The 227974-nt window shown below is 56.6% G+C and carries 208 protein-coding genes, 3 tRNA genes, 1 pseudogene and 2 riboswitches (2 of these 214 running past the window's edge); of the genes and pseudogenes, 116 read left to right on the forward strand and 96 right to left on the reverse strand.

Annotated features, from left to right (window positions below):
• The 3 genes from NIZ92_RS01810 to NIZ92_RS01820 form a co-directional block, all read right to left on the reverse strand.
• Positions 1 to 4201: the 5' portion of a glutamate synthase-related protein gene (locus tag NIZ92_RS01810; RefSeq protein WP_254002603.1), read on the reverse strand. Its footprint begins 533 nt before the window's first position; only the first 4201 of its 4734 coding nucleotides appear in the window; its start codon is at positions 4199 to 4201; its stop codon lies off the left edge, out of view.
• Between the two features lie 219 nt (positions 4202 to 4420).
• Positions 4421 to 5164 (reverse strand): enoyl-CoA hydratase/isomerase family protein, encoded by a 744-nt coding sequence (locus NIZ92_RS01815; protein ID WP_021447056.1) that lies wholly within the window; start codon positions 5162 to 5164, stop codon positions 4421 to 4423.
• Positions 5165 to 5177: 13 nt separating this feature from the next.
• Positions 5178 to 6149: a nitronate monooxygenase family protein gene (locus tag NIZ92_RS01820; RefSeq protein ID WP_009462684.1), complete on the reverse strand. Its 972-nt coding sequence runs from the start codon at positions 6147 to 6149 to the stop codon at positions 5178 to 5180.
• Positions 6150 to 6395: 246 nt separating this feature from the next.
• Between NIZ92_RS01820 and NIZ92_RS01825 the strand changes: the two genes are divergently transcribed.
• Entirely contained in the window at positions 6396 to 7628 is a 1233-nt protein-coding gene (locus NIZ92_RS01825) for a CaiB/BaiF CoA-transferase family protein (protein ID WP_254002604.1), read from the forward strand.
• A 31-nt stretch (positions 7629 to 7659) separates the two neighbouring features.
• A complete protein-coding gene (locus tag NIZ92_RS01830; RefSeq protein WP_026484074.1) occupies positions 7660 to 9195 on the forward strand; it encodes a 3-hydroxyacyl-CoA dehydrogenase in 1536 nt (511 codons plus the stop codon).
• A 181-nt stretch (positions 9196 to 9376) separates the two neighbouring features.
• On the opposite strand, the gene NIZ92_RS01835 is transcribed toward NIZ92_RS01830, so the two are convergent.
• Together NIZ92_RS01835 and NIZ92_RS01840 are read right to left on the reverse strand one after the other, a co-directional pair.
• On the reverse strand, positions 9377 to 9979 hold the full coding sequence (locus NIZ92_RS01835) for a hypothetical protein (protein WP_254002605.1): 603 nt from the start codon (positions 9977 to 9979) through the stop codon (positions 9377 to 9379).
• A gap of 183 nt (positions 9980 to 10162) precedes the next feature.
• A complete protein-coding gene (locus NIZ92_RS01840) occupies positions 10163 to 11056 on the reverse strand; it encodes a cytochrome c5 family protein (protein ID WP_203145166.1) in 894 nt (297 codons plus the stop codon).
• A gap of 243 nt (positions 11057 to 11299) precedes the next feature.
• Here NIZ92_RS01840 and NIZ92_RS01845 point away from each other — a divergent pair.
• Positions 11300 to 11374: transfer RNA gene (locus NIZ92_RS01845), tRNA-Arg, on the forward strand.
• 400 nt (positions 11375 to 11774) lie between these two features.
• Here NIZ92_RS01845 and NIZ92_RS01850 read toward each other — a convergent pair.
• The 3 genes from NIZ92_RS01850 to gshA all read right to left on the reverse strand — a co-directional run bounded on the left by NIZ92_RS01850 (position 11775) and on the right by gshA (position 16362).
• Positions 11775 to 12551: a class I SAM-dependent methyltransferase gene (locus tag NIZ92_RS01850; protein WP_254002606.1), complete on the reverse strand. Its 777-nt coding sequence runs from the start codon at positions 12549 to 12551 to the stop codon at positions 11775 to 11777.
• Positions 12548 to 14602, reverse strand: coding sequence for a TonB-dependent receptor (locus tag NIZ92_RS01855; RefSeq protein ID WP_254002607.1), 2055 nt, complete (start codon positions 14600 to 14602; stop codon positions 12548 to 12550). Before NIZ92_RS01855 ends, NIZ92_RS01850 begins: the two co-directional genes overlap by 4 nt.
• Positions 14603 to 14778: 176 nt before the next feature.
• A complete protein-coding gene (gshA, locus tag NIZ92_RS01860; RefSeq protein WP_254002608.1) occupies positions 14779 to 16362 on the reverse strand; it encodes a glutamate--cysteine ligase in 1584 nt (527 codons plus the stop codon).
• 194 nt (positions 16363 to 16556) lie between these two features.
• On the opposite strand from gshA, the gene NIZ92_RS01865 reads away from it, so the two are divergent.
• Entirely contained in the window at positions 16557 to 17087 is a 531-nt protein-coding gene (locus NIZ92_RS01865) for a hypothetical protein (RefSeq protein WP_026484092.1), read from the forward strand.
• Here the strand turns inward: NIZ92_RS01865 and NIZ92_RS19605 are convergent.
• Complete coding sequence (locus NIZ92_RS19605; RefSeq protein WP_009462666.1) at positions 17017 to 17292, reverse strand: response regulator transcription factor; 276 nt, start codon at positions 17290 to 17292, stop codon at positions 17017 to 17019. The two genes, NIZ92_RS01865 and NIZ92_RS19605, sit on opposite strands and share 71 nt — an antisense overlap.
• 203 nt (positions 17293 to 17495) lie before the next feature.
• Positions 17496 to 17574: riboswitch (SAM riboswitch) on the forward strand.
• On the opposite strand from NIZ92_RS19605, the gene NIZ92_RS01875 reads away from it, so the two are divergent.
• The 4 genes from NIZ92_RS01875 to NIZ92_RS01890 all read left to right on the forward strand — a co-directional run bounded on the left by NIZ92_RS01875 (position 17564) and on the right by NIZ92_RS01890 (position 21307).
• Positions 17564 to 18808: a homoserine O-acetyltransferase gene (locus NIZ92_RS01875; protein ID WP_035269235.1), complete on the forward strand. Its 1245-nt coding sequence runs from the start codon at positions 17564 to 17566 to the stop codon at positions 18806 to 18808. Its footprint overlaps the riboswitch before it by 11 nt.
• The gene (gene metW / locus NIZ92_RS01880; protein ID WP_009462662.1) at positions 18805 to 19434 is read left to right on the forward strand and encodes a methionine biosynthesis protein MetW; all 630 of its coding nucleotides are present in this window, start codon (positions 18805 to 18807) and stop codon (positions 19432 to 19434) included. Before NIZ92_RS01875 ends, metW begins: the two co-directional genes overlap by 4 nt.
• A gap of 17 nt (positions 19435 to 19451) precedes the next feature.
• On the forward strand, positions 19452 to 20681 hold the full coding sequence (locus tag NIZ92_RS01885; RefSeq protein ID WP_080655531.1) for a muropeptide transporter: 1230 nt from the start codon (positions 19452 to 19454) through the stop codon (positions 20679 to 20681).
• A gap of 8 nt (positions 20682 to 20689) precedes the next feature.
• Positions 20690 to 21307 carry a trimeric intracellular cation channel family protein gene (locus NIZ92_RS01890; protein WP_009462658.1) on the forward strand — a complete coding sequence of 206 codons (618 nt, stop codon included), beginning with the start codon at positions 20690 to 20692 and terminating at the stop codon, positions 21305 to 21307.
• A 20-nt stretch (positions 21308 to 21327) separates the two neighbouring features.
• Here the strand turns inward: NIZ92_RS01890 and NIZ92_RS01895 are convergent, their stop codons facing one another.
• The 4 genes from NIZ92_RS01895 to NIZ92_RS01910 form a co-directional block, all read right to left on the reverse strand.
• Positions 21328 to 22062, reverse strand: a complete 735-nt coding sequence (locus tag NIZ92_RS01895) for an LrgB family protein (RefSeq protein WP_021447054.1) — start codon at positions 22060 to 22062, stop codon at positions 21328 to 21330.
• Positions 22062 to 22412: a CidA/LrgA family protein gene (locus NIZ92_RS01900; protein WP_009462654.1), complete on the reverse strand. Its 351-nt coding sequence runs from the start codon at positions 22410 to 22412 to the stop codon at positions 22062 to 22064. The genes NIZ92_RS01895 and NIZ92_RS01900 overlap by 1 nt, the downstream gene beginning before the upstream one ends.
• Before the next feature lie 145 nt (positions 22413 to 22557).
• Positions 22558 to 23055 (reverse strand): RidA family protein, encoded by a 498-nt coding sequence (locus NIZ92_RS01905; RefSeq protein WP_143241221.1) that lies wholly within the window; start codon positions 23053 to 23055, stop codon positions 22558 to 22560.
• A 92-nt stretch (positions 23056 to 23147) separates the two neighbouring features.
• The gene (locus tag NIZ92_RS01910) at positions 23148 to 23525 is read right to left on the reverse strand and encodes a RidA family protein (protein WP_009462650.1); all 378 of its coding nucleotides are present in this window, start codon (positions 23523 to 23525) and stop codon (positions 23148 to 23150) included.
• Positions 23526 to 23642: 117 nt separating this feature from the next.
• Between NIZ92_RS01910 and NIZ92_RS01915 the strand changes: the two genes are divergently transcribed.
• From NIZ92_RS01915 to NIZ92_RS01945, 7 genes are all read left to right on the forward strand, one after another.
• Positions 23643 to 24518, forward strand: a complete 876-nt coding sequence (locus NIZ92_RS01915) for a phosphorylase (RefSeq protein WP_254002609.1) — start codon at positions 23643 to 23645, stop codon at positions 24516 to 24518.
• 337 nt (positions 24519 to 24855) lie between these two features.
• On the forward strand, positions 24856 to 25635 hold the full coding sequence (locus NIZ92_RS01920; protein ID WP_035269240.1) for a helix-turn-helix domain-containing protein: 780 nt from the start codon (positions 24856 to 24858) through the stop codon (positions 25633 to 25635).
• Between the two features lie 275 nt (positions 25636 to 25910).
• Entirely contained in the window at positions 25911 to 31673 is a 5763-nt protein-coding gene (locus NIZ92_RS01925) for an ESPR-type extended signal peptide-containing protein (RefSeq protein ID WP_254002610.1), read from the forward strand.
• Positions 31674 to 31780: 107 nt separating this feature from the next.
• A complete protein-coding gene (locus NIZ92_RS01930; RefSeq protein ID WP_143241220.1) occupies positions 31781 to 32350 on the forward strand; it encodes a hypothetical protein in 570 nt (189 codons plus the stop codon).
• A gap of 43 nt (positions 32351 to 32393) precedes the next feature.
• Positions 32394 to 33191 carry a winged helix-turn-helix domain-containing protein gene (locus NIZ92_RS01935; RefSeq protein WP_254002611.1) on the forward strand — a complete coding sequence of 266 codons (798 nt, stop codon included), beginning with the start codon at positions 32394 to 32396 and terminating at the stop codon, positions 33189 to 33191.
• A 527-nt stretch (positions 33192 to 33718) separates the two neighbouring features.
• Positions 33719 to 35422, forward strand: a complete 1704-nt coding sequence (locus tag NIZ92_RS01940; protein ID WP_254002612.1) for a sodium:solute symporter family protein — start codon at positions 33719 to 33721, stop codon at positions 35420 to 35422.
• Between the two features lie 33 nt (positions 35423 to 35455).
• Positions 35456 to 35578, forward strand: a complete 123-nt coding sequence (locus NIZ92_RS01945; protein WP_235332440.1) for a putative transporter small subunit — start codon at positions 35456 to 35458, stop codon at positions 35576 to 35578.
• A 106-nt stretch (positions 35579 to 35684) separates the two neighbouring features.
• On the opposite strand, the gene NIZ92_RS01950 is transcribed toward NIZ92_RS01945, so the two are convergent.
• The 3 genes from NIZ92_RS01950 to NIZ92_RS01960 all read right to left on the reverse strand — a co-directional run bounded on the left by NIZ92_RS01950 (position 35685) and on the right by NIZ92_RS01960 (position 37841).
• On the reverse strand, positions 35685 to 36344 hold the full coding sequence (locus NIZ92_RS01950; protein ID WP_314879790.1) for a LysE family transporter: 660 nt from the start codon (positions 36342 to 36344) through the stop codon (positions 35685 to 35687).
• 1 nt (position 36345) lies between these two features.
• Complete coding sequence (locus NIZ92_RS01955; protein ID WP_009462634.1) at positions 36346 to 37080, reverse strand: 2OG-Fe(II) oxygenase; 735 nt, start codon at positions 37078 to 37080, stop codon at positions 36346 to 36348.
• 125 nt (positions 37081 to 37205) lie between these two features.
• Complete coding sequence (locus NIZ92_RS01960; RefSeq protein WP_060186165.1) at positions 37206 to 37841, reverse strand: threonine--tRNA ligase; 636 nt, start codon at positions 37839 to 37841, stop codon at positions 37206 to 37208.
• An 86-nt stretch (positions 37842 to 37927) separates the two neighbouring features.
• On the opposite strand from NIZ92_RS01960, the gene NIZ92_RS01965 reads away from it, so the two are divergent.
• Positions 37928 to 38869 (forward strand): LysR family transcriptional regulator, encoded by a 942-nt coding sequence (locus tag NIZ92_RS01965; RefSeq protein WP_052159245.1) that lies wholly within the window; start codon positions 37928 to 37930, stop codon positions 38867 to 38869.
• On the opposite strand, the gene NIZ92_RS01970 is transcribed toward NIZ92_RS01965, so the two are convergent.
• On the reverse strand, positions 38866 to 39390 hold the full coding sequence (locus tag NIZ92_RS01970; protein WP_247966064.1) for a carboxymuconolactone decarboxylase family protein: 525 nt from the start codon (positions 39388 to 39390) through the stop codon (positions 38866 to 38868). The genes NIZ92_RS01965 and NIZ92_RS01970 overlap by 4 nt on opposite strands.
• Before the next feature lie 103 nt (positions 39391 to 39493).
• On the reverse strand, positions 39494 to 40819 hold the full coding sequence (locus NIZ92_RS01975) for an aspartate aminotransferase family protein (RefSeq protein ID WP_254002613.1): 1326 nt from the start codon (positions 40817 to 40819) through the stop codon (positions 39494 to 39496).
• Positions 40820 to 41001: 182 nt separating this feature from the next.
• Between NIZ92_RS01975 and NIZ92_RS01980 the strand changes: the two genes are divergently transcribed.
• Both NIZ92_RS01980 and NIZ92_RS01985 read left to right on the forward strand, forming a co-directional pair.
• On the forward strand, positions 41002 to 41862 hold the full coding sequence (locus tag NIZ92_RS01980) for a MurR/RpiR family transcriptional regulator (protein ID WP_254002614.1): 861 nt from the start codon (positions 41002 to 41004) through the stop codon (positions 41860 to 41862).
• A 5-nt stretch (positions 41863 to 41867) separates the two neighbouring features.
• Positions 41868 to 42905, forward strand: a complete 1038-nt coding sequence (locus NIZ92_RS01985) for a C45 family peptidase (RefSeq protein WP_035269257.1) — start codon at positions 41868 to 41870, stop codon at positions 42903 to 42905.
• Positions 42906 to 42977: 72 nt separating this feature from the next.
• Here NIZ92_RS01985 and NIZ92_RS01990 read toward each other — a convergent pair whose 3' ends face one another.
• Together NIZ92_RS01990 and NIZ92_RS01995 are read right to left on the reverse strand one after the other, a co-directional pair.
• On the reverse strand, positions 42978 to 43541 hold the full coding sequence (locus NIZ92_RS01990) for a cob(I)yrinic acid a,c-diamide adenosyltransferase (RefSeq protein WP_035273561.1): 564 nt from the start codon (positions 43539 to 43541) through the stop codon (positions 42978 to 42980).
• Positions 43542 to 43550: 9 nt separating this feature from the next.
• Positions 43551 to 44075, reverse strand: coding sequence for a GNAT family N-acetyltransferase (locus NIZ92_RS01995; protein WP_080748114.1), 525 nt, complete (start codon positions 44073 to 44075; stop codon positions 43551 to 43553).
• Between the two features lie 111 nt (positions 44076 to 44186).
• On the opposite strand from NIZ92_RS01995, the gene NIZ92_RS02000 reads away from it, so the two are divergent.
• Positions 44187 to 44492 carry a copper-binding protein gene (locus tag NIZ92_RS02000; RefSeq protein ID WP_009462618.1) on the forward strand — a complete coding sequence of 102 codons (306 nt, stop codon included), beginning with the start codon at positions 44187 to 44189 and terminating at the stop codon, positions 44490 to 44492.
• Positions 44493 to 44721: 229 nt separating this feature from the next.
• On the opposite strand, the gene hslU is transcribed toward NIZ92_RS02000, so the two are convergent.
• From hslU to NIZ92_RS02025, 5 genes are all read right to left on the reverse strand, one after another.
• Complete coding sequence (hslU, locus tag NIZ92_RS02005; protein ID WP_026484111.1) at positions 44722 to 46059, reverse strand: ATP-dependent protease ATPase subunit HslU; 1338 nt, start codon at positions 46057 to 46059, stop codon at positions 44722 to 44724.
• A gap of 17 nt (positions 46060 to 46076) precedes the next feature.
• A complete protein-coding gene (hslV, locus tag NIZ92_RS02010; RefSeq protein WP_009462614.1) occupies positions 46077 to 46610 on the reverse strand; it encodes an ATP-dependent protease subunit HslV in 534 nt (177 codons plus the stop codon).
• 679 nt (positions 46611 to 47289) lie between these two features.
• Positions 47290 to 47727, reverse strand: a complete 438-nt coding sequence (gene dksA, locus NIZ92_RS02015) for an RNA polymerase-binding protein DksA (RefSeq protein ID WP_026484112.1) — start codon at positions 47725 to 47727, stop codon at positions 47290 to 47292.
• A gap of 82 nt (positions 47728 to 47809) precedes the next feature.
• Positions 47810 to 48910, reverse strand: coding sequence for a GTP-binding protein (locus NIZ92_RS02020; protein WP_009462610.1), 1101 nt, complete (start codon positions 48908 to 48910; stop codon positions 47810 to 47812).
• 199 nt (positions 48911 to 49109) lie between these two features.
• Positions 49110 to 49601, reverse strand: a complete 492-nt coding sequence (locus NIZ92_RS02025) for a Fur family transcriptional regulator (RefSeq protein ID WP_009462608.1) — start codon at positions 49599 to 49601, stop codon at positions 49110 to 49112.
• 82 nt (positions 49602 to 49683) lie between these two features.
• Here NIZ92_RS02025 and NIZ92_RS02030 point away from each other — a divergent pair, with 82 nt between their 5' ends.
• From NIZ92_RS02030 to NIZ92_RS02045, 4 genes are read left to right on the forward strand one after another with little or no spacing between them, the layout of a single operon-like run.
• On the forward strand, positions 49684 to 49833 hold the full coding sequence (locus tag NIZ92_RS02030) for a hypothetical protein (protein ID WP_165589481.1): 150 nt from the start codon (positions 49684 to 49686) through the stop codon (positions 49831 to 49833).
• 4 nt (positions 49834 to 49837) lie between these two features.
• A complete protein-coding gene (locus NIZ92_RS02035) occupies positions 49838 to 50560 on the forward strand; it encodes a metal ABC transporter ATP-binding protein (RefSeq protein WP_035273564.1) in 723 nt (240 codons plus the stop codon).
• Positions 50560 to 51459 carry a metal ABC transporter permease gene (locus NIZ92_RS02040; RefSeq protein WP_031232761.1) on the forward strand — a complete coding sequence of 300 codons (900 nt, stop codon included), beginning with the start codon at positions 50560 to 50562 and terminating at the stop codon, positions 51457 to 51459. Before NIZ92_RS02035 ends, NIZ92_RS02040 begins: the two co-directional genes overlap by 1 nt.
• Positions 51459 to 52403, forward strand: coding sequence for a metal ABC transporter substrate-binding protein (locus NIZ92_RS02045; RefSeq protein WP_254002615.1), 945 nt, complete (start codon positions 51459 to 51461; stop codon positions 52401 to 52403). Before NIZ92_RS02040 ends, NIZ92_RS02045 begins: the two co-directional genes overlap by 1 nt.
• Before the next feature lies 1 nt (position 52404).
• Here the strand turns inward: NIZ92_RS02045 and NIZ92_RS02050 are convergent, their stop codons facing one another.
• From NIZ92_RS02050 to NIZ92_RS02070, 5 genes are all read right to left on the reverse strand, one after another.
• Positions 52405 to 53358: a tyrosine recombinase XerC gene (locus NIZ92_RS02050; RefSeq protein ID WP_226348179.1), complete on the reverse strand. Its 954-nt coding sequence runs from the start codon at positions 53356 to 53358 to the stop codon at positions 52405 to 52407.
• 74 nt (positions 53359 to 53432) lie between these two features.
• A complete protein-coding gene (locus NIZ92_RS02055; RefSeq protein ID WP_254002616.1) occupies positions 53433 to 54110 on the reverse strand; it encodes a DUF484 family protein in 678 nt (225 codons plus the stop codon).
• Between the two features lie 2 nt (positions 54111 to 54112).
• Positions 54113 to 55036, reverse strand: coding sequence for a diaminopimelate epimerase (gene dapF / locus NIZ92_RS02060; protein ID WP_203145158.1), 924 nt, complete (start codon positions 55034 to 55036; stop codon positions 54113 to 54115).
• Positions 55037 to 55044: 8 nt separating this feature from the next.
• The gene (locus NIZ92_RS02065; protein WP_009462598.1) at positions 55045 to 55935 is read right to left on the reverse strand and encodes a lysophospholipid acyltransferase family protein; all 891 of its coding nucleotides are present in this window, start codon (positions 55933 to 55935) and stop codon (positions 55045 to 55047) included.
• Entirely contained in the window at positions 55932 to 56786 is an 855-nt protein-coding gene (locus tag NIZ92_RS02070; RefSeq protein ID WP_060186174.1) for a lysophospholipid acyltransferase family protein, read from the reverse strand. Before NIZ92_RS02070 ends, NIZ92_RS02065 begins: the two co-directional genes overlap by 4 nt.
• A 237-nt stretch (positions 56787 to 57023) precedes the next feature.
• Between NIZ92_RS02070 and metK the strand changes: the two genes are divergently transcribed.
• The 4 genes from metK to metF all read left to right on the forward strand — a co-directional run bounded on the left by metK (position 57024) and on the right by metF (position 61173).
• A complete protein-coding gene (gene metK, locus NIZ92_RS02075; RefSeq protein ID WP_026484120.1) occupies positions 57024 to 58187 on the forward strand; it encodes a methionine adenosyltransferase in 1164 nt (387 codons plus the stop codon).
• A gap of 204 nt (positions 58188 to 58391) precedes the next feature.
• Positions 58392 to 58484, forward strand: a riboswitch (S-adenosyl-L-homocysteine riboswitch).
• Positions 58485 to 58558: 74 nt separating this feature from the next.
• Positions 58559 to 59956, forward strand: coding sequence for an adenosylhomocysteinase (gene ahcY / locus NIZ92_RS02080; protein ID WP_026484121.1), 1398 nt, complete (start codon positions 58559 to 58561; stop codon positions 59954 to 59956).
• Positions 59957 to 59998: 42 nt separating this feature from the next.
• Complete coding sequence (locus tag NIZ92_RS02085) at positions 59999 to 60337, forward strand: phage holin family protein (RefSeq protein WP_009462594.1); 339 nt, start codon at positions 59999 to 60001, stop codon at positions 60335 to 60337.
• The gene (gene metF / locus NIZ92_RS02090) at positions 60334 to 61173 is read left to right on the forward strand and encodes a methylenetetrahydrofolate reductase [NAD(P)H] (protein WP_021447042.1); all 840 of its coding nucleotides are present in this window, start codon (positions 60334 to 60336) and stop codon (positions 61171 to 61173) included. The genes NIZ92_RS02085 and metF overlap by 4 nt, the downstream gene beginning before the upstream one ends.
• A 143-nt stretch (positions 61174 to 61316) precedes the next feature.
• Here the strand turns inward: metF and NIZ92_RS02095 are convergent, their stop codons facing one another.
• Positions 61317 to 61946 (reverse strand): 5-formyltetrahydrofolate cyclo-ligase, encoded by a 630-nt coding sequence (locus NIZ92_RS02095; protein ID WP_254002617.1) that lies wholly within the window; start codon positions 61944 to 61946, stop codon positions 61317 to 61319.
• On the opposite strand from NIZ92_RS02095, the gene NIZ92_RS02100 reads away from it, so the two are divergent.
• Positions 61945 to 64047 (forward strand): lytic transglycosylase domain-containing protein, encoded by a 2103-nt coding sequence (locus NIZ92_RS02100; protein ID WP_254002618.1) that lies wholly within the window; start codon positions 61945 to 61947, stop codon positions 64045 to 64047. The two genes, NIZ92_RS02095 and NIZ92_RS02100, sit on opposite strands and share 2 nt — an antisense overlap.
• 11 nt (positions 64048 to 64058) lie before the next feature.
• Positions 64059 to 65204, forward strand: a complete 1146-nt coding sequence (locus tag NIZ92_RS02105; protein WP_254002619.1) for a tRNA CCA-pyrophosphorylase — start codon at positions 64059 to 64061, stop codon at positions 65202 to 65204.
• A 306-nt stretch (positions 65205 to 65510) separates the two neighbouring features.
• On the opposite strand, the gene NIZ92_RS02110 is transcribed toward NIZ92_RS02105, so the two are convergent.
• Both NIZ92_RS02110 and NIZ92_RS02115 read right to left on the reverse strand, forming a co-directional pair.
• Positions 65511 to 66725 (reverse strand): class I SAM-dependent methyltransferase, encoded by a 1215-nt coding sequence (locus tag NIZ92_RS02110; protein WP_115635269.1) that lies wholly within the window; start codon positions 66723 to 66725, stop codon positions 65511 to 65513.
• 4 nt (positions 66726 to 66729) lie between these two features.
• The gene (locus tag NIZ92_RS02115) at positions 66730 to 66951 is read right to left on the reverse strand and encodes a hypothetical protein (protein ID WP_009462588.1); all 222 of its coding nucleotides are present in this window, start codon (positions 66949 to 66951) and stop codon (positions 66730 to 66732) included.
• Positions 66952 to 67069: 118 nt separating this feature from the next.
• Between NIZ92_RS02115 and NIZ92_RS02120 the strand changes: the two genes are divergently transcribed.
• Positions 67070 to 67639 carry a bifunctional 2-polyprenyl-6-hydroxyphenol methylase/3-demethylubiquinol 3-O-methyltransferase UbiG gene (locus tag NIZ92_RS02120; RefSeq protein ID WP_009462587.1) on the forward strand — a complete coding sequence of 190 codons (570 nt, stop codon included), beginning with the start codon at positions 67070 to 67072 and terminating at the stop codon, positions 67637 to 67639.
• An 85-nt stretch (positions 67640 to 67724) separates the two neighbouring features.
• On the opposite strand, the gene NIZ92_RS02125 is transcribed toward NIZ92_RS02120, so the two are convergent.
• Together NIZ92_RS02125 and ppc are read right to left on the reverse strand one after the other, a co-directional pair.
• Positions 67725 to 68507: a sulfite exporter TauE/SafE family protein gene (locus NIZ92_RS02125; protein WP_035273584.1), complete on the reverse strand. Its 783-nt coding sequence runs from the start codon at positions 68505 to 68507 to the stop codon at positions 67725 to 67727.
• A 139-nt stretch (positions 68508 to 68646) separates the two neighbouring features.
• Positions 68647 to 71481 (reverse strand): phosphoenolpyruvate carboxylase, encoded by a 2835-nt coding sequence (gene ppc, locus NIZ92_RS02130; protein WP_254002620.1) that lies wholly within the window; start codon positions 71479 to 71481, stop codon positions 68647 to 68649.
• A gap of 163 nt (positions 71482 to 71644) precedes the next feature.
• Between ppc and ilvD the strand changes: the two genes are divergently transcribed.
• The 6 genes from ilvD (at position 71645) to NIZ92_RS02160 (ending at position 78606) form a co-directional block, all read left to right on the forward strand.
• On the forward strand, positions 71645 to 73504 hold the full coding sequence (gene ilvD, locus NIZ92_RS02135; protein ID WP_026484131.1) for a dihydroxy-acid dehydratase: 1860 nt from the start codon (positions 71645 to 71647) through the stop codon (positions 73502 to 73504).
• 172 nt (positions 73505 to 73676) lie between these two features.
• Positions 73677 to 74162, forward strand: coding sequence for a cupin domain-containing protein (locus NIZ92_RS02140; protein ID WP_009462584.1), 486 nt, complete (start codon positions 73677 to 73679; stop codon positions 74160 to 74162).
• Positions 74163 to 74314: 152 nt separating this feature from the next.
• Positions 74315 to 75337, forward strand: coding sequence for a TRAP transporter substrate-binding protein (locus tag NIZ92_RS02145; RefSeq protein WP_254002621.1), 1023 nt, complete (start codon positions 74315 to 74317; stop codon positions 75335 to 75337).
• 18 nt (positions 75338 to 75355) lie between these two features.
• Positions 75356 to 75868, forward strand: a complete 513-nt coding sequence (locus NIZ92_RS02150; protein ID WP_254002622.1) for a TRAP transporter small permease — start codon at positions 75356 to 75358, stop codon at positions 75866 to 75868.
• Positions 75869 to 77161, forward strand: coding sequence for a TRAP transporter large permease (locus tag NIZ92_RS02155; protein WP_035273592.1), 1293 nt, complete (start codon positions 75869 to 75871; stop codon positions 77159 to 77161). It begins immediately after the preceding gene.
• Positions 77158 to 78606, forward strand: coding sequence for an amidase (locus NIZ92_RS02160; RefSeq protein ID WP_254002623.1), 1449 nt, complete (start codon positions 77158 to 77160; stop codon positions 78604 to 78606). Before NIZ92_RS02155 ends, NIZ92_RS02160 begins: the two co-directional genes overlap by 4 nt.
• An 84-nt stretch (positions 78607 to 78690) precedes the next feature.
• Here the strand turns inward: NIZ92_RS02160 and NIZ92_RS02165 are convergent, their stop codons facing one another.
• The gene (locus tag NIZ92_RS02165; protein ID WP_086059780.1) at positions 78691 to 79344 is read right to left on the reverse strand and encodes a GntR family transcriptional regulator; all 654 of its coding nucleotides are present in this window, start codon (positions 79342 to 79344) and stop codon (positions 78691 to 78693) included.
• A 257-nt stretch (positions 79345 to 79601) separates the two neighbouring features.
• On the opposite strand from NIZ92_RS02165, the gene nadE reads away from it, so the two are divergent.
• The 4 genes from nadE to NIZ92_RS02185 all read left to right on the forward strand — a co-directional run bounded on the left by nadE (position 79602) and on the right by NIZ92_RS02185 (position 83967).
• Positions 79602 to 80429, forward strand: a complete 828-nt coding sequence (nadE, locus tag NIZ92_RS02170; protein WP_254002624.1) for an ammonia-dependent NAD(+) synthetase — start codon at positions 79602 to 79604, stop codon at positions 80427 to 80429.
• 575 nt (positions 80430 to 81004) lie between these two features.
• Complete coding sequence (locus NIZ92_RS02175) at positions 81005 to 82069, forward strand: AI-2E family transporter (RefSeq protein ID WP_021447032.1); 1065 nt, start codon at positions 81005 to 81007, stop codon at positions 82067 to 82069.
• Between the two features lie 314 nt (positions 82070 to 82383).
• Positions 82384 to 82468: transfer RNA gene (locus NIZ92_RS02180), tRNA-Leu, on the forward strand.
• A gap of 464 nt (positions 82469 to 82932) precedes the next feature.
• Positions 82933 to 83967: a porin gene (locus NIZ92_RS02185; protein ID WP_239055668.1), complete on the forward strand. Its 1035-nt coding sequence runs from the start codon at positions 82933 to 82935 to the stop codon at positions 83965 to 83967.
• A gap of 81 nt (positions 83968 to 84048) precedes the next feature.
• On the opposite strand, the gene dkgB is transcribed toward NIZ92_RS02185, so the two are convergent.
• Positions 84049 to 84852, reverse strand: a complete 804-nt coding sequence (dkgB, locus tag NIZ92_RS02190; protein WP_035271400.1) for a 2,5-didehydrogluconate reductase DkgB — start codon at positions 84850 to 84852, stop codon at positions 84049 to 84051.
• Between the two features lie 143 nt (positions 84853 to 84995).
• A complete protein-coding gene (locus NIZ92_RS02195; RefSeq protein WP_254002625.1) occupies positions 84996 to 86201 on the reverse strand; it encodes an MFS transporter in 1206 nt (401 codons plus the stop codon).
• A gap of 104 nt (positions 86202 to 86305) precedes the next feature.
• On the opposite strand from NIZ92_RS02195, the gene NIZ92_RS02200 reads away from it, so the two are divergent.
• From NIZ92_RS02200 to NIZ92_RS02215, 4 genes are all read left to right on the forward strand, one after another.
• Positions 86306 to 87211, forward strand: a complete 906-nt coding sequence (locus NIZ92_RS02200) for a LysR family transcriptional regulator (protein WP_035271399.1) — start codon at positions 86306 to 86308, stop codon at positions 87209 to 87211.
• 168 nt (positions 87212 to 87379) lie between these two features.
• On the forward strand, positions 87380 to 88648 hold the full coding sequence (gene chrA, locus NIZ92_RS02205; protein WP_254002626.1) for a chromate efflux transporter: 1269 nt from the start codon (positions 87380 to 87382) through the stop codon (positions 88646 to 88648).
• Positions 88649 to 88844: 196 nt separating this feature from the next.
• Positions 88845 to 89366, forward strand: a complete 522-nt coding sequence (locus NIZ92_RS02210; protein ID WP_254002627.1) for a ferritin-like domain-containing protein — start codon at positions 88845 to 88847, stop codon at positions 89364 to 89366.
• 117 nt (positions 89367 to 89483) lie between these two features.
• Entirely contained in the window at positions 89484 to 89768 is a 285-nt protein-coding gene (locus NIZ92_RS02215; RefSeq protein ID WP_035271398.1) for a hypothetical protein, read from the forward strand.
• Positions 89769 to 89818: 50 nt separating this feature from the next.
• Here NIZ92_RS02215 and NIZ92_RS02220 read toward each other — a convergent pair whose 3' ends face one another.
• Positions 89819 to 91381 (reverse strand): sulfatase-like hydrolase/transferase, encoded by a 1563-nt coding sequence (locus tag NIZ92_RS02220; protein ID WP_254002628.1) that lies wholly within the window; start codon positions 91379 to 91381, stop codon positions 89819 to 89821.
• Between the two features lie 18 nt (positions 91382 to 91399).
• Positions 91400 to 92377, reverse strand: coding sequence for a tripartite tricarboxylate transporter substrate-binding protein (locus NIZ92_RS02225; protein WP_052159363.1), 978 nt, complete (start codon positions 92375 to 92377; stop codon positions 91400 to 91402).
• A gap of 102 nt (positions 92378 to 92479) precedes the next feature.
• On the opposite strand from NIZ92_RS02225, the gene NIZ92_RS02230 reads away from it, so the two are divergent.
• A complete protein-coding gene (locus NIZ92_RS02230; RefSeq protein ID WP_254002629.1) occupies positions 92480 to 93010 on the forward strand; it encodes a MarR family winged helix-turn-helix transcriptional regulator in 531 nt (176 codons plus the stop codon).
• 109 nt (positions 93011 to 93119) lie between these two features.
• On the opposite strand, the gene NIZ92_RS02235 is transcribed toward NIZ92_RS02230, so the two are convergent.
• Genes NIZ92_RS02235 through NIZ92_RS02245 form a run of 3 tightly spaced genes read right to left on the reverse strand, consistent with a single transcriptional unit; the run spans position 93120 to position 98991 of the window.
• Positions 93120 to 94595: an efflux transporter outer membrane subunit gene (locus NIZ92_RS02235; protein ID WP_301555092.1), complete on the reverse strand. Its 1476-nt coding sequence runs from the start codon at positions 94593 to 94595 to the stop codon at positions 93120 to 93122.
• A gap of 14 nt (positions 94596 to 94609) precedes the next feature.
• Positions 94610 to 97786, reverse strand: coding sequence for an efflux RND transporter permease subunit (locus NIZ92_RS02240; protein ID WP_254002630.1), 3177 nt, complete (start codon positions 97784 to 97786; stop codon positions 94610 to 94612).
• The gene (locus NIZ92_RS02245) at positions 97783 to 98991 is read right to left on the reverse strand and encodes an efflux RND transporter periplasmic adaptor subunit (RefSeq protein WP_254002631.1); all 1209 of its coding nucleotides are present in this window, start codon (positions 98989 to 98991) and stop codon (positions 97783 to 97785) included. Before NIZ92_RS02245 ends, NIZ92_RS02240 begins: the two co-directional genes overlap by 4 nt.
• Positions 98992 to 99318: 327 nt before the next feature.
• Here NIZ92_RS02245 and NIZ92_RS02250 point away from each other — a divergent pair, with 327 nt between their 5' ends.
• The 3 genes from NIZ92_RS02250 to NIZ92_RS02260 all read left to right on the forward strand — a co-directional run bounded on the left by NIZ92_RS02250 (position 99319) and on the right by NIZ92_RS02260 (position 101662).
• Positions 99319 to 100320 carry a 2Fe-2S iron-sulfur cluster-binding protein gene (locus tag NIZ92_RS02250; protein WP_254002632.1) on the forward strand — a complete coding sequence of 334 codons (1002 nt, stop codon included), beginning with the start codon at positions 99319 to 99321 and terminating at the stop codon, positions 100318 to 100320.
• A 198-nt stretch (positions 100321 to 100518) separates the two neighbouring features.
• Positions 100519 to 100995, forward strand: coding sequence for a Cu(I)-responsive transcriptional regulator (gene cueR, locus NIZ92_RS02255; RefSeq protein ID WP_254002633.1), 477 nt, complete (start codon positions 100519 to 100521; stop codon positions 100993 to 100995).
• Between the two features lie 118 nt (positions 100996 to 101113).
• Positions 101114 to 101662 carry a GNAT family N-acetyltransferase gene (locus NIZ92_RS02260; RefSeq protein ID WP_021447025.1) on the forward strand — a complete coding sequence of 183 codons (549 nt, stop codon included), beginning with the start codon at positions 101114 to 101116 and terminating at the stop codon, positions 101660 to 101662.
• Positions 101663 to 101820: 158 nt separating this feature from the next.
• Here NIZ92_RS02260 and NIZ92_RS02265 read toward each other — a convergent pair whose 3' ends face one another.
• From NIZ92_RS02265 to lldP, 11 genes are all read right to left on the reverse strand, one after another.
• Positions 101821 to 104073 carry a TonB-dependent siderophore receptor gene (locus tag NIZ92_RS02265; RefSeq protein WP_254002634.1) on the reverse strand — a complete coding sequence of 751 codons (2253 nt, stop codon included), beginning with the start codon at positions 104071 to 104073 and terminating at the stop codon, positions 101821 to 101823.
• A 107-nt stretch (positions 104074 to 104180) separates the two neighbouring features.
• Entirely contained in the window at positions 104181 to 105185 is a 1005-nt protein-coding gene (locus NIZ92_RS02270) for a siderophore ABC transporter substrate-binding protein (RefSeq protein ID WP_254002635.1), read from the reverse strand.
• Entirely contained in the window at positions 105182 to 105958 is a 777-nt protein-coding gene (locus tag NIZ92_RS02275) for an ABC transporter ATP-binding protein (protein WP_254002636.1), read from the reverse strand. The genes NIZ92_RS02270 and NIZ92_RS02275 overlap by 4 nt, the downstream gene beginning before the upstream one ends.
• Positions 105955 to 106896 carry an iron chelate uptake ABC transporter family permease subunit gene (locus NIZ92_RS02280; RefSeq protein ID WP_254002637.1) on the reverse strand — a complete coding sequence of 314 codons (942 nt, stop codon included), beginning with the start codon at positions 106894 to 106896 and terminating at the stop codon, positions 105955 to 105957. Before NIZ92_RS02280 ends, NIZ92_RS02275 begins: the two co-directional genes overlap by 4 nt.
• Entirely contained in the window at positions 106893 to 107837 is a 945-nt protein-coding gene (locus tag NIZ92_RS02285) for an ABC transporter permease (protein ID WP_254002638.1), read from the reverse strand. The genes NIZ92_RS02280 and NIZ92_RS02285 overlap by 4 nt, the downstream gene beginning before the upstream one ends.
• A complete protein-coding gene (locus NIZ92_RS02290; RefSeq protein WP_254002639.1) occupies positions 107837 to 109603 on the reverse strand; it encodes an ABC transporter ATP-binding protein in 1767 nt (588 codons plus the stop codon). Before NIZ92_RS02290 ends, NIZ92_RS02285 begins: the two co-directional genes overlap by 1 nt.
• On the reverse strand, positions 109597 to 111384 hold the full coding sequence (locus NIZ92_RS02295) for an ABC transporter ATP-binding protein (protein WP_254002640.1): 1788 nt from the start codon (positions 111382 to 111384) through the stop codon (positions 109597 to 109599). Before NIZ92_RS02295 ends, NIZ92_RS02290 begins: the two co-directional genes overlap by 7 nt.
• A gap of 295 nt (positions 111385 to 111679) precedes the next feature.
• On the reverse strand, positions 111680 to 113401 hold the full coding sequence (gene dld / locus NIZ92_RS02300; protein WP_254002641.1) for a D-lactate dehydrogenase: 1722 nt from the start codon (positions 113399 to 113401) through the stop codon (positions 111680 to 111682).
• Between the two features lie 2 nt (positions 113402 to 113403).
• A complete protein-coding gene (lldD, locus tag NIZ92_RS02305) occupies positions 113404 to 114543 on the reverse strand; it encodes an FMN-dependent L-lactate dehydrogenase LldD (RefSeq protein ID WP_026484948.1) in 1140 nt (379 codons plus the stop codon).
• Positions 114540 to 115319: a transcriptional regulator LldR gene (gene lldR / locus NIZ92_RS02310; RefSeq protein WP_009462556.1), complete on the reverse strand. Its 780-nt coding sequence runs from the start codon at positions 115317 to 115319 to the stop codon at positions 114540 to 114542. Before lldR ends, lldD begins: the two co-directional genes overlap by 4 nt.
• 78 nt (positions 115320 to 115397) lie before the next feature.
• Positions 115398 to 117065, reverse strand: a complete 1668-nt coding sequence (gene lldP, locus NIZ92_RS02315) for an L-lactate permease (RefSeq protein WP_035271369.1) — start codon at positions 117063 to 117065, stop codon at positions 115398 to 115400.
• A gap of 507 nt (positions 117066 to 117572) precedes the next feature.
• On the opposite strand from lldP, the gene NIZ92_RS02320 reads away from it, so the two are divergent.
• From NIZ92_RS02320 to NIZ92_RS02330, 3 genes are all read left to right on the forward strand, one after another.
• Entirely contained in the window at positions 117573 to 118586 is a 1014-nt protein-coding gene (locus NIZ92_RS02320; RefSeq protein WP_254002642.1) for a TetR/AcrR family transcriptional regulator, read from the forward strand.
• Between the two features lie 204 nt (positions 118587 to 118790).
• Positions 118791 to 119219: a hypothetical protein gene (locus NIZ92_RS02325; protein ID WP_035271368.1), complete on the forward strand. Its 429-nt coding sequence runs from the start codon at positions 118791 to 118793 to the stop codon at positions 119217 to 119219.
• Between the two features lie 113 nt (positions 119220 to 119332).
• Positions 119333 to 120037 carry a GntR family transcriptional regulator gene (locus tag NIZ92_RS02330; protein WP_083054228.1) on the forward strand — a complete coding sequence of 235 codons (705 nt, stop codon included), beginning with the start codon at positions 119333 to 119335 and terminating at the stop codon, positions 120035 to 120037.
• A 113-nt stretch (positions 120038 to 120150) separates the two neighbouring features.
• Here NIZ92_RS02330 and NIZ92_RS02335 read toward each other — a convergent pair whose 3' ends face one another.
• On the reverse strand, positions 120151 to 120489 hold the full coding sequence (locus NIZ92_RS02335) for a hypothetical protein (protein ID WP_083054227.1): 339 nt from the start codon (positions 120487 to 120489) through the stop codon (positions 120151 to 120153).
• A gap of 31 nt (positions 120490 to 120520) precedes the next feature.
• Entirely contained in the window at positions 120521 to 120829 is a 309-nt protein-coding gene (locus NIZ92_RS02340) for a hypothetical protein (RefSeq protein ID WP_083054226.1), read from the reverse strand.
• A gap of 360 nt (positions 120830 to 121189) precedes the next feature.
• On the opposite strand from NIZ92_RS02340, the gene NIZ92_RS02345 reads away from it, so the two are divergent.
• A complete protein-coding gene (locus NIZ92_RS02345; protein WP_321216923.1) occupies positions 121190 to 121813 on the forward strand; it encodes a response regulator transcription factor in 624 nt (207 codons plus the stop codon).
• Positions 121814 to 121907: 94 nt separating this feature from the next.
• Positions 121908 to 123824: an ATP-binding protein gene (locus NIZ92_RS02350; protein ID WP_247966013.1), complete on the forward strand. Its 1917-nt coding sequence runs from the start codon at positions 121908 to 121910 to the stop codon at positions 123822 to 123824.
• A 146-nt stretch (positions 123825 to 123970) separates the two neighbouring features.
• Here the strand turns inward: NIZ92_RS02350 and NIZ92_RS19650 are convergent, their stop codons facing one another.
• On the reverse strand, positions 123971 to 124330 hold the full coding sequence (locus NIZ92_RS19650) for a CVNH domain-containing protein (protein ID WP_367881693.1): 360 nt from the start codon (positions 124328 to 124330) through the stop codon (positions 123971 to 123973).
• Here NIZ92_RS19650 and NIZ92_RS02355 point away from each other — a divergent pair.
• On the forward strand, positions 124272 to 124505 hold the full coding sequence (locus NIZ92_RS02355) for a hypothetical protein (RefSeq protein WP_179136450.1): 234 nt from the start codon (positions 124272 to 124274) through the stop codon (positions 124503 to 124505). The genes NIZ92_RS19650 and NIZ92_RS02355 overlap by 59 nt on opposite strands.
• 67 nt (positions 124506 to 124572) lie before the next feature.
• Here NIZ92_RS02355 and NIZ92_RS02360 read toward each other — a convergent pair whose 3' ends face one another.
• The gene (locus tag NIZ92_RS02360) at positions 124573 to 125034 is read right to left on the reverse strand and encodes an Lrp/AsnC family transcriptional regulator (RefSeq protein WP_083054222.1); all 462 of its coding nucleotides are present in this window, start codon (positions 125032 to 125034) and stop codon (positions 124573 to 124575) included.
• Positions 125035 to 125177: 143 nt separating this feature from the next.
• Here NIZ92_RS02360 and kynU point away from each other — a divergent pair, with 143 nt between their 5' ends.
• The 12 genes from kynU to NIZ92_RS02420 all read left to right on the forward strand — a co-directional run bounded on the left by kynU (position 125178) and on the right by NIZ92_RS02420 (position 138235).
• Positions 125178 to 126428 carry a kynureninase gene (gene kynU, locus NIZ92_RS02365; protein WP_009463162.1) on the forward strand — a complete coding sequence of 417 codons (1251 nt, stop codon included), beginning with the start codon at positions 125178 to 125180 and terminating at the stop codon, positions 126426 to 126428.
• 37 nt (positions 126429 to 126465) lie between these two features.
• A complete protein-coding gene (locus NIZ92_RS02370; RefSeq protein ID WP_026484954.1) occupies positions 126466 to 127839 on the forward strand; it encodes an amino acid permease in 1374 nt (457 codons plus the stop codon).
• A 359-nt stretch (positions 127840 to 128198) separates the two neighbouring features.
• Positions 128199 to 129143, forward strand: coding sequence for a hypothetical protein (locus NIZ92_RS02375; protein WP_035271363.1), 945 nt, complete (start codon positions 128199 to 128201; stop codon positions 129141 to 129143).
• A gap of 199 nt (positions 129144 to 129342) precedes the next feature.
• On the forward strand, positions 129343 to 129891 hold the full coding sequence (locus tag NIZ92_RS02380) for a TetR/AcrR family transcriptional regulator (RefSeq protein WP_035271362.1): 549 nt from the start codon (positions 129343 to 129345) through the stop codon (positions 129889 to 129891).
• 88 nt (positions 129892 to 129979) lie between these two features.
• Positions 129980 to 130531: a peroxiredoxin gene (locus NIZ92_RS02385; RefSeq protein WP_254002643.1), complete on the forward strand. Its 552-nt coding sequence runs from the start codon at positions 129980 to 129982 to the stop codon at positions 130529 to 130531.
• A 91-nt stretch (positions 130532 to 130622) separates the two neighbouring features.
• Positions 130623 to 132362 carry an amidohydrolase gene (locus tag NIZ92_RS02390; RefSeq protein WP_254002644.1) on the forward strand — a complete coding sequence of 580 codons (1740 nt, stop codon included), beginning with the start codon at positions 130623 to 130625 and terminating at the stop codon, positions 132360 to 132362.
• A 153-nt stretch (positions 132363 to 132515) separates the two neighbouring features.
• Positions 132516 to 133286, forward strand: a complete 771-nt coding sequence (locus NIZ92_RS02395) for a DeoR/GlpR family DNA-binding transcription regulator (RefSeq protein WP_009463176.1) — start codon at positions 132516 to 132518, stop codon at positions 133284 to 133286.
• A complete protein-coding gene (locus tag NIZ92_RS02400) occupies positions 133283 to 134389 on the forward strand; it encodes an ABC transporter ATP-binding protein (protein ID WP_254002645.1) in 1107 nt (368 codons plus the stop codon). The genes NIZ92_RS02395 and NIZ92_RS02400 overlap by 4 nt, the downstream gene beginning before the upstream one ends.
• Before the next feature lie 19 nt (positions 134390 to 134408).
• Complete coding sequence (locus NIZ92_RS02405; RefSeq protein ID WP_137430747.1) at positions 134409 to 135671, forward strand: ABC transporter substrate-binding protein; 1263 nt, start codon at positions 134409 to 134411, stop codon at positions 135669 to 135671.
• Between the two features lie 12 nt (positions 135672 to 135683).
• Positions 135684 to 136574: a carbohydrate ABC transporter permease gene (locus tag NIZ92_RS02410; protein ID WP_254002646.1), complete on the forward strand. Its 891-nt coding sequence runs from the start codon at positions 135684 to 135686 to the stop codon at positions 136572 to 136574.
• Positions 136574 to 137416 carry a carbohydrate ABC transporter permease gene (locus tag NIZ92_RS02415; RefSeq protein WP_052159361.1) on the forward strand — a complete coding sequence of 281 codons (843 nt, stop codon included), beginning with the start codon at positions 136574 to 136576 and terminating at the stop codon, positions 137414 to 137416. Before NIZ92_RS02410 ends, NIZ92_RS02415 begins: the two co-directional genes overlap by 1 nt.
• A gap of 9 nt (positions 137417 to 137425) precedes the next feature.
• The gene (locus tag NIZ92_RS02420) at positions 137426 to 138235 is read left to right on the forward strand and encodes a phosphodiesterase (RefSeq protein WP_254002647.1); all 810 of its coding nucleotides are present in this window, start codon (positions 137426 to 137428) and stop codon (positions 138233 to 138235) included.
• A gap of 123 nt (positions 138236 to 138358) precedes the next feature.
• Here the strand turns inward: NIZ92_RS02420 and NIZ92_RS02425 are convergent, their stop codons facing one another.
• The 3 genes from NIZ92_RS02425 to NIZ92_RS02435 all read right to left on the reverse strand — a co-directional run bounded on the left by NIZ92_RS02425 (position 138359) and on the right by NIZ92_RS02435 (position 142433).
• Positions 138359 to 140794, reverse strand: coding sequence for a TonB-dependent siderophore receptor (locus tag NIZ92_RS02425; protein ID WP_254002648.1), 2436 nt, complete (start codon positions 140792 to 140794; stop codon positions 138359 to 138361).
• A gap of 147 nt (positions 140795 to 140941) precedes the next feature.
• A complete protein-coding gene (locus NIZ92_RS02430; protein ID WP_254002649.1) occupies positions 140942 to 141937 on the reverse strand; it encodes a FecR family protein in 996 nt (331 codons plus the stop codon).
• Positions 141927 to 142433: an RNA polymerase sigma factor gene (locus NIZ92_RS02435; RefSeq protein WP_226348074.1), complete on the reverse strand. Its 507-nt coding sequence runs from the start codon at positions 142431 to 142433 to the stop codon at positions 141927 to 141929. Before NIZ92_RS02435 ends, NIZ92_RS02430 begins: the two co-directional genes overlap by 11 nt.
• A 458-nt stretch (positions 142434 to 142891) precedes the next feature.
• Between NIZ92_RS02435 and NIZ92_RS02440 the strand changes: the two genes are divergently transcribed.
• The 5 genes from NIZ92_RS02440 to NIZ92_RS02460 all read left to right on the forward strand — a co-directional run bounded on the left by NIZ92_RS02440 (position 142892) and on the right by NIZ92_RS02460 (position 145408).
• Positions 142892 to 143599: a TerC family protein gene (locus NIZ92_RS02440; RefSeq protein WP_035271346.1), complete on the forward strand. Its 708-nt coding sequence runs from the start codon at positions 142892 to 142894 to the stop codon at positions 143597 to 143599.
• A 96-nt stretch (positions 143600 to 143695) separates the two neighbouring features.
• Complete coding sequence (locus tag NIZ92_RS02445) at positions 143696 to 143977, forward strand: peptidylprolyl isomerase (protein ID WP_009463196.1); 282 nt, start codon at positions 143696 to 143698, stop codon at positions 143975 to 143977.
• A gap of 253 nt (positions 143978 to 144230) precedes the next feature.
• A complete protein-coding gene (locus NIZ92_RS02450) occupies positions 144231 to 144497 on the forward strand; it encodes a hypothetical protein (RefSeq protein WP_254002650.1) in 267 nt (88 codons plus the stop codon).
• A 3-nt stretch (positions 144498 to 144500) separates the two neighbouring features.
• Positions 144501 to 144962, forward strand: coding sequence for a YaiI/YqxD family protein (locus NIZ92_RS02455; protein ID WP_009463200.1), 462 nt, complete (start codon positions 144501 to 144503; stop codon positions 144960 to 144962).
• A gap of 71 nt (positions 144963 to 145033) precedes the next feature.
• Positions 145034 to 145408, forward strand: coding sequence for a nucleotide pyrophosphohydrolase (locus tag NIZ92_RS02460; RefSeq protein WP_009463202.1), 375 nt, complete (start codon positions 145034 to 145036; stop codon positions 145406 to 145408).
• Between the two features lie 13 nt (positions 145409 to 145421).
• On the opposite strand, the gene NIZ92_RS02465 is transcribed toward NIZ92_RS02460, so the two are convergent.
• The 5 genes from NIZ92_RS02465 to NIZ92_RS02485 form a co-directional block, all read right to left on the reverse strand.
• Positions 145422 to 146063, reverse strand: a complete 642-nt coding sequence (locus NIZ92_RS02465; RefSeq protein WP_254002651.1) for an HD domain-containing protein — start codon at positions 146061 to 146063, stop codon at positions 145422 to 145424.
• Between the two features lie 115 nt (positions 146064 to 146178).
• Positions 146179 to 147153 carry a tripartite tricarboxylate transporter substrate binding protein gene (locus NIZ92_RS02470; RefSeq protein ID WP_254002652.1) on the reverse strand — a complete coding sequence of 325 codons (975 nt, stop codon included), beginning with the start codon at positions 147151 to 147153 and terminating at the stop codon, positions 146179 to 146181.
• Between the two features lie 30 nt (positions 147154 to 147183).
• A complete protein-coding gene (locus tag NIZ92_RS02475; RefSeq protein WP_026484972.1) occupies positions 147184 to 148338 on the reverse strand; it encodes a mandelate racemase/muconate lactonizing enzyme family protein in 1155 nt (384 codons plus the stop codon).
• A 436-nt stretch (positions 148339 to 148774) separates the two neighbouring features.
• Positions 148775 to 149155 carry an RNA-binding S4 domain-containing protein gene (locus NIZ92_RS02480; protein ID WP_026484973.1) on the reverse strand — a complete coding sequence of 127 codons (381 nt, stop codon included), beginning with the start codon at positions 149153 to 149155 and terminating at the stop codon, positions 148775 to 148777.
• A 34-nt stretch (positions 149156 to 149189) separates the two neighbouring features.
• Positions 149190 to 150698, reverse strand: coding sequence for a DHA2 family efflux MFS transporter permease subunit (locus NIZ92_RS02485; RefSeq protein WP_083054206.1), 1509 nt, complete (start codon positions 150696 to 150698; stop codon positions 149190 to 149192).
• 144 nt (positions 150699 to 150842) lie between these two features.
• On the opposite strand from NIZ92_RS02485, the gene NIZ92_RS02490 reads away from it, so the two are divergent.
• Positions 150843 to 151451 carry a TetR/AcrR family transcriptional regulator gene (locus NIZ92_RS02490; protein WP_115634288.1) on the forward strand — a complete coding sequence of 203 codons (609 nt, stop codon included), beginning with the start codon at positions 150843 to 150845 and terminating at the stop codon, positions 151449 to 151451.
• Between the two features lie 95 nt (positions 151452 to 151546).
• Here the strand turns inward: NIZ92_RS02490 and NIZ92_RS02495 are convergent, their stop codons facing one another.
• The 3 genes from NIZ92_RS02495 to NIZ92_RS02505 all read right to left on the reverse strand — a co-directional run bounded on the left by NIZ92_RS02495 (position 151547) and on the right by NIZ92_RS02505 (position 155296).
• Positions 151547 to 152860, reverse strand: coding sequence for a ferric reductase-like transmembrane domain-containing protein (locus NIZ92_RS02495; RefSeq protein WP_035271333.1), 1314 nt, complete (start codon positions 152858 to 152860; stop codon positions 151547 to 151549).
• A 261-nt stretch (positions 152861 to 153121) separates the two neighbouring features.
• On the reverse strand, positions 153122 to 154288 hold the full coding sequence (locus tag NIZ92_RS02500; RefSeq protein WP_251196511.1) for an amidase: 1167 nt from the start codon (positions 154286 to 154288) through the stop codon (positions 153122 to 153124).
• Between the two features lie 15 nt (positions 154289 to 154303).
• Positions 154304 to 155296 carry a tripartite tricarboxylate transporter substrate binding protein gene (locus tag NIZ92_RS02505; RefSeq protein WP_035271329.1) on the reverse strand — a complete coding sequence of 331 codons (993 nt, stop codon included), beginning with the start codon at positions 155294 to 155296 and terminating at the stop codon, positions 154304 to 154306.
• Between the two features lie 154 nt (positions 155297 to 155450).
• Between NIZ92_RS02505 and NIZ92_RS02510 the strand changes: the two genes are divergently transcribed.
• Positions 155451 to 156344, forward strand: a complete 894-nt coding sequence (locus tag NIZ92_RS02510) for a LysR substrate-binding domain-containing protein (protein ID WP_026484978.1) — start codon at positions 155451 to 155453, stop codon at positions 156342 to 156344.
• On the opposite strand, the gene NIZ92_RS02515 is transcribed toward NIZ92_RS02510, so the two are convergent.
• On the reverse strand, positions 156336 to 157190 hold the full coding sequence (locus NIZ92_RS02515; RefSeq protein ID WP_009463224.1) for an AraC family transcriptional regulator: 855 nt from the start codon (positions 157188 to 157190) through the stop codon (positions 156336 to 156338). The genes NIZ92_RS02510 and NIZ92_RS02515 overlap by 9 nt on opposite strands.
• 130 nt (positions 157191 to 157320) lie before the next feature.
• On the opposite strand from NIZ92_RS02515, the gene NIZ92_RS02520 reads away from it, so the two are divergent.
• Positions 157321 to 157863, forward strand: coding sequence for a carboxymuconolactone decarboxylase family protein (locus tag NIZ92_RS02520; RefSeq protein WP_009463226.1), 543 nt, complete (start codon positions 157321 to 157323; stop codon positions 157861 to 157863).
• A 64-nt stretch (positions 157864 to 157927) separates the two neighbouring features.
• On the opposite strand, the gene NIZ92_RS02525 is transcribed toward NIZ92_RS02520, so the two are convergent.
• Positions 157928 to 158239 (reverse strand): monooxygenase, encoded by a 312-nt coding sequence (locus tag NIZ92_RS02525; protein WP_115634337.1) that lies wholly within the window; start codon positions 158237 to 158239, stop codon positions 157928 to 157930.
• Positions 158240 to 158405: 166 nt separating this feature from the next.
• Between NIZ92_RS02525 and NIZ92_RS02530 the strand changes: the two genes are divergently transcribed.
• The gene (locus tag NIZ92_RS02530) at positions 158406 to 159290 is read left to right on the forward strand and encodes an EamA family transporter (RefSeq protein ID WP_060186242.1); all 885 of its coding nucleotides are present in this window, start codon (positions 158406 to 158408) and stop codon (positions 159288 to 159290) included.
• A 94-nt stretch (positions 159291 to 159384) separates the two neighbouring features.
• Positions 159385 to 161289, forward strand: coding sequence for a molecular chaperone HtpG (htpG, locus tag NIZ92_RS02535; protein ID WP_254002653.1), 1905 nt, complete (start codon positions 159385 to 159387; stop codon positions 161287 to 161289).
• A gap of 170 nt (positions 161290 to 161459) precedes the next feature.
• Here the strand turns inward: htpG and ampD are convergent, their stop codons facing one another.
• The 3 genes from ampD to ccsA are packed head-to-tail and all read right to left on the reverse strand — an operon-like array spanning position 161460 to position 163195.
• Positions 161460 to 162095 (reverse strand): 1,6-anhydro-N-acetylmuramyl-L-alanine amidase AmpD, encoded by a 636-nt coding sequence (gene ampD, locus NIZ92_RS02540; protein ID WP_226348088.1) that lies wholly within the window; start codon positions 162093 to 162095, stop codon positions 161460 to 161462.
• A 4-nt stretch (positions 162096 to 162099) separates the two neighbouring features.
• Positions 162100 to 162351 (reverse strand): PP0621 family protein, encoded by a 252-nt coding sequence (locus tag NIZ92_RS02545; RefSeq protein WP_009463238.1) that lies wholly within the window; start codon positions 162349 to 162351, stop codon positions 162100 to 162102.
• A complete protein-coding gene (ccsA, locus tag NIZ92_RS02550; protein WP_009463240.1) occupies positions 162344 to 163195 on the reverse strand; it encodes an inner membrane protein YpjD in 852 nt (283 codons plus the stop codon). The genes NIZ92_RS02545 and ccsA overlap by 8 nt, the downstream gene beginning before the upstream one ends.
• Before the next feature lie 103 nt (positions 163196 to 163298).
• Here ccsA and ffh point away from each other — a divergent pair, with 103 nt between their 5' ends.
• Positions 163299 to 164723 carry a signal recognition particle protein gene (ffh, locus tag NIZ92_RS02555; protein ID WP_009463242.1) on the forward strand — a complete coding sequence of 475 codons (1425 nt, stop codon included), beginning with the start codon at positions 163299 to 163301 and terminating at the stop codon, positions 164721 to 164723.
• A gap of 101 nt (positions 164724 to 164824) precedes the next feature.
• On the opposite strand, the gene lysM is transcribed toward ffh, so the two are convergent.
• The 4 genes from lysM to trmB form a co-directional block, all read right to left on the reverse strand.
• A complete protein-coding gene (gene lysM / locus NIZ92_RS02560; protein WP_026484988.1) occupies positions 164825 to 165268 on the reverse strand; it encodes a peptidoglycan-binding protein LysM in 444 nt (147 codons plus the stop codon).
• Between the two features lie 130 nt (positions 165269 to 165398).
• A complete protein-coding gene (gene thiS / locus NIZ92_RS02565) occupies positions 165399 to 165599 on the reverse strand; it encodes a sulfur carrier protein ThiS (protein WP_060186249.1) in 201 nt (66 codons plus the stop codon).
• Positions 165600 to 165641: 42 nt separating this feature from the next.
• Positions 165642 to 166589, reverse strand: coding sequence for a prolyl aminopeptidase (pip, locus tag NIZ92_RS02570; RefSeq protein ID WP_254002654.1), 948 nt, complete (start codon positions 166587 to 166589; stop codon positions 165642 to 165644).
• On the reverse strand, positions 166586 to 167353 hold the full coding sequence (trmB, locus tag NIZ92_RS02575; RefSeq protein ID WP_009463250.1) for a tRNA (guanosine(46)-N7)-methyltransferase TrmB: 768 nt from the start codon (positions 167351 to 167353) through the stop codon (positions 166586 to 166588). Before trmB ends, pip begins: the two co-directional genes overlap by 4 nt.
• Before the next feature lie 202 nt (positions 167354 to 167555).
• Here trmB and NIZ92_RS02580 point away from each other — a divergent pair.
• Positions 167556 to 167629 (forward strand) — tRNA-Gly (locus tag NIZ92_RS02580).
• 162 nt (positions 167630 to 167791) lie between these two features.
• Here NIZ92_RS02580 and NIZ92_RS02585 read toward each other — a convergent pair.
• Positions 167792 to 168442 carry a TetR/AcrR family transcriptional regulator gene (locus NIZ92_RS02585; protein ID WP_254002655.1) on the reverse strand — a complete coding sequence of 217 codons (651 nt, stop codon included), beginning with the start codon at positions 168440 to 168442 and terminating at the stop codon, positions 167792 to 167794.
• Positions 168443 to 168568: 126 nt separating this feature from the next.
• Here NIZ92_RS02585 and NIZ92_RS02590 point away from each other — a divergent pair, with 126 nt between their 5' ends.
• The 25 genes and pseudogenes from NIZ92_RS02590 (at position 168569) to NIZ92_RS02705 (ending at position 194328) form a co-directional block, all read left to right on the forward strand.
• The gene (locus NIZ92_RS02590; RefSeq protein ID WP_035271311.1) at positions 168569 to 169390 is read left to right on the forward strand and encodes an alpha/beta fold hydrolase; all 822 of its coding nucleotides are present in this window, start codon (positions 168569 to 168571) and stop codon (positions 169388 to 169390) included.
• A 4-nt stretch (positions 169391 to 169394) separates the two neighbouring features.
• Positions 169395 to 169691 (forward strand): extradiol ring-cleavage dioxygenase, encoded by a 297-nt coding sequence (locus NIZ92_RS02595; protein WP_052159360.1) that lies wholly within the window; start codon positions 169395 to 169397, stop codon positions 169689 to 169691.
• 11 nt (positions 169692 to 169702) lie between these two features.
• The gene (locus NIZ92_RS02600; RefSeq protein WP_254002656.1) at positions 169703 to 170542 is read left to right on the forward strand and encodes a hypothetical protein; all 840 of its coding nucleotides are present in this window, start codon (positions 169703 to 169705) and stop codon (positions 170540 to 170542) included.
• 22 nt (positions 170543 to 170564) lie between these two features.
• Positions 170565 to 170909 carry a non-heme iron oxygenase ferredoxin subunit gene (locus NIZ92_RS02605; RefSeq protein ID WP_035271307.1) on the forward strand — a complete coding sequence of 115 codons (345 nt, stop codon included), beginning with the start codon at positions 170565 to 170567 and terminating at the stop codon, positions 170907 to 170909.
• Between the two features lie 46 nt (positions 170910 to 170955).
• Complete coding sequence (locus NIZ92_RS02610; protein WP_254002657.1) at positions 170956 to 172326, forward strand: SRPBCC family protein; 1371 nt, start codon at positions 170956 to 170958, stop codon at positions 172324 to 172326.
• Positions 172323 to 172874, forward strand: coding sequence for a 3-phenylpropionate/cinnamic acid dioxygenase subunit beta (locus NIZ92_RS02615; RefSeq protein ID WP_080748033.1), 552 nt, complete (start codon positions 172323 to 172325; stop codon positions 172872 to 172874). The genes NIZ92_RS02610 and NIZ92_RS02615 overlap by 4 nt, the downstream gene beginning before the upstream one ends.
• Positions 172875 to 172878: 4 nt before the next feature.
• Positions 172879 to 173706, forward strand: coding sequence for a 3-(cis-5,6-dihydroxycyclohexa-1,3-dien-1-yl)propanoate dehydrogenase (gene hcaB, locus NIZ92_RS02620; RefSeq protein WP_035271306.1), 828 nt, complete (start codon positions 172879 to 172881; stop codon positions 173704 to 173706).
• Positions 173703 to 174740: a nitronate monooxygenase family protein gene (locus NIZ92_RS02625; protein WP_080748032.1), complete on the forward strand. Its 1038-nt coding sequence runs from the start codon at positions 173703 to 173705 to the stop codon at positions 174738 to 174740. Before hcaB ends, NIZ92_RS02625 begins: the two co-directional genes overlap by 4 nt.
• An 18-nt stretch (positions 174741 to 174758) precedes the next feature.
• On the forward strand, positions 174759 to 175538 hold the full coding sequence (locus tag NIZ92_RS02630; RefSeq protein WP_254002658.1) for a 2-keto-4-pentenoate hydratase: 780 nt from the start codon (positions 174759 to 174761) through the stop codon (positions 175536 to 175538).
• A 101-nt stretch (positions 175539 to 175639) separates the two neighbouring features.
• On the forward strand, positions 175640 to 176596 hold the full coding sequence (locus NIZ92_RS02635; RefSeq protein WP_301555096.1) for an acetaldehyde dehydrogenase (acetylating): 957 nt from the start codon (positions 175640 to 175642) through the stop codon (positions 176594 to 176596).
• 20 nt (positions 176597 to 176616) lie between these two features.
• Positions 176617 to 177630, forward strand: coding sequence for a 4-hydroxy-2-oxovalerate aldolase (gene dmpG / locus NIZ92_RS02640; protein ID WP_035271301.1), 1014 nt, complete (start codon positions 176617 to 176619; stop codon positions 177628 to 177630).
• A 4-nt stretch (positions 177631 to 177634) separates the two neighbouring features.
• Positions 177635 to 177892: pseudogene (locus NIZ92_RS19655) on the forward strand (2Fe-2S iron-sulfur cluster-binding protein); the annotation flags it as partial.
• Between the two features lie 6 nt (positions 177893 to 177898).
• Positions 177899 to 178687, forward strand: coding sequence for an FAD-binding oxidoreductase (locus NIZ92_RS02645; protein WP_052159359.1), 789 nt, complete (start codon positions 177899 to 177901; stop codon positions 178685 to 178687).
• Between the two features lie 70 nt (positions 178688 to 178757).
• On the forward strand, positions 178758 to 179246 hold the full coding sequence (locus NIZ92_RS02650) for a nuclear transport factor 2 family protein (RefSeq protein WP_052159358.1): 489 nt from the start codon (positions 178758 to 178760) through the stop codon (positions 179244 to 179246).
• 204 nt (positions 179247 to 179450) lie between these two features.
• Positions 179451 to 180170, forward strand: a complete 720-nt coding sequence (locus NIZ92_RS02655) for an FCD domain-containing protein (RefSeq protein WP_052159357.1) — start codon at positions 179451 to 179453, stop codon at positions 180168 to 180170.
• Positions 180171 to 180599: 429 nt separating this feature from the next.
• Complete coding sequence (locus NIZ92_RS02660; RefSeq protein WP_235332482.1) at positions 180600 to 182279, forward strand: DUF1302 domain-containing protein; 1680 nt, start codon at positions 180600 to 180602, stop codon at positions 182277 to 182279.
• Positions 182280 to 182292: 13 nt separating this feature from the next.
• Positions 182293 to 183648 (forward strand): DUF1329 domain-containing protein, encoded by a 1356-nt coding sequence (locus tag NIZ92_RS02665; protein ID WP_035271299.1) that lies wholly within the window; start codon positions 182293 to 182295, stop codon positions 183646 to 183648.
• A 38-nt stretch (positions 183649 to 183686) separates the two neighbouring features.
• Entirely contained in the window at positions 183687 to 184787 is a 1101-nt protein-coding gene (locus tag NIZ92_RS02670) for a YCF48-related protein (protein ID WP_254002659.1), read from the forward strand.
• A complete protein-coding gene (locus tag NIZ92_RS02675; protein WP_052159356.1) occupies positions 184784 to 187207 on the forward strand; it encodes an RND family transporter in 2424 nt (807 codons plus the stop codon). Before NIZ92_RS02670 ends, NIZ92_RS02675 begins: the two co-directional genes overlap by 4 nt.
• A gap of 34 nt (positions 187208 to 187241) precedes the next feature.
• Positions 187242 to 188168 (forward strand): 3-keto-5-aminohexanoate cleavage protein, encoded by a 927-nt coding sequence (locus NIZ92_RS02680; RefSeq protein WP_035271296.1) that lies wholly within the window; start codon positions 187242 to 187244, stop codon positions 188166 to 188168.
• 59 nt (positions 188169 to 188227) lie between these two features.
• Complete coding sequence (locus NIZ92_RS02685) at positions 188228 to 188821, forward strand: malonic semialdehyde reductase (RefSeq protein ID WP_254002660.1); 594 nt, start codon at positions 188228 to 188230, stop codon at positions 188819 to 188821.
• A 48-nt stretch (positions 188822 to 188869) separates the two neighbouring features.
• A complete protein-coding gene (locus tag NIZ92_RS02690) occupies positions 188870 to 191233 on the forward strand; it encodes an FAD-dependent monooxygenase (RefSeq protein ID WP_254002661.1) in 2364 nt (787 codons plus the stop codon).
• Between the two features lie 44 nt (positions 191234 to 191277).
• Complete coding sequence (locus tag NIZ92_RS02695) at positions 191278 to 192129, forward strand: fumarylacetoacetate hydrolase family protein (protein WP_254002662.1); 852 nt, start codon at positions 191278 to 191280, stop codon at positions 192127 to 192129.
• A gap of 38 nt (positions 192130 to 192167) precedes the next feature.
• Entirely contained in the window at positions 192168 to 193307 is a 1140-nt protein-coding gene (locus NIZ92_RS02700) for a zinc-binding dehydrogenase (RefSeq protein ID WP_035271292.1), read from the forward strand.
• A 76-nt stretch (positions 193308 to 193383) separates the two neighbouring features.
• Positions 193384 to 194328, forward strand: a complete 945-nt coding sequence (locus NIZ92_RS02705; protein ID WP_254002663.1) for an alpha/beta fold hydrolase — start codon at positions 193384 to 193386, stop codon at positions 194326 to 194328.
• Between the two features lie 270 nt (positions 194329 to 194598).
• Here NIZ92_RS02705 and NIZ92_RS02710 read toward each other — a convergent pair whose 3' ends face one another.
• Entirely contained in the window at positions 194599 to 194913 is a 315-nt protein-coding gene (locus NIZ92_RS02710; protein ID WP_152602605.1) for a hypothetical protein, read from the reverse strand.
• A 556-nt stretch (positions 194914 to 195469) separates the two neighbouring features.
• Between NIZ92_RS02710 and NIZ92_RS02715 the strand changes: the two genes are divergently transcribed.
• Positions 195470 to 196507, forward strand: coding sequence for a DUF72 domain-containing protein (locus NIZ92_RS02715; protein WP_254002664.1), 1038 nt, complete (start codon positions 195470 to 195472; stop codon positions 196505 to 196507).
• 102 nt (positions 196508 to 196609) lie between these two features.
• On the opposite strand, the gene NIZ92_RS02720 is transcribed toward NIZ92_RS02715, so the two are convergent.
• Positions 196610 to 197251, reverse strand: coding sequence for a cysteine hydrolase family protein (locus tag NIZ92_RS02720; RefSeq protein ID WP_254002665.1), 642 nt, complete (start codon positions 197249 to 197251; stop codon positions 196610 to 196612).
• A 285-nt stretch (positions 197252 to 197536) separates the two neighbouring features.
• On the opposite strand from NIZ92_RS02720, the gene NIZ92_RS02725 reads away from it, so the two are divergent.
• The 3 genes from NIZ92_RS02725 (at position 197537) to NIZ92_RS02735 (ending at position 199349) form a co-directional block, all read left to right on the forward strand.
• The gene (locus NIZ92_RS02725; RefSeq protein WP_254002666.1) at positions 197537 to 198484 is read left to right on the forward strand and encodes a helix-turn-helix domain-containing protein; all 948 of its coding nucleotides are present in this window, start codon (positions 197537 to 197539) and stop codon (positions 198482 to 198484) included.
• Between the two features lie 244 nt (positions 198485 to 198728).
• Positions 198729 to 199139: a hypothetical protein gene (locus NIZ92_RS02730; protein ID WP_251196521.1), complete on the forward strand. Its 411-nt coding sequence runs from the start codon at positions 198729 to 198731 to the stop codon at positions 199137 to 199139.
• On the forward strand, positions 199140 to 199349 hold the full coding sequence (locus tag NIZ92_RS02735; RefSeq protein ID WP_060186256.1) for a helix-turn-helix transcriptional regulator: 210 nt from the start codon (positions 199140 to 199142) through the stop codon (positions 199347 to 199349).
• Between the two features lie 129 nt (positions 199350 to 199478).
• Here the strand turns inward: NIZ92_RS02735 and NIZ92_RS02740 are convergent, their stop codons facing one another.
• Complete coding sequence (locus NIZ92_RS02740) at positions 199479 to 200252, reverse strand: SDR family oxidoreductase (RefSeq protein WP_060186257.1); 774 nt, start codon at positions 200250 to 200252, stop codon at positions 199479 to 199481.
• Between the two features lie 194 nt (positions 200253 to 200446).
• Here NIZ92_RS02740 and NIZ92_RS02745 point away from each other — a divergent pair, with 194 nt between their 5' ends.
• Both NIZ92_RS02745 and NIZ92_RS02750 read left to right on the forward strand, forming a co-directional pair.
• Entirely contained in the window at positions 200447 to 201349 is a 903-nt protein-coding gene (locus NIZ92_RS02745) for a LysR family transcriptional regulator (RefSeq protein WP_009461145.1), read from the forward strand.
• Positions 201350 to 201417: 68 nt separating this feature from the next.
• The gene (locus tag NIZ92_RS02750) at positions 201418 to 201873 is read left to right on the forward strand and encodes a GNAT family N-acetyltransferase (RefSeq protein ID WP_026485000.1); all 456 of its coding nucleotides are present in this window, start codon (positions 201418 to 201420) and stop codon (positions 201871 to 201873) included.
• Here NIZ92_RS02750 and NIZ92_RS02755 read toward each other — a convergent pair whose 3' ends face one another.
• Positions 201874 to 202761 (reverse strand): LysR family transcriptional regulator, encoded by an 888-nt coding sequence (locus tag NIZ92_RS02755; RefSeq protein ID WP_301555093.1) that lies wholly within the window; start codon positions 202759 to 202761, stop codon positions 201874 to 201876.
• 148 nt (positions 202762 to 202909) lie between these two features.
• Here NIZ92_RS02755 and NIZ92_RS02760 point away from each other — a divergent pair, with 148 nt between their 5' ends.
• Positions 202910 to 203689 (forward strand): class I SAM-dependent methyltransferase, encoded by a 780-nt coding sequence (locus NIZ92_RS02760; protein ID WP_083054190.1) that lies wholly within the window; start codon positions 202910 to 202912, stop codon positions 203687 to 203689.
• 75 nt (positions 203690 to 203764) lie between these two features.
• Here the strand turns inward: NIZ92_RS02760 and NIZ92_RS02765 are convergent, their stop codons facing one another.
• The 10 genes from NIZ92_RS02765 to NIZ92_RS02810 all read right to left on the reverse strand — a co-directional run bounded on the left by NIZ92_RS02765 (position 203765) and on the right by NIZ92_RS02810 (position 214483).
• Positions 203765 to 204904, reverse strand: a complete 1140-nt coding sequence (locus tag NIZ92_RS02765) for a calcium:proton antiporter (protein ID WP_035271275.1) — start codon at positions 204902 to 204904, stop codon at positions 203765 to 203767.
• 311 nt (positions 204905 to 205215) lie between these two features.
• Complete coding sequence (locus tag NIZ92_RS02770; RefSeq protein WP_035271274.1) at positions 205216 to 206094, reverse strand: DNA-binding response regulator; 879 nt, start codon at positions 206092 to 206094, stop codon at positions 205216 to 205218.
• Between the two features lie 692 nt (positions 206095 to 206786).
• Positions 206787 to 207395 carry a 2-hydroxychromene-2-carboxylate isomerase gene (locus tag NIZ92_RS02775; protein WP_254002668.1) on the reverse strand — a complete coding sequence of 203 codons (609 nt, stop codon included), beginning with the start codon at positions 207393 to 207395 and terminating at the stop codon, positions 206787 to 206789.
• On the reverse strand, positions 207392 to 208720 hold the full coding sequence (locus NIZ92_RS02780; RefSeq protein ID WP_251196525.1) for an MFS transporter: 1329 nt from the start codon (positions 208718 to 208720) through the stop codon (positions 207392 to 207394). The genes NIZ92_RS02775 and NIZ92_RS02780 overlap by 4 nt, the downstream gene beginning before the upstream one ends.
• A 39-nt stretch (positions 208721 to 208759) precedes the next feature.
• Complete coding sequence (locus NIZ92_RS02785) at positions 208760 to 209545, reverse strand: aldolase (protein ID WP_026485007.1); 786 nt, start codon at positions 209543 to 209545, stop codon at positions 208760 to 208762.
• Positions 209546 to 209724: 179 nt separating this feature from the next.
• The gene (locus tag NIZ92_RS02790; protein ID WP_137430725.1) at positions 209725 to 209904 is read right to left on the reverse strand and encodes a hypothetical protein; all 180 of its coding nucleotides are present in this window, start codon (positions 209902 to 209904) and stop codon (positions 209725 to 209727) included.
• A 13-nt stretch (positions 209905 to 209917) separates the two neighbouring features.
• Positions 209918 to 211327 carry a GNAT family N-acetyltransferase gene (locus NIZ92_RS02795; RefSeq protein ID WP_254002669.1) on the reverse strand — a complete coding sequence of 470 codons (1410 nt, stop codon included), beginning with the start codon at positions 211325 to 211327 and terminating at the stop codon, positions 209918 to 209920.
• A 370-nt stretch (positions 211328 to 211697) separates the two neighbouring features.
• Complete coding sequence (locus NIZ92_RS02800) at positions 211698 to 212867, reverse strand: YncE family protein (RefSeq protein WP_009461136.1); 1170 nt, start codon at positions 212865 to 212867, stop codon at positions 211698 to 211700.
• 131 nt (positions 212868 to 212998) lie between these two features.
• Positions 212999 to 213472: a nucleoside deaminase gene (locus tag NIZ92_RS02805; RefSeq protein WP_035271270.1), complete on the reverse strand. Its 474-nt coding sequence runs from the start codon at positions 213470 to 213472 to the stop codon at positions 212999 to 213001.
• A 174-nt stretch (positions 213473 to 213646) separates the two neighbouring features.
• The gene (locus tag NIZ92_RS02810; protein WP_254002670.1) at positions 213647 to 214483 is read right to left on the reverse strand and encodes a bifunctional allantoicase/(S)-ureidoglycine aminohydrolase; all 837 of its coding nucleotides are present in this window, start codon (positions 214481 to 214483) and stop codon (positions 213647 to 213649) included.
• A 261-nt stretch (positions 214484 to 214744) separates the two neighbouring features.
• Between NIZ92_RS02810 and NIZ92_RS02815 the strand changes: the two genes are divergently transcribed.
• On the forward strand, positions 214745 to 215620 hold the full coding sequence (locus NIZ92_RS02815; protein WP_196784069.1) for a LysR family transcriptional regulator: 876 nt from the start codon (positions 214745 to 214747) through the stop codon (positions 215618 to 215620).
• Between the two features lie 42 nt (positions 215621 to 215662).
• On the opposite strand, the gene NIZ92_RS02820 is transcribed toward NIZ92_RS02815, so the two are convergent.
• The 3 genes from NIZ92_RS02820 to NIZ92_RS02830 all read right to left on the reverse strand — a co-directional run bounded on the left by NIZ92_RS02820 (position 215663) and on the right by NIZ92_RS02830 (position 219301).
• The gene (locus NIZ92_RS02820; protein ID WP_035271268.1) at positions 215663 to 216559 is read right to left on the reverse strand and encodes a cation diffusion facilitator family transporter; all 897 of its coding nucleotides are present in this window, start codon (positions 216557 to 216559) and stop codon (positions 215663 to 215665) included.
• 196 nt (positions 216560 to 216755) lie between these two features.
• The gene (gene metG, locus NIZ92_RS02825) at positions 216756 to 218825 is read right to left on the reverse strand and encodes a methionine--tRNA ligase (protein ID WP_060186264.1); all 2070 of its coding nucleotides are present in this window, start codon (positions 218823 to 218825) and stop codon (positions 216756 to 216758) included.
• Positions 218826 to 219043: 218 nt separating this feature from the next.
• Positions 219044 to 219301: a hypothetical protein gene (locus NIZ92_RS02830; RefSeq protein WP_009461132.1), complete on the reverse strand. Its 258-nt coding sequence runs from the start codon at positions 219299 to 219301 to the stop codon at positions 219044 to 219046.
• A gap of 102 nt (positions 219302 to 219403) precedes the next feature.
• Between NIZ92_RS02830 and apbC the strand changes: the two genes are divergently transcribed.
• The 5 genes from apbC to NIZ92_RS02855 all read left to right on the forward strand — a co-directional run.
• Positions 219404 to 220489 carry an iron-sulfur cluster carrier protein ApbC gene (gene apbC, locus NIZ92_RS02835; protein WP_060186266.1) on the forward strand — a complete coding sequence of 362 codons (1086 nt, stop codon included), beginning with the start codon at positions 219404 to 219406 and terminating at the stop codon, positions 220487 to 220489.
• Positions 220490 to 220495: 6 nt separating this feature from the next.
• Positions 220496 to 222274 carry an autotransporter assembly complex family protein gene (locus NIZ92_RS02840; protein WP_060186267.1) on the forward strand — a complete coding sequence of 593 codons (1779 nt, stop codon included), beginning with the start codon at positions 220496 to 220498 and terminating at the stop codon, positions 222272 to 222274.
• Positions 222274 to 226332: a translocation/assembly module TamB domain-containing protein gene (locus NIZ92_RS02845; RefSeq protein WP_254002671.1), complete on the forward strand. Its 4059-nt coding sequence runs from the start codon at positions 222274 to 222276 to the stop codon at positions 226330 to 226332. The genes NIZ92_RS02840 and NIZ92_RS02845 overlap by 1 nt, the downstream gene beginning before the upstream one ends.
• Positions 226333 to 226460: 128 nt before the next feature.
• A complete protein-coding gene (gene dcd / locus NIZ92_RS02850; RefSeq protein WP_009461128.1) occupies positions 226461 to 227024 on the forward strand; it encodes a dCTP deaminase in 564 nt (187 codons plus the stop codon).
• Positions 227025 to 227033: 9 nt separating this feature from the next.
• A protein-coding gene (locus tag NIZ92_RS02855) for an arginine/lysine/ornithine decarboxylase (RefSeq protein ID WP_026485019.1) crosses the window boundary here: on the forward strand, positions 227034 to 227974 show its 5' end (the start). It continues 1333 nt past the right edge of the window; only the first 941 of its 2274 coding nucleotides appear in the window; its start codon is at positions 227034 to 227036; the stop codon falls past the right edge of the window.

Consider the following 227974-nt stretch of genomic DNA (forward strand, 5'->3'; position numbering starts at 1 on the left):
AAGCCGCACCGGACAGGGCGCCGTAAAGCACGGTATTGCCCACGATGATGTGGTCCGGGCCGTAGCCACGAAAGTCGTTGGGTGAGCGCACGATAATGCGGCCGCCGGACAAGCCTTTACCTACGTAGTCATTGGCTTCACCCACCAGATCCAGGGTGATGCCCTGCGCCAGGAAAGCGCCAAAGCTCTGACCCGCTGTACCTTTGCACTGAATGTGCAGGCTGTCGTCAGGCAGACCTTGATGGCCGTATTTCTTGGTGAATACGCCCGAGAGCATGGCACCGACGCTGCGGTTGCGGTTGCGTACGGGGGTGATGAAGGACAGTGGGGTGCCCTGATTCAAGGTCACGGCGCTGCGCTCGATCAGTTGGCGATCCAGCGTGTGTTCCAGGTCATGATCCTGGGTAGCGATCTGACGTGGGGACTCTTCATTGTCCACTTTGTGCAGCAGGCGGGAGAAGTCCAGGCCCTGGGCTTTCCAGTGTTCGATACCGCTGCGCATATCCAGCCAGTCGCTGCGACCGATCAGATCGTCAAAGTGGCGTACACCCAGCTTGGCCATCAGTTCACGCACTTCTTCTGCAACGAAGAAGAAGTAGTTCACCACGTGCTCGGGCTTGCCCTTGAATTTGCGGCGCAGCACGGGGTCCTGAGTGGCAACGCCAACGGGACAGGTGTTCAGATGGCATTTGCGCATCATGACGCAGCCTTCCACGACCAGGGGGGCGGTGGCAAAGCCAAATTCATCCGCACCCAGCAAGGCGCCGATCACCACATCGCGGCCGGTTTTCATCTGGCCGTCGGCCTGCACGCGGATGCGGCTGCGCAAGCGGTTCAGCAATAGGGTTTGCTGGGTTTCAGCCAGACCGAGTTCCCACGGGGTACCGGCATGCTTGATGGAGGACAGGGGCGAAGCACCCGTACCACCGTCGTGACCGGCAATCACAATGTGATCGGCCTTGGCTTTGGCAACGCCAGCGGCCACGGTGCCCACACCTACTTTGGACACCAGTTTCACGGAGATATCCGCTTGCGGGTTCACGTTCTTCAAATCGTGAATCAGCTGGGCCAAATCTTCGATGGAGTAAATGTCGTGATGGGGGGGAGGAGAAATCAGGCCCACACCGGGAACGGAGTAACGCAGTTTGGCGATGTACTCGGACACTTTATGACCGGGCAATTGACCGCCTTCACCGGGTTTGGCTCCTTGTGCCATCTTGATCTGAATTTGATCTGCACTGCACAGGTATTGGGCGGATACGCCAAAGCGGCCGGACGCAACCTGCTTGATGCGCGAGCGCAGCGAATCGTTCTCTTGCAGCTCAATGTCGGCAAATACGCGATCCTGTCCCAGGACGCTGGCCAAGGTGTCACCCTGGCGAATGCCGCTTTTACCGTGCTGCATTTCATGCTGGTAGCGCAGCTCGTCCTCGCCACCTTCACCAGTATTGGACTTGCCGCCAATCCGGTTCATGGCCACGGCCAGTACGGCGTGGGCTTCGGTTGAAATCGAACCAAGCGACATGGCGCCGGTTGCAAAGCGTTTGACGATCTCGCTAGCCGGTTCCACCTCTTCCAAAGGAATCGCTTGAGCCGGGTCCAGACGCAGTTCGAACAAACCACGCAGTGTCATGTGACGGCGGCTTTGCTCGTTGATGAGCTGGGCGTATTCCTTGTAGGTGCTGTAGTTCTGGCTGCGGGTGGCGTGTTGCAGCTTGGCGATGGAGTCGGCGGTCCACATATGGGCTTCGCCGCGCACGCGTACTGCGTATTCGCCACCGGCTTCCAGATGGTTTTCCAGCACGGGGTCTTTGCTGTAGGCGGCGCGGTGCTGACGCAGCGCTTCTTCAGCCACGGTGAAGATATCAATCCCTTCTACCGGACAGGAGGTGCCCACAAAGTATTTGTCCACCAGCGAGCGCGACAGGCCGATGGTCTCGAAAATCTGCGCGCCGGTGTAGGACATGTAGGTGGAGATGCCCATTTTGGACATGACCTTGTACAAGCCCTTGTTGATGGCCTTGATGTAGTAGCCCTCGGCCTGGGAGGCGTCGATCTGGTTGATCGGGTCCTGGGCCAGATGCTGCAGGCTTTCAAAAGCCAGCCAGGGGTGCATGGCTTCGGCACCATACGCACCCAGCAGGGCAAAGTGATGCACTTCACGGGCCGAGCCGGTTTCCACAACCAGACCCGTGCGGGTACGCAGACCGATGCGGATCAGGTGCTGGTGAATGGCCGAGGTTGCCAGCAGGGCGGGGATGGCCACATGCTCGGCGTCACATCGGCGATCTGTCAGGATCAGGATGTTGTAGCCATCGCGCACGGCATCTGCCGCACGGGCGCACAGTGCGGCCACGCTGGCCTCAATGCCTTCCGGGCCCCAGGCGCTGGGGTAGATGATGTCCAGTTCCTGGCTGCGGAACTTGCCATTGCTGGCCGCTTCAATGCGCCGGATCTGGTTCATGTCAGCCGGGCTCAGCACGGGCTGGGACACTTCCAGGCGCAGCGGCGGGTTGACGTTGTTGATGTCCAGCAGATTGGGCTTGGGGCCAATAAAGGACACCAGCGACATCACCATCTGTTCGCGAATCGGGTCGATAGGCGGGTTGGTAACCTGAGCAAACAGCTGGCGGAAGTAGTTGTAGAAGGGCTTGGACTTGTCGGACAGCACGGCCAACGGCGCGTCGTTGCCCATGGAGCCGGTGGCCTCTTCGCCCTTGCTGGCCATGGGCTGCAGGACGACTTTGATGTCTTCCTGAGTCCAGCCAAAAGCTTGTTGCTGATCCAGCAGGTCGCGTGTGGCCAATTGGGGGCGCACGCCGGGCACGCTGGGCAGGGAGTCCAGGCGCAAGCGCAGGCGTTCAATCCACTGCTTGTAGGGGTGGGTGTTGGCCAGTTGGGACTTGATCTCGGCATCGTCAATGATGCGGCCCTGTTCCAGATCGATCAGCAGCATCTTGCCCGGTTGCAGACGCCATTTCTTGACGATGCGGTGCTCGGGAATAGGCAGGGTACCGGCTTCAGAGGCCAGCACAATCATGTCGTCGTCGGTAATGACGTAGCGGGCCGGACGCAGGCCGTTACGGTCCAGCAGCGCACCAATTTGCAGGCCATCAGTAAAGGCGATGGCAGCAGGGCCATCCCATGGTTCCATCTGGGCGGCGTAGTACTCGTAGAAAGCGCGACGGCTTTCGTCCATCTCGGCGTGTTGCTCCCAGGCCTCCGGCATCATGATCATCATGGCGTGCGGCAGCGAGTAGCCGGCCATCACCAGCAGTTCCAGACAGTTGTCGAAGGTGGCCGTGTCGGACTGGCCTTCGTACACGATGGGGTAAAGCTTTTGCAGATCCGAACCCAGCACGGCCGATTCCATGGCGCCTTCACGGGCACGCAGCCAGTTGAAGTTGCCCTGTACCGTGTTGATCTCGCCGTTGTGGGCGATCAGGCGGTAGGGGTGGGCCAGAGGCCAGGCGGGGAAGGTGTTGGTGGAAAAGCGCTGGTGGACCAGGGCCAGGGCGGAACAGGCGCGAGGGTCGGCCAGATCGCGGTAGTAGCGGCCAACCTGGTCAGCCAGCAGCAGGCCTTTGTAGACGATGGTACGCACCGAGGCCGAGGTCACAAAGTATTCCTGTCCGTGGGCCAATGCCATGCGGTAGATGGCGTGGCTGGCGGTCTTGCGGATCACGTACAGCTTGCGCTCCAGCGCATCGGGCACCATCACATCCGGGCCGCGGCCAATGAACAGCTGGCGAATCACCGGTTCGTTGGCCTTGACGGTGGGCGACATGGGCATGGTGCTGTCCACTGGCACATCGCGCCAGCCCAGCATGTGCTGGCCTTCGGCACGTACCGCACGTTCCAGCTCCTGTTCACAGGCCAGGCGGGAAGCGGTTTCCTTGGGCAGGAACACCATGGCTACGCCGTACTCGCCGGGGGGCGGCAGGGTCACGCCCTGAGCGGCCATTTCTTCGCGGTAAAGCTGGTCGGGGATCTGGATCAGAATGCCTGCACCGTCGCCCATCAAGGGATCTGCGCCTACAGCGCCGCGGTGATCAAGGTTTTCCAGGATTTTAAGGCCTTGGGTGATGATGGCGTGGCTCGCCTGGCCTTTGATGTGTGCGATAAATCCGACGCCGCAGGCGTCGTGTTCGTTAGCGGGAAGGTACAAGCCTTGGGCTTGGGGGGGACAGGAGTGTGTCATGGGCGTATCCGCAAAGAACGTGTTAAAGCGGTGCATTTGTTGCAGCGCAAAAAATAAAATACAGCGATTTTTTTTTTGCACGCAAGATTTTTTTGCGAATACGGTAAAAAAAATTAGGGACCTGCTCTCACAGGCCCCTTATCACCCGTCTGAACCGGGTGCAGTGTGGCAAGATCGCTGCACATGCGGGTTTGCGCAGAAATCAGGTCCACACAAGCGCTATTTGCCGCTGCGGTTCTGGCTCATTTGCCCCAGAATCTGCAGAGCTTCTTCGCCTTCCAGCAGTTCGGAAAACAGCTTGCGCTCGCGTTCCAGAACCTCCAGCAAAACTTCGCGCTGGGGTTCTCGTAGCAGACGCTTGCTGGTGCGCAAGGCAATGGGAGGCTGCTCGGACAACGCGTGAGCGCAGGCACGGGCGGCTTCCAGGCTATTGCCGTGGTCGGTCAGTTCAGTGAGCAGGCCGTCTTCCATGGCTTGCTCGGCACTGAAGGCTTGTGACAGCAGCAGCCATTCGTTGGCACGGCGTGGCCCCACGTACTGCGCCAGCAGGTGGCTGGAGGCGCCTTCCGGGCACAGGCCCAGTGCGGTGAAGGGCATGCGCAAACGCGCGTCCCGGGCCGCGTACACAAAGTCCGCGTGCAGCAGCAAGGTTACGCCAATACCCACCGCGTGACCTTCTACGGCCACGATCAGTGGGATGTCGGCCTGGACCAGACTGCGCAGGAATTTGATCGGTGGCGGCATGTCGCTATTGCGCACATTGGACAGCTCCGAGATGTCGTTGCCGGCACAGAAATGCTCGCCCGCGCCGGTCAGAATCAGGGCACGATATTTCTGGTTCTGATTGGCCTGGTCGATGATGTCGGCCAGCTCTTCGTACATGGGGCCAGTCAAGGCATTGCGTCGTTCCGGGCGGTCCAGAATGACTTCCAGCCAATGGCCTGCGTCATGAGTCCGTATCATGGCGTGCTCCTGTTCAGGCGAAGGGGGAGGCCAGCAGTGCTGCCTTGGCTTCCTGGTATTCGCGATGCAAACGGGCCACGATGTCGGCAGTAGATTCCACCGAGTCAATGCCACCAATGCCTTGACCAGCGCCCCAGATGTCGCGCCAGGCTTTGCTCATGCCCGAACCGAAGGCGGTGTCGGCATTTTTTTCGCTGTCCAGCTTGTCCGGGTCCAGGCCTGCCGCGCGGATGCTGTCCTTCAGGTAGTTGCCGGGAATGCCGGTAAACAGTGGGGTGTAGACGATATCGGCGGCACGACCCTTGACGATCATGTTCTTGTAATCGTCCGAGGCATTGGCTTCGGTACTGGCAATGAAGCGCGTGCCGATGTAGGCCATGTCGGCCCCCATGGCTTGGGCCGCCAGAATGTCGCGACCCCGGCTCATGGCGCCGGACAGGGCAATCGGGCCATCAAAAATCTGACGGATTTCGTTAACCAGCACAAAGGGGCTCAAGGTACCGGCGTGGCCGCCAGCACCTGCAGCCACCACGATCAGGCCATCCACACCCGCTTCCAGCGCTTTTTCAGCATGACGCAAGGTAGTCACGTCGTGGAAGACTTTGCCACCCCAGGCGTGCACATGCGGCACGATGTCTTGCGGGGCGCGCAGGCTGGTAATCACCAGTGGCACCTTGTGGTCGGCGCACACACGCAAATCCTGCTCCAGGCGGTCGTTGGATTGGTGGATGATGTGGTTGATGGCGTAGGGGGCGATGCGGCGCTCGGGATGGCGCTCGCGTAGTTCGGCCAGGGTGTCGTCGATCTCGTCCAGCCAATCCTTGAGCTTTTCCTGGGGGCGGGCGTTCAAGGCGGGGACGGAACCGATGATGCCGCTGGCGCATTGTGCAATCACCAGGGCGGGGTTCGAAACAATGAACATGGGCGCTGCCATTACAGGCAGGGTCATAGATTGATAAAGCTGCTGCGTTAATGCCGATGGCATAAGGTCGGTCTCCTGTTATCGAAAGAAGTGCCCTGCCTCTTGAAGGGGCGGGGTCCTGCAAGGAAGATCTGCCGCTGATAATCTATCGTCACCTATTCTAGGACGGTTTATCGTCGCCCGGCTTGGTGCGCTGCACAAATTCCTCCGGCCTCGAAAATGACCATGGTTTGAGCACTTTTTTCTGTCCGTAGGCCGGACTAAGAAGACGTAGTGCACAATAAGCGACTTGAAGGATTTTTGTTTGCTATGACCACGACTGAACGAAAAGCGCCCTTGGCGGGATTGCGTGTTCTGGACTTGACGCGCGTGCTGGCCGGGCCCTGGTGTACTCAAAACCTGGCTGATCTGGGTGCGGAAGTCATCAAGGTCGAACGTCCCGGTGCCGGGGACGACACCCGAGGCTGGGGGCCGCCGTATCTGCAGGATGGTCATAGGGCGGACACGGAAGATGCGGCCTATTTTGGGGCTGCCAACCGTAATAAAGAGTCCATCATCCTGGATATAGGCACTGCACAAGGTGCCGAGGTGGTGCGTCAGCTGGTCAGTCGCTGCGATATTCTGGTGGAAAACTTCAAGGTCGGTGGCCTGAAAAAGTACGGACTGGACTATGAAAGCCTGCAAGCCATCAACCCGGCCCTGATTTATTGTTCGATTACCGGATTTGGGCAGACTGGCCCCTATGCAAGTCGTCCAGGATATGACTTCATGATCCAGGGGCTGGGTGGTTTGATGTCCCTGACAGGTGAGCCAGGTGGTGAACCGCAAAAAGCGGGTGTGGCTGTGGCCGATGTCATGACAGGCATGTACGCCACCGTGGCTGTGCTGGCAGCCGTGGTGGAGCGCCACCGTAGTGGCCTGGGTCAGCATCTGGATATTGCTCTGCTGGATTGTCAGGTGGCCATGATGGCTAACCAGAACATGAATTACTTGTGTACCGGACAGGCGCCACAGCGCCCCGGTAATGCACATCAGAATTTGGTGCCCTATCAGGTCTTTGAGGCCAGTGACGGGCATTTGATTGTGGCGGTGGGCAACGATGCCCAGTTTCGTAGTTTTGCGCGGGAGCTGGGTCATCCCGAGTGGGCGGATGATCCCCGTTTTGCGCGCAATGCCGGACGAGTCATGCACAGGGACGAGTTGGTGCCCATGCTGGCGCAGATCATGCGAAGCCGCAGGCGCGATAGCTGGTTGCAGACGCTGGAAGCTGTAGGTATTCCAGCCGGGCCCATCAATACGATGGAACAGGTTTATCAGGACCCGCAGGTGGTGGCGCGCGGCTTGCGCCTGGACTTGCCGACCGGGCAGGGGGGGAGCGTGCCTTCGGTAGCCAGTCCTTTACGTTTGTCGGCCACGCCGGTGCAGTATCGCAGTGCGCCCCCGCGTCTGGGAGAACACACCCGCGAGGTCCTGGCACGAGTGCTGGAGCTGTCGCCCGACAAGGTCGAGGCCCTGATGTCCGGCTCCGCTGCACAGGCTTAATTTTTATTGCTTTTCGATCAGGTTGTGAATCATGAAACAGATACAAACCATCGCTATTGTTGGCGCAGGTGCTATGGGACGGGGCATTGCCCAGATTGCTGCCCAGGCTGGCAAGCAGGTCTTGCTGTATGACCTGAATGCGGACTCGGTCAAGGCGGCTTTGGCGGATGTACACGCCGTCTGGAGTCGTTTGCAAGAAAAAGGCCGCATGACGGCGGAACAGGTGGACGCGGCCAAAGCGTGTCTGCAAACCGCCAGCGATCTGCAAGCCTTGGCCCCTGCCGATCTGGTTGTGGAAGCCATTGTGGAGCGTCTGGACGTCAAGCAAGGCTTGCTGCAACAGCTGGAAGAGATTGTGTCGGCCGACTGTGTGCTGGCCTCCAATACCTCTTCGCTGTCCATTACCGCCATTGCCCAAGCCTGTCGTCACCCCGAGCGTGTGGCTGGCTATCACTTCTTCAACCCCGTGCCGCTGATGAAAGTGGTCGAGGTTATCGACGGTCTGCGCACCTCTCCGGAAGTGGGCGATGCCTTGATGCAAGTGTCGCGCGATATGGGCCACACGCCGGTGCGCGCCAAGGATATGCCCGGCTTTATCGTGAACCACGCCGGTCGTGGCATGAACATCGAGGGCCTGAAAATCGCCCAGGAATGCGTGGCGCCTTTCTACCAGATCGACGCCATCATGCGCGAGCAGGCCGGTTTCCGCATGGGGCCCTTTGAACTGCTGGATCTGACCGCGCTGGATGTGTCCCATCCGGTCATGGAGTCCATTTACCGTCAGTTCTACGACGAGCCGCGCTTCCGTCCTTCGCCCATTACCGCCGTGCGTCACGCCGGTAAATTGTTTGGTCGCAAGAACGGCGAAGGTTTCTACAAGTATGAAGATGGCAAGAAACAGGTTCCTCAAGAGCCTGCTGTTCCCGCTGTCACGTCCTTTGCTCCTGTGTGGGTCTCGCCTTACCACGAGCAAGGTCAGGCTCGCGCTCTGCAGTTGCTGAACGAACTGGGTGTGAAAGTGGTGGAAGGCGACCAGCCACCGGCTGATGCGCTGATTCTGTTGACGCCTTATGGTGAAGACGTGGCGACTTTGGTGTCCTTGCATGGCCTGGACCCAGCTCGCACCGTGGCGCTGGATACCTTGTTCGGCTTGGAGAAAGGCCGCCGCCGCGTGCTGATGTGCTCGGCTGCGACCACACCAGAATGGCGCGATCAAGCCTGGGCCATGTTGGCCAGTGATGGTACGGCGGTTAGCGTGATTGAAGACTCTGCCGGTTTTGTGGCCCAGCGTTTGGTGGCTACCATCGTGAACATCGCCAGCGATATCGCTCAGCAGCAGATAGCGACCCCATCAGATATCGATGCCGCTGTGCGTCTGGGCCTGGGTTATCCGCACAATGGCCCGCTGTCCATGGGTGATGCCGTTGGCTCGCGTGATTTGCTGGATGTGCTGAACACTCTGCAAGCTGTCACGGGCGATATGCGTTATCGCGCCAGCCCCTGGCTGCAACGCCGTGTCCAACTGGGTATGTCCTTGACGGCATTGGCTCAGTGCAAGGCGCAGTAAGGCCTGAGATTGCTCTCTTGGACGCTTTATAGCGTGTTCTAGAGGTAGATCAGCCTACAAGCTTATGAGTCGGCCTGAGTCCGGGATGACACCGGACTCAGGCTTTTTTATTGGCAGCCTGAACCAGGTGCTCAATAAACGGATGCTTAGGCCGGGCTCAGGGCTCCAGGAGAGCAGACTATTACTTCTGTGTTTTGGTCGCGGGTATTTTCACCGAAGCCAGATCGGGATACAGCTCGATCAGTTCGGGCAGCAGCGCATCCTCGCTGAGCGGGATGATGAAAATCGTCTTGCCATCTACGCTGGCCAATGTGGGATAGCTAAGCTCAAAGGTCTTGCCGTTTTTCTTGAAAGTACGGCTGTAGTTCAGCACGGCGTAGTCGCGGCCTGTGCTGGTTTTGCCGAACTGTGCAGTATCCACGTCGTAGTGGCCAGACAGAATCTGTACGGGCTGATGCTCATCCATAGAGCGGCCTACCCGGATAAGTTCGGCAACGGTCTCTGCATGGTCCTTGCCCATTGCCTTTGAAATTTTCTGAATCTTGCGCGGCGACTGAAATTGCAGAATTGTTTCCAGGTCTCTGGCCATGGTGGCTTGCAGCAGCGTGTGCATAGCCTGCTCCAGGCTATCTCGATTCAGGATGCTGGTAGCCTGCGCTGTGCTCTGTGTGGCTGCCGTTGTTGACTCATTGGCGAAAGCCTGGGCCGAAGGAAAAATTAAAGCGGCAAGTGCTGACAAGACGCCCGTCACGGTCAGACGGGCAGCGGAAGTAATACGTGTCATGGTAAGTATCCGCAGCTGTTAGATAGCCGCAGTCTGCAGTGATCCAAGGGCTAGATTGTAGGGGGCGTGTCCTGCATCAGTCACCTGCAAACCTTTTCAGGCAATAAAAAAGCCCGATGAATATTCATCGGGCTTTTTTGTATCCCCAGGCTTTGTACGGTGACAGAGCCTGGGTGCGCAGTCTTACTTGGCGGCGTTAACCATGTGCTGGATGGCAGCACGGATTTCGTCGTCGGAGGCTTGAGAGCCACCGCGTGGAGGCATGGCGCCTACACCGTGAATGGCTTTTTGAACCATAGTGTCCATACCGGATTCGATATATGGCTTCCAGGCCGCTTGATCGCCAAACTTGGGCGCGCCAGCAACACCGGCTGCGTGACAGGCAAAACAGATGGTGTCGTACAGCTTGATACCGGCGGGGTCGACCTTGTTGTCATCCGCAGCAGCGGTTTGGCTTGCTTTGGGAGCTTCTGCAGCAGGAGCCTCTTCAGCAGGCTTGGTATCGGCAGCCGCAGTGGCTTCAGGCTTGGCGTCAGCTTCTTCACCTTCTGGTGCGGGAGCGTCGGGTTCCTTGAAGTCAGCGCCAGCGGCGTTAGCCATGTAAGCAACGGCACGAGCCACTTCGATGTCGTCCAGCGAAGGGTTACCACCCTTGGCAGGCATGGCGCGGATACCGTGAATAGCGTTCTTGACCAGCTCGTCCTGACCCAGCTTGATCAGCTCGCCCCAAGCGCCCTTGTCGCCAAATTTAGGCGCACCGGCTACACCGGCGCCGTGACAGGCGGTACAGGTGGTTTCGTAAACTTGCTGACCAGTCTTCAGCTCTTTGACGGCATTGGCGTCAACCAGTTTGAAACCGGCAACAGGCTGAATGCGGGCTGCAATGGCTTCAGGGGAAAGGGCGGCGGAGCCAGCACCTGCACCCATGGTGGAGGTAACCAGGCTGACCAGCATGACAATAATCGCGATGGGCACCAAGAAAGCCAGAGCCACGGTCACAAGCAATTGTTTAGGGGTTTTGATCATGGCTGAGTGACCCTCGTTGTGTTCTTCGGGTTTTTGTTCCGTGTTGCTCATTATCGGATCCTGCGAGTTCGTACAAGAAATGACGGGAGGGCCTTAAAAGGCCACCAATAAAGGCTTGCGCCTACCTAATGGGTGTGCGCAAGGACGTGTCTACCAAGCCACCGACCCAGATCGCGCAACCATGGATTATAGCGGAGTGTGTCGCTCTTGTATCTGACTCTTGATTTAGCGCACTCATAATTGCCGGATAGATGCTGAAAAAAACTCCAAACTCGCGCTACAATAGCGAGCTTGGCGTCCGTAGTTCAATGGATAGAATTAGGGTTTCCGAAGCCCTCGATACAGGTTCGATTCCTGTCGGACGCGCCAGAACTTCTTGTTTATACGGCTCTTTAGGGCTGCTTTTCAAGACCTGGCTTGAATTTCCAGTTATAAAGTGTCGCGATGCAAGCAGCCAAAGGCTGCTTTTTTTGTGTCTGTTGTTTGTCAAAACACGGTCTCATGCACGGTTCAGGTGAAGTGGGCTAATTATTGATCCTGATCATTTGGCCTGGGACGAAATTGCGTATTCGCCTGCGTTGACAGGCGAGCTTGCGCTTGGGAGTTTGGCCGGGACAACGATCAGGCGTATAGGCGATGTCTGGACAGGCAGTGCCTGGAGTCTTGAACTTGTGGCCGTCGCTACAACCAGATGTGCTGCCATCGAAGTCTATGCAAGACAAAAGGGGCCGAAGCCCCTTTTGCTTTTTCCTGAGCAGCTTTCTGGTTTTTAAACAGCTTCGGCACAAATCACATAGTCGTGGCCATGACGCAGACCACCCAAGGTCTGGTTCAAGGCCAGAGCTTGCTTGCGCAAGGCTTGGACATGCTCGGACAAGGCAATGGCCAGGTTGCGGTCCTTCAGACGGCGCAAGCGCCCGTCACACATATCCAGTTGACCGTGGATAAAGCTGTCGCCGTAACGAATGCCAAAGCGCTGCGCATCCACACAGCGATAGCCGGACTGTCGCAGGTGGCGCAGGACCCAGTCCATCGGGTACTCGCGATACGGGCGCTCGCCTGCCAGCAGCAGGCAGGCATCACGCAAACGGCCTATTTCCACAATCAATTTGCCCGCCGGGTCCGTGCTGCTATAGGGCACGTAGGGCTCCAGACCAATAATGTAGAGACGCTGGCCGGTGAGCGGCCGCAGGCGGCTGAACAACTGGTCCTGGGTGTAAGGGGCAAAGCCGTCTATGGCACCCAGTAGATAATCGGCCAGAACCGTATCAAAGCGTTCGCCCTGCAAAAATTCAGGGTCGCTCCAGTTGCCCACCAGCAGACGGTCCTCGGGGCGTTTTTGATCGCCCAGCTCGCGGGTGACTTGCTCGGCCATGCTGGGAGAGGCGGTAATGGCCGTCCAGCGTTCTGTGTCCAGCGTCAGCAACCAGCGCAGCGAACCCTTGCCGGTGCCCGCATCCAGAAAGTTGCCCCAAGGGCGCTCGCCCTGCATGTCGGCCACGATCTGGTAGAGGCGGCTACCCGTGTGTATGGCGGTCTTGCTCAAAATTCCACCTGTATCCCGGCCAGGATGTTGCGTCCCATCAGCGGGGCCTGACGGGCAATAAAGGAGGTATGGCGGTAAGCCAACTTGTTCAGCAAGTTATTTCCTCTCAGGTACAGGGTGTAGGTGTTCTGATCCATATGCAGGCGGTAGCTTAAACCCATGCTGAGCAAACCGTAAGACGGCGAACGCTCTTCATGTTCAGCCAGTCGGTCCTGGGCAAAGGTGTGGGTGTAGCCGACAAAGCCGGACCAGTTCTGCCAGTTCAGATCCGTGCGAATACCCAGGCGGGCGGCGGGCATGCGGGGCAGGTTGCGGCCAGGATCTTGCAGTTTACCGCGCACCAGATCGCCATACACGCTGACCGAGGCCCAGGATGTGACGGGGTAAGAGGCTTCTGCTTCCAGGCCCCAGAATTGAGCCTTGTCCTGGCTGTATTGGATCAGCTGAAAGTCTTCGTGGCGGTCCAGGCTGCGGCCATAAATGTAGTTCGAGCTACGGGTGTAGAAGGTACGCAGATCAAAGTGCAGATCGCCCAGGTGTTTTTGCAGTCCCAGGTCCACCGTATGGCTGGTCTCACGATCCAGGTTCGGATCGCCACGCTCATAGCTCAACGTGGCAAAGTGCACGCCTTTGGCAAACAGCTCTTGAGCTGTGGGCAGACGCTGAGAGCGGGACACGGACAGGCTGGCGGCGTATTCGGGTGCGAAGTCCCAGACCGTACCTAAAGAGAAGGAGGTCGCCGTGCCTTTGCGGCGTTCCAGCGTTTGCGAGTCGGGCGTGACGGTTTGCCATTCCTGACGTGCGCCCAGTTCCAGACGCCAGTCGTCCCAGTTCACGCTTTCCAGAAGGAACAGGCCCTGGCTGCGAGTACGGGTGGGCGGAATGAAGTTTTCAGTACCGTCGCGGGACGCAAAATCAGACTGGCTGGTTTGCAGGCCGATGACCCCTTCAAACGGCCCCCAAGGGTTGTGTTCCAGCTCCAGGCGCGTGTCGTAACCGCGATTGGTGAAGCGGGTGCCATCAATATCGCCATCTTTTTCAACGTGCTGGTAGTTGGTCGCACCAGCGCGCAGGCGAGCCCGTTTGAAGCCGGGCAGAGGGTCACGCAGTTCGCCACGGATATCGAAACGCTGAGTACGCAGGTGAGCGGTGGCCGAGTGTTCGTGATCATGTTCGTGGCTGTGGCCATGATCGTGGTCATGGCCGTGATCGTGACTGTGGCCGCCGCAATGCAGAGTGGCACCGTGCGGGTGGCAGTCCTCGTATTCGTGGCTGTGACCGGGCAGACCGTAGCTGCCTTCACGGTAGGAGTAGGCCGCGCCTATATAGCCACGGTCCCCAATAAAGGAGAGGCCAACGCTGCCTGTGTCCGTGCTGGAGTCGGAGTCCTTGACGCGTCCATCGGTCCAGTTGGGGACGCGATAGTCGCGGCTACGGTGCGAGGCACCTTCTACGTGCAAGGCGATATTGCCTTCGCCGGCTGTCATCTCGACTGCGCCGATTCTGCCACGATCAGCCGTGGAGCCCTGGGCACGTACCGAGCCTTCAAAACCTTTTTCGGGGATGGCTGTGGGGATTTTGCGATCCAGCACGTTGACCACGCCACCAATAGCACCGCCTCCGTAAAGCAGGGCCGATGGGCCGCGCAGCACCTCGATGCGATCCGCTTGCCAAGTATCGACCGTGATGGTGTGGTCGGGCGAGATGGCCGAGGCGTCCATGACTTCTGCGCCATCGCTCAGGACTTTAACGCGGGGTGCAGTTTGGCCGCGAATGACGGGGCGGCTGGCACCGCTACCAAAGCTGTCTACATGGATGCCGACTTCACCGTCCAGCAATTCACCCAAGGTGCTGCTGCGGCGCAAATCCAGTTTGGGGCCTTGCAGGACCGTGCTGGCGGTGGCCAGCTCGGTTTGTCGCAAGGCCAGGGGGCTGGCAGAGATTCGGATAGGGGCCAGTTCAGGGACAGCTTCTTCAATTTCATTGGCTTGGGCAGAGGCGCACAAAAGCAGCGCCAGGGCTAGTGGCAGGGGACGGGGTTGGAAACGCATCTCATCTTCCGGTTTGTTAATTTTCGAGATGTTATAACATAACAATAATTATTTGAAATAGAGGAAAAGCCATTTTGAGAACAGGGAGAAAGAGAAACTTCTTGCTGTATGAGCATGCAGGTAACGGTGAAAAAAAAGCCGCCCTGGGGCGGCGGCTTGTTGTCGTTGTGTGTCGCTTAGCTGTTTTCCAGTTCAGGCGGAATCAGATTGCGTTCGTAGCGATGGACGTAGTCCTCAAAGGACTCCTGATCCTGTGCTTCGATATCAATCTGGGCTTGCAGAGACTCTTTGGCCTGTTGCTCGAAAGCGGCTTGCTTGTCGTCAGGCAAGGGATGGGCCAGCAAGGTTTGGTGATGCTCGCGGCTGCGTTGCAAGGCGTAGTCGTGAAAGCTCAAACCGGTTTCGCGCAAACGGCTCAGCAGTTGAGCCGACGGTGTCAGTTCCGGGTTTTCCAATTTGCGGATTTGGGCTTGCACAGCTTCGGTGTGACCTTGGGTATCCAGGGCCTGATCCAGCATTTGCGCGTAAGGCAGCAGCGATTCCAGAATTTCGTGCCCCCAGTCTTGCAGGCTGACGCTTTCTTTTTGCTGATTGGTCAGCATCAGGCCGGGGCGGCGGCCTTCACGCACAACAGTCGCAAAGTTGTTCTTGCTGTCCTGACAGTAGCCGCCGTCCGGGAAGAAGGGGCTGTCTTGCACGGCACAGAACAGCAGGAACGTATCCAGGAAGCGGCAGGTTTGCTCGGAAATTCCAGTGGGTGATTCAGGGTCTATATCCAGGCAGCGAACTTCAATGTATTCCACACCGCGCTGGGCCAAGGCTGTAGCCGGGCGCTCGCTGCGCTGGGTGGTGCGCTTGGGACGAATGCTGGAGTAGTACTCGTTTTCAATCTGCAGGATATGGGTGTTGAGTTGAATCCACTCGCCATCGCGGTGGGTACCCAGTTTTTCGTAATCCGGCCAAGGAGTTACGGCAGCGTGATACATGCGCATCACAAAGGTGTCCAGGTCGTTGTAGCAAAGCTGGAGCTCGGCCTGGGCTTCCTTGTTGTGATAGCCCAGATCGCTCATGCGCAAGCTGGTTGCCCAGGGCATGGTCAAGGTGTCCTCGTCGATCTTGTCCAGATTGTTGCGGCGACCTTGCAGGAAGTTCGTATCCAGCACGGGCGAGGCACCAAACAAGTACATCAGTAGCCAGGAATAGCGCGTGAAGTTGCGGATCAGCGCCAAATACCCGTTGGAGCGCTGATCTTGCAGATTGTCGCCACAGACATTCAACAAGGGCCAGATGCCATCAGGCAGGGAAAAGTTGTAATGCACGCCGGCAATACATTGCATGGGCTTGCCATAACGTTCGGCCAGGCCACGGCGGTATACATGCTTGAGCATGCCCGTGTTGGAGTTGCCGTACCAGGCAATGGCAATGTCTTTTTCGGCGGGCAGCAATGCGGGCATGGACTGGTTCCAGATAATCTCCTGGTCCAGCTTGCCGGCCACAAAGGTGTGGATGTCGGTCAGCTCCTGCAGCACGTCCTCGACCCGGGCTTGCGGCTCGGTAATCAGCTCCAGCAGGGCCTCGGCGTAGTCGGTCGTGATATGGCCGTTGGTCAGGGCCGACCCAATGGCTTGCGGGTGGGGGGTGTTTGCCAATTGGCCCAGCGCATCGACGCGCAGTCCTTCTTTTTCGATGCCGCGCAAGATTCCCGTCAAAATCTCGGGATTCTGTTGCAGGGCAAGGCGGCGTTCGTGGCTGGTGTTCATGGTGGTGTTTCCCACTTTCGAAATCGGGTGCAAGATACGGGACTGTTCAAGGGGGCCTGGCCCCGTCTATAAATAGTAGTCCGACCAGACTTGCTTTGTTAAGTTGCGCCAAAAGGCGTATCGGGCAGGGCGAGTATAAGACGGCTGTTTAGCCAGCCGATGAAAAGCATGAAACGGGATATGGGATTAGCACCATGATGATCAGGCGCATTACCGCGGTACTGGCGGCTTTCTTGATGTTGGCAGCCTGCAGCCCAGAGTTTAACTGGCGCAAGGTTCAGCTTGAACAAACGGGCCTGTCGGCCATGCTGCCCGGCAAGCCCACGACCAGTCACCGACTGTTGGATTTCGAGCAGCATCAACTGGATTTTTACCTGACCACCGCCACGGCGGGCGGGCAAAGCTATACCGTGGGCCATGTGATTTTGCCCAAGGAACTGCAGCAGGACGAGGCCGCTCGCCAACGCTTGTACGAGGCACTGCACGATTCCCTGCGCGAGAAATTCATACCCGATGGGCAAGTCAGCGAGAAAAACCAGATACAACTGCCGCCACCCGGACAGATTTTCTTCATGACGCGCGATGTGGGCGGTGTGGCCTTGCGCCTGGAAGCGATGATACGCATGGAGCCAGGCTGGCTGGTGCAGGGTTTTGTTATGACGGATTCCGGGAAGGCCCCGGACGCGGCTCAGGCAAAGGTTTTCTTTGACGGCTTAGCTCGCTAGCCGGGTCGCCGCTGATCAGGTGCTGCTGCAAGGCCAGGGTAATGGCAGCTTGGCGGCTATAGACTCCAAGCTTGGCGTAGGCGTTCTGGAAGTGGAAGTTGATCGTGCGTTCAGTAATGCCCAGGATGATGCTGATTTCCCAGCTGGTCTTGCCATGGGCAGCCCAGTTCAGGCAGGACTGCTCGCGTGAAGTTAAGTGCGTCACGGTAAAGCCATTCCTCATGCATTCGTGGTAGACGTCGGGCCAATGTACTCAAATTTAGCTTAGCTGGCAGACAAATGTGCATGAAAATAATGATGTAAATCAAAGCATTGTCTTTTCTATGACGTTACCGTTGCCCAGAGTTCTGAATCGATCCTGGCTGGTCGATTTGGACGCCGCGCCGCAGCGATGCTAGAATTTTGTCTTATACGTTTTGCGCCGATTTGCCTGATCCGCTTGCGGGCGCTCCATAAATCCAGCTAAAGAGGTCCTGATGGCCACTGATTCCGTCCCTAGCGCCGATACTGGCGCCCTTAGCCCATCCTGCGGTTTGATCCCCGAAGGTTCTGTGGGCCCTGTACATGCCGAACTAATCGCCTTTGACGAACCCCTGCATCTGCGCAGCGGGCAAGTGCTGCCCAGCTACGAGCTGGCGGTCGAAACCTACGGCACCCTGAACGAAGAACGCAACAATGCGGTATTGGTGTGTCATGCACTCAATGCCTCGCATCACGTTGCCGGTTATTACGACGACGATCCTAAAAGCACTGGCTGGTGGGACAATATGGTCGGCCCCGGCAAAGCCGTTGATACGGATCGTTTTTTTGTCATCGGGGTCAACAATATCGGCTCCTGCTTTGGCTCTACCGGCCCGTCCAGCATCAATCCGGCCACTGGCAAACCTTGGGGCTCCGAGTTTCCCGTTTTGACGGTAGAAGACTGGGTGCGTGCCCAAGCCCGTCTGGCCGACTACTTTGGCATTCGCAAGTTTGCGGCCGTTATGGGTGGCTCCCTGGGTGGCATGCAGGCCCTGAGCTGGGCCATCAGCTGCCCGGAGCGCGTGGAAAACTGCGTGGTCATTGCCAGTACCCCGCGCCTGTCGGCCCAGAATATCGCTTTTAACGAAGTGGCCCGCAGCGCCATTTTGTCCGACCCGCAGTTTCACGGTGGTAATTACTACGAACATGGGGTGGTGCCCAAGGCTGGCCTGGGTGTTGCTCGCATGGTAGGCCACATCACCTACCTGTCCGACACCGTCATGGCCGAGAAGTTTGGCCGCAACCAGCGTGCCCCAGCCCAAGGCGGCGAGTACCACTACAACTACGGCGTGGAATTCGAGGTCGAGTCCTATCTGCGTTATCAGGGCGAAAAGTTCTCGCGTTACTTTGACGCCAATACCTATCTGATCATCACCCGTGCGCTGGATTACTTTGATCCGTCGCGTCAGCACCAGGGGGACCTGGTCAAGGCGCTTGAAAAGGTGCAGGCCAAATTCCTGCTGGTGTCTTTCACCACGGATTGGCGTTTCTCGCCCGAGCGCTCGCGCGAAATCGTGCAGGCTTTGTTGCGTAACCAGCGCGAGGTCACTTACGCCGAAATTGATGCTCCGCACGGGCACGACGCTTTCTTGTTGGAAGACCCTCGTTATCATGCCGTTGTGCAGGGATACTATGACCAGATTGCCGCTAATTTGGGCTTGCCTGCGCGCACCCGTACTACAGGGGTGTTGGCAGAATGACTAAGCCGCAAACTCAGGTGGATGCCGCCATGTTAAGACCGGACTTGCTGCGCATTGCGCAGTGGATTGAGCCAGGTTCGCGTGTGCTGGATCTGGGCTGTAACGATGGCACCTTGTTGGCGCATCTGCGTGACACGCGCCAGGTTGTCGGAACGGGGGTGGAGCTGAACGATCAGTTTGTGATTGCTTCGGTACGCCGTGGCGTCAATGTCATTCAGCAGGACTTGGAAAAAGGCCTGGCGCTGTTCAGCGACCAGCAGTTCGATACCGTTGTCCTGTCCAAGACACTGCAATCCATGCACCATACCGAGCACATCCTGCGCGAGATGGCGCGGGTGGCGCGGTATGGTATCGTCTCGTTTCCTAACTTCGGTTATTGGCCGCATGGCTGGAGCATTTTGCGCGGGCGCATGCCAGTCACGGGCGAAATGCCTTACCAGTGGTACAACACGCCCAACATCCATTTGTGCACCATGAAAGACTTTCAGGATCTGGCCCAGGCGGTGGGCGTACGTATTCTTGATCGTGCTGCCTTCAATGGTCGCGACACGGTGCGTTTTTTGCCGGGCTGGCGCAGTACCCTGGCCATGTATCGTTTCGAGTCTCCCCATTTTCTTGCTGCTTAGCGCTAATAAGGCCTGACGTGTCACGTGTCTATACCAGTCCCCGAGTCTTGCCTTTGCTGATTCTGGGGTTCGCCAGCGGCCTGCCTCTGGCCCTGGTTTCAGGCACCTTGCAGGCCTGGGCAACCGTTGAAAATGTTTCACTGACCGAGATTGGTTTTCTGACCCTGGTCGGCTCGGCCTACACGCTGAAGTTTCTCTGGGCTCCCCTGATTGATCGCTACGCGCCGCCGTTCATGGGGCGCAGGCGCGGCTGGATCCTGGTCACTCAACTGCTGCTGGCCGCCTCCATTGCGGCCATGGGCCTGTTTTCTCCCTCGGTGAATTTGACCGCACTGGCCTTGCTGGCCGTGTGGGTGGCCTTCTTGTCGGCCACGCAGGACATAGCCTTCGATGCTTATTGCACGGACGTGCTGCAAGCACATGAGCGAGCGGCGGGGGCGGCGGTCAAAGTCATGGGCTATCGCATTGCCATGATTGTGTCCGGCGGCCTGGCCCTGATTCTGGCGGACCGCTGGCTGGGCTGGTCCAACACGTATTTTCTGATGGGTGCCTTCATGGCGCTGTGCGCGCTGGTGACCCTGATTTCACCCGACCCACAGGAACAAAGCCGTCCACCGCGCAGTTTGTCAGAAGCCGTGATCGCGCCTTTGGCCGATTTTTTCTCGCGTCCAGGTGCCTGGAGTGTTCTGGCGCTGATTGTGCTCTACAAGCTGGGTGATGCTTTTGCAGGTGCCTTGTCCACCACTTTTCTGATTCGTGCAGCCGGCTTTACCTTGTCCGAGGTCGGCACTATCAACAAGGTGTTTGGTCTGGCTGCTACGGTCGTCGGAGCCTTGATGGGTGGGGCGATCATGGCCCGCCTGGGGCTATACCGGGCCTTGATGATTTTTGGTATCTTGCAGGCCGTCTCCAACCTGGGCTATTGGCTGATCGCGATTGAAACCGCGCCATCCATGTGGCTGATGGGGATTGTGGTCGGTCTGGAAAACCTGTGTGGTGGCCTGGGCACAGCGGCTTTTGTCGCTTTGCTGATGGCTTTGTGTAATCGGACCTATTCCGCCACTCAATTTGCGCTGCTGTCGGCCCTGTCGGCAGTGGGGCGTACCTATCTGGCCGGGCCTCTGACGCCTGTGCTGGTCGAATCCCTGGGTTGGCCAGGCTTTTTTATTTGTACCGTCTTTATTGCTGTGCCTGGCTTGCTGATGCTGCGTTGTTATCGGGGTCTTATTCAACAGCTTGATGCGTAAAAAATATCATGCTCTTACTTGTTCTCTACATTATCGCCATCACTGCAGAGGCCATGACCGCAGCGCTGGCCGCGGGCCGTCGTGACATGGATTGGGTGGGGGTCTGTACCATCGCCTGTGTCACCGCTCTGGGCGGTGGCTCGGTGCGGGATGTGCTTTTAGGGCATTACCCGCTGACCTGGGTGCAGCATCCTGAATACCTCTGGATCACGGCAGGGGCGGCCATTCTTACGGCTTTGATCGCTCCGATCATGCGGCGTTTGCACAGCCTGTTCCTGCTGCTCGATGCCATGGGACTGGTGGTCTTTACCGTGATTGGCTGTCAGATCGCGCTGGAAATGAAGCTGCCCATTACGGTGGTGCTGCTAAGCGGCATGATTACCGGTTGTGCCGGTGGCGTCTTGCGCGACATCTTGTGTAATGACATCCCCTTGCTGCTACGCAAGGAGATGTATGCCAGCGTATCCATGCTGACCGGCGCTTTGTATCTGGGTGCCCAGCATCTGGACTGGCACCCGTATGTGACCCTGCTGGGTCCCATGATTATCGGCTTGAGTTTCCGTATGCTGGCTCTGCACCGCAATTGGCAGATGCCCCGCTTCGTCTATCGAGACGAGTGGCGCTAGAGCCAGCCTGTCTTGCCGGGTCAGGCCACGCCTAACCAGCGCAGGACTATAGGAACAAAAGGAACCAGCACGGCAGTCATGATCCCGTTCAGGCTCAGGCCAATGGCGGAAAATGCCCCAATCGTTTCGTGAACCTGCAAGGCACGTGCCGTACCAATGGCATGTGCCGTTACACCCACCGCAAAGCCCCGAGCCTCGGGGCGATCAATGCGCAGCAAGTTCAACAGCGGGCGCGCCATGATCGTGCCCGCAATCCCGGTAATGGCAACCGCCACAGCAGCCAAGGAAGGCTGACCGTCAAATTGTTCTGCCAGGGCCATGGCAATCGGCATGGTGGCCGAGCGTGGGGCAACCGACATGATGGTTTCAATTGATCCGCCCAAAGCCCAGGCAATCAGGACCGTGCTGAAAATAGCGGTAACCGAGCCAATGATCAGGGCAATGGTCAGCGGCTTCCAGATCTTGCGCAGCTGACGCAGTTGACTGTAGAGCGGTACAGCCAGGGCGACGGTTGCCGGTCCAATCAGGAAGTGAATGAACTTGGCCCCTTCAAAGTAAACGGGGTAAGGCGTGCGGGTCAGCAAGAGCAGGGCCACAATCACAACGACCGAGACCAGAATCGGCAACAAAAAGGGGCTACTGCCCGACTGGCGGTACATCCAGACCGAGCCTGCGTAGACCGAGCAGGTCAAGGTCAGCCACAGCAGGGGCGAGCTGGATAAAAAGACCCAGATTTGAAAAAGTCCGTCCGTCATTATTCTTCTTCCTGACGATTCTTAAGCAGACGATTGAGCACCAGGGCTGTGACCACCATGGTGATGACGGTGCCGCCCAGGGTGGCGATCAAAAAGGGCTGCCATTCCTCGGCCACCCGATCAAAATACAACATCACGCCAGTGACAGCGGGGATGAACAGCAGCATCAGGTTCTGCAGCATGACACTGGCCGTGCTCTCCAAAGAGCTGGGCACGCCGCCTCGAATCAGCAAGGCGGCAGTCAGAAGCAGCATGCCGGCCAAAGGGCCTGGCAATGGCAAGGACAAGGTCTGCACCAGGATCTCGCCTAATAGCTGAAAGGCGAAAAGGGCAGTAATCGCGTAGATCATGAGAGTTTCCGTAAAGGCACGAAAACGCCAGGCGGCAAGCCTGGCGTGGGTAAAGGGTCTGGCTAAGGGTGTTAGTGTGCCATACAAGATAGCCAGGCTGTAAGCGTGCTGCTTATATCGAATTGCCTATAGTAAGTGGCCTGCATCAATGCTTGGCGGGGCTGTTTTGCGCACCCATCCAGGCCTGAACCTCAATTTCCACATCCACACCGCCCGCCAGTTTGGCTTGTACCAAAGAGCGGGCCGGGAAGTTGCTGCCCAGGCGTTCTTTATAGATTTTGTTGAATTGCTCGTACAAGGCAATATCGGATAAATAGACCGTGGCTTTGACGACATGGCTGAAGTCGGCACCTGCCAGCTTCAGGGTCTCTTCAATCCGGTCCAGCGTGGCATTGGTTTGATCTTCAATGCTGCCGCGTATGATTTCGCCTTTTTCATTCAGCGGGATTTGTCCCGACAGGAATAGAAAGTCCCCGGCCTGCACGGCGCGGGAAAAAGGCATGTCCGAATCGCCCAGATAGCGTTTGATCGCAGTCGGTTCTGCGGTTTTGCCCGTGTTGGTGGCATAGGCGAGGTTGCTGGCGCCAAGACCTAAGGCAGAACAAGCCAGCAAAATGTGACGGGCCGAAGCAAAAAAACGCATCAGGATTCTCCTTGGACTAGGGGAATTCAGTGTGCCATAGCCAGGGCCAGGCAGCGTTAATTTGTGTGACGGCCCGTCGGCCTTAAGGCTGCTTAGGCGCGATCGCCCAGCCAGGCCTGCACTTCGATTTCTACGTCTACGTTTTTGGCCAGCTTGGCTTCAACCAGTGAGCGGGTAGGCAGGGTGTCGCCAAAGCGCTCGGCGTAGACTTTGTTGAAGTCGGCAAACAAGGCCATGTCGGACAACCAGACAGTGGCTTTGACTACATCGGCCAGAGTGGCGTCAGCCAGAGCCAGGCCTTCGATCAGGCGATCAAATACAGCGTGGGTCTGGTCCTGGATGGAACCGCGCACCACTTCACCTTGGGCGTCGTAAGGAATCTGACCGGACAAGAACAGAAAGCCGCCAGCCATGGTGGCACGCGAGAAGGGCAGTGGCAGTGGGCTGGCAATACGGCGGATACCGGACATGGAATACTCCTGATAGGGATGGTGGAAAATTCGGACTAGGCAGCAATGCGCGTTTATTCGCGTCTCTTGCCTACAATAAGGCGTCACTATACAACTTCAAATGAGGAGCGAGACGACGTGAGCAAGGAAATTTTGCAACGCCTGGACCAACTAAGCCAGGCCGCGCTGGCCAGCGGTGATTTGTTGCCCGTGCAAGCTCAGGAAGAGCTGATGCACGATCAGGGGCTGACATTTTTTGTGCGTTGGGTATCCACTCTGGCGGCCAAAGATGCCGCCAGCGTCTCGATTCCAGGTGGGCCACGTGACCCCAACTTCAATCCCTTTTTGCCACCTGCCCCGGCACTGACAGTGGATGACGCCAGTAGTACGCACAATATCGTGCTGAACAAGTTTGCCGTCTGTGATCTGCATCTTGTGCTGGCCGACAAGGTGTTTTCCGAGCAGCTCAGCCCGTTGCGCGAGATTGATTTCCGAATTCTGGCGGATTTCCTGGCCGTGCAAGGCGGTCTGGGCTTTTATAACGGCGGTGGCCCGGCTGGGGCCAGTCAGCGTCATAAACATACACAATGGATTCCACAGGCGGCTAGCAACGGCTCGCTGGCCCTGTGTCTGGACAAGCTCCCCACCCAGGCTGCGGCAGGCAGTGCGCATCAACATCCCGCGCTGGCTTTTGAACACTGTTTTGTGCGTTTGCAGGATGCGCAGGAGCCGGAAGTCTTGGCAGCCAGTCTTTTGAGTTCGTACCGAACTGCCTGCAATGAGTTGGGATTGGAACCGGCAGAAGATGGCTTGCTGCCGCCACATAATATGTTGGCAGGCCAGGGGTGGATGCTGGTGGTGCCCCGCAGCGTGGAGTTAGTTGACGGTATTTCGGTCAATGCACTGTCGTATGCAGGCTGCATTTATGTGCGCACCCCCGAGCAAATAGATCTGGTCCGCCAAATTGGCCCACTGGGTGTGCTGGCTCGTGCAGGCTATGCTCGCCGCGCCTGATCGCTGGGTTTGACCCTGGTGGACACGATGAACCCCGCTACGGCGGGGTTTTTATTTGTGTGCTTGCGTATTGTTTGGATGCTTAATTTACTGATTTGAAACAAAAGACAAATATTTGAATGTAATGAAGTTTGTTTTTCGGATCTTTGCCATTTGAGGCGGCGTTTAATGGGTTTAAAAGGAAATGAACTGAAATAATGTAACTTTTGTTGTGGAAATAAATAGAAATACAGCGTGTCAGAGAATAAGAGGCTTAATGTGTAAGCGTTTTTAATTATTAGAATTACCATCAGCTTGGAACAACACTAACTTGTCTGTCTCCAGAGGTGGATTGCTTATGTGTATCTCGTCTGAAGCTCATATTTTGGTTATTGCTCCAGAACCTGCTGGTGTGGCCGATTTACTGGTTTTGTTACGGACTAGTTTTGCCCGTATTAGTTTTGCCTTGGATGCGCAGCAAGGCCTGGCACGCTGTCAGTCTTTGCAGCCGGATTTTGTATTGAGTGAGTACAACTTGCCTCGCTTGCGGGGTGATACGTTTATGCGGATGTTGCGTGCGAACCCCCAAACTGCCTCTATCCCGGTTGTGTTCATGTCGGCGGTTTCGTGCCCGGACAGTCAGCTCATGGCCTTGCGCAGTGGAGCTCGCGATTTCATTGCGTACCAAACCAATGTGCAATTAGTTATGGAGCGCATTCGCTTGCATCTGGGTTTGAAGGAAGTCGTGGGAAATAAAGGGCAGCCCAATAAAAATAAGGGATGGGATGGCCTTTCCAGGCTGCCTGCGCGACATCATCTGGTTGATGCCGTGCAGCAGTACGTGCTGGACAATCTGTCAGATTGCTTGACGGCCGAAAGCTTGGCGGAGATGTTTGGAACCACGGCTCGTCGTCTGAACGAGCTCTTTAAAACGAGTTGCGGCGTGACGGTGCATGATTTTGTACGCTCCAGCCGCATGCGTTATGCCATGCAGTTGCTTCGGCAAACAGACATGGCGGTAACCAACGTGGCGGTGGAGTCCGGCTATGTCAATCCAGCCAATTTTGCGACCGCGTTTCGTCAGTACAGTGGCTTGTCTCCATCTGTGTACAGACAGCGTAACGGTACTAATATTTAAAACGAAAATGAAATAAATAATTTAATAAAATGTTGTTTTGCAATGATTCAAATGGCTTCTGTGGAAATTCAAAAGTAATTATTAAAAAACGGTAAGAAAATAAAAATATCCGAATAGGGATGAGGGTTCGGTAAGAATTTCCTGTACAACTAATTCAAATTATCGCCAAGACGGGGCGAGGGGATTTGTTGCGCCTGAAAACTCTGTTACGTCAGCGTGAGATATGGGCGGGCAGGAAAGACTTATGGCTAATTTCTTTTGAAAGCGAAGAGACCATGAACAGAATCTATAAGTCGGTTTGGAACGAGCAAACGGCAACATTTGTCGCTGTTGCGGAGAACACCAAGGCGCGCGGCAAGCGCAGCTCCGGTGGCACCAGCGCCAGCCTGGCGGTACTGGAGTGGGTGCAGGGTTTACGCCTGCGGGCCGTGGCCTTGGCACTGCTCAGTGCAGGGGTGTTGACACAAACCGCCACGGCACAAGTTACCGATGGTTGGGAGTTGAGCGTGGATGGCGCTACCCCTTTTCACGTGATTCCTGGTGGCGCTTTTTCGTTGACCTCAGGCAGCAACATCGCTCTGACCCAAACGGACGGGGCCGTTTCGGTGGCTTTGAGTCCTGATCTCAACGTGGATTCCTTGACGGCCTCAGGCCCGGTCAAGGCAGCCAGTGGCGAATTTACCGGTCAACTGACAGCGGGTTCGGCCACCGTGCAAGGTGATTTGCAGGTGAATACCGCCACGATTACCAATCAATTGACGGCAGGAAGTGTGTCCGCCGGGACAGGTACCTTTACTGGCATGTTGACGGCACCCAGTGCTGCCATTGATGGAAACTTGGCAGCGAAATCGGCCACGGTGGTGGGGGCTGTCAACTCGGGAGGCATCAATACTGTCAGTCTGACTGCGACCGGCAATACCAACTTGCGTGCCGTGAATGTGAATAACAACAAGATCTCTGGCTTGGCCGACGCCGCTGTGAACGCCTCCAGCACTGAGGCTGTGTCGGGCAAGGTCTTGTATGGTGCCTTGAACTCAGGTGATGGCATCAAGTACTTCCACACCAAATCGACCAAGACTGATTCGGTAGCCAGTGGCGTTGACTCTATCGCGATTGGACCACAGGCGACGGCAGCGGGCGAGGCTGCCCTGGCAGCAGGTCTGGAGTCGGAGGCTGCAGGTAAAGAAGCGATTGCCTTGGGAGCTCGCTCGGGCACCGGCAATACCGTCGAAAATGGCATTGCGATTGGCAGTGACGCCGGTACTGCCAGCAAGGGCAGCGATTTGATTGCCATGGGTAATGGCGCAGGCCAGCGTCTGGAAGGCAAGAATAATGTGGCCATCGGTAATCAGGCCGGCACTGCGGTTGATCCGTTGGAGGTGGATGACACAGTTGCCATCGGCAACAAGGCCATTGCCAAGGCGACCGGGGCAATTGCCTTGGGAACCAGCGCCGACGTGGGGCTGCTGGCAGATCAATCGGTTGCCATTGGCCAGGGAACAACGATTTGGCAGGACGCCAGCTCCGCTGTTGCATTAGGAGCAGGCTCAACGGTCATGTCGGCCTCAGGTACCGCTTTGGGTTCGGGGGCGCGCAGCTCGGGGGGGAGCTCTACTGCGGTGGGCGCCGGGGCCAATGCCTCGGGCAGTCTGTCTTTCGCAGGCGGTGCAGGGGCCCAGGCTCACGGGATCAAATCTGTTGCCATTGGTACAGGCGCTTTGAGCAATACAGAATCCGGTGTATCGATTGGTGAAGGGGCTGGCGTTAACGCTGGCACGCCGGTCATTGGCAACCGATTCGGTCAGGTTGCCGTTGGTGGTGAAGCTGGCCGGGGAGTCTTGGGGGGGTATAACGTCGCGCTGGGCTACAAGTCCGGTGGCGATATTACCGGTGACGATACCGTGGCCATTGGTCGTGAGGCCGGCAGCCGGATCGTCGGGGACCGTACAGTCAGTATCGGTTACGGGGCCAATAATTTGCCTGGTGAGACAGGCTCCGGTACTCCGGTAGCACCGCCCGTCAAGGCCTCCAATGCCGTGGCAGTGGGTGACCGCTCTCGTTCGGGTGCCACAGGCTCGGTGGCCATGGGTTCAATGGCTACTGTGGTTGACTATGACATCGGCGGCATTGCGATTGGTAATAAAGCGCTGGTGTATGCGGGCACGTCCACTCGGGCGGCCGCAGGCGGGATTGCCTTGGGTGATCAGGCGCGTGTCACGCACGCCAATAGCGTGGCGATTGGTGCCAATGCCCATTCGGTAGAAACAACAGGTCTGGGCTATGGGGCGCCAACGGGGGCTTATCTGGCCTCTTCCAGTGTGTCCTTCGGGACTACCGATGCTCAGCGGCGTTTGAGCAACGTGGCAGCAGGTCGACTGGATACGGATGCGGTCAACGTCAGTCAGCTGAAAGTGCTGCATACCAATCTGGAATCCATTGTGGGTGGTAACTTGAAGTGGGATAGCGACGGGGTGATTTCCGGCCCGGCCTTTGTCATCAAAGATGAAAATGGCAATGACCATACCTACACCTCGATTGGCTCCGCGTTTGAGGCCATGCGCACCGGCGTAGCCGGCATGATTGGCGGATTGTCTGCCGTGACTTATTCCAATGCCGACCGCACCTTGATCGACCTGGACAGCAGCACCGGTGCTCCGGTACGGATCACGAATCTGGCGGCGGGTGTGGATGTGGATGACGCGGTCAACAAAGGCCAGCTGGATGATCTGGAGTCCACGCTGATTGCCAACCGCCAACGCTACGTTAGCGTGAACTCGACCCAGAATCCGAACGTCAACAACAACGGCGCGACGGGTAATGATGCGATTGCCATTGGTGCGGTTGCGCGGGCTTCCGGTGTGGGTGGAACGGCCATTGGCTTGAACTCGTCCGCAGGCGGTCTGCAACAGGCTGACTACACCACTTCCTTGGGCTCCAATACCGAGGCGTCGGCCCTGGGTGCGACGGTGGTGGGCAGTGGGTCGTCGGCCGAATCGGAAAGCTCCATGGCCCTGGGGCATGAGGCTCGTGTGGCTGATACGGCCAACTTCTCCACGGCCATCGGGTACAAGGCTGAAGTGATGGGGGACGGCCAGAATCAAACCCGTGGTGCGATCGCTTTCGGTGAGCGTGCTCGTGTCACCCAGGAAGGCGGTATCGCCTTTGGACGCAATGCCTACGATCAAGCGATAGATGGCATCTCGATTGGTAGCAATTCCAGTGTTGCTCGGGGAGCAACGCAGAGCGTGGCCCTGGGCAGTGGCTCCTCGGCATCGGGCAGCCAGTCCGTGGCGCTGGGCCATCAGGCTTTTGTGGCGGGCAGTGGCTCCCTGGCCTTGGGTCAAGGCAGCAAGACCCGTGCCAGCAATGCTGTGGGTGCCGGTTCGGATGTCGAGGCTGATGGTCGCCGTTCCATTGCTGTGGGTGACAAGGCCAAAGCCGGCTGGATCGAAGAAAAAACGGGGCCGAATGGCTTGATCGAATACATCATGCACGGTGAAGGGGCGATGAGCGTGGGCGCAGGCTCCAACGCCAAGGAAGATGGTGGCTTGGCGCTGGGCTTCAAAGCCATTTCCGAAGGCCTGGATGCCTCGGCTCTGGGGACTAATGCCCAGGCTTTGGCGGCCGGGTCCCAGGTCTGGGGTAAGGATACGCGCGCTTCTGCCGAGAAGTCGCTGGCGATGGGGCAGGGCGCGATTGCCAATGAGACGGCAATTCAGGGGATGGCTCTGGGTGCGGGTGCAACCGTGTCGGCAGCCGGTGCAGTGGCGCTGGGGGCGGGGGCCACAACGAATGCGGCTTACACGTCCTCGACTGCGCGCTATACAGGCACGGTTACGCAGGAAGCCAAGCAAGGTGTGGTATCGATCGGTAATGGCTCAGAACAACGTCGTATCACCAATCTGGCCGGTGGTCAGGATCTGACCGATGCGGTCAACGTTGCTCAGCTGATCAAGCTGGACCAGGATCTGACGGCCTTGGGGACCAACTACAGCGGCAATAACTTCAGTAGCGGTAACAGCAATACGACGATTCACAAGAATCTGGGACAACGCCTGGAGATTCTGGGTGGGGCGACGACCGCGGGTAATTACAGCGGTGCCAATCTGCGTACTCAGGTCCTGAACGGTCAGTTGCAGGTGCAGATTGCCGAGACCCCGTTCTTCAAGGGTGCTGATATGGGCAGCCAGAAGATCACCAATGTGGCCAAGGGAACCACAGGGACCGATGCGGTGAATCTGAGCCAGTTGACGGACGCCGAAGGTGGCTTGACGGCCAAGGGCATGGAGTTTGCTGCACAAAGCGGTACAGCCGTACATCGTGATCTGGGCCAGACACTGACCATCAAGGGCAGCAATGCCAATCTGAGTACCTCCACGGTGGGGGGCGATACGGTGCAAGTGGCTCTGAATGATGATCTGACACTGACCAGCGTCACCACGGGTGATACCGAGATGACGACCGCGGGAGTGAAGGTCAAGGGTGCCACGGGCAAACCTGATGTCATTCTGGGCAATACCGGCCTGACGATCGGGCAAGTCAATCTGACCAATGCCGGTCTGACCGCCTTCAATGTGGTGATTAATGACCAGGGCATCCATGCCGGTAATCAGAAGATCACCGGTGTGGAGAAAGGGGTGGCAGCGACCGATGCGGTGAACGTCAGCCAACTGGAAGGCCGTGATGATGGTTTGACCGCCAAGGGCATGAATTTTGCGGGCAGTACCGGCACGGCAGTACATCGTGATCTGGGAGAGACGCTGAAGATTGTAGGCAGCAATAGCAATCTGAGCACCAGTGGTGACGGTAGCGACACCTTGAGCATTGCCTTGAATGACGATCTGGACCTCAAGAGTGTGACCGTGAAAGGCACGGGTGGCGCTCCTGATGTGGTCATGAACAATCTGGGCTTTGCCATCGGGACGAACATTGCCTTGAGCAATGCCGGACTGCGCGCTGGCAATGTGATGATGTCGGCCGCGGACAATGACATTACCGGCTTGAGCAACCGTACCCTGACGGGGGCCAACTTTGGCAAGAGCGGTCGTGCCGCCACTGAAGAGCAACTGGATCTGGTGCGGGGCGAAACCCAGAATCTGGTGGATCGTGCTGTCAAGTACGACCTGAATCCGGATCAGTCCGTGAACCACGGCAAGGTCACCATGGCCGGAGCCGAGTCGACTGATGGTGGTCGTACGGGTGGCACGGGCATCACTAATGTGGCGCGTGGCGATATCTCCGCGAACAGTACCGATGCAGTCAATGGCAGCCAGATTCACGATATGGGTGAAAGCATTGCCAGCGGCATGGGGGGTGGTTCCAAGTTCGAGAACGGCAAGCTGGTTACGGAGCTGAACGTAGGCGATAAAACCTACAACAACGTGAACGATGCTTTGGGTGGCTTGAATACCAAGGTAGAGAACGTGACCGAGCTGGCCAGTGCGGGCTGGAACATCCAGACCAATGGCGATACGGCCAGCAATGTCGCGCCCAAGTCCACAGTGCAGTTCCTTAATGGCGACAACATCGAAATCTCGCGCTCTGGTACGGACGTGACGGTGGCCTTGGCGCAGGACATCAAGGTGAACAGTGTGGTGGCCAAGTCCGTCACTACCAATGAAGTGAAGATTGTCGATGGCCCAACCATGAATCAGCAGGGTATCGACATGCACGACAAGACCATCAGCAATCTGGCCGATGGTCAGGCACCGCAAGATGCCGTCAACGTGCGTCAGTTGAGCCAGGCGACCTCCAATATCACCAATCAGTTCAACCATCTGGACCGTCGTATCGACAAGGTGGAGAACCGGGCGAGTGCTGGTGTGGCAGCCGCCATGGCAATGGCAGGTTTGCCGCAAGCCTATGTCCCCGGCAAGAGCATGTTCTCCGTTTCTGGCGGTGTATGGCGTGGTGAAAGTGGTTACGCCATGGGTTTGTCCACGGTGACAGACAGCGGCAGTTGGGTCCTGAAGGGCAACGTTGCGGGATCCTCCCGTGGTGATTACGGTGGCTCGGTGGGTGTGGGGTATCAATGGTAAAGGGGTGAGGGATAAGGGTCGCGTGCCTGGGTACGCGACCCTTTTTGCCGGGCTATGCCCGGTGTCCTGAACGGGGCCGCAGCGGCGGGTCAAAGCGGAGAGTGAATATGGCGACAACGCATAGTCAAACAGGGCAAGCAGTACTGGGCACGGCTATAGGCATGATGCTGTTTTTACTGGCCGGGTGCCAGACCACAACAGCAGGAGGTGGGGCTGATTTGAGCCCGCCAGCACTGGCAAGCCACTATGAGCAGGAAGGGGCAGATGGAACACGCAGTTTTTTGGCCTCTCAGACACAGCGCTCGGTGCAGGTTCCTCAAGTAGATTTCTACGTGGGAATGCGCCAAGCCATCCCCGGTCTGGTGCAAGTGCAGGGACCGCAAGGTCCCCTGTGGTTGTATCCGCAAGTTGTTGTGCAGCGCAGCGATTTGACGCGTGTGGCGTCCTTGCGGACTGAACAGGGACAGCATCTTGTTCGATTCCAATTGAATTCTTTGGGCGCGCGTAAGTTGGCCGAGGCCAGCTCTGGTAATGTGGGAGCCTTGCTGGTTTTGGTTATGGAAGATCAAGTGGCACAAGTCGCCCGAATTGGCGAGCCCTTGAAGCAGGGGGCTATTTATCTATCCATGCCTGACGACGCAGCAGCACAGCGTTTGTTAAGGCAGGTCCAAGGGTAAAAAAAACATAAAGTGCCTGATAGGGCCAGCAAGGGTGAGGACTATGACGGTAGAACAGATTTTTCTGTTGTATGACGACAAGGCTAGTTTGCAGCAGATCGCTTTGGAGTCGGAGCAGTGGGGGGTGAGGATCCAGACGGTAGAGACGATGGAGCAGTGTCTGTCTCAGGCACATGCTTGCGGGGCGGAGACGGTGTTTGCTTTGGTGTGTCAGGCAGACAACGTTTTTTTACACATCAATCGTTTGCGTATGGATTTTCCTGCCGCCGGCGTCATCGTTGTGCGGCGCGACAAAATGGCCGGCCTGGAACGTGGACATTTGTTGCTTGCCGGGGCGGACGCCTGCTTTGATCAGGAGGCTTTGCCGGTGGAGGTGGTCGCTTGCGTGCAGGCCTTGCGCCGGCGTGGTTATGCCCTGCAGCGAAGCTTGCGTGGTTCTCCTGCAGAGCCGCTCAAAGCAGGCAATATCGCTTATAGATCCGAGCCGGAGCCAGATTCCCAGCTTTGGGATTTGATGGAGAATGGCTGGACCATGATCACGCCCAGAGGGCACTCGGTCATGTTGACCCGCGGCGAGCGGCGTATTGTCCAGGTTCTCTTTGCAGTCAGCCCCCAAACCGTAGAGCGCGATCGTCTTTTTCCGCTGGAGGAAGGGCGGGAGGCAACTGCCCGTTCTGTGGACGTTTTGATCAGTCGCTTGAAACGTAAATTAACCGCCATGGGAGAGGAGCTGCCCATTCGTTCGGTACGCGGGGAAGGCTACGCTTTTGTGGGTAAAGTGCCCCTAGCATGTCAGGAGCTGGCACGCGTGAGCCTTAATAATGATGAGGTCTATGAATGACTCGGAAAGGGCTTGAGAGCCCGTTCTCGATGCTGAAACAGCATGATATAGACCCTTAAATTTTAAATATGTATAATTGATCGCTCTGGTTCATTGAATCAGCTTCTCGAACAGGCCGTTCAGGTGCGACAAAATTGCATAAAAAAATGACGGCCCGTTCTTCAACAGGTTGTTGCACAACAACCCGGCTTTAGCCCGAAACACCTTGCCCGGCCCTTGGGTCGCGGAACAACCAGCCGACTGTCTCACACGACATCGGCCTGCAACAGAGCGGCTTGTCTCTGGCCATGTTTATTTGCTGTAAGGCCCGCAGACTCGCCGCAATGTGAGGCACTTTGCGCTGTGTCTTGCTTTTTTCTCGCTTTGGCTTGCGCCAAGGGCGGGGGCGTTTGTGCGCGCGTTCGGTTCAAGTGTTTCGGTTCTGGTCCTGGGATGGGTGTCGCCCAGCGCGTTAATGCGGAATCGGCATGCATGCGAGTGAGCCAGGTGGTGCAAGTGGCTCTCGCGCAGAAGAGAAAAGGAAAGACATGCAAGAGGCGGAGTTTTTTACGCTTTCAACCACGACGGCCATATTGTTATTGGTCGGCTTTTATGGCGCGACGTTCCTGATGTCGCTCATGATTGGTCAAAAGAAAGAAAACGTGGACGGATACATGGTATCCAACAGTGCGGTGGGGTTTGGCCTGTCGGCGGCCAGCATGATTGCCACCTGGGTATGGGCGGCGTCGTTTTATGCCAGCGCGACCTCGGGCTTCAAGTACGGGCTATCCGGCCCACTGCATTACGGGCTATGGGGAGCCTTGATGATCTTGTTCATCTACCCCTTCGGGCGACGTTTTCGCCAGTTGGCCCCGCAGGCGCACACCCTGGCCGAGGTGCTGCATGCACGGCACGGCTCGTCCAGCCAGATGATTATGGCGATTTCCAACGTGGTAGGCAGTGGTATCAGCCTGATGGTGAACTTCACCGCGGCAGGTGCGTTGGTCTCGATCCTTAGCCCTCTGACATTTATTCAAGGTGTGCTGATTGCGGGTCTGGGCGTCTTGTCCTATACCCTGTGGTCGGGGTTCCGCGCCTCGGTGATGACGGACTTTGCCCAGCTGGTTGCCATGATTTTGTCGGCCGTGGTCATTATCCCGCTGATCTTCTTTAACGCCGGTGGCCCGGAGATGGTGCAGGCCAACTGGTGGCGTCTGGATTCCGAGCAAGCCAACTTCTATTCCACCAAGGCAATTCTGGAGCAGGGGGCGCCGTATTTTGTGGCGGTGCTGGCTTACGCGATTGGTAACCAAACCATTGCCCAGCGCCTGTTCGCCGTACGCGAGGACCTGATCAAACCCACTTTCCTGACGGCCACCATTGGTTATGGTGCCGTGGTGATTGGTCTGGGCATGTTGGGTTTGCTGGCTCTGTTCACCGGCTTGCAGCCTGTGGATGGAAACATGAACAACATCATCCCGCAGATGGCGTCCACCTACTTGCCGCCATTTGGCATTGCCTTGTTCTTCATCCTGGTGGTGGGCTCCTTGTCCTCCACGGCGGACTCGGACCTGGCTGCATTGTCGGCTATCGTGATGACCGACATCTACGCCAAAAACATTGCTCGTGGTCGTCCAAAACCAGCCCGCATGTTGTGGTGGGGCCGTATCACCATGGTGGTTGCCACGATGGTGGGTGTGATCTTCGCCAGCCTGAAGCTGGATATTCTGGTCATGCTGGTGTTTGTGGGTGCCTTGTGGGGCGCGATTGTGTTCCCGGTCATTGTCAGCTTTTACTGGGATCGTGTTACCAACAAAGCCTTTAGCTGGTCGGTTTTGTGTGCCGTCGTGCTGTTTACGATCGTGCGTTTTGAGTTGATTCCTATCGAAGGTGCGGTGGCCGTGTTCTATGAGATTACCGCTTCGATTGGTGGCGGTGTGGTTGCCGGTTTGATGGCTTTTGCCTTCTTCCGCAGCCGTATTGCGATTGCGGTGGGGGTGATTGCCACTGCGATTCTTTTGCCCAACTTCATTGGCTTTTTGCGTGAGTACCTTGTTTTGATGGGTTCCCTGACCGCCTATGGCGTTAGCGCTGTGGTGTGTGTGGCCATCAGCTTGCGTAGTCAGGAACGTTTTGATTTCTCTGTGCTTGCCGAGCGTGTGCAGTCGTTTCACTACGATGACACACCTGCACCGAGCAAGCAGAAAGTTCGGGAGTCGAAACAAGGTCAGCCGGCCTCGGCTCGTGCCTGAGGGTATGAGACAAGACGCTAAAAGGAGAACATTATGCTTATGACGATTTACTTTCTGGTCTGGCCTGTCATGTCGGCCATCATTCTGATCTTGCTGATTGGCAATTTGATCCGTGATTGGCGCAGAGCCCGCAAGACGGGTGAGTCCATGATCTAAATATAAAAGTCCCGCCCTTCAAAGAAAGGCGGGACTTTTTTGTGATGTACGTGAGCATCGTCGAGGTTTCCCTGAACTCAGGTCTGGGCACGGCTCACGGGCAAGCCTATAGCAGGATGCGCTGACCAGCATGAACCAGCAGACGTAGCGAGAAACCCAGCAACAAGACACCTGTCACGCGCTCAAACCAGGTTCCCATACGCAGGAATCGCTGACGTACGCGAGGATTGGTAAAGATCAGGCTGACCACAATAAACCAGCCCGCATTAACCAGGCACATCCAGACGCCGTAGAGCATCTGGGTCGTCAAAGGCGTGCTGGCGCTGACCACGGTAGTAAACACGGCCAGAAAGAACAGCGTAGCCTTAGGGTTGGTGGCATTGGTCATGAAGCCCAGCGTCAAGGACTGGCGCACGCTGACAGCAGCGGGTTTGCCATTGTCGGACTCGGCCAGGCTCACTTCCATCGGTGTGCTGGCCTGGCGCAGGAATCCCCAGCCTATATAGAGAAGGTAGGCACCTCCCAATACCTCGGCCACACTCATCAGCCAGGGGGTGGAGTGCAGCAGGGCTCCCACGCCCATCAAGGTATAGATCACATGCACGGAGATTCCGGCGCCAATACCAATGGCAGTGGCAATACCGGCCTGGCGGCCTAGCCGCACACTTTGGCGGATGGTGACAGCAAAATCTGGTCCAGGGGCAATAACGGCCAAAAAATGAATCAAAGCCAGAGTAGCGAACTCTGGCCAATAGGTTTGCAACACATTAACTCCAGAAGGTCAGCGGCATGGCCGGGCCGCGATATCCCACAAAGCAAGACAGGCTCAGGCGCAAATCGCCCTTGCCGGGGGTGACGGCATGCATTTTGCGAGAGTTGAAAATAATCAGATCGCCCGGACCGGGGCGTATCTGTACTTCGGGGGTGCCCAATAAATCAGGATGGATGCCATAGCTGTCGCCACGCATTTCATCAAATTCATCCGGGCTCAGTTCGGTTTGCCAGATTTGCAGTTCACCTCCTTGTTCGGGCATTTTCAAATAGACATTGGCGGCCAACTGGCCTTGTAGACTGATGGCCTGGTAATTCCCGGGGGCGTCCTTGGCCAAAATGTCGTGATGCGCCAGAAAGCGCACATCGGGTTGCACCACGCGCGACAAGCCCACATACATTTTCTTTCCGTACAAGGTCTCCAGTGTGGCTCCGGCAGGCCAGACTTCATCCAGCGTGCAACGCAGCACGTCAATCGGGGACAGGTAGGGGGCGCAGCGGCGGCGCAGTTCGTCGATATTGTCAAAAACCCCCTCGAAATAGGAGGCCATGCGTTCGGGCTGGTTTTCGGCTTCGTAAAAAGCCATGCCAATGCGGCCGATGCTCGGAGCGTTCACATAGCGATCAAAGCCTTTGTCTATGATTTGCTCGCCCAGCTTTTGTGAGGTGGGCGCATCAATGAAGCCGGAGAGGCGGATAGCCAGGAGTTCGCCATTTAGCAGGGACTGCATATGCTCAGTCCGCAATCGTTCGGTCTCTAAATACATATCTCACTTCCCTTGGGGGTTCTAAAAGAATTGTTTTTCTTTTCCGATAATAGCCAGAGCTAATAAACTGCCATGATTTTTATTATTTATTAATTCATCATTTCATAATGAATGCTCAATTCATCTTTTTTGTTTTTTATACGGATTATTTTCAGTCCATTTAATTCGGATGTGTTTTCAACATGTGTGCCGCCGCAGGGGTAGCACCCCAGGCTACCAATCGCAACCTCGCGGCGCCCTTCCTGAAAACTGATGGAAATTGGCTGAGCCAATTGAATCTGTTCAGCACAACGATTGGACAAATCATCCAGGAAGGGGGGCAGAGCATCCTTGGGGTTGCGAAAGACCACCCGTGACTCGCCTCGCCAGTGATGCGCCTTTACGGCCTGCCAGCCTATGCGTTCAACCAGATGGCCGATAAGGTGGCCGGCCGTATGCAGGCGGGCGTGCTCCAGTCGGTGAGCGCGATCAATATGTAGTTCTACGGGCCCCAGCGGCAGGCGCACATGCAGGTAGTGCAGCACGTGACCGTCGCGGTTTTGAGCCACATGCAGGACCTCGTGCCCATTTATCGTGCCTTTGTCGCAAGGCTGACCCCCGCCTTGGGGATGAAATAAGGTTTTATCCAGCCTGACAGCATAACGCTCATTTTCGGAGTGATAACACTCCAGGATTTCCGCTATGCAGGTAAGGCTATTGCTAGTCAAATATAATTTATCTTGCATTTTATTACCTGTAGGTTAGTTTTAAGGCATTGTAGGCATAGTGGGCAGTCCTGATAATTGCAATTCATTGAAATAATTTATTCCCTATGAGCACAAGTAATCTCACTTCCCTGATGAGCGATATGGTGGTTTTTGTCAAAGTGGTGGAGACAGGCAGCTTTTCCGAAGCCTCTCGCCAACTGGGCTATACCCCGTCGGCAGTCAGCCGTTCCATTGCGCGTCTGGAGAAAGGTTTGGGAACGCGGGTATTGCAGCGCACGACGCGTAAATTACGGCTAAGCGACAGTGGCCAGGCGATTTACGAGCATGCCCGTGACATGCTGTCCTGCGCCCAGGCCGCGATGGAGATCTCGGGGCAGTTCCAGACCGAGCCGGAGGGGCAGATACGCTTGAGTGTTCCCAAAGCCGTGGGGCATTTTCTGATTCATCCGCATATGCCGGATTTCCTGGCGGCGCACCCCAAAGTGAATGTGCTGATGAATCTGGATGATCGCTATGCAGACCTGATCGACGATCAGCTGGATCTGGCGATACGCATCACGGATCAGCCGCCGCCCGGTTTGATGGGGCGTCATCTGACGGATATTCGGCATGGCTTGTACGCCAGTCCGGAGTATCTGGCCGAACACAGCCTGCCCGTTCATCCTCAGCAGTTGCGCGAACATAGCTGCATCTACCTGGGCGAGGCACCCAGCGATTCACGTTGGCGTTTCAATAAAGGCGGGCGGGTACTGAATGTGTCGGTTAGCGGGCGCTATGCGGCTAACCATACGGGTGTGCGTCTGGATGCGGTAGAGCGCGGCTTGGGGATAGGCAGTTTGCCCTGCTTTGTGGCCAGGGAGCCGGAGCTGGAAGGGCGTATTGTGCGCGTGCTGGCCGATTGGGAGTTCCGTACGCAGTATTGTGGTGCCTTGTGGGCCTTGTATCCGCCCACCCGCCATTTGCCTCCCAAACTGCGTTTGTTTGTGGAGTTTCTGGCGGGGCGCCTGGGAGGTGGCCGGACGGAGGCGCTCAGGGTGCCGTTTTAACGCGAGTCGTCGGAATGAATGTGCAAGGCTTCCAGGAAGCGCGACACCATATTGTAGGTAGCGATGGTGGCGGTCAGCTCAACCGTCAGTTTTTCATCAAAATACTGGCGTACGTCCTGAAAAACAGCGGACTCCACTTGCACATTCAGAGTCATGGCATCGGTGTAAGCCAGCACAGCGCGCTGAATGGGCGTGAAGGCCTCGGAATCTTGCCAGTCGGGCAGAGCATCCAGTTGGGCTTGACTTAGCCCCTCTGCCAGCGCGATAGGGGCATGTTGATCGGCCTCGTAAGGGGCGCGGTTCAATAGGGCTACGCGCATGATGACCAGTTCGCGCAGATCGCCCGGCAGGCTGCTGTTATGGCGTATGCCAGTCAGGTGATTCAGCCAACCTTTCGCAATGGGTGGGCTGTGCAGCAGCATCTGGTACAGGTGCAAGACGCTGCCGCGCTCTGCAATGATCTGTTCTACCAATGGGGCGGCGTCGGGGGCTTTCAGGTCAGCATAGGGTAGGCGGGCCATGGTTCTCCTTTATGTATAGCTAGCGGTGCCTCTTGCGGCTGGCTTGCCGCAGCGCAGTCAGCAGAGCGTTCTCACTGTTTGTTCGACGCTCTGCTCGACGGGTTTATCGGGGCAGGATGTGTTCTATGGTTTGGGTCAGACGTGTCACGATCTCGTGAATGTCGGCCTCGGTGCAGATAAAGGGCGGTGCCAGCAAGATATGGTCGCCGTGAACTCCATCTATCGTGCCACCCATAGGGTAGAGCATCAAACCTTGGGAAAACGCATGCTGCTTGATCCTGGCGTGGGTTTTCAAGCCAGGGTCCAGCGCTTGCTTGCTGGCCTTGTCCTGCACCAGCTCGACTCCGACAAACAGGCCGCGGCCGCGTATATCGCCCACATTGGGGTGGCTGTCCAAGGCCTGATGGAGCTCCCGGCGCAATTGCTCGCCGCGTTGACGGACGTTTTCCAGCAACTGGTCTTGCTCAATCACTTGTTGCACGGCTAAAGCACCAGCGCAGGCTGTGGCGTGACCCATATAGGTATGGCCGTGCTGAAAAAAGCCCGAGCCATTCAGGATGGCTTGGTAAATCCGGTCACTGGCCAGCATCGCACCAATAGGCTGATAGCCCGCGCCCAGACCCTTGGCAATGGCCATGATGTCCGGCACGACTCCGTCCTCTTCGCAGGCGAATAGATAGCCGGTCCGCCCCATGCCCGACATGACCTCATCCAGAATCAGCAGCACGCCGTGCTTGTCGCAGACCTGACGGATCTTTTTCCAGTAATCGCCTACTGGCGCCAAGGCACCAGCGGTCGCGCCCACTACAGTCTCGCCGACAAAGGCCGCGACGTTCTGGGGACCCAGGCTTTGAATCATGTCGTCCAGTTCCTGAGCCAGACGATCGGCATATTGCTCGGCACTTTCATCACTGCCTTGGTCGCGGTAGGGGTAGCAGGGCGAGACATGCTGGGCCGGAGCCAGTAGAGGCAGGAACGGCTTGCGACGCCATTCATTGCCGCCAATGGCCAAAGCCCCCAGCGTATTGCCGTGATAGCTCTGACGGCGTGCGATGAAAATATGACGCTCGGGCTGACCAATCTCCACGAAATATTGCCGTGCCAGCTTCAGGCTGGCTTCTACGGCCTCCGAGCCTCCGGACAGAAAGTACACATGGTCCAGATCACCGGGGGATCGGCTGGTCAAAAAATCTGCCAGGTCCTCGGCAGCCTGGCTGCTGAAAAAGGAAGTGTGGGCGTAGGCAATCTGGTCCAGCTGTTGCTTGATAGCAGCGATCACAACAGGGTGGCTATGGCCCAGGCAGGATACGGCCGCGCCACCGCTGGCGTCTATATAAGCGTTGCCATTGCTGTCCACGATGCGGATACCATCGCCTTTGACGGCGCAGGGCAAGGTTTGTTTGGGGTTGCGATGAAAGACATGTGTCATGGCGCAGATCCAGAAAGTAGGCCCGGAAGGATTTTCAACGTATGTTGAATATATAATAATACTTTCAACAAATAAATCATCATTGATTTGTCGGGACAGGTGGATAAAGGCCTCACTGTTGCGCCCAGACTGCATTTGCGCCCGATATATACTTGATGTCCCCTTTTTAAGCGTGTTGGCCCATGAACTCCTTGAGCAATCTGACCGAGCGTATTCAGGCAGCGTTTGCCACCATGTCGCCGCAGTTCCAGCAAAGCGCGCGCTATGTGCTGGATCACGCCGATCAGGTGCCTTTGATGTCCATGCGTCAGTTGGCCGCGCAGGCACAGGTGCAGCCTGCCACCTTGCTGCGCTTTGCCCAGTCTTTGGGCTTTGGCGGTTGGGCAGAGTTCAAGGCAGTGTTCACCCAGGCGCTGCATGGACAGGGTGCACGGCGTTATGCCGATCAGGCCCGGGCGGTGGTACGCAATCGAAATAAAGAAGATCGCCTGGCGCAGACGCTGACAGCACAAATGGATACTCTGGCGCTGCTGCGCGAGGTGAATGAAGCACGCTTGCCACAGGCTGTGGAATTGCTGAACAAGGCCAAGCGGGTTTTTGTGGCCGGGTTCAGAGCCTCTTTTGCACCCGCTTTTTCCTTTCATTATCAGTACCGTCTGTTCCGACCTTCGATTGGCTTGTTGCGTGGCGAGTCCGGCACTCTGGATATGGATCTGCGGGCGCTGCAAAAAGGGGATGTGCTGGTCTTGTTCGGTTTTGCACCGTATTCCCAGGAAGCCGTGCTGGCCCATGCAGCGGCCCGACAGGCAGATGCACAAATTCTGGCGATTTGCGACAGCTTGCTTGCCCCTATTGCGCAGCAGGCAGATGCCACATTATTGTTTGGAACCGACAGTCCGTCTTTTTTTCCTTCTCTGGTTGCTGCACAGGCACTGGTGGAGGTCTTGCTGGAACAGGTTCTGGCCAAGGCGGGCAGTCGTGCTGTCAGCGGTATTGAGTTGGTTGAAAATCAATTGCACCAGTCCGGTGCTTACTGGAAATAGACGCAATGGCTAAGTTGTCCTATCTGGAGTTAAGTGGTGGTCCCAAAGAAATTGGCCATTCTTTGGGACGTTTCGGAGCCCCCGCCGTGCATGCCTACTTGCTGAACTCAGCAGCATGGCAAGGCATCATGCAATCGAAGGGGACGGCTGTAGCCGGTCAGCTGGCTCAGTACACCGAGCGTTATTTCCCCCGAATATGGACCGAGCTCCAGGGCCTGGCATTGGGTCTGGAGCTCCCCTTTGAAGACGTTTTCTTGTGGAATTGCCGGGGCGACTTGTGGGCCATGGCTCCCGATGGTTGCACTACCGTGCAAATGCCTGCCCAGGGCGAGCCTCGTCTGGTGCATAACGAAGATGGTGATCCAGGTTTCGCCGGTTACTGCGGGGTGGCCAAATTCATCCCCGACAGCGGCATGTCCTTTGTCTCCTTTCTTTATCCTGCTTCCTTGCCGGGCCATAGCTTTGCAGTGACCCAGGCCGGTTTGGCCATGACGGTGAATAATGTGCGGGCTCGTCATGTGGCCCCAGGGGTGCCGCGCATGGTCCTGACCCGCGCCATGCTGGATCAGCCCGATCTGGATCAGGCTGTAGGGATCTTGCAGGATCATCCACGTTCCGGCGCTTTCCATTTGAGCCTGGCGCAGCGTGGCGATCCACGCTTGCTGAGCGTGGAGTTCAGTGCCGAGGCCGTTTCTGTGCAGACCATTGAGCAAAACCATCTGCACGCCAACCATGCGGTCCATCCGTCCATGAAAGGCTTTGAGCAGCGTATTACCCGGTCGTCAGAGCTGCGGCAGGAGCGTGGGGATCAATTGTTGGCACAAGCCGGTGCTGCGCTTGATCCTTTGACCGTCCTGGCGGATCAGCACCATGCGGAATTTCCGATCTGGCGCTGTGACCCGGCGGACAGTGACGCGGAAAACACTCTGGCTACTGTGGATATTCAGGTGGGCAGCCAGTCCTTGAAGTGGCAGGTCTACGAAGACCCCACGGACGAGCCTGTGCTGAAGTTTGCGGATACCACTCGCATTGATCTAGCCTGAAAAGGAATAGGGCCCTGCTAAAGCAGGGCCCTATTCTTATAGTCGCAGTCGCAGTCGCAGTCGCGATGAGGCTCAGCCCTTGCCAGGCTCGTTGCGCTTGGGCTCCCACAGCACGTCGGAGCGGCCTGCATGGCGGTTCAAGGTACGCGCCAGCACAAACAACAAATCCGACAGGCGGTTCAGATACAGGCGCGGGCCTTCTTGTGGCAAGGATTCTGAGGGCACCGCCACGACGCTACGTTCTGCACGACGCGCCACACAACGCAGTACATGTGCTTGTGCGGCTGCCGGGCTGCCACCGGGCAAAATGAACTCTTTGAGGATGCCCAAGGGCTCGTTGTAGTGACGAATCGCTTGGTCCAGACGTTCCACGTGGACGCTGCCTATGACCTGATGGCCAGGGATGCACAGCTCGGCCCCCATATCGAACAAGTCGTGCTGAATGTCGGACAGCAGGGCATCAACATCCTCGGGCAGTGCCATGCTGCGCAAGACGCCGATATGGCTGTTCAGTTCATCCACGTCACCCAGGGCATGAATCAGGGGAGCGGTCTTGGGCAGGCGGCTGCCATCGCCCAGGCCCGTTGTGCCATCGTCGCCGGTGCGGGTGCTGATAATGGAAAGTCGTGTGGACATGAAGAAGCCTTATGTTTCGGCAGGAGTAGGGGTGCCTTGAGCCAAATTGACCAGGGCATCGCCAGTGACGCGTACCACGCGCCAGTCTTCCAGCACTTGAGCGCCCTGATACTTGTAGAAGTCGATGGCGTTCTGGTTCCAGTCCAGTACTACCCACTCCAGGCGGCCACAGCCTTGGGCTACCGCCATCTGGGCCAGATGGCGCAGGGCAGCAGCGCCCAGACCGTGCTTGCGGTGGGCCGGGTCTATATACAAATCCTCCAGATAGATGCCGCGGCGATCCAGGAAACTGGAGTAGTTGTAAAACCACATAATGTAAGAAATTGGTGCGTCGGGCTGATCTTCGGGAGTAATGACCAGGCAGTAGGCACTGGGCTCGTCGGAGAAGAAACTGTTGCGCAGAGACTCAACGCTGGCCTTGAAAATATGCTCCAGTTTCTCAAACGCGGCCATATCGCGCATCAGGCCCAAAATGGCCGGAAGGTCTGCGGGGGTGGCTGGACGCAGCACATACCCTTTAATAAATTCGCTCATGCTTTTGCAAAGGTTTAGCGTTATGCTTGATCGGAAACAGACGCATCAGGCGTCCGAAAGTAGGCATTATGAGCTAATTGTCTGGCTCTGCCCAATTTGCAGGAGTGAAAAATGACGTGGACGAAACGAAGCGCAGCCTTGGCGTTGGGAACTTTGGGTGTGGTAGCTGGCTCGGCCTATGTCGTGGTTGCCCAGGCTCAGGAAGCCAGTGCCTCGGGTGAAGTGCGCCGACTGGATGCCGAGGCCGGCAAAATTACCATCAAGCATGGTGAGATCAGCGACCTGGAACTGCCCGCCATGACATTGGTGTACAAAATTGATCCCGCCTTGCTGGCCAACATCAAACCGGGTGACAAGGTAAAGTTCACTGCCAAACGTGACGGTGGTGATTACGTGGTCACCAAGATCAGCAAGTAAGCCTGCTTGAGTGGGTTGATAAAAGCCGGGTTCGCCCGGTTTTTTTCATCTCCGACGCAGGCGAAATACTGGCGTGGGCTCGTGGTCGAGATGACAGGGTGATGTGATGGCCATCGCGTTTACGTCGACAGGGTAGAGCCTGTTGCCGTGTGGGGTGTGGTCTGCAAGCGGAATGTGAAAAAAGGGGCAGAGAAATCTGCCCCTTTTTCATGTCCGACCGAAGTCAGGCTTACAGCACGTAGCGCGCCAGATCTTGGCTGGCTGCGGTTTCCTGTAGCTGTTTGTTCACGTAGTCCGCATCAATGACCACGTTTTGCTCACCGTGGCTGCCAGCGCTGTAGGACAGCTCTTCCAGCAGTTTTTCCATAACGGTGTACAGGCGACGGGCACCAATGTTTTCGGTACGCTCGTTGACCTCAAAGGCCAGCTCGGCCAGACGCTGGATACCGTCGGGACGGAAGTCCAGTTGTACGTCTTCGGTGCCCAGCAAGGCTGCGTATTGCTTGGTCAACGAAGCGTCGGTCGTGGACAGAATCTGTACAAAATCCTGGGCGCTCAGCGATTCCAGTTCCACACGGATGGGGAAGCGGCCTTGCAGTTCAGGAATCAGATCCGATGGGCGGGACAGGTGGAACGCACCCGAGGCAATAAACAGGATGTGGTCGGTACGTACCACCCCGTATTTGGTGGTGACGGTGGTGCCTTCTACCAAAGGCAGCAGGTCGCGCTGCACACCTTGGCGGGACACATCGCCGCCGCTGCCCTGGCTCTCGCCTCGCGCCGTGATCTTGTCGATCTCGTCCAGGAACACGATGCCGTTCTGCTCGGCGTTGGCCACTGCAGCAGTGCGCAAATCGTCTTCATTGACGCGGCGGGCCGCTTCTTCTTCGGTCAGTTGCTTGAAGGCTTCCTTGACCGTCAGCTTGCGGGCTTTGGTCTTTTCCTGACCCAGACCGGAGAACATGCCGCGCAACTGCTCGGTCATCTCTTCCATGCCGGGAGGGGCCATGATTTCCATGCGAGGCATGGCCTGGGCCATCTCGATTTCAATCTCGGTATCGTCCAGCTTGCCTTCACGCAGGCGCTTGCGGAACACCTGGCGGGCAGAGTTGTCCTCGCGTTGGGGTTGACCGTGAGCATCGCGCGAAGGGGGCACCAGCACGTCCAGAATACGGTCTTCAGCGGCTTCCTCGGCCTGGGTGCGCACACGGCGCATTTCGATTTCGCGGGTTTGCTTGACCGAAATATCCACCAGATCGCGAATGATGGTTTCAACGTCGCGGCCCACATAGCCCACTTCCGTGAACTTGGTGGCTTCGACCTTGATGAAAGGCGCGTTGGCCAGCTTGGCCAGGCGACGGGCGATTTCGGTTTTACCCACGCCGGTGGGTCCGATCATCAGAATGTTCTTGGGGACGATCTCGCTACGCAGGGGCTCGGCAACCTGCTGGCGGCGCCAGCGATTGCGCAGGGCCACGGCCACGGAGCGCTTGGCCTTGCCCTGGCCAACGATATGCTTGTCCAGTTCGGAGACGATCTCTCCGGGAGTCATATTAGGTGTAGACATGGTGGTGTATCCGGCTGTCAGAGTGTTTCGACGATATGGTTCTGGTTGGTATAGATGCACAGATCACCTGCGATCTCCAACGATTTCTTGACGATGTCGGCGGGAGCCATATCGGTGTTTTGCAGCAAGGCCATGGCGGCAGATTGGGCATAGGAGCCGCCCGAGCCGATGGCGGCCAGGCCATGTTCGGGTTCGAGCACGTCGCCATTGCCGGTCAGCACCAGCGTGTGCTCCTTGTCCGCCACCAACAGCATGGCTTCCAGACGGCGCAGAACGCGGTCGGTACGCCAGTCGCGTGTCAGTTCGACGGCGGCGCGCAGCAGGTTGCCCTGGTGCTTTTCCAGCTTGGCTTCAAAGCGCTCTTGCAAGGTGAAGGCGTCAGCCGTCGCACCGGCAAAACCGGCCAGGATGCTGTCGTTGTACAAACGGCGAATTTTGCGGGCCGTGCCCTTGATGACGATATTGCCCAGGGTGACCTGACCATCGCCGCCAATGGCGACCTGATCTCCGCGGCGTACACAGACAATAGTAGTGGCGTGAAATTGTTCCATGATTTCCTTCCTTTAAGGTTCCCATCTGGGGGCCCGGAAGGAAATTTCAAGGAGCAATGTGCCGACCTATATATTTCTTCGTGTGAATGAGAAAAACAGAACAATCTAGTTCAGTTTGAAGTTCACGGATGGGTTTTGCATAGATCTATTGCTCTCCAGTTGCTGATTGAGTAGTTTTCCGGAGTTTTGCGATTGCAAGGGGAGTGTCTTTTGTTCCTCTCCGCTGGCTGAACTGGCGCGCTGAGGTGTCTTGTTGCACGAACCGATTGCTACAGCAAGGAATAGGAGTGTTGCTAGTGTCTTCCACCAGAAACCAGTGCTCGCATAGCTGACATCAGTACTGGTGCATTCCGGGCATCGCACGGATAGCTCCTTGCCACGAGGGTACCAAGTATGAGAGCACTTAGCGCATTTGTTCAATGATCGTTTGGTTGACATGGTTTAAGGTTGTGTCGGCCATAAGGCAGGAAGCACAGAGTTTCAAAACATGTTCTTTGTATCATTTTTTGTCTGATTCTGGGACGTAGACTTTCCTTCTTCCGTATATATGATTGGATATACAGATCAAGCGATAACTTGCGTGGTAATGGGGCTGTATGAACCTATCAAAGCAAAAGCCCTCCCATTGCATACTTGCTTATGGGAGGGCTTTGCGTAATCACTCGCTAGGGTCGGAGGTTCAATCCCCAAACATCTTCTGACGCTTCTCGCGACGCTCCTGGGCTTCCAGAGACAGGTTAGCCGTTGGGCGTGCCAGCAAACGTGGCAGGCCGATGGGCTCGCCAGTTTCCTCACACCAGCCGTATTCGCCCGAATCGATCAGGGCGATGGACTGTTGCACTTTCTTGAGCAGTTTGCGTTCGCGGTCGCGGGTACGCAGCTCCAGAGCGTGTTCTTCTTCGATCGTGGCACGGTCAGCCGGGTCAGGAACGAACTGGGTTTCACGCAGGTTTTCCGTTGTAGCACCCGCGTTGGCCAGAATGTCTTGCTCCAGCTGGCGCAAGCGATGCTTGAAAAACTCCAGCTGGGCGGCGTTCATGTAGTCTGACTCAGGCATCGCCAAAAGCTCCTGCTCGGTCAGCAGGGTTGTAGTACTGTCATGTGACTTAGTTGCCATGATGCTTACCTCTTGTTGACGTCTGGGAGCCTGTAACTGTCGTCACGCGCAATCGCTCCGCATTTACTGAATAATTATTAATTCAAACCAGGCAATTCTCCAGGCCCTGGGTGAATATGTCTTGTGGCAATTTGCGGCCAATAAAGACCAGCTTGGTGCCCTTTTTATCTTTGGCCAGCCAGGCATTGCCAGGCTCGGCGCTCATCATCATGTGTACGCCCTGAAACAGCATACGGCGATTGATGCCCTTCAGATACAGGATGCCCTTGTAGCGCATCAGATCTGGTCCAAATACCTGGACAATGCCCGACAGGAAATCTTCCAGACGCTCGGGGTCGAAAGGACGGTCCGAACGGAACACGAAAGCCCCGATCTCGTCATTGTGAGCTGCGTGCTCGTGGTGGTGATGATGGTGATCGTGTCCGCAGCCCGGACCGCACTCGCCTTCGTCGCCGTGGGCATGATCGTGGTGGTGATCATGGCCGTCCGCCGCATCGGGGTGTTGCTCTGCCAGGAATTGAGGATCAATGTCCAAAATGGAATTCAGGTTGAAACCGCTGACTTCCAGCAAATCCTTGATGTCGGTTTCACCGAAGTGAACCGGCGTAATCGTGGCTCGCGGGTTGATGCGGATCAGACGGGCACGCAGGGCCTCGTAATCCACATCGTTGACCAGATCTTTTTTGGAGATCAACAGGCGGTCCGCAAAACCAACTTGTTTTTGAGCTTCTTCTTGCTGGTCCAGTGTGGCCATGCCGTGTTTGGCATCCACGACCGTGATGACCGCGTCCAGTCGATAGTAGTCGGCAATATCATCGTCCATGAAGAAGGTCTGGCAGACCGGGCCGGGGTTAGCCATGCCGGTGGTCTCGATGATGACGCGCTCGAACTTCAGTTCGCCTGCCTGGCGGCGAACGCGCAAATCATTCAGGGTGCGCATCAGGTCACCACGCACGGTGCAACATACGCAACCATTGCTCAGCTCAACGATTTCTTCTTCGGAGTCCTGCACCAACAGTTCGTTGTCGATACCTTCGGGCCCGAATTCGTTTTCGATGACGGCAATGCGTCGACCGTGATATTCGCTCAGGATGCGCTTGAGCAGCGTGGTTTTACCAGCGCCCAAAAAACCAGTCAGAACAGTGACTGGAACCATGTTGTTCAGATCTGATGCCGCGTTCATAAACATGCCTCGCAGTGGCGGGCGAAAGGTACAAGGCACGGCACCAACCGCGGCTTCCTGCACCCATCTGCTCCGCACGAAAACAACGTGCGATTACATCACAGCCTTGCCTGTTGGGCAAACGGTGATCTGTAAAAATTCACAGAGGTTTGCCAATAGATCGGGGAATATATACCGATTGGCGGCAAAATACCACGTTTTAGGGGGCAGATAAGGGTTTTCGCTCGTTTTTAGCTGCAACGCAACGTTGGCACAGGCCGCGCAGTTCAGTTTCGTGGCCGGACAGGGCAAAGCCCGCTCCGCGCACACAGTCGGCCAGCCTTTGACTCAGGTCCGGAGCGCACAGCTCCACCACGGTGCCGCACTGGGTGCAGACAATCAGCAAGTCGTGCGGGTGGCCGCCGGCATCCACACAGGCCGTCCAGGCATTGACGGCATCCAGGCGGTGGATAAGGCCTTCTTCAGTCAGAAAGTCCAGGGCGCGGTAAACGGTAGGGGGTTTGGCGCCGGGCTGGAACTCGCGAACCAGATCCAGCAGTTCGTAGGCGCGCAAACTGCGCTGGGCCTGAATCAGGATTTCCAGCACCTGGCGGCGAATTGAAGTCAGCCGTTTACCGCGTTCCAGACAAAGCTGTTCAGCGGTAGCGAGCTGATCTTCAATGGCGTTGGGCGTAAGAATATGTACAGGCATGGCGCTTGATGGGTTGATTGTTATGTTATAACATCTTTGGAAAATTAAATTATTCCCAATCTAGCCGCATTATCCCTGTTTCATGTCCTGTCCTCAATTTCCCTCGACTTTCCGCAGTCCGGCACCTCGTCGTTCGCTCTTGCTGGCCTCGGCCGGACAGCGCGTACTGGGCGCTTTGTGCGTGGCAGGAGCCCTGTGGCTACTGACCGCCTGGGCATTGGGCGCGTGGTAAGGGCATGAGTTCACATCAAACCTTGATCGAACTCGAGCATGTCGCGCTGGGCTGGAAAGACAAAATCGCTCTGCGTGATATCAGCGGCTGTTTTAACCGAGGCTCTTTGACGGCTATCGTCGGGCCTAACGGTGCTGGTAAATCCACCTTGCTCAAAGGGCTGACCGGGCAGATCAATCCCCTGAAAGGGCGCATTGCTGTCGATAGCGGTTTTCTGAATCAGCTGGCCTTGTTGCCGCAGATGGGCGATCTGGACAAAAGTTTTCCGGTGACGGTGCATGATCTGGTGGCCATGGGAGCCTGGAAGCGTGTGGGCGCCTGGGGTGGTTTCCCCAAAGCCGAGCACGAACGCATTGGTCATGCGCTGGAGCAGGTGGGTCTGGCCGACTTTGCGCGTCGCTCCATTGGCACCTTGTCGGGCGGTCAGTTACAGCGCGCCTTGTTTGCCCGCATGATCATGCAAGATGCCCAGATCCTTTTGCTGGACGAGCCTTTTGCCGCGGTGGACCGTGCAACCTCGGACGAATTGATGAACCTGATTCTGGACTGGCACAAGCAGGGCCGTACCGTGATGGCCGTGCTGCATGATCTGGATATGGTGCGTAGCTGTTTTCCGCAAACCGTGCTGCTTGCCGGTCAGGTAGTGGGTTGGGGGGAAACTGAAGCGGTACTAACTCCCGAGAACCTGCATCTGGCTCGCCATTTGTGCGCGGGGGACTACCTATGATGGCGCTGATTGATGTGCTGTTTGGCCCCTTCATGGACTTTGGTTTCATGAAGCGCGCACTGGCTGGTTCTTTCGCCTTGGCTGCAGCGGCCGGACCTTTGGGGGTATTCCTGGTGTTGCGCCGCATGAGCCTGATGGGTGATGCCATGGCACATGCCATCCTGCCCGGTGTGGCGGTTGGATTTCTGACGGCGGGCCTGTCTTTAAGCGCGATGGCCATAGGCGGCATGATTACCGGCCTGGTTGTCGCCTTGCTGGCCGGACTGGTGGCCCGCCTGACACCACAACGGGAGGACGCCAGTTTTGCGGCCTTCTACCTGGTCTCCCTGGGGCTGGGGGTGCTGCTGGTGTCCTTGCGCGGCTCCAATATGGATTTGATCCATGTGCTGTTTGGCACGGTGCTGGGCCTGGATGATGCCTCCTTGTTGCTGGTGACCAGCAGCACGACGGTTACGCTGATTATTCTGGCTTTGGTGTTCCGGCCTCTGGTGCTGGAGTGCATGGACCCGATCTTTTTGCGCACGCAAGGCGGGCGCGGTTCCGTCGTCCATATGTTGTTCTTGTTCATGCTGGTCATCACGCTGGTGGCTGGCTTCCAGGTGCTGGGAACCTTGATGGTGGTGGGGATCATGATGCTGCCCGCTGCCTCGGCCCGATTCTGGGTGTATTCCGTTGGTCGTCAGATGCTGGTGGCGGCCTTGCTGGGCATGATCAGCGCCTATCTGGGCCTGCTGTTCTCGTACTACTACAACGTGCCTGCGTCGCCCGCGATTATTTTGGCAGCCGGCGCCTTCTATTTTCTTTCTATCACCTTTGGCCCCCAAGGCGGTTTGCTGCGTGCTTATTCCCAATGGCGTGCACGGCGTCGGCGCATGGCCTCTCTCTTGGAGCACGATTGATGAAAATGCGAGACATTTACTCAGGCCGCACGGTGCTGGCCCTGGGCTTGCTGGCGGCCAGCCTGTCGGTGCAGGCGGAGCCTTTGCGTGTGGTCAGCAGCTTCTCGATTTTGAACGATATGGTCAAGGAGATAGGCGGCGACAAGGTTATGGCCAGCACGATTGTGCCCGCCAATGGGGATGCCCATTCGTTTGAGCCGCGTCCCAGTGATGCAAAGACCTTGGCTAACGCGCAACTGCTGGTGATCAATGGTCTGGAGTTCGAGACCTGGCTGCCACGCTTGCAGCAGGCAGCAGGCTATAAAGGGCCGCAAGTCGTGGCGACAGAAGGTATTACGCCTTTGGCATTTGAAGGTGGCGGACACGAGGATCATGCTGGTCATGACCATGACCATGACCATAGTCATCAGCACGGCAGCCAGGACCCCCACGCCTGGCAAAGCCTGGGCCTGGCACAGATCTATGTTCGTAATATCAGCAAAGGTCTGGAGCAGGCTGATCCGGCCAATGCCGAGTACTACCAGCGTCGCGCCAAGGATTACGCACAGCGCATTCAGGAGCTGGACGATTCCATCAAAACCCGCCTGCAGGCGGTGCCGGTAGAAAAGCGCAAGGTCATTACCTCGCACGATGCTTTCTCTTATATGGGCAAGGCTTACGACATCCGTTTCATTCCCTTGGTGGGGGTATCCAGTCAGGCGGAGCCTTCAGCCCGTGATATTGCGCAGATCATCCAGCAAGCGCGTAGCGAGCAGATTCAGGCCATTTTTGTGGAAAACACGGTCAGCGCAAAACTGGTCGAGCAAGTGGCACGGGAGACTGGCGCCAAAGTTGGGGGCACCTTGTATTCCGATGCTTTGGGAGCCCCAGGCTCGGGCGTGGATACCTACCTGGGCATGATGCGCTCGAATACAGACCAGTTGGTCAAGGCCTTGCAGCCCTGATTCACTCCTCCGGCTTGTCACTGGCCCGGTTCTTGCGTTGTGCCCGAGGGTGGGCCTGATCGTAAGCCTGGGCCAGATGCTGGAAGTCCAGACGGGTATAAATCTGAGTCGTGGAAATATTGGTATGACCCAATAGCTCCTGCACCGCCCGCAAGTCTTGTGCTGATTGCAGCAAATGGCTGGCAAAGCTGTGACGCAAGCTGTGCGGGTGGACATGCACCGGCAGGCCGCTAGCGCGGGCATAGCTTTCCAGTTCTTGCTGCACCACGCGTGGGTGAATGCGGGCTCCACGGGCACCCAGAAACAGGGCCGCACTGGCATCTGCGCTGGTCGCCAGTGATGCCAAAGCCGGGCGCTTTTCCAGCCACTGCTGCAAGGCATGCAGCGCTTTCTCCCCGACAGGCAGGCGGCGCGTCTTGCCGCCTTTGCCACTGACCACCAGCTCACGATCATCCAGCAGTAACCAGCTCTTGGACTGGTAGTGCGCGTCCTGGTGATAGTGCGTGTCCAGGCTGACCAGCTCGGACAAACGTAGTCCGCTGGAATAAAACAATTCGAACATGGCCTGATTGCGCCAGCTGACCGGGTCGTCCTGAATGGGGGCGGTGGGGCGGTCCAATAGCTGCTGGGTCTGGTCTACGGACAAGGCCTTGGGCAGAGGGCGGCCTATCTTGGGTGCCTTCAGGCTGGCTGCAGGGTTCAAGGGCCAACCCAGTTCTTTAGTGCGCGCTTGATAGTAGCCACGCCAGGCTGCCAGAATGCGGGCCAGGCTGCGTGGTGCCAGGCCCTGCGCATGCAAGCGGGCGGCAGCCTGTCGCAACTGGCTTTGAGTCAGTGTGTCGGGGTCTGTACCTGGGTACTGCGCCAGCAAGTGGCGCAAATCATTACGGTACGCACTAAGGGTGTGTTCCGAATAGCGTTTTTCGTGGCTTAGTTGATGCAGCCAGCTTTGCATGGCCGGGCTGAGGGCCTGGGGGGCGGCTGGCTGCTTTTGAGGCGTGTCCCCAGAAGGGGAGTGATCTTGTTTTTTCAGGCCGGACATTCGCTTTGATCAACACTGCTGGGCTTGTACAAACGCTGCAGGGCGGCGCTGCACAATTCGCCAATGCCTTCCAGAAAGTCCGTACCCATATCGGCCGTAAAACGCGTGGCTTCAGGCGAGCCCAGAACCAGCAGACCAAACAGGGTGTTCGACTCCGGAAACGTCAAGGGCACAATGGCCACCGATTGCGCGTCTTGCTGCAAATCGGCCAGAAACTCCTGTTCGCGTCGAGCGCCGCAATAGGGGTTGATCAAGGTGTAGGCCCAGCTGACCAGGGCGTCGTCAGCCAGCACTTCGTCCGGATTCCAGCAGTGCAGACGGACAACGGGCATTTCAAAGATGCGCTCCAGACTGCTGCAGATCAGTTGGGGCAGGGCTGCCGGGTCGGACTCGGCCAGCATCTGGCAGTTCCATTGGTGCAGTTGGCGCGAAATTTTTTCATTGCCACGGGCATTGGCGACCAGCGTGGCCAGTTGGCGCTCGGTTTTCTTGCCGCGCTCGCGCAGCAGCATGATCTGGCGCTCGCCCAGTGAAATAGCGCGGCTTTGATGGGGGTGCGGCACCATCAGTTTGGAAAAAACATCGGCATGCGCGTCGAAGAAATCAGGGTTGGCTTTCAAAAACTGGGCCACTTCCACGGCGCTAAGGCTGTTGGGGGTATCCATGTCTAGAAGGTTTCCTTTCTGGCTAGGGACGCACACAGTGCATCTATATCGACTTGTCCGGTAAAGACGGTTTGGGCCGGGCCGCTCATGCGTAGCGCCTGTCCGTCCCATTCAATGCGCAGACTGCCTCCACGAGTATCAACGACAACCGGGCTTTGGAGCAATCCCCGCCGTATGCCTGCCACCACAGCCGCACAAGCGCCTGTACCGCAGGCCAGGGTCTCACCGGCGCCGCGCTCGTAGACGCGCAGCTTAATGTGATGGGCGTCCAGAACCTGCATGAAACCGGCGTTGACCTTCTGAGCAAAACGCGGGTGAGATTCGATGAAGGGGCCGACGCTGGCAACCGGCGCCTGCAGCACATCGTCTACCACCTGCACGGCGTGCGGATTGGAGATGGACACCAGTGACAGGGCGACAGGTTCGGCTTGATCGGGTACGGGCAGAAGCCACAGCGTATCTTCGCCCTGAGTTTTCTGTTCCAGCCCGCTAGGGTCAAAAGCGACATCGGCAGGGGCAAATCGGGTGGTGCCCATCATGACATCCACGCCAAGCTCCGGATCGTCATTCAAACTGATGATGCCGGTGCGAATTTGTGCTCTTAAAGGGTTGGCCGAGGACAGGCCTTGTTCGTGTACAAAGCGGACAAAGCAGCGAGCGCCGTTGCCGCAATGCTCGACCTCGCCACCGTCAGCGTTGAATATGCGGTATCGGAAATCCGCGCCGGGTTCGGTTGCGGCTTCAACCAGCAAGATCTGGTCCGCCCCAATGCCAAAGTGACGATCCGCCAGCGCGCGGGCGCGTTCGGGAGTCATTTCAATGCTTTGCCTGACACCATCCAGCATGACAAAGTCATTGCCCGCGCCGTGCATTTTGCTGAAACGCCAAAGCGAGGAAGCGGGCTGGGGTGTGGTGGTGCTGTGCATGATGGGGCCTAGTAGATGCCGGGTTGACCTTCAGGGCGGGTTTTGAAGCGTCGATGTACCCAATAATACTGCGGCGGGTCTTCGCGCACATATTTTTCGATCAGGGCATTCATGCGTTCCGTGGCTTCTTCCAGGCTGCCTTCACCCGGAAAGTCGGACATGGGTTCCAGCACCTGAATATGGTAGTGACCAGTCTCGGCGTCCACGCGGGAAATGACGGGAATTACGAGCGCGTCCTGGTTGCGTGCGATCTGGGCTGTGGACAAGAGCGTGGCCGCCGGGACATTGAAAAAGGGCACAAAGGCCGAGCCCTTGGTGCCGAAGTCCATATCAGGCAGGTAATAAATCGGCTGGCCCTTTTGCAGCGCACGCATCAGACCGCGAATACCATCCTTGCGAGAAATCAGCGGGACGGAGGAGAAGCGGCTACGGCCTTCGTACATCAGGCGATCCACATGGGGGTCGCGTTGGGGAGTGTAAAAGGCAACCAAGGGCGAGATGGACATGGACAGGCGTGTGCCCGCCGCATCCATACCCAGAAAGTGAGGCACCAGCAGCATGACCTTGCGACCCTGTTCCAGAGCCTGGGTGATGTGTTCTTCGCCCGTCAGGTGCAGAGTGTTCAGAATAGTGCTGGGCAAACCAAACCAGAGCAGGCCCCGGTCCAGATAGGATTGGGCCAGCAGGCGAAAGTGCTGCTTTTCCCATTCGCGACGGGTGCTCTCGGGCGTGTCTGGAAAGCATAGATCCAGATTGGTACGCACGATATGACGGCGGCGGGAGGCAAAGCGATGCACCAGCCCGCCCAGTACAGCACCCCAACGCTGGCGCGTGCGTACCGAGGCACGGCCAAAGTAGGTGAAAACGGATTTGAGCAGCGGGTAAGAATTAAAACTCATGGGGTGGTATCGCCAGGCAAAGGGGGCGCATCGTGGGGAATCTTGTAGCGGTTATAGCCCCACAGATACTGGGTGGGGAAACGGCGTATCAAGCTTTCCATGGATTCGTTGATCAGGGTGGCCAGTTCCGTCGGGTCTTCGGGTAAGGGCTCGGGTAGGCGCAAGGTGTGGATATGCCAGCCGCGACCTTTAGGCAGGCGTTCGGCAGCGGTCACAATCACAGGCACATTGGATTGGCGGGCCAGCTTGCCAGCCAGTGTCATGGTCAGGGCAGGGCGGCCAAAAAAGGGTGCCCATACGCCATCGCCACCGCTGGGAACCTGGTCGGGCAACATGCCTACCGATTCACCTTTGCGAAACGCGCGGACAAATTCACGCACACCTTTCATATTGGCGGGGACGGCATGCAGGCCGGGCAGTTCACGTGACTCCACCATCAGGGGTTCCAGTACGGCCTGGCGTGGTGGGCGAAACATCACGGTCAGCGGGCCTAAACCCACCAGATAACGTGCCGTAATTTCAAAGCAGCCCAGGTGCGGGGTCAGATACAGCACGCCGCGTCCTTCGGCATGGGTGGCCTCCAGCAAGGCCACATCATCGACGGTGCAGCGGGCCAGACAGGCTTGCGGATGCAGCCAGACGCGCGGTGTTTCCAGGATCATGGCGCCGGTTTGTCCGGCCGCTTGCCGGAAAAATGCGGGGGAGTCGTAACCCGCTTGTCGGCAGTGGCTTTGCAGACGGCGGCGGTAGCGTCCGGGAAAAGCGTAAATCAGGCGTCCGATTCCTTTGCCCAGCCCATGAAGAACGGGTAAAGGCAGACGAGCCATCAGACGTAAAAGTGCCGCGAGCATGGGCCAGGCAATCCTTTAGTGTGAAGTTTTGCTGAAATAAATACGTATTTTCGCTTAAAATGGATTGTATCGCTGAGTTAAACGACAACTTGCGGAGCGATCGGGCAGCAAACTGCCCACTATAAACCGCTAAAGCGTCGCGCCCCGTCTATCGTATCCACATCGCTGGCTTCGAGGTGCAACGCAGTTTGTTCAACCTCGTGCTGATTATCAGCCCTTATTCAAGGAAGCTACGCTGTGAACAACAACGACTTTCTCTTTACATCCGAATCCGTTTCTGAAGGCCACCCCGACAAGGTAGCTGACCAGATCTCCGACGCTATCCTGGACGCTATTTTCGAGCAAGATCCTCAGGCACGTGTTGCTGCCGAGACCTTGTGCAATACCGGTCTGGTGGTGCTGGCTGGCGAGATCACCACGCACGCCAACGTGGATTACATCCAGGTTGCCCGTGACACCATCAAGCGCATTGGCTATGACAATGGCGATTACGGCATTGATTACAAGTCCTGCGCCGTTCTGGTGGCCTATGACAAGCAGTCGCCCGATATCGCCCAAGGTGTGGATCGCAGCCCAGAAGAGTTGCTGAACCAGGGCGCTGGCGACCAGGGGCTGATGTTTGGCTACGCGTGCGACGAAACCCCTGATCTGATGCCTGCTCCTATCTGGTACGCACACCGTCTGGTGCAGCGCCAGAGCGAGCTGCGCAAAGATGGCCGTCTGCCCTGGTTGCGCCCTGACGCCAAATCCCAGGTGACCTTCCGCTACGTGGATGGCCGTCCTACCGAAGTGGACACTGTGGTGCTGTCCACTCAGCACGCGCCTGAAATGTCCCAGAAAGACATTCACGAAGCTGTGATCGAACACATCATTCGTCCATGCTTCCCTTCGGACCTGCTGACCGAGAAAACCCGCTTCCTGGTGAACCCCACCGGCAAGTTCGTGATTGGTGGCCCTCAAGGCGATTGCGGTCTGACTGGTCGCAAGATCATTGTGGATACCTACGGTGGCGCATGCCCTCACGGCGGTGGTGCTTTCTCCGGCAAGGACCCCTCCAAAGTGGACCGTTCCGCTGCCTACGCCGCTCGTTACGTGGCCAAGAACATTGTGGCGGCCGGTCTGGCCCGCCAGTGTCAGGTGCAACTGAGCTACGCCATTGGTGTTGCCGAGCCTATCAATATCACCATCTACACCGAAGGCACAGGCGTGATCCCGGACACCGAGATCGCCAAGCTGGTTCGTCAACATTTCGACCTGCGCCCACGCGGCATCATCGAAATGCTGGATCTGCAGCGTCCCATCTACACCAAGACTGCTGCCTACGGTCACTTTGGCCGCAGCGAACCCGAGTTCAGCTGGGAAGCCACGGACAAGGCTCAGGCTTTGCGTCAGGCTATCTAAGCGATGTGCGGATAGGCAAAGGCCGCTTGCGGGCGGCGCTTTGCTGCAGTTTGACAGCGTTGTCGGGGCCGGGAAACCAGTCAGCCAGCAACGCTGGGTGGGACGGGCAAGTGCCAGTCTCATGAGAAGAAATTATGATTTTTACCCGTGGGGCTGTCTTCCCAAGACGATCCAAACGAGTACAATCACCCACATTCATTTGCCATCCTCGAGGGGCGTTGCGACAAGACTCACGGTCTTGCCAGGCTCGGGGCATGGATAGGTGGTATCCACCTTGGAGAACGACGCTCACCACGACCTGCATGGCGGGCTGCTGGTGAGAATTCATTTGCTCTCCCTGCAGTCTGCGTGCCGTATAACGGAGCCCGACTGTGACTTTTACCGATTACAAAATTGCCGATATTTCCTTGGCTGAATGGGGCCGCCGCGAGCTGACCATTGCCGAGACCGAAATGCCTGGCCTGATGGCCACCCGCGAGGAATTTGCTGCCTCCCAGCCCCTGAAGGGCGCGCGCATTGCCGGCAGTTTGCACATGACAATCCAAACTGGGGTTCTGATTGAAACCCTGACTGCCCTGGGCGCTGAAGTGCGCTGGGCATCGTGCAATATCTTCTCCACTCAAGATCACGCTGCCGCTGCCATTGCCGCATCTGGCGTGCCTGTGTTCGCCGTCAAGGGCGAAACCCTGGAAGAATACTGGCAATACGCCCACGACATTTTCGATTGGCCCGGTGAGCAGGCCAACATGATTCTGGACGACGGTGGCGACGCTACCCTGTTGCTGCACCTGGGTGCCCGTGCAGAAAAAGACCTGTCCGTTCTGGACAAACCCGGCAGCGAAGAAGAGCGCGTCATGTTCGCCTCCATTCGTGCCCGTCTGCAAAACGACAAAACCTGGTACTCCACCCGTCTGGCCCAAATCAAGGGTGTGACCGAAGAGACCACCACAGGCGTGCACCGTCTGTACCAGATGGCCAAGAAAGGCGAACTGGCTTTCCCTGCCATCAACGTGAACGACTCGGTGACCAAGTCCAAGTTCGACAACCTGTACGGCTGCCGCGAGTCCCTGGTAGACGGTATCAAGCGTGCTACCGACGTGATGGTTGCCGGCAAGATCGCCGTGGTTTGCGGTTTTGGTGACGTGGGTAAAGGTTGTGCTCAAGCACTGGCCGCCTTGCGCGCCCAGGTTTGGGTTACCGAAATTGACCCTATCTGCGCCCTGCAAGCCTCGATGGAAGGCTACCGCGTTGTGACCATGGAAGAAGCCGCTGACAAGGCTGACATCTTCGTGACTGCCACCGGTAATTACCACGTGATCGACCGCTCGCACATGGAACGCATGAAAGATCAGGCCATCGTGTGCAATATCGGTCACTTCGACAATGAAATTGACGTGGCCTCGGTGGAAGATCTGGAGTGGGAAGAGATCAAGCCTCAGGTTGATCACATCATTTTCCCTGATGGCAAGCGCATCATTCTGCTGGCCAAGGGCCGTCTGGTGAACCTGGGTTGTGCTACTGGCCACCCCTCTTTTGTGATGTCGGCTTCGTTCACGAACCAGACCATTGCACAAATTGAACTGTTCACTCGTGGCGAGAACTACGAAACGGGTAAAGTATATGTACTGCCCAAGCATCTGGACGAAAAAGTCGCTCGTTTGCACTTGAAGAAATTGGGTGTGAACTTGTCGACCTTGTCTCAGGCGCAGGCGGATTACATCAACGTACCTGTGCAAGGGCCATTTAAGGCTGAGCACTACCGCTACTAAAACGCACCGGCGTCTTCGGACGCCTATTCTTGGAGCCCTATCATGACTTTGCTACTTGTCTGGATCCTGAATGCTGTTGCCCTGCTGGTTGTCGCCTACATCCTGCCTGGTATTACGGTTGCCTCGTTTGGCTCGGCACTGATCGCTGCGCTGGTACTGGGCCTACTCAATACCTTGGTCAAACCTTTGCTGATTGTGCTGACCTTGCCCATCACTATTGTGACGTTGGGCTTGTTCCTTCTGGTGCTCAACGCCTTGGTGTTCTGGTTTGCGGGCTCCATCCTCAAAGGCTTCCAGGTTGAAGGCTTCTGGTGGGCCGTGATTGGGGCGATCGTCTACAGTCTGGTTTCCGGGCTGCTGTCGGGATTGTTAATGAAATGAGCAACAAGCAAACCTTGAGCCTGGAGTTTTTCCCGCCGCGAGATATCGCGGCGCAGGAAAAACTGGTGCGCACCGCCAAGTCCTTGATGGGCTTGAACCCCGCCTATGTCAGCATGACGTTTGGAGCCGGTGGCTCCACCCGTGCTGGCACGGTCGATGCGGTAGCACTGCTGCAAAAACTGGGCTTTGATGTCGCACCGCACTTGTCGTGCATTGGTACGGCGCCCGCGCAGCTTGGCGAGATGCTGGACAATTACCGCGATCAGGGCATACGACGTATCGTGGCCCTGCGCGGTGACTTGCCTTCGGGTATGGGTGGTGACGCGGGCGAACTGCGCTATGCCAGCGATCTGGTGTCATTCATTCGTGAAAACTATGGCGAACACTTCCATATCGAAGTGGCCGCTTATCCCGAGATGCACCCTCAGGCCACAGGCTTTAGCGACGACCTGGGTCACTTTGTGAACAAGGTCAAGGCAGGTGCGCACGGTGCGATCACGCAGTACTTCTTCAATCCGGACTCGTATTTCAGCTTTGTTGAGCGAGCCCAGGCGCAAGGAGTCACGATTCCGATCACACCGGGCATCATGCCCATTACCAACTCGTCCCAGTTGCTGCGGTTCTCGACCATGTGCGGTGCAGAAGTGCCGCGCTGGATTCGCCTGCGACTGGCCGATTTTGGTGATGATCGTGCATCGATTCGTGCTTTCGGTATCGATGTGGTGGCACGCTTGTGTCAGGACCTGCTCGATGGCGGCGCTCCTGGCATTCACATGTACACCCTGAACGGGGCAGATGCGAGCATGGCTATCTTGCCGAATCTGACCTGGCGCTAAGCACTTCGCGTCGCGATAAAAAACCCGCCAAATGAATGTGGCGGGTTTTTTCATGGGGAACTGACTAGCCTGCATCTGCCCCGGTTTTATCAACTGCTTGGTAAACAGAGTTCTGGATTAAACAGTTTGTGGTAGCGGGTTACTTATAGTTCCGGAGCGGGCACAGCCCAGCCTTTATCAGTCAGAATACTGTCCAGGCGTTGGTCGTGCGGGGCGGGCTGGTAGGCCTGGCCGGATAAATCGCCCACTGCCCAGGCAATACCAATGCTGGTAAAAGCGTGGTTTTGTTCTTTCAGCGCCGCCAAGGTCCGGTCGTAGTAACCCTTGCCATACCCCAGACGATCACCCTGTCTGGTGTAGCCCAGGGTGGGGACCAGGACAATATCCGGTTGCATGGTTTTAGTGGAAATGGGGATTTCGATGCCGTAGCGACCCTTTTCCATTTCGGTCTCGGGTGTCCACTCGACAAAGCTCAAAGGGGCATCGGCCTCTTTGACAACGGGCAGACAGACATTGATGTCTTCCTCTTCCACCCATTGAAGCAGCAGTGGGCGCAAGTCCGGCTCCTGGGCCATAGGCCAGAAAGCGGCAATGGTGGTGGGTTCGGCACGGCCCTGTTCACGCAGGCGGCTGCGGTTGGTAGCCAGCCAGGTAAACAGACGGCCCCGGATCAGCAAAGCGCCCCGGTTGGTGTCGATGGAGGGCTGCCCGGCTCGCAGGTCTTTTAGTCGCGTGCGCAGCGCGGCTGCGTTATGCTCTACGTTCTGAATCATGGGTGATTTTCTAAAGGCCGTCACTATGGGTATCAACCAGCTAAAGTACCAGAAAACACCAGCTTGGGGCATGGCATCCATGCTTCCTCGCCCGCCCTTGAGCGCTTTGGTGGTGTTTGCTCTGGGTTTGGTCGGCTGTGCGGGGTCGCAGTCGCCGCAAGCCCAGACCCATTCCCCGGATCCTGCCGTTGCCAAGCAAGCTGTCGTGTTGCAGCCTGCCAAAGAAGCCGTGCGTCGCTGGGATCGAGTCCCGCCTGTGCCGCCAACGGCCCGCCAGGCTTTGATTGACGCCCGTGATGCCATGCAGGCCAAGCGCTGGACGGCGCTCGATGCTCTGGCTCCGGTTGCCGCTAATGATCCTGTTCTGGGTTCTTACGCCGAATACTGGCGCTTGCGCCGGATTTTGCAGGATACGACCACGCCCGTGCCCGATGAGCAAATTCGTTTGTTCCTGAGCGGCAATCAAGACGAATATCTGGAAAATCGCCTGAAGTCCGACTGGATTGTGGCGGCCGCGCGTACCGGCAATTATGCTTTGGTGCGTGAGCTGGCCCCCGTTCACGCCCCTACCTCGGCTGTGAAGTGTGCAGTAGCGTCGGCACAGAATGTGGCCGGTCAGCCTGTGGATGTGCAGGACTTGCTGGCGTCGTTCTCTCCAAGCCAGGCCTGCTGGTCGGCACTGGACCAGTTGTACGCCCGTAAAGTGATCAGCAAGAATCAGGTCCGTGATCTGATGCGTGATGCTCTGGAAAATAACCGCACATCCCAGGCCCGCCGCCTGGCTGCGATTATCTTCACTGCGCCGCAAATGAAGGATTACACCGCTTTGATGGCTTCGCCGCAGAAGTGGCTGGATCGTAATGTGAACAACAGTTCGGTCAATCCGGAGCTGGTGTCCTTGGCCTTGTCCCGTCTGGGTCGTGGTCAGCGTGATGCTGCAGCGGCCTATATCGACCGTACCTGGGCCGGCAAAATCCCTCAGGAAAACCTGAATTGGGTGTGGGGCCAGTTTGGTCTGATCAGTGCCTTGCGGGTGGAAGACGATGCGGCCAAATGGTATCGCCGCTCCGGTCGTACCCCCATGACGGATTACAACAATGCCTGGCAAGTGCGCGCTGAGTTGCGTCAGGGCACCATCGAGTGGAAGCATGTCTCTGCCGCCATCGACAAGATGAACGATACGCAAAAGGCCGAGCCGGTGTGGGTGTACTGGTCGGGGCGTGCCCATGAAGCCTTGGGTCATAAAGATCAGGCTCGTGCCAAGTTCCAGTCCATTGTGGGTGATCTGAACTTCTACGGTCAGCTGGCCACAGAAGAGTTGGGTCTGACACCTTCCTTGCCTCCTCAGCCACAGCCTTTGACGCCGTTGGACATGCAGGATGCGCGTACCAATGCGGGCTTGCTGCGTGCGGTGGAGCTGTTCAAGCTGGGCTGGCGTCCGGAAGCGGTACCCGAGTGGAACTTTGCCTTGCGTGGCATGAACGACAGACAGTTGCGTGCAGCAGCCGAGTTCGCGCGCGAGCAGCATATCTATGATCGCGTGGTGAATACCTCCCTGTTGACCAAGAACGAGATCGACTTCAGCCAGCGCTTTATCGCGCCCTTTGAAGGCCGCGTAACCGAGCAGGCCAAGTCCATCAATCTGGACCCGGCCTGGGTGTATGGCCTGATCCGTCAGGAATCGCGCTTCATTACCGATGCACGCTCGGGAGTCGGGGCGTCGGGCTTGATGCAGCTGATGCCTGCCACCGCCAAATGGGTGGCCAACAAGATCGATATGCGCGACTTCTCTCCCTCCCGTGTGAACGAGTTCGAGGTGAACACGGTGCTGGGTACCAATTACCTGAACATGGTTCTGGGCCAATTGGATGGATCGCAGGTCTTGGCATCGGCAGGCTATAACGCAGGGCCAGGACGTCCCCGCCAGTGGCGCTCGCGCTTGAACACTCCGGTGGAAGGGGCTATTTTTGCCGAAACCATTCCCTTTACCGAAACGCGCTTGTACGTGAAAAACGTGCTCTCCAACGCGACCTATTACGCCATGATGTTCAGCGGTCAGCCGCAGTCCCTCAAAGGGCGTTTGGGTACGATTTCGCCTTGATGAGTCCGTCCATGCTTGATGACAGACAGCAAGCAGCTCTGGCGGCCCTGATGGGGCCGCCAGATCCTGTTCTGGAAGGCTTGCAGGTCTATGTGGTGGGAGGTGCGGTTCGCGATGCCTTGCTTGGGCTACCAGCGGGTGACAAGGATTGGGTCGTAGTCGGTGCCCGGCCCGAAGACCTGGCCGCGCGCGGCTTTGTTCCCGTAGGTGGCGACTTTCCTGTCTTTCTGAATCCCCATAGCAAAGAAGAGTTTGCCCTGGCCCGAACTGAGCGCAAGTCGGGCCGTGGTTACAAGGGCTTTACCTTTTACACCGGCACAGACGTGAGCCTGGCGGACGATTTGCGTCGCCGTGATCTGACCATCAATGCCATGGCAGTGGATGCGGCGGGGAATCTGCACGATCCCTTGAATGGTTTGGCGGATTTGCAGGCCCGTCTATTCCGGCATGTGGGCACCGCGTTTAGCGAAGACCCGGTACGCTTGCTGCGTCTGGCACGTTTTGCGGCCCGCTTTTCCGAGTTCACCGTGGCCGACGATACCTGGGCTCTGGCACGTGAGCTGGTGGAGCAGGGCGAGGTGGATGAGCTGGTGCCTGAACGCATTTATCTGGAAATAGCCAAAGGCCTGTCCTCCAATCAACCTGCTCGCATGTTTGAAGTGCTGCGGGAAGTCGGCGCGCTAGAGCGTGTCATGCCCGGTTTGAGCTACAGCGATCAGGTGGGTGAGCAAGTTCAGATCGCTAAAGAACGTCAGTTGGATTTGGCAAGTTGCTTTGCTGTTTTGTGCCATGTCTCAGAAACGCCTGCGCAGGTGGCGGAGCAGATTCGTGCTCCGTCGGAATGGCGCGATCAGGCCCGTCTGTTGCCCGTACTGCTGAGCAGTCCTGCTTTGCAGCAACCCCGTGCAGATGTGGAGTCGGCCTTGCAGGTGATGGAGTCGCTGGATGCCTTGCGCAAGCCGGATCGCTTCATGCAGTTGGTCAATGCGGCTGCATGTCTGGAAGCGGTCCCGGAATGGGAGTGGGATAAGCTGCGCATGGTTATGGCTGGTGTGGACGCAGGTGCAGTGGCGGCGAAATTCAAGGCTGAGCCTGGCAGAATCCGTGAAGAGGTACGTGCGGCTAGACTGGCGGCCCTGGAGCAATCAGTTGAGTAGTGAGTGATCAGTCCGGAGTACACAAGTAGATAAGCGGCCCATTGGCCGCTTATCTTTTTTGTGGGCTTGGAGCCGTGTGTGCGGTTCTGTTCTGGGTTCAGGAACAGATAGACCACTCAAGCTGGTTTCTGGTTTCAAGACAGGATGATCTGCAAGATCCTCTTTGCACCGCTGCCGTAGCTAGAGGTCTTGGCTTGGGCGTGGTTATTTACAGCAAAAAAATGGCAAGGTACGTGCCTTGCCATTTCACCGTTCAGGTGTACCGCCCTTTAGTCAGAAACGGCCAAAGGCCGGAGCTGAAAACACTTACAGACGCTCGCGTCGATCTCCGCTCATTGTGCCCAGCACTGGGGCTGAAATATCGCGCCCAATAATCAGCACCTTGAATAGCTCCCCCATTTCCGCTTCAGACAGCAGCTTGTTGGCGGCACTCATGGTCTGTGCCCATTGCTGTTGCACGGCGGGCGATGGGTCTTCCGGCGGAGAAGCCAGGAAGTTGGTGATGCCGCAATTCATCAGGAAGCGCGCCTGGCTGGTATAGCCCAGCACATCCAAACCGGCCTCCAGGGCGGCATCCGCCATGGCGGTGAAGTCCACGTGGGCGGTAATGTCCTGCAAGCCAGCCAGCACCAGCGGCTCGGCATGAGCAAAGTGGCGGAAGTGGCACATCAAGGTGCCTTTGTCACGTTGCGGGTGGTAGTACTCGCGCTGCGGAAAACCGTAGTCGATCAAAATGGCCGCGCCCTGCTTTAACCAAGTACCCATGCTGCGCACCCAGGCTTCGGCTTGCAGGTTGATCTCGGATAGGTAGAAGGGCTGCGCTTCCACGCGCTCAGCCACCAGCGAAGCCAGATGGTCGGGAGCCGGGCGGGTAGCCAGGTAGAAAGGCGCTGGCAGGCCTTGGGCCGTGCTGTCGTCTGCGGCAATGACACCTACTTCCAGCACCTTGCCAGCCACATCAAAGGTGAACAGGCTGGCAGGCATGGCATCCAGAACCTCATTAGCCACCACGCAACCCTTGAAGCTGTGCGGTGTGCTGTCCAGCCACTGCACTTGTGCTTGCAGGGGGGCCAGACGCTCTTGCTGACGCGCACGCAAATCAGGCGATACTTCCAGAATTGAATACTGCGGCTCGATACCTTGCTTGCGCAACTCCGTAATCAGCGCTTCGGCCAAAGCGCCGCTACCCGCGCCAAACTCCAGAATGGATAGGGATTGGCTGCCTTCCAGTACTTCCATGACCTGACGGCTCAAGGTCTGAGCAAACAGGGGGGAGAGTTCGGGGGCCGTCGTAAAGTCGCCTGTGGGCTGATTGCTGCCAAACTTGGTGCTGCCACCGGTGTAGTAGCCCAGATGGGGGGCGTACAGCGCATGGTGCATCCATTGGTCGAAAGGCAGGAAACCGCCTTCATCTGCAATGCGGTCCAGCAAGTAATCGTTAACCTGTGCGACGTGTTTTTTCAGTTCCTCGGACAGGGGAGGCAAACCGTGTGGCAGGGCAGGGGCGGACAGTACGTTCATGGCGTCAGTTGGGCTTGTCGTTAGGTGTCTCGGAAGAAGCCGGGGCGGCGCTCTTGGCGCTGGCTTTCTTGGCCTGGGTCACTTGGTGCAGGGTGCGGATCATGCCCACCAGCATCCCGATCAGGATGGAGGTGGCAGCGGCCAGGATGAAGTTGCCGTAGACAAACCACAAAGGCAGGCACAGAACGGCCATCAGCAATATGGGTTTTTGCAGCAGAACTTTCATACACCCTCAAAAAATAGCGTGGAATCGGGGCCAATTGTAGCCCAGGCCAGTGCTGTGCTTGAGCTTGCCCACTGCTGCGTTACCATGGGCGTTTTGTCTGCTTAGCAAAGGGGTAAGGATGAACGACAGGGGACAGGCCAGCGCCTGGTTACAGGCATGGGCCCATTTGATTCCGAATCCGGGCACGGTTCTGGATGTGGCCTGTGGTCGGGGGCGCAATGCCCGCTGGTTGGCCGAGCGCGGCAATACCGTGATCGGTGTAGACCGGGACCCGGAAGCGGTAGCAGCGACTTCGCCTTACGGGGAAATTATCCAGGCTGATATCGAAAATGGTCCCTGGCCTTTCGCGGGGCGCAAGTTCAATGCCCTGGTGGTGACCAAGTATCTGTGGCGTCCCTTGATGCCGACTTTGCTGGAGAGTCTGGAGCCAGGTGGGGTACTGGTTTACGAAACCTTTGGGGTGGGCAACGAGCAATACAACACGCCGCGTAATCCGGACTTTCTGTTGCAGCCGGGGGAGCTGCTGCGCTGGTGTGCGGACCTGGATATCGTGGCGTATGAGCATGGTTTCCGGGCCGATCCGGACCATATTGTTCAGCGCATTGTCGCCGTGCGTCCGCGTGAGGGCGGCTCTTTCAGCGATTACCGTCTGAATCCGCAAGACGGTGGTGGCAGTATTTGCGAGTAAAGCATGTGCAGTTTTGAGCCAGGCGCGGCGCTTGGCTCAAAACCATGTATCCGGTGTTGCTTGAGCGCGTGTACAGAATCGCGGCTTAAAACAGATAGGTACGTGCCAGCATGGACAGGGCCACAACAGCGGTCAGGATGCTGAAACCCTGTTGCAAGCGCACAGAAGGAATATGAGGGGCTAGTTGTCGGCCTATCACCATGCCACCCATGGCCGAGGCCACAAAAACCCAGCCGCTAAGGGGAATCTCCGCCCCGTGTGCCAGACTCATGGCCGACGCGCTCAGGGAAATCAGGGCGATCAGCATCAAGGATGTAGCCACAATGCTATGCATGGACAGGTCGCTGAAACGTTTCAGGGCAGGCACGATCAGAAAGCCGCCGCCCACGCCCAACATGCCTGAAAACAAACCCGCTACCGCACCAATTGAAGCCAAGGTGGCCGTGCCTGCTGGTGTCCAGCGCAGGCGGCCGGTTTCCGGGTTCAGACAACAGGGTGTATGAGCATGGGCCGTTGCCGCCGGACGACGCAGCATTTTGGTGGCAATCCACAGCATGATGGCGACAAACAGCGTTACTAGCACTTTTTCCGGCAAGGCATGGCTGATGCGTACGCCCAAAGACGTGACCAAAGCGCCTGTAACGGCCATGAACATGGCAGCTCTATAGCGCACGATATGCTTGTACAGACCATCCAGCGCGCCGACCAGAGCGGCGGCGCCTACAGCCAGCAAGGCCACTGGCGTGGCCGCCGTCATGCTGTAACCCATGCCCAATACCAAAGCGGGCACAGCCAAAATACCGCCACCCGCGCCAGTCAGGCCCAGCGACAGGCCAGTCAGAATTCCCAGGATGATTGCAAGCGCCATAAGCCATATGGCGTGACCCCGGTAGGGATCACGCCTTTTTCAGAAAGCGTAGTAATGGCTTATTGTACGCTCTTAACTTCTTTTGGAAATTAGCTTATTTATAAAAGTAATTAATAGGGCCAATTTCCATGGCTTGGAGTTAGCCCGAGTTACGCAGGCCAGCCGCAATACCGTTGATCGTCAGGTGAATGACGTGTTGCTTGTTCACACCGCTGCGTGTGGGCTTGTTGGCCTTTTCACCTTGACGGCGATGGCGGCGCAGCAGTTCCACCTGCAAGTGGTTCAGTGGGTCAATGTAGGCGAAGCGTTCGGCCAGGGCATCTTGCAAAGCCTGATCGTGCGCCAGCAGTTCATGGCCGGTGATTTCACGGAACAGCCGGTGTGTCAGCTCGAACTCGTCACGGATTTGCGTGAAGATGGTCTCGCGCAGTTCCTCGTCCTCGACCAGACCGGCGTATTTCAGGCCGATATCCAGGTCAGTCTTGGCCAGCACCTGCTCCATATTGGACAGTAGCGTGCGGAAGAAGGCCCAGTCGCGCGCCATGGTTTGCAGTTGGGCCAAACGTTTGGCGCGGTTCAGGCCATCATTGGGCAGCCCCGATTCCAGATAGCGGTTCAAGGCTGTGCCCATGCCGTACCAGCCAGGAATAGGCAGACGGCATTGTGCCCAGGAGAAACTCCAGGGGATGGCGCGCAGGTCTTCAATGCTTTGCGTGGCCTTGCGCGAGGAAGGACGCGAGCCGATATTCAGGCCAGCAATTTCCTTGATAGGCGTGGACTGGAAGAAGTACTGATCAAAGTTCGGCGTACCGTAGACCAGCTGGCGATAGCTTTGATGAGCCTGCTCGGACATCCAGGCCATGGCGTCACCATACGCAGCCAGATGTTCGTCGTCATTGGACGAGCCCTTGCGTGATCCCAGGCTGGCTTCCAGCGTGGCAGCGACAAACAGCTCCAGATGCCAGCGACCCACGTCCGCATCCTTGTAGCGGCCTTGAATCATTTCGCCTTGCTCGGTCAGACGAATCTGACCGTTCACGGTGCCTGGAGGCTGCGCCAAAATAGCGTCGAAACTGGAACCACCGCCTCGGCCTACCGAACCGCCACGACCGTGGAACAGGCGCAAACGCACTTTGCGGCGCGAGAAAACCTGCGCAAATTCACGCTCGGCACGGTATAGCGTCCAGTTGGAGGTCAGGTAGCCACCATCTTTATTACTGTCCGAATAACCCAGCATCACTTCCTGCACGCTGTCCTGAGCGTGACGCACGCGCTGGCGGATTTCAGGCATATCCAGCCATTCCTGCATGATTTGCGGGCCACGCTCCAAGTCAGGAATGGTCTCGAACAGCGGTACAACCATCAGACCTTGATGCTCCGGCTCGTTGGAGTTGGGCACGATCAGGCCGGTTTCCTGTTGCAGTACCAGCACTTCCAGCAAATCGCTGAGCGTTTCGGTGTGCGACACAATGGTTTGTTCCAGCGCACGCGCACCAAAGCGGCGGCGGCATTCGGCGGCTTTGCGCAGAATGGACAGTTCTTTCTCGGTTTCTTCCGAGTAGCGATACCAGGGCGAAACCAGGGGGCGATGGTGGCGCAACTCCGAGCGCAGCAAAGTGATGCGGTCCTCTTCGGACAGTTGGCGGTAATTGACGGGTTCGTCCTTGTACAGCATGCCTGCCACGCGGAACAGTTCGTCCAGTACGCGCTCGTGCACGTCCGAGCTTTGGCGCAGGTCCAAAGTGGCCAGATGGAAGCCAAAAACCTCCACAGCTTGAATCAATTCGTTCAGACGCAGGCCGGCAATGGCGCCGCCTTTGTTTTCAGCCAGAGAGTCGGCAATGATTTGCAGATCAGCCTTGAATTCTTGCGGGTTTGCGTAGGGTGGAGCGGTGTAAGTGGGGCGATCGGCCAGATCGCGGCCCAGCAGGTTCTGCGCTGTGGCCGCCATACGGGCATACAGGTGAATAAAGCTGCGGCGATAAGGTTCGTCTACACGGTGTGGCGACGGGTCCTGGCTGCTGGCCGACAAGGCCGCCAGGTCTTTGCTGACACGGTTCAGTGCGTCGGACACGGAGATTTCCGTACCCAGCAGACGAATCTGCTCCAGATAGTGTTGCAACGCGCGTGTCGACTGACGCAGTACTGCTTGTTCAACGGTTTCAGGGCCTACATTGGGGTTGCCATCGCGGTCACCGCCAATCCAGCTGCCCATGCGCAAAAAGGCGGGCAGGGAACGTGTTTTCTGATCCAGCAGGCTTTTTTTGCCCGGTTCCAGCAAACGGTCCAGATCGTGGTACAGCTGCGGAATGGTGGGCAGGAAGGTGGAGCCGTAATAGGCCAGGGCGTTATCGATCTCGTCCATCACCGTCAGCTTGTGATCGCGCAGCATGCGGGTTTGCCACAGCAGGGACACCAGACCGGTCAGCTTTTCCTGGGTGCGGGCTGATTGCGTGGCGCTGGCTTTGTGATCCAGGCCGTTCAATTCATCGGCAATGGCCATATGCACAGCGAGCGTACTTTGGCGCTGAACTTCGGTAGGGTGAGCCGTCAGCACCGGCATCACACAGGCTTCTTGCAGATAGCGGCGAATTTTCTTGGCGCTCAAACCCTGGTCCATCAAGGTTTGAATGGCATGTTGCAGGCTGCCCAGCAGCTTTTCGGGATCTTGCTCTTCGCGGCGACGGTTCTGGTCGCGGTCCTCGGCAATATTGGACAGGTGCAAAAAGTAGGCAAAGGCACGGGCCACGGAACGGGCCTGCGCATCGTTCAGCTTGGGAATGTCTTTTTCCAGAATCCGTGCTTGCTGCGGATCGTGTTCACGTCTGAAACTGACAGCGGCCCGGCGCAGGGCTTCAATCAGCGTGAAGGTCGCCTTTCCTTCGCTATCACGAATCACCTCTCCCAGGGCCTTGCCCAGAAAGCGGATGTCCTGTCGAAGCAGGTTGGAAAGGTCAGGCACGGCCTGCGGCATAATATATCTCCTGTTAAATAAGGGGTTTTGCTGCAAAGGATTCTGGGTGCCAGATCGGTAGCCGCCCTACGGTAAGACGCCTTCCCGACCTTGACGCGCACAAAGCGCCTTGGGACGTTTATGATAGGTATCTTTACATAATTTTCCTGTTCAGAGAGTAGTCATGCCCCAATATCGCTCCCGTACCTCGACCCACGGTCGGAATATGGCCGGCGCGCGTGCCCTGTGGCGCGCCACCGGTATGAAAGACGAGGATTTCTCCAAACCGATCATTGCGGTGGTGAACTCATTTACGCAATTCGTACCGGGTCACGTACACCTGAAAGACATGGGTCAACTGGTTGCCCGTCAAATTGAAGCGGTCGGCGGTGTGGCAAAAGAGTTCAACACCATTGCGGTGGACGACGGTATTGCGATGGGCCACGGCGGCATGTTGTATTCCCTGCCTTCGCGCGAACTGATCGCCGACTCGGTGGAATACATGGTCAACGCCCACTGTGCTGACGCCATGGTGTGTATCTCCAACTGCGACAAGATCACCCCCGGCATGTTGATGGCCGCCATGCGCCTGAACATCCCCGTGGTGTTTGTGTCGGGTGGGCCGATGGAAGCGGGCAAGGTCTACTCGCCAGACGGCAAGACCGTGGTGCAGAAGCTGGATCTGGTGGACGCCATGATTCAAGCCGCTGACCCTAACGTCACTGATGAACAGGCTGAAGCTGTTGAACGTAGCGCTTGCCCGACCTGTGGTTCCTGTTCGGGCATGTTTACCGCCAACTCCATGAACTGTCTGACCGAGGCGCTGGGCCTGTCCCTGCCCGGTAACGGCACCATTGTCGCTACTCACGCCCGTCGCCAAGGTTTGTTTGAACGCGCTGGCAGTCTGATCGTGGATCTGGCCAAGCGCTACTACGAGCAAGACGACGAATCCGTCCTGCCACGTAACATCGCCACTTACCAAGCTTTTGAAAACGCCATGACCCTGGACGTGGCCATGGGCGGTTCTACCAACACCGTACTGCACTTGCTGGCCGCAGCCCAGGAAGCCGGTGTGGAATTTACGATGGCCGATATCGACAAGATTTCGCGTCGCGTCCCTTGCCTATGTAAAGTGGCCCCTGCCACCCCCGAATTCCACATGGAAGACGTGCACCGCGCGGGCGGCATCATGGCTATTCTGGCCGAACTGGCCCGGGCCGACTTGCTGAACCTGGATGTGGGCAACGTACACAGCGGCACCTTGCGTGAAGCCATCAAGCGTTGGGACGTCAAAGGCGACAACGTCAAAGCCATTAGTGACTTTTTCCGTGCCTCCCCCGGTGGTATCCCAACGCAAGTGGCCTTCAGCCAGGACCGTTACTACCAGGAATTGGACACAGACCGCGCCAAGGGCTGTATCCGCGACAAGGCTAATGCTTATTCGCAAGACGGTGGCTTGGCCGTGTTGTACGGCAACCTGGCCATCAACGGTTGTATCGTGAAAACCGCTGGCGTGGATGAAAGCATTCTGACCTTCACCGGCACGGCGCGTGTTTATGAAAGCCAGGATGATTCCGTTGCCGCCATTCTGGACGGCGTGGTCAAGGCAGGCGATGTGGTCATCATTCGCTACGAAGGCCCCAAAGGCGGCCCAGGTATGCAGGAAATGCTGTACCCCACCTCCTATCTGAAATCCATGGGCCTGGGTAAAAGCTCGGCCTTGTTCACCGATGGTCGCTTCTCCGGCGGTTCGTCCGGTCTGGTGATTGGTCATGCGTCACCTGAAGCTGCCGAAGGTGGCAATATCGCCCTGGTGCAAGATGGCGACACCATCGAGATCGACATCCCCAACCGTCGTATTCACCTGGCTATCAGCGATGAAGAAATGGCCGCACGCCGTGCCGAAATGGAATCGCGTGGCTCCAAGGCCTGGAAGCCAGTGAACCGCGAGCGCGTTGTGTCGCAAGCACTGAAAGCCTATGCCGCGCTGGCAACATCGGCTGACCGGGGTGCCGTGCGTGATGTGTCGCAACTGGACCGCTAAGCACTAGTTCTGCTTGTAAAAACCCCACCTGCCTTGAAGCAGGTGGGGTTTTTTTATGCCTGGTAGAAACGTACCGGGTAAATACGAATATTCCGGTGCCATCGTCCTGATAGAATCCATTTCATGCAAAACGGGATCCCATTTTGTTAATTTGGTTTTTAAGGAGGAAGTGATGAGTGAAATAGATCCAATTACCTTGGCTCCGATTCTGAATCCGGGTGGCATTGGTGGCCCGCTGACGGCAGCTCACCGGGAAATGGCGGTCAAGCATCGGGATGATCTGGAGTGGGACAACCTGCGCTACGAAGGGCAGTTCACCAAGATGATGTTCCACCCCACGCAAGACGACCCCACCATTCCCAACGCCGGGGTCGTGAAGTATCTGAAGGGTTCCGGGCACCCTTTGCACAGCCATTACTTTGCCCAGATCTGGTACATCCTGGCGGGCAAGTTCGAGATCAATGGCGTGATCTACGGCGAGGGCACCATGGTGTTTCACCCGGACCCGCATTACGAGCACGCATTGACGACCCTGGAAGACGGCGAGATTCTGTACGTGCAGTACATGGGGCCGACCACCCGCCAGCCTGCGATTTATGAAGGCCGCTTCAATATGAAAACCCGCCGTTCCCTAGAGGAAGAGTCCAGAGCGGTGTAAGCAGTCCCGCTTTAACAGCGAGCTACAGGAAAGCTGCCCATGCCTTTGCGTATGGGCAGCATCAACAAGCAAAAAAAGCCCGATCAGGGCTGGCTTGAAACACAAATAAAACTGAACAGAAATTCAATACCACAGGATGCAGGGGGACGATCATGAAACGAATGACACGAGTGGGAATCGCGGCTCTGGCGATGCTGGGCGCGTTGAGCGCATGTGGCAAAGGCGGTTCTGGCGATACCGCCAACAACGAGAGCAAAGGCCCGCGAACGCTACAGCTTGCCCACGTTTCGGTAGAGCAAAGTGAAGACATGTACCACCACCTGGCAACGAATTTTGCCAAGCGAGTGGAAGATCAGACCAAGGGGGCAATCAAGGTCCAGGTGTTGGGCGGAGCTCAACTGGGTGGCGAGCGCGATGTGGCTGAAGGCATGCAGTTGGGCACGGTGGACATGAGCCTGCTTGCCAGCTTCACCTTGGGCACCTTTGAGAAAAAAGCGATGGTGTTTGACCTGCCTTACCTGTTCAAGGATTACCAGACCGCCTTCAAAACCCTGGACTCCAGTTTCACGGATCCGATTGAAGCAGATCTGGAAAAATCCGGCCTGAAAATTTTGGGCTGGGGGCATGGCGGTTTCCGGAATCTGTATAACTCCAAGCACGCAATCCGCAGTTTGTCGGACCTGAGCGGCATGAAAGTGCGTACGCCGGAAAGTCCTATTTATGTGGATACCTGGCAGGCGCTGGGCGTGAATGTCACCTCCATGGCGTATCCGGAGCTGTTTACCGGCCTGCAGCAAAAAACCATTGATGGTGCAGAGAACCCCACGGCCTTGTTCTATACCAGTCGCTTTTACGAAGCGGCCCCTTATCTGTCCCGAACCGAGCACGTGTATGTGGCGATTCCTTTGGTGATTTCCGGGCGGGTCTGGGACACCTTATCGGCTGATGAAAAAGCCATCTTCCAGAAAGCGGCTAGTGAGTCGGTGCAGGAGCAACGTCAGTTCCTGATCCAGAGCGAAGCGCAGATCGAGAAGAAACTGATGGAGGCAGGCGTGTCCATTAATGCCGATGTGGATAAAGCGCAGTTCCGCAAAGCCGTCATGCCGATTTACGAAAAGTACAAGACGGTGATTGATCCTGATCTGGTCACCCGTGCTGCGGCGCTTGCTCAATAATCCTGGCGGATAACCATCATGAAACACTCTTTGCTCGATTGGGCCGATAGAGTCAGTACCCGCCTGGATAGCTTATGCAGAACCTTGGGGGCGGCATTTCTGGGGCTGATTGTGCTGGCCGCATCAATACAGGTGGCCGGGCGCTATTTTATGGGTTACTCCCCACCGTGGATTGAGGAAATCACACGCTACAGCTTTATCTGGATGATCATGCTGGGCACAGCTGTGCTGGTTAAAAGCAATGGCCATGCCGTGATTGACCTGCTGGTGATGCGACTGAAAGGCAAAGCCCGCCAAGTGCATAGCGGCCTAGTTCAGATTGCGATTTTGACCTGCGCACTGGTCCTGCTGGTGCAGGGTTTGCAACTGATTGCCATCGTTTACCAACAGCTTAGTCCTGCCATGCGCATCTCCATGGCCTATGTGTACGCGGCCCTGCCGGTAGGCGGCGCCATCATCGCCGTGCAGTGTGTGAATGCCTTGCTGGGCGGGTATCGGGATCAGCCCAGCCCAGCGGCGCAGGGGGTGTAAATGCAAGAAGCTCTCTTACTTTTTAGCTTGATGTTCACGCTGTTCATCGCGGGCATTCCTATCGCTTTTTCCTTATTGCTGTGCAGTGCGCTGTTTTTGCTGTTTACCGGCATGCGGCCACTGATTGTTGTGCCGCAGCGTGTGATGGCGGGGCTGGACTCCTTCCCCTTGCTGGCGGTGCCGCTGTTTATCCTGATGGGAAACCTGATGGAAAAGGCGGGCCTGTCCAGGCGCCTGATTGATCTGATCGACATGCTGGTCGGGCGCGTCCATGGCGCACTGGGCTATGTGACGGTGATTGCTTGTGCGATGTTTGGTGCCTTGACTGGCTCGGCTCCGGCAACGGTGGCGGCTATCGGCGCCATCATGATGCCCGCGATGATCGCGCAGAAATATCCGGCTTCTTTGGCGACAGGGATTACGGCTTCGTCCGGTGCCTTGGGCAATATCATTCCGCCCAGCATTGCCTTGATTCTGTATGGCGCAACCGTCAACGTTTCTATCCCCAAGCTGTTTGTAGCCAATATCCTGCCCGGCTTGTTGATGGCTCTGGCTTTCATGCTGACCCATATGCTGCTGACCAGAAAGCTGAAAGTGCCTAAAACCGCAACGCGTTCCTATACCTCGCAAGAGATGGTCATGGTGGCTTTGAAGGCGATTCCGTCCTTGTTGATGCCTGTTGTGATTCTGGGCGGCATCTATGGTGGTGTGTTCACGCCTACCGAAGCCGCCGCCGTGGGTGTGGTATTCAGCCTGGTGTTGGGCGTGTGCTACCGCCAGTTCACCGTAGGTACCCTGTGGCAGGTCATGAAAAGCTCGGTAGAAACCTCTTCCATGGTGGGCATTATTCTGGGCGCAGCCGGTATTTTTGGCTGGATTCTGGCCTCGGCGCGTATCCCCATGCTGATGGTGACGGAACTGACGCCTTTGCTTGATACACAGTTCCTGTACCTGGCCTTGCTGGTGGTGTTTTTGCTGCTGGTTGGTTGCGTGATGGATGCTGCAGCCAGCATCGTGATCCTGGCACCGATTCTGGTTCCTATCGGCATTGCCTTGGGTGTGGATCCTATCCATTTGGGTGTGGTGTTCTGCGTCAATCTGGTGGTGGGTTTCTTTACCCCTCCCTTTGGCTTGAATCTGTTTACGACGGTCTCCGTATCAGGCCAGCCTTACGAGGTGGTGGTGAGAGGGGTCATGCCCTTTGTCATTGCAGCCATCATCGTTCTGTTCATCCTGGCTTATGTGCCTGAGATCTCCCTGGTGCTGGTTCGTTTGATGGAGGCGTCAGCATGATGCGTAGTTCCTACAAGGATGAGCCAATCGCCAAATCTGAGAGCGCCGTGGACATGACGTCTCCCACTTCTATGGATCTGATTTATGCCAGTGCGGATGAACTGCAGCGCTTGTATCAAAGCAAAGTGGTGTCTCCTGTAGATGTGGCGCGGGCTACGCTGGATGCGGTAGATCGCTGGAACCCCATTGTGAATGCCTACTGTTATCTGGACCGTGCCTTGACCTTGCAAGAGGCTGCCGAATCAGAAGCACGCTGGATGGCAGGCGCTGAACGTGGCCCTTTGGATGGCATTCCGTACGGAGTTAAAGATTTGCTTCTGGTGCGTGGCTTGCCGACTGGCTATGGTTCAAGTGCAGCAAAGATGGCGGACGCTGCCCAGGATGACGCGCCTGCGGTGGCGCGGATGCGTGAGGTCGGGGCGGTACTGATCGGCAAAACGACGACCTCGGAGTTTGGCTGGAAGGGAACGGCGGACAGTCCCTTAACGGGAGTCACCCGTAATATCTGGGACTTCAGTCTGACCAGCGGAGGCAGCAGCGGCGGTGCGGCCACAGCGCTGGCAGCGGGGATGGGGACGCTGCAAATCGGTACAGATGGCGGCGGATCCACCCGGATTCCCGCCAGCTTTTGCGGCGTCACCGGCATGAAAGCTACCTTTGGGGGCGTACCTGCCTGGCCTGCCGGCCCGATGCTGACTTTATCCAATGTCGGTCCCATGGCCCGATCCGTGGCGGACCTGAAAGGCTTGCTGAGCGTCATGATGCAAGCCGACCCACGCGACTGGAACTCGGTACCTTTGCCGCGTCATGTGCGAGCTCCCGTTCGTACCTTGCAGGGCCTGCGTATCGGTTTGCATCTGGATGAGCAGTGCAGCCCCGAGGTCAGGGGCATTATCCAGACGGCGGCGGACAAGTTGCAAGAGCAGGGCGCGCATATTGTGCCTACCGAGCTACCCCTGGCCGGTGCAAAAGAGCTGATTACAGCGCATTGGGAAGCTGGTACGGCCTGGTTGGTGAATCAAGTCTCTGCGGCACAGCGTCCTTTAGTGGACGAAGGTCTGCGCCAGGTTGCCAGTAAGGGCGAGAAGAACAGCTTGCCGGACTATTACCAAGCCCTGATTGGCCGACAAAAGCTGGGTGAAGCCATGCTTAGACACTTTGCGCAGTTTGATCTGGTCCTGACGCCTACCGTTCCGATATTGCCGTTTGAGGCGGGCCGGGAAGCGCCGTCTGACGCCGCTTCGCAGAATTGGCTGGATTGGAATCCCTATACCTATCCCTTCAATTTGACGCGGCAGCCCGCCATTTCCTTGCCAGCCGGTATCAGCGCCTCCGGTTTGCCCGTGGGGCTGCAACTGGTGGCGGGTTTATATCAGGATGAATGGCTGGTGGATGTTGCCCAACTGGTAGAGGATTGCCTGCAGGTGCGCAGGCCGCGGTTTTAACAGTCGGGTGGTTTGTCCGGGGGATCGCAAACCACCTTGATTGTGCGGTGCCACCTCTCCTTGCGGGTGGCACTGTTTTTTTGCTTAGCGCTCTGGCAACCAGTCCAGGACCAGATTCATGGTCTTGGCAACGTGTTCCGTCATGGCTTCTCGAGCGGCGGTGCCATTGCGATCGGCCAGCGCGGCGATGATAGCCTCATGCTCCAGAATATTTTCTTCCATCAAACGCGGCGGCATTTTCGAGGCAAAACTTAAAGCGCTGGAGACGCTGTCGTTTTGCAGCTCCTGAATCAGCTCGTGCAGGCGCTCGTTGTGACTGGTGATCGTAATCAGGTCATGGAAAGAGCGGTTGTGTTGCAACCATTCTGACCCCTCCTCGCTGCGCACACGCGTTCGCAAGGTGCGGGCATAGTCGGACTGATGCTGCATCAGGACCTCCAGATCCGAGTCCTTGATCCAGTCTACCGCCAACTGCGCCGCCAAGCCTTCAAGCTCGGCCCGAATCTGAAATGCCTCGCGGATTGATTTGGCAGAAGGAATAGCCACAATCGTGCGCCCGGTCTTGGTCAACGAGGTCACGCGGCGTGCCTCCAGAAAACGCAGGGCTTCCCGAACAGGGGTGCGGCTGGTCTGAAACTCCTCCGCAAGCTCGTATTGACTTAGCGAGTCGCCGGGCCGGTAGTGGCCGGACTGAATACGTCTCAGGATTTCGTCTGCGATTTCAGTTGAGGATCTCATGGAGTACGTTTGATGAGCCCGAGGCCAGCCGGTGCGTGAATCGTGCTTAATTACATGCAGAGCACCGGATGACGTGGGCTGGTTTTATGATGCCCGAGCAGCAGATACAGGGCTTGTCTCAGTAAGGGCGAATTTGTTTTTTCTTGACTGAAGATTATATACAGAATCCAGTTTTAATGAATAAGGATCCCATATCACACAGTTCCTCCAGTCCTTTACAATCGAACTATTGTTCACTTTGTTAGAGAGCCTGCGCCATGACTGATGATCAACGCGCTTTGCAAGCCAGTATCCGTGCGGAATTGGGGATCACGGATCATTTCGATGCTCAGAAAGAAATCGAACGTCGCGTCCGCTTTCTAAGTGACTATCTGCTGCGCACCGGCTGCCGTAGCCTGGTCCTGGGGATCAGCGGGGGCGTGGACTCCCTGGCAGCAGGGTGTTTGTCTCAGCGAGCCGTAGAGCAGGCACGTGAGCAAGGCCATCAAGTGCAATTCATCGCTGTGCGTTTGCCTTACGGTGAGCAGGCTGACGAGAAAGACGCCCAAGGCGGTCTGAAGGTTATCAATCCCGACCAGACCTTGGTCGTGAACGTGAAGCCCGCATCGGACGCCATGCTGGATCAGCTGCTGGCCTCCGGCCTGAAGTTCCGCGATGCTGCTCAGCAGGATTTTTTGATGGGCAATATCAAAGCCCGTCAGCGTATGGTGGCGCAGTACGCGATTGCTGGTGCGAACGGTGGCTTGGTGGTCGGTACAGACCACGCTGCTGAAGCCTTGATGGGTTTTTTCACCAAATTTGGTGACGGCGCTGCTGACATTACGCCTTTGGCTGGCTTGAACAAACGCCGTGTGCGTGCTTTGGCTAGTGCGATGGGCGCTGCTGATGCCTTGGTGTTCAAAGTCCCCACTGCTGATCTGGAAAGCCTTAGCCCCTTGAAGCCGGACGAAGACGCCTTTGGTGTCAGCTATGACCAGATTGATGATTTTCTGGAAGGCAAAGTAATTGACGATGAAGCCACGCAGATCATCATCAAAACCTTCCGTGCCTCGGCGCATAAACGTGCTTTGCCGGTGGCGCCCTGAGCATGACTTGAGGGGATAAAGACAGCCACAGCCGGCACGGCCTTGTCTAAAGAAGCCCCTGAATATAGAGAAACGCCCTGAGGCATCCAGCCTAAGGGCGTTTTTTATTGCCCACAAAAAAAAGAAGTCGGGATCTCTGCAAGAGCAGACTGAAGGCACCAGCACCAGCACCAGCACCAGCACGTGATGCCTGTTGCAGCTTCTCAAGCGACTGTGGATCACGAGACTTGAACCCCTGTTGTAGATTTCAAGCTTTCGTGTGCAGCGTTTAAGCTGCTTCACAGCAGCAGGAGTAGACTTGGCAAGACGCGGTGTGAGATGCAGTTCATTAAGAGTCAGAGTTGAGTCAGTCCAATCGAACCTACCGAGTCCTGATGCTGCTATCCAGCCCGCAATGATGAGTCTTGACCCTATGCAGATCGCGGGTGCCGCTTAGAGCCTGCTTCCACCTTAAAAAGTGTTATCAGCTTGTTGTAAGAAACGGGTATTCCTCGGGCTGTGATCATGCTATCGTCAAAAAACTTTCGGGCACCGACCCATGCCCAGACCAATAGACAAGAGGGTCTCCACCGTTTATGCAACCCGTCTTACCCGCATTCCTCATCGCTCGCTGGCTATTGCTGCTCTTGCTGGCCGCAGGCGTCTACTTTTTAAAGGGATTTCTGGTCCCTGTCCTGGCCGCGCTGATCATAGGCCTGGCCGGTTGGCCCTTATATAAACGGCTGGTTGTACGCTGCAATGGCCGCACCGCACTGGCGGCCACACTGGCCTTGCTGGTCGTCATCGTGGTCCTGGTCGTGCCTCTGTCCCTGGCCTTGTCCTTTGCGATCCAGGAAGCCAGCAGCTTCATTACCTGGGCGCTGGCCGCCAACCGCTACGGCACGCCGACCCCTGAGTGGATCAAAGCCATGCCCCTGATGGGCGAGCGCTTGACCGAGTACTGGCAAGTCTATCTAGGCGAGCCCCACGCGCTGGGCGAGCTGGTCGAGATGGTCAGCGGCCAGCACCTGGGCAATATCTACCGCATGGTCCTGTCTGCTACCGGCAACGTATTCCACCTGCTGCTGACCGTGCTGTTCATGCTGATCACGCTGTTCTTCATCTTTAAAGATGGCGACAGGCTGTTGGTGCAATTGGATATTGTTGGCGAACGCATCCTGCCAGGCCGCTGGCAGCGTTTTTCTCGGGTTGTGCCTGCTACCGTTAACTCCACCGTCACTGGGATGGGCTTGATCGCCTTGGGTGAGGGCGTGGTTCTCGGTATCGCCTATTGGATTGCTGGTGTTCCATCGCCCGTACTCTTGGGTGTGATCACCGGCTTTATGGCGTTAATCCCTGGCGGTGCTCCCCTGTCATTCACAATGGTGTCCTTGTATTTAATAGGCTCTGGTCACCTGGTGGCTGGCGTGAGCTTGTTCCTGTGGGGCGCTATCGAACTGTTCATCGTCGATAAAACACTGCGACCACGCCTGGTGGGTGGCCCGGTGAAACTGCCGTTCCTGCCGACCTTCTTTGGTTTGGTTGGCGGTGTGCAAACAATGGGCATCGTGGGCTTGTTTATCGGCCCGGTCCTGATGGCCTTGTTGGTCGCGATCTGGCGAGAGTGGATTCGTAACGGGCAGGCTGTGGCAGGGGACTAGGGACTCCATACTCAGAAACAAAAAAATTCAGCAGGCTAGGACGGTGTACCTGGCCTGTTTTTTCATTTGGAATCCAGGTTTGAGTATGGCCAAAAGTGGTGCAGGTGCCCGCCTGCCGAGAACCGTACGTTAATGCTTAAGCAGTTGTGACAAAGCAGGCAGAAAACGGGGCTTCAGACGGACTTTGGGTGGGAATGTTTTCAGACTCAGGCAAAATTTAAAAAAATTGCTGTAGCGCTTGCCAAAACCCCCAGGAATCTGCGTATAATAACAATCTTTCCTTCCAAGCCTGGATTCCCAGGTTGCCATACCTAGCCCGGGTGGTGAAATTGGTAGACGCAGGGGACTCAAAATCCCCCGCCGCAAGGCGTGCCGGTTCGATTCCGGCCCCGGGCACCATCAACAATCTTCTTCCTGCTTAAGTAACTAGAAGATTCCGCAATACAAATCCCGTATCCGGGAACCTCTACAAAACTCTACTCAGGCTTAGCCACGAGAGGCACCTAGCGTTCATCGCATTCGTCGTCTCTACAACTGTGCTTAGTCAGTGCTGTCCACTCTCCGTACAAGTCTTCTCCTAAGAAGTGCCGCTTGTGTAAGCACACGATGCCACAGAAGAAAAACCCAAGCCATCCCCAAGGACAACAAGCGCACAAGCTTGAATAACCGTTATCACCCGCATCTTCCCAAACCACTTGTAAGTGACAGTAAAAATTAAAAGCCCCTAGAAAAACTGGGGTTGTTCGCTTTGCCTGTTTGTACTGCCGAAGTGGATGACACCCAGTCAGGGCTCCCCCTTAGAAAAAGGGAAGGGGGATCACCACAATACTGAAAACGATAACGGAGACACAATGGTTCTAAAGATGCCGATATTGGCAGGCGGGCTGCTGGCCGCTTTGCTGGGAATAGGGTCAACTGCCCACGCGCAAACCAATGTACAGCTGTACGGTCTGGTTGATGCCTGGGCAGGTATACATAAGCCTGTAGGAGGCAATAAGCGGGAAGGGACGGTAGGCGGGGGAGGGATGACAACCTCTTACTGGGGCTTGAAAGGCCAGGAGGAGTTGTCCAACGGTGTTCGCGCCGTGTTTGCCATGGAAGGGTTCTTCCGGCCAGAGACAGGTCAAGCGGGGCGGTTCAATGGCGATCCCATGTTTTCTCGTAGTGCTTATGTGGGTTTGCAAAGTGATGATGCAGGCACTTTGACGCTGGGGCGGCTGACTACGCCTTATTTCGTTTCCACCATTTTGTTTAACCCGTTTGGCGATTCCTACACTTTCTCCCCGTCGGTGTTTCACACTTATCTGGGGATGGAGGGCCAAGGTGTGCTGGGCGATTCGGGCTGGAGCAATGCAGTCAAGTACACCACGCCAGACTTCAATGGTCTGACCGCAAACTTGATTTACGGGTTCAGTAACGAGCCTAACAAGTCTGGCTCCAATAAATGGGGTGGCAATGCGCTGTATTTCAATGGTGCTTTCTCTGCGACATTAGCCTATCAGCAGATCAAGTTCGACAATCAGGCGGATGATCTGGAAAACATTATTGTGGGCTTTCGTCATCAGCGAGCAAGCCAGTTAGGCATGGCTTATGACTTTGATTTCGCCAAGGTTTTTGCTCAGTTTCAGTACGTGAAGAACACCATCACTAGTGGTGACATCACGATGAAGGGCGGGCAGTTTGGTGTGTCTGTCCCCATGGGCGGCGGCAAGGTGCTGGCTTCGTATGGTCATACTCGTAGCAGCGGAGCGAGTGACGTCAAGCGCAACAGCTGGGCCTTGGGTTACGACTACGAGCTTTCCAAGCGCACGGATGTCTATGCTGCGTATTACAGCGACAAACTGACTGGTTTGTCGCGTGGCGATACGTTTGGTGTGGGTATACGCACACGCTTCTAAACGGTTCACTGCAGTAGAAGGCAAGCAGACGACATGCCCGTAGACGTGTCGTCTGCTTTTAGGCTTATTGAATCCTTGGCCTCAATCCCAAACCGGCGCCAACCCCTCAGGATCAACTAAACGCTCCCCGCGATCCAGCTCTGCAATCTTCTGCAAATCCTCCGCATCCAGCTTCAGCTCGCCAGCCTTCAGGTTGCTTTCCAGATTCGCCCGTTTGGTCGACGAAGGAATCACCGAAAATCCTTGATGCATCGCCCAGGCCAGTGCCACTTGGGCCGCAGTCGCTCCATGTTTAGCTGCGATCTCCTGCAACACCGTATCCTGCACCGCCTTGCCGTAAGCCAAGGTCATGTAGGACGTCAGGTGCACGCCTTTCTCCCGTGCAAAGGCAGCCAGCTTGGCGTTTTGCAGGTAGGGGCTGATTTCTACCTGGTTGGTGGCGATGTTTTCTGCACCAATTGCGTTGATGGCTTCGTCAAGCAGGGCGATGTTGAAGTTGGACACGCCAATCTGGCGGGTCAGGCCTTGTTCGCGTGCTTGCAGCAAGGTTTGGAGCGACTCTTTTAAAGGCACAGCGCCTTGTGGCGACGGCCAGTGGATCAAGGTCAGGTCTACGTGGTCGGTGCGCAGTTTCTCCAGGCTGGCTTTCAGGCTAGGGATCAGTTTGTCGGCAGACAGCTCGTCGATCCAGATCTTGGTGGTGATGAACAGTTGGTCCCGAGGCACTCCGGATTCGGCAATGGCTTGGCCAACTTCAGCTTCGTTCTCGTAGATCTGGGCGGTATCGACGGCGCGGTAGCCAACGTCCAGGGCGGTGCGTACTGAGTCAATGGCAGCTTGTTCTTTCAGGCGGAAGGTGCCGACGCCGATTTGTGGGATAGACATAGTGGTAACTCCATTTGAGTAAATTTGTACGGTTAGCAAGAGCTGCCCGTTGATGCGTACGGGGGAACGCTTTCTTGCGGGAGCGTTCTCGTTGCTTTGGTGCAGCAGTATTGCTGGGTTGTTGCGTTGTTGGGGCTTGATGCTTAGCAAACCGCCAGGGGTCTTGCCTTTACGTCCAGTTGATCTTCTTGATCTCGCTGATCCAGTTTGCCGGCCCAGACGGTCAGGCCCAGGGCCAGCAGGACGACGATGGCACCGATCCAGGCGGTATGAACCAGGCCGACGTTGGCGACGATCAGGCCACCACCCCAGGCTCCGATTGCAATTCCGATATTGAAGGCGGCGATGTTCAGGCCGGAGGCCACATCGACTGCTTCAGGGACAAAGCGTTGGGCCTGGTTAACAACATAGATCTGCAGTCCGGGTACGTTGCCAAATGCCACACCACCCCAGGCTAGTACGGTTGCCAGCATCAACCAAGGGTTGCCGGCGGTAAAGGTCAGGGCCAGCAGGACGATGGCCAGCAGCAGGAAAATCAGTTTCAGGGCGGGGATGGGGCCGCGTTGATCGGCCAGCTTGCCACCCCACAGATTACCGATGGCAACTGACACCCCGTAAGCCAGCATGACGCCGCCCACGGCGTGAATGGAAAAGCCCGTAATCTGTTCCAGCATGGGCGCCAGAAAGGTGAAGGCAATGAAAGAGCCGCCGTAGCCCACCGCTGTCATTGCGTACACCAGCAACAGTCGCGGTTGGGCGAAGACGCGGATTTGTTGACGCAGCGTGGCCGGTTTGCTGTGTACTACGTTCTTGGGCACAAAGAGCAGGCTACCCAGGAAGGCGATCACACCCAGGGCTGAGACAGCCAGGAAGGTGGTGCGCCAGCCGAACTGCTGGCCGATAAAGGTGCCCAGCGGTACGCCCGTCACCAGGGCAACGGTCAGGCCGGTGAACATGATGGCAATAGCGCTGGCGGCTTTTTCTTTGGGGACCAGGCTGGCAGCAATGGTGGAGCCAATGGAAAAGAACACGCCGTGAGCCAGGCCGGTCAGAATACGGGCCACGATCAGGGATTCATAACCTGGTGCTTGCCAGGCCACCAGGTTGCCGATGGTGAACAGGGCCATCAAGCCCAGCATCAAGGCTTTGCGGGGGACCTTGCCGGTCAGGGCGGTCAGGACGGGGGCACCTACGGCAACGCCCAGGGCGTACAAGCTGACCAGCAGCCCGGCAGAGGGCAGGCTCACGGCCAGGTCTGCCGCGATGGTAGGGAGAAGGCCAACGATCACGAACTCTGTCGTTCCGATGGCAAAGGCACTGATGGTCAGCGCCAGTAGAGCTATAGGCATGATGGCATCCTTGCGTGGAGCATTGCAGAAGATGCCATTGTGTTCTTGATGATTTAGTCTAAAAAGTCCATATTGGTCGAAATACATTTGATTTAAAGTCAACAATGAAAACAACTCTGGATGAAATGCAGGCATTTATAGCCGTGGTGGATGCCGGTGCCATCTCGCGGGCGGCCGAGCATCTGGGGCTGACGGTGTCGGCGGTCAGCCGCACATTGAACAGGCTGGAGGAGAAGCTCAACACCACCTTGCTACGGCGTACCACACGGCGCTTGGAACTGACGGAGGAAGGGGCGGTTTTTCTGGAGCGAGCCCGATCCATTGTGGCCCATGTGGAGGAGGCGGAGGAGGATTTGGCCATACGCCGGCAGCAGCCAGTAGGGCGCTTGCGGGTGGATGCGGCCTCGCCTTTTATTCTGCACTGCGTGGTGCCGATTGTGCGCGGCTATAAGGAGCGTTATCCGCAGGTCAGCCTGGAGCTGACCAGTAATGAAGGATGGATTGATCTGCTGGAGCATCGCACGGATGTGGCTATTCGGATTGGTCGGCTCAAGGACTCTACCTTGCATGCGCGACCTATTGGCAACACGCGTCTACGCGTGATGGCTTCACCTGCTTATCTGGAAAAGCACGGTCATCCTCGTGACGTGGCCGACCTGGATAATCATGTTTTGCTGGGCTTTACCCAGCCGCTATCCCTGAATGAATGGCCCTTGCCTGCGCAGGACGGGATGCCGGTGCATATCAAGCCAAGTATTGCCGCTTCCAGTGGGGAAACCTTGCGGCAATTGGCGCTGGATGGCGTGGGGATTGTGTCCTTGTCGGACTTCATGACGCACCGGGATCGCGAGGCAGGACGTTTGGTGCAGTTGTTCCCGAAACGCACGCTGGAGATGTGTCAGCCTATCAATGCGGTGTACTACCGCAATACGGCTTTATCGGCGCGGATTTCCACGTTTGTAAGCTATCTGAGCGAGTGCTGGGAGGCAGGGCTGGGTGGGTCGAAATAGCGCGTGATGAGGACGGTTCTGACGTTCTACATCACAGTATTCATATGTTGCCAGGCTAAGGTGTCTGTAGCTTGTCTATCGGCGGTAAGCAGAAAACTAATCAGCAGTAAAAACAGGTGGTGCAGATGACGTGTGCCGGATGTTGATCAAGGGGGGGAACAGGCAGCAATGAATAATTCGAACGAACCTGTGCAGACACAGACACAGACACCCACATCAGTACCGGCAGAAGTGCAGAGGCAGGCGTCGGATAGGCCAGGCAGCCCGCTGGAGGTCTTCTGGGCCTTCCTGAAACTCGGGCTGACTTCGTTTGGCGGCCCGATCGCGCACCTGGGTTATTTCCGTACCGAGTTCGTAGAGCGCCGTCGCTGGCTGGATGATCGCAGCTACTCCGATCTGCTTGCCCTGTGTCAGTTCTTGCCGGGTCCGGCCAGCAGCCAGGTCGGGATGGCGCTGGGGCTGGGGCGTGCTGGGTGGATGGGTTTGCTGGCAGCCTGGACGGGTTTTACCTTGCCATCGGCCATTGCATTGATTTTGTTTGCCATGGGATTGGCGGGGCAGCAGGGGATTGCAGAGTCTGCGTGGGTACATGGGCTCAAGATTGTGGCGGTAGCAATTGTGGCCCAGGCGGTGTTGGGAATGGCCCGGTCTCTATGTCCTGATCGATCTCGTGCTGCATTGGCGATGGTGGCTGCTTTGTTAAGTCTGGCCTTGCCCTCGGCCTTTGGGCAGGTTCTGGCCATTGCGGTGACAGGTTTGATCGCATGGTGGAAATTGGACTTTGCTCAAGCAGGAGTGGCTCAGGCTCATTTGTATCCGGTGTCTCGCAGGGTAGGGATGGCTGCCCTAGTGGCTTTTGTCGGGCTCTTGCTTGCTTTGCCTGTGTGGGCTGCGGCAACAGGCTCATCGATTGTTCAGTTGCTGGAGGGGGTGTACCGATCCGGGGCACTGGTCTTTGGTGGGGGGCATGTTGTGTTGCCGCTCTTGCAGGCCTCTGTCGTACCGACAGGAATGGTCAGCAATGCGGACTTGATGGTGGGTTATGGGGCGGCGCAAGCAGTGCCGGGCCCCCTGTTTACCTTCGCGGCTTATATCGGGGCGATGGCTCAATGGCCCTTGCAAGGCTGGCTGGGGGGCATGGCGCTGTTGGCACTGATTTTTATCCCGGCGTTCTTGATTCTGATTGGCGTCCTCCCTTTTTGGGAAGGGCTGCGACATCGGGCTGGCGTGCGCACGGCGATGGCAGGGATTAATGCAGGGGTGGTCGGCATCCTGGGGGCCGCGCTTTATGACCCGGTATGGACCAGTGCCATTCATGACAAGGCGGATTTTGGCTTGGCCTTGCTCTTGTTTGGCTTGTTGACGGTGGGGCGTGTGCCGCCGGCGTTGGTTGTGCTTTTGGCGGGGCTGGGCGCCTTTTTAATGTCGATTATTTAAGTGTTTGGCTTGCCGTGCGTGATTGCCTGGCTTTAATTTTTCGGTCCGGGATGTGTGGGGGCTGATTCAAGAGGAAGCAGGTAGCTGTTTGGTGTTTTTCAAGGTGTGCGCGGGGCGCAGGCACCTTGGGAACGCCATATGCTGGGTATCAGTTGCTTGTCGCAGTTGCGGCAAGGCAAACCGACAGGAGAATGTCATGGATACCAATAAATCACGCGCGGACAAACACTTGATGGACTGGCTTCGAGACGCGCATGCAATGGAAGAACAGGCTGAGACGATGCTCAACAGCATGCTCTCGCGGGTGGAGAACTACCCGGAGTTGCATCAGCGTATTCAGCAACATATCAAGGAAACTCAGACACAGCAGGGGCTGGTGCGCGAATGTATAGAGCGGCGCGGTGGGGATACGTCCTTGCTCAAAGACCTGGGCGGGAAAGTTATGGCAGTGTTTCAGGGCTTTTCCGGGATCTTTGCCTCTGATGAGGTGGTGAAAGGCACGATGTTCAGCTTTGCCTTCGAAAACCTGGAAATTGCGGCTTACAGCCAGCTCAAGGAGGCCGCTGATTTTGTGGGCGATACGGAGACGGCGATGGTGTGCCATCAAATCCTGGAGCAAGAGCGCGCGATGGCTCGTTGGCTGGAAGAGCACTCACCGGAGTTAATACGGATTTTTCTGGCTCGTGCCAATGAAGGTCACAGTCAGGCCAAGCCTTAGTCCCAGCCTGTTCATGGCCTCGCCCGACAGGCTAGTAGCTTGGAGGCGAGCACCAAGGCCGCCAGGCACACTGTTTGCTGGAGCCTGTCTGTGAAACCTGATCTTTGGAGAGTCCGCATGAGTCCCACACGCAAAGGCAACACCGAAGGCTCGAATCAAGCCAAAGCACCGGAGCCCAGCAGCGAATCCCAAGTGGATATTGCCGGGCGGGTGCAGGAAGACCTGAAAGAAGTAAATGAACGCGGCAAAGACAAGGAGCGAAGGCGGCCGGTAGACCATAAAGCCACGCAGTTTGATGGTTCTCCGAATCCGGAACCCGATAAGAGTCCGTATTTGTTCAAGCCACATGACGATACGCCCGCCATCTTGCCCAAGCGCCGCGGTCCGAAGAACCCGGACTAGGAAGGGGGCAAGCGCTTGATGCTACACGCTTGCCCTTTCTGCTCCTGGGCTTACCACTGCCCGAAAAATACCCCTGCTTTTTTATACGCATTGGTACCGCGCTCTACTTCTTCGTCCGTCACGGTCGTTCGGCGTTTCAGGCTTGTGAACCACTGCAGCAAGCGCTCCCGACATTCAGTTCGTACGTCTTCGTGGTCTGGAGATTGGCCCAGGTCGTTGAACTGCTCAGGATCGGCATGCAGGTCATAGAGCTGCTCAGGCTCGTCCAGCCAATACACATAGCGCCAGCGGTCACTGCGCAGGGACCAGGCTCTGGCATTGGATGGTGATTTATCGCGTATCACGCGCGCCAAGCGATAGCTGTAATCCAGTTCGGAAAACACGCAGTCGCGCCAAGGGGGCTGGGTGCCATGTAGCAGGGGCAGCAAGTCTCGTCCCTCAAGGCGGTGGGAAGCCAGCGGCAGGCCCAGCCACGAGAGCATGGTGGGTAGCACATCCACGGCTTCGACCATTCTGTTATCGACTGTTCCCCGCGTAGCATTCGCCTCCGGTGACGGGTCGTAGACGATGAAAGGTACACGCTGCACGGTGTCATAGAACAGCTCTTTCTCGCCCAGCCAATGATCGCCCAGGAAATCCCCATGGTCGGCCGTGAAGATGATCAGGGTGTTGTCCATCAGGCCATTGCGGGACATGAAGTCGAACAAGCGGCCCAGGTGGTCGTCCAATTGGGTAATAAGGCCCTGGTAGGCGGGTCTGACCGTGTTGATGCAGGTTTCGCTGGCGAAACTGACGCATTCTTCTTGCTGGCGGTAGGCCTCTACGACCGGATGCGCATTGCTTAATTCGGCCTCATTGCGCACTACGGGCAGGCATTGCTCGGCGCTGTACATATCGTGGTAGGGCGCAGGAGCGATATAGGGCCAGTGTGGTTTGACGTAGCTCAGGTGCATCACCCAAGGTTCATCCCCCATGCGCTCCATGAAGGACAGGGCCTGGTCCGTCATATAGGCCGTTTCCGAGTGCTTTTCCTCTACCAGGGACGGGTAGCAAGCATTGCGCATGTGCCAGCCACTGACTGGCTGCCCATCGGGCCCGTGCGCAGAGATGACAAAGTCTGTCCATGGGTCGTCGGATTCATAACCATGACGTCGCAGGTAAGCCGGGTAGCCGCTTTCTTCTCCCGGTTCGTGGTGGCCGTCGTAACGGTCTATCTCTTCAAACCCCCCTGTTTTAAGCAGGCGGGCCAGTTCGCTGCCACCATCCAGTGCCAGCCGTTCCAGCCCTTTGTGGTCGACCATGATGTGGGTTTTGCCCGCCAGCACCAGTTTGTGTCCACCGGCGCGCAAATACTCGCCCATGGTGACTTCGCCTACCGACAAGGGCACGCGATTCCAGGTGGCTCCGTGCGTCGATGGGTAGCGGCCTGTGTAGTAGCTCATGCGGGACGGGCCGCAGACGCCGGAATTGACGAAAGCGCGATCAAAGCGCACCCCCTTGGCGGCCAAAGCATCCAGATGGGGGGTACGAATATGAGGGTGGCCGTAGCAGGCCAGGTGATCAGCCCGCAGCTGATCGGCCATGATGAACAGGACGTTCTTGCGTTGTGTCATGTTGTCTGTGTTGCTGGTTTATTGCGTGACTTTGAAGCCGGAAGCCTGAATAACCGGAGCCCATTGCTGGCGGAATTGTTCAATGCGGACGCGGGTTTCTTCTGCATCGGCAGATACGGGAATCAATTCATTTTTCAGCAGTGTTTCTTGCAGCGCCGGGTCGCTGGTGACTTCTTTAATGGCCGTGCCCAGGAAAGCGACTTTGTCGGCTGGCATGGAGGCCGGGGCAAAGAAGGCGTTCCAGCCTGAGGCTTCCAGGTCCACACCGGACTGTTTCAAGGTAGGTACATCTGGCAGGGTGGTCTCTCGTTCGCTGCCCGAGGTGGCCAGAATGCGGATGCGCTTGCCCTGGTGCTGAGACGTCAGTACATCCAGCGTATCGATAGCCAAGGGCAGTACGCCGCCGATCAAGTCCGTAATGACCGGTGCCGATCCGCGATAGCCGATGATCTCGCCCTTGGAGCCAATTTGCTGGGATAGCATCAGGCCGAAAAAGTGCGGCAGGCTGCCAGTGGCCGGGACGCCAATATTGAAGGCACCGGGATGTTCTTTGGCCCAGGCAATCAGTTGGTCCATGGTTTGAATGTCGCTGTCTGCCGACACCGCTACCCCAAAACCGTATTCGGTCACCATGGAAACGGCCTGAAAGTCGGTGTCGGGTTTGTAGGGGATGTCATTGAAAACCAGGGGGGCGACGACCATGACGGCGGGGTTGGCCAGGATCAGCACATTTTTGTCTGCCGCCGTACTTTTGACATACTGGGCGGCAATCCGCCCCCCGGCGCCGGTCTTGTTCTCGACCACAATGGGAATACCCAGTTTCTTGTGCAGACCGTCCGACACAATGCGTGCGGCCCGGTCAGACGCGCCTCCGGGCGCATAGGGCACGACGACAGTCAGGGTTTCAACGGGGCTTGCTGCGTGGGATAAACCAGTGAACAGCAGTCCTGACAGCAGACAGCTTGTTACCGTGGCGCGAAGGCGGTTCAGGGCCATGATTTGTCTCCTTTTTTTTGATTTCCATCAGTTTTTACCGCAGCTTACCAAGGGGGCTGATAGTTGTTCTAATCAAGTATCTTCAAGGTTAAAGGTCATCCCATGGTCAGCTCCCCCAAGCCTTCCCCTGCCTTGGCAAGCACTGCAGGCAGTGCGGCGCCCCTTACGCTGCCGGCCATGATGATGTTCCAGCTGTATCGAGCCTGGTCTGCCAGTAATCCGATTTTTATTCGCTTGTGCGAGGGGCGTTTCAATATCACTCGCCGTGAATGGCGCATTCTGGCGATTGCCAACATGCACCCTGCTTTGACAGGCACGGCTTTGGCCGAGGCGGCAGCATTGGATACCGCTCGTTGCTCACGAGCGGTCAGTACTTTGTGCGAGAAAGGTTTGCTAAAGCGGACGCGCGATACCAAAGACACGCGCATTGTGCATGTCTCGGTGACGGAGTTGGGAGTGCAGCGTTATGAGGAGGTCATGCCGGTTGTTGCGTCCTTGAACGAGGAGATCTTTCAGGATTTGAGTGCAGCAGAACTGTCGGCCCTGAGCAGCATGCTGGATCGGGTTACTAGCCGGGCGGCATTGATGCTGGAAAGTAACGTCGTGCAGGAGCGGGCCCGTCGGAATCGTTAAGATCAACCGTGCTGCCCTGGCACTGCTAGAGCAGTGTCAGGGCCAGAGCGGGAGGTCCATCTATGCACGCCATGCACATGCCGTCCTGCCTCGGGCACAAAAGCGAGGTTCAAGTGTTGTGATCCGCCGAGTTTGTGTACTCCTTCCACCCACCCCCCAAAGCCTTGTACAGGTCAATCAGATTGCTCAGTCGTGCCAGGCGCGTTCTGACCAGTGTTTGCTGGCTGCTGTACAGGCTGCGATGTGCATCCAGAACGCTCAAGTAGTCGTCCATACCTTCCTGAAAGCGTTGCTCGGCCAGGGTTTGAGCCTCAAGGCTGGCCGTGACCGCCAGCTTCTCGGATTGGATCTGCTGGTCCAGCAGGCTTTTGCTTGCCAGCCCGTCCGCCACTTCCCGGAAAGCGACCTGAATGGTTTTTTCATACTGGGCGATTTCTATCCGTTTGCGCACATGGGCGACATCCAGATTTGCCAGCAGGGCACCCCCCTTGAAAATGGGCAGATTAATGCTGGGAAAAAAGCTCCAGGCCCGTGTACCCGAGTCGAACAGACCTTCCAGTGAAGCGCTGGCGGTTCCGATGGACCCAGTCAGGCTGATGGTAGGAAGAAAAGCAGCTCGTGCTGCGCCAATATGGGCGTTGGCGCCTCGAAGGGTTTGCTCGGCAGCCCGAATGTCGGGTCGGCGTACCAGCAGGTCGGAGGGCAGGCCGCCAGGTAGATCCGCCACAAGGATCTGATCGGGCAGCGTAACCGCCTCATCCAGCTGTCTGGATAGATCGGCACTGAGTGCTTGTCCCAACAGCAGGACCAGAGCGTTGCGATCCAGGGCTGCCTGGCGGCTATAGGCGGCATAGCTGGATTCTGCCTGTCGCAGAGCGACTTCCGCGCGGCGCAGGTCCAGTTGGGTGGCATGGCCCAGTTCCTTTAACTGGCGACTTAATTCGTAGGAGCGCTGTTGCGTTGCCAGCGTGTCGCTGCTCAGGCGTAGCAGCTCCTGGTCGGCCCGCAACGTCAGATAGGTATTGGCCAGCTCGGCGATCAGGCTGGTTTGGGCCGCTACGCGAGTTTCATCCAGGGCCAGATAGTTGGTCAGTGCCTGTTCGTTCAGACTGCGGATGCGGCCCCATAGATCCAGCTCCCAGGCTGTGCTGACACCGCCCACCTCGTAGCGACGATTAAGCTGGCTGGTGCCAGTTGGATTTAGGTCGGCGGGAAGGCGCTCGGAGGCACCGCTGGCGGCCGCCCCCAGCTCTGGTAGCAGTTTGGCGCGCTGAATGCGATACAGCGCCTGTGCCGCTTCGACATTTAAGGCTGCTGTACGAAAGTCGCGGTTGTTTGCCAGTGAAATTTCTATCAGTTGCTGTAGTAGCGGGTCGCGGAAAAAGTCGCGCCAGCCTATTTCTGCAGCGATAACTGCAGCAGAGCTAGCCTCTTCCGTAGTAAGGGGGGAAGCGGGATACGTGGCCTCGATAGGGGCTGCCGGCCGCTCGTACTTGGGGGCCAGCGTACAGCCTGTCAGTATCAATGCCAGGGCAAGGGGGCTGAGGCGTCGAACGCGGGGCAGGTAGGGGAAAATCATGTTCATGCTTGTCCTTGGCTTCATGCGTGTTGCTGGTCGTTGCGGTCAGGGCCCCGGCGCTGTTGGCGGCGCAGTGCCAGTTTGCGCACCAGCACGTAGAACACAGGGGTTAGTAGCAGGCCGAACAGGGTGACGCCCAACATGCCGGCGAACACGGCCACCCCCATGGCGTGGCGCATTTCTGCACCTGCTCCACTGGCCAGCATCAGGGGAACCACGCCAGCGATAAAGGCCAGAGAGGTCATCAAGATGGGGCGCAGCCGTAGCCGGGCGGCCTCCAGGACGGCCGTCAATGGGTCAGCTCCCGCCTCTTCCTGCGTGCGGGCAAACTCCACAATCAGAATGGCGTTTTTGGCGGCCAGCCCGACCAGTACTACAAAACCAATCTGCGTGAAAATGTTGTTGTCGCCACCGGATAGCCAGACACCGCCTATGGCCGAGAGTAGGGCCATGGGGGCGATCAGCAAGACGGCAAAGGGCAGGGACCAGCTGTTGTATTGGGCGGCCAGAATCAGGAAGGCCAGCAGGACGGCCAGAGGGAAGATGTACAGGGCGGAGTTGCCGGCCTGCTTTTCCTGATAGACCAGGTCTGTCCATTCGTAGACCATGCCTTCGGGCAAGGTTTCCTTAAGGATTTTTTCGATAGCATCCGTAGCCTGCCCGGATGAGTAGCCAGGGGCAGGGCCGCCACTGATGTCGGCGGAGGGGAAGCCGTTGTAGCGGATCACCCGGTCGGGGCCGGAGCCTTCGGTCAGGGTGACAAAGGCGTTCAAGGGAATCATGTCGCCTTTATTGCTGCGTACTTTCAGCAGACCAATGTCCTGAGCCTGGGCGCGGAATGGCGCGTCAGCCTGTGCCATGACGCGGTAAGTGCGCCCGAAGCGGTTGAAGTCGTTGACATACAGCGATCCCAGGTTGATCTGCAAGGTCTCGAATACGTCTGTCATGGATACGCCCAGGGTCTTGGCTTTGACCCGGTCAATCTCCACGTCCAGCTGGGGGGCATTCGTTTGAAAACTGGCCAGCATATTGGCCAGCTCCGGGGCCTGCATGGCTTTGGCCATGATTTGCCCTTGTGCCTGCACCAGAGCTTCGAAGCCCAAACCATCTCTGTCTTCAATTTGCAGTTTGAAGCCGCCCATGGCGCCTAGTCCGGGGACAGGTGGCGGTGGGAAAATCCCCAAAAATCCGTCAGGGATCTGGCTGAACTTGCCCATCAGCTTGCCGGCGATGGCGTTGGCAGAAAGCGAGGGGTCCTGGCGCTCGTCAAAAGGCTTGAGCATGGCGAACATCAGGGCAGAGTTGGGGACATTGACTGGCCCGTTGACGGACAGGCCTGGAAACGCGACCACACTTTCCACGCCCGGCTCGGCCAGGGCGATGTCCGACATTTGCTTGACCACGGCTTCGGTGCGGTCCAGCGAGGCCCCGCTAGGAAGTTGTGCGATGCCCACCAGAAAGTACTTGTCCTGAGCGGGCACAAAGCCGTTGGGCACTTGGTGAAAACCCAGCCAGGTCAGACCCACAAAGCCGGCATACAACATCAGAACAATCGCACTGCCACGGACTGCACGGCGCACTGTCCCTACGTAAGAGCTGGCAGCGCGGTCAAAGAAACGGTTAAAGAGGCGGAAGAATCCGCCAAACAGGGTATCGATCAGCCGTGTCAGCCAATCTGGACGTGTCTTGCTGGGATGAGGTTTTAGCAGGATGGCGGCCAGCGCGGGCGATAGGGTCAAGGAGTTGATGGCCGACAAAATGGTGGAAATCACGATCGTCAGGGCGAACTGTCGATAAAACTCGCCTTGCAGTCCGGATAGAAACGCGGAGGGGATAAAGACCGCTGCCAAAACGGATGTGATGGCAATAATCGGGCCGGTTACTTCATCCATGGCTTTGAAGGCCGCTTGCTTGGGCGACTCGCCCAGCGCCATGTGCCGTTCCACGTTCTCTACCACCACAATGGCATCGTCAACCACGATGCCGATGGACAAGACCAGCCCGAACAGCGAGAGCGTGTTCAGGGAGAAACCAAATATATGCATCAAGGCGAAGGTGCCCACCAGGGACACTGGCACGGCGACCAGCGGGATGATGGAAGCACGCCAGGTTTGCAGAAACAGGACAACCACAATCACCACCAGCAAGACGGCTTCCAGCAGGGTGATGGCCACAGATTGCAAGGAGGCCCGAACGAACACTGTCGGGTCATAGGCGATGCGGTATTCAATGTCTTGCGGAAAACCGCCTTGCAGTTCCTGCATCTTGGCGCGTACCGCATTGGAGACATCAATGGCATTGGCACCTGGGCTTTGAATAATTTGCAGGGCAGGGGCGGATTCGCCATTGAGCAAACTGCGCAGTGTGTAGCCATCGGCCCCCAAAGAGACTCGGGCTACATCGCGCAGACGGGTCACTTGTCCGTCCTCGCCCGTCTTGACCACAATCTCACCAAACTGTTCTTCCGTGGACAGGCGCCCCAAGGTATTGACGGTGACTTGAAAGGCCGAGTCCGTATTGGGCTGTTGCCCCACAGAACCGGCAGCGACCTGCACGTTCTGTTCGCGCAAGGCCGCCACGATGTCGCTGGCTGTCAGCCCACGTGTTGCCACGCTGGACGGGTCCAGCCAGATGCGCATGGAGTATTCACCAGCCCCCCAAACCAGCACATCGCCCACCCCAGGAAGGCGGGCCAGTTCGTCTCGTACCTGCCGGATGGCAAAGTTGGACAGATACAGCGAGTCGTAGCGTTTTTCTGGGGAGACCAGATGGACCACCATCAGCACATCAGGCGAGGTTTTCTGGGTGACAACGCCGATGCGTTGAACCTCCTCGGGCAGACGGGGCAGGGCGCGAGAAACCCGGTTCTGCACTTGGATCTGTGCCATGTCGGCATCCGTTCCCTGCTTGAAGGCGATGGTCAGGACCATCTGGCCGTCGGTAGCCATTTGGGAGTTCATGTACAGCATGTTCTCCACGCCATTGATAGCTTGTTCCAGCGGCGCGGCCACCGTGTCGGCAATGACCTCGGGATTGGCACCTGGATACTTGGCTGTTACCTGCACGGTAGGGGGCGTGACTGCCGGATATTCGCTTAGCGGCAGTTGCCAGAATGCCATGGCACCGGCGATCAGCATCAGCAAGGACAGCACGATGGCAAAGATGGGCCGGGCGATGAAAAAGTGAGGGAACTTCATGGCTGGGCCTCCGCGGGGCGTGCTGTTTCATTGCCCGCCTGCATGGGAACCATGCGAGGAGCGATGCTCATGCCGGGGCGTACCAAGCCTTTGATGATGACTTTTTCACCTGCTTGCAGACCGCTTTTAATGACACGTAAACCATCGACCATCGGTCCAGGTTCGACCACGCGGTATTGGGCTTGATTGTTCTGGTCTACAACCAGTACATATCTTTTCCCTTGATCAGTGCCCAGAGCTTGATCGTCAATCAAGATAGCGGTTTGTTCTGCCCCTGTAGCCAGTCTGACGCGCGAAAACAGGCCGGGGGCCAGCATGCCGTCGGGATTGGGAATGACTGCGCGCGCCCGTACGGTCCCGGTGCTGCGATCAATCTGGTTTCCCACAAAGTCCAGTGTCCCCTGATATGGGAAGCTCTGATCTGTTGCCAGTCCAACGGAAACGGGTAGCCCGGAGGTGTTGTCATCCTTTTCGGGGCGGGTCTGGCGGATGGCTTTCAGGTAGGTGGCTTCGTCTATGTCGAAGTACGCATACAAAGGGTCTGTGGAGACGATGGTGGTCAACAGGCTGGCCTGGTCAGTGGCGCCGCCATTGACCAGATTGCCTGCCGTGACCAGGACCCGGTCTACCCGACCCGAGATGGGCGAGCGGATATGGGTGTAGGACAGGTCCAGCTGCGCGGCGGCGACCGCTGCTTTGGCAACCTGGACCTGGGCTTGCTGGGCGTTGCGTATGGCCAGTGCATCATCGTATTGCTTGCGGGAAACGGCGCCGGTCTCGACCAGTTTCTGTATCCGGTTCAGATCGTCTTGCGCTTGTTTGGCCAGAACCTCGGACTGACGTAATTGCGCTGTGGCTGTATCCAGAGCCACTTGAAAGGGGCGCGGGTCTATATGAAATAAAGCCTCCCCTTTACGTACCAGACTGCCTTCCGGGACGCTGACCGCTTCGACCGCTCCGCTTACGCGCGAACGTAGTTCTACCGATTGAGGGGCGGCAAGAAATCCGGTGAAATCCGTAGAGGGAAGAATGCTGCGCTCCAGAACTTGAGCAACAGGCACGCTGGGGCCTGCGGGCGCACTGGCGGCTTCTGATGGCGGTTCTGCCGCCTTGTCTTTATGATCGGAACCATCGCGGGCAGCGTAGGCGGTTCCGATGGCGGCGATGGCGCTTGCCGCTAAAGCAAATTTGAATGTTCGACGCATGGCTGTATCCCTTTCTTGCAGCAGGGCTTCGGCCCTTCCGAAGCGTCTGTGCAAAGTTGTTAGCCAAGGCTAGGCATTACAACGATTGGAAGGTCAAGGTTTGTCTGCACACCTTGTTGAAGGTGTTGACTCTCCAATCGTTGGAAGCTTTAGCTTGTTCACAAGGCACTGAGAAATAAGCCTTTTGTGTCGTTAAACAGCAACTTTGTGTGGAGTCGCCATGTCAAATACAAGAATGAGACAGCCAGATCCCTATTGGTCAACAAGAACCGGGCGGGAACTGAGAGTAATGCGTGGCCCGTGGGGCTGTACGTGAAGGGGGCAGCAATGAGCAGCAAAACAATTCTTATCCGTCAGACCGGTCAGCAGATCGCCGCTCAGGAGGGGCAAAACATTTTGCAGGCTGCCTTGCAAAGCGGCCTGGCCTATCCGCATGGCTGTCGTCTGGGACGTTGTGGGGGCTGTAAAACCCGGCTGGTTGATGGGCAAATTGACCGGCTGGAGCACTCCCGCTTTGCCCTGACCGAGGAGCAGCAAGCCCGCGGTCTGATTCTGGCCTGCAGGGCGATCCCCTTAAGTGATGTGACCGTAGACTGGATTGGCACGGATGATGTGCGGGGGCTGGCACCCTCGCGTAGCGTGACCGGCACGGTGTCCGAGTTGCGAGAACTGACGCACGATGTGCGCCTTGTGCGTATCCGTCTGGATGAGCCTGAGCCTCTGATGTTTTTTGCCGGTCAGTACGCGGATATCAAATTCGGACAGGCGCCCGTGCGCAGTTACTCCATGGCCAACCGCCCTGGTGCACCCGAGCTGGAGTTTCACATACGTCGTGTTCCCCGTGGGGTGACGTCTTCGTATGTGCACACCGTGCTTCAGCCGGGCGAGAAGCTCAGCCTGGACGTGCCTCGCGGCTCCTCCTATCTGCGCGAGGGGCATGGCGGCCCCGTCTTGTGCATTGCGGGAGGCACGGGCCTGGCCCCTATCAAATCGATTGTTGAAACGGCGTTGGCCTGTGGCATGAGCCAGCCCATTCATGTGTATTTTGGAGCGCGCGAACTGCGGGATTTATATGCTATTGATGACTTCCGGGCGCTGGAGCGCCAATACCCCAATCTGGCTTTTACTCCTGTCATCTCCGGGATACCGGCCACTCACTATCGCCGGGGGCTTGTCACCGATATCGTTGGCCACGATCAGCCTGATTTAAGCGGTTGGAAGGTTTATGTGGCCGGCTCGCCATCCATGGTGGATGCCACGATGGGCATGGTGCTCAAGCGCGGTTTGAAAGTGCAGGATTTGCATGTGGATGTATTTTTTACGCCATAGCGTTCTGGAGCCGGAGGCTTGGGCCACGCGGGCGCTTGACCTTCCTACCGTGGGAATCTTCACACTGTGTGTTGTCAGTGCTGGCAACACAGGCCTGGGCAGGCAGAAAAGACTGATGGGGCTTTGGACAAGGCCTGCCACCTTTTGCCATCACTGACACCCGACTTTCGAGTCCTTTCATTGAGCAAGGGGAGCAAGATGAATATTGGTGAAGCCTCCAAGGTATCCAAAGTGTCGGCCAAAATGATTCGTTATTACGAGCAGATTGGCCTTATCCCGGAAACCGAGCGCACTGCTGCGGGTTACCGGACGTATAGCCGAAAAGATGTGGAGCGCTTGCGCTTTATAAGACGTGCTCGCGATCTGGGATTTTCTATGGTAGCCATTGGTGATTTGTTGAGCCTGTGGCACGACCCGTCGCGTCAGAGTGCAGATGTAAAGCGGGTCGCTCAACAGCATCTGACTGAGCTGAGCAGCCGCATTAAAAACATGCAGGACATGGCCTTGGCGCTGGAAGCATCCATTGGTTGTTGTCCGGGTGATGAACAGCCTGACTGCTCGATTTTAAGTACGCTGGCGCGGGCAGAGGATCGTGATCCACAGCCCGATTTGCGAGCTGCTACGGTCTTGCGCCGTCCTGTTCGCCGAGGCATTCAGAGCGATGTACGCCTATAATCGGACGCGTTCACTCAGGGGGCAAGTTTCATGCGGGACTTGGCCAGGCGAGTTCCCTGGTTGAGCGTTGAGGCGGATTCAATCCTCTACAAACCCGAAATACATCACCTTGATTACCATGCCCTCTTTACCTCCAGGCTTGACGCTGCGCCCTTTGAAAGAAACCGAACTGAATCTGTTGTGGTCTATAGACCGTAGTGAACGGATTGACGGTTTGTACGAGCTGCGCGATGGCGTCTTGCACAAGCAAGCGGCTGATATTGATTTGCGGGGTTGGCCGGAAGGTGACCCGGAGAAATATCACCCGGAACATGAGGACGCCTTTCATCGCGGTTCTTGGTTCATGGGCGTATTCAAGGGTGATAGCCTGCTGGCCGCCGTCGGCCTGGACAGCCTGCCCTTGGGACCACAGGGGGAGTGGCGTCAGTTGTTCTTTCTGCATGTCAGCCAGTCCTTGCGCGGGCAGGGGATGGGCGTATGGTTGCTGGATCAGGCCAAGAAGCAGGCTGTTAAGTGGGGTGCGAAGGCGGTCTATGCCTCGGCCACGCCTTCGGTGAATACGGTGGATTTTTATATGGCTCACGGCTTTGAAATCGCGCCAGAGCCAGACCCGCGTTTATTTGAGCTGGACCCGGAAGATATTCACCTGTTGTGCTTCGTGGCTTAAGAAATTGCTCAGTTGTACGCCACTTAGCTGACTGGTGAGTCGACCGCTGGTGAGCTCACCTGAAAATACCGATGGCAGCATCTGCTTGTCATCAAACAAGGGCCTTGTCACACCACTCAGCTGCAACAAGGCCCTGTCATCAAATTCAGCTCTTCAGCTTAGAAATCCATCGTTGCTGACAACATGAAAGTCCGTGGTGCGCCCACACCCAGGCTGGTGAAGTGCGGCTTGGCCCAGTAAGCCTTGTTCGCTACGTTATTCACCGTCGCCCGCAAGGTCAGCGGACGGCCGGAGATCTTGGTGCGATAGCGTGCGCCCAGATCAAACACGGTATGGCCGGGGATGGACAGGGAGTTGTCCGCGCTCAGGTATTGCTTGGATGAGGTGGTGGCGTTGGCCATCACGGTCAGACCTTGCAAGTTGGGTACATCCCATTCCACGCCCAGCTTGGCTTGCCACTTGGGCAGGCCCGTGGCCTGGCGGCCCTCTTCAGCCGGGTTGGCGGCTTTGGTGATTTCCGGATCGGAGTAAGCCACGCCACCCATCAAGCGCACACCTTCCATGGGGGAGCCGAAAAAGCCCCATTCAATGCCCCGGTTGCGTTGCTCGCCACCAAAGGAGAACACGTTGGTAAATGGGTCGGTATAGCTGCTGGGGCGCTTGATTTCGTACAGGGCCAGGGTATGGGCAAAGTCACCCAGATCCAGCTTCAGGCCCACTTCCTTCTGCTTGGTTTTGAAGGGGGCAAAAACCTGACCTGCATTGGCGGCGGTGTTGGGAGCAATCGCGCCTTGGGACAAGCCTTCGATGTAGTTGGCGTAGACCGAGACTTGATCAGTGGCTTTCACCAGGAAAGCGACGGCGGGAGTGGTTGCGCTTTCCTTGTAGCGCTCGCCTGTACGCTGGCCGGTGGTGCCATTAAAGCTCTCGTTGATCACTTGCTGACGGCGTGCGCCCAGTGTCACTTGTACGCGGTCCTCGGCAAAGGACAGGGTGTCAGCAAAACCGATGCTCTTCAAACGAGTTTTAGTGGTGCTGATCAGCGGAATATTGTTCGGCAAGGAAGGCTCTGGACCCCAGACAGGATCGTAGATATTGGTTTCCCATGCGGTGGGCAGCAGGTTGCGGAAGCCGCTCAGGTCGTAGTCTTCGTTGTACTGCGTGGCGTTGATCGCGAATTGATGGCTGACCGGGCCGGTTTGCAGCTTACCCATCAGACCCACTTCAGCGGTTTTGCGCCGCATCTCGTCGGCCACGCCGCTGAAGTTGATCCTGAAGTCGCCTGCGTTATTGATCACCTGACCAGCGCCCATATTGGATCTGAATTTGGTACGGCTGATACCGGCGGCGGCGTAAGCGGTGAATTGATCGTTCAGATCGAACTCGCCACGGATCATGGCGCCTTTATCGGTGGTGTCGTAAAAAGCCCAAGGCGGGTTCCACGACACATCGGGTTTGGGTGGTTTGGGCAGTTCTACGCCGGGATTCAAGGTCAGGCCGCGCGTCAGGCCGTAGGCGCGGTCTTTGCTGTGAAACAGGTCGGCAGACAAGCGGACACGCTCACCGCGCCAGTCCAGGCCCAAAGAGGTCTGGGTAATTTTCTTGTCCTGGTCTTTGACGGCAATTTCACCATCGCGGTAGGCTGTGTTCAGGCGTACACCAAACTGCTTGTCCTCGCCAAATCGACGGCCCAGATCCACGTGGCCACCAAAGTGCGAGTCGGACATATAGCTGCCTGTTACGCGAAACAGGGGATCGTCGCCGGCGCGTTTGGTGACCAGGTTGACGGCGCCGCCTGCCGAGCCTTTGGGCGGCATGCCGTTAAGCAGGGCCGAGGGGCCTTTCAGGACCTCGACGCGCTCGTAGGCTTCGGGCGAGTTGCGGTAGTAGCCGCCCATCCCGGCCAGACCGTTGACGGTGACATCACCCACATCGGAACGGAAGCCGCGGATGGAGTAGCTTTCGTTGCTCTCGCCTGCGATGCCGCTCATGAACACGCTGGGGTCGGTTTTGGCGATCACTTCGCTGATGTCACGCGCCTGTTGATCGGCTATGTATTGCTCGGTGTAGCTGATGGTGTTGAAGGGCGTTTCCATGAAGTCTTTGGTGCCCAGCAAGCCGACACGTCCGCCGGTGGCGACTTGTCCGCCTGCATAGCTTTCTACAGTCTTGTCACGCTGACCTTTGACGGTAACGGATGGCAGGGTGACGACTTCATCAGCCTGGGCAGCCGTACTGTTTTGTGCCTGCGCAGTCGAGGCCATCAAGGCCAGCGCGCTGGCTCCCAAACCCAGTATTAATGCCATTTGCACGGCGCTGAAAGTGCGGTCCAGGGCAAAGCCGGAGCGGCTGGAACTGCCGATTTTACGTATCGAGGGCGCAAACGTCCCATTGTGGCGTGGTGTGTACATGCCAGTTTCCTTTATGTAGCGGGGTGTGTTTCTTTGCTTTGATTAAGGCAAATAGAAATTGGATTGAGTCGCGTTACTGTCTATTTGCCCGTGTAAAAACCGTTAGATCATGGGTGTTGGTAGGCCTTGATCACGTCATCAATAATCAATTTCAGCGAGGTGACACTGGCGGCAGTCACGTACCAGGCTTCGGCATTGGCAAATACCACACGGCCGTTTTGCCAGGCTTTGGTTTCACGCAGCAGCGGGTTGCTCAGGCTGTCGGCGTTCAGGGCAGGGCGACGTTCCATTACGGCGGTACGGTCGATGATGTAAATGATGTCCGGATTGGCTTGCTGGATGAACTCGCTGGAAACAGGCTGTCCGTGCAGGCCGGTTTCTACCGTCGGGCTGGCAGGCTGTACGCCCAGCGCATTGAATACAAAACCGTAGCGGGACTGCACCCCGAAGGAGCTGAACGAGCCGTTGTTATGCAGAACAATCAGGGCTTTTTCAGGACGATCCTGGGTGATTTCTTTGGCCTGGGCGACTTTGGCATCCAGCTCGGCCACTTTTTGTTGGGCCAACTCTTCTTTCTTGAAAATCGAGCCCAGAGTCAGCAGGTGATTCTTGATGACTTCAATGTGGTTGACCTGACTATCGCGGTAATCCACGTCAAAGTGAATGGTGGGGGCGATCTGGCTCAGTTCCTTGTAGTGATTGGCTTGCAAGGAGGTGATCAGAATCAGGTCCGGTTTGGCGGCGTACACCTGTTCCACATTGGGTTGCACAATTGCGCCGGTGTCCTGGATTTCAGGGGCATTTTTATACTTGTGCAGGAATGCCGGGATGAAGTCTTTGGGCATGCCCACCACCGGGACACCCAAGGCATCCAGAAAATCCACTTCGTTCATGTCCAGCGCCACGACGCGTTGTGGCAGTTTTTCGATGCGTGTCGAGCCCAGCTTGTGTTCAACCACAATCGGTTCATAGCGGGCACTGGCCTGCGGGCTGACGGCGGCTTGCGGTGCCGGGGTTTCCGCCGCTGCCTGGGTCTTTTTCTCGCAGCCTTGCAAGGCAAAGCTGGCGGCCACAAACAGGGCTATCAGCCCGTATCTGTGTTTGGCGATCATGCTAGTTCTCCTGATGGGGTGAAGTAATTGCACAGGCGGCCACGCTCGCTGTGCGTAATCTCGAAATCCAGGCCATAAAGTTCGGTCAGCCGTGCTTGCGTGATGACCTCTGACACCGGTCCTGCGCAGTACAGCGCACCGTTTTTCATGGCCACAATGTGATCGGAATAGTTGGCGGCAAAGTTGATGTCATGCACCACCAGAATCACGGTACGGCCGTACTCGTCACAGAGCCGTCGCAAGGCGCGCATGATCTGAACGGCGTGCTTGATGTCCAGATTGTTCAGCGGCTCATCCAGCAGCAAATAGTCGGTTTGCTGGGCAATGGTCATGGCCAGAAAAGCCATCTGTCGCTGGCCACCGCTCAGCTCGTCCAGATAGGACTGGCGCAAGGGTTCTAGCGATAGAAACTGAATAGCGTCGGAGATGGCTTGTTGATCTTCATCCGTCAGCACGCCCCGGCTATAGGGGAAGCGGCCAAAGGCGACCAGTTCTTCCACGGTCAGGCGCAAATTGAAATCAGGAGATTGGCGCAAGGTGGCTACCCGGCGCGCATAGTTGGCAATACGTATATCCGCAATGTTGCGGCCGTCCAGCTGGATCTGGCCTTCGTCGGTCTCCAGCAAGCGGGCGATACTCATCAGCAAGGTGGTTTTGCCGGCACCATTGGGGCCGATCAGGGAGCTGAGCTGTCCGGCGGGGAACTGTGTGCTGACCTTGGAAAGCACGGTTTTCTTCTTGTAGTGTTTGGAGAGCTGATTGATCGTAATCATGCAGTGCCTCGGGTACGAACCATCAGTCCCAGAAAGTACGCGCCACACACCAGGTTGACGAGTATCCCGACGGTCGTGCGGTAATTGAAAATGTGTTCCACCGCTATCTGTGCCAGCAAAAACATGACGATGGCGATGGCGCAGCCTAGCGGCAGCGTGATTCGGTGTCGGAAGCTGCGGGCCAGCGCATAGCTGGTGTTGGCTACAAAAATCCCCATGAAGGCAGTGGGCCCGAGCAGGCTGGTCGAAATAGCCACCAGGGCAGCAATCAGTGCCAGCTGGATGCGCACGGTACGGCGATAGTCGACACCCAAAGAAATGGCTTGTTCGCGGCCCAAAGACAGCACGTCCAGCGTGGGCAAGCTGCGCAGGCTGCCCAGGCAAATGCCCCCCACCAGAAGGGCGGAAACCAGCAGTTGCAAAGGCTCGGCCCGGTTAAAGGACGCCTGGCTAAAACCCAGCAAAATGGAGAACTCGCCGGGGCTGATCTTTAGCTGCACAAACTGGGTGAAGGTGCTGATGATCATGGTCAACACCAGCCCCATCAGCAGCAGGAAATACACATTGTTCTTGCCCTGGCGAAACAGCCAGTGATGGATTGCCAGCGAGTAGGCCAGCATCAGCACAATGGACAGCACCACATTGCCATTGGCGCCCAGCATCACCAGGCTTTGTGTGCCCAGCAGCAAAATCAGCAGGGACTGGAACAGCAGGTAAACCGCTTCGTATCCCATGATGGCGGGCGTCAGAATCCGGTTGCCGGTCATGGTCTGGAAAATAATCGAGGACCAGGCAATGCAGATGCCGCCAATGACCATGGCTGCCAAGCGGTTCAGTCGTTTGGGGATGATGTAGTCGAAGTCCAGGCCGGAGCGATAGAACACAAAGCTCAGTGCCAGCACCAGCAACAGGATCCAGACCAGATGTTGCCGTTTCATCGGTTCCTCCAGAAGATCAGGAACAGAAACAGCAGGCCACCCACGCCGCCGGCGGTCAGGCCGATGGGGACTTCAAACGGGTAGATAATGAGGCGGCCCAGAATGTCGCAAGCCAGCAGCAGGCTGGCACCACCCAGCGCCACAATGGGCAAGGTACGGCCCAGGTTGTCGCCATAGCGCAGCGCCACCAGATTGGGGATGACCAGACCAATAAAGGGGATGGCTCCCACGGTGATGACCGTGGCCGAGACGGTAACCGCAACCAGTATCAAACCCAGGGCCACGGTGGCGGAATAGTTCAGGCCCAGGCTGGTGGCCATGCCTTCGCCCATGCCCAGCACTGTGAAGCGATGCGCATACAGATAGGTGAGCAACACAATGGGCAGGACCAAATAAATGATTTCGTAGTTGCCCTGCACGATCTTGGAAAAGTCGCCCAGCATCCAGCCCTGCATGCTTTGCAAAATCTGGTGCTGGTAGGCATAGAACTCGGCAATGGCGCTAAGCACACCGCCATACATCAAGCCAATCACCGGCACCAGCACGGTGTTCTTGAAGCGGATGCGGCGTACCACAGCGATGAAGATCAGGCTGGAGGCAAAGCAGAACAAGAGGGCAAACAGCAGCTTGCCCAATGTGCCGCTGGTGGGGGCCAGAGTCAGGGCGATCAGAATGCCCAGCTTGGCGGCATCCAGCCCGCCCGAGGTGGCCGGTTCCACAAATTTATTGCGCACAATGTGCTGCAAGATCACCCCGCAGACAGACAGGCCTATACCACTCAAGACCAGCGCCGCCAGACGGGGCAGGCGGCTGGCGCTCAGTGTCAGCCAGGCATCGCCTGAAAAACTCCATAATTGTGCCCAACTGATTTGCCTCGCACCTATCAGCAAAGACAGGCTGCACAAGATCAGAAACACCAGCACAAAAGATCTAGCTCGCATCACACACCGTTATTCTGGGCTGCGGTGGCAATACGCCATCCTTTGGCGGCATGACGCTGGTTCAGGAAGTGGGCATAACGGCCTTGGGTTTCGCGCAGTTGGGCCGGCGGGCCTTGCTCGATAATCTGGCCGTTTTCCAGCACCACGATTTGATCGGCCATGGCTACCGTAGAGAGTTGGTGAGCAATCACGATCAGGGTACGCTTGCCACGCAGACGGGCCAAAGCCTGGGCAATGGCCGCCTGGTTTTCGGCATCCAGTGCGGCGGTGGCTTCGTCCACCAGCAAAATGGGGGCGTTCTTGATCAGAGCGCGCGCAATGGCGATGCGTTGACGCTCGCCCCCGGACAGGCGGGCCCCGCCTTCGCCCACCGTTGTGTTCAGACCTTCTGGCAAGCGCGCGATGATTTCGCTGACACCGGCTTGTTCTACCGCTTCCATCAGTTCGGACTCGGTTGCATCCGGTTTTCCCAGGCGTATGTTCTCGGCAATGCTGCCTGCGAACAGATAGTCGTCCTGGAAAATCTGGCTGATTTGCGTGGCCAGTACGGGGCTGCCGATCTGGCGTACATCCACGCCTCCTATGGAGACACTGCCCTGGCTGACATCAAAGAAGCGGGCAATCAGACGAGCCAGTGTGGTTTTGCCCGAGCCGGATTCCCCGATCAAGGCCACCATGCTGCCAGGTGCAATGTTCAGGCTGACGCCATTCAGTACATCGGGCTTGTCGGCGGCATAGCTGAAATGCACATTGTTCAGGACAATCGAGCCGTCGCTTGGAGTTTGGGGCGAAGCGGGTTCGGGCAGGGGCTGAACGGCAAACAGTTCTTGAATCGCATCAAGTTGGCCGCGTGCACCGCGCAGCACTTCACCGTAGCTGGCCACTTCCAGCAAGGAGTCGATATAGCGTGCGCTCAGCAGCAAGGACACGATGACGGCGATGACTTCTGCACTGCTCAGGCCCAGACCCGTATGGCTGTTTAGCCAAAGCGTGGCGGCAATCAGCAAGGTCGCGAAGGCTGCTTGTACGGCCCAGGCATTGAGTACCGCCGAGGCCGTGGATTGCCAGATCAGTTTCTTGCCCGCCTGGTGTTGGCGTTCAATCGCTTCTTCCAGCAGACGGGTGCCACCGCCTTCGCCATTGAAGGCACGCAGCACGGATTGGGCTTGGGCAAACTCCACCACACGCTGGCTGGCATGGGCGAAATGAGCCTGGAAGGCATCATCGGCCTTGCGTCCCAAATGGGCGGTCAGTGCCAGAACACCCGCCAGCAAAGGCAACGCGATCAGGGCAATCAAACCCAGCGGCCAATGCAGAATGAACAGCGCCACGACCAGCACAAGCGGCGTCACAACTCCGGCGATCAGCGGGGTGAAGACGTGTGCAGGTAATTGGGCCACCGACATCATGCCTTGAGTGACGATGTGCCCCAGTCGCGCGGTGTTTTGAGCGGAGAACCAGCCTACGGGCAGTTGAGCGATATGTTCGCCCAGACGATGCCGGCCACCTTGCAGGATGGCGGCCCCAACATTTACACCCGCTTGCTCCACATGGCGGCGCCAAGCCCAGCAGACAGCCACGCCAAGCAGCAGGACCAGCAACCAGCCGCCTGCTTGTTTGGGTTCGCCATTGAGCAGATGAGTGAAAACGGGGACCAAGGTAGTCATGGTCAGGCCGCACAGCAGGCCGTATAAAACAGCCATCCAGCCATAGCGGCGGAAAATGGGGGCATCCGTACCCAGCAACTGAATCAGGGTCTTTAGCATGATGTGTCCTTGGAACGGTTGTCGTAGCCACCCAGGGTCCAGAGCCGTGCGTAACGGCCTTGTTCAGCCAGCAGGCTGGTGTGACTGCCTTGCTCCACAATCGCGCCGTCTTCCAGCACCAGAATGCGATCCGCGTGCATGATGGTGTCCAGGCGGTGAGCAATGACCAGCAAGGTGCGGCCTTGGGCAAAGCGTGACAGAGCATCTTGAATAGCCACTTCATTGCTGGCATCGGCAGCGGCGGTGGCTTCGTCCAGCACCAGAATGGGTGGGTCCAGCAGGACAGCGCGCGCAATGCTGACGCGCTGACGCTCGCCGCCCGAGAGTTGGGCGTCTTCACCCACGACAGAGTCGTAGCCACGAGGCAGGGTCAAGATACGGTCGTGAATATTGGCGGCGCGAGCGGCATCTTCAATCTCTTGCTGACTGGCCGAGGGGCGGCCCAGCGCAATGTTCTCGCGCACGCTGGCATTGATCAGGCGCACCTCTTGCAGCACAAAGCCAATGCGGCGGTAAAGTTCGGTGGATTCAATCTGGCGTAGATCGGCTCCGCCCAGGGTGATGCGGCCCTCGTTGGGGTCAAAAAAGCGCAGTAGCAGGCGGGCGATGGTGGATTTTCCGGAACCGGAAGAGCCCACGATCGCGGTGACTGTGCCCGGTTCCAGGGTGAAGCTGATATTGCTGAGTGCCTGATGGCCTTCGCCGTAGGCGTAGCTGACGTTTTCGACCCGCACTTCCTGACTTGCCGGGACTTGTTGCTGATCAGTGCTCAGCGGTTCCAGTACGGGGGTTTGCATCAAAGCTTGTACGCGCTGTGCCGCACCCGTTGCCCCGCCCAGATCGTGCAGCAGGGTATGCAACAAGAGCAGGGGGGCGCAAATGCCGGGAGCCACCAGGGCGAAGGGCAGAATGTCTACCGGGGCAATCCAGTTCAAATAGCTGAAGAGGGCACCGAAGATCAGCACGACACCTAGAACCGTGACTGGAGCGATCATGGCATGGGCGTGAGCCATGCGGGCCACCAAAGGGCGGGCAAAGTTCAGAAAGGCGTCGGCAAAGCCATCCACGGCCTTGCTATAGCCGCCATGTGCCTGCCCATTGGAACCAAAGGCCTTGACCACGGGAATGCCGCTGACAAATTCCACGGTGGCACTGTTCAAGCGACCCAGTTTTTCGACAAAGCCCTGCATGTTCGCGCTGCTGGCTTTCATGGCGTGGCGCAGGAACAGGAAAAAACCGGGGAAGGGCAGCAAAGCCACGATGGCCATACGCCAGTCCATGACGAACAGGTACAGCACCGAGATCGCAATAGCACCGACGGCGCGGCCGACCGAGGTATAAAAGTGTGCGGTCAGGCTGTGCAGGGTGGCGATGTCATCCTGCATGGCTTGTTTCACTTCGCCTGAAGCCTGGCCGGTAAACCAGCCTAGCGGCACTTTGGATAACCTCTGGGCGGCACTCAGGCGCAGACCGCGTGTCAGCTGATTGTCGGCCAGGTGGGCCAGCAGCTCGCCTGCCGAGATCAGGGCCAGGCCTGCAAACATGCTGATGATGCTCAATAGCACCGCCCAGCCTATATCGCCTTGCAGCTCGCCAGACAGGGTATTGCCCAAAGTCAGCTTGGCGATATGGGCGATTCCGGCCAAAGGCACCAGGGTCAGCATTGAACCCAAGGCCGCCAGAACGGCGGCAACAATCAGACGTGAGCGTATAGAGCTGAGGATCTGGCTGATGGGGCCAGGCTCTTTACGCACGTCCGTAGCAGTTTCACGAGTGGTCATGAGCGGTGGTAAGTATCTAAAAAGCCGGAGAATTCGGCTCTTCAATATAAGGTATTGAGAATCATTATCGATAATGTAATCTAAATTTTGAATTAGTGGAACCTATTAAACTAAATAGGAAAGGCGGCAGAATATTTTTGTGTTCTGTTTGTCACAATGCACAAAAAAACAGGCCCACCAAGTCGAGCTTGGGGGCCTGCTGGTTTGCATGAAGGACGGTTTATTGAAGGGGCGGACCGCGCTGCAAGCAAGGGAATGGCTTGCAGCCCGTGAGTGCCTTCAAGAAAAAGGGGGGCTAGTCGTGTTTGCCGCCGCAGCACACACTCCACCATTTGCGGCGCGAGGTGTGGCCGATGCCAGGGTTGAAGGTGTTGGTTGGATCCAGCTCGCGGTAGAAGCCGGCCAGGGCAGGTTTGGCGATATACAGGTGGCCAACATTATGCTCGGCCGGGTATTCGGCACGGCGTTCATCCAGCAACTTCCACATGCGGTGTTCCATATCCAGAGGAACCACGCCTTTTTTGACGATGTAGTCCTGATGGAATACGTGGCACAGGAAGTGGCCGTAATAGAGCTTGTGGACGATGTCTTTTTCCATATCGTCCGGCAGTTGCTCCACCCATTCCTTGTCATTACGGCGCAAGGCAATGTCCAGCGCCACAATATCTTCCACGCTGTCGGGGTGCGCCTCGCGGTAGCGGATGGCGGCACCGGCAATGGCAAAGCGGTGCAGAAAGGCTTTGCGACCTTCTTCGGCATCGCACTCGAAATAGGCACCTTGCTGGCTGCCTTCAAATTGCTGGCTCAGAAATTCGCGCGTGGCCTGCGCGGTGTCGTTGGAGACGCGCAGCAACAGGTGATGCTCGAAACGGTCGCGCCATTCTCGCATGCGCGGCGGCAGGTGGCTGGGCAGGCGGTTCATGATGGCCTGGATTACGCGATCAGTGACGCCGCGCCAGCCAAAGCGCTCAAAAAAGCCATCCACACGGCTTTTCATGGCAAAGGCGGATGGCACTTTGGCGGTACCAAAACGGTCGATCAGCAAGAAGGTGTCTTTGCCGTATTGCTCGCCAATATCGTAGGCGGTGCGATGGATGTACTCGCCCGCAATGGGCAGGCGGGGCAGTTCCGTCAGCAGGTGACGGCGCACGGCCGTGAGCTCGTTCGGGTCATTGGTGCCGATGTAGAAAACAGTACTGGCTTCTTTGGGAAAGGTATCCAGACGCACGGCAAAAATGCACAACTTGCCGGCCGAGCCGGAGGCTTCATACAGGCGCGAAGGGTCGGCATTGAAACGAGCCGGGGTCTGGGCATCCACATCGCGCACATCGTCGGCGTAGCGTGGGTCGCTGGCCCTGCGTTCCGGGTCGTTGATGATATCCGCAACACTGTATTTGCCTTGCTCCAGGCGGCTCAGAATTTCTTCCGGGGTATCTCCCAGATTGATGCCCAGGTGATTGACCAGTTGCAGGGTGCCATCGTCCAGCACTTGCGCGTACAGCGTCAATTCCGTGTAGGCCGGGCCGCGTCGTACCAGCGCACCGCCGGAGTTGTTGCAAACACCGCCCAGCACAGAGGCGCCGATACACGAGGAGCCAATCACCGAGTGGGGTTCACGCTCCAGCGGGGCCAGGGTCTGTTCCAGACGGTCCAGCGTGGCACCGGGCAGGCAGACAACTTGCTGGCCATCGTTGATGACTTGTATGCCTTGCAGACGCATGGTGTTCATCAGCACGATGTCGCGGTCGTAGTCGTCCCCGTCGGGGGTGGAGCCGCCTGTCAGGCCGGTGTTGGCCGCCTGCATGATCACGATGCAATCGGCAGCGACAGCGGCTTGCAGGCTGCGCCATTGTTCCAGCAGCGTTCCGGGCCGCACAACGGCCAATACCTTGCCTTCACCCGTGCGATGGCCCTTGCGGTAACGACGCGTGCTGCGGTCGTCCGTCAGGACGTGAGGGTTGCCGACAATAGAGCGCAGTTGCTGCAACAAATCCGCAGCGCTGGTGGAAACTGACATGGTCAAGACTCCTGTACAAGCAGGTCAGAGGTGATCTGGGAAATGCTGCTGACACTGGTCAGTGTCATGGCGACCCGAATTTCTTTTTCAATCAGGCCCAGCAGGTGGTCCACGCCGGATTGCCCGGCGGCGGCCAAGGCATAGATGTAGGCGCGGCCCAGCATGGCAGCGTCGGCACCCAGCGCAATCATGCGCACCACGTCCAGGCCACTGCGGATACCCGAATCTGCCAGAATCTTGATCTGGCCTTTGACGGCATCGGCAATGGCAGGCAGCGCGCGTGCCGAGGACAAGACGCCGTCAAGCTGACGGCCGCCGTGATTCGAGACGATGATGCCATCGGCACCAAAGCGCACGGCATCGCGGGCGTCATCGGGGTCCAGAATCCCTTTGATCAGCATGGGGCCTTTCCAGAATTCGCGTATCCACTCCAGATCCTTCCAGGAAATCGAGGGGTCAAAGTTCGCGCCCAGATAACCCATATAGTCTTCCAGACCCGTAGGCTTGCCCAGGTAGCGCGAGATATTGCCCAGATCGTGCGGGCGACCCAGCAGACCGACATCCCAGGCCCAGCGCGGGTGCATGACAGCCTGTGCATAGCGACGCAGAGCGGCATTCGGGCCGCTCATGCCCGAATGCGCATCGCGGTAACGGGCGCCCGGTACGGGCATGTCTACGGTAAAGACCAGGGTGCTGCAGCCTGCTGCTTGCGCGCGTTCCAGTGCATTGCGCATGAAGCCGCGGTCCTTCAGCACATACAGCTGAAACCACATGGGCCGCTTCAGGCGCGGGGCAACTTCCTCGATCGGGCAGACTGACACGCTCGACATGGTGAAGGGAATGCCATGTGCATCGGCTGCCTGGGCAGCCTGGACTTCCCCTCGACGCGCGTACATGCCTGTCAGACCTACCGGGGACAGGGCCACCGGAATGGACAGTTTTTCACCAAACAGCTCAATGCTGGTATCGAGCTGGCTCATGTCCTTCAGGACACGCTGGCGCAGGGCGACATTGGCCAGATCGTCCACATTGCGGCGCAGCGTGTGCTCGGCGTAAGCACCGCCGTCAATGTAGTGGAACAGGAAAGGAGGCAGTCGTTTTTGGGCGGCACGCCGGTAGTCGGTCGAGGAGGAAATAATCATGGCAGAGTCGGGTCGGATAAGACGGAAGGAGGGGTTTGCAGGCGCGCGGCACGTTCGCGGCGTGCAAGGTCTTCGTCAGCCTGAAGAAGGGTGTTGCGTACGTAGCCCAGGTGTTCGTTCACAACGTGGCGTGCTTGAGCGGGATCGCCATCGACAATGGCTTTGACCAGGGCTTCGTGTTGCGCCGTCAGATTGACAATGGTCTCGGGTGAGTCATGCACGAACATGATGATGTCCCGGTTTTGCGTCACGCTGCTGAGCACCAGATCAAACAGGCCCCGCATGACCTGAACCAGCACCAGATTGTGCGAGGCTTCGGCCACGGCCAGGTGAAACTGGGCATCGGCGCGGGCGGACTGCACGGTATCGCCGCTTTGCTGGTAGCGAATCATTTGCTCGAAGCATTGCAGGATCTTGTCCTTGTCTTCGGGCGAGGCACGCAGGGCGGCGTGCCAGGTGGTACTGCTCTCCAGAGCAATGCGCGCTTCCAGCACGTCGTAACGGTACTGGGGATCGGACAGCATCAGGGCGGCCAGCGGGTCTACCGAGCGCTGGGTCCATTGGGGCGTTTGGGAGGCCAGGTAAGTGCCTGAACCCACCTGACTGCGCAAAATGCCCTGGCTGTTCAGTTGCTGAATAGCCTCGCGCAGCGATGCACGCGACACATTCAATTGAGCTGCCAACGTACGCTCGGCAGGCAGTCTTTGCCCGGCCTTGAAATCGCTGGATTGAATCAGCGCCAGCAATTGTTGGGCAACGTGATCAGAGAGGCGCATAGTTCTTGAGATACCGGAAAAATAAATCTGCAAGGCACGCGTATACGCGCCTTGCAGATGAAGGATGAGGGCGGGCCCTTAGGGAATCATCCAAGGTAACACATAGGCTTGCAGGGTAGTCAGCAGGCCAATCAGAACCGCAAAGATCAAGCTGTGTTTCACGGTAAAGCGGAACAGATCGGATTCTTTGCCGGCCAGACCCACTGCCGCGCAGGCAATGGCGATCGACTGGGGCGAGATCATCTTGCCGGTCACGCCACCTGTGGTGTTGGCGGCCACCATCAGCACTTCAGGCAGACCCAGCTGCTGTGCCGTGGTTGCCTGCAAGGCACCAAACAAGGCGTTGGCAGAGGTGTCGGAACCAGTCAGGAACACACCGATCCAGCCCAGGAAGGGCGAGAAGAAGGTGAAGGCTTTGCCGGTGTGAGCCAGGGCCAGCGCCAAAGTTGCGGACAGGCCGGAGTAGTTGGCGATAAAGGCAAAGGCCAGCACCATACCAATCGAGTAGATCGGTACAGCCAGTTCCTTGAAGGTTTCGCCCAAGGTTTCCACCGCTTTTGCGGGTTTCATGCGCAAAAAGAGGATAGTCAGCAAGGCGGCAATCAGAATGGCGGTGCCGGTGGCAGAGAGCCAGTTAAAGGAGTAGACCGCGCCATACGGAGTGGCCGAGGCCACGACGGGTGGAGCCTTGTCGACCAGATTGTGCAGGAAGGGCACAGGAATATTCACGATGGTCGACGCCAGCGGGCCATTGGCAGCAAACAAGGCTTTGAAGGGCTGCACACTCCAGATCGTGACCATGGCAGTCAGGATGATGAAGGGCGACCAGGCTTTGATGATGCGGCCAGTGCTCAGCACGGTAGGGGCCTGATCGGCCAGATTGTCCTGAGCAGGCGAGCCTTCTTGTGTTTCAAAACGGAAGATGCGCTTGGGTTGCCACACTTTCAGGAACAGGGTCAGCACAACCAGGGAAACCAGAGCCGAGGTAATGTCCGGCAGCTCGGGGCCAATGTAGTTGGCGGTCAGGAACTGCACCAGCGCGAAGGAGCCGCCACCGACCAGTACGGCAGGCCAGGTTTCCTTGATACCGCGCCAGCCGTCCATGATGGCCATCAGCCAGAACAGCACGATCACCGTCATGAAAGGCAGTTGGCGACCAGCCATCTGGCCGATTTCAAAGGGATCAATACCCGATACCTGACCGGCTACGATGATAGGAATACCCATGGCACCGAACGCCACCGGGGCGGTATTGGCAATCAGGCACAGGCCGGCCGCGTACAAGGGGCGGAAACCCAGGCCAGCCAGCAAGGCGGCAGTAATGGCAACGGGCGCACCAAAACCGGCTGCCCCTTCCAGGAAGGCGCCAAAGCAAAAGCCCACCAGAATCAGTTGCAGGCGCTGGTCAGGCGTGACGGACAGGATGGAGGCGCGAATGATGTCGAACTGACCGGTCTTGACCGAAATCTTGTACAGAAAAACGGCGGCCACAATGATCCAGGCGATCGGCCACAGCCCATAGAAAAAGCCATACACCACCGAGGCCAGCGCAGTGGAAACCGGCATGCGATAGAAAAACAGGGCAACGCCCAGGGCCAGCAAGACGGTAATCGTCCCTGCCAGATACCCCTTCATGCGCAACTTGGTCAGGGCCAGGAAAAAAAAGATGATCGGAATAAGGGCGATCAGTGCCGACAGCCAGATATTGCCGGTGGGATCGTATTGCTGCAGCCACGCTTGTTGCATGTTGTTCTATCTCCGCAGGAGCAAATGGGAGGCGCTTGTATCGCAAGCGAGCCTGAAGGTCGTTAAATTGGTCTGACCATTTCTTGAGATCGTCAAGAACAGAGCGCATTGTATAGAAAGGATTATTTTATTGAATCTAAGTGTTTACCCTAACGATTCAAGAATAAACAATTTTTTATCCAATTAATTGGTCTGACCAATTTAGGTTAAAAACCAGAAATGAGAGGTGGAACGGGCAGGGGCTGTCACACGGTTTTCAGGCGTGAAAAGTCTCTGTGCCTGACTATCTTTGCCAGGATAGGGCGGGAGGAATCGGGTTACGCTGTTGCTCGTTCAGGTCGATGTCTTGCGACTTCATCAGGAGGAACACTCGCTTTGCAAAAAATGATATTGAGAATCATTATCGTGGATGTAAACTAGGCTTCTAATTAGTAGAGTTTCATAAATTAAATAAGAGGCAGTGGCAGGTACTACCGCGCTGCTGTCATCAAAAGGGTCAACATAGATATGCCAACCCCTCAGGCGCCCGCGCCACGCGGACGTCCTCCCACCATCACCCGAGCACGGATTGCCGACGCTGGTATTCAGATTGGCCTGCCCAACATCACCTTTGTGGGGGTAGCGGCCGCTTTGGGTGTCAGCCAGATGGCGCTGTACAAGCATGTGGGCAATCTGGAAGGGCTTAAACAACTGGTGGCCGAAGAAATTTTCAGCCGCTGGCAAGTGCCTCGAGCCACGACTCCAGTTCAAGGCAGCCTGGAAGACTATCTGCAGCTGTTCAGTGCGGCGACACAGGCTTTTGTGAAAGCCAATCCGGGCATCACGCCCTATGTGATACGCAGGCTGGTGGCGACTCCTTCCATGCTGGACAAGATCCGGGAACATCAAGAGCACATTGCCCAGGCTTATGGCGTGTCCTTTGAGCGCTCGCGTTACTTGATGGGAACGGTGGCCTTTCATTGCCTGGCGGTTGCCGATACGGTCTATGCCGTGGCTGGCCGGGAGCCACGTGCAGCCGTGGAACGGGTCGTGGAGGAGGTCGAGATGGAGGGCATATTGCAATTGGGCATGACAGCCCTGATTCAAGGAGCTTTAGCAATGAGTGAGCAAGACATTTCTCCTGACTTTTCCACCCAGTTTCTGGATACATCCGCTTTGCCGATAGCAAGGGTGCGCGAGTTTCCCTTGACCCTGGAGCTGGCCATGCAATGGCTGGACGATATGGAAACCCTGATCAAGGCCGAAAAAGAGTTCGTTCTGGTCTACGAAAGCCTGCCCGATCCTTCCACTCCCGGCGACCCGGAAGGGCGCAAGAAAGCGGTGTTGTGGTTAAAGGCACATCGTGAAGGCTTCGGTCGTTATTGCCGCGGGATTGTGATGATGTGCGATGACCCTGCTAATCTGCCTGCCCTGCAGGAGATGGTGGGGCCTTTGGAAAAGGTCTATCGCGTACCCGGGGGTGTGGCCTCCAGCCCCGACGAGCTGCGCGCTTTCATCCAGCAGTGGGTGACAGCAAGTTAGGACATAACAGACAGTAGTCCATCGCCTGATAGCGCTTTGCTTCAGGTTTCAAAGCCGCTGCGTCTCCGGGTTGAGAGGCAGCGGCTTTGTTATGGACAATCTTTCGCTGAACTGTACGTGTTTTCCCGTCTAGTCTCGGTTTTCCTTTGGCATGACAATAAAAACATTGTCATAACAATAAGCATTCGTCACAGGAGCAAGTACGTGAAAGATCCACATTGTCATTCCAGTAGCATCCTGGTGGAGCGCCCGGCTAAGGTCGCTTTTGAAATCATGTCCGATGGCATCTTGCAAGGTCAGTGGGCCTGGGGCAGTGCGAATCGCAGCGAAGTGGAACCGGGCCTGTTCAAGGGGACCTCGGTCTTTAGCGGCCAGGAAACCTATGTGCGCCTGAATGTGGATGCAGACCGCTTTCAGGTGGATTACGAGGTGGGCGCCAGCAAGGAGGCGATGCAGTTTCGTAATATGTCGCGCGTTATCCCAGGCGAGGTGCTCAAGCTGGGCGCAGACAAATGTGTAGTGAGCTTGCTGACCTGGCGTTTGGCTACACAAAGCGATGCGGCATGGGAGCAAATTTCCTGTGTCCATGAGGCCGAGATGTTTCTGATCAAAGGCCTGCTGGAACGCGAATAAGAAGATGGCTTACTGGCAGGGGAACCAACGATTTTCTGTTGATACCGCAGGTGGAACACAGCACGTAGGGAGAGCCAGCAGCAGAGCGTCATCAACAGGGATGAGATAAAAAAGTGAGTACAAAACCACTGTATGAGCAGCTTGCCGACAAGCTGACCCGCTATATCCAGGACGGTCGCTTGAAGCCCGGCGACCGCTTGCCTACGGAGGCCGAGCTAGGGGGGATGTTCGGCGTCAGCCGCATCACCGTGCGCCAGGGCCTGGCGATCTTGACGCGCAATGGCTTGATCGAGCGTTTTCCCAGCCGAGGCTCCTTTGTGCTGGAACGCAAGAACACCGGCTCCTGGGAGCTGAGCTCCATCAATGATCTGGTGCAGCTGGGCAAAGACACCACCACCCAGATTGCCAGCTGGGGGCTGGTCGCCCCGCCAGCGGACATTGCTGAGTTTTTCGCTTCCGATGAGCCGGTTTATAAGCTGCAAGCGGTGCGCTACAGGTCAGCGGTGCCCCTTTATTTTGCTGAGAACTACTTGCTACGCTCGATAGGAGAACGTATCGAGCAACAGGCTCTGGAAACACACACCATGGTAGAGATGCTGACTGGCGTGCTGAACGTGCCCATCAAGCATGCGCAAGAAGAGATCAGCATGGCCAACGCGTCGGCAGACATGGCCAAGCAGCTCTGGATCAAGGAGAACCAGGCCGTGATTGTGCAGCGTATTGATCTGTTCAATACCGATAACAAACCGGTGCAAAGCGGCAAGGGCTGGTGGCGCAGTGAGCATTTCAAGCGACGCTTCAAACTGAACTACATGTAGCGGTGACGCACAACAACGGTGTACGTTTTGTTGGTGACCGGGAGAGCCGACGTTTTAAATGGTAATTTTTACCTTGTTCAGGACTCCCGTCTCTGCTGAGCTTGCCTCGGTTTTTACCAGCGTTTCGTGCAGAGTTCAGTAAATTGCTGCATTTCATTCTGATCTGCAGTTTTTATGATTCCCTCGAGCGCACGGTACGACTCGTTGAAGTCGTCCGCCGTAATGTTGCCTATTTCAGGTGCTATGTTTTTGGCCTCAGCCAGTGCTAGAGAGGCTTTTTTCTTGTTTTCATCTCCCCCAAGTTTGTTGAGCAGTGCTGCGCAAAACTGGGCGTCGTTGTACTCCTGGTTTAGTCGGTCCATTTCGGATTGAGAGCCTTTGGCTTGTACCGGCGCTATAGCGACTACAAGGCTGGCCATGAGTGTCAGTACCGAGATAGAGAAGGTGTTCATTATTAGTTCCTTTCTTGGGGTGTGGGGGAATTTATTCTTCCGGGCATTGTTTTTCGCTATAGCTCAACTCGAATTGGCGCGCGCCCACAAAGCCCTCAGGAAAGGGGATGGTTGTAAGCGAAACATCGATGAAGCAGTGGCCTGCATGGATTCTGTAAAGGTCTGCGCTGACGTACTCAACGCGCTCAATGAGCTGCCAGTAGGAGAAGGAGTTGTTTAAATCCAGATTTTCGATCACGGCCCTGAACTCGACTTTCCGTTGGCCGTCCCCTCGTAACGCGGCGTGAGAAGAAAAAAATGGCAATGCAAGCAAGAGAAAACAGACAATATTGTTTTTCATGAATTTTTCCATCCATGGCTAGAACGATTAGGGGCATGCTGCCCTCAGCATTCAGAATTTTGAGGGGGGAGGGGGCCGCGTGGAATCACTGAAAACCGTGATTTTTCATACGAGTGCGTTTTTGGATGGATAGCCGGCAGTCCAATCCGGCTTTTAATCGCTCTAAATGATTTCTGGGGGCTGGGCGGGGGATATGGCTTGTGTCGAGAAGTTTTTGGATATAAGGCCAGACAATCCCCGTTTCTGGTGATTGTCGGTGGGATGCTCTACCCATAGAATGATCAATTTACGGGGCTAAACGCGATGCTTAAGGACTTCTGTGCAAGGGGTACGGGCCTCGAACCTGAGGCCATTTTGATCGTGGAAGACGACGAACTAATGCAAGCTCGGTTAGTACGTATTCTGAAGGGAATGGACTTGCCTACGCAGGCGGTATGCATTGCCGGCTCTTTAGGGGCAGCCCGTGAATTCATCAAGACCGGATCGTTCTCGTTGGTCATGGTGGATATTGGCTTACCTGATGGCAGCGGGATTGAGCTGATTGCCGAATTACGTGCCAAGGGGATTGATGTGCCGCTTGTTATCCTGTCCGCCTGGAGCAAGCCCGATCTGATTGTTGAGGCCGTCCGCGCGGGTGCAACGGGATACTTGCTCAAAGAGCGTGAGGATATAGAGCTATCTTTATCGATCGGAATTGTGTTTCGTGGAGGCTCGCCGATAGATCCATTTGTCGCCCAGTACATCATGGAAGAGTTAGCTGGACGTCTTCCGCGCCCGACACAATCAAATTCGATGATGCTCAGTCCGCGGGAGACCGAGGTACTGGGCCTGATTGCTAACGGCCTGTCTAATCAGGCTATTGCCGATCAGTTGTATATATCGCGCAATACCGTCGAGTGCCATATAAAAAGCATCTATCGCAAGCTGGAGGTTCCGTCTCGTACCAACGCGATAAATAAGGCACGTAAGCACGGATTGATTTGAGGAGGGCGTACCCCTAGCATTAGTGTTTTTGGGGTTAAGCTACTTCTCTTTTTATCTTGTTTAGCCAAGCCGAAATTAATAAAAACGATAAAGTATGCGTTGGAAAATCGTGTCATGTGTGGTGCTGTTGATCCTGTCGCTGTTTGCACGGCAGGCAATGGCATTTGAACAGGCGGACTGCGGCGATCCGGTTATTTCAGTGCAAGCCTTGCGCGCAGGTTCAAGCTTGATAGAGGTGCAAGATCCAGACCTGGCTTGGATGGAAGTACAACTCCCTGATCATTGGACCACTCGCTGGCCCGGCTATAGCGGCAGTGTCTGGTATCGAATCCAGTGGCATAGTGACTGCCCGCCGGAGTATTGGGCGCGTGCCCCCTTGGCATTGGCGATTGACTCGATCAATATGGCAGGGCGCGTCTTTGTAAATGGTGATTTGCTGTGGCAAGACACGAATTTGGTTGAGCCCCTATCTCGCAGTTGGAATAGGCCGCGCTTGTGGACCTTACCGGGAGCCGCGGTTAAACAGGGGGTCAATGTTATTTTGGTCGAGGTGCGCGGGGTCGCCATGACGATGCCCGGCTTGGGAAAGGTACATGTGGGTAACCCCCAGATATTGCTCGAACATCAGCGCCGATTGAATTGGGATTATCGAGGGATGTTCACGGTGAACATCATGGGCGCGCTGTCGATTGCCATTTTATTTCTGGGGATGTGGCTTTTCTATCGCAAGACTACCCTGTATCTCTGGTTTGTGCTGCTGAATCTGTGTTGGGTAGCGTTTTTGTATAACGTCATAGCAATGGAGGCTTGGCCATTTCCCTCAACGGTGGCCGTTCAGCGGGCCAATGCCATTGCTTTCATGTCTTTCTGCCTTTGCTTTACGAACTTCATCTTTCAGTTGGCACGTCGGCCACTGTCAAGCAAGATGGCAACCGTACTGACCGCATTCACAGTCATTGTGTCTGTGGTGATTGCCCTGTGTTCGGAGCAGAATTTGGGCCTGGCTTTGAAAATTGGTATTCGCGGTCATCTGCTGATATTTGCCATGACGTGCGTGACATTGGCCTTTATCGCCTGGCGCAGTAAAAAAGCGGAAGACTGCTTGTACGGCAGCATCGGTATTGTCTATGTCGGGATCGCTTTCCATGACTGGAGGATTTTTTACTTCCAGCTAGAGACGGCTCCCTTAACACCTTACGCCAATCTGCTCACGATGACGGGTATTGCGATCATCATGGGCTTGCGTATCGCGCATTCCATGCGGCGGATCGAGCAATTCAATGAGGAGCTGAGGATAAGCGTACAGACGGCTTGCGAACAGCTAGAGCAATCGCTGCACAAAAAGCATGAGCTGGCCCTGACTACGATTAAGCTGCAAGAACGTGTTGAGCTGATCCAGGACATTCATGATGGGTTTGGCAGTGCCTTGGTCCGGGCGATTGCACAGGCTGAATCAACAACAGAAAGCCACCATCAGAAAAACCGACATATCTCTACGTTAAAGTCGCTGCGTGATGATTTGCGCCTAGTCATTGATAGTGGTCGTAGTTTTGTCCAGAGCCCGCCCCAGTCTCCACAGGGCTGGATGGCACCGACGCGCTATCAATTTTCATCATTGTTCGACAATATCGGCATGAAAAGCCAGTGGCAACTGCCCCCGGAGTGGCCCAGTCCGCCTTGCGCCATGACGTGTTTGACTATGACGCGCTTTTTGGAGGAGGCCCTGTCAAATGTACTCAAGCATAGTCAGGCTAGCGAAGTGAGCGTCAGCATGGCGTATCCCGTCCCAGACCGCATCGTTTTGGAAGTGTGTGATAACGGGATAGGGTTTGATGTGGCTGCCGTGCGCCATGCCGCAATTGGAGTAGGCATGGAATCCATGCACGCCCGAATTGAGAAGTTGGGCGGGAGCGTTGAGATTCACTCTTGCTGTGGCTGCACCCTCGTTAGGGGAACCCTACCTGTATACACAGAGCTGCGAGGGCAGGCAAGCGGATCAATCGTGGTCTAAAGGATCGGGTCAGGAGTATCTGGCCTGACCACCCTGACTAGGGCACCGTTTGTCTAAAAGGTCAGACAAGCGATGCGTACCATGCAGAAATGACCTGACGTGGCCGGGCGGGAAGTGAGTCAGGGGAAGGCCACTATGCAAATTAATTATCTGTTCACGCGAATCAGGACCCCGTCACGATTCTCGATGTTGGTCAATTCGATTGAGGCTTCCCGCTCTGAGCCGGTGCGAGTCAAACATACTGCCCGGATTCGGACAGACTCCGAATTCCACGAAATCCTTCGATTGCTGCAGCTGTTTTGGTAAGAGGTTTGTGCGCCTGACTGGCTTTGTATCCGCCCATCATTATTGACCAGGCCTCGCAAGGGGAGCGTTGTAGGGTTGTACTGACCATTGTGCCGCTGGCATTCAGCCGAGATCCAGGCCTCGCTGTTATTGGAGTGCAGCTTGATATTGCGACATGAGTTCTGGAATGATGAACTGGCTGCCGAGGCTGACACTGACATCGCAGTCAACAATATCGTTGCCAATGGTGCCGCCACAGTTTTCGTGAGTTTTTTCACAAGCTTCCCCTATAAAGTTGATGATGATGACCAGTGCGTCATGGTGGACCAGGTCATACGGGATCAATTTTCGGGGATGGATCAGGCAGCGGGAATCACTGATAACTGGTATTTGTAGTCGCCCTTGCTGCTACAAGGGCTTTCTTGATTGGGAGCTGCGGCCTCTTACCTTGGGCGAATCGTAGTTATACGGGCAAACTTTGCCCCTTGGCCTTGATGCAAGACAGCACGATCTGCGAATGGATCTTGGTGACGCCGCGCAGCGTGTTGAGCTTGTGAATGACAAAATTGGAAAAAGTCTCGAAGTTGCGCGTGCGTATGTGCAGCATGTAGTTCGCCTGCCCGGTCACGATGTAGGCATGGAGCACTTCATCCATGGTGGCCAGTGCCTTGCTCAGGTACTGATGCTCGCTCTCGTTGAGCTGCCCGATATTCACTTCCACAAAGGCTTCAATGGCAAAGCCCAGTTTGCCTGCGCTCAAGTTGGCGCTGTAGTTTTCGATGAAGCCTTCCTGCTCCAGAATCTTTACGCGCCGGTGGCAGGAGGAGGGCGAAAGGGCTACTAGGTCAGCTAGTTCCTGGTTGCTGAGCCTGCCGTTGTCCTGTAAAAGACGCAGGATTTTCAGGTCTGTCTCATCTAGTCTCATATTTTAGAATTTTCTATGAAAAAGGTTTTTAAAAACCGAATTTTCTTCCAGTATTAATCATAATCTTCATCGCTTTGGAATAATTTACCAGAGGCTCGGTGCTAGACTAAATAGCTTAAAAAGCAGAATCGAGGAGCATGAATATGATTACCTTGCAGCAATGCGAGCAGTGGGATCAGGCCGATGAACTGGCTGCCTTCAAAGCCAAGTTCGACCTGCCACCCAACACGATTTATCTGGACGGGAATTCGCTGGGCGCCATGCCCCGACACGCCATGGAGCGCGCCCAGGAAGTTATTGCTCAGGAATGGCGTACCGACCTGATCAATAGCTGGAACAAGGCAGGCTGGTGGACCTTGCCCGTGCGTCTGGGCGACCAGATGTCGCCCCTGATCGGTGCCGGTCAAGGTGAAACCATCGTCAGCGACAGCACCTCGGTCAATCTGTTCAAGGTGCTGGCTGCCGCCGTCAATTTGCAAAAAGAGCGCCATCCGGAAAAGAAAGTGATCCTGGCCGAGCGTGATTCCTTCCCTACGGATCTTTACATCATTGAAGGGTTTAACGCCTTCTTTGGCAAAGACTATAGGCTTGAATTGATTGATGACCCGGCAGACCTGCAAACAGCCGTCAATGATGAAACCGCTGTGGTGGTGCTGTCCCATGTGAATTACCGCACGGGTTACTTGCACGATATGCAGGCGACCAACCGCCTGGTGCATGAACACAATGGCCTGTTGATCTGGGATTTGTGCCACTCCGTGGGTGCCTTGCCTATCGAGCTGAAAGACAGCGAGTCCGACTTTGCCATTGGCTGCACCTACAAGTACCTGAACGCCGGTCCGGGTGCCCCGGCCCTGCTGTGGGTGAACCCCAAGCTGATGGGCCAGATCAGCCAGCCCTTGTCCGGCTGGTGGGGCCACAAGCACCCTTTTGCCATGAGCCCGTCATATGAAGCCGCCAACGGTATCGAGCGTTTCTTGTGCGGTACTCAGCCCATTGTTTCCTTGAGCCTGGTGGCTTGCGGTGTGGACGTGTTCCTGCAAACCGACCTGCAGGCAGTGCGCCGTAAGTCCCTGGCGCTGACGGACTTGTTCATCGCGTTGGTGGAACAGGAATGTGCGGAATTTGGCCTGCGTCTGGTGACTCCACGCGATCACCACTACCGTGGCAGCCATGTCAGTTTTGCCCATGAGCAAGGCTATGCCGTGGTGCAGGCCCTGATCGCCCGTGGTGTGATTGGGGACTACCGCGAGCCTGAAGTGATGCGCTTTGGTGTTACGCCCTTGTATCTGTCTTTTGTGGATATTTGGCAGGCTGTGCAGCATATCAAGGCGGTACTGACCGATAAGGAATGGGACAAGCCCGCCTATAAAACACGCTCCAAGGTGACCTGATCAGGCTGATATAAAAAATAAGCATAAAGGAGGAGACATGAGCCGATTTGAGCAAATTCAATCGCGCGAAGCCGGGCTGCATAAAAAACTGAGCGCCCGCCAAATGAGCATGATTGCGATCGGGGGCGCCATCGGTACCGGCTTGTTCCTGGGCAGCAAATTTGCCATTGGCTTTGCTGGTCCCGGCGTTGTACTGAGTTATGTGATTGGCGGCTTCATTGCTCTGGTCCTGATGGGCTGCCTGGCCGAGATGACGGTGGAACACCCCACATCGGGCTCTTTTGGAGCCTATGCGGAGTTCTATATTCATCCGCTGGCCGGGTTCCTGGTGCGCTACAGCTATTGGGCCTGCATTGTTCTGGCCGTGGGCACCGAGGTGACGGCGGTGGCGGACTATATGAAGTTCTGGTTCCCGGACGTCTCACCCTGGATCTGGATCGCCTTTTTCTCGGCCGTGCTGATTGCCGTCAATGCCTACAGCGTCAAGGCTTTTGGCTCGGTGGAGTACTGGTTTGCCCTGATCAAGGTGTTTGCCATTATTGCGTTCATCGTGCTGGCCATTGGCATGTTGACGGGCTATTACAAGCCCGCACAGGTACAGGAAAACCTGTTTGGCCAGGGTGGCTTCATGCCCAATGGCTGGTATGGGGTGTGGGTAGGGGTGATCATTTCCATCTTCAGCTATCTGAGTATCGAGATGATTGCCGTGGCGGCGGGCGAGGCAGAAAACCCCGAGCAAGCCGTGCGCCAGGCCTTCAAGGCCACCATCTGGCGCTTGATCATTTTCTACCTGCTGTCCTTGTCGCTTATCGTGATGCTGGTGCCTTGGCAGGTGCTGGTAGCGGAAGGCACAACCAGTCCTTTCATTACGGTGATGCAGTCCGTCGGCATTCCCTATGCAGACAGCATCCTGAACTTCATTGTGATTATTGCGGCCTTGTCGGCCATGAACAGCATGCTCTATATCTCGACCCGCATGATGTTCAGCCTGTCGCGTGCCGGTGATGCGCCCGCTGCGCTGGGCAAGGTGGCGCGCAATGGTGTGCCCTTGAATGCCCTGGCTTTATCGGCCAGCGGTGTGGCCGTGGCCGCAGTGGTGTATGCCAACAATCCGGAAACCGCCTTTCCGGTGATGATCGCCCTGTCCATGTTTGGCGCCTTGTTCACATGGGGCATGATCTTCCTGACTCATTTGTTCTTCCGCCGCCGCGTGGCACAGGACGGTGTGCAGCTACGTTTCCGTATGCCGGCCTATCCCATCGGCACCTTGCTGGGCTTGATTGGCATTGTGGCGATTTTGGTGACTACCTGGTTCATCAATATCTTTCACTACACCTTGCTGTTTGGTGTGCCGTTCCTGCTTGCCTTGGTCGTGATTTACTTTGTACGAGGCGCTCGTAAGGCTGCCTGAGCGATCTGACTTTCTGGCTCTGTTTGAACAAGCCCCTGCCTTGGCAGGGGCTTTTTTTTGCAGCGTGCGTTTCAAGAAGCTCGTCCCGTCGGATAACAGCGGGAGCGTACTGATGTTGAGGCGTGTGTGTCTGAACAGGTAAGGATGTGGTGTGGGGCCGATTTGATCTTTGTCAGCCTTGCGGTTTGTGGAGAATCGATTCAATAAAAATGTGTATTATTTGAGACTATTATGTATCATTTGGTATTGTGATTGCTCAAGAAGGCCACTGTCAGTCGTTCTGGGCCGCTGTTCTTTGTTGGGGGCGGCCAGGGCTGCGAGTGCTTGGGAGGAAAACTGTGAACCGTTATGGAAAGCGCATGACTCATCCACGTGAGTTGCGTCAATCGAATCGCAAAGCCTTGCTGGGCCCTGGCGCGGATGCTGCTTTTAGCAGCTTGGCGGCGCCCGAGATTCGGCAGCGCGTGCTGCTGGCCCATTGGGTGGCCCATAGCCGGGACAAGACCCAGCAGTACTTGGGTTTCCCCTTGGGCCGCATCATGCTGCAGCGCTGGATGCACAGCAAAGCTGGCAGCCGTCGGATCGAGGCGTTTGGCCTGCCGCGTCACATCGTCCATGAAACCTTGGGGGAGCAGGCTTTAACCCTGCATGTGAACCCGCGAGAGCTGATCCGCATGGCCATTCAGGCGCCTCGCAAGGAGGAAAAACGGCCGTCCTCCCTGGCCTTTATCTGGGAGGGAAGCTGGGACCAGCGGCGTGAGGATTTGCGCGTCGGAACGCGTTACTCCCTGATCAGCGATCTGGATGAAAACCGGCATCAGCTGGAACAAACGGCGCGTTTCAAAAAGCTGATGAAGCGTATTGAACAGGGCAATCCTTGGGAGTCGTATCAGCAAGGTGTATTTCTGGATACGCCGGAAAAGATTATTGAGTACCTGCGCATTTACCTGGGTTTTCTGGACGATATGGCTCGTGATGGCTTTGATCCCAGGCGCGGCAAAGATGCCTTGGGTGTGGTTATCTCCCGTGATGGCCGTATTCTGAAAATTAATCGTGGTCTGCACCGATTGGCCATGGCCCAGAGGCTGGGCCTGCCTAGCGTACCCGTGCAGGTACGCCATGTGCATCGCTTCTGGTGGGATCGGGTCACTGCCGGGGCCACGGGCGAGCTGGCCTTGCACCGGATGCAGCAAGCCTTGCGCCGCTGCGTGCCGGAAACCCGGCCCGGCCCTTTGGATCTGGATCCGGATACCTTGCTGACAGATGCTTTCTGGCCGGCTCCGCGTGCCGGTCTGAGCGTTTAAAAAATCACCTGCATAGTCATTATTCCATGGGTGAAATACGGTTTCTCAATGAATGACGTTACACTAGCGCACGCTCCACCCAGGTAGCGTGCCTGTTCGTTTTCCTGATCTCCAGTGGTGCTAAACAAGAAGACCGATTCGCAGCGATCTGGCAATAGCCCGTGCCCGATCCAGTCCTGTATTACCTAGGGGAAGAATTATGACTGCAGCAAAGCCTCGGCCTCGCGAGGAATTGCTATTGCGCCTTGTAAGCGCTTTGGCTGACCAGCCGCGGGCGTCCATGGGGCAATTGGCCGGTCTGGTGGGCTTGAGTCGCGCAACCCTGTGCCGCTACTTCCCGTCTCGCGAAGCCATGATGATGGAGATCTTCCAGGAAGGGGTAAATAGTGCGGAGCAGGCTATTGAACGCGCCCGTCTGTGCGAGGGAAGGGCACAAGAAGCCATTCAACGACTAATCCAGGAACTGCTGCCTATTGTGGATCTGTACATGTACGTTGAGCTGCAGTTGCAGGTAGAGGAGTATTCCACGGCCCGCAGTGAAGCGGTACGAGAGGCGTTGATTGAGCAGTTTCAACAGTGGCAGGAAAGCGGGGACTTGCGGCGCGATCTGGCGGCCAGTTGGTTATGCGAGTCCTTGTTTGCCTTGCTGGGCAAGGCCGCCCGGCTGATTCGAGCTGGCCGTCTGGCCCGCCATGATGCACCCCATAATGTGTTTGTCCTGCTGTGGAGCGGCATCGTTCATCCCTGATCGGGACCGGAAAACCAGGCCTTGTGCTTTCATGTCTGTGCGGATTACGCTGCTTGCTGGTGCAGCGCACACATACGGAGGCAATGGCATGAAACAGGCAATAGCAGCTTTCTCTTTGGGTTTGTCCCTGCTGGCGGGGGCAGGTGGCGCACAGGCCGCTTTGGACGTGGGCACCCCCGCGCCGGACTTTACCGTGCAGGCCGCTCTGGCCGGTAAAACCTTTGAATTCAATTTGGATGAGGCCTTAAAAAAAGGGCCAGTCGTCCTGTATTTTTATCCGGCAGCATTCACCCAGGGTTGTACTGTCGAAGCGCATACTTTTGCGCAAGCCATTGACGAATACAGCCACTTTGGCGCCACTGTAATTGGCTTGTCTTCGGACAATATCGATACCCTGAAGGATTTTTCCACCGGACCTTGCGGCAGCAAGTTCGCGGTGGGTGCGGACACCACAGGCCAGGTCATCATGGCTTATGACGCGGGCCTGGGGACGCACACCGAGCGTGCTTCCCGCATTTCTTACGTCATTTCGCCTGAGCGAAAAATCATTTTTGAATATACGGCAATGGAGCCGGACGAACACGTGAACAAGACCCTGGGTGCCGTACGCGACTGGTCCGCACAACAGGGGGTCAAGTAAAAACCGGGATAGCAGCTTGTTGTTCCGCACAGCATGGCGAGGGGCACAGTAAACGAGTCGGCAACTTTCTTCTGAATAGAAAGGGGAGCTTATGTCGTTCAAAAGCACACTGAAAGTGTTTGTGCTGGCTAGCAGCATGGTGATGGCTGGCTCTGCCTGGACGGCAGAAATAGCCGATCAGATCTGGATGGGAGGACCCGTGCTGACGATGAATGACAGCCAGCCTGCAGCCCAGGCGGTTGCGGTCAAGGATGGTCTGATTCTGGATGTGGGTACCCTGCAGGCGATGCAAGCCTACAAAGGTCAGGACACTACCGTGATCGATTTGCAGGGCAAGGCCTTGCTGCCGGGTTTTGTGGACGCACACAGCCACGCTTTCATGATCGGTCTGCAGGCCATGTCCGCCAATCTGCTATCGCCTCCGGATGGCGCGGTGACAGATATCCACAGTCTGCAAGAGACGCTCAGGCAATGGCTGGGTGAGCAAAGTAAAACCAGGGAGGTGGGTCTGATCCTGGGTTTTGGTTATGACGATGCCCAGCTGGCGGAACAGCGACATCCCAATCGACATGAGCTGGATGCGGTGTCCGAGTCAGTGCCGATTATCATCATTCATCAGTCCAGCCACATTGGAGTGCTCAACAGCAAGGCGTTGGAGATGGCGGGCATTTCTGCCCAGACCCCAGATCCTGCAGGCGGTGTCATTCGGCGGGAAGAGGGCGGGACTCAACCTGATGGGGTGCTGGAGGAGATGGCTTTTTTCTCCAGCTTGACCAGTCAGATGGGCAAACTTACGTCCGAACAGGTTCAGGCTCTGTTTGTTGCCGGCACCGATCTGCTAAAGCGTTATGGCTACACGACCGGGCAGGAGGGGCGCGCGACGTCCGATACGGTGCCTTTAATGCAGGCAGCAGCGACGGCGGGCAAGATCGATATTGATGTCGCCGTCTACGTTGATGTGCTGCAGGACCGGGACTTCATCGTGCGCCATGTATCGCGGCATTACACCGACGGTTTCCGGGTGGCCGGTGCCAAACTGACGATTGACGGCTCTCCTCAGGGGTTTACGGCCTATCGCGACCGCCCCTATTACAAGCCGCCAGCAGGTTACCGCGCTGATTACCGCGGTTATGCGGCGGTTACGCCAGATCAGGTGTTTGAGTCGGTGGACTGGGCCTTCAAGAACGATATACAGCTACTGACTCACGCTAATGGTGAGGCTGCCTCGGATCTTTTGTTGGCGGCGATTAAAACAGCCCGTGACAAGTATGGCCCCCGGGATCGGCGAGCCGTATTGATTCATGGGCAGTTTTTGCGCCGGGACCAGGTGGCGACCATAGCGGAGCTGGATGTTTTTCCTTCCCTGTTCCCCATGCACACCTTTTATTGGGGGGATTGGCACCGTGACCGCACAGTGGGGCCGGTCAATGCTGACAATATTTCTCCCACTGGCTGGGTGCGTGAACACGGTTTGATGTTTTCCACCCACCACGACGCACCAGTTGCCTTTCCTGATTCCATGAGGGTGCTGTCGGCGACCGTGACTCGTCGCACTCGATCGGGCGATATTCTGGGGCCGGACCAGAGGGTGGATGTCATGACGGCCCTTAAGGCGATGACCATCTGGCCGGCTTTTCAGCATTTTGAGGAGAAGGAGAAAGGCTCGATTGAGCCGGGCAAGCTGGCGGACTTTGTCGTCCTGTCGCAAGACCCGACCTCGGTCGCCCCTGAGCAATTGACCAGCTTGCAAGTGGTTCAGACCATCAAGCGGGGCAAGCTGATTTATGAACAGGATGGGGCAGTGGAGACAAAGCAGCTTGTCCCTCACTAACACCAGACAGACCGTGCGAATGCTGTCTGAATTGAGCGCCCAAATGTTCATATGAACATTTGGGCGTCATAAAACTTTCATCTGAGCGTCACCGACTCGTAACTTCGCGTTCCTACACTGCCGGGTATTCAAACGAAACCCATACGCCGTGTTATGAACCTATCTGTCAGGCAAAGCATTATTGTGGATCTGCTGGCCGCCCAAGGGGCGGTGTCAGTGGATGGCTTGGCCGCGCATTTCGGGGTGACGCCGCAGACTATCCGGCGCGACCTGAACCACTTGTATGAAGCCGATCTGGTGCGCCGCCGCCATGGTGGTGCCGAGCTGAACGTGGTCGAGCGCAATGTGCCTTTCCAAACGCGCCGCATTACCCATTTGCAAGCCAAGGCCCGTATCGGGCGAGCCGTTGCCACATTGATTCCTCCCGGTGCCAGCCTGCTGCTGGGTTTTGGCACCACCCCCGAGCAAGTGGCCCTGGCGCTGGCCGACCATCGCGATCTGACCGTGGTCACCAACAACATCAGCGCGGCTCTGGCCCTGTCCCACAATATGAGCCACCGCGTGGTGCTGACGGGTGGTGAACTGCGTCAGCCCAACCCCGAAATTCTGGGCCCCGGCGCCGAACGCCTGTTCAACAGCTTCAAGGCGGACTTTGGCGTGTCCGGGGTAGGGGGCTTTGACTCGGACGGTGCTTTGCTGGACTTTGATATGGCCGAGTCCGATTGCCACAAAGCCCTGCGCGGCAATTGCCGTGTGCGGATTCTGGTGCTGGATCACACCAAGTTTGGCCGTCGTGCTCCTGTGCGCAGTGGCTCTTTGGATGATGTGGATATTCTGGTCAGCGACCAGCCTATTCCCGAACCTTACCGCGAGCAAATTCCTGCGCGTGTTCAGATCGTGATCGCTGACGAGGTGCAGGCATGAATCGCGCCGCTATCGAGTTGCAAGGCATAGGCAAAGCCTGGGGCGAACAGGCCGTGCTCAAGCAAATGGACCTGTCCATTCAGGAAGGTAAATTTACGGCCTTGCTGGGGCCTTCGGGCTGCGGTAAGTCCACCTTGTTGCGCATTATTGCCGGGCTGGAAACCCCCGATCAGGGTCGTCTTTTTATTAATGGGCAGGACGCCACCTATCTGGAGCCCGCCAAGCGTGGTTTGAGCATGGTGTTCCAATCCTACGCCCTGTTCCCGCATCTGAATGTGGCTGACAACATCTTGTTCGGCCTGCAAGTACGCCGTGCTGATCGTCAGCAGCAAAAAGAGCGTTTGCGTGAAGCCTTGGCGCTGACCAATCTGGAAGGTCTGGAAGAGCGCAAGCCCGGCCAGTTGTCGGGCGGGCAGCGGCAGCGTGTAGCCCTGGCGCGCAGCATTGTGTCGGGCCATCGTATCTGCCTGATGGACGAGCCGCTGTCGAACCTGGATGCCAAGCTGCGTCACACCGTGCGCCATGAAATCCGTGCTCTACAGCAACGCTTGGGTTTGACCGTGGTGTACGTCACCCACGATCAGACCGAAGCCATGGGCATGGCCGATCACGTGGTGCTGCTTAACGCTGGACGCATTGAGCAGCAGGGCAGCGCCCAGGACTTGTATGGCCAGCCCAATAGCGTCTTTACCGCCGGTTTTATCGGCAGCCCTCCCATGATGATGATTCACAGCGACCACGTGCCCGTGGAGTTGTGGCCGTCGCGCCGTCAGTACGACCAGCCGCATCGTGTGTTGGTGGGCGTGCGCCCGGAGAACCTGAACTTGCACGAAGCGGGCGAGCAGCATGTGGCTGCCACCGTGGTGCATCAGGAGTTTCAGGGGGCTGATGCCTATGTGTATGTGCAGCTTGATGATGGCCATACCCTGATCGTGCGCGCGCCACACAGCCGCAGCGTCGAGGCGGGCGCTCGCTGTGGTTTGAGCTGGGACCCCGTTCACGCTTTTTACTTTAACCAGGACAGCGGGGCTCGCCTGCCGACTCCGTCAGCGGATGCTCTGACTGCTGCTCCTTTCGCTGTTCCTCCTGCTGTTCTTCCCTAAACGTACTGCGAGTCTACCCATGTTGAAGAATTGTCTGCTTGCCACCTCCAGCGCCCTGTTGATGGGCCTGGGCGCCAATGCCCATAGCGCGGTGGAATTGACCATGTACTACCCCATTGCCGTAGGCGGTCCGCTGACCGATGTGGTCGATGGAATGATCAAGGACTATCAGGCCCAAAACCCGGAAGTCACCGTTAAAGCCGTCTACTCCGGTAACTACGATGAAACCCGTGTACGTGCCTTGTCGGCCCTGCGTGCGGGCGAGCCGGTGCAGCTTTCTGTGCTGGGCGCACTGGATACGCATGATCTGGTGGAACAAGGCCTGGTTGAAGCCTTTAGCGATGTGGCTCAGGACGCCACCAGCCAGGATTGGCTGAAAAGCTTTTATCCCGCCTTGATGGCTAACGGCACCTTGGAAGGCAAGGTCTGGGGCATTCCGTTCCAGCGCTCCACCATCGTCATGTTCTACAACAAGGACATGTTTCGCGCTGCAGGCCTGAATCCGGATCAAGCTCCCAAGACCTGGGACGAGTTGGTGCAAACCGCCCAGAAACTGACTAATGACCAGCATCACGGCTTGATGATTCCGTCGACGGGCTACCCCTACTGGATGTTCCAGGCCATGGCCTTGCAAAATGGCCGTCAGCTGATGAATGAAGAAGGCACGCAGGTTTACTTCAATGACCCCAAGTCGGTGGAAGCGCTGCAGTTCTTCCACGACCTGGCCTACAAGCACAAAGTCAGCCCCACTGGCACCATTGAATGGGGCACGCTGCGTCAGGCTTTTGTTCAGGGCAAGACCGCCATGATGTGGCACACCACGGGCAACCTGACTGCGGTGAAGAATGAAGCCAAGTTCGACTTTGGTGTTGCCATGCTGCCCGCCAAGGAAAAAGCGGCTTCGCCTACCGGCGGTGGCAACTTCTACCTGTTCAAGGGCGCGAACGAGGAACAGAAGAAAGCGGCCCTGGATTTCGTGCGCTGGATGACGGCCCCTGAGCGTGCCGCCAAGTGGTCCATGGCTACGGGCTATGTCGGTGTCAGCCCTGCCGCCTACGAAACGCCTGCTCTGGTCGAGTACGCCAAAACGTTCCCGCAGGCTGTGGTCGCCCGCGATCAGTTGGCCGTAGCTTCGCCCGAGTTTGCCACTTACGAGACAGCACGTGTACGTGAACTGTTGTCCAACGCCGTGCAAGCCGTGCTGACCAATGCCAAGACGCCCAAGGCCGCTTTGGATGAAGCCCAGGCTGCTGCAGATCGTCTGCTGCGTCCTTTCAACTAAGCAGGTGCAGGAATGGCTGAACCATTGCGTGTGCTGCGTAAAGAGTGGGTATTTGCGTACTTCTTGTTGACGCCGCTGTTTGTGCTGCTAAGCGTGTTTGCCTTTATCCCGGCGCTGCACACGTTCTGGTCCAGCTTGTTGAGTAAAGGCACGGCGCGTCGTCCGGCCCAGTTTGTGGGCATGGACAACTACGATGCCATGCTGGCTGACCCGACGTTCTGGCTAGTTCTGAAGAACAATCTTTGGTATGCCGCCATTGTGATTCCGGTGTCCATGGCCCTGGCCTTGCTGATGGCCTTGTGGGCCAACCGGGCCATGAGCATGCGGGCCTGGGTGCGTTGTGCCTACTTCACGCCCACCATGCTGCCCATGATTGCCGCCGCCAATCTATGGCTGTTTTTCTACACACCGGATCTGGGTTTACTGGATCAGATTGCCAAGCTGTTTGGCGCCGGGGCCACCAACTGGCTGGGCCAGCCGCAAACCGCCCTGGGCGCGGTCATGGTGGTGACGATCTGGAAAGAAGCCGGTTTTTTCATGATCTTTTATCTGGCGGCCTTGCAAACCATTCCGCCCGAGCTGCGCGACGCCGCTCGTCTGGAAGGCGCGTCCCGCTGGCAGTATGGCCGCCGTGTGCTCTTGCCCTTGCTGGCACCCACGACCCTGTTTATTTTGATCAACGCGCTGATCAACTCGGTCAAGCTGGTTGATCACCTGTTTATCTTGACCAAGGGCGGCCCCAATAATGCCTCCAAGCTGATGCTGTACTGGATCTGGGAAACCGCCTTTGCCTATATGGATACGCCTAGTGCCGCCGTGCTGACGGTTGTGCTCCTGTTGGGGCTGGGTGCTGTCGCCATCTTTCAATTTCGCTACGCTGAACGACGCGTGCACTACCAGTGATGAACATGGACACTGTTTTGACTGCTCCGGGCCGCAGCTTGCGTTTGCCATCCCTGGATACGGTGGGGGCACATGCGCTGGCCCTGCTGTGGATTGCCCCTTTGCTATACGCCTGCTGGGCTGCATTTCGCGACCCGTCCGCCGCCTTGAGTTTTGACTGGAGCGCAGGCTGGACCGTTAGCAATTTTGCAGCCGCCTGGGACCGTGCGCCCTGGTTGCGCTACATCTTCAACACCACCGTGCTGGTGCTGACCATTCTGCTCGGACAGTTTGTGCTGTGCACCCTGGCCGCTTATGCCTTTGCCCGCTTTCGTTTCTTTGGCAGCCAGTTTCTGTTCATGCTGCTGCTTTTGCAGTTGTTCATCCTGCCCGAAGTGCTGATTGTGGAGAACTACCGCATGGTGGCCTTGCTGGGCTGGACGGACACGGTCTGGGGCATGGGTGTGCCCTATATGGCCAGTGCCTTTGGTGTGTTCTTGTTGCGTCAGGCTTTCAAGCAAGTGCCGCGTGAACTGGAGGATGCGGCGCGACTGGAAGGATGCAGCCGCCTGGGTGTGCTCTGGCGTGTGTACGTGCCGCTGGTCAAGCCTGTGTATCTGGCTTATGCCCTGGTGTCGGTGTCGACGCACTGGAACAATTTTCTATGGCCCTTGGTGATCAGCAGCTCTGACCATACCCGTCCTTTGACCGTAGGTTTATCCCTGTTTGGCGCACCGGAAAGTGGGGTCAGTATCTCCCTGATCAGTGCCGCCACATTAATGACTATCTTGCCGCTTTTGTTGGGCTTTTTGCTGTTTCAAAAGCAGTTCATGCAGGCCTTTTTACGCGCCGGCATTCGTTAAGGAATTCTGATGAAGATCATCCAGTTTTCGGACCTGCACATTACCCCGCCCGATGGCCTGTTGTTTGGCTCGGACCCTCTGGATCGCTTGCGTAGCTGTGTACAGCACGTCAATCGTCATCATGCCGATGCAGACTTGTGCGTGTTGACGGGCGACCTGACCCACGCCGGTCATCCACGCGCATACGAGCGCTTGCGTGAAGGCTTGCAGGATTTGATTCCGCCTGTACGTTTGATGATGGGCAACCACGACAGCCGCAGCGCTTTTCACAGCGTGTTTCCGCAGATCTCGACCGATTTACCCGGCTTTGTACAGCATGCCGAGACCCTGGGCGACTGGCGCCTGATCTATCTGGATACTTTGGAGGACGGCTATACCAACGGCTTTTTGTGTACGCGGCGTCTGCAATGGTTGCAGCAGGAGCTGGCCGCGCATAGCGGGCCGGTAATGCTGTTTTCGCACCATCCTTTACCTGCCTTGCAGTATCCGTCCATGGATTGGCTGCGTATGAGTAATGCGTCGGATTTATTGCCTTTGCTCAAGGCTCATCCCGCGCCCGTGCATTTGTTCTCCGGCCACGTGCATCGCTGCGCCAGTGGCGTGTGGAACGGCCTGCATTTTGTGACGGTCAATGGCACCAACCATCAGCACGAACTGGATCTGGAGCGCGAGGGGGCCGCAACATCGACTTTCGAGCCTGCCAGTTACGCGCTTATCTTGCCCAACGCAGATGGTTTGACGGTGCATTTTCAGCCCTTTGGCTACGAGGAATTGCGCTTTCCGTATACGGGGGACTTGAGTGCCCTGAAGTGCGTGTAAGCCTTCCGGGTTCAGCAACGCTGGCACAAGGCGGTAGCGATCAGCAAACCCGCAGTGGCCCCCGCGGCCTGGATTATTTTCCAGGTTACGGGGGCTGTTTGCCTGCTAGCCGCTTTCACGTGATTAGAAGGAATAACGCAGGTTCAGCATGGCATTACGCGGTGCGCCGTAATAGCCGGTGTAGAAGGTCTGATCCAGCGCACTTAGGTACTTGCGGTTGAATAGATTGTTGACGTTCAAGGTGGCCGTCAATTGCTTGCTGAAGTCGTAGCGGCCCATCAGGTTGACGACGGCGTAGCTGCTTTGTTCTCCGGTGACAGTCTTGCCCAAATCCCACGGTGTGGCGGTGAAATGGATCTGGCTTTGCCAGTTCACACCACCCCCAATCGTCAGGCGATTCCAGCTTCCAGGCAGGCGGTACGTGGTCCACAGCTTGGCCATATGGCGTGGCACCAGGGTTTTGATGCGCTCGCCCTGGGCGTCTTTAGTCTGGCTGTAGGTGTAGCTAAAGGCCATGTTCCAGCCATCGAGCAGCTCGCCCGTCACTTCCATATCCAGGCCCTGGGTCTTGGCGCCTTTGACCGCCGTGTAAGCCGCTTCGCGCTCGGTACCCGGCACGATAAAGCCACTGTCGGCCATGGCCAGATTGTCCTGGCGGATTTCGTACAGCGCAATGCTGCTGTTCAGCCGGCCGTCCAGCATTTCGCTTTTCAGACCGATCTCATAGTTATTACCTTTGCGCGGGTCCAGAAAGTTGCCGCTACGGTCGCGATAGCTTTGTGGCTTGAAGATGCTGGTGTAGCTGGCGTAGATCGAATGCTCTTCATTCAGGTCGTACACAATGCCGGCATAGGGAGTGAAGACATTGTCTTCGTGCATGGTTTTCAGGCTGTTAAAGCGCTGCATACCAGGGTCAGGATAGCTTTGGGAAAGACTGTAGCGGTAATTGCTGAGGCGCCCCCCCAAAATGACAGCCAGCTTGTCGCTGGGTTTCAGGCGTAGCGCCGAATACCCACCGTACTGTTTGACGGTCAGATCATAGTCAAACAGCTTTTCTCCAGTCGTATTGGGTAAGGCCGGGTTGTTGTTCCAGTTGTGGAGATTGATGGAGGTGCCTTCGATATCGTCGTCCATGGTGTCATGGCGATTCTTGTAGCGCGACGAATTAAAGCCGACGATCAGTTCGTGGTCCTGTCCAAATAGTTGAAAAGGGCCTTTTGCGTGAATATCAAAACTGGTTTGATACTGTGTGGCATCTGAAACACCTCCGTAAAGCTGCACGCCGTCGCCCGTGTCACGGTTGGGATAGCCCCAGGAAGCATCCGCACTTTTCCCGCTTCGACGGGCCTTCAGGTAATTCAGGGACATGGCCAGTGACCAGTCTGCCCCCAGTTGCTGGTCCAGTTTCACAAAGGTGTTGTGAGACTCCAGTGTATTGGTGTTCCAGCGAGCCCCTGCATTGGTGGAAACATCAAAATCGGTTTGTTCGCCGGTGTCGTAGAACAAAGGAAAGCCGGAGCCAGAGGAGCCGCGCGGATCATTTTTTTGATAACCCATCCCCAAGGTGACAAGCGTGGTGTCCGTAATGTCGGCCTCAAGTATGCCGTAGACCACATCTTTTTTTGTTGTGAAGTAGTCCATATAGCTGTTGCCTTCCTGATGGGCTCCAACCAAACGGCCACGCAGGCTGCCGTTCTCGTTAATCGGGCCGCCAAGGTCCACTTGAGCCCGCATCTGATCCCATGAGCCGTAGCTCACTTCGGCATGGCCCTGAAAATCGGCTGTCGGACGTTTACGGACCATATTGACGACGCCAGATGGGTCGCCTGCACCAGCCAGCAAACCAGAGGCACCACGCAGCACTTCCACCCGGTCATAAATCGCCATATCTGCCAGCCCCTGGGGAATGTTCTGGCTGACGATATCGGACAGCGTGGACAGGCCGTCCAGCTGATAGTTGTCGATGGCATAGCCACGCGAGTAGATGGTGTAGCGGTCGCTGCCTATGTGCTGGATGGAAATACCGGGCGCTTGTTGCAGCACGCTGCCGATGTTGTCCAGTGACTGGTCCTCAATGCGCTGGCGCGTCATGACACTGATAGTTTGTGGTGTTTCGCGTAGCGTCATGTTCAGCTTGGTGGCCGTGGTGGTCGCGCCGTGGCTGGCGTAGGTCTGGCTGCCTTCCGTCACGGGCAGGCGACGGCCCACGACGCGCACCGGGTCCAGCATGGTGGCGTCCGTATTGGGGCGCGACAGGGTGATGGTGTTGTTCTCGCGCCGGTATTCCAGGCCAGAGCCTTGCAGCAGGCTGCGCAGCGCGTCTTCCGGGCGCATGCGGCCCTGAATCGGTGTCGTGCTCAGACCTTGTACTAGCGAGGGAGAGAAAAACACCTGCAGCTGGGTCTGTTCGGCCAGTTTCAGCAGCGCTTCAGACAAGGGCTGGGCCGGAATGTGAATAGGGACAGGATTGTCTTGGGCCAGGGCAGGGGTGCTGGCACTGGCCAGCATCAAAGCGAGCAGGACGGGGCGCAGGCGGGGTAGGAAAGCGGTTCGGTTCACGGTGCAGATTCAGGGTAGGGGCGGGCAGGGCGACGCCCGGATTCAGAGATGTTCGTCAAACGCGATGTTGAGGAACGCTGAATCTAAATACGAGTCAGTCTTACTAAACCCCTCAGCTTGAATCGATTTATTTGAAACTAATTGTAATTACGAGACGCTGCTCAGCAGGACACTGCCATCGTCTTGTGTCTTGGCCTGCAGTGGCAGGATCTGTTGCAGGGCTTGAAGCACCGCACTTTGTTCGTCCAGCAGGAAGGACGCGGTGACACGCTGCTGGCCGATTCTGCCGTCAGCGATGCGGATGGGATGCTCGCGATAGCGGTTGATTTCAGCAACGACCTCGGACAAGGACAGGTCCCGCACAATCAGGCGTCCTTGCCGCCAGGCGGTGGCAGCGGCCACATCAACCTCGGGCTGAATACTGAGCCCATCCTGAACGGAAACGGTGGCGCCAGAGCCAGCGGCCAGATACCGGGTCTGGCGGTTCCACCAGTGGCCGCTGGACACTTCCACACTACCGCTTTCGACCAGCACTTTGACTTGCTCGGCATCACGGCGAACCGTAAAGCTGGTGCCGGTAACGCGCACCACCGTATTGCCTGCTTTGACGATAAAAGGGCGCTGCGGGCTGGAGGCTACCGCGCACATCACTTCGCCCTGAATCAGGTCCAGATGACGGCTGTCTTCATAAAACCGCAGCTCGGCTTGGGTGGCGGTATTTAGCTCCAGGCTGGAGCCGTCCGGCAGAGGAACCCAGCGGCGCTCGCCCACACGTGTTTGCAGGCTAGTGGCGTAAACAGCCTGGGGGCTGAGTAGTAAGCCTGCCACACCGGCAGAGCCCGCGACAGCGACCAGGGCGCCGGTATTACGGATCAGTTTGCGGCGGCGCAGATCGGGCCGCTGGGGCACTTTGCCGCCATACAGCAGCTTGACCAAATCTTTGTTCAGCGTGCTGGCCAGGGAGCTTAACTGCTCCACCGCCATAAATTCGCGCTCATTTTCCGGGTCAGCCTGCAACCACTCCTCCAGCGCTTGCTCGTCAGCCGGGCTGAAGCGGCCCGAATGCAGGCGGGCCGACCATTGGGCGGCGGCCTCGGCAGGGGAGGTGGCATCACTGGGGTAGAAAGGGGATTCAGAACTCATCGCGCAGGCGCTCGCGGATAAACTGGCTGGCCAGCGCAATATAACGCTCCACGCTGGCAATGGACAGTTTCAGATGACGGGCAATTTCAGGCTGGGTCCAGCCTTCGATGCGATTCAAGACAAAAGCCCTTCGGTGATTCAAAGGCAAGGCTTCCAGGGCCGCAACCAGGGCGTGGCGCACTTGCTCCGCACTGGCATGGGCATCGGCACCGTCGGTGATGGGGTGAGCGTCTTCATGCAGCTCGTCCCAGGCCAGGTGCTGGAAGCGGCTGTTGCGACGCCACAGATCAATGGCCCGATGGCGCGCGGACTTGTACAGAAAGTTGCGGGCATGGGCCGCTGTCAGTGTTTTCTGATCTTTTCGAAGCAGGGCCTCTACCGCATCATGGGCGACATCTTCCGCGTCCGCGGCACCGCCAAAGCGGCGCAGGCAGGACTGCATGAACTCGCCATAATAGGCCAGCCAGCTTTTGCGGGAGAGGTCCGAATTGGACATGGGGGCAGGGAGCTTGAATGACAAAAAGCAAATTATTGCAAATAGTTCTCATTAACTCAATGGCGCTTTATTCAGGCCCTATCGGGGCGTGAGGCCAGCTTGCAACGTCGATCCGGAACTTGCACCGAAAAATCGTCATGTCCGGCGAAAAGCTTTGTTGTTTCATACAAGATCGTTATACTTGCGAACTATCAGGGGGAGTAGCTTACTTTCCGGCGCATCGTCATCACGGCAATCTGTGTTTTTTGCACATGTTCCCGGTGCCCGGGCAACCTTAGGGTTGCAAGCAAGACCTTGCCATTAAAGGGCAAGGTGTATCCTCTAAAAACGATATGGCCTGCGTCCTTAATGGATCAGGCCATTTTTGTTTTGTACACGAGTCGTCATTTTCTCGTTGTACAGTCATGCAAGATGGTCGTCAGCTTTCAATCAAACAATATGAAAAGGCGGTCTTACACATGATGGAGTTTTTGCAAACAATGAGTTGGGCGGCAGTATTTCAGATCATCCTGATCGATATATTGCTGGGGGGCGATAACGCCGTGGTTATCGCATTGGCTTGCCGTAACTTGCCTGCCAAACAACGTGTCAAAGGTATTTTGTGGGGTACGGCCGGCGCCATTGGCCTGCGCGTCGTCCTGATTGCCTTTGCTCTGACCTTGCTGGCCGTGCCTTACCTGAAAGTGGTCGGTGCCCTGTTGCTGGTCTGGATTGGTGTGAAACTGCTGATCCCTGAAGATGATGGCCACGGTAATGTGGAAGGCAGTGCCACCCTGTGGAAAGCCGTTAAAACCATCATCATTGCCGACTTTGTGATGAGCTTGGACAACGTGATCGCCATTGCCGGCGCGGCTCAAACCGCCGATCCGGATCATCAGATCGGTCTGGTTGTCTTTGGTCTGGTCGTAAGTGTGCCTATCATTATCTGGGGCAGCACCCTGGTTCTGAAGCTGATCGATCGCTTCCCTATCGTGGTGACCTTCGGCGCCGCGCTGCTGGGCTGGATTGCCGGTGGCATGATCGTGACCGACGTGAAGTTCATCGAGTTCTTTGGTGAAGCCTCCACCAGCACCAAGCTGATTGCTGAAGTGGTGGGTGCCTTGCTGATCGTTGCCCTGGGTCATGGCATTGCCGCGGCCAAGCGCAAGAAAGCTGCCCAGGCCTGAAATTGAAACAGCAGGTGTAGAACCGGCGCCGGGGGCTTCGCTTCCGGCATGGTTCTGGGTTAAGCTCAAACGATTTTCTAAAAAAAGGAGTACACCATGGCACAAGCCTCCGCACGCCACATTCTGGTCAGCACCGAAGAGAAAGCGAACGAACTGAAAGCCGCTATCGAAGGTGGTTCTGACTTTGCTCAGGTGGCCAAGGAAAATTCCAGCTGCCCATCGGCCCGCATGGGCGGTGAGCTGGGAACATTTGGCCGTGGCCAAATGGTGCCCGAGTTCGATCAGGTTGTGTTCAGCGCCCCCGTTGGTGTTGTGCAAGGCCCCGTCAAGACTCAGTTCGGCTACCACCTGGTAGAAGTGACTGCACGTCAGGACTGATACGATCAGGCCAATAAAAAACCCGCTACGGCGGGTTTTTTTGCGCATGCTGATCTGGTGACTGGTGGTTGGGTGTAGGGCCGGGCGGTGGCTGCTTACAGAAACTACAGCTTTGATTATCAGGGCTTATACATAAAAAGCCTGGACATTTTCCTGCAAGCTGCGCAGTATGCCAGCCATACCGGCTAACGGCCTTGTCGCCGTATTGTTCGCTTACCGTGAGCGAACCAGCCCATTCTTATAAAGAAATCCGATGAAACGCACCGATATGGAAAAACTCAGCGCCGTCAAACTGCTGAGCAATGTAAAAAAAGCGGGTACGCCACAACGCTTTGCAGGTGACTCCGCCGTGGCTGATCGGCGCGAACAACGTCGTCTGGATCAGGCTGCTGGCCTGGTGTCCTTTCCCGTCAAGCTGACCCAGCCCGTTATTGATGCCGTGCGCGCTCGTGCTACCGAGCAAGGCGTCTCGACCCATGAGGTCATTGATCGCCTGTTGGCTCAAGCTCTGGGCCTGTAACCCATGCAGATTTGGGTCGATGCGGACGCTTGTCCCGTAGTCATCAAAGAAATTCTGTACCGCGCCGGGCAGCGCTGGAGTCGCCATGTGATCCTGGTGGCGAATCAGATGCTGCGCACCCCGCCATCGCCCTGGTTGAGGGCGGTGCAGGTGGCGCGGGGCTTTGACGTGGCGGATGACTACATCGTCCAGCACGCCAGCGTGGGAGATCTGGTGATTACTGCCGATATCCCTTTGGCTGCCCAGGTGCTGGAGCGTAAAGCCCTGGTCCTGACCCCCAGGGGTGAACGCCTGGATGCCAACAGCATAGGCGAGCGCTTGGCCATGCGCGACATGATGGAAGAACTGCGCAGCACTGGTGTGGATATCGGAGGTCCGGCCCCCTTCAGCCAGGCCGACCGGCGTGAGTTTGCCAACGCACTGGACCGCCTGATGATGAGCCTGCAAACGGCTGCGAGATCGTAAACAGACTTGCCATCCCCCTGGTGCTTGTGTGAGTCTGTCGCTGGATTGAAATTTTTAGAGTGAAGTACGTAATGACAGACTCAAAACGCCCCCTGATGAATTTGACTGGCCTGAACGAGGCCGTCGCCCAGTTCGCCCGCGAGCGTGAGTGGGACCAGTTTCATAGCCCCAAAAATCTGGCCATGGCCCTGACCAACGAAGTGGGTGAGCTGATCGAAATCTTCCAATGGCTGACAGAAGACCAGTCCCGCGAAGCAGGCAAAGACCCGAAAACCGCCGAAGCCGTGCGTGATGAACTGGCCGATGTGCAAATCTACCTGAGCCGTCTGGCCTTCGTTCTGGGTGTGGATATGAATGAGGCTGTTACCAACAAGCTGGTGAAAAACGCCCGGAAATACCCCGCTGACAAAGTGCGGGGGACGAACAAGAAATATACGGAGTTGTAAAAGGGGCTAGGGATTACAGCTCCCCCAGCATTTCCTCTATAAACCGTTCCATCCGCGCGTGTCGCTCACGCGCGATTGCTTGCCCCCGTTCAGTCTGAAAACCCTCGGCCAATTTGAATAATTTGGCCGGGAAGTGATCCAGCGCGTAGCGCTTGTCATCCAGAGGACGACTCTCTGCTTTTGGATCTTCCAGCTCATACAAGCTGGAGCCCATTCGCCCCGCTGTATAGAAGCAGCGAGCTATCCCTAAAGCGCCAATGGCATCCAGCCGGTCTGCGTCTTGCAAGATGCGGGCCTCCAGACTGACGGGCGGGATGTTTGCTGAAAAGCTGTGGCTTTGAATTGCTTGGCCCACGGCTTCACAGTCCTGCTCGGACCATCCCAGCCTGGTCAGAATGTGTCGTGCCTGCTCCGCCGACAGGGTGGAAGCACGAGAGCGCAATGGCGAATTCTTCTCTACCGCCACGCAGTCGTGCAGCACCGTTGCTGCCAGCAAAATCCGCAGATTCCCACCTTCTTTTTCCTGAATCGCACAGACGTTCTTCCAGACGCGCTGCAAGTGCGATTGGTCGTGGGAGCCGTCGTTGTGACTGGTGCTGCTATGGGGCAGGAGTTGGGCGGCAAGCTTTTCAAAGGGGTGGAACAGGCTGGACATGGCTATGGTTTGCTGTAACGGGTGCCACAGCATAACGCGAAGCAGCAGGGGCAGGACAGGCTCAAGAAAAAGGGCTGCCAGTGGCAGCCCTGAAGGTGAATTGCAGTTTTTAAAGTTAGAAGTTGCTCAGCCCCAGATCACTGACCGAGTCGGCCCAATAGTTCAACTGCTGATCCACATAGACCGTGAACTCGGCTGGGCTGTTGGTGACCAGGGTCGCGCCGTTCCCTTCCCAGATTTCCTTGATCTTGTCGGTATTCAAGGCACGGTGAATGCTGTCTGCCACGCTTTGCACGGTGGCATCCGGTACATCTCCTTGCATGAAAATCCCGTACCAGGTCTGGGCACTGATCTCATCCATGTCCAGTTCTTTCAGCGTGGGAACATCCGGCAAGGCAGGAGCGCGTTCCGGACTGGATACGGCCAGGGCGCGCAGGCGACCATTGCGTATCTGCGCTACGGCCGACGGCATGGTCTCGAACATGAAGTCCACTTGATCGCCACTGATCAGCGCCATCACAGCCGGGCCGCTGCCTTTGTAGTGCACGGCGGTCATGGTGGTGCCGGATTTCTTTTCCAGCTTGCCGGCCATCAGATGGAGCATGGTGGCGACGCCACTGGTGCCATAGTTCACGCCAGCCCCTTGCTTGGCGGCGGCCAGCAGGTCCTCCACGCTGTGATAGGGCGAATTGGCGTTCACCACCAGCACATTGGGCATGGCAGCAATCAGGGTGACGGCTTTCAGGTCTTTGCGGGTGTCGTAGGGGAAGTTCTTCAATACGGCAGGCGCAATCATGTGATGCACGGCACCAAACAAGAGCTGATTGTCGGCGGGGCTGGAGTTGGCCACCATGCTGGCACCCAGCACGCCGCCTACCCCTCCTTTATTTTCTACAACAACGGTTTGACCTATTTCACTGCCCAGAGCTTCGGCCAGAGGACGAGCCAGGGTGTCGCCCGAACCACCCGCGGCAGAAGGGACGATCAGCCGCACCGGGCGTTCGGCCCAGGCGGGGGGAGCTGCCCAGCTTTGGGGCGCGGCAGCAAAGATAAAACTGAGGGCAAGTACAACACGGGACCAGGGTTTCATGTTTTTTTACCTCCTCGGTAGTCGTCGGTTTCAGCCTTTGCCGGAGCCCAGGCTGCCGGGGTTGCTGCGCAGCTTGTCGATTTGATCTTGTCGTGGTGTCAGCCCCAGGCCGGGGGCGTCGGGCATGCGCAGCCAGCCTTGTTCGGGCTGGGGCAGGCCGGTATAGATCTCGGCCATCATGGCGCTGGCGGCCAGGTGCCATTCCACATCGCCTCCATTGAGCAATCCGCAGTGCAGGTGACCGTTGTGGGAGGGGAACGCCCCGCCATTGGCGACGGACGCGTTAAAGCTTTCCGCCAGAGCGAAGATCTTGCGGGACTGGGTGAAACCTCCAGAAATCAGCACGTTGGGCTGCAGAATGTCGACAGCCTGCTGCATCAACAGATCCCGAAAGCGGTAGGACTGGCCTTCGTTTTGACCAGCGGCAATGGTGATCCCAGTGCTTTGACGCAATTCGCGCAAGCGGCCCGTGTCGTTCTGGGTAATGGGTTCTTCAAAAAAGCCGACGTCCAGATCACGGGCGTGGCGGGCGATGGCTTTGGCGTGCACATAGTCCAGGCTGCAATTGCCGTCGATGTACAGCGGAATGTCGGCGGGAATGGCCTCGCGTACCAGGCTCATGCGGCGCATGTCCTGGCGGATCAGGTCGGCCAGCGGGCGCGGTTCGTCGCGACGTTGCAGACCGTGATGGCCTACCACCATCTTCAGGCCCTTGAAGCCTTGATCCACGCAGTCGCGTGCCACCTTGACCAACTCTTCTTCGCCCAGAAAGGCGAAGCCGAAGGTTGCGTAGGCAGGGACTTTTTCACGAGCGCCCCCCAGCAGTTTCCATACCGGCAGACCCAGGGCTTTGCCCTTGATGTCCCATAGGGCGATGTCCAGGGCGGAGATGGCATGCATGGCATAGCCGGTCTGGCCACGAGGGCATACGTTCCAGTACATGCGATCCCACAGGCGCTCGGTGTTCAAGGGGTCTTGCCCGATCAGGTCGCTGGCCAGAATATCGTTGATCGTGCTGGCAACGGGGTGCTCTTCGGTAATGGCGCTAAGTCCATAGCCGGTGATGCCTTCATCGGTCTCGATTTCCACATGGCAGATAGCCAGGTTGGTGGGTTTCTGGATGCCCGCGCTATCGAACTTGAAAGGCACGTTCAAGGGAATGGCGCGTACTGCTGTGATCTTCATTTTCCTGTCTCCTTGCATTTTTTTGAATGCGTTTGCATGTAATTGTTTTAGGTTTATAGCGGTTTGTTGCAAGCGCGATCAATGGTGTAAACCCTTGATTTTATTGATATATAAAAGCACAATCTGATATATCAAAAAGGGTTTGCAGCGTTGTTTTTAAGGTTTTTAGTTGAAGGTTTTCTGCATCGGCAGATGCTTTAGCGGACGGGAGTGCAGACGTTTTGTGGGGTGCTCAAAAGCAGTGCAGGCGCTTGCGGCATAAGCAGGTAGACCGGCGGGGAAGAGGCAAGCAGGAGCGGGTTGTTAGTCCCTGTGCAGATCGCCGTGAAACGCTGGCGATAGACTCATCGAAAGAACGAAGCATAAAAAAAGCCCTGCCAGGCAGGGCAGCTTGGCAGGGCTTTTTCTATGTCGCGAAGTACGAGCAGGGAGCGGTCTATTTCCCCCGCAGCAACTGCATCTGACGACGATCTTTCTTGGTCGGACGTCCAGCATCAAAGTCCAGTGCAGGTTCAGGTGCCAGACGGCGTTGTTCGGCGGCCTGCGCGCGTCGTGTGCTGCTTTCTTCCGTCTCTTGATACAGCTGGCGAGCAACCGGCGCGGGACCACGTACGCCGCTTAAGGCGGTGACGTGAACCTCCATGGCAGGAGTCTCCTTGCGCAAGGTAATCACATCACCGATTGAGACTTCGCGGGCAGGCTTGGTGCTTTGCTGATTCAGCAAAACCCGCCCTTTGGTGATCTCCTCGGAAGCCAGGCTGCGTGTCTTGTAAAAGCGCGCTGCCCAGAGCCATTTATCCAGTCGTAATTTGTCCATGCGCTATTGTAAATCCAGTCTGCAAAAGCTGGGCTTAATGCAGTTCCACCGCAGCGGCAGGAGCAGCCTGTACACGAGGCAAACGCAGACGCAGCAGCAGAACCAGACTGAAGACGGCCAGCAATCCGGCCCAGAACATGACGCGGTGAAAGCCGTCTGCCCAGGCGTGCTGGATGGCTTGCATCCAGAACAAGGAATCTGCTGAGGCAGGCAGATTCACCTGACCGGAGCTGATAATTTGTTGTGCCTGTTCCAGCATGGGATTGACCGGATCAAGACGACTGGACAAGGAGCTGACTGCTCCTTGGCTCATCAAGGAAGCCAGCAGGGCAACGCCCAAGGTCATTCCGGTTTGGCGGATTGCATTGGTGGTGGCTGATGCCATGCCGGAACGCTCACGCGGTACCAGATTCATGACCAAGGTACTGCACGCCGGCACCGACAAACCCATGCCAATGCCTAGTACGGCCAAGGCGAAACCAGCCATCCAGTAGGAAGCGCCGGGTTGCAGCAACATCATCAACCAGGAACCGGCTGCCATCAGGCCAAAGCCCACAGTCAGGATCAGCTTCAATCCAAAGCGCTGGCTCAAGGCACCGAAACGGGAGGCCAGCACAGCCATGCCAATGAACTGGGGAGCCAGCCCCCAGCCGGTTTGGGTGGCACTCCAGCCCAGGGCGTTCTGGAAGAACAGGGACAGGAAAAACACATTGCTATAGGCGGCAAAGCCCAGCACAAAGGAGGCGATATTGGCAGTGCTGAAGCGGTAGTCCCGAAACAGACTCAGAGGCAGCAAGGGGCGGGCGACACGGGTTTGGGCATAGATAAACGCCACGAAGGTGAGCGCGGCCACGCCCAGGGAACGAATCGTCTCGGTAGCGTGCCAGCCTTGCTCACCCGCGCAGATCAGGCCATAGGTCAGGGAGCCAAGCCAGATAACGCTAAGCAACTGGCCGACAGGGTCGAAAGCTGCGTGTTCGGGATTGGCCGACTCCTGAATACCCCACATGCCCAAGCCCAGGGTCAGCAGGCCCAGTGGCAGATTCAGGCTGAAGATCGAAGGCCAGTCGGCTACATCGACCAGCACACCGCCCAGAATCGGGCCCAGTACCAAAGCCAGGGCGCTGAAGGAAGACCAGCCGCCAATGACGCGGGCACGCTGGGCCGGGTCTGGGAAGGCGTGGGTCAGGATCGACAGGGCTCCAGGAATAAGTAAAGCCCCGGCCATGCCTTGCACGACACGACCCCAGAGCAGGGCGCTTAGTGAACCGGCCAAGGCGCACATCATGGAGCCGACGGTGAAGGCCAGCACGCCCAGCAACCAGCTCTTCTTGCGTCCGTAGCGATCCCCCAGTAGCCCGGCAGACAACATGAAGGCGGATAGGCACAGCGCATAGGAATCCACGATCCATTGCAGCCCGGCCATATCGGTTTGCAAGGCTTGTTGCATGCGTGGCAAGGCAAGATTCACGATGCTGATGTCCAGGGTGACCATGAAAGTCCCCAGGTAAATGGCGATGGTTAGAGCAAGTCGGCGAGTCATGATATTTGATAAATGAGAATTATTATCGACGACTATAAAATATTGACTGACTGTCAGTCAATGAAAAATAAACAGGCTGGCTAAAATAGCGCGGTGACACCCGACGAGGCACTTTGTCGGGGTTTTTCTGATACTTTGACATCCATGACCGCTGCCAAAACACCTCGTACCCAACCCTCTGAAGTTCGTCGCCGAGACTTATTGGAGGCGGCTGCCACCTTGTTTTTGCAACAAGGGTTTGATGCCACGCCGGTGGATGAAATTGTGTCGCGGGCGGGCATGTCCAAGGGCTTGTTCTATCACTACTTCAGCTCCAAGCAAGAGATTCTGGCTGCCCTGCGCGAGCAGTTCATCCAGCAGTTTCATGACCGGGTGCAGGGGGCGCTGGAGCAGGCGCCGGAAGATGATTGGGTGCAGCGTCTGGCTTGCTGGATTCGCGCTTCGGTTCAGGCCTATAGGGACACGCTGGAGATGCATGATCTGGTGTTTTCAGACCATATGCGCAGCAACTACCAGGGCGAACGCAATACGGTAACCGAGCCCTTGCACAGGATCCTGAACGAAGGGCAGCAAGCGGGGGCCTGGTCTGTGGCCGACGTGGATTTGACCGCCTGGGTGATCTACCAGGGCATGCATGGCGCGGTCGACAATATGGGGTTGGAAACTGCAGAGCAGTGGGCCGTCATGGAGAACAATCTGGTGACTCTTTTTGTGTCTATGCTCGGGGCGACGCCGCCTCACCAAAATATGTAGGCTGTTCTAGCCGCACTGGATTGCTGCACTCAGCATACGCAGAACTGGCCTTGTTCTGATTTCTAAACAAGGCCAGTTGCTGGATGAGCAAAGGCTTAGCGGAACTGGAAGTGTTCCTTGTGCAAGGTCCAGGATTTTGCAGGCAGTGTTTGCTTGAGCTCACGTCGCAACTGTCGGCCCATTGCAGCCGGTCCACAGAACCAGATATGCAGAGGTTTGTCGGCATGGTAATGCTGCAGCACCTCTTTGGGCGTCCAGCGACGGCCATCGGCATAAATTTCCAGATTCACGTCCGGGTGCTCTTTGGCAGCCTTGCTCAAGGCCTGAGCCAATGGGTCAGTGCTGTGCTGACAGGCATATTGCAGATAGGCGTAGGGAGCGTGACCGTCCTGATGTTCCTGGCTTAACCAGGATAGAAATGGCGTGGCCCCGACACCCGCACCCACCCAGATATAAATGCCCTTGTCATCGCGGTCCGGCTGAGTGAAGCGTCCATAAGGGCCGTCCAGCTCAATGTTCTGGCCAACATGCAAACGCTCGGGCAGGCTGCGGGTCCAGTCGCCCAACTGCTTGATATGAAAGCGCACAATCTGGTTGTCTTGATCCGCATCGGACAAGGTAAAGGGGTGGGACTCGGATTCACCCTTCAAACGCAAAAAAGCAAACTGCCCAGCCTGGTGACCTGGCCAGGATTGGTCCATGCGGCATTGCACCTCCAGCACATCACCTTGTGACGTACAGGAGATCACAGTGCCCGTATGCGGGTAGGCCGAACTCAAGTTGCGTAGCAGCTGGATGCCGGCTGCTGCTGTCCCGATCACCATGGTGATGGCCAGTGCCCAGCCGCCTATACCGCTCCAGTAAGCAGGGGGCGTCAGTACCACGCCATGGAAGATCAGGATCAAATAGGCCACTGGCATCAGGCGATGCAGGCTGTACCACTTTTTATAGGAAATCGTGCGGTGCGCCAGGGTAATGATCAGCATCAGAATCAGCGCGTAAAACGTCCATTCACCCAGTGATTTTGCATAGGGCTTGAACAGGCTGACCCATTCAGGAACCGGGGTTTTGGCCAGACGGCCGCCCGTGCCGATCGCTGCCGAGATCAGACCTTTGGATTCCTTGCTGAGCCAATGGGCCAGACTGAGCAAAATGGCGATGATACCCAGCCATTTATGCAGCCTGTAGGCTTTGTCCATGCCGCCTAACCAGGGTTCCAGACGGCGGGGACGCAGGGCCAGAATCATGATGGCCGTCATGGTGCCCAGTGCCAGAATCCCGGTTAACAGCATGCCTTCTTGTCGGACCACCCACAGCATATCGCCCGGTGGCGAGGGGGCCAGCCACAGGGCTTCAACAGCCCAGATCAGAAAGAAAGTGGAGAGCAGCAGTAAGAGAGGGCGACGCATGGTCTTTTCCGGATTGTTTGAAAGAGCCGGGTGCTGCGTAGTCGCGATGTGATGAACGTACCGACGCAGCGCACCGGGAACACCTTATTGATGTTAGTACGCTGCCAAGCCGTTTGCGGAGCCAATATTCAAGAGTGTTTTGAGAAAACTCAAAGCACTCCTAAATATTTGTTATTTAAAGCATTTGTTAATGATTCTGGTTGCTGTTTACTCTATTTCAGCTTGTTGCAGAGTAGTTCCTTTGATTGCTTTTCAGGCCCATCAAGCCGGGCAGATAAGCGATGCCAGATCCAGCAAAGCCGCGTCCTGGTGAGGCTGTCCGATCAGTTGCAAACCCAAGGGCAGTGGGCTGTTTTGACCGGGCGCGGGCAGGCTCAAGGTAGGCCAGCCCAACAAGGACCAAGGACGATTCAGTATTGAAGAGCCCGTGCTATCCAGTCCATAGGGAGCCGGGCCGGGAGCCGCTGGAGTTAGCAATGCGTCGAAATGACCATAACGATCCTGCCATTCTGTTTGCAATTGGCGACGGCGCGCCTGCCAGGCGTGGTAATCCGCTGCAGGCAATTCCAGGCCTTGTTTGATGGCTTGCACGGTAATGGGGCGCAAGGCATCCGGGCTGGCTTGCCAGACGGGTAGCAGGCTGCGGGCCATTTCATAAGCCATGATCTGGCCTTGCAGGATCAGCAGCTCTTTCAGTTGTGGGTCCGCAGGCAGACGCTCCAGGTGGGCGCCTTGTTGCTCCAGATGCTCACAGCCTTGTTCCAACGCGGCCAGTGCTGCGGGTGTGATCGGGCCCAGATCTTTGCCATCCAGCACGCCAATTCGCGGCGCGGTGGGGACTTGACTATCAGGTAAGCCTTGCAGGACAGTGGCCACGCGGCGCAGCACGGACAAGTCCCGGCTGAAGTAGCCGATTGTGTCCAGGCTGTCGCACAACAGGAAAAGACCGCTGCGATGCACCGCGCCAAAGCTGGGTTTGAAACCCAGAATGCCGGTAAACGCAGCGGGGCGCATCATGGAGCCTCCCGTTTGGGTGCCCAATGCAAAATCAACCATGCCAGCTGCTACGGCCGCTGCCGAACCACTGGAAGAACCGCCGGGCGTGTGCTCCAGGTTCAGTGGATTACGGGTGGGACCGGGGGCTGCGTAGGCAAATTCGGCGGTGACGGTTTTGCCCAGGGCAATGGCACCGGCCTGACGCAGCAGGGCGACACAGGCGGCGTCCCGCTCGGCCGGTAGCGCATTGGGGAAATGCGCGCCGTAGCACGTGGGCATGCCTTGAACATCCAGCACATCTTTCACACCAAAGCTCAAACCCGCCAAGGGGCCAGTGGGATTGGTGCTGATACAGGTGGCGGGATCAGCCAGCCAGGACCAGGCCTGGATAGCCTGGTCCTGCGTAGCGAGAGGGGAAGGGTTTGCAGTCATAAGCGAGAACCGGAACTACTGAATCGAGATGTTCTGTGCCTTGATCAGCGTGGTCCAGCGTTTGGTTTCTTCTTTCACAAAAGCGGTAAATTCTTCAGGTGTGCCACCTACAACTTCCGCGCCTTGGGATTCCACAATCTGACGGTAGTCGGGGTCTTTCAGGGCGTCGTTGACAGCCTTGTTCAGTTTTTCCAGTACATCAGCAGGCAAGCCGGCGGGGGCAATCACGCCAAACCAGTTCGATGCCACCAGATCCACGCCTTGTTCTTTGAAGGTGGGGGTGTCAGGCATGGCTTTCAGACGCTCTTCCGAGGTCACGCCCAGTACGCGCAGGCGTGGGTTGTCGATTTGCATGTGGGGCAGGAATAGGCTGGCCAATTCCAGATAGAAGGAGATGTTGCCGGCCAGCAGGTCGTTCGATGCAGGAGCGCCACCACGGTAAGGCACGTGTACGGCGTCAAAGCCGGAGGTGGCCTTGAACTGTTCAGTCAGCAAGTGCGAGGCACCGCCAGCGCCAGTCGAGGCGTAGTCGAGTTTTTCGGGGTTCTTCTTGCCATCGGCGACCAGGTCAGCCAGAGACTGGTAGGGCGAGTTGCTGTTCACACCCAGTGCCATGGCACCGCGTTCGATCAGGGCGATAGGCTGCAAATCCTGTTCAGGATCAAAAGGCAGGTTACTGCCGTACAGCGCCTTGTTCACCGACATGGGGCCAAAGTTGCCCAGGCCGATGGTGTAGCCGTTGGGCTTGGCGCGCGCAATCATGCTGGTGCCGATATTACCGCTGGCACCGGGCTTGTTTTCCACCACGATTGTCACGCCCAGGCTGTCGCTCATTTTTTGAGCCAGCATGCGCGAGCGGGTATCCGAGCTGCCACCTGCAGCGTAGGGCACCACAAACGTAATGGGCTGTGAAGGGTAAGCCGCGTCGGCCATGGCCGAACCGGAACCCAACAAAGTCAGTGTGAGCAGGCCACTCAGTAAAGGGGCGCGATGCTTGAATACCGTCATGTCTATCTCCTGCGTTGGGCCAATATTCGCAGTGACGTGCAGTATGGCCCTGTTTTTGATAAGTGTCAGGACGGATGGTAGTAAGAGCTAATTATGTTGTCTAATATTAAAAATAATCGTTATTGATCTTTTTCCTAACCTAATTGGCGGGCATATGCTGGACTCCAAATTAAGCGAGATGTTCTTGGTGGTGGCTGAAGAGCTGCACTTTGGCCGAGCCGCCCAGCGTTTGTTCATGACCCAGCCGCCCTTGAGTCAGGCCATACGCAGGCTGGAAGAGCAGGTAGGGGCGACCTTGTTTATCCGCACCACACGCACGGTGCAATTGACGGCGGCGGGAGCGGAGTTGCAGCGCCGCCTGCGCTTGATCGGCAACGAACTGGAGCAGACCTTGCAAGCGGTACAGCAAGTGCATAGAGGCGAGACTGGCATGTTGCGCATAGCCCTGACCCCCAGCAGCGCCTATGCGGGGGTATCCAAGCATTTGTATCGCTTTCGACAGGACTTCCCGCAGGTGGATATACAGATCTACGAGATGAACTCCAGCGATATGCCTGCGGCTCTTTATGAGCGCCGGGTGGATGTGGCCTTGATTCGGCCTTCCTTTGCCGTGCCCGATTTGAACCCGCAGCTGGTGGAGTCCGAACCCATGATGTTTGTCGTCAGGCGGGATGATCCACGTGCTCAGGAGCATAGTCAGGGGCTGACCTTGCACCAGGCTTTCTCTTACGAAATGGTGGCGTATTCGCGGCAACAGTCGCGTTACTTTCATCTCTTGCAGCAGCGCATGTTGCAGCGCTCAGGCTGCCTGCCGCGCTTTGCACAGGAAAGCATGGTGCCCACGGTGCTGGTCATGGTTGAAGCGGGCATTGCTCCAGCTATTGTTCCCGCTTCCCTGGCGCGCTTGCGCACCGATACCTTGGAGTATCTGCCTCTGCTGGATGCAGACGATATTGCGGCCGAGCTGATGAGTGCTTATGTCTCGGACAATACCAACCCGGCCTTGGTGAATTTTCTGGCGGTGCTGGAGCAGAATCGCTCAAGCTGATTGACGGGCGGCCAACCATTCCCGCATGGATTGACCCGTGCGCTGCCGAAACAGGCGGGACAGGGCAGAGGGGTTGGCGTAGCCCAGATCCAGAGCAATACGTTTGGCAGACTGGCCTTGTGCCAGCCGCTGGCAGGCCAGCGACAGGCGCCATTGGGCCAGATAGTCTGCCGGTGTGTCGCCCACCCAGTGCTTGAATTGCACGGCAAAGGCGCTGCGCGACATCCTGGCTTCCTGTGCCAGTGATTGCACGGTCCAGTCCCGACCGGGATCGGCCTGAATTGCCAGCAGCGCGCGTGCGACGGGCGGGTGCGACAAGCCTCGAAACAGGCCTACGGGAATCTCGCAACGATCCGGATGGTCAAACAGCCAGCGCAGCAATTGCAGCAGCACAATCTCGAACAGGCGGTCTGCCAGCAGACGATGGCCGCAGCGCACGGATTCCGTTTCTGCAAAGAGCAGGCCCAGTGCCTGTTCAAGGCCGGCCGCTTCTTCCAGCGGCACAATAATCAGATCGGGCAGGGAGCGGGCCAAGGGATGATGCTCACCCCCATCAAAATCCAGGGTGGCACAGGTGAAATCCGAGCCTTCATTGGGCAGATCGTAAAAAGCGTGCTCCAGCGGACGGGGGTAGAACAGCAGGCTGGGGCGGTCAATGGTCAGGACTTCCGGCACGGGATCGCGCGGATCGTGGCGCACGCTTAACTGGCCGCGTCGCAGAATGTGCAAGAAGGCCCGTCCGGGTTGGGCCGCAAAGCGGGTTACGCCACACAAAGAGCCGTTGTAGAACAAATGAGCCCGAACACGGAATTGTTCCAGCAGAAGGGAGAGGCGATCCAGGTTCATGAAAACATCCTCGTCTGGATGAAAAGGTAAGTTGTCGGGACTAATCTTATCCAATGATCTTGATCTTGGCGAGACACTATCCCTGCAAGCTTTTTCCGGCCACCCCGGCCCACTTCACCAGGAGATCATCATGTCGCGTCTTACATTGCCTGACCTTGCCCAAGCTCCCGCCGCCAGCCAGCCTGCTTTGCAGGAAATTCAAAAAGCCTTTGGTGGCAGCGTGCCTGCCATGTTCCGTATGGTGTCCAATTCGCCCGCCGCCTTGCGCAGCATGTGGGGCTCTTTCGGTGCCTTTGCTGGTGGCAAGCTGGGTGCGAAACTGGGCGAGCAATTGGCGGTTGCCATTGCCGACCGTAATCGTTGCGAATACTGCCTGGCTGCCCATAATGTGCTGGGTGCCAATGCTGGCCTAAGTCCGGAGACACTGGCTCAGGCCCAGCGTGGTCAGTCGGATGATCCACGTACCGCCGCCGCTTTGAAATTTGTGCTCAAGCTGGTGGATCAGCGTGGGCAAGTTTCGGCCGCCGATGTGCAAGCCGTGCGCGATGCCGGCTTTTCCGAAGGTGAGGTGGTGGAACTGGTCGGTGTGACTGCCTTGAACCTGTTCACCAACTACATCAACAATGCGCTGGAGGTTCCGGTGGATTTCAAGGCCGTTGAGCTGACTGCCTAAGCATCGATATGGAAGCCCGCTTGCTGATACGCAGGCGGGTTTTCTTGCGTCTGTTGTCTGTGTTTTATTTGGCTGCCAAGGGGCCGGAATTAATGGCTGTCAGCGGCTGGTTCACATCAAAAAAGCGCGCATCAATGCCGGTGATGCCAAAGCTGTTGAGCCGTTTGCTGTGCATCTCCAGATACGCCAGCGCGCTGGCTTGATCGCTGAATAGATACACGCCACCTGCTTTGGACTGTTCTTTATTCTCGGTCCAGATTTTCCAGATCAAGCCAGGTTCCAGGCAGATGGATTGCGCCAGTTCTTGCATGGCTTCGCTCATCTCTGAACCCCAAGGGCCGGGGTAAGGAAAATCAACATACAGCAGGGTGCTCATGATCGGCTCCATATCAAAATACGTGCCGAACATCATACCTTGATGTTTGAATTGTCCAGTACTGTCTCTTATTTGTCATGGGACGTTGAAAGGCCCGTGATTGGCTGGCCTCCCCCCTGAAGGGGGCGTATAGTTTTTCTTTTGCTATTTGCTGGTGGAAGCCCTCATGTCCTGGACCGCTTTGTTGTTGGTGGTGTGTGCTGCGTTCATTCATGCGGGTTGGAACTTGCTCTCTAAACGGGCGGCGATGGCAGGGGCGCATTTTGTATTCGCCTATTCCTTTTTTGCCATTCTGTTTTATTTCCCCATCACGCTGTGGGTGGTCTTTACGCAAGGCAATATGCCCTGGACCAGCGAGACCATTACCTGTTTGGTGCTTAGTGCCTTGCTGCACATGTGCTATAGCCTGAGTTTGCAAAAAGGCTATCAGGTTGCAGACCTGTCCGTGGTGTATCCCATTGCCCGTGGTACGGGCCCCATGCTCTCTTCCATTGGTGCTTTTATCCTGCTGGGCGAGCCTGTGCGTCCTTTGGGAGTGCTCGGCATCTTGTTGGTCGTGATGGGGATTTTGCTGATCGCCACGCAAGGTCGACTGCGCCGTTTTTTCAGCCCTGCAGCGCTGACGGGTGTGCGTTGGGGCATGCAGACCGGGATTCTGATTGCGGCCTATACCGTGGTCGATGCCTATGGCGTCAAGGTGCTGCTGATCTCGCCATTCCTGCTGGACTGGTTCAGCAATGTGTTGCGCCTGGGGATGCTGGCCCCTTTTATCGCCAAGCGGGGGCGGGCAGGCTTCGTCAAGTTCAAACCTTATTGGAAACTGGCGGCTGCAGTGGGTTTGTTATCGCCCATGTCCTACATCCTGGTCTTGCAGGCATTAAGCATGGGCGCACCCTTGTCCATGGTGGCGCCCGCCCGTGAAATGTCCATGATGGCCGGCACCATATTGGGTATGGTCGTCCTGCGCGAAAAGGCCAATGTCTGGAGTTTGCTCGGTTGCGCCATCATGATCAGTGGAGTCATTGCCCTGACATCCGGGCCGGCGGCCTGATCCGTCTCTTGAAATATGGTGGGTCGTCCCTATCTGTCTGCAATAGGGCGCGCTTTGGCGTGCGGCAATCAACCCATTTTTTTGCTTTTTCACCATGAGCCAGACTGACACTGCGAATACGTCCGAAACCTTGGGTTTTCAGGCTGAAGTCAAACAATTACTGCATTTGATGATTCACTCCTTGTACAGCAACAAGGAGATTTTCCTGCGTGAGCTGGTATCCAATGCGTCGGATGCCTGTGACAAACTGCGCTTTGAGGCTATCGACAATCCAGCTTTGCTGGAAGGCGACCCAGAAATGCGTATCCGCGTGGAGTTCGACAAGGACCAGCGCACGATCACCATTTCTGACAACGGCATTGGCATGTCGCGTGATGAAGCCATTGCCAACCTGGGCACCATCGCGCGCTCGGGCACCAAAGAGTTCTTCTCCCAACTGACGGGCGACAAGCAAAAAGACACCCAGCTGATTGGTCAGTTTGGCGTGGGCTTTTACTCCTCCTTTATCGTGGCCAATAAAGTGTCCGTGCTGACACGTCGTGCCGGTGGCGATCAGGAAGCCGTGCTGTGGGAGTCCGCCGGTGAAGGCGAGTTCACCATTGCCGCCGCTGAAAAAGCCGACCGCGGAACCACCATCACCTTGCACCTGCGTGAAGGCGAGGACGATTTCCTGGACGGCTGGCGACTGCGCAACGTGCTGCGTCGCTACTCCGATCACATCTCCTTGCCCGTGCAAATGCGCAAGGAAGAGTGGGACGAAGAAAAGCAGCAACAAGTAAAGCAGGACGAGTGGGAAAGCGTGAACCAGGCCAGCGCCTTGTGGACACGCTCCAAGTCGGAAATCACCGACGAGCAGTACCAGGAGTTCTACAAGCATATCGCTCACGATTACGAGAACCCTCTGGCCTGGACACACAACCGGGTCGAAGGTCGTAGCGAATACACCCAGCTCTTGTTCGTCCCCAAGCAGGCCCCGTTTGACTTGTGGGACCGCGATGCTCGCCGTGGCGTGAAGCTGTACGTGAAACGCGTATTCATCATGGACGACGCCGAGCAGCTGCTGCCTGCTTACCTGCGCTTTGTGCGCGGTGTGATCGATTCGGCCGACCTGCCGCTGAACGTTTCGCGTGAAATCCTGCAAGAAAGCCGTGATGTGCGTGCCATCCGTGAGGGTAGTGCCAAGCGCATCCTGTCCTTGCTGGAAGATCTGGCCGAGAACCAACCCGAGCAATATGCCGAGTTCTGGAACCAGTTCGGCCAGGTCCTGAAAGAAGGCACTGGCGAAGACATGGGCAATCAGGCCCGTATCGCTGCCTTGCTGCGCTTTGCGTCCACGAATCAGGAAGGTTCGGCGCAGGTCGTTTCCTTGAACGACTACATCGGTCGCATGAAAGAAGGTCAGGACAAGATCTACTACGTCACGGCTGACACTTTTGCCGCTGCATCTAACAGCCCGCATCTGGAAGTATTCCGCAAGAAAGGCATCGAAGTGCTGTTGATGTCCGACCGTGTGGACGAGTGGATGTTGTCTTACTTGCGCGAATTTGAAGGCAAGCAACTGGTATCCGTGGCCAAGGGTGGCCTGGACCTGGATTCGCTGGCGGACGAGGAAGAAAAGAAACATCAGGCAGAAGTGGCTGAAACCTTCAAACCTCTGGTCGAGCGCCTGCAAACCACACTGGGCGAGAAGGTCAAGGAAGTGCGCATTACTGCCCGTCTGGTCGATTCCCCAGCTTGCGTGGTGGTCGATGCCAACGAACTGAGCCCGCACCTGCTGCGTATGCTGCAAGCCGCTGGCCAGGAAGCTCCCGAGGTCAAGCCGATTCTGGAAATCAACCCGGAGCACGCCTTGATCGCCAAAGTCCAGGCCGCTGACGACGAGGCTTTTGGTGAGTGGGCACAGTTGCTGCTGGAACAAGCCATGCTGGCCGAAGGTGCCGCATTGCAAGATCCCGCCAGTTTTGTGAAGCGCGTGAACCGCTTGCTGTTGAATCTGTAAACCTGAATCTTGCTGGCTCTGCGTCAAGCAGGGCTAGATACTAATCAGGTAAAGCCCTGATCGTCTTACGATGATCGGGGCTTTTTGCATCTGTATCTATGAGTGGGCTTTAGGGCGGATCACGATAGTGAATGCTGTAGCATTTTTCTTGTTATTGGCCCTGAACTACTTTATCGGTCTTGATCTGGCACTGGTCTTTGCTTTGGTCCCAACTCTTGTTCCGGCAAGGTTTCTTTGGGCCAGCCATGTTCCCGCTTCACCCGTTCCCAATCAAAGAAAGGGCCCGGATCTGTCTTGCGCCCCGGAGCGATGTGCTCATGGCCACGTACGGCGCGCAAGTTATGGCGCATACGTAAGGCGCGGCTCAGGCGGGACAGCTCCCGGTACTGCGCTTCTGTAAATGGCTCGAAATCGCTGCCTTCCAGTTCAATGCCAATAGAGAAATCATTGCAGCGCTCGCGGTCTTCAAAGCGCGACACACCCGCATGCCAGGCGCGGCGGGTAGTGGGAACAAACTGGATGATGTGGCCAGTGCGCTGGATCAGAAAGTGAGCCGAAACTTTCAGGTCCCGGATGTTCTCGAACCAGGGGTGGGCGCTGATATCCAGCTTGTTCTGAAAAAAATCCCGAATGTAGGGGCCGCCGAACTCTTGCGGTGGCAGGCTGATATTGTGCAGCACCAGCAAGGTCGGGGTGTCGCCCTCGGGGCGGTCATCCTGATTGGGTGACAGGGCGCGCAGGACATTGGCATGAGGTTTCAGCCAGCCCTGTCGGTCCAGGTCGTAGGCGTGGTGCATGCGAGCCATGGCGTTAGCTGCGTGGGCCGCGCTTGGCGTGTTCCAGGCTGCACCAGGTGTGATGATTGCTCATCAAGGCTTCGGAGCGTGGCAGATAAATCCCACAGTGTGCGCAACGGACCATTTCTTCAGCAGCACCTTGCTTGCGCGGGGGACGCATGGTGGGGTTGGGTGGATTGCGCTTGCGGGCCTTGTTTTGCGACACGATGCGGGCAATGATCATGGCCGCCAGGATGGCGACAACCCAAAATAAGACTTTACCCAATTTTCCCTCGTTGCAAGATGACGTCTAGTACAAAGTGGCTGCCTGTATAGGCCAGCAGCAGGAAGGCAAAACCGGCCAAGGTCCAGCGCAAGGCAACGCGACCACGCCATCCATACTGTTTCCGACCCCATAATAAGCCACCAAATGTAACCCAGGATAGCAAGGTAAAGACAGTTTTGTGGTCGGCGGGCAAAAATTTACCGTCTATCGCCATGGAGACGGCGGCACCGCTCAGAATCGTGAAGGTCAGAATTACGAAAGAGACACGGATCAGGCGAAACAGCAGCTCCTCTTGCACCAGCAGGGGCGGCATGGTGTCCAGAACCCGGCTGAACAAACCGCGTTGCTCCTGATGAAGAATAGGGCGGTGCAACTGACGGTCCAGAGCCGTCATCAAGACGGCGTGCAAAGCCGCCACGGTGCTAAGCCCATAGGCGACCAGCGCAATCATCAAGTGAATCCGTAGCCATTCATTGCCGACATGGTTGACGATATGGCCTTCGGGAAAGGCCATGGCCAGCAGGCTGACGATTGTGGCTGCAGGCAGTAGAATGAGCAGCAGGCTGTCCAGACGCAGATACAGGCTTTGGAACCAGAACACCACCATGCCCAGCCAGATTGCCGCTGACAAGGCCAGTGCCCAGCTCAGATGCAGCCCCTGGGGCAGCACAATAGTCAGCAGCAGGCCCGCTCCGTGCACAATGATGGCGCAGAGCAAGGCCACCCGGCTGGGGGCGTTCAGTACGGTTCGGGTGCTGCCGCGAGTCAACGGACGCCAGAGCGAGATCGACAGCACGATGTACGCCAGTGCGGCGAGCAAGTGAAATACAATACTTGCAGACATAAGTCCCGGATTTCCTGAAAAACGGTACGGGGCGTACCTCAAGTGGCCATTTTATTCTTATTCGTAGACCACACGATAACCTAGTTTAAGCGAACCCAGTCCTATGTTTGAAAATCTGACCCAGCGTATGTCGCGTGTGGTGAAAACCATGCGCGGACAGGCTCGTCTGACCGAATCCAATACTCAGGATATGTTGAGGGAAGTGCGTCTGGCTTTGCTGGAAGCGGACGTGGCCTTGCCCGTCGTGCGCGAGTTTGTCGCACGGGTCAAAGAAAAGGCACTTGGTGTTGAAGTTGCCGATAGCTTGAATCCTGGCCAGGCACTGGTGGGTGTTGTTCACCAGGAGCTGACCAATCTGATGGGCGCAGACCTGGGTGACAACGCCAGCGAGCTGTCCCTGGCGGCTCAGCCACCCGCGATTATTCTGATGGCCGGTCTGCAAGGTGCGGGTAAAACCACCACCACCGGTAAGCTCGCCAAATGGCTGAGCGAAGGCGGCCACGTTCAGCATGGTCGCAAGACAGGCAAGAAGAAAGTTCTGGTGGTCAGTGCCGACGTGTATCGTCCAGCCGCTATCGAGCAGCTGAAAACCGTTGCCGCCCAAGTGGGCGTCGAGTTCCTGCCCTCCGATCCCAGCCAGAAACCGGCCGACATTGCCCGCAATGCCCTGGATCACGCCAAGCGTCATCACTTTGATGTGCTTATTGTCGACACGGCCGGTCGCCTGGGTATTGACGAAGAAATGATGCGCGAAATTCGCGCTCTGTATGATCTGCTGAACCCGATTGAAACCTTGTTCGTGGTCGATGCCATGCAGGGGCAGGACGCGGTCAACGTGGCCAAGGCCTTTGCTGATGCCTTGCCGCTGACGGGTGTGGTGCTGACCAAGCTGGATGGTGATGCACGTGGTGGTGCGGCCTTGTCCGTACGTCATGTCACCGGCAAGCCGCTGAAGTTTGTGGGTGTTTCCGAAAAGCTGGATGGTCTGGAGCCATTCCACCCCGAGCGTATGGCTCAGCGCGTGCTGGGCATGGGCGATATTGTTTCGCTGGTCGAACAGGCCCAGCGCAATATCGACATCGCCGAAGCGCAGAAGATTACCGACAAGATCAAATCGGGCGACAAGTTCGACCTGAATGACTTCCGTGACCAGCTGCAGCAAGTCAAGAAGCTGGGTGATATGGGCTCCTTGCTGGAAAAACTGCCTGCCCAGTTCTCGCAAGCCGCGTCCCAGTTGCAAGGTGGTCAGGCTGAACAGCAATTGCGTCGTACGGAAGGGATCTTGAACTCCATGACCCCGGCCGAGCGTGCCAAGCCCGAACTGCTCAAAGCCTCGCGCAAGCGGCGTATCGCTGCCGGTTCTGGCGTCCCAGTTCAAGAGGTCAACCGCTTGCTCAATCAGTTCGAGCAAATGCAAGGCATGATGAAGCAGATGAAAAAAGGCGGCATGGCCAAGATGATGCGCGGCCTGGGCGGTATGGGTGCCTTGAAAGGTTTGGCAGGCAAGGGCTTCAAGGGCTTTCGCTAAGAAGCGCTTGGAGCTTGCCGCAAGGGCGTGAATCGCTCTGGCAGGACCACCAAGAGAAAAGCCCGCGTATGCGGGCTTTTTTTCGTCCTGAGCTGTTGTTGTTACAGCGCAGGAATACGCAGTACCTGACCGGGATAGATCTTGTCAGGATGGCTGAGCATAGGCTTGTTGGCTTCAAAAATGACCGTGTATTTTGCGCCGTTTGCCTTGCCGTAGTTGGTTTCAGCAATTTTCCACAGGGTGTCGCCTTTTTGTACGGTGTACATGGTGGCTTCTGCGGAAGGCTGAGCAACGCTGAGCTGGTTGTCGACTTGAGAGACACCCAGGGTGTTACCCAGAGCCAGCACAATTTTTTCGGCTTGTTCGGTGGAGGCGGCTTGGCCGCTAACCGTGACTTTGTCGCCATCAACCGTCAGATTCAGACCGTCGGCGGAAAGTTGGTGTTTGGCCAGTTCTTTCTGGAGTTCGTCAGCTGTTGCTGCTTTGGCTTCGTTGGCACCAAAGAGTTTTTCGCCGACATCTTTAAGAAAACTGAATACGCCCATCGCTTTGCTCCTGAAGTTAGGGTTCTACGGCTGCCTGCTTGATGGCAGGCGAGACGGCCCATTATGACCTCATTTTTATGCCCGAAGCCGTAGCTGAATGTCAGCAATTGTGCATTTTAAAGGGCGAGTATCAGCCGCCACCGACGGCAACCACGATTTCAATGGTGTCGCCTTCTTTGATCGGGGTGCTGGCGTGCTGGCTTTTGGGCACGATATCGCCGTTCAGTTCCACGGCAATACGCTTGTTCTCGTAGCCCAGCTCGATAATCAGCGTGCCAACCGTGTCGGAGTTTGCCAGAGTCTTGCTCTGGCCGTTCAGGGTAATGTTCATTCTTGTCTCTGGATATGGTCCGGCCATGGCCGGACGAGTGATTCAGATGGCAAATTTCTGGGTGGCGGCCAGCAGCCGGGCCAAAATGCCGGGTTCGTCGTAGGCGTGGCCTGCGTCCGCAACCATATGAAATTCTGCTTGGGGCCAGGCGCGATGCAGTTGCCAGGCTGTATGCGCCGGAGTGCATACATCATAGCGTCCCTGCACGATGACACCGGGAATGTCATGCAAGCGGTGGGCGTTTTTCAGCAACTGATCCGGCTCCAGAAAACCCCGATTCATGAAATAGTGGTTTTCAATACGCGCAAAGGCCAAAGCGGCTTTATCACTGGACTTGGCATCCAGGTGATTCTGGCTGGGCAAGAGCGTGATGGTATTGCTTTCCCATTGCGACCAGGCGTGTGCGGCCCGTAACTGCACAGCGGGGTCATCGCCTGTCAGACGCTTGTGATAGGCGGTAATCAGGTCCCCGTGCTCTTCCTTGGGAATGGGGGCCAGATACTGTTCCCAGATATCGGGAAACAGGCGCGAGGCACCTTCCTGATAAAACCAGTGCAGCTCTTCAGGACGGGCCATGAAGATACCGCGCACAATCAGTTCGCTGACGTGCTCGGGGTGAGTCTGGGCGTAGGCCAGCGCCAGAGTCGAGCCCCAGGAGCCGCCAAACACCAGCATCTTGTCGGCCTTGAGCTTTTCCTTGCGCAGCCGCTCCATGTCCTGAACCAGATGCCACGTGGTGTTGTTTTCCAGGCCGGCATGAGGGTAGGAACGCCCGCAGCCGCGCTGATCAAACAGCAGCACATTGTATTTTTGCGGGTCGAACAGGCGGCGGTGATCGGTAGAACATCCTGATCCCGGCCCACCGTGCAAGAAAATGGCCGGTTTACCTGCCGGGTTGCCGCAGCATTCCCAGTAGATATGGTGCCCATCATCGGTGTGCAACGTGCCTTGGGCGTAAGGCTCTATAGGCGGGAACAGGGTAGCGCTCATTGTTCTTTCTTGGGCCAGTTCAGCTCAGGGGTAGGGGTGTCATTGCGGGTGAAGATCAGATCCCACACGCCATGACCCAGACGCAGCCCACGGTTCTCGAACTTGGTCAGTGGACGGAAGTCGGGGCGGGGTGCGTAGCCTTCATGCGTGTTGCTGAGCATGGGTTCGGCGGACAGCACTTCCAGCATTTGTTCGGCGTAGTTTTCCCAGTCGGTGGCGCAATGGATGTAACCACCGGGTTTCAGACGGCTGGTCAGCAACTGAATAAAGGGCGATTGCACCAGACGACGCTTGTGGTGGCGTTTCTTGGGCCAGGGGTCGGGGAAGTAGATATGAATACCGGCCAGCGAGCCGGGAGCGATCATGTCGCGCACCACTTCCACCGCGTCATGCTGGATGATGCGGATATTGCTGATCTGGTTGTCATCAATGCGCTTGAGCAAGGCACCGACACCGGCATTAAAGACTTCCACGCCCAGGAAATTGTCGTCCGGGCGGGCCTGGGCAATTTTCTGGGTGGTTTCACCCATGCCAAACCCGATTTCCAGAATCAGGGGATTGTCATTGCCAAACACCGTTTCCGGTTTCAGGATGTTGTCGCGGTAGCTGATCGACCACAGGGGCAAGAGGCGCGCCAGGGCTTGCTCCTGGCTGGGCGTAATGTGCGCGCGCCGATGAACAAAGCTACGGATATGGGTCTCGCCGGAATTGCTGTTCGCGACATTGGGCGACAGCAGGGATTGTTTTTCGTTGCTGGAGGTCATGGTTGTGGCGCGGGCATCAGGAATGGCTCGCGTATCAGCTAAAAGCGGGAAAACTCTATTGTAGTGAGTCTTGCCGCCGAATTCATGTGGTGGCACGCGAAAAAGATAGGGCCGGGGCGACGCATGAAGAAAAGATCGCGCTATAATTTTCGCTTCCCCATTCGCGGGATCGTCTGCTTTTGAGGCAGACCTCTCCATCAGGGCGGGTGTAGTTTAATGGTAAAACTGATGCTTCCCAAGCATCCGTCGTGGGTTCGATTCCCATCACCCGCTCCAGCAAGCGTACCTTGCGCAGCTAATGCCGGACGCCCCCTCTCTTTTGTGACTACACAGGCCTGTTTTGCGTATTGCGCGCAGTGGATGACCCGCGCTCGCTTCTGAGGTGTAGGAGCGCCTTCAACAAATACCCATCTGCAAGGTGAGCTCCCCACCGCCACGTCAATCTTGCTTAAGGGGTGCTAATAACAGCCGCTCCATCAGTGCATTTCGTTCGCGCTTCTGTTCGGCAGTCCCTTGCCGGGAAAGCAGAGACTCCGACAATTCATAACTGTATAGAGCAAAGGCTCGAGAACGGGCCTCTGCAACGCCAAAGCCTAAAGCGCTGAAACACTGGGAGATGTAAGAGAGGCGCTTTGCATCCATTTCGTCCAGCAATTGCCTTACTTTTTCATCTCGGCGAGCCCAAGCGCGGATGGCAAGCTCGGTTGCGGCGGCTTCTTCAGCTGCTTTCCCTCTCAAAGGAAGGGAGAGCAGATCGCGAATCAATTCTTTTGGGGGCAGGTCGCTGCGTTCGAAACGGGAAATGATCTGTTCTGTGGCCTCGTCACGCCAGGCGAACAACATTTGCTCTAACAGGTCATCCCGATCTTTGAAGTGCCAGTAAAACCCCCCTCGGGTAACCGCCAGCTCCTTGGCTAATACCTCAACGCGGATGGCATCCACGCTGCGGCTGACTAGAAGGTTGCGAGCCGTACGAATCCAATCGGCAGGTCCAAGCTGGCTGCGCGTTGCGCTGGGGGACGCCTTTAAGTTTCTTGTCATCTTGATCCCGAAAATGAAGGGTTCATCATTGTACCTTTGTATTTCCATTCGGTTGTGTATTGTTTTGTTTTTAAGGGATCAATGGTAATTACCCTGATTTATCAGAATAAATATTCCTTGACCAGGTTTTTTCTGCTCAATACTATACACATACGTATGTGTTTGGAGAGGGGTATGAGCACGGTAAAAGAAGCAGGGAAACTATTGAATGCTGCAGGGCATGAGACCCATTATTTCGATGTGGGACAGGGGAAACCGCTTTTCTTGTTGCACGGGTCCGGGCCGGGAGTATCGGGCTGGACGAACTGGAGCGGTGTGATGGATGAGCTGGGCCAGTCATTTCGGGTGATCGTTCCCGACATCGCAGGTTTTGGCTTTACCGAATTTAAAGAAGACTCGAAGTACGACATCAAACTCTGGGTGCGCCATCTGGTGGGCATCATGGATGAGCTGGGTATCGAGCGTGCTTCTTTTGTTGGCAATTCTTTTGGTGGTGCGCTGTCAATTGGCTTGGCGACAGCACATCCAGAACGGGTAGAGAAGCTGGTCTTGCTGGGAACACCTGCAGGGCAGTTCGAGCAGACTGCCGGTTTGCGTTCTGCCTGGGAGTACGAGCCCTCGTTGGCAAACATGGAGCGTACTTTGCGCTTGTTCCCGTACGACCAAACCATTATTACCCCGCAAATGATCCAGTCACGTTTTGAGGCGAGTGCCCGGCCTGGTGCGCAGGATGCACTGCGCAAACTGATTCCCCGTCCCAACGTGGACGGGCCAACGATGGTCAAGGGGTTCCCGGAACATATTGTGTCCAGCATTCAGGCTCCAACCCTGGTTTTGCATGGGCGTGAGGACAAGGTTGTGCCGCCGTCTTGCGGAGAGTTGCTGGCGCGCGCGATCCCTAACGCAGATCTGCACCTTTTTGGTTGCTGTGGTCATTGGGTGCAGACCGAAAGACGGGCTGATTTCTTGCGACTGGTTTCGCACTTTTGCGCGTGATGCCATGAGTCGGAATGTCCTTGAACGGGTCTTGCATCAGTTGACTGTCGACCGTGCAGCCAAACAGCGCTTTCGCGAGGATGCGCCTGGGTTCTTGCGTCGCTTTGCATTAAGCGAAGAAGAACGCCGCATGCTTTGCGAGTTTGACGTGCTGGGGCTGCAGCAAGTGGGAGTCAATCCCATGCTGACCATGGGCTTCTGGCAGGAGTTGTCGCCAGAGCGCGATATGCGCGCATACATGCGCAAGCTGCGCCCGGTAGGTGCTATCGAGCCGCTGCACAGCGCGGCATTAAAGCAATAGACGAGAGAAAAATGGGTCAAATAGTGGGGGGATTCCTCGTACCGCATGATCCGGTCATGTTCGTGGCGCCCGAGGCGCCCGAGCTTGCTGTCCGGCAGCGGATGTGGAACGCATTTGAGCAATGTGCGCAGCGCTTAAGAGCGCTTGCACCCAGCAGCGTCGTGATTGTGGGTGCAGATCATTACATGTTGTTTGGTACGGCCTGCCTGCCGTCCTACTTGATTGGTACGGGCGATGTTGATGGTCCTTTGGACGCGATGCCTGGTCTGGCGCGGGGCCTTATTCCCAATAGTGAAAGTCTGGCTGTTCATATTGCGCAGCATGGTCATGAGACTGGTTTTGATTGGGCGGTTGCGCGCGCTTTGACGGTGGATCATGCCATTGGCATTCCGAATAAGTTGCTGGTGCAGCCATTGCGGGATTCGGGTGCAGCAGTTGGCACTGTCCCGGTTTATCTGGCGGCCGGTGTCGATCCCTATATTCGCATGCGACGAGCCGTAGAGCTGGGACGGCAGATTCGCCAAGCCGTGGAGTCGTATCCCGATGATGAGCGCGTTGTGGTCATCGGAAGTGGTGGGATTAGTCACTGGGTGGGTACGGCGCAAATGGGCCAGGTCAATGAGGTGTTTGACCGTGAAATTCTGGCCTATGCCGAACGCGTTGATCTGGAGGCTATGTGTGCGCTTAGCGACGAGTACATCTTGGCCAACGGCGGTAATGGTGGCATGGAAGTACGCAACTGGGCATGTGCCATGGGTGCGCTGGAAGGTGGCCGAGGTGAGGTCATCGCTTATGAAGCGGTTCCCGAATGGGTCACTGGCCTCGGGTTTGTGCAACTGTTTCCGCGCTAGGGCGGGTGAAAGGGGTATGACGATGAGCAGGAAAGTATTTCTGATGCGGCGTGATGAGCTGCAGCCGGGCGAGGTTCGCAAGGTGGAAACCGGGACGTGTCCCTTGGCGGTTTACAACGTCGATGGCGTGTTCTATGCCACGCATGACATCTGTACGCACGCCACCGCCTCTTTATCCACTGGCGAGATTGTTGATGGTGATTTGATTGCTTGTCCAGTGCATGACGGTTTGTTCCATATTCCGACTGGCCAGGCAGTGGGGCATCCCTGCGTGGTTGATCTGCAAACGTTCAAGGTGATCGAGGAAAACGGCGATATCTATGCGGATCTCGACTACGCCTCGGAAGCCGCCTCATCGGCGATCTGATCAGGAGATATCAATGACACATGAGTGTGTGGGGAACTGCGGTCGCTTGCGCAAAGATAAAGTAAGCGAGCCTATGGATGGCTTGGAGCGTTTGATTGATCTGGAAGCGGGCTGCCTGTCCCGTCGGGTCTATTGGGACAGTCGCATTTACGAGCAGGAGTTAGAAAAGATTTTTGCGCGTAGTTGGCTGTTTCTGGCGCATGAGTCGCAGCTCCCCAAGCCGGGCGATTATGTCACTGCCTATATGGCGGAAGACAACGTGATTGTGGTGCGACAAAAAGATGGGTCGATCAGGGCCTTTTTGAATACCTGTCCGCATCGGGGCAACAAGATTAATTTTGCCGATGCGGGGAATGCACGCACGTTTATTTGTAATTACCATGGCTGGAGCTTCGGTATTGACGGTGCTTTGCGTGGGATGGCAGGGCAGGAGCTGTTTGAAGAAAGTGGCTTGAACCGGGAAGATCATGGTCTGCATCCGGTGGCTCAGGTTGCCACGTACAAAGGCTTGGTTTTTGGCAATATGGATCCGGATGCGCCGCCTTTGAGCACCTATCTGGGGGACTTCCGTTATTACTTGGATGTTCTCCTGGATATGGATGGCGAGGGGACAGAGTTTGTTGGCGGTTGCGTGAAGTCGGTGATCAACTGCAACTGGAAGGTACCCGTCGAGAACTTTATTGGCGATATCTATCATGCTTTGTGGACCCACGACTCTGCCGCCCGTGCAATGCTGGGAGGGCCGGTTGCCGAGGTTTATAAAGATCCGGATTCCTATCATGTCAATTTCAACGGCCATGGCTGGGAGTTCAATCTGGACACCGTCGGCAATGCAGCCACCTTGGGTGATAAGGAAATCCGTAAATATCTTTATCGCCTTCAGCCCGAGGTGGCACGACGCCTGGGCGAGCTTCGATCCAAAATGATCGGGTCGATTTCATCGGCCGGCGTCTTTCCTAATCTCTCTTTCCTGCCGGGCCAAAATACGTTCCGTGTCTGGCACCCGCGTGGCCCGGGAAAAATCGAGCTCCATACCTGGACCTTGGTGAACAAGAGTGCGCCTGCCGATATCAAAGACCGCTGGCGTAAAGGGGCCATGATGACATTCTCTCCTTCGGGCGTGTTTGAAATGGATGATGGCGAAAACTTTGAGTTCTCGACGCGTACCAATGCAGGCTTTGTCACTCGGCAACAAGATTTGTATATGGGGCTGGGACGGGGCACGCAACTGGAAAATAGTGGTCTGCCGGGTAATGTCTATCGCAACCAGGTCAATGAAGCTAATCACCGGGCCTTTTACCAGCGTTGGCTGGATTTGATGCAGTCCCGCTCATGGAGCGAGGTGCCGCAGAGGGATTCGGCTCAACTATCAGAAACAGCTTTCGAGTACGAGACTGATGCCAAGGAGGCAATATGAACGCCGCCTTTCAAGTTGGTGCGCCGTGTCAGCCAGGAGATCGGGTAGACCGCGAGCTAGCTCATCGGGTTGAGCAGTTCCTGTATCGGGAAGCTCGTTTGCTGGATGACGAGCAGTGGGAACAATGGCTCGCTCTGATGACCGAGGACATTCATTACTGGATGCCTGCAATCGAGAACCGTCGCCGTGGAGGTGCTCGCGGGGCTTATGTTCCTGGAGGTGGTGCCTATTTTGATGATTGCCATCTTGATTTGGAGCGCCGCGTCGCACGTTACCGGCAGCCCTCGGCCTGGGCTGAGGATCCGCCCACTCGCCATGTGCATGTCATCAGTAATGTGGAAGCGTTGTACGGGGAAGAAGCTGGCGAGCTGGTCGTTCACTCAACGTTCGTTAATTACCGCAGTCGGGGTGAGGCGGATAACGATTTGCTGCTGGGGCGGCGCGAGGATGTGCTGCGACAGCAGGGCGGCAGCTTTCTCATTGCCCGCCGCAAGATCCTCATCACGCAATCTTTGCTGATGTCCAAGAACCTCAACACATTCCTGTGATTCCATGACTTGGCTAAATGATGATGTGGCCCTGGTAACCGGGGCCAATTCGGGTATTGGGCTGGCTGTCGTACGACGGTTTCTGGCTGAAGGTGCTCGAGGAATAGGAGCGCTGGTGCGTAGTGCAGCCAGTGCAGATGCTCTACGCCAGGAGTTTGGCGAGCAGATCGTGGTGACGGTAGGCGATGTGCGTTCCGGACAAGCTAATGCACAGGCGGTGGAGGCAACAGTGAGCCGTTTTGGCAAGCTGGATACCTTGGTTGCCAATGCAGGCGTTTGGGATCATTTCGCTCCTTTGAGACGATTCGGTGATGCGGAGCAACTGGCGCAAACGTATCGGGAGGTCTTTGACGTCAATGTCCTGGGCTACTTGATGGCCGCCTATGCGGCTGAGCCAGCTCTGCGGGCCAGTCGTGGCAGCATGATCTTTACCTTGTCCAATGCCGCCGCCTATGCCGGCGGAGGTGGTCCGGTTTACGTGGCCTCCAAACATGCGGGTGTGGGCCTGGTGCGGCAACTGGCTTATGAGTTGGCGCCCGATATTCGAGTCAATGCAGTGGCTCCTGGTGGCACGCTGACTCCCTTGAAAGGGCCGGCATCCCTGGGTAAACAGGATGTGCATTTATCTGATATTCCCGGGTTTGGTGAGGCGGTCGCCGGGGCGGTGCCCTTGGGCTTTGTGGCTCAACCCGAAGACCACTGCGGGCATTATGTTCTGCTGGCCTCACGAGCCAATTCCTCTACGACGACCGCAGCCATCGTGCATAGCGACGGTGGTTGGGAAGTGCGTGGCAGGCCAGCACGTCGGTCCGCGGCAACGGGGCAGTCATGAGTACTACAGTGGCATCGGCCTTTAAACGGCAGGCGGAACAGGAAATGTTGCGGCAGATTTTTGCTCAGGCACGCCTGCCCGTGATGGGGGCTCCCATGTTCCTGGTGTCCGGTTCGCGGCTGGTCTGTGCCAGCTTGAGTGCTGGCATTGTTGGCACTTATACCGCTTCGAATTCGCGTGATATTGCCGCCCTGGAGGCGGACCTGGAGCAGATCAGTCAACATGCCGCACGCTGTGGCGGGGCGCCTTGGGCACTGAACCTGATCGTACACAGCAGCTATGACCGTTTTGATGCGGAAATGGAATTGGTCAAGCGTTTTCGTCCCAGCATTGTCACGACAGCCTTGGGTAACCCCCGGCGTGTGATGGAGTCCGTTCATGGGTATGGCGGTCTTGTCATGGCTGACGTCATCAGCCCCACCTTGGCCCGCAAAGCGATCGACGCCGGTGTAGATGGCTTGGTGCTGGTGAGCAGTGGTGCGGGTGGCCATACCGGACGATATCACCCCTTTGCCTTTCTGGAAGAAGTGCGCCAGTTCTGGAGCGGGCCTATCGGTCTGGCCGGTGCTATCTCCAGCGGTGCTCACGTCCGTACCGCTCAATTACTAGGGGCGGATTTTGCTGTGGTGGGGACTCGTCTTATTGCGACCCACGAAAGCATGGCGACGGCGGATTATCAGGAGTTGGTCGTGCAATGCGGCATGGAGGATCTGGAGCTGTCCAGTGCAGTTTCAGGGGTGCCTGCCAACTGGCTCAAACCAACGCTGGTGGCAGCGGGTTTTACACCCGAGCAGTTGAAGGAAGAAAAGAAAATTGATTTTTCGGGCGACATCATTGCTGCGCCTAAAGCATGGAAGCATGTGTGGTCGGCAGGGCATGGCGTGGGGGCGGTGGATGGTTTGTATTCGGTCGAGCAAGTGGTCCAGAGTCTGGCCGTGGAGTATGCAGCGGTGCTGCGAGACGAGGCTCAGCGGCTTCCGGCTTTACTCAAACAATACGCTCGGGCGGAACATATGCATCCAGGCGAACAATAAATGAAGGAAGGGGGAAACATGGATAGCAGGGCAGTACAGGAGGCGGCTCAAGCGCTCTATGAGGCGCGCCGCAACAAAGAGACGATTGCACCCATTTCGCAGACCTTGGGTATTGAGGGACTGCAAGCGGCTTATGAGGTCGCCGCTATCAATACGCAACGGGCCTTGAGTGAAGGCCGTGTGATTAGTGGCTGGAAAGTTGGTTTGACTTCCCATGCCGTGCAAAAGCAGCTCGGTGTGGATCAGCCGGACTTTGGGGTGTTGTTTACGGATATGGAGTTTGTCTGCGGTGCCACTGTGCCGGTCAGCCGTTTGATGCAACCCAAGGCAGAAGGGGAAGTGGCGATAGTACTTGGGCGGGACTTGAGCGGAGAACTGACCTGGGGGCGGTTTCTGAATGCTATTGAGTACGTCCTGCCTGCTATCGAGATCGTGGACAGTGCGATTCAGGATTGGCGCATCACGCTTGCCGATACCGTGGCAGATAACGCTTCTTGCGGCCTGTACGTGCTAGGTACCGATCCCAAGCGTTTGACTGACCTGTCTTTGCGGGACTGTGTCATGCGTTTTGAGTGCAACGGTCAGCTTGTGTCTGAGGGGACGGGCGCCGCCTGTTTGGGGCACCCCTTGCATGCGGCCTGGTGGCTGGCCAGCAAGATGACAGCGTTGGGCCAGACTCTGCGCGCCGGTGATGTGGTGTTGTCTGGCGCATTGGGTCCCATGGTTCCTGTTACCACAGGAAGTTCTCTATTCCTTGAGGTGCAAGGGCTGGGCACGGTGAGTTGCCAGACTGACTGAGCGATGCCAGTGCCAGGCCGAAGTGGCGTACGTTTTTGCTACACCACTTCTACGTCATTTATCCGCGCAGGGCGCGACGAAGTTTCTCAATACGGGAAGTCATCATGACACGAAAGATCAAAACCGCCATCATCGGTTCCGGGAATATTGGTACTGACCTGATGATCAAGATCCTGCGTCATGGCCGTCATCTGGAGATGGCAGTCATGGTCGGGATAGACCCAGATTCAGATGGCCTCAAGCGGGCAGCGCGATTAGGGGTTACGACCTGCGCGACTGGGGCTGCTGGCTTGGCTGCTATGCAAGAGTTTTCGGATATCGGCTTGGTGTTTGATGCCACTTCGGCGGGGGCGCATGTCGAGAATGATCGCGTGCTGCGAGCCGTGAAACCGGGTATTCGAATGGTGGATTTAACACCTGCTGCAATCGGCCCTTATTGCGTCCCTGTAGTTAATCTGGATGAACAACTCGATGCCTTGAATCTGAATATGGTGACCTGCGGTGGTCAGGCCACTATTCCAGTAGTGGCGGCAGTTGCCTCCGTAGCGCCAGTTCATTACGCCGAGATTGTGGCCTCGATTTCCAGTCGCTCGGCTGGACCTGGAACCCGCGCCAACATTGACGAATTCACTGAAACCACCTCAAGGGCGTTGGAAGCCGTGGGCGGCGCTCGACAGGGCAAGGCCATTATTGTGCTCAATCCAGCCGAACCGCCGTTGTTGATGCGCGATACCGTCTATACCTTGTCTGCGTTGGCGGATACGGCACGTATCGAGTCCTCGATTGAGGAGATGGTTGCACGCGTCAATGCTTATGTACCGGGTTATCGCCTCAAGCAACGTGTGCAATTCGAGACGTTTGACCAGAGCCGACCACTTAACGTGCCAGGTGTGGGCCTGATGAGCGGTCTGAAAACCTCGGTATTCCTGGAGGTTGAGGGGGCCGCGCATTACTTACCTGCCTATGCGGGCAATCTGGATATCATGACATCGGCCGCGCTGGCGGCTGCCGAGAAACTGGCCGTGCGCGAGCTTGGCGCCTACGCAGCGCTTGATTGAGCGGCAGGCGGAGACAAAAAATGAATCGCAAACTTTATATTTCCGATGTGACCTTGCGAGATGGTTCGCATGCTGTTCGTCATCAATACAGTATTGAGCAAGTCAAGGCAATCGCTCGGGAGCTGGATGCGGCACGGGTGGACTCCATTGAAGTAGCGCATGGCGATGGCTTGCAGGGTTCTTCCTTCAATTATGGTTTTGGGGCACATACCGATCTGGAGTGGATTGAGGCCGTGGCACAGGAGGTCTCGCATGCCAAGGTCACCACCCTGTTATTACCCGGTATTGGCACCATGCATGACATTCGTGCGGCCTACGATGCCGGTGCCCGGGTTTTACGTGTTGCCACCCATTGCACAGAGGCGGATATTTCCAGCCAGCATATTGACTATGCGCGTGAGCTGGGCATGGATGCCGTCGGTTTTCTGATGATGAGTCACATGACCACGCCCGAAAAGCTGGCACAACAGGCCAAGCTGATGGAAGGTTACGGGGCGAACTGTGTATACGTGGTGGACTCGGGTGGAGCCTTGACCATGGATGGAGTACGCGACCGTTTTCGGGCATTCAAAGAAGTGCTCGATCCGCGTACACAAACAGGTATGCATGCTCACCACAACCTGGGCTTGGGCGTGGCCAATTCCATTGTGGCGGTGGAGGAGGGCTGCGATCGTGTTGATGCCAGCTTGGCAGGGATGGGGGCAGGGGCAGGCAATGCGCCTTTGGAGGTGTTTATTGCCGCTGCTGAACGCTTGGGCTGGAACCACGGCACAGACTTGTTCCGCTTGATGGATGCGGCTGACGATATTGTACGGCCCTTGCAGGGCAGGCCTGTGCGGGTGGACCGTGAATCCTTGGCTTTGGGATATGCCGGAGTCTATTCCAGCTTCCTGCTGCATGCTGAAGCGGCTGCACGCCAGTATGGTTTGAAAACTGTCGATATTCTGGTCGAACTGGGGCGACGTCGTATGGTGGGTGGCCAGGAAGACATGATTGTTGATGTGGCGCTTGATCTGAAAGCGCGGGCAGCATAGTTCTATGGCCGACAATCAAATAGCCGCTGATATTAGCCATGTTCAGGCATCAAGTGTGACTTTTGCTCCGGCAGGAGTCAGGCTGGTCTGTCCACCCGGTGTGAGTATTTTGGATGTTGCTATGGGGGCAGGCTACTTCCCCAAACACAGTTGCCGACGGGGGGAGTGTCAGTCCTGCTCCGCTCCTTTGATAGAGGGGGCGGTTCATTATCCAAAAGGCTTTGAGCCAAGTGGCATGGTTCCAGGGCATTGCTTGACCTGCGTGGCAATGCCCAGTGGGGATATTGTGGTTCATGCCCCCGAGGTCCCTCTTGAACCCGGACAACGGATCAGCCAGTTTGGTGCGCGGGTCGTTTCTGCCGACAGAGTCAGTTCTGATGTGACGATCGTGACATTGCAGGCCCCAGCCTCGGCAGGGTTCAGTTTTGTTGCCGGGCAGTATGTGGATGTCATCTTGCGTGATGGTTCGCGGCGTAGTTACTCGATGGCCAATATTCCGGATAGTTCGGGTTTGATTGAATGGCACGTGCGAGTGATGCCAGGCGGACGTTTCTCACAACATGTCTATCAGACGCTGAAGGTCCGTGACTTGCTGCGCGTGGAAGGTCCTTTCGGCAGTTTTCGCTTGTCTGCCGCTTCCTGCCCCGTCATTTTGCTGGCTTCGGGGACGGGGTACGCCCCGATTGCCGCGATGTTGAAGTCGCATGGGGCCGAGTTGGCGGCCAGAGGGGGCCATTTGTATTGGGGAGCCCGCCGTCGGGAAGACATTTATGCCTGGGATGAGGTGCTTGCCCTGTGCGAGCAAGTGGGCAACCTGCGCTTTGTGCCTGTCTTGTCGGAGCCTGAACCTGATTGGCAAGGGCGTTGCGGCTTGGTTCATGAGGCGGTTTTGCACGATTTTCAGGATATGGCCAGTGTCGAGGTCTATGCCTGCGGTAATCCCCTGATGGTTGATGCGGCAAGAACAAGCTTTGTGGAGCAGGCCGCCCTGCCGGAAAGTGTTTTTTTCAGTGATGCTTTTGTGACTGCACCGTCCGTGCCACCGGTGGTGGCATAGGCACGCTTTAGTCATGAGATTTTATTTTGAATGACGGGCGTGTGAAGCGTCCGTGTCACCTTGAGGAAAAATGATGCAGTCCTTATCGCAGCAAACGCAGAGCAGTCATTCCGATCCTTCTTCTGCTCAGGTGGGCGGACAAGCTGATTTTGAGGCTGCCTGCACGCAGCTATGTGTTGAGTTTGCCAACGCGCTGGATGCCGACGATTATGTACGGGTTGTGGATGTGTTTACCCCTGATGCCACTATCGTGGCGGCCACGGGTGAGGCTGTGCAAGGGCGTGATGCTATTTTGGCGTCCTTAAGCACCCGGCCAGCAATGCGTACACGGCATTGCTGCAGCAATATTCGTATTACTCTGAATGCCGATGGCAGCGCGACTGGGCTTTGCTATGTTGTGTGTTTTAAAAACTTTGGAGAGGAAGCCGCGCGGGGCGTCTCGACAACACCGATGCCCATTGTGGCGGATTATCACGATACTTACGTGTTTACAGAAGAAGGCTGGCGCATCAGCGAGCGACGCATTGCCATGATTTTCAATCCCGATTTGGCAAATTAGCGTCAAGTCTGGTTTAGGCAGCTCACCGGTCTTCTGTTCTGTGCGATGCGCGAATTCATCGTTTTATGTAGAAAAAACTAAATTATGGATTTATTGATCTTAAATCCTAAATAAGCGATAATTCGTGCCGCCGCCGCTTCCCGGCGGTCTTGTAACCAACGATACGTGTTTAGGTGCGTATCGTAATGTTAAGTCGTACACACCATGGGGACTGCCGAGCTGTCTTCCTCCTCTTCCAGCAGTCTAACAACGCTGGCTTTTCAGCGTCTGCGTGCGGATATTGTCACAGGGGCATTGCTGCCGGAACAACGTCTGCGCATTCAAGCGCTGGGTAAACGCTACGAAATTGGCGCAACTGCCATTCGTGAGGCTTTGTCGCGCTTGACGAGCGATGGGCTGGTCGAGTTTCAGGAGCAGCGGGGCTTTCGTGTTGCGCCCGTTTCGCGTGAGGAACTGCAAGATCTGACCCAGACGAGGATCGATCTGGACTGCATTGCCGTACGCCGTGCGATTGAGCGTGGTGGTATCGATTGGGAGTCCAATGTGGTCAGCCATTATCATCGGCTGTCCAAAACCACGATTCCTACTTCCCCCGAGCTGTTTGACGATTGGTTGCTTGCGCATAATGCGTTTCACGAGTCCCTGCTGGCGGGCTGTCAGTCGCCTACGACTCTTCAGTTGTGTCGTCTAGTACGTGAGAAATTAGCTCGTTATCACAACTTGTCTTTGCGTAATACCACGCTTGAAGACCGGGCTACCCTGGATGAGCACAAACAGCTTGCTGATGCGGTGATTTCCCGTGATGCGCCCTTGGCGCAGGAGCTGATTTCTGAGCACTTTGCCCGTTCTGCAGAGTTTGCCCTTCTGGCTTTCGACAAGGCATTCCCGGTCGATGCCGAGGCTGTCGATGACAAGTCGATGTAGCATTCTTAGGCCCCTTACCTATCACCTGCCCGTATGTCGCGGGACCCATTTATATGTCAAAGCCCACCATTAAGGTGGGTTTTTTTTTGTTTGTTCAGTTTGTAGCAAGTGGCGAGTACGACAAATCAATCTTTTGTTTTTGCTTGTTTTTGGGTTCTTTGCGTCTGGCGGCAAGGAGCGGGCGACACCTGCGACAAAAAATGAAAACTGGCTCTTGTCTCCATAAAAGTGGGTATATTTTATTTTTATCGATTTTATTTGTTGAAAATCCATAAAATAGGAATTACCATACAAAATCCTTAATCGTCTGTTATTAGGTGGCTCATTCTCCTTTTACGTGCGATGTGGGGAAAAAGGACGGTGTAGAGCGACACGCAGAGGTCGCGGAACACTGCCAAGCGCCAGCATCGGCGCGATAAAGGAGACAAAGTGAGACAGAAAACGCTGACGGCGCACGATCGCCGCGCATTAAAACGCCTCTGTGCGTTTAGAGGGGGGGCGCTAGCGCTAGGGATTGCGCTTGCCGTGCCTGCCCAAGGCTTCGAAATTGATGTCGGCAATCCCGATATGACGGTGCGGTGGGATACGACCGTCAAGTACAGCAATGCGTTTCGCCTGAAGTCAGCTTCGTCGGACTTGTTGTCCAATCCCAATAATGACGATGGCAACCGTAATTTTGGTCGTGGACTGATCTCCAATCGACTGGATTTGTTCAGCGAGATGGACGTGATGTGGCAGCGTCGTTTTGGCCTGCGGGTCAGTGGGGCGGCCTATTACGACAGCGTCTACAACGAGTCAAATGACAATCCAGGTCTGGCAGGGGGCGCCTTTCCCAATCAGACTTCCGTGGCCTACAACCGTTTCACGAATGATGTCCGGGTCAAGCATGGCCGTAATGTGGAACTGCTCGACGCGTTTGTGTTTGGCAAGTTTGATATGGACAATGGCGCGGCTACGCTGCGTGCGGGTCGGCATTCCCTGATCTGGGGAGAAAGTCTCTTTTTTGGCGCTAACGCCATTGCCGGCGGACAAATGCCGATTGATGCCGTCAAACTGGCTTCTGTGCCGGGTACGCAGTTCAAGGAAGCGATCCGTCCAGTACCGCAAATTTCAGGGCAGATTCAGCTCGGTCCGCAAGTGTCTGTGGGTGCGTACTACCAGTTCCAATGGGCTGAAAGCAAGGTTCCGCTGGCAGGCTCTTATTTCTCTGATAACGACACAGCGGCGGGTAGTGAAACCTTGATGGTTGCGCCAGGCTTGCCGCCCGCACGACGCTTGGCGGATGCCCGGGCACGCAACTCTGGGCAGGGCGGCTTGCAATTGAAGCTGCGTCTGGATGAAACAGACTTGGGCTTGTATGCCATCCGTTATCACAGCAAAACTCCGCAAGTGATCCCCGTCCTGGGTGTAACGCCACAAGGGCCTATGCCAACAGGCTACTACTTGGCATACCAGGAGGCGATTACCGCAGTGGGTGCCAGTGCCAGCCGGACCTTCGATAACTTCAATATTGCGATTGAAGGTTCGATACGTCATAACCAGGATCTGGCGACCAACCGGGGCATTGATGCCAGTGCCTTGACCGGTGAGCCATTCAGCAATAATCGCCACAACCCCGCTTATGCCGTGGGTGATACGGCACACATCAATATTTCCACGATTGCTTCTTTGCCGGCGACGTCGCTCTGGCGTGAGGCGAACCTGACGGCGGAAGCGGCCTGGAACCGCGTGTTGAAGATCACAAAAAACCCGGATGCGGCCGATGTGCGGGGCACCCGCGACGGCTTTCAACTGCGCTTTGTCTTCGAGCCTATGTACCGCAACGTGTTTCCCGGCGTGGATATCAGCGTGCCAATGGGTATGAGTTGGGCGCCAAAAGGTTCCCGCCCATTGGCGGCAGGCAGCCCGAACGCCTGGACACCTGAAGGGGGCGGGGACATAAACATTGGCATTAATGCCAGCTTTCGCGACGCCTGGCGTTTCACACTGGCATATACGCACTACTACGGGCCTTCCTCTTCTTTCATGAGTTCTGACGGGGTGTTTGGTTGGCAACAGTCCCTTAGAGATCGCGACTTTATCGCAGCCTCTTTGCGCTATTCCTTTTGATTGGAGATACACCATGAAGTCGATGCAGTTCAAATCCGCACTGATGCTGGTGCTGTCTTTAGCCACGGCAGGTAGCTATGCTGCCGTCCCCCCCGAAGAAGCCGCAGCATTGGGGACGACCCTAACGCCCATGGGGGCAGAGCGTGCAGGTAATCAGGATGGCAGCATCCCTGCCTGGACTGGGGCAGCCACGCCCAATGCCGGAATTGTGCAAGGGCGCAGGCAGGACCCTTTTGCTGACGAGAAACCGTTGTTCTCGGTAGATGCCAAGAATATGGCCCAGCATGCGGATTATTTAACAGAGGGTACGAAGGCGCTGATTCAGAAGTACCCCGAAACGTTCCGACTCGATGTCTACAAGACTCACCGTACGGCCATTGCGCCGCAATGGGTTTATGACAATACCGCCCGTAATGCTGTCAATGCGCAGTTAAAAGAGGGAGCGGCCGGTCTATTGCCTGAGGGGGCATACGGAGGAGTGCCATTTCCTATACCCAAATCGGGCCTGGAGGTGATGTGGAACCATCAACTTCGCTGGCGTGGTGACGCTTGGTATCTGGAAGCCAAAGGATATCAACTGACTTCGGATGGGCAGTGGATCAATGTGCTGGATGCCGAAAACTCGATGTGGATGCCGTACTACTCTCAGGCCCCAGACAAATTTAATGACGAATACTACATGATCCGCTCCTTGACCAAAGGGCCAGCTATTCGGGCCGGAGAGGCAATCACTGGACGGATGAATCTGGATGAGTCCAAATCTGCTACCTGGGTCTATCTGACGGGGCAGCGGCGAGTGCGTAAGTTGCCCAACTCGTGCTGTGACACACCCACGCCTTTTTCGGCGGGTATTGCCAGTTTTGATGAGGTCGGCGTGTTTACCGGACGCATGGATCGTTTTGATTGGAAGCTGTTAGGTAAGAAGGAGATGTACATCCCCTACAACACCAACCGGATTTTGCAACCTGAGACAGACCGCGAATTGTTGGGAGACAAGCATATCAATCCGGACCATGTGCGATGGGAGCGTCATCGTGTTTGGGTGGTGGAGGCTGAGCTGAAAAATGGGCAGCGCCATACATCCCCCAAGAGCCGTTACTACATTGATGAGGATAGTTGGGACGCTGTGATTGCCGAGCGTTACGACGCGAACGGTCAATTGGCCCGAGTGCCCTATGGCTTACCCATGGTGATGTCTGATATTCCAGCCACAGAGCAGGTGAATTGGGGGGTTTATGACCTGACCAACGGCGCTTCGTATGTCACGGGTTTTCCGAACGAACGACGCGGTATGTATGTTCCCAAGTCCTCACAGTACCGTGACTTCATGTTTACGCCCGATGCGATGGCAGCGGAGGGCGTGCGCTGACGCCCCTGGCTTTAGCCAGAGCGGCGTTGCATGGAGACATGATGAAGAAGCGAACTTATTGGCCGGTGGTGGTGGCGTTGGGGCTGGCATCTTTGAGCATTGCTAGCGCTCATGCTGAGTCGGCGTTCCCGGCGTTGGATCGGCCTGCCTTGGCGGTTAAAGCCGTACAGCGCAGCGTTTTGTTAGCTGCTGCGCTGGATGATGGGCGAATTGTGGCCGTGGGTGAACGCGGGGTAATTGCCTTGTCTGATGACGGTGGCGTGAACTGGCGACAAGCACGGAATGTCCCGGTGAGCGTGACGCTAACCGCAGTGCAATTCACAAATACGCATCATGGTTGGGCGGTCGGGCATGGCGGCGTTATTTTGCAGACTACGGATGGGGGAGAGAGTTGGGAGCTGGTTACTGATGGGCGAGGCCTGGCGCAGGTGGCTGTTCAAGCAGCGGAACTGCGCTTGCGCCGCGACCCGCAGGATGAGGCCGCCGCCAGACAGCTTCGAGTAGCCCGGAGTTTGGCGAGTGATGCCGGTAATACTCCTTTATTTGACTTGTGTTTTGTCGATGCTCAGCACGGCTATGTTGTAGGCGCTTATGGCCTGTTTTTCGAAACCCGTGATGGTGGGCTGACGTGGAACGATGCCATGGATCGCTTGCATAACCCAGGCGGTTTACATCTGTACGCCATTCAGGCCCGAGGCAAAGAGGTCTTTATTGGGGGAGAGCAAGGCTTGATGCAAGTCTCCAGGGATAAGGGGCGTCGTTTTCAGGCTTTGCAAAGTCCCTATGAGGGTAGTTGGTTCGGCCTGGCCTTGAATGACAGCGGGTTGATGGCAGTAGGTTTGCGCGGCAATGCTTTCCACTCACAAGATGGCGGCTCGACGTGGACGCGTGTGGCAGGGGCCCCCGAGGCGTCCCTGCCGGCCGCCGTCTCAGCTCCCGATGGTTCAGTGCTGATTACGAGTCAGGCAGGGCAACTGTACGCCAGCGCGGATGGGCGCGTGATGGCTCCCTTGCTCACCCAGCCCATGCCGCCTTTGTCTGGGACCTTGGTCCTGCCTGATGGCAGTGTGATTGCTTATGGCGTGGGGGGCGTACTGCGTTTGCCTGTGTCTTTGAAAGAAATGAGAACACGTCCATGAAGTCTGATTCTTCCTACATATTGCCTGTGCTGCGGGACTTGTCGCAATTTGATGCCACATCGGGGTCTCGGGTGGAGCGTGCATTGTTTAACCACCGGCGCATCGTGGTGCTGCTGTGTGCGATCGTGACCTTGTTTTTGGGCTGGCAGGCTAGTCAATTACGGCTGACGGCCAGTTTTGAAAAAAGTATTCCCACTTCCCATCCGTTTATTGAGAACTTCCTGAGCTATGAAAAACAGCTCTACGGGCTGGGTAATGCAATTCGTGTCGCTGTGGAAAATCCTCGAGGCGATATCTATGACCCTGTGTACCTGGATACGCTGCGACAGTTGAATGATGAACTGTATTTATTGCCCGGCGTTGCCCGGCAAGGACTACGCAGTCTCTGGACACCCGCGACCCGTTGGGCAGCTGTAACAGAAGAGGGGTTGGAGGGTGGTCCGGTGATTCCGGATGGCTACAACGGCTCGGCTGCCAGCTTGCAGGAGCTGGCGGCTAATGTGGCTCGTTCGGGAGAAATCGGCCAGATTGTCGCATTCGATGCTCGCTCCAGCCTGATCTTTGTACCGTTGCTGGATAAGGATGCCAACGGCGCGCCGTTGGATTATCGGCGCTTGTCGCAAGCTTTGGAAGACTTGCGTAACAAGTACGAAAGCAAGGGCGTACATGTCCATATGACCGGCTTTGCCAAGATTGCTGGAGACATGATTGATGGCGTCAGTTACGTCCTGGGTTTTTTTGTGTTCGCTGTGCTGATCGCGGGCGCAATGGTGTTTTGGTACACGCGTTGCGTACGGTCGACCTTGTTGGTGGTGGCCACCTCATTGATTGCTGTTGTCTGGCAGTTAGGGCTGTTGCCGTTGATGGGATATTCCTTGGATCCTTATTCCATTTTGGTGCCGTTTCTCGTGTTTGCCATTGGCATGAGCCATGGGGCGCAAAAGATGAACGGCATCATGCAGGATATGGGTCGGGGGACGCATCGTCTGATAGCGGCGCGCTATACCTTTCGACGCCTGTTTATGGCTGGGTTGACTGCTTTGCTGGCTGATGCCGTGGGTTTCGGCGTGCTGCTGGTGATTGATATTCAGTCTATCCGGGAGCTGGCCATTGCAGCCTCTATCGGTGTGGCCGCTTTGATTTTTACCAATCTCATTTTGCTACCCGTGTTGCTCAGTTATACCGGCGTTAGTCCAACAGCAGCTGCACGTAGTCTGCGTACCGCTGAGAGCGAGGAGTCCGATCAGAATCGGGCGCGGCTATGGGTGTTTCTGGACAAGTTCACTCAGCGTCGCTGGGCTCGGTGGGCCTTGGCTGCTGCCGGTTTGATGTTTCTTTTTGGGGCCACGTTGAGTACCCGGCTGTCTATTGGCGATCTGGACCCCGGTGCCCCTGAGTTGCGGGCTGACAGTCGCTACAACCGGGATGTCGCTTTTATTAATGCAGCCTACGGTGCCTCCAGTGATGTGCTGGCCGTCATGGTGCGTACGCCGCAGGGGCAGTGTACGCAGCTTGATACGGTGCAAAAGGTGGATGAACTGGAGTGGAGTCTGCGCCAGTTAGAAGGCGTGGAGTCCACCAATACCTTGGCTTTGTTGAACCGGCGCATGTTGACGGGGCTAAATGAAGGCAATCCCAAATGGTACGAGCTGATGCCCAGCCAGGACAGCATCAACTCCGTGACGGCTAATGCGCCTCGTGGTTTGTACAACGACGCCTGCAGTTTGTTGACGATGTATGTGTACTTGAAGGATCACAAGGCCCGCACCCTGGCCGATGTGGTGGCTCATGTCGAGGCGTTCGCGCATCAGAACAACACTTCGGACACACAGTTCTTGCTGGCTGCAGGCTCGGCGGGGATAGAAGCGGCGGCCAATATTGTTGTGCAAGATGCTTGGGGCAAGATGTTGTGGCTGGTTTACAGCGCAGTAGTACTGCTGGCCTATCTTGCATTCCGGTCTTGGCGGGCGGTCGTAGTGGCAGTTCTACCGCTGGTGCTGACTTCTTTGTTAGCAGAGGCCCTGATGGTTGCTCTGGGCATGGGAGTGAAGGTTGCTACCTTGCCAGTTATTGCCCTGGGTGTGGGAATCGGGGTGGATTATGCCTTGTACATCCTGTCCGTTCTTTTGGCACGGTTGCGCGAGGGCATGAGCTTATCTGAAGCCTATTACCGAGCACTCTTGTTTACCGGAAAAGTGGTCATGTTAACGGGTGTGACCCTGGCAGCAGGCGTCGCAACCTGGGTGTTGAGTCCGATCAAGTTTCAGGCTGATATGGGCATTTTATTGGCGTTCATGTTTTTGTGGAACATGTTGGGTGCCTTGCTCTTGTTACCAGCCTTGGCTTGTTTCTTGTTGCGCCCGGCTCAGGTTCAGAGCGCAGCGCTTAACCAAGGTGTACTTGCTCCTGCCAAAGTCTGAATGAAGTCCAGTGTCCTTTTTATGTGAGTTTTTTATGTCCAGAAAAGTCATTATCACGTGTGCCGTAACTGGCTCGATTCATACGCCGACGATGTCGCCGTATTTGCCTGTTACGCCCGCGCAGATTGCCGAGCAGGCACTTGACGCCGCCCGTGCGGGTGCAGCGGTCTTGCACTTGCATGCACGCGACCCGGAAAACGGCAAGCCTACGCCCAGTGCGGCTGTATTCCGGCAGTTTCTGGAGCCTATCCATACGCAGTGTGATGCTGTCATTAACATCACGACGGGTGGGGCTCACACCATGAGCTTGGACCAGCGTCTGGAAGCGGCCCTGACGTTCTCGCCAGAAATGGCCTCTTGCAATGTGGGTTCTTTGAATTTTGGTTTTTTCCCCATTCTGGACAAAGTCAAAGAGTGGCGTCATGCCTGGGAGCCTGAATACCTGGAAGCCTCTCGTAATGCGATCTTCCGTAATACCTTCGGTGATATCGAACAGCTATTTGAGCGTGTGGCCAAGCCTTTAGGAACACGTTTTGAATTTGAATGCTATGACGTTGGCCATCTCTACACGCTTAAACATTTTGTTGACCGTGGTTTTGTCAAAACGCCTTTCATTCAATTTGTGTTGGGCGTCTTGGGCGGAATTGGTGCTGACCCCGAAAACCTGACACATATGAAGCGTATCGCCGACAAGCTGTTCGGTGACGATTACCACTGGTCTGTACTGGGGACAGGCCGTCATCAAATGCCCTTGGTGACTCAGGCGGCCTTGATGGGCGGCAATGTCCGGGTAGGTCTGGAAGACTCTTTGACGGTCGGGCGGGGGACACTGGCACGTTCCAACGCTGAACAAGTGAGCCTGATTCGTGAGGTACTGGAGCGATTGGGCCTGGAGATTGCAACACCCGCAGAGGCTCGTGCCATGTTGGGGCTAAAAGGCCAGGGGCAGATCAGCCTTTGAGCGCAAGCTGACCGGGGCGCCACCCGCGCCCGTTTTTTGTTTCCATAAGAGATATTGAGATGAATACATTGACGCCCGATTTCGCCGCAGACCAGTTATTTCTGGCAGCCCGTACGACAAACAAATTTCAGGACCGCGGGGTTGATGACGCTGTTCTTCGGCGCTTATACGATCTGTACAAATGGGGGCCAACGGCCATGAATACCCAACCGGCACGCGTGGTGTTTGTACGCTCTACCCAGGCCAAGACCCGTTTGGCCTCAACGCTGATGGAAGGCAATGTGGAAAAAACCATGCTCGCCCCCGTAACGGCCATTATTGCTCGGGACAGCCAGTTTTTTGAGCACTTGCCTGCCCAGTTTCCAGCGGTGCCTCATGCGCAGCAACTTTTCTCATCGAATGCCCAGTTGGCGCAGGACACTGCCGTGCGCAATACCACCTTGCAAGGTGCTTATTTGATTCTGGCTGCCCGTCTGGTGGGACTGGGGGCCGGGCCTATGAGCGGATTTGACCCGCAGGCACTGGATCGGGAGTTTTTTCCAGAAGGCCGATTCAAGTCCGACTTCCTGATTAATCTGGGTTATCCCGATCCAGCTGGTAATTACCCACGTGGTCCCAGGCTGTCGTTTGAAGATGCGGCACGTATTGTCTGACGGCGCTGGGTCCAATCATTTTTCAGTGTATTGATTGAGGTGGAGACAATGAGTATTTCTAATAATAAAAAGGTGGCAATCGTCGGTGGCGGCCCAGCAGGGCTGCTCACCGCGATTTTGCTGCGTGAACAAGGCATTCAGACCACGATTCTGGAGCGGGCTGAGGGTATTGCAGCATTGCCGCAAGCCCATGTGGTGAATACACGCACGTGCGAGATATTACGTGAGCTGGGTTTGTTTGAGCGCATGGCAGCAGCGGCGTCCAAGGAAGAGAGGATGAACTGTGTGACCTGGTCTTCCGAGCTGGCCGGTACCCGCTTTGGTTGTTTGCCCTTGCAAGGCAATGAGCAACAAAAGGCGTTTCGCCGTCAAGCCAGCCCGGTGCGTACCTTGAATATGGGCCAGCATATTTACGGCAAGATTTTGCTGGATCATTTACGGGGCTTGGGCGGGGATGTGCTGTTTCGACAGCAGGTGCTCGATGCTGTCGTAGATGGCATGAAGGCAGTGCTCTCTATTCAGGATAGTGAGGGGCACACAAGAAAAGAAAGTTTTGATTATGTACTGGCCTGTGACGGAGCCGGTAGCGTTGTGCGCCGGGCCTTGGGCATTGACATGATTGGTCCTCCTTCGATTGCTCGTTTTGCCACCTGTTATTTCAAAGGCGACTTGAATCGCTATTTAGGCAAGGACACGGGCCCGGTTCACTTTGTTGCCAACCCTGATGCGCCTGGAATCTTTGTTTCGTATGACCTGGACCAGACCTGGGCGTTTATGTGCGTGATGCCACCTGGTGCCGCGCGTGAAGCCTATTCGGGCGAAGTCATGCTGGAGCTGGCTCGCCGGGCCGTTGGCGATCCGGAGGTCAAATTGGAGCTGGTCAGTGTCAGTTCCTGGAACATGAGTGCGCAAGTGGCCACGCAGTTCCGCAAAGGGCCTTTTTTCCTGGTAGGTGATTCTGCTCATCGATTCCCGCCTACTGGTGGTTTGGGCTTGAATACAGGGGCCCAAGATGCTCATAACCTGGCTTGGAAGTTGGCAAAGGTAGTGCGTGGTGAGGCTGATGATGGTTTGCTGGATACCTATGAAACAGAGCGTTTGCCAGTAGCTGCCCGCAATTGTGCACATAGCGTCGCCAACTTTCAGAAGTTGCTGCAAGTGCAGGACGCTATTGAAGCCCCCTTTTTGATACCAGCTGATCCCGCTGTCGTGGAGCGGCCACCTACCCCCCGTCGCGATTTCGGCTTGAACAGCGGTTCCGAGCAAGCTAAGCAAAAGCAACGGCGGATTGATGTTGCCATTGCTGCCCAGCGCCCACATTTTGATGCCCTGGAGATAGAGATTGGTTATTGCTACGGGGAGCATGTCACCCACGATAGCGATACGGATTACGTGCCAGTACTGCAAGCTGGTACCCGTTTGCCACATGTATGGCTAGACACTGCCGAGCAGTCGCCACATTCCAGCCTGGATGCTTACGCCAAGCACCAATACACCTTGTTGTTGTGCGGTTTGCAGGCAGGGGAAACCGAGGGACAGAAAACGCTGGAGCAAGCCGGCATCGGTTTGGCGCATTTGTGTTCTTCGGCTTCTGGCCGGTCTGCTTCGCCAATATTTGCGTCGGGCAGTGCCGTCCTGGTGCGCCCTGATGGCCACGTCTTATGGCATGGACGTGCCGATGCCGAGAATTTTCACGAAGCCGCTCTTGAGGCGGTTCAGCAATATCCCAAGACTGGCGGCTCGGCGGCCGCTGCGGTTGGGGAGTTTGTCAACATGATGGAGAAAGCCATGAATTCAGATCAGTCTTGCTCGACAGCGGCTGGGCCCGCCACCAGCTCGGCAGGTATCAAACCCAAGAAATTGGCCCATGTAGTTCTGCGCTCCGATGAACGATATGAGCAAATGTGTGATTGGTATCAGGACTTGCTGAGCGCCTATGTTGCTCATCGAGACGGGATGACTTGCTTTATGACCTTTGACTCTGAGCACCACCGCTTGGCGGTGGTGCGTGTCCCCGGCATGGTTGATCGGCCGTCAGGTGTGGTGGGGCTGGAGCACATCGCCTTTACCTTTGAGACCCTGTCGGACCTGCTGGAAACGTACGATCGCTTAAAGGCTAAGGGCGTTGTTCCGATTTTAACTATCAACCATGGTCCAACCATGTCCATCTATTACGAAGACCCAGACCGTAACCGTGTCGAAATGCAGGTAGATAACCAGAAAACCATTGAAGAGTTCATGGCGTTCGTTAAGTCCGGGGCCATGGATACCAATCCGATTGGTCAAGTATTTGATGCAGATGCCATGTTGGCTAAATTGCGCGCCGGGACGCAGCAGGAAGTGTTGATGCGTTACCCCGTGCCGCCAGAGCCCGTTGATCCGGCCGTGATGGAAATCCTGCTTCGCAACTGATGTGTTGAGTGTTTAAGCACTGAACTCTTGATTATAGGAATGCTATGAAACTGGCAAGCTATCGATATAACGGCGTGGAGTCGTTCGGGATTGTGGTGGGTTCGTCTTTGATTGACTTGAAACGTCGTCTGGGTATCCCGGATCTGAAGACATTGCTAGGTATGGGTTTGCATTTGGCCCAGGCACATCAAGATGATGGGCCGGACTATCAGCTGGACGAGGTGGAGCTGCTTTCCCCTGTTACTAACCCAGGTCACATTATCGGCGTGGGACTGAATACCAAAAGCCATGCAAAGGAAGCGGCAGACTACTTCAAGGCGGAAATCCCTGAGCCCAAGTACCCCCGTTTGTTTCTTCGTGCCCCCTCCAGTCATGTGGCGCATGGGCAGGCTGTAGTCGTGCCCAAAGCCTCTCCAACGCTGGATTACGAAGGGGAGATGGCCATTATTATCGGCCGTGGCGGGCGCTATATCTCCAAGGAAAACGCCATGGAGCATATTGCCGGAATTGCTTGCTATAACGATGGCTCGGTTCGAGCGTATCAATTGCATTCCGAGCAGGTTACTGCGGGCAAGAATTTTTATCAGAGCGGCTCCTTCGGGCCGTGGTTGACGACCTTGGATGAAGTGGGGCCTGTCTCTGATCTGGTGTTGGAAACACGCGTGAATGGTGAGTTGCGGCAGCGTCTGACCATGGATGACTTGTACTTTGACTTCGCAAGTTTGATTGAGTACGTGTCACAACCTTTTTTGCTGGAGCCAGGTGATGTGATCATCATCGGGTCTTCAGCTGGGGTGGGGGCTTTTACTGGGCAGTACCTAGTTCCAGGTGATGAGTTGCTCATTTCGATTCCCACGGCAGGAACTCTACGTAACACCGTCATGGCAGAAGTCTGACGCTGTGGGGCTGAGGTTAATCGAACTACCGAGGTTGTATGAATAAGCAACGCACGTCTGGCTATCTTCAATTGCGCTCTCTGGTCAATGCGGATGCGCAACTGGAGTTGTTTCTGGCTCATGAGCCCGTTCCCGCCCCAGGGCCGGAGGAGGTTTTGATTCGGATTGACGCTGCCCCAGTCAATCCGTCTGATCTAGGGCTGTTATTTGCTGCCGCTGACATGAGCACAGTCCGGTTGGTAGAACGTGAAGGCTATCCATGCCTACTAGCCGATATCCCTGAGGCGGCCATGCCAGGTTTGCAAGGCAGGCTTGGGCAAGCGCTTGCGGTGGGCTATGAAGGCACAGGCATTGTGGTGGCAACGGGGCAGTCAGAACAGGCTCGTCAGTTGGATGGCAAGCGTGTGGCTGCGTTTGGAGGAGGCATGTATAGCCAATATGCTTGTGTTCCCGTACAGGCGTGTCTGGTTCTGCCAGACAGGACGACGGCACAGGAAGGAGCTTCGGCTTTTGTGAATCCTTTGACCTCGCTGGGCATGGTGGAAACCATGCGCAGTGAGGGGCATACCGCCTTGGTGCATACCGCAGCGGCGTCCAATCTTGGACAAATGTTGAATCGCATTTGTTTGGAGGATGGTGTGGGGCTGGTCAATATCGTACGCAAGCCTGAACAGGCCGATTTATTGCGTGCTCAAGGGGCTGTGCATGTATGCGATTCCAGCTCGGACACGTTTAACGATGACTTGATCCAGGCCATTACCGCGACGGGGGCTACGTTGGCCTTTGATGCGACAGGAGGGGGCACCCTGGCCGGGCAGATCCTCGGTGCCATGGAGTCTGTCTTGTCGCGTGCGGGTGGGCAGTACAGCCGCTACGGTTCTACGACGCACAAGCAGGTTTACCTCTATGGCGGCCTGGAAAGTGGCCCGACTCGCTTTGAGCGTAATTTCGGTATGGCGTGGGGAATGGGCGGCTGGGTTTTGTGGGCGTTTTTACGCAGGATGGGGCCACAAGGGGTTGCACGGCTTAAAGAGCGCATTGTGGCCGGACTGACCACGACGTTTCACAGCCACTACTCCCAAGCGATTTCTATGGTTGAGCTTTTGCAGCCCGAGACGATTGCTTTGTGCAACCGGCGTGGTACTGGCGAAAAATTTCTTCTTTTCCCCAACGGCTAGGTGGCCCTGCAGCCCTGAGTTGGGGGCAGGGGGAGTCGGGGACTGCCTTTGTATGATCGTTTTTTAAGGAAAAAGTGTGAGTGAATTAAGTCATCACTATATCGAGGTTAATCGCGTTCGCCTGCACTATGTAGAGGCAGGAAGCGGGCCCGCCGTTATTTTTTGTCATGGATTTCCGGAGCTTTGGTATAGCTGGCGTCATCAACTGCCTGCGCTGGCCAAGACGGGTTATCGTGCTATCGCCCTGGATATGCGTGGGCATGGAGAGTCAGAGGCTCCTGCGGAGGTGGGTAGTTATGGTGTTATGCAGACCGTGGGTGATGTCATCGGTTTGATGGATGCGTTGGGGATTGAGAAGGCCGTCATGGTGGGGCACGATGCTGGCACCTCTACGGCTTATCACACGGCCTTGATGCGTCCAGATCGTGTGCGTGGCGTAATGGGGTTGTCTGTCCCTTATATCCCTCGCGGTGATTTGAGCATTTTGGAGGCCTTTGAGGGCGCTGTTCCACCTGGCTTCTATATGCAATATTTTCAGGCCCCAGGCGTAGCGGACCACGACCTGGAGCGGGACGTGAAGCGAAGCTTACGCCGCTTGATTTACGCAAACTCGGGGTTGAACCCTCAAGCGCCTTTTCTGATGCTTGTTCCCGGCGGTGGTACCTTGGTAGATACCTTGCCCGAGCCAGAAGATGCGATGAGCTTTCTGTCAGAAGATGATCTGGATGTTTACGCGGCCGCCTATAAGCGCTCGGGTTTTCGCGGTGGTTTGAACGGGTATCGTGTCTTTCAGCGTAACTGGGAAGATACGGCAGCATGGAATGGCATGGCTTTACCGGTTCCTGCAGCATATGTCGGTGGGAATCTGGACACTGTATTGCAATTCCCCGGGTTTCGTGAAGCTGCGCAAGCAATGGGACAAGCGATATTTTTAGATGGGGCCGGGCATTGGATTCAAACGGAACGCGCGCAAGAGGTGAATACAGCTTTGTTATCGTTCTTGGACTCTCTTGCTAAATAATGGCGGATGAACGGAGCAGACACACGTCATGTTGGCTGCTAAGGGGAGCATGGTGCTCCCCTATTCTCGGGATCGTTTGCTTGTGATGCAAACCCCTCTCATTTCTTTTTACCTCTTTAAGGCTGTGGCTCTTAGGCTAGTTCTGGTCTATCTCCTGGCAGTTGCTGGTTTTCACTCCTCGGATGCCAAGCGCACTGCCTTTACAACACGCTCCGCAAGCTCCTGCTTTTCCAGTTGTGGATAGGCCTGTTTCAACTTCCCGGAAACGTGTCAGCTGTTTCCTATCAGAGAGCGGATGACCCGACTGGTGTCTTGATCAGGTATTTCAAGCACTTTTTTCAGCTTTTCCTGGGCGCGTTGGAAGATAACCAGACTGCGAGCTTCTTCGGCCATTCCACCATGGACGGCATGTGTCACGACTTGCGCCGTGTACAGCACATGCTCCGTCAAATGAGGATAGCGCCAGGCGAACTGTACGTTGGCATAGTCATCAAAAATAAAATTGCGCTGGGTGCCATCTTCGTAGGCCGTCAGCTTGCCAAAGTGAGAAGAGCTTGCGTAACGCCCCATAGACGGGTGTGACAATAGTAATTTCGTTTGTTCTAGAGCTTTAAAAAAAACATGAATATAGTGATAAAGCCAGGATTTCGTCGAAAATAATAAAAATCGAGTTTGCTACAAGATGATTCGGACTCTGTGAATCCTGACAAGCTGGAAGGTTTCTGATGGCGACACGATTTGCCAAGCATTCGGACCTTGAGGGGCACTTGGGCTTCAGTGCGAGCGTTTTTTATGCTCTCTTCTGACCTGCAATTAGCCTCGGGGGGAAATATCCTCAAAATACGTTTTTTCTGGTTTTGGAGGATGCGGCCCCTGGCTCATGGGGGAGCGGGTCATTCGGCGCGCACCACCTTTGCTGGAGTTGGATCGGGTCTTACAGGCTGCGCGTGCCTTGGAGGACGGGACGGAAAGCAAGCAGAGTCTGCAGTGCTTGCTTGGGCAAGGAACATCTTTGGGCGGGGCTCGCCCAAAATCTACTGTTCGTGATACGGATGGCCGCGATGCCATTCATGCTTATACGGATCTGGTGGATTTTGAGCCGGCATTTGCTTAACTTCATTCCCATGGCACTATACCCAGCATGCAAGAAGATCTTTTCGGCGATGCCATTCCCCAGCCACCCGCCTCAAAGCCCGCTGCTCCTTCCCGACGCAAAATCACCAAAGTCAGCCTTGCTGCTTCCGCGCTGGAGCTAAGCGATCTGGCCGCTCAGCTTCCTGAAACCTTGCGTTTCGGTGTCTCCACCTGGTCCTACCCCGGTTGGGAAGGCTTGATCTGGGATGGCGAGTACGAGTCGAGCATCTTGTCCAAACACGGCTTGGAGGCCTATCACCAGCATCCCTTGATGCGCACCGTCTGTGTGGATCGCACCTTCTGGCGTCCTTTGACGGTCACGCAGTATTCCGCCTATGCCGCTCAGGTTGATGAAGATTTCCGCTTCGTTGTGAAATGTCCTTCCATGATTACGGATGCCCAAGTTCGTGATGAGCAGGGCAAGGTACGCAAATCTAATCCGGACTTTCTGGATATTCGTCTGGCTGTAGAGCAGTTCGTGCAGCCTGCAGTCGAGGGCTTGTGTGCCAAGTTGGGCGTCTTGGTCTTCCAGTTAAGCCCTCTGTCCTGGGGCTGGTTGAATCGTCCGGCAGAGTTGTTCGACAAGTTGGGGCAGATGCTGGCAGCGGCGCGTGAGGCTTTGCCGCAAGGCTCACAGGTGGTGCTTGCGGTAGAGGTAAGAGATCCAGAGCTGTTGACTCAACATCTTGTCGATACGCTCAAGGCCAATGGCGCGACATTTTGTCTGGGGCTGCATGGCAAGATGCCGCCGATTGAGGAGCAACTGCCTGTCTTGCGCGCCTTGTGGCCGGGACCCTTGGTGTGTCGCTGGAACTTGAACCGGGAGTTTGGTGCTTATGGCTATGCCGATGCTCAAAAAAAGCATACCCCCTTCGATGCCATTGTCAGCGAGGACGTGCATACCCGCACTGTGCTGGCGCGCACGATTCGCGGGATCACGGGGGCAGGGCAGGCGGCGTACGTGACGATCAGCAATGATGCGGAAGGCTGTGCACCGCTCTCCATCCAGCGATTGGCGCAGCTGATAGCGGCGCAAGATAAGTAAAAATGAGCCTTGTGAACTGAGCTCTAACAATTGGATAGCTCACAAGGCCTGCCTGGGTCCTTCACGTCCTGACGCCTTAAGGTATGCGGGCTCTGACCGTGCTCATACTTCTTGCCTGGTTTTCTGAATCAGCTCTTGCGTCGTCATGACATGCGCGGTGGATACTGCCAGCACCCCCAAGGTGACGCGGTGTACTTCTTCAGCCGGAATCGCCCCAAAGCCCATATCCGGGTAGTTGTAGGTGCCTGTGGCATCAGAGATAAAGGCCACTTTGTAGCCATGGAACATGGCATCGCGAGCCGTAGCGTGGCAGCAGTTTTCAGTGGTCACGCCGGTGATGACAACGGTGTCGATCTTGCGAGTACGCAAGATGATGTCCAGGTCGGTGCCAAAGAACGCGCTGTAACGGTGTTTCTTTATGACGACTTCGTCCCCCTGTGGGGCTACTTCGGGGTAGATATCAACGCCCGCTGTCTCATCTACCAGCCCCACCTGGTTTTGAATCGGAGGGTAAATCTCTCCGAACAGGCCCATATCGCAGCCGTTGCGGCGGTGGGCGTGGGCGGTGAAGATCACTTCCATGCCAGTTTGGCGAGCGTGGCCCAGCAGTTTTTGCAGGCGGGGCATCAACTCCATGCCCATGGGTGTTTCCAGTGGGGCGCCGGGTGCGATGAAGTCGTTCTGCATGTCGATCACAATGACCGCCGTGCTGCTGGGGTTGATTTGATCAATCTGAATAGCCATTTCATTCTCCTTTGGTTTGCTCACGGCCGGGCGACTGTGTATTTGGTATTGCCGCTGCCGGTGTCATAGACGCTTGTAGAGTAGGAGGGTGGCGCAGTTTTGGCTTGGCTGCCACTGCCAGTTTTACGTTTTTTTTGACTGTGCCTGCCATCCTGGACAGTACACGGGCAGGGAGCTGAGGCTTGGTATTTTCAGGGCTTGTCTGTCTTTGGGTAATGGACGTAATCTTGTTGAAAAACGATTAATCCATCGGTGCAGATAGCCCCGATTATGGAGACTGAACCTATGACAGCGATCATAGCGGTCAAGCCCGGAGACAGCTTTGAGCACTGGCACGAGGTCACTTGCAGGCAGTTTTCACAGACCGAGTGCAGCCAGATTGCCCGGCCCCAGTTTCAGGCGCGGGTCACCCTCACTAGTTTTGGTGGTTTGGGCCTGAGCAGCATCTGGTCTGCCACCCCTCAGGGGGAGGCGATACGGGTGAGCAGACGGCAGGCCGATATCCGTAAAGATCAGCGCGACTGTTTCATGCTGTGGCTCATGCTGGATGGTCATATTCAACTGAGCCAGGACGGACGCTACGTCAGCCTGGGAACAGGGGATCTGGTACTTCAGGATCAATCTCGGCCTTTTGATCTGGAGCTGGGCTCTTTGGCTCACGCGGCCATGGTCATGATTCCCCGCCCCTTATTGGCATCGCGCTTGCCCTCGGTGGGCAATCTGGCAGCGCGTCGTATTGCAGCCAACTCGCGTCTGGGGCCGATGGCTGGCGCCTTGGTCAAGCAACTGCTTGGTATGGGGGAGGCAGCAGCGGACGGTATGGATCAGCGTGTGACGGCTTCTGTGCTGGATATCTTCTCCGCGGTATTCGAGTCTGACGCTCCTGCGCTTTCTCGGGGCACTCGTCAGGAGCGGCGGCTGGAGCAGGTTCAGGCTTATATGCGTGCACATTTGCATGAGGATACGCTGGATGTGGACCAGATTGCCCGTGCTTCGTCCATGGCGACTCGCACTCTGTATCGGCTCTTTGCGCTTGAAGCGACCACACCCATGCAATGGCTGTGGGAGCAGCGTTTGATCCAGAGCTACCGTTTGCTGGAGGGCGGGAAACCTAAACGGGTGACCGAAGTGGCCATGGCCTGTGGCTTCAAGGACCTCTCTCATTTCAGCCGTCTATTTCAGGCGCGGTTTGGGCAATCTCCCTCGACGCTAGGCTACACGGGCAGGTCTTGAACTTTGCCTGTTCAAGTGGCTTTATATCCAGGCTGCGTGTTGGGGGGTAGCAACGCGCGCAGGTGCCAGCTGCAAATCTCGTTTTTATGGTCAGAACGTGTAGGCCCAAATAGACCAGCCAGCCAATCGGAATGCTTGCTGGTCGACTGGCTCTATATTCAAAAATGTAAAGTAAACATTACTTATTGACAAGTAGTTTTGACTTCTATAAAGTCAGGTTTACTTTACATTCAGGTGCTTAACCATGCTTGCCAACAGTAATTCCCCCTCTGCGCCGTCACCAGGTCGCAGCTATCTGATTCGCACTTTGCTCTTTATGGGCGTGTATATCCTGGTCAATGCCTTGACCATTCTGGGGCTGTTCGACAGCCTGCTCGGTCGGCCTGTTGGTTGGCTGATTGCCATAGCCGTCGCCTTGCCTGTGGCCGGACAAGTCTGGGCCACCTTGCGCTTGATGGCGAAAAGCGATGAGTTCGTGCGGGTGATCGTGGCCAAGTGTTTTGTGCTGGCCTCAGGCGCAACCTTGACCTTGTGGACCGCCTGGGGCTTTGGGGAAACCTACGCCGCTGCGCCCCATATTCCTGCCTGGCTGATTTACCCCTTCTTTTGGGCGGTGTTCGCTCTAGTTTCACCCTTTGTCCGGACTAGCGATTAAATGAAAAATCGATTGCGTGTATTGCGGGCCGAGGCGAACTGGACGCAGGCAGATTTGGCGGAGCGCTTGGGGGTGTCCCGGCAGGCGGTCAATGCGCTGGAAACGGGCAAACATGCACCGTCCCTGGATTTGGCATTCAAGATTAGTGCCTTGTTCGAGCAGACCGTAGAAGATATTTTCGAGAACCCGTATCAGGAATCTCGGGCTTGAACGCGGTTACGTTCTGGCTGGCATTCCCACTTGTGGATGCCTTTTGGACATCCATGCGCAGGTATTGAGAAAAGCCAGTGCTCAAGCCCGAAGCAGTGATCTTGCAGGCTCAGACACTGGCTTGCCTTCTTACTTGGTGGTGTAACCACCGTTGATCAGAATGGTCTGGCCGGTAATCCACCAGCCGTCACTGACCAGATGACGGATAAAGGGCACGACATCTTCAATGTCCGTCAGCCCGGTCTTGGAGTAGGGGGACAGGGCGGCCGCGGTCTTGTGATAGGCTACGGCATCCTCCCCCTCGGCTGGATAGAAGAAGGGCGTATCCATAGGACCAGGGCCCACCGCCGTGACGGAAATACCGCGTGCGCCATATTCTTTGGCGGCGGCGCGGGTGTAGTGTTCTACCGGCGCTTTGGTGCCGGCATACGCGGCGTAAAAGGGGGTGAAGGCACCCAGCAGGGATGTGACCAGGGTGCAGACTTTACCATTGTCCTGTACGTGTTTGCCGGCTTCTTTCAGGAAGAAAAAAGCAGTTTTGGAGTTGATGTCGCTCATCTCCTCGTACTCGGCTTCACTCACTTCGGTCAGTGGCTTTTTCAGTACTTTGCCCACCGTGTTGATGGCGATATCAGGGCGGCCAATTGCGGCGACGGTATCGCTAAACAGTTTTTCCATGGCACTGGCCGAACGCAAGTCGGCCTGGAAGGCGACGGCTTGTGCACCAGTTGCCTGGATGGCTTTGACGGTGGCTTCGGCATCCGCTTTGGAGCTGTCGCTGTTGTAGTGAATGGCAATGGCGCGCGCTCCTTGCTCTGCCAGGTCGCGGGCGATCAGGCCGCCCAGATTCTTTGCCCCGCCTGCAATCAGAACGGTTTTACCTTTGATGCTGTGCTTTGCCATGATGACTCCTTGCTAGTGTGGGCTGCGGGCTGCAAGCCTTTTCGTTTTTTCATGATATAAGTCGCTGAAATTGTTTAAATCATCTAGTTCTGACATCATTTGTCTGAAAAAACGAACAATACGCACCGCCGCTTGAGTCAACCGGGTCTAGCAGTTCTGCCCGTGTTTTTGCTGCTGCTTATCGGGAGAAAGCTATGGACCGCATTGACCTGTTTCGCATCTTTACGCGGGTCGTGGAGTGTGCCAATTTCACCCGCGCGGCGGATACCTTGGGTATGCCGCGCTCTTCGGTGTCGGCCGCCATTCAGGAGCTGGAAGGGCGAGTGGGGGCTCGCCTGTTGAATCGCACCACGCGCAAAGTCACAGTCACGCAAGATGGTGCGGCGTTTTACGAGCGCTGTCTGCGCGTGATTGCCGATGTGCAGGAAACCGAAAACCTGTTTCGCCAAGCCAGTGTGGGGCCTAGTGGCACGATCAAGGTGGATGTGCCGGGGCGGGTAGGCCGCCTGATTGTGGCACCTGCGCTGCCGGAGTTTCTGGAGCGCTATCCGCATGTCCATGTGCATCTGGGCGTGACGGACCGCGAGGTGAATCTGATTGAGGAGCAGGTGGATTGTGTGCTGCGAGTGGGACCCCTAAGTGATTCGGGCCTGATCGCCAGAAAAATGGGCAGCTTGCCCTTGATCAATGTAGCCAGCCCCGCTTATCTTGCCCGTTATGGCATGCCCCAGACGCCAACGGATCTGGAAAACCATCAAGTGGTGCGTTATGCCTCGCCCACCAGCGAGCGTGTGGCTCCTTGGGAGTGGATGGAGCACGACAAGCGTCAGGTGCTGGATCTGCCAGGTCGTGTGACGGTGAATAATGCCGAGGCCTATATCGCCTGCTGTCTGTCCGGCTTGGGGCTAATTCAGATCCCTGCTTACGATGTGCAGGCGCATTTGCAATCAGGTGAATTGGTGGAGGTACTACCGGATCACCGTGCCGCTCCCATGCCCATGTCCTTGCTGTATTTGCATCGCCAACACTTGTCGCGTCGTTTTCAGGTGTTTGCGGATTGGCTGGAAAATTTGTTGCGTCATTCCGCCTTGGAATGAGGCTGGTCTCGAACGTTTTTGTCTGGGGCTGCTCCAAGCTGCAGCGGACAACTCAAAACGGGGTAGCGATGGAAATCAGAAGAATTCGTGCGACGGACTGGGACTGGATACAGCAATGGTTCCAGGACGAGGACTTGAACCGCGAGTTGGGGCCACTGGATCAGGAGTGGCTGGAGCACGTGTTGAACCAAAGCGATGGCGTCCAGCTGGTTGCCGAGCAGAACGGTCAGCCCATTGGTTTGATTGGGTGTGCCTGGGGAGATGGGCGAAATCTGCCACATGCAATTACCGATATTGCCGTTGCGCCGCCATTACGCGGCAATGGTCAGGCCGGAGCCATGCTGGAAGCGGTATTGGCTTGGCCGGGCCATCCCCCATGTCGTAAATGGGTGGCTTTTGTGTTCCCGGAAAACCAGCGTGCCTGCCGCTTTTTTACGCGCTTGGGGTGGGAACACGTGGACTTTGCCGATGGTATGAACGAGTTCGAGTACAAGAGCTCGGGCTCAGGGCCGGATCAATGCTGATCAGGCCGGTTCCAGCAAGCTGATCATGCGGCCCAAGGGGGAGTCGCTAGGGGTGGGGCGGTACGCCAGTGTCAACGGAATCGTGAAGGCATGGGGGCCTGTCAAGGGTCGATAGCAGACACTTTGATTCAGTACGAATTGCATGGAACGCGGCAGTATGGATATGCCTTTTCCCGCTGCCACCATCGTGATGGCCGAGAGCAATCTGGGCACTTCTTCCACCACTTTGGGCATGAAGCCGGCCGACTGAAAGGCGGCAAGCAGGCGGTCCTGGACACCGGGGCCATTCGCTTGGCGATACATCACAAAGGGCTGGTTTTGCAGTTCCTCCAGATAAATTCCGTCTCGGCTTTCTGCCAGGGGATGCTGCAGGGGCAGGGCAACGACGGTGTGTTCTTCACTTAGGACAATGGCACGTAGTTCGGGATAGCGGTCTATATCTGCGCGGACAAAGGCGGCGTCCAGTCGTTGCGCCTGAACTTCATCCAGTAGCGTGCGGGTGGTCTTTTCGTCCACGCTCATCTCAATCAGCGGATAGCGCTGGCTAAATTCTTTCAGCAACCGCGGCACCTGCTCGTGGATGGCGGCAGAGCTGGTATAGCCAAGGCTGATACGTCCTGACTCCCCACGGGCACTTTTGCGTACCCGCTCCACGGCTTCGTCGGCCTGGGCGAGGAGACGCCTGGCCTCTTCCAGAAACAGTTTGCCAGCCGTATTGAGCTGGATGCGGCGTGGGCTGCGGTCGAACAGTTGTACTTTCAGCTCGCGCTCCAGGTCCTGGATTTGCTGGCTGAGTGGTGGTTGCTGTATGCCCAACCGCGCAGCGGCGCGAGTCATATGCTGCTCTTCAGCGACGGCCACAAAGTACCTGAGATGTCTAAGCTCCATAAGCGTTTAAATGATATGTAAAAAGTATCAAAAAAATATTAACAATATATTTTACATTCTAATTAGTGATCACTAAGATTTATATAGTTAAAGATGCAGCCCGATCGGAGCCTTGGCTTGTTGAGTTTGGCTGTTGTAAGGAATACCCATGGCTATCAATTTTCATGATCAAAAGAATCGTAAAACCTACGCCACTCGTGAGGCGGACGGCTCCTGGGCGCAAGCTATCGAGACTCTGATTAGCCCGGTCGGTTTGCGTGTTGCCGATATAGGCTGCGGCGGCGGGATTTATTCCTCGGCCTTTCTGGATCAGGGCGCGAGTAGCGTGGTGGGTGTGGATTTTTCCCAGGCCATGATTTCCGGCGCTCAAGAACGCAATGCTGGACGGGCGGGGATTGAGTTCCGCCTGGGGAATGCGACGGCGACTGGCTTGCCTTCAGAGAGTGTGGACCTGGTTTTTCAGCGCGCTTTGATTCATCACCTGGCAGGCTATGAAGTCTGTTTTGCCGAGGCCAAGCGTTTGCTGGTTCCCGATGGCGCTTTGCTGGTGCAAGACCGGACGGCGGCGGATGTGCAGCAGCCTGCTTCGGCCTCTCATTTGCGAGGCTACTTCTTTGAATGTTTCCCACGCTTGTTGGAGGTGGAGCTAAAACGCCGTCCTGAAACGTCTAAGGTGCAGGCAGCGATGCAGGCTGCCGGCTTTGTGGCTCTGCAATCCAGCACTGTGTGGGAAGACAGGCGCTACTACAACAGCTTTGAGGAATATGCTCAGGAGCTGGCCCAGCGTACCGGACGCTCTATCTTGCATGAGCTGAGCGATATTGAGCTGCAAGAACTGATCGACTATATCCGTGCCCGAGTTCCTGTGAATCAGTTTTTTGTTGAGCGTGATTGCTGGACTTTGTGGTTAGGCAAGCGGGGCAGTTAAGAGGGCGCTCTGCATTTTTGTATTCTGAGCGATAGAGAAAGAAAAGCCGGTGCAAGACCGGCTTTTCTTGTGGCATCAGGGATAAAACAGCAGCAGCCCGAATACCGCGAAAACCATCAGGTGCATATAGCCTTGAATAGGTGAGGTTCGCTTGCCGCTAAAGCTCAAGATACTGAGCAGCGCCGTGATCAGAAACAACACGATTTCCATATTGCTGATGCCCATAATCACTTGCTTGCCGGTGATCAGACCAATCATCAGCACCACCGGCACAGTCAGCCCCACGGTAGAGACGAAGGCACCCAGACACAGATTGATGGCGCGCTGCATTTCATTATTCATGGCCGCCTTGATCGCAGTGATGGACTCCGGGGTGAATACGATAATTGCGATCAGTACACCGCCGACGGCAACGGGGGCGCCCGAGGCGGCGATACCGTAGTCCGTCACAATGGCCAGATCGTGTGCCAACAGGACGATAGGCAGGATCAGGGCGATCAGCACCAGACTGCGTATCAGCATCGCGCGAGTCGCCTGGGGATCACGCGGTGTGGGTGTCGTATCGTCAGTGCTTTGAATCGCCTGATTGGGCTGCACATAGTCATGGCGGTGACTGCCCATTTGCAGATACAGAAAGATGGCATAGACCAGGCCCGTCAGAACCGAAATGCCAATGGCCTGGGTGGTGCTGAACTCGCCCGCATTGCTGGTGTAGTTGGGCAGAATCAGGCCCACACTGGTCAGCAAGACGATCATGGACAAGTAGGTATTGGTGCCTTGGCGATTGAACTCCTGATCGCCATTGCGCGCTGCGCCGGCAATCAGACACAGGCCGGTGATCAGGTTCAGGATGATCATCATCACGGCGTAGATCGAGTCCCGACCTATGGTGGGAAAGTCGCCCGGCCCCAGCAGTACCGAGGCAATCAGGATAACTTCGATCAGCACAATGGACAGGGTCAGGATCAGGGTGCCGTAGGGCTCGCCCAGTTGGTGGGCCAGGTGGTCGGCTTCACGGACCACACCAAACGAGGCCGCCAGGATGGTCACGAATAGCACCAGAAAGACGATGGCCGCCGTGGTGCCGTTCAGGGAGTCTCCCAGCCATTGCCCGCCGAAAATCATGAACAGGACAACAATGGACCAGGAACCGAGCAGACGCAGCCAGGTGATGGGAGTAATGAGTTGAGTTGAGGGTGATGCAGGGTGGGCCATCGTGGATGCTCCGCCAAAGAGGTAGGGCCGTCCCTGTACTGAAAAGGCAGATCCAGGTCGTCCCGGATCTGTTTTGAATTGAACTATTCAAGTAGCCACGATTTTATCACCTTGCCCCCTGGCGGCAAGTGCGGACCCTCTGAAACCGGATTTGTGTGGCGTGCAGCCATCTTTTTCTGTATCTGGCCACGGTGGAGGCGTGAAGGGCGGGTTCCTTTATCACCTTCCTGGCATTGTTTCGTTCGGCTGTTTTATTTTTGTGTGAGTCTGGCGCGAGTCTCCTGTGGACCTTGTTCTTTTCCTGTTGCTATTTACGGCGGACACCATCCAGATGAGAAAACAGGTGGGCCCATGGAGCGAATACATGGTGTGTTTTCTGTATAGGGTTTGTTCTTCTCCATAGCTTGGCGGAATTTTCCGGGAGACACTCCCGCATACGTTTTGAATGCGGTAGAGAAATTGGCCGGGCTGGAAAATCCTAAATCGGTTGCAATCACATCAATTTTCAAGGCCGTAGTCTTCAGCAAATACTCGGCCCGATACATACGCTGCAATCGGATATAACTGCTCACACTTAGGCCAAAATTACGCTGAAATATATTCATGATTTTTCGACGTGAAATCTTGAACATATCGCACAGTTCTTTTTGACTGGGTGGCGCACCCAGATTGGCATCAATGGTTTTCTGAATGGCATGGATCAGCATGCTGGTTTCGGCTGTCGTGCTGGGCCGCTGGCTTGGCATCTTGCCCGGTACAAGTGCAGGCGCCATCTGCTTGGGGCAGCGCAAGGGCACGTTGATACGTTCTTTGACTTCATCGACCGCATACGGATTGCCAATGTAATCAACCGCACCAGCCTTTAGAAAAGTGACGCATTCATCGCTGCTGCCATCCATGCGTGAATCCAGAATGATGATGGGGATTTGAGCCGTGGCTTTTAATCCTTGCAACATATGGGTCAAGGACAAAGCGTCTATCCCCGTCAATTGCTTATCCATCAGGATAAGCTCGGGTAGCGTTAATTGGGCCTTGGTATATCCTTGCACTCCGTCAGCAGCAACAGAAACCCGAAAAGCACCAGCCAGCAGGGCTTGAAGAAGTTGTTCGTGCTGTCGAGTGTTATTGGAGATCAGCAGAATCCTGATTTTTTGATCTGGCTGATACTTTATAGTGGCGTATTTGTTCAATATAAAGCCCCGCGCCCTTCTTCTGACGAAGACGGCTACCTTTACTGGCATTGCTCAAGTAGCCAATTTCCTCAGAATACAGACTCAATGAATAGATAAAATCTATCGATATGATTCGTACGGCAGACATAACATTCTGTATCAATGGAAAAAGTAAATTTTCAAAATTGCTCATTGCATTTCATTTTTGGCAGGCGGCATGCCGAAAGCCCGAAACTCGGGCCTTAAGGCGGACCCAAAAGTCCAATTTCAGGAATGCTACGCTGGCGTATCGGTGAATTTTCCTGGCAGGAAAAGGCGTGATTCTACGGCTTTTACCTCTGAATAAAGGACTATGTCCAGGCAGGCCAGCCGCGGTTTTGCCCGCACTAGTGTGCATCTGGATGAGGCCGTCCGGGGAAGATTGTGAGGCTCTTTGGGTGACGATTTGTTCAAGCAGCAAGCGCAGCCCGTAGCGAGGCGTTTATTTGCCGCTTTTTTGTTGGATTTTGACCAAGCACGGATGCTCGCCGTTGATGACTGTTATGGCTATTAGAGCGATTGCGGGATAGACCGTTTGAATCATTTTGATGGCTTGGGGGCAGGGCTTGAGCCTGCGAACCAAGCTGTAAACAAGTAGAGCGGGGCAAGGTAGATAAACCTTGCCCCGCCCTTGTTTTAAAAACAGTCAGGTTTGGTGTCGGGGTTGTGCTTCAAGCTGGCGCAGGATGCAGGGCGATGGCTTCGTCCAGCATGTCCAGCCTGTCCTGACCCCAGAACAGTTCGCCCTGATACACATAGGAGGGCGAACCGAAGACACCGGCTTTAATGGCCTCTTCGGTGTGGGCTTGATACTGCGCCTGCATCAGCGGTGCCTGTTTCAGCCAGTAGTCTGCATCCAGCTGCTGTGCTTGCAGGATTCGAGCCAGTTGCGTGGGGTCAGCAATGTTCTGCTCCTCGCACCATTGTGCCCGCAAAATGGCTTTGTACAGATCCAGTACCGGCAGACCAGCCTGATTGATAGCAATAACCAGGGTGGAGGCCAGCGTGGCGTCTGGGCACATGAAGCGCGGTGTGGGATTTACCTGTATGCCCAATTTGCGACACCAGCGTTTAAGCTCTGCAAGGCGATAAGCCTGACGTTCTGGTGAGCGCTGTCCCAGCAGGACACCGCCTGTACGTGCATAGACTTGCGGCAAGTCCACGGGTTTGTAGTGGATAGGGATGCCATGCTTGCGAGCAATCGCTTCCAGTCTGTCGGCTCCCAGGTAGGCCCAGTCCGAATTCATCCAGAAGTAGTAGTGAATACCGGCTGCGTTCATGTGCGTACCTTTCGGTTGGATAGGGCGGGAAGGGAGAAGTGCGTCGGCCCATGCATGAACCAGGTACTGGCAAAAGCAATCAGACCCAGCGCGCTCAGGTACCAGACGATGTAGTCGGGTTGACCGTCGCCATAGGCCAGCAGGGAGGTCGCCACCAAGGGAGCTAGGCCGCCACCGATGGCACCGGATACCTGCACGGCAATGGAGATGCCGCTGTACCGCACTTCAGGTGGAAATTGCGTGGAAAACAGGCCACCTTGCGGGCCATACAGCGCGGCATACACCAGCCCAATCGCAATCACCAAAGCCAGGGTGATGGTCCTGGAATCCAGGCTGCCCAGCATGGAAAAGAAGGTGGAGGAGAATGCCAGCATGCAGATCGTGCCTGCCATAAAGACCCATTTGAAGCCGATTCGGTCGCCCAATACGCCAAACAGGGGCATGGTGAACAAGGCTGCAAAGGCACCCCAGACGGTGGCATCCAGCATGACGCTGCGCTCTACTCCCAAGGTGGTGGTGGCGTAAGCCAGGGCAAAGGTCACCACGGTGTAGAACCAGGTCACTTCTGCCAGACGGCCTCCCACGACCAGCAGGACTTCGCGTGGGTAATGACGCAGAACTTCCAGAGCAGGAATTGGAACCTGTTTGCCCTTTTTGCTCATTTGCTCGAAGTCGGGGGATTCGGCCACTTTGGCGCGTATCCACCAACCCACCAGCAGCAGGGCGACGCTGGCTAGAAAGGGCAGGCGCCAACCCCAGGACAGCATGTCTTCCTCAGGCAAGCTGGCGACGGCTCCCATAGCCAGGGAAGACAGGATCAGGCCGGGGGCTACCCCTGTTTGCGGCAAGCTGCCAAAAAAACCCTTTTTGCCTTCCGGGGCATGTTCAACCGCCATCAACACGGCCCCGCCCCATTCTCCGCCTACTGCGATACCTTGCAGAAAGCGCATCAGCACCAGCAGCACAGCGGCCCAGTAGCCAATGCTTTCATAAGAGGGAATCAGGCCGATCAGGATGGTGGGGATTCCCATTAGAAAGAGCGTGATCAGTAGCATGGATTTTCGGCCCAGCTTGTCGCCAAAATGGCCGAAAACAAATCCTCCTAAAGGACGGGCGAAAAAGCCCACAGAGTAGGTGGCAAAGGCCGCCAGCGTGCCCGTAATCGGGTCAAAGGCGGGGAAAAAGATCTTGTTGAAAATCAGTGCGGCAGCGGTGCCGTACAGGAAAAAGTCATACCACTCTATGGTGGTTCCCATCATGCTGGCCAAGCCAGCGGTAACGTACTGGCGCGACGAACGCGCCTGTCCATTGTTAGGCATCGTCATGGCGACCTCCTGGTGGAAGCGGGGTATTGGTTGCGGGCGTCAGCGAGTTTTAGTTAAGGGCGCAATGCCTTGGGTCTGACGGGACCAGTAGTCAAAGGTAGCGTTAACAATGGAGGGCTTGAGCAGATAGTCGTGCGCTTCGGCCGCCAAGGTATCGTCCACAGGGGTAAGTGGGCCAAAGGCCGCTTGTGCACGCACTTGCAGACGTGCGGCGCGTTCCAGATACACCGACAGGTAAGTGGCTTCCTGGCAGCTTTTACCTGCGGTCAGATAACCGTGGTGGGCCAGAATAATGGCACGCTTGTCACCCAGGGCTTTGGAGATGATGACGCCTTCCTGATCGGCAATGGGCACGCCAGGCCATTCGCCCAAAAATGCACAGTCATTGTGCAGAGGCGTCATGTCCATTTGCGAAATCACCAAGGGCTGGCGGGCGGTGGCCAATACCGTGGCCCAGGGCGAGTGTGTATGGATGATGGAATTGACGTCGGGGCGAGCTTCGTAGACCCACAGGTGAAAGCGGGTGGCCGGGTTGGCCATGCCTTCGCCGCTAAGGGTATTCAAGTCGCGGTCAACTTCAATGAAGTCTTCGGGGGTGGCTTCGTCAAAACCCAGACCAAAGCGCAAGGTCCAATACGCACCGGGGCGCTCGGAACGGACGCTGATCTGGCCGGCCAAACCAGCTTCCTGCTCGGTCATGGCCAGGATGCGGCAGGCAAATGCCATGGTTTCGCGGGTGTCGCGTTGCACTTGCTGCAGATGAGTGGCCATCTCTTTGGTGGCGCGTTCATCAAAATAGGATTTGTCTCTGAGTGGGGTATCCATGTGCTTGTCTCCTTTGGTAGGCCTCGTCGATCCTTGTGCCGACGATGGGATTCATTGTCTTGATTTACATCAAGAGGAGCTATGCGCGCTGGCTCATAGCTCCTATTCCATTTGCTTGGGGCCTTATCAAGGAGACGAGCCCGGCAGTGGGGCCGGGCCGGGAGACAAGCGCTAGGGCATTAGCCCTGGCGCCAGCGGGAGCGCTCGCGGCGTCGCGAGCGGGACCAAGGATGCTGCACCTTATGCGGCTGTGGCCGGGGGTCGGGTGGATGTCGCGTGTCATTGCTTTCCACGGGATTGGAGTCCGGTTTAGGCGAGTCCAGAAAGACATTGATGGAACAATCGCAATCGAGGTACATGGACAGTCCTTTGTCAACGTGAAGAAAGGGGAGGCGGTACGCAGGCTCCGTTCCGGACCTGAGTGTCTCCCGAAAAAAACGTGTCGTAGCTGTCTTGCAGGGCATGCAGGATCATTTCGGGGTAATGGTCATGCTCGGTGGGCAGATGCAATTGCAGCTGTGCCAGATGCTCGTTGTCCTGCTGCCCGCCCCACTGCTTGTGATAGTGGCCGTGCTGATAGCCGCGCAGTTGGCGCAAGCGGTTCAGGGCATTCTTGCCCGCGTAGGAGTGGTAGAGCGTGTCCAGTGTCAGACCACAAAGAGCAGCCAGTTGGGCAAAGCCGCTGAAATCGAACTGGCGTGTCTCCAGAACGCGCAAGGTAAAGCGTTCCAGAGCCGTCATGATGGCCGTAGAGTCGCTGGCGGTGGCTGATGCGTGCTGGAGCTGATCCAGTGCGGTGGCGGCTTCTTGCTCGCTCAGCGCATCGTTGGCACGCAGTACATCGCACAGACCAAAATGCAGGATGTCGATCAGCTCCAGTTGGAGTTGCGGCAGATTGCGCTCGCTATGCTGCCACCACTTCCAGTCCAGGTAATCGGCCAGCTCCGCACATTCCACCCAGATCGCCCGGTAGTAGTCCTGCTTGGCCACTCGCCAGTTCGGATCAATCAGCTGATTCAGCTCGGTTTGCAGGGCCAGCATTTGCTTTAAGCGGCGGGCTCCGGGACCAGCTGGAGCGACAGTTATTGGCTGCCCCAAACGATGTTTCTGACGACCTTGATCGTCAAAGTTTTCAGGTGCCAGCCAGGCCTGGAAATTCGCTTTCAGGGCTGGCCAGTCCTGGTCGGTAATGGAGAACCAGGCTGTATCGCGCGAGCGGCCCTTGTACACAATCGCCTGACGGAAGATACCTTCATAACGAAAGCCCAATCGTCGTGCAGCGGCTTGGGAGGGGGCATTGTGTGTGTCGCACTTCCATTCGTAGCGACGGTAGCCCAGTCCATCAATTGCATAAGCCATCAACAGGTAGTGGGCTTCGGTGGCCATACGGGTTTGTTTCAGAGCGGGCGACCAGGCTACAAAGCCCACTTCAATGCAGCCGTTTTGTGGGTCGATTCGCATCAGGGACAAGGTGCCCAATGCGCGACCCGTGGTTTGTTCGACGACGGCGTAATGCACGGCATTGCTGGCCTGGCTGATGGTTTGCAGGTGCTGGTCGAACTGTGCGCGGTTGTTAAAGGGGCCTACAGACAAATAGGTCCAGTCGCGGCCATCGCTGGCGTTGCTGTAGGCCTCGTACAGGCTGTCGCCATGTTGTTCCGGGTTCACGGCTTCCAGACGGCAGTATTTGCCGTGCAGAACGCAGCGTGCTGGCTGCGGGCGGGCCTGCCAATGAGGGAGCGAGGGGCCAATAGGCTGGTGATACGCGTTCAGCTGAACCATGACTTGTCTTCAATAGAAAACGCTCCAGAAATGCCAATCTGTGGCACAGCTGGAGGCGGGAAAGGGAGTGTGGGGCCGGGAGACAAGGGGCGTCTTGCTAGGCCACTAATTGATTCAATTGAGCAAGTGGCCGGTTGCAGCAATCCGCTTTGCTGCTTGTTTCCAGACCGCATTGCTAAAACAGCGTTGAAACGCCCAAGAGCCAGCGATGGCGGGCCTTGGCTTAGAGCTTGAACAGCGGACAAAACTATCCTGCGGCCAAGGCACAGATGAGGGGCAGGCCGCCTGGCAGACCAAAGTGGCAGGTACAAAAAAAGCCGAGCTGCCTTGTGGGCAGTCTCGGCTTGGGACCAGGCTTTAAGCCAGGGGCTTAGAGCTGATTCAGGTTCAGACGCAGAACGCTGTCCTTGGCACCTTTCAGGTAGTGCGGGCTCTTGTCGCCATGAGGGATTTTGATAGTGACAAAAGCGGTCTGGCCGTCAGCGCTCAGCGTGACGCTGTTGGGGTGCACAGGGGCGCTGATACGGTGTTTAACAGCCAAGGTGTTGGCATCCAGAATGGTGACCGAACCGGTACCGGCTGGTGTTTCACGATCCACGCCACGGTTGGTAGCGATCAGCTCTTTGCGAGCGTCGTTGTACACGATATCCAGCAGCCCCAGACCCACTTCAGCCGTGTTTTCCACTTTGCCGGAGCTGGTGTCGAACTGGTAGATCTTGCCGGTATTGGCGTCAGCACCAAACAGTTTCTTGCCATCCGCGCTCAGGGCGATGTTCACGAAGAAGTGGCGGGAATCTTCACGTTTATCGCTTTTTGCATCGCCAGTGGTGAAGCGCTGTTCGATAGCGCCGGTGGCCGGGTTGATGACGGCAATTTCATCCTTGCCGCCGTGGCCCACGAACAGACGCTTGGTGTTGGCATCGTAGGCCGCGCCAGCAGGCCACAAGCCCACATTATCGATATTGTGCAGGATACGACCGTCGGCGCCATCCACAATCCATACGCGACCCCCTTCGGAGGGATTGGTCACGAAGATGCGGTTGTCTTGCTCGTCAATAACGACTTTACGGGTGTGTTCCCAGCCGCCCTTGTCTTCTTTTTGACCCAGTTGGATCAGTTGCTTGACGGTGCCATTCAGGCTGTTGATTGCCAGCAGCGAGCCGTCCAAGGTGTTGCCCACGTACAGAGTGTGAGTTTTCTGGTTCAGGCCCAGTGCAAAGGCACGGCGCGGCAATTGGATCAGCTGCGATTCACGCAGCGTGTCCTGGTCCAGAACGTGCAGGAAGCCAGCAGCACGGTCTTCAAACAAAGGAGTAGCAGCAACAAACAACTGCTTGCTGTCCTTGGCGGCCAGAATTTCGTAGGCGCCATCAATGGTGTCCTGACGGAAAGTGACCTGTGCCTGAGGCGCAGTCGCATTAAAGGACGATGTTTGGCCCGCTTGTTGCGATTGCGGTGCAGTCTGGCATGCACTGAGCAGCAAAGCGCCCATTACGGAGGCAACAATCATTTTTAAAGAGGCTGGGCGGGACGCAATCATGTATTTCCTTTGGGATTCAATAAATGAGAATCGTTACTATAACTGCTCTGTTTTATAAACTTTTCTGACTTGTCTGTCTATGTAAATACGCAAAACCCTGCTTGATGGCAGGGTTTTGAATGGTCTTTGTTTTAGTCCTGGTTGGAGCCTTGCCCAAACCGGGCTTGCCAGGCTTCATACACTTTGCGTTTTTCAGGCAAGGGCAGGTGCTCCATTTTCACGCCCTGTTTGCCAAAGTCCTGCTGCATTTTTTTGTAGAAGGATTCGGTGGACCAGCCAAAGGGTTCGCCTTCCTCATCGTCGGCGCAATACACCACGCGCTCCACGCCCGAGGCGATCATGGCGGCCATGCACATGGGGCAGGGGATGCCGCTGGCATACATGGTGCTGCCTGCATGGCTGCTGCTTTTCACGTTCTGGCTGGCAGTACGCAGCGCCTGGATCTCAGCGTGCGCGGTGGGGTCATGGGCAATGTAGGTCTCATTAACCCCTTCGGCCAGAACTTGACCATCGCGCACCAGCACTGCGCCAAAGGGCTGACCGCCGCGGGCGACATTCTCTTCGGCGATCTGGATGGAGCGCAGCAGATAGTGTTTATCGTTCATGTTTTTCTCCTGTAGAGAAGCAAGGTTGGAATGAGCCTTGGAACCAGAGTCTCTATTTGTGCCGTGTGGGACCCCTGCGGGCACAGGCGGCATCAGGGGGACGCGTTCCGGTTTGGCGTGTTTGTAATGCAAAACAGCCGCTGACGGGCAGCGGCTGTTCTGTTTCAGACCATATTAGCGAGTGCCGCCAAGTGTCAGATTGGCATGACGGTTTACGTCTTTGTACAGCAAGTAGCGGAAACGGCCTGGTCCGCCTGCGTAGCAAGCCTGCGGGCAGAAAGCGCGCAGCCACATGAAGTCACCGGCTTCCACTTCAACCCAGTCCTGGTTCAGACGGTACACCGCCTTACCTTCCAGAACGTACAGGCCGTGTTCCATCACGTGCGTTTCAGCGAAGGGGATCACGCCACCGGGTTCAAAGTTCACGATGTTCACGTGCATGTCGTGACGCAGGTCGGACATGTCGGTGAAACGGGTGGTGCTCCAACGGCCTTCGGTGTCAGGCATGACGCCAGGTTTCACGTCTTTTTCGTTGGTCACAAAGGCTTCCGGTGCATCCAGGCCTTCCACGCGCTGGTAGCGCTTGCGAATCCAGTGGAAGTTGGCCAGCTCGCCCGTGCGGTTGTGCAAGGTCCAGTTGGTGGAAGGAGGAATAAAGGCATAGCCGCCTTCTTCCATGATGTGCTTGGTGCCTTCCAGAACCAGTTCCAGCTGGCCCTTGACGACAAAAATCACGCCTTCGGCCTCGGGGTCGGACTCAGGATTGTTGCTGCCACCCTGTGGGCCTACTTCCATGATGTATTGGGAGAAGGTCTCGGCAAAGCCGGACAGAGGACGTGCCAATACCCACAGACGGGTATTTTCCCAACCGGGCAGGAAGCTGGTCACGATGTCTTGCAGCACGCCTTTGGGCAGTACGGCATAGGCCTCGGTGAACATGGCGCGGTCCGTCAGCAACTGAGTCTGAGGAGGATGGCCACCTGGAGGGGCGTAGTAATTGACTTTGGACATGTTGATTCCCATTGAAATTCAGTAAGGAAAAATCTGTCGAACGGCACGGCGCAATCCCGGCGGCTGGCAAAAGGCACAGGCGGGATGTCGTTGTAATGCGCGGGACCAATACACCTTAACGACTGCTGGTGATATTTACAAATTAAATGTATAAATCTCTAGTATTTGTTTTTTGAATAAAAGGGCGGTGGGGTGGATTGCCCTGGCGGATTTCAGAAAGGGTTTGAACATATGGATCATCAACTATCAAGCAGTCCCAGCCTGAATCGGCCTTTGTACGACCTGGACCTGCTGCTGGCCTTGTTGACGGTAGTCGATTGCGGCAGCTTCACGGCGGCCGCAACGCGTTTGCATTCCACGCAGTCCACGATCAGCCAGAAAGTGCGGCGCCTGGAGGAACTGGCCGGGCTACGTCTGCTGGACCGGGCTAGCCGGGGCGTCAGCACGACTGAAGCGGGGCAGACTCTGTTGGGTTACGCCCGTCAGATGCTGGCTTTGAACCATCAGCTGTCTGAAGCCCTGTCCGGTTCTCTGGTGACTATTTCCGTGCGTCTTGGCGTGCCTGAGGACTTTACCAATGGACAGACCATGCGGGCCTTGGCGGGCTTCAACCGTCGCTTCCCGCAGGTGCGTCTGGAAGTCAGTAGCGGCCTGAGCAGCGATCTGCTGGCCGCGTACGATCAGGGTGAGCTGGATCTGGTGCTGGTCAAGCAGCGTCACAATGCCCGTGAAGCGGTGGCGTGTCTGCCCGAGCAGACGGCCTGGGTGGATAGCGCGACTGATCCGGTCTTTCATCTGGACCCCATCCCCTTGGTGACCTTCCCGCGTCGGGGTGTGTATCGAGAGGAAATCATCAGTGCTGTCGAGTCCTTGGGACGTCGTTGGCGTATCAGCTTTACCAGTTCCAGCTTGAGCGGTATTCAGGGGGCGGTGGCAGACGGGATGGGGATCAGCTTGCTGCCGCGGCGTGCGGTGCGCGATGACCATATTGAATTGGGCCAAGCACAAGGTCTGCCCCGTATCGATGCTTTTGAACTGGCAATTTTGCATCGACCTCATGCCAATGAGATGGTGACGGCCTTGTCCCGTGTGCTGGTGGAGATGCTGGCGCCCGAGAGCGCCCGCCGTCCTGGATAGCCTGCTGTTGGGCTGGCGAGGCTCGTAGAGCTTAGGCAGGGTTTAGCGCTTGGGTGTGACCGGATCAAAGTGTGTCATGACATCCAGCACGGGCTCTTCGGCCATCACACGGTCCCGTGCGGCCACGGCAATGGCATGACCTTGTGCAATAGTCAGGGTGCTGTCCATTTCCAGATCCACTTCTACCCAGATCATGTCCCCCAGTTTGCGGGTCCGTAGCTGGTGTATGCCTTCCACACCCGGGGTCTCGCGCAAGAGCTTGGCAATGCGCTCTTCCGTTTCCTGATCGACCGCTTTATCGGTCAGGTCGTGAAATGCGCCAATAGAAAACTTCCAGCCCATGCGCAGAATCATCAAACCCACAATACTGGCGGCCAAGGGGTCGCCCAAAGGCAGACCTGCCAGGTTGGCCATCACCCCGACGCTAACGACCAGCGAGGAGGCTGCGTCGGAGCGCGCGTGCCAGGCATTGGCAACCAGCATGGTCGAGCGCAAACGCTTCGCGACACGCAACATGTAGCGAAACAGGAGTTCTTTACTACAGAGCGCGATGAAGGCAATGGCCAGGGCAATCGGGTGTACTGCTTCGATGCTGCTGGGGTCGCGCAAGGAAGACACGGCATTCCATAACATGCCCAGTCCTACGGCCAGCAAGAGGCCGCCAATGGCCAGGGTGGCCGCCGTTTCGTACCGCAAATGTCCGTAAGGGTGATCTGCGTCCGGACCTCGACGGCTATGGCGGTTGGCGATCAGCACTACAAAGTCTGACAGCAGGTCGGACAGGGAGTGGATGGCGTCAGCAATCAGGGCCTGCGAATGAGCAAACAGACCCACCACAATTTGCAGCACGCTCAAACTGATATTGACGATGACACTGACCCAGGTGGAGCGCTGTGCACCAAGGTGCCGATCCAGTTCAGAAGGGGGGATGTTTTCCATGCCAAGAGGTCCTTGCATTCAAAGCAGCAGACTGTGCATCAATACAGCAGTTTCAAGATAAAGAGTGTATCGGCTTTCCTGGGTTACGGGTCGCTGAAAGGGGCTTGGCAGGCTGTTTTGAGCCTGTTCTTTGGTATATGTAGACAAAAAAGCCTCGCTTTTTCGGCGAGGCTCTTTTGCGTATCAGGAATGCGTCTTAATTGATGCGCATACCGGGCTGGGCACCGGGGAATGGTTCCAGAATATAGATGCCTTGATCCACGGCATCATCCGCATGGCTGGCCGCCAGAACCATGCCCTCGGATACGCCGAAACGCATCTTGCGAGGAGCCAGGTTAGCGACCAGTACCGTCAGCTTGCCGATCAGATCTTCGGGCTGGTAAGCCGACTTGATGCCGGAGAACACTTGGCGCAAGCGGCCTTCGCCAGCGTCCAGGCTCAGACGCAGCAGCTTGTCCGAGCCTTCCACGGCTTCGCAACTGACGATTTTGGCAATGCGCAGGTCCACCTTGATGAAGTCCTTGATATCGATGGTGTCGGCAATGGCTTCGCCACCGGGCAACACGACGGGAGCGGGTGGCGGAGCCAGCAGCTCGTCCACCATGGCGCTGTCTACACGCTGCATCAGATGCTTGAAGGGAGCGATGTGATCAGGCAAGGCAGCCACGTCGTCCCAGACAAAGTCGCGGTCCAGACCAAACAGTTCGTGGGCCACGCGATGGGTCAGGGTGGGCAAGATGGCGGTCAGCATGACGGACAAGCCCTTGAAGCCAGCCAGGGTGCGCGAGCAAATATCTTGCAGCGCATCTTTCTGAGCTTGCTCGGCGGTCGCAATGCCTTTGGCCATGACCCAGGGCTGGGCCGTATCGAACGCCTGGTTGATGATGTCGGCCTGAGCCATGATCTGGCGCACGGCACGACCATACTCGCGGCTTTCCAAGTCGGCGCGGACTTTCTCGGCGACTTCCTTGAGCTGGTTTTGCAGTTCGGAGGTGTCGCCTTGGTAAGCCAGCTTGCCATCAAAATGCTTGCTGATGAAGTTGGCGGCACGGCTGGCGATGTTCACGTACTTGCCAATCAGGTCGCTGTTGACGCGGGCAATGAAGTCGTCAGGATTGAAATCCATGTCTTCGACGTGCGAGTTCAGCTTGGCGGCCATGTAATAGCGCATCCACTCTGCATCCATGCCCAGCTCCAGGTAGCGCAGAGGCGAAATGCCGGTGCCACGGCTCTTGGACATTTTCTCGCCGCTAACCGTGATGAAACCGTGCACGTTCAATGCATCAGGCACTTTACGGCCGGAGAACTTCAGCATGGCAGGCCAGAACAGGGCGTGGAAGTACACGATGTCCTTGCCGATGAAGTGGACCTGCTCGGTGCTGCCTTCCGGATCCAGCAAGGCATCAAAGTCCAGACCGGCCTTGGCGCAGTAGGCTTTCAAGGAGGCCAGATAGCCAACAGGCGCATCCAGCCAGACGTAGAAATATTTGCCGGGAGCGTCCGGAATCGGGATGCCGTAGTAGGGCTCGTCGCGGGAAATATCCCAGTCGTTCAGAGAGGCCTCTGCGCCTTCGCCTGTACCCAGCCATTCGCGGGTCTTGCCCAGCACTTCCGATTGCAGACGCGGCTTGCCCTGGGCGTTCTTGCCCGTGGTCCACTCTTGCAGGAAGGCTACGCAGCGCGGGTCGGACAAGCGGAAGAAAAAGTGTTCCGAGGTCTTTAACACCGGACGCGCATTGGTCAGGGTGGAGTAGGGTTCGATCAGTTCGGTAGGAGCGTAAACTGCGCTACAGACTTCGCAGCTGTCGCCGTACTGGTCCTTGGCGTGACACTTGGGGCACTCGCCCTTGATGTAACGATCGGGCAGGAACATGCCTTTGACCGGATCGTAGAACTGTTCGATGGTGCGGGTGTCAATAAAGCCGGCGCTTTTCAGCGTGCGGTAGATATCCTGGGCCAGTTCGACGTTGTCTGGCGAGTCCGTACGGTGCCAGTGGTCGAATTTGACGTTAAAGCCGTTCAGGTAGGTGGGGCGCTCGGCCGCGATCTTGTCTACCAACTGAGCGGGGGTAATGCCAGCGCTTTCTGCCTTGAGCATGATGGGCGCGCCATGGGCGTCGTCCGCACACACAAAATGCACAGTATGTCCCGACATTCGCATGGACCGAACCCAGATGTCGGCCTGGATATATTCCATGATGTGGCCGATGTGAAACGAGCCGTTGGCATACGGCAGGGCGGTCGTAACAAATATCGTTCGTGACATGACTTAACAAAATAAAAGAGAAAGGGAACAAGGATTCTACGGTCTATTGCACACTTGTGCTGCGCCAGACCGAGGAATGTCCACGGGCAAAGTGCTGATCGGCAATTGCGAATGATACAAATGCACACACCCTGAGCCTTTGACGACTCAGGGTGTTCGGGGGCAGTGCCTAATCAGCGTTGCTGCTCGCCAAAGGCTTGGCGAACAGTCAAGAACTGTTAAGGAATCTCGCGCATCTCGATGTCGGTGACATCACGCGAACGTGGTGTGGTCGACTGTTTGCTGGCAGCGGCAGGGCGGCGGCGCTGGTCCCAGTAGGCTTTAACGCCGAAAGGACGGCCACTAATACGCGCCACAATGTATAAAATGCCGATCGCAATAGCGGTAGAAACCATGAAGATAAACGCCATGATTGCACCGAAAATTGTCAGCAAGACAAAGAGGGCTGTGCGGATAATCTGGTTAAATGTGTTCATAGGGTTAGTATGACATCATAAGTGTAAAAAAATTCCTCTTGAACCGCTAATTTTCTGGTTTAAAGGTATGGTGATGTTTCTTTATATCAAGGTTTTGGATAAATGACAGTGAGTTCCGAGCGCGTGTTGCAAGCCCTGGCGAGTGTGACCGATCCCAACACGTTAAAGAAGTTATCGGTCGATGCGGGTCGATGCGAGCTGAGCATTGACCAGAACCAGGTTGAGCTGACTTTGCACCTGCCCTATACGGCTTATGACATTCAGGGACAGCTGCGCGAACGTATCGAGCAAGCCTTGGCAGGCGTGGGTGCCACCCTGTCCAAGCTGCATTTGAATCCCCGCATTGGCGTGCATGCTGTGCAGGAAGGGTTGCGACCCATGCCCAATATCCGCAACATTATTGCGGTGTCCTCGGGCAAAGGCGGTGTGGGTAAAAGTACAACGTCGGTGAACCTGGCTTTGGCCTTGCATATGCAAGGTGCGCGTGTTGGTTTGCTGGATGCGGATATTTATGGCCCTAGCGTGCCCACCATGCTGGGCCTGCACGAGCGCCCGCGCAGTGCAGACGGCAAGATGATGGAGCCGCTGATCGGTCACGGTCTGCAAGCTAACTCGATTGGTTTCCTGCTGGACGAAGACGCTCCCGCAATCTGGCGCGGCCCGATGGCAACCCAGGCGTTGACACAGCTGCTTACACAAACGCGTTGGGATGATCTGGACTACCTGATTATCGATATGCCTCCCGGCACTGGCGATATCGCCTTGACCTTGTCGCAGAAAGTGCCTTTGACGGGTGCGGTAATTGTGACCACCCCTCAGGATCTGGCGCTGATCGACGCCAAGCGTGGCTTGAACATGTTCCAGAAGGTGAATGTGCCTGTTCTGGGTATTGTGGAAAACATGTCGGTCCATATCTGCTCGAACTGTGGTCATGCTGACCCGGTCTTCGGTCAGCATGGTGGTCGCGATATGGCCAGCCAGTTCAACGTGCCTTGGCTGGGTGCCTTGCCGTTGGCAATGAGCATTCGGGCTCAGACCGACTCCGGTACCCCGACGGTGATTGCCAGCGCAGACAGTCCCGAGGCCCGCCTGTATCACGAGATTGCCAATCGCGTTTCGGCTAACTTGTCGCAACTTCCTCCAGACACGTCGGGGCAGCGCCCCAAGGTTGTTCCTCGTCCTCTTTGAGTACGTATGCGCAAATCCGGCTTTTGCCTGTTGTTTTCGATAGTCCTGAGCCCTGCAGTATGGGCTCAGTCTTCCGTTCCCGATGTCATTATTGATCCGGGGGGAGTGCCCCCTCAGGCGCTGAAAGAAATTCAGCGCGCGGTCAGTGCTATTACACGTTTGGCGGAAGACCAGGACTTGGGAGAGGTCTCGCGTCTGCGGCGCCGGGCTCACGATGCGACCGTCTCCGCCTTGCAGACTCAGGGTTATTTTGATTCTGTAGTCACGCTGGAGGTGGGCGAGGATTCCAGCGGTGAGTATTGGGACATCATTATTCAGCCGGGCGAAATCACGCGTGTACGAGACATTGCCCTGGACTTCAAAGGCAAGATTCAGGAGCCGGAATACCAGGTGCGTCTGGAAGGGATCAAAGCCAGCTTTCCTTTGAAAGTGGACGATCCCTTTTTGAATTCGGTCTGGTCCTCCGCCAAATCGGATCTGCTGGAAAGCGTACAGCGCCAGGACTTTTACTACGCTCGTTACATAGACACGCGGGCGACCGTATTGGCCGATGAAGGCGTGGCCGACCTTTCCCTGAAAGTGGATAGCGGGCCGAGGGTTCGCATGGGGCCGCTGGAAACCACTGGCCTGAAGCGAGTTCCCCAGTCTCTGGTAGACCGCTATGTGCGCTATACCCCCGGTGATCCTTACGATCAGGACAAGCTGGACGAGTGGCAGCAATCTTTGGCTGCCACCACTTTTTTCCGGGGTGCCTTTGTCACCCTGGATGAAGAAGCCGGCAAAAAGAAAGAGCTTCCAGATGGTGATGTAGAACTGCCTGTACGTGTACGGGTTACAGAAGCGCCATCCAGGCAGTTCACCGGCTCTTTGGGTTTTGACAGCGACCACGGCGCGCGTGTTGAGGCCTTGTATCGAAAGAATATTGTGTTTGGCCTGCCGATCTGGACCGAGGCCGGTATTGGCGTGGATAAAAAACGTCAGCGGGCCTTTTATGACATTCACTTGCCGCCCACCATTAGCGGCTACAAGAACAGTTTTGGTGTCTTGTACGATCGCTCCGACATTGAAGGTTTGGACACGGAGCGGGCGGCCCTGGGCTGGAAGCTGCGCCAGGAACGACAGGCAGCGGGCAATAGCCGCGTGGAATATGAAACCGAATGGGGCTTACTGGGCGCCTGGGACAAGACCAAGATTTCCGGTCTGCCCACCCGTGAAACACCTTCTGCCATTGCAACCTGGCAATGGCTGCGTCGGGACGTAGACAAGAAGTACGATCCGCGCGAAGGCAATCTGATTGATTTCGGCGTAGGTGCCGGTGTCACGCTGGACAAGGGCGAGACCTTTTACCGCAGTAATTTGCGATTGCAGCAGTGGTGGCCAGTTGGGGAGCGGGATATTTTGTCCCTGCGGGGTGAAATTGGTAAGGTTTGGCGCATGACGGACCGCACACCGCCTGACTTCGGTTATCGCACCGGGGGCGCTCGCAGTGTCCGTGGCTACAAGTATCAAAGCATTGGCCTTCGACAAGGCGACGCCGTGGTGGGGGCGCCAGCCATGGCCGTAGCCAGCGTGGAATACACGCACTTTTTCACCAGCATGTATGGCATGCGCGCTTTTGTTGACGTGGGTGACGCTGCACCCAGCTTTGGTGATATGGATTTAGCCTGGGGCTACGGTTTGGGTGCGGTGGTGCGCACCCCTGCTGGCCCTTTCAATCTTGATCTGGCCTATGGTCAGCGAGACAAACGCGTACGTTTGAGCTTTTCTTTGGGAATCGCATTTTAATGGCTTGGGTTCGGCGCTGGTTCCGATATTTCGCGTTGTGGGGCATTCCCTTTGTGGTGATTGCCCTGCTGCTTGTTTGCGGCTTTGTGTATTGGGTGCTGGCCAGTCAGGCCGGTACAAGCTGGGCCTTGCGCACGGCTTTGCCCTATGCGCAGGGCAGCGCCCAAGGCGTGCGCGGAACCATTTGGGATGGCTTGAGTATCGACCACCTGGTGCTGGGCTTGCCGGACACCCATGTGGATATCGAGCGTTTGCGCTTGCAGGCCAACTGGAAAGAACTGTGGGAACGCCGCCTGCACGTGGTAGAGCTTAGTGCTCAGAAAGTGGATGTGGCCTTGACCTCCTCGGACGAGCCCAAGTCCGAGGAGCCCTTCACAATGCCCGAGCTGCCTATCAGTATTGCCGTGGACAAGCTGGCTTTGGGGCAGTTCTTGTTAACGCAGGATGGTACGCCCTTGCCGGTCGCGATTGCGGATTTGTCTTCGGCACTGGCGTTGGATTCCGACAGCGCGCAGCTTCGACTGTACGATTTGATGGTGGCTAATGAGTCCATCCGCGCTGGTTTTCAGGGTGAGGTGGAACTGGCGGGACTGCAAGCGCCTTACCCGGCACGAGCCGATATTCAAATCATTGCTCGCGGTTTGACGGCCGATTCGCCTATTTGTGCGAAACAGTATTTGTCTGCTTATGCAGAGCCGTCGAAATCCGGCAAACCTGCCGAGAAGGCAGTAGTCGATCGGTCCAAAAAAACAGCCACGGTTGAAACGGCCAAGACCAGTGCCAAGGCTGCAATAACACAGCAAGGTCAAGCTGAGGCCAGCGCCCCGAGTCATGCAACTCCTGCCAGCCAGCCAGTCGATCAGCCCGTAGACGCCCATGGTGTCGCCGGAGTCATCAGCTCCGAGCCCGAGGGTAGTACGGGTCTTGGCGATGAAGAACGTATCCAGGAACCAGTTGCTGTTCCTGAGCCCGAGCCTTTGCCCGATTGTGTGGTCAACGCTCAAATCACCTTGAATGGCTCTCTGGAACAAGCCACCTTGCTGCTTAACGGTCAGGGCCAGGGCTATAGCCTGGACGCCAGCGCAGAATTGAGCCCGCTGGATTCCGTGCCAGTGCGTCAGGCCAAGGTGGCGGTGAAACTGCCGGACGAGTCCTCGCTGGATGCAGACTTCGCCTGGGATGCCACGCAGGAAGGTGTGCACGTTCAAGATCATTTCAAAGGTCAGTTCCGCAGCGACAAGCTGGATCTGCATGCCTTGCTGGGCGATGTGCTGCCCGACGCTCTGATCAATACCCAAGGCCAGTTCGATGTGGTCTTGGCGGATAAAGAACAATTGCTCTCCGCGGATGTGGATGTGCAGCTTTTGCAGGGCAGTCGCTGGAACAAGCAGGCCGCTATCGGGCAGATCAAGGCAAAAGCGTCGGCTCCGGCTCAGCCGGGCCAAGCGGATTGGTGGCGTTTGCTGTCGGTTTCGGATGTGCTCACCGATATGAAGATCGGGGATAACCAGGTTCAGTTGAAAGGTGGTTTTGGCATGTCTGGCAAGGCCGAGCTGGATTTGCTGGCGAAGATGCCTCGTGCCGAACAATTGTGGCCTGGCCTGGAGTTGGGCAAGGCGTCGGCAGAAGGGCAGTTGCGTGGCGATATTGCTCATCACACCCTGCAGTTGAAGGGCCAGTACGACTTGGGCGGCAAGGCCAAGGGGCAGTTGGGCCAAGGCATGGCCGAGGCCGATCTGGCACTGGAAGGTGGCTGGCATTTTGCCGATCAGGGCAAGGCCGCGTATTGGGATGGCAAGGTAAACCGTTTGGTGGCCGACCATGCCGGTTTGATCGTGCGTTTGCAGTCGGCACTGCCTGTGCGTTTTACCGATGCTCTGCGGGCGCCGGAGCCTCCTGTTCAAGTTGCCACAGCAGAGGCCAAGGGCCAATCCAAGGTTGAAGGTGATGTAGCAGGCCAGGGGGCCGCCAAGGAAGAAGGAGCGGCTCAGGCCGGTATAAATCCTGAAACGAAGGGCAGCCCCGATACTAAGCCTGCTGCTGCGGCCAATGCTGCTCCGTCTGCTTCATCGGCAGCAGAACAAGCGAAGGCACAGGCTGGCGTTCCCGAAAACGCAGCCGATAAAACAGCAAACGCTCCCAAGGCACCTGAGCCTTTGGCTCCCTGGTCAGTGCGAGTTGGTGCCGGTACGTTGAGTACCACAGTTGATGGCGAGCCCTGGATCAATCTGCGTCATCAGGAATCCACTTACCAGCCTGGACAATGGGCCAGCCGTGGTGAGTTGTTGGATCTGGTGCTGTCCGAGCCTCGCATCGCGCGCTTGCTGCGTAAAGTCGGCGTAGAAGAAAACGCTGACAAGGCCAAGGGTGGCGTCAAGATTGCCAAGAACAAGAAAACCCAGCCGCCCGAAATTGATATCAAAGCGCGCTGGGACCTGAAATTTAATGGCGCCTTGTCCGGCCAGGTGCGCGTCGACCGCGTGGCGGGGGATGTACAGGTTTTTGCTGAGCCGCCCATGTCCCTGGGGCTGGAAGATCTGAGTATCGTCATCAATGCGAAACCTACCTCGGCCACGACCAGCCGTCTGGATGCCCAGATGGATGTGCGTACCAAGGAAATGGGTTACGTCACAGCCAAGGCCCAGACTCCCCTTCACGGGCTGGCCTTGAATGAGAACGATCGCAAAACGGTCAGCATACAAGCCAATATTGATGACTTGAGCTGGACGCGCCTGTTCCTGGGCGATGCCATGGAGCTGGGCGGTCGCTTGAATGCAGACGTGAATATTGATGTGGGTGCGAAATGGGCCTGGACCAGTCGTGGCACGGTAAGGGGCCGCGAGTTGCGTTTCACACGTCTGGATGACGGCATCCGTCTAATTGACGGTCAGTTGGATGCCCGTTTCGATGGTGACATTTTCCGCCTGGAGTCCTTGACGTTCCCGGCTCGCCCACGAGTAGAGCCGCAGGAATGGCGTACCGCAACCTGGCTGAAAGAGAGCCCGGACGCCAAGGATGGCAAGCTGACTGTGTCGGGGCAGTGGAACCTGAGCACTCAGCAAGGGGCCTTTGACGTGGATATTTTCCGCTTCCCGATTCTGCAGCGCTCCGATCGTTACGCCATGATGTCCGGCAATATCAATCTGGACATGGAACTGCCGCGTATTGCCATTACCGGCAAGGTTGTTGCTGATGCGGGTTGGTTCAACCTGGACATGTTGGGTGGTATTCCCACTGTTGATAGCGATGTGGTGATTGTGCGGGCAGGCGACGAACCGGCTTCCGAGCCTTCCCAGGCTGCAACCGACATGAGCATGGAAATTGATGTGGATCTGGGGCCGCGTTTTTACCTGACGGGTTACGGCGTGAACTCCGGTCTGGTTGGCAGCCTGAGGGTCACCATGATCGGCGGCAAGTTGACCGGCATGGGTGCCTTGCGCACTCGTGGCGGGCGAATTGAGCTCTATGGTCAGAAGTTGCTGCTCAAGCGCGGAACCGTGACCTTCCAGGGTGACATTACCTCGCCTATTCTGGACATCGAAGCCTTGCGTACCGGTCAGGCAGTAGAGGCAGGTGTTAAGGTAGCCGGTACGGCTCGCAAGCCCAGAATTGATTTGGTGTCCTACCCGGAAGTCAGCGAAGTTGAAAAACTGTCCTGGCTCCTGCTGGGCCACGGGCCGGATGATTCTGGTGGTGACATGGCCTTGCTGCTCAGTGTCGGGACGTCCTTCCTGGGCGATGGCGAGCCCTTCTACCGCAAGTTCGGGATTGATGAAGTGGCCATGCGCTCGGGCGACCTGGGCAGTGCCGGTAGCATTTTGCCGGTGGAAAGTGTGGTCAAATCCCTGAACAGCGGCACCAGCAACGAAGAGCGCAAGTTTATTGCGATCACCAAGGCACTGACGGCGGATATTTCCGTTAGCCTGGAGCAGGCCATGGCCGATACCGGAACGGTGGGTCGAGCCAGCTACCGCCTGGCACGAGGCCTGACGGCTGAGGTCAGCGCCGGTACGGTAAACGGTCTGGCCCTGATTTACCGCTGGTTCTCGAAGGATTGATGCGGGCTTGCCCGGCGCAAAGCGGGCAGAGAATTGTGGCGCAAATGACATATTTGCGCCGCAATTGGCTTGTGTGTGTATCTAAACGATAAAATAACCGGTTACTGATTTAAGGCGGCTAATTTCTTATGAGTATCAAAAGCGACCGTTGGATTCGGCGGGCTGCTGCCCAGGGCATGATCGAGCCTTTCGAGCCAGGCCAAGTGCGCAATGTAGACGGACAACGTATCGTCAGCTACGGCACCAGCAGCTATGGCTACGATGTGCGTTGTGCCAACGAATTCAAAATTTTCACCAACATCAACTCGACCATCGTGGACCCCAAGGCTTTCGATGAGAAATCCTTTGTGGATTTTGTCGGTGATGTGTGCATTATTCCGCCCAATTCTTTCGCGCTGGCCCGCACGGTTGAGTACTTCCGTATTCCTCGCAGTGTGTTGACCATGTGTCTGGGCAAGAGCACCTATGCCCGTTGCGGCATCATCGTGAACGTGACTCCGCTGGAACCCGAGTGGGAAGGCCACGTCACCCTGGAGTTTTCCAATACCACCCCGCTGCCAGCCAAGATTTACGCCGGTGAAGGGTGCGCACAGATGTTGTTCTTTGAAAGCGATGAAGTGTGCGAAGTGTCGTACCGCGACCGCGGCGGCAAATATCAAGGTCAGCTAGGCGTTACCCTGCCTCGTACCTAGGAGTTCTGGATGAAGTTTCGTTTTCCCATCGTCATCATCGACGAAGACTACCGTTCCGAAAATACGTCGGGCCTGGGCATTCGAGCCCTGGCCTCGGCGATAGAGGCCGAAGGCGTAGAGGTTCTCGGGGTCACCAGCTATGGTGACCTTAGTTCTTTTGCGCAACAGCAAAGCCGCGCGAGCGCCTTCATTTTGTCGATTGATGATGAGGAATTCGATGTGGATTCCCCGGAGGATGTCGCCAATGCGATCAAGAACCTGCGCTCCTTTATTGGCGAGCTGCGGTTCCGCAACGAGGACATCCCCATCTATCTGTACGGCGAGACACGTACCTCGCAGCATATCCCCAACGATATTTTGCGCGAGCTGCACGGCTTCATTCACATGTTCGAGGACACGCCCGAGTTCGTGGCGCGTCACATCATCCGTGAAGCCCGCTCCTACCTGGAAAGCCTGGCGCCGCCGTTTTTCCGCGAGCTGGTCAAGTACGCTTCTGACGGTTCCTATTCCTGGCACTGCCCAGGGCATTCGGGAGGCGTAGCCTTTCTGAAAAGCCCGGTTGGCCAGATGTTTCACCAGTTTTTTGGTGAAAACATGTTGCGTGCCGACGTCTGTAATGCGGTCGATGAATTGGGCCAACTGCTGGACCACACGGGCCCGGTGGCCGAGGCCGAGCGCAATGCTGCCCGTATCTTCCATGCCGACCACTGTTTTTTCGTGACGAACGGAACGTCCACGTCCAACAAGATCGTCTGGCACGCCAATGTGGCTAATAACGACGTGGTGGTTGTGGACCGTAACTGCCACAAGTCGATTCTGCACGCCATTACCATGACGGGCGCTATCCCGGTGTTTCTGCGCCCCACGCGCAACCACCTGGGCATTATTGGCCCGATTCCGCAAGACGAGTTCCTGCCGGAAAACATTGCGCGCAAGATCGAGGCCAACCC

This window comes from Alcaligenes sp. 1735tsa3, assembly GCF_024134565.1.
Taxonomy (GTDB): Bacteria; Pseudomonadota; Gammaproteobacteria; order Burkholderiales; family Burkholderiaceae_B; genus Alcaligenes; species Alcaligenes phenolicus.

Bases quoted from the DNA above. Each gene is read 5' to 3' on its own strand.
- NIZ92_RS02670 (WP_254002659.1), top strand. From the start codon at position 183,687: ATGATGAAGAAGCGAACTTATTGGCCGGTGGTGGTGGCGTTGGGGCTG.
- NIZ92_RS02115 (WP_009462588.1), bottom strand. From the start codon at position 66,951: ATGAAAGTTCTGCTGCAAAAACCCATATTGCTGATGGCCGTTCTGTGC.
- NIZ92_RS01865 (WP_026484092.1), top strand. From the start codon at position 16,557: ATGATGATCAGGCGCATTACCGCGGTACTGGCGGCTTTCTTGATGTTG.
- NIZ92_RS02675 (WP_052159356.1), top strand. From the start codon at position 184,784: ATGAAGTCTGATTCTTCCTACATATTGCCTGTGCTGCGGGACTTGTCG.
- NIZ92_RS02120 (WP_009462587.1), top strand. From the start codon at position 67,070: ATGAACGACAGGGGACAGGCCAGCGCCTGGTTACAGGCATGGGCCCAT.
- cueR (WP_254002633.1), top strand. From the start codon at position 100,519: ATGAATATTGGTGAAGCCTCCAAGGTATCCAAAGTGTCGGCCAAAATG.
- NIZ92_RS01895 (WP_021447054.1), bottom strand. From the start codon at position 22,062: ATGACGGACGGACTTTTTCAAATCTGGGTCTTTTTATCCAGCTCGCCC.
- dcd (WP_009461128.1), top strand. From the start codon at position 226,461: ATGAGTATCAAAAGCGACCGTTGGATTCGGCGGGCTGCTGCCCAGGGC.
- NIZ92_RS02490 (WP_115634288.1), top strand. From the start codon at position 150,843: ATGACCGCTGCCAAAACACCTCGTACCCAACCCTCTGAAGTTCGTCGC.
- NIZ92_RS02745 (WP_009461145.1), top strand. From the start codon at position 200,447: ATGGACCGCATTGACCTGTTTCGCATCTTTACGCGGGTCGTGGAGTGT.
- NIZ92_RS02740 (WP_060186257.1), bottom strand. From the start codon at position 200,252: ATGGCAAAGCACAGCATCAAAGGTAAAACCGTTCTGATTGCAGGCGGG.
- NIZ92_RS02320 (WP_254002642.1), top strand. From the start codon at position 117,573: ATGCCAACCCCTCAGGCGCCCGCGCCACGCGGACGTCCTCCCACCATC.
- NIZ92_RS02335 (WP_083054227.1), bottom strand. From the start codon at position 120,489: ATGAACACCTTCTCTATCTCGGTACTGACACTCATGGCCAGCCTTGTA.
- NIZ92_RS02350 (WP_247966013.1), top strand. From the start codon at position 121,908: ATGCGTTGGAAAATCGTGTCATGTGTGGTGCTGTTGATCCTGTCGCTG.
- NIZ92_RS02840 (WP_060186267.1), top strand. From the start codon at position 220,496: ATGCGCAAATCCGGCTTTTGCCTGTTGTTTTCGATAGTCCTGAGCCCT.
- NIZ92_RS01925 (WP_254002610.1), top strand. From the start codon at position 25,911: ATGAACAGAATCTATAAGTCGGTTTGGAACGAGCAAACGGCAACATTT.
- NIZ92_RS01960 (WP_060186165.1), bottom strand. From the start codon at position 37,841: ATGCAAGATAAATTATATTTGACTAGCAATAGCCTTACCTGCATAGCG.
- NIZ92_RS01995 (WP_080748114.1), bottom strand. From the start codon at position 44,075: ATGAGCGAATTTATTAAAGGGTATGTGCTGCGTCCAGCCACCCCCGCA.
- NIZ92_RS02405 (WP_137430747.1), top strand. From the start codon at position 134,409: ATGTTGAAGAATTGTCTGCTTGCCACCTCCAGCGCCCTGTTGATGGGC.
- NIZ92_RS02720 (WP_254002665.1), bottom strand. From the start codon at position 197,251: ATGGCTATTCAGATTGATCAAATCAACCCCAGCAGCACGGCGGTCATT.
- lldD (WP_026484948.1), bottom strand. From the start codon at position 114,543: ATGATTATTTCCTCCTCGACCGACTACCGGCGTGCCGCCCAAAAACGA.
- NIZ92_RS02025 (WP_009462608.1), bottom strand. From the start codon at position 49,601: ATGCCTGTACATATTCTTACGCCCAACGCCATTGAAGATCAGCTCGCT.
- NIZ92_RS02385 (WP_254002643.1), top strand. From the start codon at position 129,980: ATGAAACAGGCAATAGCAGCTTTCTCTTTGGGTTTGTCCCTGCTGGCG.
- NIZ92_RS02615 (WP_080748033.1), top strand. From the start codon at position 172,323: ATGAACGCCGCCTTTCAAGTTGGTGCGCCGTGTCAGCCAGGAGATCGG.
- ffh (WP_009463242.1), top strand. From the start codon at position 163,299: ATGTTTGAAAATCTGACCCAGCGTATGTCGCGTGTGGTGAAAACCATG.
- NIZ92_RS02150 (WP_254002622.1), top strand. From the start codon at position 75,356: ATGAAACACTCTTTGCTCGATTGGGCCGATAGAGTCAGTACCCGCCTG.
- NIZ92_RS02415 (WP_052159361.1), top strand. From the start codon at position 136,574: ATGAACATGGACACTGTTTTGACTGCTCCGGGCCGCAGCTTGCGTTTG.
- NIZ92_RS02370 (WP_026484954.1), top strand. From the start codon at position 126,466: ATGAGCCGATTTGAGCAAATTCAATCGCGCGAAGCCGGGCTGCATAAA.
- NIZ92_RS02225 (WP_052159363.1), bottom strand. From the start codon at position 92,377: ATGGCCCTGAACCGCCTTCGCGCCACGGTAACAAGCTGTCTGCTGTCA.
- NIZ92_RS01985 (WP_035269257.1), top strand. From the start codon at position 41,868: ATGGCTAAGTTGTCCTATCTGGAGTTAAGTGGTGGTCCCAAAGAAATT.
- kynU (WP_009463162.1), top strand. From the start codon at position 125,178: ATGATTACCTTGCAGCAATGCGAGCAGTGGGATCAGGCCGATGAACTG.
- NIZ92_RS02810 (WP_254002670.1), bottom strand. From the start codon at position 214,483: ATGTCCAAAGTCAATTACTACGCCCCTCCAGGTGGCCATCCTCCTCAG.
- NIZ92_RS02050 (WP_226348179.1), bottom strand. From the start codon at position 53,358: ATGCAAAGCTGGCTGCATCAACTAAGCCACGAAAAACGCTATTCGGAA.
- NIZ92_RS01905 (WP_143241221.1), bottom strand. From the start codon at position 23,055: ATGCGTTTTTTTGCTTCGGCCCGTCACATTTTGCTGGCTTGTTCTGCC.
- NIZ92_RS02450 (WP_254002650.1), top strand. From the start codon at position 144,231: ATGAAACGCACCGATATGGAAAAACTCAGCGCCGTCAAACTGCTGAGC.
- NIZ92_RS02270 (WP_254002635.1), bottom strand. From the start codon at position 105,185: ATGATCGCCAAACACAGATACGGGCTGATAGCCCTGTTTGTGGCCGCC.
- ccsA (WP_009463240.1), bottom strand. From the start codon at position 163,195: ATGTCTGCAAGTATTGTATTTCACTTGCTCGCCGCACTGGCGTACATC.
- NIZ92_RS02275 (WP_254002636.1), bottom strand. From the start codon at position 105,958: ATGATTACGATCAATCAGCTCTCCAAACACTACAAGAAGAAAACCGTG.
- NIZ92_RS02245 (WP_254002631.1), bottom strand. From the start codon at position 98,991: ATGCGTCGAACATTCAAATTTGCTTTAGCGGCAAGCGCCATCGCCGCC.
- gshA (WP_254002608.1), bottom strand. From the start codon at position 16,362: ATGAACACCAGCCACGAACGCCGCCTTGCCCTGCAACAGAATCCCGAG.
- NIZ92_RS02105 (WP_254002619.1), top strand. From the start codon at position 64,059: ATGCTTGATGACAGACAGCAAGCAGCTCTGGCGGCCCTGATGGGGCCG.
- NIZ92_RS02165 (WP_086059780.1), bottom strand. From the start codon at position 79,344: ATGAGATCCTCAACTGAAATCGCAGACGAAATCCTGAGACGTATTCAG.
- NIZ92_RS02530 (WP_060186242.1), top strand. From the start codon at position 158,406: ATGTCCTGGACCGCTTTGTTGTTGGTGGTGTGTGCTGCGTTCATTCAT.
- NIZ92_RS02360 (WP_083054222.1), bottom strand. From the start codon at position 125,034: ATGAGACTAGATGAGACAGACCTGAAAATCCTGCGTCTTTTACAGGAC.
- NIZ92_RS02505 (WP_035271329.1), bottom strand. From the start codon at position 155,296: ATGACGGTATTCAAGCATCGCGCCCCTTTACTGAGTGGCCTGCTCACA.
- NIZ92_RS02195 (WP_254002625.1), bottom strand. From the start codon at position 86,201: ATGCCTATAGCTCTACTGGCGCTGACCATCAGTGCCTTTGCCATCGGA.
- NIZ92_RS02040 (WP_031232761.1), top strand. From the start codon at position 50,560: ATGGCGCTGATTGATGTGCTGTTTGGCCCCTTCATGGACTTTGGTTTC.
- NIZ92_RS02680 (WP_035271296.1), top strand. From the start codon at position 187,242: ATGTCCAGAAAAGTCATTATCACGTGTGCCGTAACTGGCTCGATTCAT.
- ilvD (WP_026484131.1), top strand. From the start codon at position 71,645: ATGCCCCAATATCGCTCCCGTACCTCGACCCACGGTCGGAATATGGCC.
- NIZ92_RS02830 (WP_009461132.1), bottom strand. From the start codon at position 219,301: ATGAACACATTTAACCAGATTATCCGCACAGCCCTCTTTGTCTTGCTG.
- NIZ92_RS01965 (WP_052159245.1), top strand. From the start codon at position 37,928: ATGAGCACAAGTAATCTCACTTCCCTGATGAGCGATATGGTGGTTTTT.
- NIZ92_RS02070 (WP_060186174.1), bottom strand. From the start codon at position 56,786: ATGCTCGCGGCACTTTTACGTCTGATGGCTCGTCTGCCTTTACCCGTT.
- NIZ92_RS01920 (WP_035269240.1), top strand. From the start codon at position 24,856: ATGTGTATCTCGTCTGAAGCTCATATTTTGGTTATTGCTCCAGAACCT.
- NIZ92_RS02520 (WP_009463226.1), top strand. From the start codon at position 157,321: ATGTCGCGTCTTACATTGCCTGACCTTGCCCAAGCTCCCGCCGCCAGC.
- nadE (WP_254002624.1), top strand. From the start codon at position 79,602: ATGACTGATGATCAACGCGCTTTGCAAGCCAGTATCCGTGCGGAATTG.
- NIZ92_RS02395 (WP_009463176.1), top strand. From the start codon at position 132,516: ATGAACCTATCTGTCAGGCAAAGCATTATTGTGGATCTGCTGGCCGCC.
- NIZ92_RS01825 (WP_254002604.1), top strand. From the start codon at position 6,396: ATGACCACGACTGAACGAAAAGCGCCCTTGGCGGGATTGCGTGTTCTG.
- NIZ92_RS01840 (WP_203145166.1), bottom strand. From the start codon at position 11,056: ATGAGCAACACGGAACAAAAACCCGAAGAACACAACGAGGGTCACTCA.
- lldR (WP_009462556.1), bottom strand. From the start codon at position 115,319: ATGCGCCTCTCTGATCACGTTGCCCAACAATTGCTGGCGCTGATTCAA.
- NIZ92_RS02460 (WP_009463202.1), top strand. From the start codon at position 145,034: ATGACAGACTCAAAACGCCCCCTGATGAATTTGACTGGCCTGAACGAG.
- dapF (WP_203145158.1), bottom strand. From the start codon at position 55,036: ATGCACAGCACCACCACACCCCAGCCCGCTTCCTCGCTTTGGCGTTTC.
- NIZ92_RS02095 (WP_254002617.1), bottom strand. From the start codon at position 61,946: ATGATTCAGAACGTAGAGCATAACGCAGCCGCGCTGCGCACGCGACTA.
- NIZ92_RS02390 (WP_254002644.1), top strand. From the start codon at position 130,623: ATGTCGTTCAAAAGCACACTGAAAGTGTTTGTGCTGGCTAGCAGCATG.
- NIZ92_RS02020 (WP_009462610.1), bottom strand. From the start codon at position 48,910: ATGAACGCGGCATCAGATCTGAACAACATGGTTCCAGTCACTGTTCTG.
- NIZ92_RS02285 (WP_254002638.1), bottom strand. From the start codon at position 107,837: ATGCGAGCTAGATCTTTTGTGCTGGTGTTTCTGATCTTGTGCAGCCTG.
- NIZ92_RS02240 (WP_254002630.1), bottom strand. From the start codon at position 97,786: ATGAAGTTCCCTCACTTTTTCATCGCCCGGCCCATCTTTGCCATCGTG.
- NIZ92_RS02845 (WP_254002671.1), top strand. From the start codon at position 222,274: ATGGCTTGGGTTCGGCGCTGGTTCCGATATTTCGCGTTGTGGGGCATT.
- NIZ92_RS02685 (WP_254002660.1), top strand. From the start codon at position 188,228: ATGAATACATTGACGCCCGATTTCGCCGCAGACCAGTTATTTCTGGCA.
- NIZ92_RS02645 (WP_052159359.1), top strand. From the start codon at position 177,899: ATGCCCAGTGGGGATATTGTGGTTCATGCCCCCGAGGTCCCTCTTGAA.
- NIZ92_RS02625 (WP_080748032.1), top strand. From the start codon at position 173,703: ATGAGTACTACAGTGGCATCGGCCTTTAAACGGCAGGCGGAACAGGAA.
- NIZ92_RS02665 (WP_035271299.1), top strand. From the start codon at position 182,293: ATGAAGTCGATGCAGTTCAAATCCGCACTGATGCTGGTGCTGTCTTTA.
- NIZ92_RS02230 (WP_254002629.1), top strand. From the start codon at position 92,480: ATGGTCAGCTCCCCCAAGCCTTCCCCTGCCTTGGCAAGCACTGCAGGC.
- NIZ92_RS01855 (WP_254002607.1), bottom strand. From the start codon at position 14,602: ATGCGTTTCCAACCCCGTCCCCTGCCACTAGCCCTGGCGCTGCTTTTG.
- NIZ92_RS02475 (WP_026484972.1), bottom strand. From the start codon at position 148,338: ATGAAGATCACAGCAGTACGCGCCATTCCCTTGAACGTGCCTTTCAAG.
- NIZ92_RS02140 (WP_009462584.1), top strand. From the start codon at position 73,677: ATGAGTGAAATAGATCCAATTACCTTGGCTCCGATTCTGAATCCGGGT.
- NIZ92_RS02420 (WP_254002647.1), top strand. From the start codon at position 137,426: ATGAAGATCATCCAGTTTTCGGACCTGCACATTACCCCGCCCGATGGC.
- NIZ92_RS02805 (WP_035271270.1), bottom strand. From the start codon at position 213,472: ATGAACGATAAACACTATCTGCTGCGCTCCATCCAGATCGCCGAAGAG.
- NIZ92_RS02435 (WP_226348074.1), bottom strand. From the start codon at position 142,433: ATGTCCAATTCGGACCTCTCCCGCAAAAGCTGGCTGGCCTATTATGGC.
- NIZ92_RS01990 (WP_035273561.1), bottom strand. From the start codon at position 43,541: ATGTCCACACGACTTTCCATTATCAGCACCCGCACCGGCGACGATGGC.
- NIZ92_RS02785 (WP_026485007.1), bottom strand. From the start codon at position 209,545: ATGGATACCCCACTCAGAGACAAATCCTATTTTGATGAACGCGCCACC.
- NIZ92_RS02250 (WP_254002632.1), top strand. From the start codon at position 99,319: ATGAGCAGCAAAACAATTCTTATCCGTCAGACCGGTCAGCAGATCGCC.
- ppc (WP_254002620.1), bottom strand. From the start codon at position 71,481: ATGCCGCAGGCCGTGCCTGACCTTTCCAACCTGCTTCGACAGGACATC.
- NIZ92_RS01830 (WP_026484074.1), top strand. From the start codon at position 7,660: ATGAAACAGATACAAACCATCGCTATTGTTGGCGCAGGTGCTATGGGA.
- NIZ92_RS02730 (WP_251196521.1), top strand. From the start codon at position 198,729: ATGCTTGCCAACAGTAATTCCCCCTCTGCGCCGTCACCAGGTCGCAGC.
- NIZ92_RS02780 (WP_251196525.1), bottom strand. From the start codon at position 208,720: ATGACGATGCCTAACAATGGACAGGCGCGTTCGTCGCGCCAGTACGTT.
- NIZ92_RS02595 (WP_052159360.1), top strand. From the start codon at position 169,395: ATGAGTCGGAATGTCCTTGAACGGGTCTTGCATCAGTTGACTGTCGAC.
- pip (WP_254002654.1), bottom strand. From the start codon at position 166,589: ATGAGCGCTACCCTGTTCCCGCCTATAGAGCCTTACGCCCAAGGCACG.
- NIZ92_RS02700 (WP_035271292.1), top strand. From the start codon at position 192,168: ATGAATAAGCAACGCACGTCTGGCTATCTTCAATTGCGCTCTCTGGTC.
- NIZ92_RS02765 (WP_035271275.1), bottom strand. From the start codon at position 204,904: ATGGCCCACCCTGCATCACCCTCAACTCAACTCATTACTCCCATCACC.
- NIZ92_RS02380 (WP_035271362.1), top strand. From the start codon at position 129,343: ATGACTGCAGCAAAGCCTCGGCCTCGCGAGGAATTGCTATTGCGCCTT.
- NIZ92_RS02500 (WP_251196511.1), bottom strand. From the start codon at position 154,288: ATGACTGCAAACCCTTCCCCTCTCGCTACGCAGGACCAGGCTATCCAG.
- chrA (WP_254002626.1), top strand. From the start codon at position 87,380: ATGAATAATTCGAACGAACCTGTGCAGACACAGACACAGACACCCACA.
- NIZ92_RS02375 (WP_035271363.1), top strand. From the start codon at position 128,199: ATGACTCATCCACGTGAGTTGCGTCAATCGAATCGCAAAGCCTTGCTG.
- NIZ92_RS02440 (WP_035271346.1), top strand. From the start codon at position 142,892: ATGATGGAGTTTTTGCAAACAATGAGTTGGGCGGCAGTATTTCAGATC.
- NIZ92_RS02085 (WP_009462594.1), top strand. From the start codon at position 59,999: ATGACTTTGCTACTTGTCTGGATCCTGAATGCTGTTGCCCTGCTGGTT.
- NIZ92_RS01815 (WP_021447056.1), bottom strand. From the start codon at position 5,164: ATGATACGGACTCATGACGCAGGCCATTGGCTGGAAGTCATTCTGGAC.
- NIZ92_RS02055 (WP_254002616.1), bottom strand. From the start codon at position 54,110: ATGGATACCCCCAACAGCCTTAGCGCCGTGGAAGTGGCCCAGTTTTTG.
- lldP (WP_035271369.1), bottom strand. From the start codon at position 117,065: ATGCAACAAGCGTGGCTGCAGCAATACGATCCCACCGGCAATATCTGG.
- NIZ92_RS01890 (WP_009462658.1), top strand. From the start codon at position 20,690: ATGCTCTTACTTGTTCTCTACATTATCGCCATCACTGCAGAGGCCATG.
- NIZ92_RS19650 (WP_367881693.1), bottom strand. From the start codon at position 124,330: ATGTCAGTGTCAGCCTCGGCAGCCAGTTCATCATTCCAGAACTCATGT.
- NIZ92_RS02630 (WP_254002658.1), top strand. From the start codon at position 174,759: ATGGATAGCAGGGCAGTACAGGAGGCGGCTCAAGCGCTCTATGAGGCG.
- NIZ92_RS02480 (WP_026484973.1), bottom strand. From the start codon at position 149,155: ATGGACAAATTACGACTGGATAAATGGCTCTGGGCAGCGCGCTTTTAC.
- NIZ92_RS02065 (WP_009462598.1), bottom strand. From the start codon at position 55,935: ATGAGTTTTAATTCTTACCCGCTGCTCAAATCCGTTTTCACCTACTTT.
- NIZ92_RS02605 (WP_035271307.1), top strand. From the start codon at position 170,565: ATGAGCAGGAAAGTATTTCTGATGCGGCGTGATGAGCTGCAGCCGGGC.
- NIZ92_RS02470 (WP_254002652.1), bottom strand. From the start codon at position 147,153: ATGAAACCCTGGTCCCGTGTTGTACTTGCCCTCAGTTTTATCTTTGCT.
- NIZ92_RS02515 (WP_009463224.1), bottom strand. From the start codon at position 157,190: ATGAACCTGGATCGCCTCTCCCTTCTGCTGGAACAATTCCGTGTTCGG.
- NIZ92_RS02465 (WP_254002651.1), bottom strand. From the start codon at position 146,063: ATGTCCAGCCTGTTCCACCCCTTTGAAAAGCTTGCCGCCCAACTCCTG.
- NIZ92_RS02600 (WP_254002656.1), top strand. From the start codon at position 169,703: ATGGGTCAAATAGTGGGGGGATTCCTCGTACCGCATGATCCGGTCATG.
- NIZ92_RS02485 (WP_083054206.1), bottom strand. From the start codon at position 150,698: ATGACTCGCCGACTTGCTCTAACCATCGCCATTTACCTGGGGACTTTC.
- NIZ92_RS02210 (WP_254002627.1), top strand. From the start codon at position 88,845: ATGGATACCAATAAATCACGCGCGGACAAACACTTGATGGACTGGCTT.
- NIZ92_RS02725 (WP_254002666.1), top strand. From the start codon at position 197,537: ATGACAGCGATCATAGCGGTCAAGCCCGGAGACAGCTTTGAGCACTGG.
- NIZ92_RS02755 (WP_301555093.1), bottom strand. From the start codon at position 202,761: ATGGAGCTTAGACATCTCAGGTACTTTGTGGCCGTCGCTGAAGAGCAG.
- dmpG (WP_035271301.1), top strand. From the start codon at position 176,617: ATGAATCGCAAACTTTATATTTCCGATGTGACCTTGCGAGATGGTTCG.
- NIZ92_RS02760 (WP_083054190.1), top strand. From the start codon at position 202,910: ATGGCTATCAATTTTCATGATCAAAAGAATCGTAAAACCTACGCCACT.
- NIZ92_RS01910 (WP_009462650.1), bottom strand. From the start codon at position 23,525: ATGTCCGGTATCCGCCGTATTGCCAGCCCACTGCCACTGCCCTTCTCG.
- metW (WP_009462662.1), top strand. From the start codon at position 18,805: ATGACTAAGCCGCAAACTCAGGTGGATGCCGCCATGTTAAGACCGGAC.
- lysM (WP_026484988.1), bottom strand. From the start codon at position 165,268: ATGGGCGTATTCAGTTTTCTTAAAGATGTCGGCGAAAAACTCTTTGGT.
- NIZ92_RS02045 (WP_254002615.1), top strand. From the start codon at position 51,459: ATGAAAATGCGAGACATTTACTCAGGCCGCACGGTGCTGGCCCTGGGC.
- NIZ92_RS02400 (WP_254002645.1), top strand. From the start codon at position 133,283: ATGAATCGCGCCGCTATCGAGTTGCAAGGCATAGGCAAAGCCTGGGGC.
- NIZ92_RS02410 (WP_254002646.1), top strand. From the start codon at position 135,684: ATGGCTGAACCATTGCGTGTGCTGCGTAAAGAGTGGGTATTTGCGTAC.
- dksA (WP_026484112.1), bottom strand. From the start codon at position 47,727: ATGGCAACTAAGTCACATGACAGTACTACAACCCTGCTGACCGAGCAG.
- NIZ92_RS02265 (WP_254002634.1), bottom strand. From the start codon at position 104,073: ATGTACACACCACGCCACAATGGGACGTTTGCGCCCTCGATACGTAAA.
- NIZ92_RS02035 (WP_035273564.1), top strand. From the start codon at position 49,838: ATGAGTTCACATCAAACCTTGATCGAACTCGAGCATGTCGCGCTGGGC.
- NIZ92_RS02175 (WP_021447032.1), top strand. From the start codon at position 81,005: ATGCAACCCGTCTTACCCGCATTCCTCATCGCTCGCTGGCTATTGCTG.
- hcaB (WP_035271306.1), top strand. From the start codon at position 172,879: ATGACTTGGCTAAATGATGATGTGGCCCTGGTAACCGGGGCCAATTCG.
- NIZ92_RS02340 (WP_083054226.1), bottom strand. From the start codon at position 120,829: ATGAAAAACAATATTGTCTGTTTTCTCTTGCTTGCATTGCCATTTTTT.
- metG (WP_060186264.1), bottom strand. From the start codon at position 218,825: ATGTCACGAACGATATTTGTTACGACCGCCCTGCCGTATGCCAACGGC.
- NIZ92_RS01835 (WP_254002605.1), bottom strand. From the start codon at position 9,979: ATGACACGTATTACTTCCGCTGCCCGTCTGACCGTGACGGGCGTCTTG.
- NIZ92_RS01820 (WP_009462684.1), bottom strand. From the start codon at position 6,149: ATGCCATCGGCATTAACGCAGCAGCTTTATCAATCTATGACCCTGCCT.
- NIZ92_RS02790 (WP_137430725.1), bottom strand. From the start codon at position 209,904: ATGTACCTCGATTGCGATTGTTCCATCAATGTCTTTCTGGACTCGCCT.
- NIZ92_RS02235 (WP_301555092.1), bottom strand. From the start codon at position 94,595: ATGAACATGATTTTCCCCTACCTGCCCCGCGTTCGACGCCTCAGCCCC.
- NIZ92_RS02455 (WP_009463200.1), top strand. From the start codon at position 144,501: ATGCAGATTTGGGTCGATGCGGACGCTTGTCCCGTAGTCATCAAAGAA.
- NIZ92_RS02220 (WP_254002628.1), bottom strand. From the start codon at position 91,381: ATGACACAACGCAAGAACGTCCTGTTCATCATGGCCGATCAGCTGCGG.
- NIZ92_RS01875 (WP_035269235.1), top strand. From the start codon at position 17,564: ATGGCCACTGATTCCGTCCCTAGCGCCGATACTGGCGCCCTTAGCCCA.
- NIZ92_RS02775 (WP_254002668.1), bottom strand. From the start codon at position 207,395: ATGAACGCAGCCGGTATTCACTACTACTTCTGGATGAATTCGGACTGG.
- NIZ92_RS02585 (WP_254002655.1), bottom strand. From the start codon at position 168,442: ATGGAAATACAAAGGTACAATGATGAACCCTTCATTTTCGGGATCAAG.
- NIZ92_RS02280 (WP_254002637.1), bottom strand. From the start codon at position 106,896: ATGAAACGGCAACATCTGGTCTGGATCCTGTTGCTGGTGCTGGCACTG.
- thiS (WP_060186249.1), bottom strand. From the start codon at position 165,599: ATGAACATTACCCTGAACGGCCAGAGCAAGACTCTGGCAAACTCCGAC.
- NIZ92_RS02030 (WP_165589481.1), top strand. From the start codon at position 49,684: ATGTCCTGTCCTCAATTTCCCTCGACTTTCCGCAGTCCGGCACCTCGT.
- NIZ92_RS02510 (WP_026484978.1), top strand. From the start codon at position 155,451: ATGCTGGACTCCAAATTAAGCGAGATGTTCTTGGTGGTGGCTGAAGAG.
- NIZ92_RS02295 (WP_254002640.1), bottom strand. From the start codon at position 111,384: ATGACCACTCGTGAAACTGCTACGGACGTGCGTAAAGAGCCTGGCCCC.
- NIZ92_RS02155 (WP_035273592.1), top strand. From the start codon at position 75,869: ATGCAAGAAGCTCTCTTACTTTTTAGCTTGATGTTCACGCTGTTCATC.
- dld (WP_254002641.1), bottom strand. From the start codon at position 113,401: ATGTCAGTTTCCACCAGCGCTGCGGATTTGTTGCAGCAACTGCGCTCT.
- NIZ92_RS01975 (WP_254002613.1), bottom strand. From the start codon at position 40,819: ATGACACATGTCTTTCATCGCAACCCCAAACAAACCTTGCCCTGCGCC.
- NIZ92_RS02800 (WP_009461136.1), bottom strand. From the start codon at position 212,867: ATGATTGCGTCCCGCCCAGCCTCTTTAAAAATGATTGTTGCCTCCGTA.
- NIZ92_RS01955 (WP_009462634.1), bottom strand. From the start codon at position 37,080: ATGCAGTCCCTGCTAAATGGCGAACTCCTGGCTATCCGCCTCTCCGGC.
- NIZ92_RS02690 (WP_254002661.1), top strand. From the start codon at position 188,870: ATGAGTATTTCTAATAATAAAAAGGTGGCAATCGTCGGTGGCGGCCCA.
- NIZ92_RS02735 (WP_060186256.1), top strand. From the start codon at position 199,140: ATGAAAAATCGATTGCGTGTATTGCGGGCCGAGGCGAACTGGACGCAG.
- NIZ92_RS02695 (WP_254002662.1), top strand. From the start codon at position 191,278: ATGAAACTGGCAAGCTATCGATATAACGGCGTGGAGTCGTTCGGGATT.
- NIZ92_RS02260 (WP_021447025.1), top strand. From the start codon at position 101,114: ATGCCCTCTTTACCTCCAGGCTTGACGCTGCGCCCTTTGAAAGAAACC.
- trmB (WP_009463250.1), bottom strand. From the start codon at position 167,353: ATGACCTCCAGCAACGAAAAACAATCCCTGCTGTCGCCCAATGTCGCG.
- NIZ92_RS02000 (WP_009462618.1), top strand. From the start codon at position 44,187: ATGACGTGGACGAAACGAAGCGCAGCCTTGGCGTTGGGAACTTTGGGT.
- NIZ92_RS01945 (WP_235332440.1), top strand. From the start codon at position 35,456: ATGCTTATGACGATTTACTTTCTGGTCTGGCCTGTCATGTCGGCCATC.
- NIZ92_RS02795 (WP_254002669.1), bottom strand. From the start codon at position 211,327: ATGGTTCAGCTGAACGCGTATCACCAGCCTATTGGCCCCTCGCTCCCT.
- NIZ92_RS01900 (WP_009462654.1), bottom strand. From the start codon at position 22,412: ATGATCTACGCGATTACTGCCCTTTTCGCCTTTCAGCTATTAGGCGAG.
- NIZ92_RS01940 (WP_254002612.1), top strand. From the start codon at position 33,719: ATGCAAGAGGCGGAGTTTTTTACGCTTTCAACCACGACGGCCATATTG.
- NIZ92_RS02430 (WP_254002649.1), bottom strand. From the start codon at position 141,937: ATGAGTTCTGAATCCCCTTTCTACCCCAGTGATGCCACCTCCCCTGCC.
- metF (WP_021447042.1), top strand. From the start codon at position 60,334: ATGAGCAACAAGCAAACCTTGAGCCTGGAGTTTTTCCCGCCGCGAGAT.
- htpG (WP_254002653.1), top strand. From the start codon at position 159,385: ATGAGCCAGACTGACACTGCGAATACGTCCGAAACCTTGGGTTTTCAG.
- NIZ92_RS02160 (WP_254002623.1), top strand. From the start codon at position 77,158: ATGATGCGTAGTTCCTACAAGGATGAGCCAATCGCCAAATCTGAGAGC.
- NIZ92_RS02110 (WP_115635269.1), bottom strand. From the start codon at position 66,725: ATGAACGTACTGTCCGCCCCTGCCCTGCCACACGGTTTGCCTCCCCTG.
- ampD (WP_226348088.1), bottom strand. From the start codon at position 162,095: ATGGCTCGCATGCACCACGCCTACGACCTGGACCGACAGGGCTGGCTG.
- hslU (WP_026484111.1), bottom strand. From the start codon at position 46,059: ATGTCTACACCTAATATGACTCCCGGAGAGATCGTCTCCGAACTGGAC.
- NIZ92_RS02125 (WP_035273584.1), bottom strand. From the start codon at position 68,507: ATGGCGCTTGCAATCATCCTGGGAATTCTGACTGGCCTGTCGCTGGGC.
- NIZ92_RS02650 (WP_052159358.1), top strand. From the start codon at position 178,758: ATGATGCAGTCCTTATCGCAGCAAACGCAGAGCAGTCATTCCGATCCT.
- apbC (WP_060186266.1), top strand. From the start codon at position 219,404: ATGACAGTGAGTTCCGAGCGCGTGTTGCAAGCCCTGGCGAGTGTGACC.
- NIZ92_RS02145 (WP_254002621.1), top strand. From the start codon at position 74,315: ATGAAACGAATGACACGAGTGGGAATCGCGGCTCTGGCGATGCTGGGC.
- NIZ92_RS02820 (WP_035271268.1), bottom strand. From the start codon at position 216,559: ATGGAAAACATCCCCCCTTCTGAACTGGATCGGCACCTTGGTGCACAG.
- NIZ92_RS01970 (WP_247966064.1), bottom strand. From the start codon at position 39,390: ATGGCCCGCCTACCCTATGCTGACCTGAAAGCCCCCGACGCCGCCCCA.
- NIZ92_RS02495 (WP_035271333.1), bottom strand. From the start codon at position 152,860: ATGCGTCGCCCTCTCTTACTGCTGCTCTCCACTTTCTTTCTGATCTGG.
- NIZ92_RS01930 (WP_143241220.1), top strand. From the start codon at position 31,781: ATGGCGACAACGCATAGTCAAACAGGGCAAGCAGTACTGGGCACGGCT.
- NIZ92_RS02185 (WP_239055668.1), top strand. From the start codon at position 82,933: ATGCCGATATTGGCAGGCGGGCTGCTGGCCGCTTTGCTGGGAATAGGG.
- NIZ92_RS02715 (WP_254002664.1), top strand. From the start codon at position 195,470: ATGCAAGAAGATCTTTTCGGCGATGCCATTCCCCAGCCACCCGCCTCA.
- dkgB (WP_035271400.1), bottom strand. From the start codon at position 84,852: ATGTCTATCCCACAAATCGGCGTCGGCACCTTCCGCCTGAAAGAACAA.
- NIZ92_RS01935 (WP_254002611.1), top strand. From the start codon at position 32,394: ATGACGGTAGAACAGATTTTTCTGTTGTATGACGACAAGGCTAGTTTG.
- NIZ92_RS02290 (WP_254002639.1), bottom strand. From the start codon at position 109,603: ATGCTAAAGACCCTGATTCAGTTGCTGGGTACGGATGCCCCCATTTTC.
- hslV (WP_009462614.1), bottom strand. From the start codon at position 46,610: ATGGAACAATTTCACGCCACTACTATTGTCTGTGTACGCCGCGGAGAT.
- NIZ92_RS02525 (WP_115634337.1), bottom strand. From the start codon at position 158,239: ATGAGCACCCTGCTGTATGTTGATTTTCCTTACCCCGGCCCTTGGGGT.
- NIZ92_RS02200 (WP_035271399.1), top strand. From the start codon at position 86,306: ATGAAAACAACTCTGGATGAAATGCAGGCATTTATAGCCGTGGTGGAT.
- NIZ92_RS02590 (WP_035271311.1), top strand. From the start codon at position 168,569: ATGAGCACGGTAAAAGAAGCAGGGAAACTATTGAATGCTGCAGGGCAT.
- NIZ92_RS02100 (WP_254002618.1), top strand. From the start codon at position 61,945: ATGGGTGATTTTCTAAAGGCCGTCACTATGGGTATCAACCAGCTAAAG.
- NIZ92_RS02215 (WP_035271398.1), top strand. From the start codon at position 89,484: ATGAGTCCCACACGCAAAGGCAACACCGAAGGCTCGAATCAAGCCAAA.
- NIZ92_RS02445 (WP_009463196.1), top strand. From the start codon at position 143,696: ATGGCACAAGCCTCCGCACGCCACATTCTGGTCAGCACCGAAGAGAAA.
- NIZ92_RS01980 (WP_254002614.1), top strand. From the start codon at position 41,002: ATGAACTCCTTGAGCAATCTGACCGAGCGTATTCAGGCAGCGTTTGCC.
- NIZ92_RS02655 (WP_052159357.1), top strand. From the start codon at position 179,451: ATGGGGACTGCCGAGCTGTCTTCCTCCTCTTCCAGCAGTCTAACAACG.
- NIZ92_RS02750 (WP_026485000.1), top strand. From the start codon at position 201,418: ATGGAAATCAGAAGAATTCGTGCGACGGACTGGGACTGGATACAGCAA.